189 protein-coding genes, 3 tRNA genes and 5 pseudogenes are annotated in these 230,686 nt (G+C 57.7%); 98 read left to right on the top strand and 99 right to left on the bottom strand.

Annotation, left to right across the window (positions count from 1 at the left end; genetic code table 11):
* Positions 1-61: 61 nt before the first annotated feature.
* Both GVI59_RS00985 and GVI59_RS00980 read right to left on the bottom strand, forming a co-directional pair.
* Complete coding sequence (locus tag GVI59_RS00985) at positions 62-1,816, bottom strand: porin family protein (RefSeq protein ID WP_173572436.1); 1,755 nt, start codon at positions 1,814-1,816, stop codon at positions 62-64.
* A gap of 182 nt (positions 1,817-1,998) precedes the next feature.
* A complete protein-coding gene (locus tag GVI59_RS00980) occupies positions 1,999-2,874 on the bottom strand; it encodes a bestrophin family protein (protein ID WP_173572435.1) in 876 nt (291 codons plus the stop codon).
* 607 nt (positions 2,875-3,481) lie between these two features.
* On the opposite strand from GVI59_RS00980, the gene GVI59_RS00975 reads away from it, so the two are divergent.
* Together GVI59_RS00975 and GVI59_RS00970 are read left to right on the top strand one after the other, a co-directional pair.
* A complete protein-coding gene (locus GVI59_RS00975; protein WP_173572434.1) occupies positions 3,482-4,060 on the top strand; it encodes a YqaA family protein in 579 nt (192 codons plus the stop codon).
* Between the two features lie 210 nt (positions 4,061-4,270).
* Positions 4,271-6,859 carry an HWE histidine kinase domain-containing protein gene (locus GVI59_RS00970; RefSeq protein ID WP_173572433.1) on the top strand — a complete coding sequence of 863 codons (2,589 nt, stop codon included), beginning with the start codon at positions 4,271-4,273 and terminating at the stop codon, positions 6,857-6,859.
* A gap of 22 nt (positions 6,860-6,881) precedes the next feature.
* Here the strand turns inward: GVI59_RS00970 and GVI59_RS00965 are convergent, their stop codons facing one another.
* The gene (locus GVI59_RS00965; RefSeq protein ID WP_173572432.1) at positions 6,882-7,865 is read right to left on the bottom strand and encodes a zinc-dependent alcohol dehydrogenase family protein; all 984 of its coding nucleotides are present in this window, start codon (positions 7,863-7,865) and stop codon (positions 6,882-6,884) included.
* A gap of 161 nt (positions 7,866-8,026) precedes the next feature.
* On the opposite strand from GVI59_RS00965, the gene GVI59_RS00960 reads away from it, so the two are divergent.
* The 3 genes from GVI59_RS00960 to GVI59_RS00950 all read left to right on the top strand — a co-directional run bounded on the left by GVI59_RS00960 (position 8,027) and on the right by GVI59_RS00950 (position 10,516).
* On the top strand, positions 8,027-8,374 hold the full coding sequence (locus GVI59_RS00960; RefSeq protein WP_173572431.1) for a DUF3147 family protein: 348 nt from the start codon (positions 8,027-8,029) through the stop codon (positions 8,372-8,374).
* A 171-nt stretch (positions 8,375-8,545) separates the two neighbouring features.
* Positions 8,546-9,700, top strand: a complete 1,155-nt coding sequence (gene lldD / locus GVI59_RS00955) for an FMN-dependent L-lactate dehydrogenase LldD (protein ID WP_173572430.1) — start codon at positions 8,546-8,548, stop codon at positions 9,698-9,700.
* A gap of 81 nt (positions 9,701-9,781) precedes the next feature.
* Positions 9,782-10,516, top strand: a complete 735-nt coding sequence (locus tag GVI59_RS00950) for a hypothetical protein (protein WP_206752361.1) — start codon at positions 9,782-9,784, stop codon at positions 10,514-10,516.
* A gap of 62 nt (positions 10,517-10,578) precedes the next feature.
* On the opposite strand, the gene GVI59_RS00945 is transcribed toward GVI59_RS00950, so the two are convergent.
* The 6 genes from GVI59_RS00945 to GVI59_RS00920 form a co-directional block, all read right to left on the bottom strand.
* A complete protein-coding gene (locus GVI59_RS00945; protein ID WP_173572428.1) occupies positions 10,579-12,792 on the bottom strand; it encodes a TonB-dependent receptor in 2,214 nt (737 codons plus the stop codon).
* 110 nt (positions 12,793-12,902) lie between these two features.
* Entirely contained in the window at positions 12,903-13,388 is a 486-nt protein-coding gene (locus GVI59_RS00940) for a DUF2946 domain-containing protein (protein WP_173572427.1), read from the bottom strand.
* Between the two features lie 112 nt (positions 13,389-13,500).
* Positions 13,501-14,058: a DUF2147 domain-containing protein gene (locus tag GVI59_RS00935; RefSeq protein ID WP_173572426.1), complete on the bottom strand. Its 558-nt coding sequence runs from the start codon at positions 14,056-14,058 to the stop codon at positions 13,501-13,503.
* Positions 14,059-14,102: 44 nt separating this feature from the next.
* Positions 14,103-14,573, bottom strand: a complete 471-nt coding sequence (locus GVI59_RS00930; RefSeq protein WP_173572425.1) for a DUF1178 family protein — start codon at positions 14,571-14,573, stop codon at positions 14,103-14,105.
* Positions 14,574-14,581: 8 nt separating this feature from the next.
* The gene (gene grxC, locus GVI59_RS00925; protein ID WP_173572424.1) at positions 14,582-14,842 is read right to left on the bottom strand and encodes a glutaredoxin 3; all 261 of its coding nucleotides are present in this window, start codon (positions 14,840-14,842) and stop codon (positions 14,582-14,584) included.
* Between the two features lie 144 nt (positions 14,843-14,986).
* Positions 14,987-15,787 carry a ComF family protein gene (locus GVI59_RS00920; protein WP_173572423.1) on the bottom strand — a complete coding sequence of 267 codons (801 nt, stop codon included), beginning with the start codon at positions 15,785-15,787 and terminating at the stop codon, positions 14,987-14,989.
* Positions 15,788-15,923: 136 nt separating this feature from the next.
* On the opposite strand from GVI59_RS00920, the gene GVI59_RS00915 reads away from it, so the two are divergent.
* A complete protein-coding gene (locus GVI59_RS00915; RefSeq protein WP_173572422.1) occupies positions 15,924-16,805 on the top strand; it encodes a methyltransferase domain-containing protein in 882 nt (293 codons plus the stop codon).
* 17 nt (positions 16,806-16,822) lie between these two features.
* Here GVI59_RS00915 and GVI59_RS00910 read toward each other — a convergent pair whose 3' ends face one another.
* Positions 16,823-17,428, bottom strand: a complete 606-nt coding sequence (locus tag GVI59_RS00910) for a glutathione S-transferase N-terminal domain-containing protein (protein WP_173572421.1) — start codon at positions 17,426-17,428, stop codon at positions 16,823-16,825.
* A 235-nt stretch (positions 17,429-17,663) separates the two neighbouring features.
* Here GVI59_RS00910 and GVI59_RS00905 point away from each other — a divergent pair, with 235 nt between their 5' ends.
* The 6 genes from GVI59_RS00905 to GVI59_RS00880 all read left to right on the top strand — a co-directional run bounded on the left by GVI59_RS00905 (position 17,664) and on the right by GVI59_RS00880 (position 24,090).
* Positions 17,664-18,350, top strand: coding sequence for a phosphoadenylyl-sulfate reductase (locus GVI59_RS00905; RefSeq protein ID WP_173572420.1), 687 nt, complete (start codon positions 17,664-17,666; stop codon positions 18,348-18,350).
* A gap of 40 nt (positions 18,351-18,390) precedes the next feature.
* Positions 18,391-19,185, top strand: a complete 795-nt coding sequence (gene cysD, locus GVI59_RS00900) for a sulfate adenylyltransferase subunit CysD (RefSeq protein WP_173572419.1) — start codon at positions 18,391-18,393, stop codon at positions 19,183-19,185.
* Between the two features lie 18 nt (positions 19,186-19,203).
* Positions 19,204-21,081, top strand: coding sequence for an adenylyl-sulfate kinase (gene cysC / locus GVI59_RS00895; protein ID WP_242012857.1), 1,878 nt, complete (start codon positions 19,204-19,206; stop codon positions 21,079-21,081).
* A gap of 233 nt (positions 21,082-21,314) precedes the next feature.
* Positions 21,315-22,796, top strand: a complete 1,482-nt coding sequence (locus GVI59_RS00890; protein WP_173572418.1) for an ArnT family glycosyltransferase — start codon at positions 21,315-21,317, stop codon at positions 22,794-22,796.
* Positions 22,797-22,798: 2 nt separating this feature from the next.
* Complete coding sequence (locus GVI59_RS00885) at positions 22,799-23,506, top strand: NAD-dependent deacylase (RefSeq protein ID WP_173572721.1); 708 nt, start codon at positions 22,799-22,801, stop codon at positions 23,504-23,506.
* Positions 23,506-24,090, top strand: coding sequence for a uracil-DNA glycosylase family protein (locus GVI59_RS00880; protein ID WP_173572417.1), 585 nt, complete (start codon positions 23,506-23,508; stop codon positions 24,088-24,090). Before GVI59_RS00885 ends, GVI59_RS00880 begins: the two co-directional genes overlap by 1 nt.
* Before the next feature lie 66 nt (positions 24,091-24,156).
* Here the strand turns inward: GVI59_RS00880 and GVI59_RS00875 are convergent, their stop codons facing one another.
* On the bottom strand, positions 24,157-24,855 hold the full coding sequence (locus GVI59_RS00875; protein ID WP_173572416.1) for a MarC family protein: 699 nt from the start codon (positions 24,853-24,855) through the stop codon (positions 24,157-24,159).
* A 200-nt stretch (positions 24,856-25,055) separates the two neighbouring features.
* On the opposite strand from GVI59_RS00875, the gene GVI59_RS00870 reads away from it, so the two are divergent.
* Positions 25,056-25,394 carry a DUF4112 domain-containing protein gene (locus GVI59_RS00870; protein WP_173572415.1) on the top strand — a complete coding sequence of 113 codons (339 nt, stop codon included), beginning with the start codon at positions 25,056-25,058 and terminating at the stop codon, positions 25,392-25,394.
* A 15-nt stretch (positions 25,395-25,409) separates the two neighbouring features.
* On the opposite strand, the gene GVI59_RS00865 is transcribed toward GVI59_RS00870, so the two are convergent.
* From GVI59_RS00865 to GVI59_RS00830, 8 genes are all read right to left on the bottom strand, one after another.
* A complete protein-coding gene (locus GVI59_RS00865; RefSeq protein ID WP_173572414.1) occupies positions 25,410-26,780 on the bottom strand; it encodes an AtzE family amidohydrolase in 1,371 nt (456 codons plus the stop codon).
* On the bottom strand, positions 26,777-26,965 hold the full coding sequence (locus GVI59_RS00860) for a DUF4089 domain-containing protein (RefSeq protein ID WP_173572413.1): 189 nt from the start codon (positions 26,963-26,965) through the stop codon (positions 26,777-26,779). The genes GVI59_RS00865 and GVI59_RS00860 overlap by 4 nt, the downstream gene beginning before the upstream one ends.
* A 70-nt stretch (positions 26,966-27,035) precedes the next feature.
* Positions 27,036-27,821 (bottom strand): DNA polymerase beta superfamily protein, encoded by a 786-nt coding sequence (locus GVI59_RS00855; protein ID WP_173572412.1) that lies wholly within the window; start codon positions 27,819-27,821, stop codon positions 27,036-27,038.
* Between the two features lie 126 nt (positions 27,822-27,947).
* Complete coding sequence (gene moaA / locus GVI59_RS00850; protein ID WP_173572411.1) at positions 27,948-28,967, bottom strand: GTP 3',8-cyclase MoaA; 1,020 nt, start codon at positions 28,965-28,967, stop codon at positions 27,948-27,950.
* 99 nt (positions 28,968-29,066) lie between these two features.
* The gene (locus GVI59_RS00845) at positions 29,067-29,255 is read right to left on the bottom strand and encodes a DUF3553 domain-containing protein (protein WP_173572410.1); all 189 of its coding nucleotides are present in this window, start codon (positions 29,253-29,255) and stop codon (positions 29,067-29,069) included.
* 11 nt (positions 29,256-29,266) lie between these two features.
* Positions 29,267-30,676: a phosphoglucomutase/phosphomannomutase PgmG gene (gene pgmG / locus GVI59_RS00840; protein WP_173572409.1), complete on the bottom strand. Its 1,410-nt coding sequence runs from the start codon at positions 30,674-30,676 to the stop codon at positions 29,267-29,269.
* 1 nt (position 30,677) lies between these two features.
* Complete coding sequence (gene galU, locus GVI59_RS00835) at positions 30,678-31,556, bottom strand: UTP--glucose-1-phosphate uridylyltransferase GalU (protein ID WP_173572408.1); 879 nt, start codon at positions 31,554-31,556, stop codon at positions 30,678-30,680.
* A 243-nt stretch (positions 31,557-31,799) separates the two neighbouring features.
* Positions 31,800-31,885 (bottom strand) — tRNA-Leu (locus GVI59_RS00830).
* 76 nt (positions 31,886-31,961) lie between these two features.
* Between GVI59_RS00830 and lipB the strand changes: the two genes are divergently transcribed.
* Positions 31,962-32,702, top strand: coding sequence for a lipoyl(octanoyl) transferase LipB (gene lipB / locus GVI59_RS00825; RefSeq protein ID WP_194298962.1), 741 nt, complete (start codon positions 31,962-31,964; stop codon positions 32,700-32,702).
* A gap of 10 nt (positions 32,703-32,712) precedes the next feature.
* Here the strand turns inward: lipB and GVI59_RS00820 are convergent, their stop codons facing one another.
* A complete protein-coding gene (locus GVI59_RS00820) occupies positions 32,713-33,963 on the bottom strand; it encodes an MFS transporter (RefSeq protein WP_173572407.1) in 1,251 nt (416 codons plus the stop codon).
* A gap of 78 nt (positions 33,964-34,041) precedes the next feature.
* Positions 34,042-34,653, bottom strand: a complete 612-nt coding sequence (locus GVI59_RS00815) for a PRC-barrel domain-containing protein (protein ID WP_242012894.1) — start codon at positions 34,651-34,653, stop codon at positions 34,042-34,044.
* A 270-nt stretch (positions 34,654-34,923) separates the two neighbouring features.
* Here GVI59_RS00815 and GVI59_RS00810 point away from each other — a divergent pair, with 270 nt between their 5' ends.
* Together GVI59_RS00810 and GVI59_RS00805 are read left to right on the top strand one after the other, a co-directional pair.
* Positions 34,924-35,640, top strand: coding sequence for a response regulator (locus GVI59_RS00810; protein WP_173572406.1), 717 nt, complete (start codon positions 34,924-34,926; stop codon positions 35,638-35,640).
* A 93-nt stretch (positions 35,641-35,733) separates the two neighbouring features.
* Complete coding sequence (locus GVI59_RS00805; RefSeq protein WP_242012856.1) at positions 35,734-37,272, top strand: sensor histidine kinase; 1,539 nt, start codon at positions 35,734-35,736, stop codon at positions 37,270-37,272.
* A 3-nt stretch (positions 37,273-37,275) separates the two neighbouring features.
* On the opposite strand, the gene dnaQ is transcribed toward GVI59_RS00805, so the two are convergent.
* The 4 genes from dnaQ to GVI59_RS00785 are packed head-to-tail and all read right to left on the bottom strand — an operon-like array spanning position 37,276 to position 40,309.
* The gene (gene dnaQ, locus GVI59_RS00800; protein WP_173572405.1) at positions 37,276-37,971 is read right to left on the bottom strand and encodes a DNA polymerase III subunit epsilon; all 696 of its coding nucleotides are present in this window, start codon (positions 37,969-37,971) and stop codon (positions 37,276-37,278) included.
* Positions 37,968-38,570 carry a dephospho-CoA kinase gene (gene coaE / locus GVI59_RS00795; RefSeq protein WP_173572404.1) on the bottom strand — a complete coding sequence of 201 codons (603 nt, stop codon included), beginning with the start codon at positions 38,568-38,570 and terminating at the stop codon, positions 37,968-37,970. The genes dnaQ and coaE overlap by 4 nt, the downstream gene beginning before the upstream one ends.
* A gap of 6 nt (positions 38,571-38,576) precedes the next feature.
* Complete coding sequence (locus GVI59_RS00790; protein ID WP_173572403.1) at positions 38,577-39,482, bottom strand: shikimate dehydrogenase; 906 nt, start codon at positions 39,480-39,482, stop codon at positions 38,577-38,579.
* Positions 39,482-40,309 (bottom strand): N-formylglutamate amidohydrolase, encoded by an 828-nt coding sequence (locus tag GVI59_RS00785; RefSeq protein ID WP_173572402.1) that lies wholly within the window; start codon positions 40,307-40,309, stop codon positions 39,482-39,484. The genes GVI59_RS00790 and GVI59_RS00785 overlap by 1 nt, the downstream gene beginning before the upstream one ends.
* Positions 40,310-40,500: 191 nt before the next feature.
* Between GVI59_RS00785 and GVI59_RS00780 the strand changes: the two genes are divergently transcribed.
* Entirely contained in the window at positions 40,501-41,307 is an 807-nt protein-coding gene (locus tag GVI59_RS00780) for a transglutaminase-like domain-containing protein (protein ID WP_173572401.1), read from the top strand.
* Between the two features lie 65 nt (positions 41,308-41,372).
* Here the strand turns inward: GVI59_RS00780 and GVI59_RS00775 are convergent, their stop codons facing one another.
* Positions 41,373-42,137 (bottom strand): glucose 1-dehydrogenase, encoded by a 765-nt coding sequence (locus GVI59_RS00775; RefSeq protein WP_173572400.1) that lies wholly within the window; start codon positions 42,135-42,137, stop codon positions 41,373-41,375.
* 187 nt (positions 42,138-42,324) lie between these two features.
* On the opposite strand from GVI59_RS00775, the gene GVI59_RS00770 reads away from it, so the two are divergent.
* Positions 42,325-42,933 carry an ABC transporter ATP-binding protein gene (locus GVI59_RS00770; RefSeq protein WP_173572399.1) on the top strand — a complete coding sequence of 203 codons (609 nt, stop codon included), beginning with the start codon at positions 42,325-42,327 and terminating at the stop codon, positions 42,931-42,933.
* A 3-nt stretch (positions 42,934-42,936) separates the two neighbouring features.
* Positions 42,937-43,728 (top strand): ABC transporter permease, encoded by a 792-nt coding sequence (locus GVI59_RS00765; RefSeq protein ID WP_173572398.1) that lies wholly within the window; start codon positions 42,937-42,939, stop codon positions 43,726-43,728.
* 75 nt (positions 43,729-43,803) lie between these two features.
* On the opposite strand, the gene GVI59_RS00760 is transcribed toward GVI59_RS00765, so the two are convergent.
* Complete coding sequence (locus tag GVI59_RS00760; RefSeq protein ID WP_173572397.1) at positions 43,804-44,631, bottom strand: oxidoreductase; 828 nt, start codon at positions 44,629-44,631, stop codon at positions 43,804-43,806.
* A gap of 95 nt (positions 44,632-44,726) precedes the next feature.
* On the opposite strand from GVI59_RS00760, the gene GVI59_RS00755 reads away from it, so the two are divergent.
* Positions 44,727-45,632 carry an AraC family transcriptional regulator gene (locus GVI59_RS00755; RefSeq protein ID WP_173572396.1) on the top strand — a complete coding sequence of 302 codons (906 nt, stop codon included), beginning with the start codon at positions 44,727-44,729 and terminating at the stop codon, positions 45,630-45,632.
* Positions 45,633-46,063: 431 nt separating this feature from the next.
* On the opposite strand, the gene GVI59_RS00750 is transcribed toward GVI59_RS00755, so the two are convergent.
* The 3 genes from GVI59_RS00750 to GVI59_RS00740 are packed head-to-tail and all read right to left on the bottom strand — an operon-like array spanning position 46,064 to position 48,834.
* A complete protein-coding gene (locus GVI59_RS00750) occupies positions 46,064-47,359 on the bottom strand; it encodes a hypothetical protein (RefSeq protein ID WP_173572395.1) in 1,296 nt (431 codons plus the stop codon).
* A 2-nt stretch (positions 47,360-47,361) separates the two neighbouring features.
* Positions 47,362-48,294 carry a hypothetical protein gene (locus GVI59_RS00745; protein ID WP_173572394.1) on the bottom strand — a complete coding sequence of 311 codons (933 nt, stop codon included), beginning with the start codon at positions 48,292-48,294 and terminating at the stop codon, positions 47,362-47,364.
* 12 nt (positions 48,295-48,306) lie between these two features.
* On the bottom strand, positions 48,307-48,834 hold the full coding sequence (locus GVI59_RS00740; RefSeq protein WP_173572393.1) for a hypothetical protein: 528 nt from the start codon (positions 48,832-48,834) through the stop codon (positions 48,307-48,309).
* A 306-nt stretch (positions 48,835-49,140) separates the two neighbouring features.
* On the opposite strand from GVI59_RS00740, the gene GVI59_RS00735 reads away from it, so the two are divergent.
* The 6 genes from GVI59_RS00735 (at position 49,141) to GVI59_RS00710 (ending at position 57,296) form a co-directional block, all read left to right on the top strand.
* Positions 49,141-49,530 carry a DUF2809 domain-containing protein gene (locus tag GVI59_RS00735; RefSeq protein WP_242012855.1) on the top strand — a complete coding sequence of 130 codons (390 nt, stop codon included), beginning with the start codon at positions 49,141-49,143 and terminating at the stop codon, positions 49,528-49,530.
* 114 nt (positions 49,531-49,644) lie between these two features.
* Positions 49,645-50,967 (top strand): MFS transporter, encoded by a 1,323-nt coding sequence (locus GVI59_RS00730; RefSeq protein WP_173572392.1) that lies wholly within the window; start codon positions 49,645-49,647, stop codon positions 50,965-50,967.
* A 224-nt stretch (positions 50,968-51,191) separates the two neighbouring features.
* Complete coding sequence (locus GVI59_RS00725) at positions 51,192-53,405, top strand: TonB-dependent receptor (protein WP_173572391.1); 2,214 nt, start codon at positions 51,192-51,194, stop codon at positions 53,403-53,405.
* Positions 53,406-53,575: 170 nt separating this feature from the next.
* Complete coding sequence (locus GVI59_RS00720; RefSeq protein ID WP_173572390.1) at positions 53,576-54,199, top strand: contact-dependent growth inhibition system immunity protein; 624 nt, start codon at positions 53,576-53,578, stop codon at positions 54,197-54,199.
* Between the two features lie 142 nt (positions 54,200-54,341).
* On the top strand, positions 54,342-54,893 hold the full coding sequence (locus GVI59_RS00715; protein ID WP_173572389.1) for a hypothetical protein: 552 nt from the start codon (positions 54,342-54,344) through the stop codon (positions 54,891-54,893).
* Positions 54,894-55,277: 384 nt separating this feature from the next.
* Positions 55,278-57,296, top strand: coding sequence for an FUSC family protein (locus GVI59_RS00710; protein WP_242012854.1), 2,019 nt, complete (start codon positions 55,278-55,280; stop codon positions 57,294-57,296).
* A gap of 15 nt (positions 57,297-57,311) precedes the next feature.
* On the opposite strand, the gene GVI59_RS00705 is transcribed toward GVI59_RS00710, so the two are convergent.
* Positions 57,312-58,631: an MFS transporter gene (locus tag GVI59_RS00705; RefSeq protein ID WP_173572388.1), complete on the bottom strand. Its 1,320-nt coding sequence runs from the start codon at positions 58,629-58,631 to the stop codon at positions 57,312-57,314.
* A gap of 796 nt (positions 58,632-59,427) precedes the next feature.
* Between GVI59_RS00705 and GVI59_RS00700 the strand changes: the two genes are divergently transcribed.
* The 5 genes from GVI59_RS00700 (at position 59,428) to GVI59_RS00680 (ending at position 65,856) form a co-directional block, all read left to right on the top strand.
* Positions 59,428-60,672: an LL-diaminopimelate aminotransferase gene (locus GVI59_RS00700; protein WP_173572387.1), complete on the top strand. Its 1,245-nt coding sequence runs from the start codon at positions 59,428-59,430 to the stop codon at positions 60,670-60,672.
* Positions 60,669-61,991, top strand: coding sequence for a homoserine dehydrogenase (locus GVI59_RS00695; RefSeq protein WP_173572386.1), 1,323 nt, complete (start codon positions 60,669-60,671; stop codon positions 61,989-61,991). The genes GVI59_RS00700 and GVI59_RS00695 overlap by 4 nt, the downstream gene beginning before the upstream one ends.
* Before the next feature lie 97 nt (positions 61,992-62,088).
* Positions 62,089-63,087 carry a class II fructose-bisphosphatase gene (glpX, locus tag GVI59_RS00690; protein ID WP_173572385.1) on the top strand — a complete coding sequence of 333 codons (999 nt, stop codon included), beginning with the start codon at positions 62,089-62,091 and terminating at the stop codon, positions 63,085-63,087.
* A 22-nt stretch (positions 63,088-63,109) separates the two neighbouring features.
* Positions 63,110-64,939 (top strand): single-stranded-DNA-specific exonuclease RecJ, encoded by a 1,830-nt coding sequence (gene recJ / locus GVI59_RS00685; protein ID WP_173572384.1) that lies wholly within the window; start codon positions 63,110-63,112, stop codon positions 64,937-64,939.
* Positions 64,940-64,977: 38 nt separating this feature from the next.
* Complete coding sequence (locus GVI59_RS00680) at positions 64,978-65,856, top strand: glucosamine inositolphosphorylceramide transferase family protein (protein WP_173572383.1); 879 nt, start codon at positions 64,978-64,980, stop codon at positions 65,854-65,856.
* 163 nt (positions 65,857-66,019) lie between these two features.
* Here GVI59_RS00680 and GVI59_RS00675 read toward each other — a convergent pair whose 3' ends face one another.
* The 8 genes from GVI59_RS00675 to GVI59_RS19340 all read right to left on the bottom strand — a co-directional run bounded on the left by GVI59_RS00675 (position 66,020) and on the right by GVI59_RS19340 (position 72,993).
* Positions 66,020-66,973 carry a hypothetical protein gene (locus GVI59_RS00675; protein WP_173572382.1) on the bottom strand — a complete coding sequence of 318 codons (954 nt, stop codon included), beginning with the start codon at positions 66,971-66,973 and terminating at the stop codon, positions 66,020-66,022.
* Positions 66,974-68,027: 1,054 nt separating this feature from the next.
* The gene (locus GVI59_RS00670; protein WP_173572381.1) at positions 68,028-69,698 is read right to left on the bottom strand and encodes an ArnT family glycosyltransferase; all 1,671 of its coding nucleotides are present in this window, start codon (positions 69,696-69,698) and stop codon (positions 68,028-68,030) included.
* On the bottom strand, positions 69,692-70,432 hold the full coding sequence (locus GVI59_RS00665; RefSeq protein WP_173572717.1) for a glycosyltransferase: 741 nt from the start codon (positions 70,430-70,432) through the stop codon (positions 69,692-69,694). The genes GVI59_RS00670 and GVI59_RS00665 overlap by 7 nt, the downstream gene beginning before the upstream one ends.
* 55 nt (positions 70,433-70,487) lie before the next feature.
* Entirely contained in the window at positions 70,488-70,982 is a 495-nt protein-coding gene (locus GVI59_RS00660; RefSeq protein ID WP_173572716.1) for an ATP synthase F0 subunit B, read from the bottom strand.
* A 22-nt stretch (positions 70,983-71,004) separates the two neighbouring features.
* The gene (locus GVI59_RS00655; protein WP_232876313.1) at positions 71,005-71,619 is read right to left on the bottom strand and encodes a F0F1 ATP synthase subunit B family protein; all 615 of its coding nucleotides are present in this window, start codon (positions 71,617-71,619) and stop codon (positions 71,005-71,007) included.
* A gap of 15 nt (positions 71,620-71,634) precedes the next feature.
* Positions 71,635-71,859 carry an ATP synthase subunit C family protein gene (locus GVI59_RS00650; protein ID WP_010667433.1) on the bottom strand — a complete coding sequence of 75 codons (225 nt, stop codon included), beginning with the start codon at positions 71,857-71,859 and terminating at the stop codon, positions 71,635-71,637.
* A gap of 51 nt (positions 71,860-71,910) precedes the next feature.
* On the bottom strand, positions 71,911-72,660 hold the full coding sequence (locus GVI59_RS00645) for a F0F1 ATP synthase subunit A (protein ID WP_173572380.1): 750 nt from the start codon (positions 72,658-72,660) through the stop codon (positions 71,911-71,913).
* Positions 72,661-72,696: 36 nt separating this feature from the next.
* Positions 72,697-72,993 carry an AtpZ/AtpI family protein gene (locus tag GVI59_RS19340; protein ID WP_232876314.1) on the bottom strand — a complete coding sequence of 99 codons (297 nt, stop codon included), beginning with the start codon at positions 72,991-72,993 and terminating at the stop codon, positions 72,697-72,699.
* 330 nt (positions 72,994-73,323) lie between these two features.
* On the opposite strand from GVI59_RS19340, the gene GVI59_RS00635 reads away from it, so the two are divergent.
* The 4 genes from GVI59_RS00635 to secF all read left to right on the top strand — a co-directional run bounded on the left by GVI59_RS00635 (position 73,324) and on the right by secF (position 81,578).
* On the top strand, positions 73,324-76,602 hold the full coding sequence (locus GVI59_RS00635) for a Hint domain-containing protein (protein ID WP_242012853.1): 3,279 nt from the start codon (positions 73,324-73,326) through the stop codon (positions 76,600-76,602).
* A gap of 47 nt (positions 76,603-76,649) precedes the next feature.
* Positions 76,650-78,626, top strand: coding sequence for a glycosyltransferase family 4 protein (locus GVI59_RS00630; protein ID WP_206752360.1), 1,977 nt, complete (start codon positions 76,650-76,652; stop codon positions 78,624-78,626).
* Between the two features lie 443 nt (positions 78,627-79,069).
* A complete protein-coding gene (gene secD / locus GVI59_RS00625) occupies positions 79,070-80,626 on the top strand; it encodes a protein translocase subunit SecD (protein WP_456304139.1) in 1,557 nt (518 codons plus the stop codon).
* 10 nt (positions 80,627-80,636) lie between these two features.
* Positions 80,637-81,578 carry a protein translocase subunit SecF gene (gene secF, locus GVI59_RS00620; protein WP_099347632.1) on the top strand — a complete coding sequence of 314 codons (942 nt, stop codon included), beginning with the start codon at positions 80,637-80,639 and terminating at the stop codon, positions 81,576-81,578.
* Positions 81,579-81,629: 51 nt separating this feature from the next.
* Here the strand turns inward: secF and GVI59_RS00615 are convergent, their stop codons facing one another.
* Together GVI59_RS00615 and GVI59_RS18915 are read right to left on the bottom strand one after the other, a co-directional pair.
* On the bottom strand, positions 81,630-82,031 hold the full coding sequence (locus tag GVI59_RS00615; protein ID WP_173572376.1) for a hypothetical protein: 402 nt from the start codon (positions 82,029-82,031) through the stop codon (positions 81,630-81,632).
* A gap of 108 nt (positions 82,032-82,139) precedes the next feature.
* Positions 82,140-82,340 carry a DUF2905 family protein gene (locus GVI59_RS18915; RefSeq protein WP_173572375.1) on the bottom strand — a complete coding sequence of 67 codons (201 nt, stop codon included), beginning with the start codon at positions 82,338-82,340 and terminating at the stop codon, positions 82,140-82,142.
* 231 nt (positions 82,341-82,571) lie between these two features.
* Between GVI59_RS18915 and cmk the strand changes: the two genes are divergently transcribed.
* The 6 genes from cmk to GVI59_RS00575 all read left to right on the top strand — a co-directional run bounded on the left by cmk (position 82,572) and on the right by GVI59_RS00575 (position 88,244).
* Complete coding sequence (cmk, locus tag GVI59_RS00605) at positions 82,572-83,276, top strand: (d)CMP kinase (protein ID WP_173572374.1); 705 nt, start codon at positions 82,572-82,574, stop codon at positions 83,274-83,276.
* Positions 83,277-83,308: 32 nt separating this feature from the next.
* Complete coding sequence (locus GVI59_RS00595) at positions 83,309-84,382, top strand: cation diffusion facilitator family transporter (protein ID WP_242012852.1); 1,074 nt, start codon at positions 83,309-83,311, stop codon at positions 84,380-84,382.
* Positions 84,375-85,307, top strand: a complete 933-nt coding sequence (locus GVI59_RS00590) for a cation diffusion facilitator family transporter (RefSeq protein WP_173572371.1) — start codon at positions 84,375-84,377, stop codon at positions 85,305-85,307. Before GVI59_RS00595 ends, GVI59_RS00590 begins: the two co-directional genes overlap by 8 nt.
* 148 nt (positions 85,308-85,455) lie before the next feature.
* Positions 85,456-86,826: a chloride channel protein gene (locus GVI59_RS00585; RefSeq protein WP_173572370.1), complete on the top strand. Its 1,371-nt coding sequence runs from the start codon at positions 85,456-85,458 to the stop codon at positions 86,824-86,826.
* 105 nt (positions 86,827-86,931) lie between these two features.
* Entirely contained in the window at positions 86,932-87,522 is a 591-nt protein-coding gene (locus tag GVI59_RS00580) for a cupin (protein WP_173572369.1), read from the top strand.
* Complete coding sequence (locus tag GVI59_RS00575) at positions 87,519-88,244, top strand: NADPH-dependent F420 reductase (RefSeq protein ID WP_173572368.1); 726 nt, start codon at positions 87,519-87,521, stop codon at positions 88,242-88,244. Before GVI59_RS00580 ends, GVI59_RS00575 begins: the two co-directional genes overlap by 4 nt.
* A gap of 21 nt (positions 88,245-88,265) precedes the next feature.
* On the opposite strand, the gene panS is transcribed toward GVI59_RS00575, so the two are convergent.
* On the bottom strand, positions 88,266-89,186 hold the full coding sequence (gene panS, locus GVI59_RS00570) for a ketopantoate/pantoate/pantothenate transporter PanS (protein ID WP_173572367.1): 921 nt from the start codon (positions 89,184-89,186) through the stop codon (positions 88,266-88,268).
* 103 nt (positions 89,187-89,289) lie between these two features.
* Positions 89,290-90,657, bottom strand: coding sequence for a carbohydrate porin (locus GVI59_RS00565; protein ID WP_242012851.1), 1,368 nt, complete (start codon positions 90,655-90,657; stop codon positions 89,290-89,292).
* On the opposite strand from GVI59_RS00565, the gene GVI59_RS00560 reads away from it, so the two are divergent.
* Positions 90,640-91,059 carry a secondary thiamine-phosphate synthase enzyme YjbQ gene (locus GVI59_RS00560; RefSeq protein ID WP_173572366.1) on the top strand — a complete coding sequence of 140 codons (420 nt, stop codon included), beginning with the start codon at positions 90,640-90,642 and terminating at the stop codon, positions 91,057-91,059. The genes GVI59_RS00565 and GVI59_RS00560 overlap by 18 nt on opposite strands.
* A gap of 8 nt (positions 91,060-91,067) precedes the next feature.
* Here the strand turns inward: GVI59_RS00560 and GVI59_RS00555 are convergent, their stop codons facing one another.
* Both GVI59_RS00555 and GVI59_RS00550 read right to left on the bottom strand, forming a co-directional pair.
* Positions 91,068-91,583, bottom strand: coding sequence for a hypothetical protein (locus GVI59_RS00555; RefSeq protein WP_232876328.1), 516 nt, complete (start codon positions 91,581-91,583; stop codon positions 91,068-91,070).
* A 139-nt stretch (positions 91,584-91,722) separates the two neighbouring features.
* Positions 91,723-92,769 carry a glycosyltransferase family 4 protein gene (locus GVI59_RS00550; protein ID WP_173572365.1) on the bottom strand — a complete coding sequence of 349 codons (1,047 nt, stop codon included), beginning with the start codon at positions 92,767-92,769 and terminating at the stop codon, positions 91,723-91,725.
* Between the two features lie 208 nt (positions 92,770-92,977).
* On the opposite strand from GVI59_RS00550, the gene GVI59_RS00545 reads away from it, so the two are divergent.
* Positions 92,978-94,777, top strand: a complete 1,800-nt coding sequence (locus GVI59_RS00545) for an ABC transporter ATP-binding protein (protein ID WP_232876330.1) — start codon at positions 92,978-92,980, stop codon at positions 94,775-94,777.
* Between the two features lie 56 nt (positions 94,778-94,833).
* Positions 94,834-95,235, top strand: a complete 402-nt coding sequence (locus tag GVI59_RS00540; protein ID WP_173572364.1) for a VOC family protein — start codon at positions 94,834-94,836, stop codon at positions 95,233-95,235.
* A 70-nt stretch (positions 95,236-95,305) separates the two neighbouring features.
* Here the strand turns inward: GVI59_RS00540 and GVI59_RS00535 are convergent, their stop codons facing one another.
* The 4 genes from GVI59_RS00535 to galE form a co-directional block, all read right to left on the bottom strand.
* The gene (locus tag GVI59_RS00535) at positions 95,306-95,917 is read right to left on the bottom strand and encodes an acetate uptake transporter (protein WP_173572363.1); all 612 of its coding nucleotides are present in this window, start codon (positions 95,915-95,917) and stop codon (positions 95,306-95,308) included.
* Between the two features lie 149 nt (positions 95,918-96,066).
* Positions 96,067-96,774, bottom strand: coding sequence for a trypsin-like serine peptidase (locus GVI59_RS00530; RefSeq protein ID WP_242012850.1), 708 nt, complete (start codon positions 96,772-96,774; stop codon positions 96,067-96,069).
* Positions 96,775-96,995: 221 nt separating this feature from the next.
* The gene (locus GVI59_RS00525) at positions 96,996-97,412 is read right to left on the bottom strand and encodes a cytidine deaminase (protein ID WP_173572361.1); all 417 of its coding nucleotides are present in this window, start codon (positions 97,410-97,412) and stop codon (positions 96,996-96,998) included.
* A gap of 3 nt (positions 97,413-97,415) precedes the next feature.
* Entirely contained in the window at positions 97,416-98,405 is a 990-nt protein-coding gene (galE, locus tag GVI59_RS00520; RefSeq protein ID WP_173572360.1) for a UDP-glucose 4-epimerase GalE, read from the bottom strand.
* A 261-nt stretch (positions 98,406-98,666) separates the two neighbouring features.
* On the opposite strand from galE, the gene gluP reads away from it, so the two are divergent.
* The gene (gene gluP, locus GVI59_RS00515) at positions 98,667-99,962 is read left to right on the top strand and encodes a glucose/galactose MFS transporter (protein WP_173572359.1); all 1,296 of its coding nucleotides are present in this window, start codon (positions 98,667-98,669) and stop codon (positions 99,960-99,962) included.
* Positions 99,963-100,088: 126 nt separating this feature from the next.
* On the opposite strand, the gene GVI59_RS00510 is transcribed toward gluP, so the two are convergent.
* Entirely contained in the window at positions 100,089-101,540 is a 1,452-nt protein-coding gene (locus tag GVI59_RS00510; RefSeq protein ID WP_173572358.1) for an FAD-dependent monooxygenase, read from the bottom strand.
* A 95-nt stretch (positions 101,541-101,635) separates the two neighbouring features.
* On the opposite strand from GVI59_RS00510, the gene GVI59_RS00505 reads away from it, so the two are divergent.
* Positions 101,636-102,259 (top strand): TetR/AcrR family transcriptional regulator C-terminal domain-containing protein, encoded by a 624-nt coding sequence (locus GVI59_RS00505; protein ID WP_338422043.1) that lies wholly within the window; start codon positions 101,636-101,638, stop codon positions 102,257-102,259.
* An 86-nt stretch (positions 102,260-102,345) separates the two neighbouring features.
* On the opposite strand, the gene GVI59_RS00500 is transcribed toward GVI59_RS00505, so the two are convergent.
* From GVI59_RS00500 to rpsA, 6 genes are all read right to left on the bottom strand, one after another.
* Positions 102,346-105,135 carry a DUF4175 domain-containing protein gene (locus tag GVI59_RS00500; RefSeq protein ID WP_173572356.1) on the bottom strand — a complete coding sequence of 930 codons (2,790 nt, stop codon included), beginning with the start codon at positions 105,133-105,135 and terminating at the stop codon, positions 102,346-102,348.
* Positions 105,132-106,475 carry a diaminopimelate decarboxylase gene (lysA, locus tag GVI59_RS00495; RefSeq protein ID WP_173572355.1) on the bottom strand — a complete coding sequence of 448 codons (1,344 nt, stop codon included), beginning with the start codon at positions 106,473-106,475 and terminating at the stop codon, positions 105,132-105,134. The genes GVI59_RS00500 and lysA overlap by 4 nt, the downstream gene beginning before the upstream one ends.
* A 118-nt stretch (positions 106,476-106,593) precedes the next feature.
* Positions 106,594-107,583 (bottom strand): CgeB family protein, encoded by a 990-nt coding sequence (locus tag GVI59_RS00490; protein WP_173572354.1) that lies wholly within the window; start codon positions 107,581-107,583, stop codon positions 106,594-106,596.
* Positions 107,584-107,640: 57 nt separating this feature from the next.
* Positions 107,641-110,640, bottom strand: coding sequence for a glycosyltransferase (locus GVI59_RS00485; RefSeq protein ID WP_173572353.1), 3,000 nt, complete (start codon positions 110,638-110,640; stop codon positions 107,641-107,643).
* Between the two features lie 26 nt (positions 110,641-110,666).
* Positions 110,667-114,020: a glycosyltransferase family protein gene (locus GVI59_RS00480; RefSeq protein ID WP_173572352.1), complete on the bottom strand. Its 3,354-nt coding sequence runs from the start codon at positions 114,018-114,020 to the stop codon at positions 110,667-110,669.
* A 194-nt stretch (positions 114,021-114,214) separates the two neighbouring features.
* Positions 114,215-115,927: a 30S ribosomal protein S1 gene (rpsA, locus tag GVI59_RS00475; protein ID WP_173572351.1), complete on the bottom strand. Its 1,713-nt coding sequence runs from the start codon at positions 115,925-115,927 to the stop codon at positions 114,215-114,217.
* A 37-nt stretch (positions 115,928-115,964) separates the two neighbouring features.
* Between rpsA and GVI59_RS00470 the strand changes: the two genes are divergently transcribed.
* The 12 genes from GVI59_RS00470 to GVI59_RS00415 all read left to right on the top strand — a co-directional run bounded on the left by GVI59_RS00470 (position 115,965) and on the right by GVI59_RS00415 (position 130,750).
* On the top strand, positions 115,965-116,162 hold the full coding sequence (locus GVI59_RS00470; protein WP_173572350.1) for a hypothetical protein: 198 nt from the start codon (positions 115,965-115,967) through the stop codon (positions 116,160-116,162).
* Between the two features lie 71 nt (positions 116,163-116,233).
* A complete protein-coding gene (locus GVI59_RS00465) occupies positions 116,234-117,541 on the top strand; it encodes a DUF2254 domain-containing protein (RefSeq protein ID WP_173572349.1) in 1,308 nt (435 codons plus the stop codon).
* Between the two features lie 115 nt (positions 117,542-117,656).
* Positions 117,657-117,944 (top strand): YtcA family lipoprotein, encoded by a 288-nt coding sequence (locus GVI59_RS00460; RefSeq protein ID WP_232876344.1) that lies wholly within the window; start codon positions 117,657-117,659, stop codon positions 117,942-117,944.
* Positions 117,945-117,947: 3 nt separating this feature from the next.
* Positions 117,948-119,012 (top strand): multidrug transporter subunit MdtN, encoded by a 1,065-nt coding sequence (gene mdtN, locus GVI59_RS00455; protein ID WP_173572347.1) that lies wholly within the window; start codon positions 117,948-117,950, stop codon positions 119,010-119,012.
* The gene (locus GVI59_RS00450) at positions 118,993-120,810 is read left to right on the top strand and encodes an FUSC family protein (RefSeq protein WP_173572346.1); all 1,818 of its coding nucleotides are present in this window, start codon (positions 118,993-118,995) and stop codon (positions 120,808-120,810) included. The genes mdtN and GVI59_RS00450 overlap by 20 nt, the downstream gene beginning before the upstream one ends.
* Positions 120,807-122,438 carry a TolC family protein gene (locus GVI59_RS00445; RefSeq protein WP_173572345.1) on the top strand — a complete coding sequence of 544 codons (1,632 nt, stop codon included), beginning with the start codon at positions 120,807-120,809 and terminating at the stop codon, positions 122,436-122,438. The genes GVI59_RS00450 and GVI59_RS00445 overlap by 4 nt, the downstream gene beginning before the upstream one ends.
* Before the next feature lie 231 nt (positions 122,439-122,669).
* Entirely contained in the window at positions 122,670-123,803 is a 1,134-nt protein-coding gene (gene lptF, locus GVI59_RS00440) for an LPS export ABC transporter permease LptF (RefSeq protein ID WP_173572344.1), read from the top strand.
* Positions 123,804-123,805: 2 nt separating this feature from the next.
* The gene (gene lptG, locus GVI59_RS00435; RefSeq protein WP_173572343.1) at positions 123,806-124,927 is read left to right on the top strand and encodes an LPS export ABC transporter permease LptG; all 1,122 of its coding nucleotides are present in this window, start codon (positions 123,806-123,808) and stop codon (positions 124,925-124,927) included.
* Between the two features lie 135 nt (positions 124,928-125,062).
* Entirely contained in the window at positions 125,063-127,342 is a 2,280-nt protein-coding gene (locus GVI59_RS00430; protein ID WP_408736591.1) for an LPS-assembly protein LptD, read from the top strand.
* A 99-nt stretch (positions 127,343-127,441) separates the two neighbouring features.
* Positions 127,442-128,857, top strand: coding sequence for a peptidylprolyl isomerase (locus tag GVI59_RS00425; RefSeq protein WP_173572341.1), 1,416 nt, complete (start codon positions 127,442-127,444; stop codon positions 128,855-128,857).
* 3 nt (positions 128,858-128,860) lie between these two features.
* The gene (rsmA, locus tag GVI59_RS00420) at positions 128,861-129,706 is read left to right on the top strand and encodes a 16S rRNA (adenine(1518)-N(6)/adenine(1519)-N(6))-dimethyltransferase RsmA (RefSeq protein ID WP_173572340.1); all 846 of its coding nucleotides are present in this window, start codon (positions 128,861-128,863) and stop codon (positions 129,704-129,706) included.
* A gap of 75 nt (positions 129,707-129,781) precedes the next feature.
* Positions 129,782-130,750, top strand: a complete 969-nt coding sequence (locus GVI59_RS00415; RefSeq protein WP_206752358.1) for an NAD(P)-dependent oxidoreductase — start codon at positions 129,782-129,784, stop codon at positions 130,748-130,750.
* 48 nt (positions 130,751-130,798) lie between these two features.
* On the opposite strand, the gene GVI59_RS00410 is transcribed toward GVI59_RS00415, so the two are convergent.
* The 3 genes from GVI59_RS00410 to GVI59_RS00400 form a co-directional block, all read right to left on the bottom strand.
* Positions 130,799-131,374 (bottom strand): ferritin-like domain-containing protein, encoded by a 576-nt coding sequence (locus GVI59_RS00410; RefSeq protein ID WP_173572338.1) that lies wholly within the window; start codon positions 131,372-131,374, stop codon positions 130,799-130,801.
* Positions 131,375-131,436: 62 nt separating this feature from the next.
* Positions 131,437-132,363 (bottom strand): RlmE family RNA methyltransferase, encoded by a 927-nt coding sequence (locus GVI59_RS00405; RefSeq protein ID WP_338422051.1) that lies wholly within the window; start codon positions 132,361-132,363, stop codon positions 131,437-131,439.
* Positions 132,302-133,597 (bottom strand): Ppx/GppA phosphatase family protein, encoded by a 1,296-nt coding sequence (locus GVI59_RS00400; protein WP_242012849.1) that lies wholly within the window; start codon positions 133,595-133,597, stop codon positions 132,302-132,304. Before GVI59_RS00400 ends, GVI59_RS00405 begins: the two co-directional genes overlap by 62 nt.
* Positions 133,598-133,791: 194 nt before the next feature.
* Between GVI59_RS00400 and GVI59_RS00395 the strand changes: the two genes are divergently transcribed.
* Positions 133,792-133,865 (top strand) — tRNA-Gln (locus tag GVI59_RS00395).
* Between the two features lie 844 nt (positions 133,866-134,709).
* Here the strand turns inward: GVI59_RS00395 and GVI59_RS00390 are convergent.
* From GVI59_RS00390 to GVI59_RS00355, 8 genes are all read right to left on the bottom strand, one after another.
* A complete protein-coding gene (locus GVI59_RS00390; RefSeq protein ID WP_173572336.1) occupies positions 134,710-136,047 on the bottom strand; it encodes a cytochrome-c peroxidase in 1,338 nt (445 codons plus the stop codon).
* The gene (locus tag GVI59_RS00385) at positions 136,040-137,932 is read right to left on the bottom strand and encodes a phospholipase C (RefSeq protein ID WP_173572710.1); all 1,893 of its coding nucleotides are present in this window, start codon (positions 137,930-137,932) and stop codon (positions 136,040-136,042) included. Before GVI59_RS00385 ends, GVI59_RS00390 begins: the two co-directional genes overlap by 8 nt.
* A 148-nt stretch (positions 137,933-138,080) precedes the next feature.
* Complete coding sequence (locus GVI59_RS00380) at positions 138,081-138,590, bottom strand: hypothetical protein (protein ID WP_173572335.1); 510 nt, start codon at positions 138,588-138,590, stop codon at positions 138,081-138,083.
* 185 nt (positions 138,591-138,775) lie between these two features.
* Positions 138,776-139,363 carry a prepilin-type N-terminal cleavage/methylation domain-containing protein gene (locus GVI59_RS00375; RefSeq protein WP_173572334.1) on the bottom strand — a complete coding sequence of 196 codons (588 nt, stop codon included), beginning with the start codon at positions 139,361-139,363 and terminating at the stop codon, positions 138,776-138,778.
* Positions 139,360-139,758: a type II secretion system protein gene (locus tag GVI59_RS00370; protein ID WP_242012848.1), complete on the bottom strand. Its 399-nt coding sequence runs from the start codon at positions 139,756-139,758 to the stop codon at positions 139,360-139,362. Before GVI59_RS00370 ends, GVI59_RS00375 begins: the two co-directional genes overlap by 4 nt.
* A gap of 4 nt (positions 139,759-139,762) precedes the next feature.
* Positions 139,763-140,233: a type II secretion system protein gene (locus GVI59_RS00365; RefSeq protein WP_173572332.1), complete on the bottom strand. Its 471-nt coding sequence runs from the start codon at positions 140,231-140,233 to the stop codon at positions 139,763-139,765.
* The gene (locus GVI59_RS00360; RefSeq protein WP_173572331.1) at positions 140,217-141,476 is read right to left on the bottom strand and encodes a type II secretion system F family protein; all 1,260 of its coding nucleotides are present in this window, start codon (positions 141,474-141,476) and stop codon (positions 140,217-140,219) included. The genes GVI59_RS00365 and GVI59_RS00360 overlap by 17 nt, the downstream gene beginning before the upstream one ends.
* A complete protein-coding gene (locus GVI59_RS00355) occupies positions 141,473-143,164 on the bottom strand; it encodes a GspE/PulE family protein (protein WP_173572330.1) in 1,692 nt (563 codons plus the stop codon). The genes GVI59_RS00360 and GVI59_RS00355 overlap by 4 nt, the downstream gene beginning before the upstream one ends.
* A 96-nt stretch (positions 143,165-143,260) precedes the next feature.
* On the opposite strand from GVI59_RS00355, the gene GVI59_RS00350 reads away from it, so the two are divergent.
* The 5 genes from GVI59_RS00350 to GVI59_RS00330 all read left to right on the top strand — a co-directional run bounded on the left by GVI59_RS00350 (position 143,261) and on the right by GVI59_RS00330 (position 147,683).
* Positions 143,261-144,055: a prepilin peptidase gene (locus GVI59_RS00350; protein ID WP_242012847.1), complete on the top strand. Its 795-nt coding sequence runs from the start codon at positions 143,261-143,263 to the stop codon at positions 144,053-144,055.
* A 221-nt stretch (positions 144,056-144,276) separates the two neighbouring features.
* On the top strand, positions 144,277-145,275 hold the full coding sequence (locus GVI59_RS00345) for a PilN domain-containing protein (RefSeq protein ID WP_242012846.1): 999 nt from the start codon (positions 144,277-144,279) through the stop codon (positions 145,273-145,275).
* 7 nt (positions 145,276-145,282) lie between these two features.
* A complete protein-coding gene (gspM, locus tag GVI59_RS00340) occupies positions 145,283-145,936 on the top strand; it encodes a type II secretion system protein GspM (RefSeq protein ID WP_173572328.1) in 654 nt (217 codons plus the stop codon).
* Between the two features lie 80 nt (positions 145,937-146,016).
* Positions 146,017-146,838: a type II secretion system protein GspK gene (locus GVI59_RS00335; RefSeq protein WP_338422042.1), complete on the top strand. Its 822-nt coding sequence runs from the start codon at positions 146,017-146,019 to the stop codon at positions 146,836-146,838.
* A 128-nt stretch (positions 146,839-146,966) separates the two neighbouring features.
* Positions 146,967-147,683 carry a DsbA family oxidoreductase gene (locus GVI59_RS00330; protein WP_173572327.1) on the top strand — a complete coding sequence of 239 codons (717 nt, stop codon included), beginning with the start codon at positions 146,967-146,969 and terminating at the stop codon, positions 147,681-147,683.
* Here the strand turns inward: GVI59_RS00330 and GVI59_RS00325 are convergent.
* Positions 147,671-148,648 carry a bile acid:sodium symporter family protein gene (locus GVI59_RS00325; protein ID WP_173572326.1) on the bottom strand — a complete coding sequence of 326 codons (978 nt, stop codon included), beginning with the start codon at positions 148,646-148,648 and terminating at the stop codon, positions 147,671-147,673. The two genes, GVI59_RS00330 and GVI59_RS00325, sit on opposite strands and share 13 nt — an antisense overlap.
* 97 nt (positions 148,649-148,745) lie before the next feature.
* Between GVI59_RS00325 and GVI59_RS00320 the strand changes: the two genes are divergently transcribed.
* Positions 148,746-149,687 carry a hypothetical protein gene (locus GVI59_RS00320; protein ID WP_242012845.1) on the top strand — a complete coding sequence of 314 codons (942 nt, stop codon included), beginning with the start codon at positions 148,746-148,748 and terminating at the stop codon, positions 149,685-149,687.
* Between the two features lie 113 nt (positions 149,688-149,800).
* Positions 149,801-150,679, top strand: a complete 879-nt coding sequence (locus tag GVI59_RS00315) for a lipid-binding SYLF domain-containing protein (protein ID WP_173572325.1) — start codon at positions 149,801-149,803, stop codon at positions 150,677-150,679.
* 83 nt (positions 150,680-150,762) lie between these two features.
* On the opposite strand, the gene mltG is transcribed toward GVI59_RS00315, so the two are convergent.
* The 4 genes from mltG to GVI59_RS00295 all read right to left on the bottom strand — a co-directional run bounded on the left by mltG (position 150,763) and on the right by GVI59_RS00295 (position 155,920).
* The gene (gene mltG / locus GVI59_RS00310) at positions 150,763-151,815 is read right to left on the bottom strand and encodes an endolytic transglycosylase MltG (RefSeq protein ID WP_338422041.1); all 1,053 of its coding nucleotides are present in this window, start codon (positions 151,813-151,815) and stop codon (positions 150,763-150,765) included.
* 3 nt (positions 151,816-151,818) lie between these two features.
* Entirely contained in the window at positions 151,819-152,697 is an 879-nt protein-coding gene (locus GVI59_RS00305) for an aldose 1-epimerase family protein (RefSeq protein WP_408736588.1), read from the bottom strand.
* A gap of 71 nt (positions 152,698-152,768) precedes the next feature.
* Positions 152,769-154,910, bottom strand: a complete 2,142-nt coding sequence (locus GVI59_RS00300) for an RNA degradosome polyphosphate kinase (RefSeq protein ID WP_408736590.1) — start codon at positions 154,908-154,910, stop codon at positions 152,769-152,771.
* 332 nt (positions 154,911-155,242) lie between these two features.
* A complete protein-coding gene (locus GVI59_RS00295; RefSeq protein WP_242012844.1) occupies positions 155,243-155,920 on the bottom strand; it encodes a P-loop NTPase family protein in 678 nt (225 codons plus the stop codon).
* A gap of 188 nt (positions 155,921-156,108) precedes the next feature.
* Here GVI59_RS00295 and purM point away from each other — a divergent pair, with 188 nt between their 5' ends.
* The gene (purM, locus tag GVI59_RS00290) at positions 156,109-157,206 is read left to right on the top strand and encodes a phosphoribosylformylglycinamidine cyclo-ligase (RefSeq protein ID WP_173572322.1); all 1,098 of its coding nucleotides are present in this window, start codon (positions 156,109-156,111) and stop codon (positions 157,204-157,206) included.
* Between the two features lie 11 nt (positions 157,207-157,217).
* A complete protein-coding gene (gene purN, locus GVI59_RS00285; protein ID WP_173572321.1) occupies positions 157,218-157,844 on the top strand; it encodes a phosphoribosylglycinamide formyltransferase in 627 nt (208 codons plus the stop codon).
* A 235-nt stretch (positions 157,845-158,079) separates the two neighbouring features.
* On the opposite strand, the gene GVI59_RS00280 is transcribed toward purN, so the two are convergent.
* The 6 genes and pseudogenes from GVI59_RS00280 to GVI59_RS00255 all read right to left on the bottom strand — a co-directional run bounded on the left by GVI59_RS00280 (position 158,080) and on the right by GVI59_RS00255 (position 165,777).
* Positions 158,080-158,910, bottom strand: a complete 831-nt coding sequence (locus GVI59_RS00280) for an HNH endonuclease (RefSeq protein WP_173572320.1) — start codon at positions 158,908-158,910, stop codon at positions 158,080-158,082.
* A gap of 57 nt (positions 158,911-158,967) precedes the next feature.
* Positions 158,968-159,443 (bottom strand): annotated as a pseudogene (locus GVI59_RS00275) (IS1595 family transposase); the annotation flags it as partial.
* 32 nt (positions 159,444-159,475) lie between these two features.
* Positions 159,476-160,903 carry an efflux transporter outer membrane subunit gene (locus GVI59_RS00270; protein ID WP_173572319.1) on the bottom strand — a complete coding sequence of 476 codons (1,428 nt, stop codon included), beginning with the start codon at positions 160,901-160,903 and terminating at the stop codon, positions 159,476-159,478.
* Positions 160,900-164,022, bottom strand: a complete 3,123-nt coding sequence (locus GVI59_RS00265; RefSeq protein WP_173572318.1) for an efflux RND transporter permease subunit — start codon at positions 164,020-164,022, stop codon at positions 160,900-160,902. Before GVI59_RS00265 ends, GVI59_RS00270 begins: the two co-directional genes overlap by 4 nt.
* The gene (locus GVI59_RS00260; protein ID WP_173572317.1) at positions 164,000-165,049 is read right to left on the bottom strand and encodes an efflux RND transporter periplasmic adaptor subunit; all 1,050 of its coding nucleotides are present in this window, start codon (positions 165,047-165,049) and stop codon (positions 164,000-164,002) included. Before GVI59_RS00260 ends, GVI59_RS00265 begins: the two co-directional genes overlap by 23 nt.
* Before the next feature lie 41 nt (positions 165,050-165,090).
* On the bottom strand, positions 165,091-165,777 hold the full coding sequence (locus tag GVI59_RS00255) for a TetR/AcrR family transcriptional regulator (RefSeq protein WP_173572316.1): 687 nt from the start codon (positions 165,775-165,777) through the stop codon (positions 165,091-165,093).
* A 474-nt stretch (positions 165,778-166,251) separates the two neighbouring features.
* On the opposite strand from GVI59_RS00255, the gene GVI59_RS00250 reads away from it, so the two are divergent.
* Positions 166,252-167,730 carry a mannitol dehydrogenase family protein gene (locus GVI59_RS00250; protein WP_173572315.1) on the top strand — a complete coding sequence of 493 codons (1,479 nt, stop codon included), beginning with the start codon at positions 166,252-166,254 and terminating at the stop codon, positions 167,728-167,730.
* Positions 167,731-167,751: 21 nt separating this feature from the next.
* Here the strand turns inward: GVI59_RS00250 and GVI59_RS00245 are convergent, their stop codons facing one another.
* The 5 genes from GVI59_RS00245 to pdhA form a co-directional block, all read right to left on the bottom strand.
* Positions 167,752-168,462, bottom strand: a complete 711-nt coding sequence (locus GVI59_RS00245; protein ID WP_232877667.1) for an HAD family hydrolase — start codon at positions 168,460-168,462, stop codon at positions 167,752-167,754.
* Positions 168,463-168,635: 173 nt separating this feature from the next.
* On the bottom strand, positions 168,636-170,045 hold the full coding sequence (gene lpdA, locus GVI59_RS00240) for a dihydrolipoyl dehydrogenase (protein ID WP_173572314.1): 1,410 nt from the start codon (positions 170,043-170,045) through the stop codon (positions 168,636-168,638).
* 67 nt (positions 170,046-170,112) lie between these two features.
* Positions 170,113-171,363 carry a pyruvate dehydrogenase complex dihydrolipoamide acetyltransferase gene (locus tag GVI59_RS00235; RefSeq protein WP_173572313.1) on the bottom strand — a complete coding sequence of 417 codons (1,251 nt, stop codon included), beginning with the start codon at positions 171,361-171,363 and terminating at the stop codon, positions 170,113-170,115.
* 12 nt (positions 171,364-171,375) lie between these two features.
* Positions 171,376-172,734 (bottom strand): pyruvate dehydrogenase complex E1 component subunit beta, encoded by a 1,359-nt coding sequence (locus tag GVI59_RS00230; RefSeq protein ID WP_173572312.1) that lies wholly within the window; start codon positions 172,732-172,734, stop codon positions 171,376-171,378.
* A gap of 5 nt (positions 172,735-172,739) precedes the next feature.
* Positions 172,740-173,750, bottom strand: coding sequence for a pyruvate dehydrogenase (acetyl-transferring) E1 component subunit alpha (pdhA, locus tag GVI59_RS00225; RefSeq protein ID WP_277876285.1), 1,011 nt, complete (start codon positions 173,748-173,750; stop codon positions 172,740-172,742).
* 371 nt (positions 173,751-174,121) lie between these two features.
* Between pdhA and GVI59_RS00220 the strand changes: the two genes are divergently transcribed.
* Positions 174,122-175,561, top strand: a complete 1,440-nt coding sequence (locus tag GVI59_RS00220; RefSeq protein ID WP_173572311.1) for a helix-turn-helix domain-containing protein — start codon at positions 174,122-174,124, stop codon at positions 175,559-175,561.
* A gap of 42 nt (positions 175,562-175,603) precedes the next feature.
* On the opposite strand, the gene GVI59_RS00215 is transcribed toward GVI59_RS00220, so the two are convergent.
* The 6 genes from GVI59_RS00215 to guaB form a co-directional block, all read right to left on the bottom strand.
* Complete coding sequence (locus tag GVI59_RS00215; RefSeq protein ID WP_173572310.1) at positions 175,604-176,320, bottom strand: hypothetical protein; 717 nt, start codon at positions 176,318-176,320, stop codon at positions 175,604-175,606.
* 284 nt (positions 176,321-176,604) lie between these two features.
* Entirely contained in the window at positions 176,605-177,462 is an 858-nt protein-coding gene (trpC, locus tag GVI59_RS00210; RefSeq protein ID WP_173572702.1) for an indole-3-glycerol phosphate synthase TrpC, read from the bottom strand.
* A gap of 161 nt (positions 177,463-177,623) precedes the next feature.
* The gene (gene trpD, locus GVI59_RS00205; RefSeq protein WP_173572309.1) at positions 177,624-178,742 is read right to left on the bottom strand and encodes an anthranilate phosphoribosyltransferase; all 1,119 of its coding nucleotides are present in this window, start codon (positions 178,740-178,742) and stop codon (positions 177,624-177,626) included.
* A gap of 30 nt (positions 178,743-178,772) precedes the next feature.
* On the bottom strand, positions 178,773-179,369 hold the full coding sequence (locus tag GVI59_RS00200) for an anthranilate synthase component II (RefSeq protein WP_173572701.1): 597 nt from the start codon (positions 179,367-179,369) through the stop codon (positions 178,773-178,775).
* Positions 179,370-179,419: 50 nt separating this feature from the next.
* Positions 179,420-180,712: an RsmB/NOP family class I SAM-dependent RNA methyltransferase gene (locus GVI59_RS00195; protein WP_173572308.1), complete on the bottom strand. Its 1,293-nt coding sequence runs from the start codon at positions 180,710-180,712 to the stop codon at positions 179,420-179,422.
* 86 nt (positions 180,713-180,798) lie between these two features.
* The gene (gene guaB, locus GVI59_RS00190; protein WP_206752357.1) at positions 180,799-182,277 is read right to left on the bottom strand and encodes an IMP dehydrogenase; all 1,479 of its coding nucleotides are present in this window, start codon (positions 182,275-182,277) and stop codon (positions 180,799-180,801) included.
* Positions 182,278-182,709: 432 nt separating this feature from the next.
* On the opposite strand from guaB, the gene GVI59_RS00185 reads away from it, so the two are divergent.
* The 10 genes from GVI59_RS00185 (at position 182,710) to GVI59_RS00140 (ending at position 197,335) form a co-directional block, all read left to right on the top strand.
* Complete coding sequence (locus GVI59_RS00185; RefSeq protein WP_173572306.1) at positions 182,710-183,240, top strand: UPF0262 family protein; 531 nt, start codon at positions 182,710-182,712, stop codon at positions 183,238-183,240.
* A 25-nt stretch (positions 183,241-183,265) separates the two neighbouring features.
* The gene (gene cysG / locus GVI59_RS00180) at positions 183,266-184,684 is read left to right on the top strand and encodes a siroheme synthase CysG (RefSeq protein WP_173572305.1); all 1,419 of its coding nucleotides are present in this window, start codon (positions 183,266-183,268) and stop codon (positions 184,682-184,684) included.
* 59 nt (positions 184,685-184,743) lie between these two features.
* Positions 184,744-184,947, top strand: coding sequence for a DIP1984 family protein (locus GVI59_RS00175; protein WP_173572304.1), 204 nt, complete (start codon positions 184,744-184,746; stop codon positions 184,945-184,947).
* A 269-nt stretch (positions 184,948-185,216) separates the two neighbouring features.
* Entirely contained in the window at positions 185,217-185,807 is a 591-nt protein-coding gene (locus tag GVI59_RS00170; protein ID WP_173572700.1) for a TerC family protein, read from the top strand.
* Positions 185,804-187,771 carry a transglycosylase SLT domain-containing protein gene (locus tag GVI59_RS19335; protein ID WP_173572303.1) on the top strand — a complete coding sequence of 656 codons (1,968 nt, stop codon included), beginning with the start codon at positions 185,804-185,806 and terminating at the stop codon, positions 187,769-187,771. The genes GVI59_RS00170 and GVI59_RS19335 overlap by 4 nt, the downstream gene beginning before the upstream one ends.
* Positions 187,772-187,897: 126 nt before the next feature.
* Complete coding sequence (gene mutS, locus GVI59_RS00160) at positions 187,898-190,534, top strand: DNA mismatch repair protein MutS (protein WP_173572699.1); 2,637 nt, start codon at positions 187,898-187,900, stop codon at positions 190,532-190,534.
* 38 nt (positions 190,535-190,572) lie between these two features.
* On the top strand, positions 190,573-193,539 hold the full coding sequence (locus tag GVI59_RS00155) for a [protein-PII] uridylyltransferase (RefSeq protein WP_173572302.1): 2,967 nt from the start codon (positions 190,573-190,575) through the stop codon (positions 193,537-193,539).
* Between the two features lie 532 nt (positions 193,540-194,071).
* Entirely contained in the window at positions 194,072-195,556 is a 1,485-nt protein-coding gene (locus GVI59_RS00150) for a prolyl oligopeptidase family serine peptidase (RefSeq protein ID WP_173572301.1), read from the top strand.
* A gap of 46 nt (positions 195,557-195,602) precedes the next feature.
* Positions 195,603-196,784: a DUF3500 domain-containing protein gene (locus GVI59_RS00145; protein WP_173572300.1), complete on the top strand. Its 1,182-nt coding sequence runs from the start codon at positions 195,603-195,605 to the stop codon at positions 196,782-196,784.
* Positions 196,781-197,335, top strand: coding sequence for a hypothetical protein (locus GVI59_RS00140; protein ID WP_173572299.1), 555 nt, complete (start codon positions 196,781-196,783; stop codon positions 197,333-197,335). Before GVI59_RS00145 ends, GVI59_RS00140 begins: the two co-directional genes overlap by 4 nt.
* 109 nt (positions 197,336-197,444) lie before the next feature.
* Here the strand turns inward: GVI59_RS00140 and GVI59_RS00135 are convergent, their stop codons facing one another.
* The 3 genes from GVI59_RS00135 to lipA all read right to left on the bottom strand — a co-directional run bounded on the left by GVI59_RS00135 (position 197,445) and on the right by lipA (position 199,875).
* Positions 197,445-198,074 (bottom strand): hypothetical protein, encoded by a 630-nt coding sequence (locus GVI59_RS00135; protein ID WP_194298974.1) that lies wholly within the window; start codon positions 198,072-198,074, stop codon positions 197,445-197,447.
* Between the two features lie 281 nt (positions 198,075-198,355).
* Complete coding sequence (locus GVI59_RS00130; protein WP_173572297.1) at positions 198,356-198,850, bottom strand: type II toxin-antitoxin system RatA family toxin; 495 nt, start codon at positions 198,848-198,850, stop codon at positions 198,356-198,358.
* Complete coding sequence (gene lipA / locus GVI59_RS00125; protein ID WP_173572296.1) at positions 198,850-199,875, bottom strand: lipoyl synthase; 1,026 nt, start codon at positions 199,873-199,875, stop codon at positions 198,850-198,852. The genes GVI59_RS00130 and lipA overlap by 1 nt, the downstream gene beginning before the upstream one ends.
* 222 nt (positions 199,876-200,097) lie before the next feature.
* Between lipA and GVI59_RS00120 the strand changes: the two genes are divergently transcribed.
* Positions 200,098-202,320, top strand: coding sequence for a UvrD-helicase domain-containing protein (locus GVI59_RS00120; protein WP_173572295.1), 2,223 nt, complete (start codon positions 200,098-200,100; stop codon positions 202,318-202,320).
* Positions 202,321-202,445: 125 nt separating this feature from the next.
* Positions 202,446-203,207 carry a hypothetical protein gene (locus GVI59_RS00115; protein ID WP_173572294.1) on the top strand — a complete coding sequence of 254 codons (762 nt, stop codon included), beginning with the start codon at positions 202,446-202,448 and terminating at the stop codon, positions 203,205-203,207.
* A gap of 130 nt (positions 203,208-203,337) precedes the next feature.
* On the opposite strand, the gene proB is transcribed toward GVI59_RS00115, so the two are convergent.
* The 4 genes from proB to rplU all read right to left on the bottom strand — a co-directional run bounded on the left by proB (position 203,338) and on the right by rplU (position 206,254).
* Positions 203,338-204,465 (bottom strand): glutamate 5-kinase, encoded by a 1,128-nt coding sequence (gene proB / locus GVI59_RS00110; RefSeq protein WP_173572293.1) that lies wholly within the window; start codon positions 204,463-204,465, stop codon positions 203,338-203,340.
* Positions 204,462-205,499, bottom strand: a complete 1,038-nt coding sequence (gene obgE / locus GVI59_RS00105) for a GTPase ObgE (RefSeq protein WP_173572698.1) — start codon at positions 205,497-205,499, stop codon at positions 204,462-204,464. Before obgE ends, proB begins: the two co-directional genes overlap by 4 nt.
* A gap of 119 nt (positions 205,500-205,618) precedes the next feature.
* Entirely contained in the window at positions 205,619-205,888 is a 270-nt protein-coding gene (rpmA, locus tag GVI59_RS00100; protein ID WP_173572292.1) for a 50S ribosomal protein L27, read from the bottom strand.
* 51 nt (positions 205,889-205,939) lie between these two features.
* On the bottom strand, positions 205,940-206,254 hold the full coding sequence (rplU, locus tag GVI59_RS00095) for a 50S ribosomal protein L21 (RefSeq protein ID WP_077814297.1): 315 nt from the start codon (positions 206,252-206,254) through the stop codon (positions 205,940-205,942).
* Between the two features lie 244 nt (positions 206,255-206,498).
* On the opposite strand from rplU, the gene GVI59_RS00090 reads away from it, so the two are divergent.
* From GVI59_RS00090 to GVI59_RS00045, 11 genes are all read left to right on the top strand, one after another.
* A tRNA-Ser gene (locus GVI59_RS00090) sits at positions 206,499-206,587 on the top strand.
* Positions 206,588-206,908: 321 nt separating this feature from the next.
* Positions 206,909-207,040: a hypothetical protein gene (locus GVI59_RS19245; RefSeq protein ID WP_277876281.1), complete on the top strand. Its 132-nt coding sequence runs from the start codon at positions 206,909-206,911 to the stop codon at positions 207,038-207,040.
* 134 nt (positions 207,041-207,174) lie between these two features.
* Positions 207,175-208,824, top strand: a complete 1,650-nt coding sequence (glgA, locus tag GVI59_RS00085; RefSeq protein WP_173572291.1) for a glycogen synthase GlgA — start codon at positions 207,175-207,177, stop codon at positions 208,822-208,824.
* A gap of 54 nt (positions 208,825-208,878) precedes the next feature.
* Complete coding sequence (gene glgB, locus GVI59_RS00080) at positions 208,879-211,107, top strand: 1,4-alpha-glucan branching protein GlgB (RefSeq protein WP_173572290.1); 2,229 nt, start codon at positions 208,879-208,881, stop codon at positions 211,105-211,107.
* Complete coding sequence (glgX, locus tag GVI59_RS00075; RefSeq protein WP_173572289.1) at positions 211,104-213,233, top strand: glycogen debranching protein GlgX; 2,130 nt, start codon at positions 211,104-211,106, stop codon at positions 213,231-213,233. The genes glgB and glgX overlap by 4 nt, the downstream gene beginning before the upstream one ends.
* 13 nt (positions 213,234-213,246) lie before the next feature.
* Positions 213,247-215,025, top strand: coding sequence for a malto-oligosyltrehalose trehalohydrolase (gene treZ / locus GVI59_RS00070; protein ID WP_173572288.1), 1,779 nt, complete (start codon positions 213,247-213,249; stop codon positions 215,023-215,025).
* Positions 215,018-217,006 (top strand): 4-alpha-glucanotransferase, encoded by a 1,989-nt coding sequence (malQ, locus tag GVI59_RS00065; RefSeq protein WP_173572287.1) that lies wholly within the window; start codon positions 215,018-215,020, stop codon positions 217,004-217,006. The genes treZ and malQ overlap by 8 nt, the downstream gene beginning before the upstream one ends.
* 17 nt (positions 217,007-217,023) lie before the next feature.
* On the top strand, positions 217,024-219,732 hold the full coding sequence (treY, locus tag GVI59_RS00060; RefSeq protein ID WP_173572286.1) for a malto-oligosyltrehalose synthase: 2,709 nt from the start codon (positions 217,024-217,026) through the stop codon (positions 219,730-219,732).
* Positions 219,733-220,036: 304 nt separating this feature from the next.
* Positions 220,037-221,071 (top strand): LacI family DNA-binding transcriptional regulator, encoded by a 1,035-nt coding sequence (locus GVI59_RS00055; protein WP_173572285.1) that lies wholly within the window; start codon positions 220,037-220,039, stop codon positions 221,069-221,071.
* A gap of 86 nt (positions 221,072-221,157) precedes the next feature.
* Positions 221,158-222,021 carry a shikimate dehydrogenase family protein gene (locus GVI59_RS00050; protein ID WP_173572284.1) on the top strand — a complete coding sequence of 288 codons (864 nt, stop codon included), beginning with the start codon at positions 221,158-221,160 and terminating at the stop codon, positions 222,019-222,021.
* Between the two features lie 39 nt (positions 222,022-222,060).
* Positions 222,061-223,542, top strand: coding sequence for a sugar porter family MFS transporter (locus GVI59_RS00045; protein WP_173572283.1), 1,482 nt, complete (start codon positions 222,061-222,063; stop codon positions 223,540-223,542).
* Positions 223,543-224,053: 511 nt separating this feature from the next.
* Here GVI59_RS00045 and GVI59_RS00040 read toward each other — a convergent pair.
* Entirely contained in the window at positions 224,054-224,662 is a 609-nt protein-coding gene (locus GVI59_RS00040) for a hypothetical protein (RefSeq protein ID WP_173572282.1), read from the bottom strand.
* Between the two features lie 363 nt (positions 224,663-225,025).
* On the opposite strand from GVI59_RS00040, the gene GVI59_RS00035 reads away from it, so the two are divergent.
* From GVI59_RS00035 to GVI59_RS00025, 3 genes and pseudogenes are all read left to right on the top strand, one after another.
* Entirely contained in the window at positions 225,026-226,228 is a 1,203-nt protein-coding gene (locus GVI59_RS00035) for a tyrosine-type recombinase/integrase (protein ID WP_173572281.1), read from the top strand.
* Between the two features lie 149 nt (positions 226,229-226,377).
* Positions 226,378-226,745: pseudogene (locus tag GVI59_RS00030) on the top strand (IS5 family transposase); the annotation flags it as partial.
* Positions 226,744-227,422, top strand: a pseudogene (locus GVI59_RS00025) (integrase core domain-containing protein); the annotation flags it as partial. The pseudogenes GVI59_RS00030 and GVI59_RS00025, both read left to right, overlap by 2 nt.
* A 221-nt stretch (positions 227,423-227,643) precedes the next feature.
* Here GVI59_RS00025 and GVI59_RS19445 read toward each other — a convergent pair.
* Positions 227,644-227,848, bottom strand: a pseudogene (locus GVI59_RS19445) (transposase); the annotation flags it as partial.
* Positions 227,849-228,190: 342 nt separating this feature from the next.
* On the opposite strand from GVI59_RS19445, the gene GVI59_RS00015 reads away from it, so the two are divergent.
* On the top strand, positions 228,191-228,382 hold the full coding sequence (locus tag GVI59_RS00015; RefSeq protein ID WP_173572279.1) for a hypothetical protein: 192 nt from the start codon (positions 228,191-228,193) through the stop codon (positions 228,380-228,382).
* Between the two features lie 151 nt (positions 228,383-228,533).
* Here the strand turns inward: GVI59_RS00015 and GVI59_RS19440 are convergent.
* Positions 228,534-228,629, bottom strand: a pseudogene (locus GVI59_RS19440) (IS5/IS1182 family transposase); the annotation flags it as partial.
* 1,125 nt (positions 228,630-229,754) lie between these two features.
* On the opposite strand from GVI59_RS19440, the gene GVI59_RS00005 reads away from it, so the two are divergent.
* The coding region (locus GVI59_RS00005; RefSeq protein WP_173572278.1) for a glycosyltransferase family 2 protein at positions 229,755-230,686 on the top strand (932 nt) is incomplete at its 3' end.

The following is a 230,686-nucleotide window of genomic DNA, read 5'->3' as shown; positions in this document are numbered from 1 at the left end:
CAGGGCGGTTATGGAACATCGCCTTTGTCCCGATAGCTCATCCGACAACAGCTCTTCTTCCTCAGAAGAAGAGTACCGCACCGCCGGAAGCCGAGTTGTCCTTGCCGCGATTGCCATTGTGCGCGATTGATTCCGTATGGCTGTATTCCGCGACAAACTGGATCCAGTCTGTCCATTTGTAGAACAGCGCACCGACCTCAGACTCGTTGCGTCGGACCAGAACGGAATCGATTTCGCCCGGGGCCTGATAGAGATTGCTGACACCATAACTCGCGGCAAGACGCAGATGCTTGTCGAACGAGTAGGAGCCCTGAACGTAATACCCCTCGGAATTACGCTTGTTGCCGGCGGGGGTGATACCGTCAAAGAAAAGGCCGGTGCTGCCGAGACCGCTCGCCCGATAGTAGTATCCGACGCCCTCAAAGCCTTTATAGCTGAGTTTCGCGCCGACTTCTCCGGCTTCAACGGTGGCGCTTTTGCCCTGACTTTCGCTGATGACGGAAGAATAGAGTCTCTGCTGGTGCTGGATCAGGAACCCGGCCCAGACACGTCCCTTGATGTCGCCGCTGGTGAAGTCATAGGTGACCTTGCCCTGTGCCATTGGCGCACTGTGATGTGTGGACTGGGCTGAAAGGGCATCCGGCCCTGTGCCGTTATTGTTGGTTCCGGCAAAATTGAACTCATCCATCGGCTGCATGACGCCGACCGTGACCTGAACACCGCTCATCATGGGGGACTGATAGGAGATCTGCGGGATCCAGTCGGCATAGAGATAACCTACGCCGATACGACCAAGACTGGTGTTGCCGGGGGCCGAATTGCCGCCAATGGAACCCAGCGTGATGAGGGTGGCGTCGTCGAGAATTGCGTCTGAACCGAAGATACCAAGATCACGACCTATCTTGATTGTTCCCATCTTCTTGTTCCCGAAGGTCATGTAAACCTGACGGAAATCGATGCCGGGTGTTCCCAGCGCGACGGGACTGCCGCCGGAGTTGGCGTTCATGGCGCCCGGCTTGTTGTTGTCGAGGCCCGGATACATGCCGAACACCGCCGCCATGTCGATACCATCCTGCGTTGTGGTGATCTTGGTGATCAGAGCGGCAGGAAGATAACCGTTACGAACGGCGGATGCGTCAAACTTGCTGCCACCCGCGCCTGCGGACGTGCCGCCGCCGACATAACGGCCGTATGCGTTGTCGTATGTGTAGAAACCGTTCACGAAGCCGGACAGATTGATCGCGACAGGACCGGCATGGAAGGTCACGCCTTTGCCGGGAACGTATTTGTCCACCCGGACAATGCTGGGGTCATTGATCGCCGCCTGCGCCGCGAGCATGGACTGGCGGGCCGAGCGCGCACTGGCGGCGGCATCATAAGCGGCGTCCTGCGCGTCAAGAAACACTGGCGTGACATCCGAACCGCTCGCTACGGCGACATGGTGGGCGGAGGAGGAAGCTGAGCGCAAATGTCCGGCACGATCCTGATCCCGGGCGGAAGCCAGACGGGTGGGACGGCGTTCACTACGACCTGACTCGGCGCTTTCTTCCTGATGACGTCGGTGCTTGATCATCAGGGCGCTGTATTCGCCCTGGGTGAGGCTGCCCTTGATCTTCAGGATATCCAGCAGATCGGTATATTCATCGGCTCTGGCCTGATGCGCCGCGAGAAACAGCGACGAGCTTGCCAGCAGGCCGACTGCCAGAAAAGAGTTGCGGCTGGAACGGCGCAAGTTCCCTGACTCCACGGGCGAAACTGGCCGGTATCGGCCACAGGCGCGTAAGGCAGAAATCAGGGCCAGCTGAACTCCGATCATATTGGTCCTTTTCGGGCCTGCGGGAAGACTGCTCGGTAAAGCCGTCGTCCGTGCCGGGCATAGTGAGACGATATGTGACGACGCTACGTCTGAAATGTGACGAAATAGTAATAGCGGTCAACGGAATATCTGCTCACCTGATAGGCTTGTGATCGAATTGTGATCAGAATGCCGCAATCCAGTCAGGGCTGTACGCCGTTACTCACCACGACAGGAGGAGGTGCCGGCTCACCGATCGATTGTAGCAGATCTGTCTCAATCGTTGTCGCCATGGCTGCCATCGGCAGGGCGTGGGGAGTATTGGTGAAAGGCTCCTGAAGGTCAGCGCCAGTCTTGTCCAGAACGACGAAAAGCAGCCCGACCAGAGAAGACCCGAGAGGGGTGATCCAGCCAAGGGTCTGCACTGCTGACAGAGGCAGAACGATGCAGAAAATGTTGGCAAGGGCGCGGGGCAGGCCGGAATACTGTATCGGCAGAGGCGTCTTCTGAATCCGTTCCAGTCCGCCCTGGGCATTGGCCAGATCGGAAAGAATACGGTCAATCTGACCATGCAGCGCGCCGTCAATACCGAGTTTCGTGGCTTCCTCGGTCACACCCAGTCCCAATTGAACCAGAATGCCATTCGGCTGATTTTTCCAGCCCTTGATACGGGCGGCCATTTCCGGCGCGAGAAGTCTTTCGACGTCCTTGGAGGCGTCCACTTCACCCAGAGCCGTTCTGAGGGCGTGTGGGTAGGCAGCCATTGCCCGCACGAGATCCTTGCGTCCACCGAGGATGGAGCAGACCTGACGTCCAAAAGAGCGGGAATTGTTGGTGACAGCGCCCCAGAGCGTGCGACCTTCCCACCACCGGGCATAGGCTGTGTTGTTCCGCACGCTCATGAAAAGGGCGAGAGCGGAGCCAATCAGGGAAAGGGGGAGGCTGGGGATTTCCATCCATTCCTGATGGAAAAGCTGGTAGAGAATGACGACTACAAAATCCCATGCAGCCAGAACAAGAAGGGTGCCGATGCTTTCCCGCATCAGGACCATAAGGCCAATCCGTTTATTGACGATCATACGTTGCCGTCTTTCTCTGTTTAACTCTGTTCAGACGCTGCCATAACTCGCAACCGGTCTGTTTGTTCGATGGCGGACTGTAAGGCACAATCATATTGACGCGAAGTCGGATGTCTTTGTCATAGTTTATCAGCGCCGTTTTTCGACGCAAAAAAGTTGGCATAATATATCTTATGCGACTTATGGCTGTCTCGATCATGTGTCATGCACTATGGCGGCCGAGCGACTTTCGTCCGTTTTGATGGATTGATGCGTGTCGTCGTTGGACCTGTTTCTGCGGGAATGAGACCCATAACCCCTGTTTTTGGATAAACTGACATTACGCAGTGTGTCTGGCTGCTTCAGGATCGTCGTTCAGGCCACCCTGACGACGTTAGAGCCTTTCATTTTCTCCCCTTCCCCGCAGACAGAAAAGTCATTCCCGTGAACGCATGGGACAGGAGCCTGTCGGGCTCATCCCCCAAATCACTAATCGATCCTTATTTCTGATGTTCTTTTAACGTTACTTCGATAAATGATCCGCCACGAAGCATCATTGGCCTTGCTCACCATGTGGTCGAAGTGGCATGCCTGCGCCAGTTTAAATGGATACGGGGTTTCTGACGTCATGCTTGACCGTCTTTATGCGCGCGTGCGTGCTCATGCGGCTGGTCCCAATGCCCCGTTTTTTCTGGCTTTTCTTGCGTTTTGTGAGGCAAGTTTCTTTCCTCTCCCCCCCGAAACCCTTCTCGTACCAATGGTTCTCGCCAACAGGGCCAAGGCGTGGCGTTACGCTGCCATTGCGACACTGGCCAGTGTCGCGGGGGGTGTGCTCGGGTGGTATATCGGCGCTTTTCTACTTGAGGTCATAGCACGCCCGATCGTTCATTTTTACCATGCTGACGCCACACTGGCCGCATTACAGGAAAAATTTCGCGCCTGGGGTGTATGGATCATACTCATCAAAGGGTTGACGCCTGTTCCCTATAAATTCGTCACCATCGCAAGCGGCGCGGCACATTTTGCCCTGCTGCCATTTATCGCGGCCAGTCTGGTGACGCGCGCCGCGAGATTTTTCCTTGTGGCGGGATTACTCCGCCACTTTGGAGCGCCTATTGAAACCTTCATCGAAAAGCGTCTGCCACTGGTATGTGGCGTTTTTGCGCTGGCGTTGGTTGGTGGCGTTATTGCCTTGGCTTATTTGTAAATATTCGCAGAGAGGCATTTTTTATATTTTGTGATGCTTTCGGTGTGTTACAGACAAAAAGGTTTTCTGTTTTTGATTGCATCGATTGATAAGGGGAGAATTTCTTTAACGCGAACTGCCAGCCGTAGCCATGCGAAATCGCGGTGGAAGGAAACCGGCACTTCTGTCGGCGAAGGAAATGCATGGCGCCTAGCAGGGTGGATATAAAGAATGGAATTCAGCAGAGAAAAGAGAGAGGCAAACTGGGGTGAGACCCGACGGGGCGAGCATCCAGTGGCCTTCTCACCTGTTGCGCATGAAGGCGCAACAGACAGGAATCTTCTTCAGGCACGTGGATGTCTTCTGTGCTTTGACACTCACACTCTCCTGTTGCGGCGTTATTCTGTAAACGCTCCAGCTTTTCTTTCGCAGCCTGATATGGCGCTCGGCGACACATTTGTACAATGTACGGCTGAAGTCGCAGCACGCGCCATTCTGGACGGGCTGAAGGAAAACCAGATTACCGGCCGCCCGGCCCTGCTTTTCAATCTGCCCATCGGCTCGCAACCGATAGCCTGCGACATAGCCGTCCATGTCTCTGGCGATGATCTTGTCATAGAATGCACGCCGCCCGGTTCCCCGCAACTGACCGGCTCTCTCATTCGACACCTGAGAAGCGCTATAGATCGACTGCGGGAAAACAACGAACTTCTTTCATTATGTCAGGCCGCCGTCGTTCAGATGAGAATGATCGTGGACTACGATCACGTCATGCTGTGCCGGTTTGCCCAGCATGGGCTGGCTGAAGTGATGGCTGACGACTGCTCCCCCGAGCTTGCCCATCTGGCCGGGCAGTACATATCGCACGCGGGTCTGCCGGATGCGCTCAGGCAGCTTTATCTGCGCTCTCTTATCCGGGTGATTGAAAACGTCTCGTCGGAAGCGATTGAAATCCGGTCGGAAGCCAGACTGGCGCCTCTGGATCTTTCTCTGGTGATGATGCGCGCTTCATCCGGCGATCGACAGGCCTATATGAAAGCCTGCGGCATAGAGGCGACAATGCTGCTGGCGCTGGTCGTTGACGGGGCGCTGTGGGGCATGCTGATCGGGCGGAACTATACGCCGAAGAATGTCACAATGGACGAGCGGGCCGTCGCCAAAATGTTCAGTGAATATGTGGCTCTTCAGATCACAGCCAATGTTCGCGCCAGCCGTCTGCAGGTCACGCAGAAGACATACGCCGCCATTCAGGGCTTTGTGCATGACGCAGCATCAGCCACTGACATTCCCGCCTATATCCGCGCCCATGTCGCCGATCTGACGTCGCAGGTGGAATGCGATGGCGTCGCTGTATGGATTGACGGCCATCCGGCAGTTCACGGGTTTGAAATCCAGCATGAATCCATGTCTGAACTGGTCCGTTGGTCAGGGTCTTATAAAGGCGGAATTGTCCAGATATGGGACACCGTGTCGCTCATCAGGGATGCCGCGTCTCTGGTACCGCATCTGCCCGACATTGCCGGAATGATGGTCGTGCCGCTGACTGCGCAGCCGGGGGATTACCTGTATTTCTTCCGCAAGGAGAAAGTTCGTATCGTTAACCGCGCTCCTGAACCCGGAGAAACGCCGACCGTACCGTATGGGAAAGGCGGCTTCTGTCAGGACAGGGTTCATGACTGTTCAGCAACATGGACCGTTGAGGACGAGGAAGCGGCTGAAGAGTTGCGTGCTGCCCTCATCGAAGCAACTGGCGCTTACTATCAGGCGCTGCTGGAGCAGAGATCACAGGCCGAAGCACGTCAGAGGCTGCTGAACGATGAGCTGACGCATCGCGTCAAAAACATTCTCTCCGTCGTGCAGTCTGTTGTCGGCCGCTCCATTGTCGAGGAAAGATCGCAGAAAGACAGCATCCAGCGGCTGCGTGACCGGATCAAGGCGCTGGCCGTGGCTCACGATCAGATCGTGAGCGCCAATAGCGGTGGGTACCTCTATGCCCTGCTCGAGGCTGAACTGACTCCCTACTCCATCCGGCCTGACGCCATAACGGTGACCGGTCCCGATTTGTGGATGCCGGGAAAAGCCCTGTCCGTCATGACCCTTCTCTTTCATGAGCTTGCGACCAATGCGGCAAAATATGGCTCGTTGTCATGTGAGAGGGGGCATCTCGCCATTTCCTGGAAATTCAATGAAGCGCATCAGACCTGGGATATTCTCTGGAAAGAAAGTGGTGGCCCGACAGTCAGTGAGCCGACCCATCTCGGCTTCGGGTCCATGCTGCTTTCCCGCGCCCTGACACATGAACTGGGTGGCATGGCGGAGCGGACCTTCTGTCCCGAAGGGGTCAATATCCGCCTGTCAGTGCCTGCCCGTTTTGTGAATGAGGCTCCGGAGCTTAATCGTAAGCCATGGTCTCTGACATGCCACAACAGTCACGTCCCCGCTGAAGATCAGAAAAGAGACATTGATCTCAGGAACGCGCATGTTCTGATCGTTGAAGATCAGATGCTGATCGCCATGGAGATTGAAGACATTCTCGCAGATCATGGTGTGACCGGAATCTGCACTGCGGCCACAGCCAGCGAGGCGAAAAAACTGATACTCTCCTCTACCCTGCATGTTGCCGTTCTGGACATCAATCTTGGCGAAGAAAATGTGCTCGAGGTTGCGGCAATCCTGCGTAAAAAAAATGTGCCTTTCATCTTTACCACTGGATACACGGGACACGACATGATTCCGGCCGAGTTTTCCGATGTGCCTGTCATACACAAACCCTATACTGCATCTGTCCTCATCCGTAATCTTCAGGCCGTTCTCACCTGATTTCCGGATGAGGTGGAGTGCCTCAGGGCACCAGCACGGCCGCTCCATCGAACCGCCCATGCCGCAGATCATCCAGCGCCTCATTCGCCTTGCGCAGAGGATAAGGCTTGGTGGTTGTGGTGACACTCATCTTCGGAGCAAGAGACAGAAAATCGAGCCCATCCTGCCGGGTGAGATTGGCGATTGAGACAATCTCGCGCTCTTCCCACAGGATATCGTAGGAGAACGCCGGAATTTCGCTCATGTGAATCCCTGCGCAGACCACGCGACAGCCTTTGCGGATAGCCTTGAGGGCCGCAGGCACCAGAGCACCAACAGCGGCAAAAATGATCGCTCCATCGAGAAGATCCGGTGGCATCTCGTCCGAACCACCTGCCCAGACGGCTCCGAGCGATCGTGCAAACGCCTGTTTTTCCGTGTCACCGGGTGTGGTGAAAGCATAAACCTCCCTGCCCTGCCAGCGAAGAACCTGAGCGATGATGTGCGCGGCGGCGCCAAACCCGTAAAGCCCGATCTTCTTGCCGTCGCCTGCGTGAGAGAGGGAGCGCCAGCCGATCAGTCCGGCGCAGAGCAGCGGTGCGAGAGAAACATCATCCCCCTCTTCTCCCAGTGGAAAGGCATAACGCGCATCCGCCACCGTCATCGTCGCGTAACCGCCATTGCGCGTGTAGCCGGTGAACAGCGGATGGTCGCACAGGTTTTCCTTGCCCTCATCGCAGTAGAGACAATGGCCGCAGGTATGTCCAAGCCAGGGGATGCCCACGCGCTGGCCAATGCTCAGACCCGTAACGCCTTCTCCCAGTTCGTCGATGCGACCGACGATTTCGTGGCCTGGAATGATCGGTAATGCCGGATGAGTCAGGTCGCCATCCACCACATGCAGATCTGTGCGACACACCCCGCAGGCCCCGACTTTCACACGGATCTGGCCCGGTCCGGGATGAGGGTCTGGAAGCTCGACCCATTCAAGCGGGGTATGTGGCTTGCTGAGCTGCATCGCGAACATGTCTGTCTCCTTAAGCAGGAACCTGATTGAAATGACTCCGGGGCGCATTGATATGGCGCAGGTGGATGTGATTTTTTGGTCTGATGCTGTGAGTGATGCTGTGAGACTGGGCAGGCTGCCGGAAACAGGCTAACGCAAAAAAGGAATAATGTGGGGCGTCGATGTTTTTCCTTCTGAAAGTCATGCTCTCCGGGCTGATGATCGCCCTCGCCTCCTCAGTGGCCAAACGCTATCCGGCGGCTGGAGCGCTTATCGCCTCCCTGCCCCTTGTCTCGATTTTCGGGATGCTCTGGTTATGGCAGGAGACACATGACGCCGACCGGATGCAGGCCCATGTCTTTGCGACATTCTGGTATGTGCTGCCCTCTCTGCCGATGTTTCTGCTTATTCCTTGGGCGATGAAGCACGGGGTGTCTTTTTATCCGGCGCTGCTGGGTGGATGCGGTCTGACGTTTGGCCTCTATATGGCGACGATGGGAATGCTGCGCTGGTTTGGATATTCGCTGTAACGACAGACCCAATCACCTTCAGTCCCAATCACTTTGCGCGTCGGAATAGTTTTTCAGCAGTTTATCCATCCTGTTGTTGCAAATGAGAACAATTATCATTTATCTGTTGATCTAGATCATTACGTAACGCCGGAACAGTCGTTCCGAAAAACCGGCAGCAGGAGATTTGGATTGATCATTTCAGCGCCATCGGATTACCGGGAAGCCGCCCGCCGCCGTCTGCCGCCATTCCTGTTTCAGTATATCGACGGTGGCTCGTACGCCGAGCACACCATGGGACGTAATATCTCTGACCTGTCGGATCTTGCGCTCAGACAGCGCATTCTGCGGAACGTCTCCAATCTCAGCACACAGACAGAACTTTTCGGACGCAGGCTCTCCCTGCCCGCCGCTCTGGCCCCCGTGGGTCTGACCGGCATGTATGCCCGTCGTGGCGAGGTGCAGGCCGCCAGAGCGGCCGCGAAAAAAGGCGTTCCTTTCACGCTTTCAACGGTCTCTGTGTGCCCGATCGAGGAAGTGCAGAGCCAGTCGCCGCAGCCGATCTGGTTCCAGCTTTATGTGCTCAAAGACCGTGGATTCATGAAAAATGTGCTTGAGCGCGCCAAGGCTGCGGGGATCGGAACGCTGGTCTTCACCGTCGATATGCCAACGCCGGGTGCGCGTTATCGCGATGCGCATTCCGGTATGTCCGGGCCATACGCCCCGTTGAGACGTTACCTTCAGGCCGTGACGCACCCTCATTGGGCATGGAATGTCGGCTTGCGCGGACGGCCGCATGATCTGGGTAACATCTCGGTCTATCGCGGCAGTCCGACGAAGCTGGAAGACTATATTGGCTGGCTGGCCGGTAACTTTGATCCCTCCATCGGCTGGAAGGATCTGGAATGGATCCGCGAGTTCTGGACAGGTCCGATGATTATCAAGGGTATTCTCGACCCGGAAGACGCACAGGATGCCGTGCGGTTCGGCGCGGATGGAATTGTCGTCTCGAATCATGGAGGTCGTCAGCTCGATGGTGTTCTCTCCAGTTGCCGCGCTCTTCCGCCTATCGTGGAGCAGGTCAAAGGAAAGCTGGCGATACTGGCCGATTCAGGCGTCCGGTCCGGGCTCGATATTGCCCGCATGGTCGCTCTTGGCGCGGACGCCGTGTTGCTGGGACGGGCGTTTGTCTACGCGTTGGCGGCGGATGGTCAGGCTGGCGTCGAGAATCTTATTTCCCTGATGGAAAAGGAGCTTCAGGTCGCCATGACACTGACAGGAGCCAGTTCGATTGCGGATATCACCAGTGAAAGCATTGAAAAGCTGGATACCAGTTCGATGGATTGAGCAAAGGCAGAGAGCCTGCCTTTGATCTGCCCTCTGGAAAATCGCTTTCAATCATGCATCCTCTTTCCATGAGAAATGACCATGGCTTTCGGTTATCACACTGCATCCGAAATCGCTTCTCCGTTTGCTGATCCGACACTGCTTGCGCCAGAGGCGGTGAAATGCCTCTGGGTCAGACCTGTTTCAGATGATCAGAAAAATCATGTGCCGACCGTTATATTTCAGGACGGCACTCATCATCCACTCGCACCATGCCTGAATGAAATGGACGCTCGCAGGACATGTCTGAAGATCGGAACAGCACATGACTGGCCTGTATGGGACAAACGTCTGACCGGGACCGGTTCTTTTCTTGAAACAGAAAAGAACCTTTGCACTCTTTCCTCTGAAGACCGGCTTGTGGTCGATGGACAGTATTGTCTGACCATGCAGGGGCTGGGTCGTCTGCTGGCGAACATTGCTCACGCCGAAGAGTGGCCCCTCGGTGAGGCCGTGTCGAAGATCACCGATCAGATCGTCAGATTTTTTGATATGGTGAAAGAACAGACTTCACTGGCTGGCGCCGGTATGGAAGACGCCATGCAAAGCACGATTGATGCAGGTTTCGAGCAGTTGTGTGCGCTCTACCCGGATGACCCTGAGGACTCTGAAGGAGCATATCAGGAAGAACAGAAAACGCCTCTTCAGACCGTCCCTGATGATGCTGTTTTAATTCTTGTCACGGATGGCGAAACGCTATTGTCCTGCCAGCCTTTTCTGCTTTTCGACCAGTGTCTGGCGCTCGTCCGGAATAGCCGACGCAGCGTATGGGCCTGAAAGACTCTAAACGAATTTTCTGGTGGGAAAGAGGGGCATGAGCCCCTCTCCCAACCCACACATCAGAAAGAGGCCGTCAGGCTGACATTGAATGACCGCCCCATACCCTGAAGCGGGCTCATGATGCCGGTCGCCTTGTAGTCTCCAAGAGACATGCCCCCCAGTGGCAGATAGTATTTCTGGTTGCAGATATTCTCGATGCTGGCGTCCAGCAGGAAGTTACGCCAGCGATAGCTGCCGCCAATTCCAAGCAGCACATATCCGGGCGTGCGAGGCTCGTTTCTGACCCAGTCGACCGTGCTTTTGCTCTTGACCAGAGTGGTTTCGATCCGGCCCGTCCAGTTCTGGTAGGTTTCATAAAGTCCTACCGTGCCATTGGTCGGCATCTGGTGATACAGCCCGGAGTGATTCTGTAGATCCTGTCCCCGCACCCAGTTCAGATTGGCGCGGATTTCGCCCGTTCCATACGCCTCTGTTTTCCATAGCCGCGCTCTGGCCGAGGAATTGATGCCGTAACTCTGTGCATTGTGATTGACGAACTGGAGCTTTGACATTCCGTCTGAAAAAGAGCCGATCCGCACAACATTTATGTAGTTATGGGTATAGGTGTAATAAGGCTGGACTTTCACTTCCCAGCCATCGTCAGTCGGATCGTGCCATGTGACGGTGAAGCTGGCCGTATTGGCGACTTCCGGCGACAGATTGAGATTGCCGACATAGCCGTTTCCATCGCCGAACCAGCCGATCATGCTGGTGGCCATCGCCCCCTGCGCCCAGGAATAGCGCTCATAGAGGTTGGGAGACCGCGTCTTTCGGGCGTATCCGCCTTCGATCGACAGACTGTCCAGCGGATGCCAGCGAACGAGCGCCGTTACGTCGAAGTTCGTGTCGGTGCGCCCCCGGGACGCCGCGTTGAACTTCTGAGCGGCCATGGCGTCGGCCATCGACATCATACCGGTCCATGAATAAGGCGCGACCTGTCCCGTATTCATCATGATGAGATCACTGCGAAAACCAAGCAGCGTGGACACGCGGGGCAGCCACTGGGCGTTCCATTCCGCGTAATGCCCCAGTCGGTCGCGGTGACCGTTGTTGATGTTATGGAACGTATTTGGCCCCATCATCATGCTGCCGGTCAGCGGTGGCCACCAGTCGTTCAGACCGTTATGCTCGAATTCGCTGCCAAGGGTGAGCGTATGCTTCGGCGCAAGGGGAATGATCGCCTTGAGACTATAGCCTACCGAACGGGAGTCCGTGTTCATCGGCATGCCCGTGGTGGCGGTATGCCCGCCCTTGTCGTTCATCATGTTCATCACATGATCGACCCGCTGCCAGTAGGCCCGAGCTTCCAGATTGCCCCAGCCGAACTCGCCCTTGTATTTGCTATTCACATAAGTGGACCGGTTGTTGGTCATGTCCATGTACTGGTTGGGAAAGCCTTCATAGGGAATGTCCTGCTGACCGAAGGTGACGGACGCGAGGTGATTGTCCTTGTGAAAACCGGCGGTCACGGCGTGATTGAAGCTCAGATAGCTGGTGGAGCGCACCTGCCTGCTGTTGCTGCCGCCCGTCCGGTAGTTGCTCGCGTGAGCGTAAGAGCCGGTATAGCGCAGGCTCCATGTGTCATTGGCCACGGTTATGGTGCCCGATGCGCCTGATCCGCCGCCGTTGCTGCGATAATCCCCCCGCACATGGCCTGTGACGAGGAGCTTGCCGTGTTCGGCAAACAGAGGATCACGCCGCTCCACCACGATGCTGCCGCCCGTGCTGTCCCCTCCGATGCTCACAGGGGTGATTCCCGCGATGGCCTGCGCCGTCGCGACGGAGTCAGGGTCCACATAGGACAGGGCGGGATTCATGTGGTTCGGACAGGCTGAGGCAATCCTCATGCCGTCGACAATCGTGGCGATGCGATCATCGGCCATGCCGTTCAGCACCGGTAGCGCCGAAACGCCTCCAGCAGAATAGGAGCTGAAGCCAAGGCTGTGGCGAAAAAGCGATGTGGTATCGGGACTGGTGCGATCACGCAGTCTGATCGCGTTGACGATGATGTTTTCGTCAGCATGCGCAACGATTTTGGTATGTCCGGAAGCATCCGATTCAGCCGACACTTTCGCCTGAGAGGATTTGGGCGAAACGCGGGAAAGGCTCTCTGCCGGCGTCAGATCAAACGTGGCAGCACGGGCGCTGGACACGGAGAGTGGTGAGAAAGAAACAACAAATCCAAGCGTGAAGACAGAGCACAGCAGGGCGTGCTTGTGGCCGGGAACGAACATGACAGGGCTATCCTGTGATCTGAACAGAAATCGATCGCAGAAGTCACCGGATAGATGCGCACGCAGAAGCGTCCATCCGGTCGACTATGAATTGCGATGGCGGGAGATGTTCAGATGGCGAGTGGAGGCCCTGTCGCCGGCGGCAACAGCAGAGTGAAAGAGGGTGGCGCCCGTGGTTGCGCGAAGATACGGCGCATGGACAGCCAGACAGCGCTGACGGCCGGAAGAAAGACCGTTGCATTCAGGAGAATGCCGAAAAACAGCAGCAGCGGACAGAGCGGACAGTCGCTGTCGTGGTGATGGCCTTCCCCGGAATTTCCGAGGTGATCCGGCATGGGCATGACATGGTGACTGTCGGCTGAAGCGCCGTGTCCCATGTGCATGCCGCTCATTTCATGGTGCGGTGAATGGCTGGAGATGCCAGCCCGGGGGCTGATATCGATGCCGGTCAGACGGAGAATGGCGGTTCGGGGTGTCTCGCCCGGTGACGCAAGACCCTGCAGGGCAAGCTGGCCCAGCAGACCGATAAGGGTGAGTGCGACGATAAACCAGCGACCGGCGGACGATCGTGTCGCGGGAGAACCCGAAAGCCTCATCTCGTCGTCAGAACCTGCCCCCATTTCTCAGAAAATGATCGTCCTTGCGGTCCATGCCTTAGTCATGTGACGGAGCGACGTCCACCCCGAACGAGACCTTCTTTCAACACCCTTACGGGTTGGCAGGCATGCGGCATTCGGGACCGATCGTGCCGTGATAGCGGCTCCATGTCTGTGTCTCGCCGAAGACCGGCACCAGAATATAGCCACGCAGCTTCAGAATATCCGGTTTCGGCGACCAGATCTGCGCGTGATACAGATTGCCCGCGTCGGGGTCGAGAATCTTGCCTTCCCAACGTCCGGGATCATCCTCCAGAGGGCGGAATCCTGTGAGCATGACAAGATTGCACTCCGACCGCCCGTCCTTGGCGCGTGGCATGGGCTCGTTCGGACCGTAGGAAAGACCAATCAGGGTGCCGCAGACAGAATCGCCACACGGTGCGATCCGGAAAATGCCGTCATGTTTTTCGCTCAGCCACATTCCCATGACAGGAGAATTCTGCGCTGCGGTCGCTGTCGGTTCAGCCGCATGGACGGAGGCTGTCACGACAGGTGCGGCAAATCCTACGAAAGCAGCGAGAATCAGCCGGACTGCCGCTTTTCCGACAGTAATGACGGATATTGAACGACCGGGCGTTTCTGGCGGCAAATCAGCAGTCACGTATTTCATCCTTCCGGTTACCCGGTGGCAACCGGTTCCAGTGAACGGAACGGTTATCCCTCGGCAGGCTGTACCCAGGGAAGCCTTTGAACTGAAACGCCTTCATCCTCAAGTCGTTCATGGTCTTCTGGGGTCATCGACCCATAAATACCGCGTTCTTCGGCCTCACCATGATGGATGCGAAGGGCTTCCTCGGCAAACCTGTCGCCGACATTCTCGCATTTGCTTTCCACTTCCTGCCGCATTTTCTGAAGCACGGACAGTAGGACGTCAGGAATACCTGCCTGCCCGGCAACAGATGTCACAGGGACTTCAGCGGGGGCTGCAGGCTGCTCCTGTCGCTCATCCGTTTTTTGCCGCGACGAGCGCACCGCAGGCGCCATGAGCGCCCTGTCGACTTTCGCCGTTCCACAATAAGGGCAGGAAAGAAGTCCGCGTGCGGCCTGATCCTCGAAGGCGGAAGAATCCCTGAACCATCCTTCGAACTCATGATCAGAGACGCAGCGGAGTTGGTAGTGAATCATGATCTGTTTCAGGCAGCCTGAAGCAGGGCGTCCAGTTTTCCACCCCGCTCGAGAGCAAACAGGTCGTCACAGCCGCCGATGCCCTTTCCATCCACAAAGATCTGCGGAACCGTGGTCTTGCCGCCAGAGCGCTCCCGTGAATCCATACGCTCCTGCGTGCCGTGCGGCGCATTGATTTCTGTGAAAGGCACCTTCTTCTTTTCAAGAAGCGCTACGGCCCGAATGCAGTAGGGGCAACCTGGCTGGGTATAGATCTCGATCTTTGGCATTCGCATTCCGTCATTCTGATGCGGGCGTGCGCCGCGCACTGCTACGATAATGTCCTATCATAGCGTGTCATTTCTCCCTGTCATATGAAAGCCGATACAGAAATACATTCCAACGCGCCATCAGGAGGGATGAGCCTCTTCCGGCTAGTCCTCCGACAGGCCCGGTCGGCTTATATCGTCCTGCGTATCCGGCGTGGTCCGGGCAGCCGCCAGCAGACATACACTTTCCGCTCCGGCAGACAGGAGAGCATGCGTGCATGCTGATGCGGTCGAACCCGTCGTCAGAATGTCATCCACCAGCACGACATGCTTGCCTCTGACCGTTTCGGCACTTCGTGACCTGATACGGATAGCGTCCTGCATTTCCTTCGCCCGCTCCTCGGCGGAAAAGCTGGCGAGGCGACTGGTGGCGCGAGGTCGCTGGAGAGCATCCACCAACACGGGGACGGACGACAGCCTGCTCACCGCACGGGCCAGCAGCGCAGCCTGATTGTATTTGCGCTCCAGCAATCTGCGCCAATGAACGGGAACCGGGATCAGCCAGTCCGCCCGCTCCAGAATGTCCCGCCCGGCCCGGTTCATCTGCTTCGCCAGAATGATGGCGTTCTGGGTGCGATCAGCATATTTCAGCGACAGGATCAGGTCGCGTGATCCCTCGTCATACACATAGGCCGCCCGGGCTTTCGACCAGGGTGGAGGATGGAGTTCGCAGGAAACGCAACGAGCGTCCCGTCCAAGATGCGTGGAAGCTGGAAGCGGAACGCCACACTGATCGCAACGCGGTTCGCCGATCGGGTGCATCCTGACGAAGCAGGCCGGACAGAGCGAATGGGGCTGATCCACTTCCTCGCCACAGGATGAACAGGTGGGGGGCAGTACAAGATCCAGCGCGAAGCGGCCCGTGCTTCTGACCGCCCTCACCAAACGTCCTGTAAGCAGCGTCATGGTGAACCGACCTGCTGGTATTGGGTTGCTGGCATCGCTTCGTTGGCCCTGATCTGCCGTCACTGTGATGAATATACCGTTTCATCCTGTGCTTTCCTCTTGGCACAGACAGAAGACCGGCGCACATATTTCCAGCATGGAACATCACCATGCCATCTTCGACCGCCATACTGTCAGACTGCATCGGGATCGTGCAGCGGACACACTTGACGGTGTTTCGGCCATTCTGGAAGAAGCCGCTGACCGACTGATCGAGCGACTGGACGATCTGACGCGATCCTTCCCGCTTGCGCTCGATATTGGTGGCCGGGGCGCAACGGCGTCCAGCCTGCAGATGCGGGGGATCGAGGTTGTCAGTTGCGACCTGTCGCCCTGTATGGCCCGTCACGTGCGCGACAGGACCGGCACACTGACAGTCTGCGCCGATGAGGAATTTCTTCCCTTTGCCGAGAACAGCTTCGATCTGGTGATCGCCAGCCTGTCGCTGCACTGGGTGAACGATCTGCCGGGGACGCTGCTTCAGATCAGGAAAATCCTGAAACCCGACGGACTGTTTCTGGCCAGCATGCCTGTTCTGCCCACCCTCGCCCCTTTACGTGCCGGGTTCGAGGAAGCGGAACTGGCCCTGAGTGGCGGTGTTTCCCCACATGTCTCGCCTTTTCCGATGCTGCGTGACTGCGCTTCCCTGCTGCAGCGGGCGGGATTTGCCCTGCCGGTTGTCGATGCGGATGTAATGGATATCCGTTACCGCTCGGGGCTGGCGCTGTTTCGGGATCTGCGGGCGGCGGGCGAGACAAACGCTCTCACGCTGCGGGACCGACGGTTTCCTGATCCGGCGCTTTTTCCTGCCGCGCTCGAAGGGCTGGCAGAAAGATGTGGAGATGAGGAAGGGATTCTGTCCCTTCCCCTCCATCTGGCGGTGATGAGCGCCTGGGCTCCTGCCCCGACGCAGCCCAAGCCGCTCGCGCCGGGACAGTTCACAACGTCCCTGCACGAGGTTCTTGGCGATAAAAGCTGACGTGTCCGCTATTGCGGTCAGCCCAGCCCCTCTTCCTTCATCGCACCGATAACCGCAGGCCGCGCTCCGACGCGCTTATGGAGCGCCACAGCCTTGGTGTAGCGGGAAATGTCGATGTGCTTGAAGAACATCCATGACAGCAGAATGAAGGCGTAGGCGTCCGCCTGCGTGTAGTCGGAGCCCAGCCAGTATTCGGTGTTATCAGGGAGCATGGCTTCAAACTGCGCCAGTCGACGATTGATTCCCGCCACAACCTTGTCCAGCGCTTCACCAGACAGATCAGGGGCAAAGATCGCGCCGATGGTGTCATGCATATCACTGCAGAAACCGAGCGCTTCCTGAAGACGCGCCCGTTCGAGAGAACCGTAAGCAGGCTTGAAGGCCGGAACGGTCGAGTGATCGCCAATATACTGGAGAATGGCCGAGTTCTGCGTGATGACCACACCGGGCTCGATTTCCAGCGCCGGAACCGCACCACGCGGATTGATCTCGAGATAATTTTCGCCTGTCTCGGTTTTTTTGGATGCCAGATCGACCTTTTCCAGAGAATACGGCAGGTCTGCTTCCTTCAGGACAATGTGAGGAGCAAGGGAACAGGCGCCGGGCGTATAATAAAGTTTCATGACGGATCTCCGAAGAGGGGGCGGCGCTTCAGGCAAGCCTGCCTCGCGTCGTTCAAAAGGAGCCTAACACACTGTCTTCCCGAACGGCGAGATTAGTTTCACTATAAAACATCGTTCAATTAACACTCAATCTTCTTATGAATTTCCGTTATACGTCTTGAATTTGTAACTCTTATCCTCTACATGCCCTCTAAATCACGGCGCTTGGTCGTATTAAACAGCAGGGATATCTGGCATGACTGTCACCCAGCAGCAGATCGATATGCTCCGGGCAGCCGGAAGCGATGCACGAGCCGTCCTGAAAGCCGCCTGTGAGGTGCTGCCGGGACAGGTCGCCGTGCTGTCGTCGTTCGGGGCTGAGTCCGCCCTTCTGCTGGCTCTGGCCGCAGAAGTCGATCCTGCCATACCGGTCCTGTTTCTGGAAACCGGCATGCACTTTCCGGAGACGATCGAATATCGCCACGAGCTTGCCCGCACCCTTGGCCTGCTGGATGTGATTGATGTCCGACCTTCGGATCGCACGATTCAGGACCGTGATCCGGAAGGTCAGCTCTGGGCGTTCGATCCGGATGCCTGCTGCAGGATGCGCAAGGTGGAGCCGCTTGATGCGGCGTCCCTGCCCTACCCCGCGCTCATTACCGGGCGGAAGCGTTCACAGGCCGCGACCCGCAACCGTATGGAAATCATCGAGGCGGATGGTGAGGGACGCATCAAGATCAACCCGCTGGCCGAATGGACCAGGGAAGAAATTGACGCGGAAATGACCCGGCGCGGCTTGCCCCGTCACCCGCTGGCCTCCAAAGGTTATCCCTCGATCGGCTGTGCGCCCTGCACACGGCCGGTGGGCGAAAATGAAGATCCCCGTGCCGGTCGCTGGGCTGGTATGGCAAAAGTCGAATGTGGCATTCACCGCCCCACCTGACAGTATTTGGCCTGACAGCATAAGAAGGTTCCACTTAATCATGGATCATCTCGATCAACTTGAAGCGCAGAGCGTCTTCATCCTCCGCGAGGCGTATCGGAAGCTGAAGCCGCTGGCCATGCTGTGGTCGCTCGGCAAGGATTCCAACGTCATGGTCTGGCTCGCCCGCAAGGCGTTCATGGGCCGCGTGCCGTTCCCGGTCATGCATGTTGATACGGAGAAGAAATTCCCCGAGATGTATGCCTTCCGCGACGAATATACGAAGAAGTGGAACCTTGATCTGCTGCTGGGCTACTGCCCGCCGGTCGAGGAAATGGACCCGACCCTGCCGCCTGCCGCCCGGTCTGCCGCCCGCAAGACTGCTGGCCTCGCCAGTATGATCGAGACCCACAAGCTGCAGGGCGTCATCGCCGGAATCCGTCGTGACGAGCAGGGCACCCGCGCCAAGGAGCGCGTTTTCAGCCCGCGTGGAGCATCCCACAAGTGGGACATCCGCAACCAGCCGCCCGAGTTCTGGGACCAGTACGCCACCCCGCACGAGGAAGGCATGCATATCCGCGTGCATCCGCTGCTTTCATGGCGCGAGATCGACATCTGGCGCTACATCGAGCGCGAGAACATCCCGCTGGTCGACCTCTATTTCGCCAAGAACGGCAAGCGTTACCGCTCGCTGGGTGATTCCGACATCACCTCCCCGGTCGAGAGCAATGCCTCCACCGTGGCCGAGGTCATCGCGGAACTTGAAACCACCAAGACGTCCGAGCGTGCTGGCCGCGCCATGGACCATGAATCCGAAGACGCATTCGAGCGGCTGCGTGTCGCCGGTTATCTCTGAGAGCTGGGAACAGACACCATGAGCGACACACTATCCGCTGCACGCCTCGACCCCGCTGACCGCGAGGCCCTGCTCGATACGGCAACCCCCATCGTCATCGTCGGGCATGTCGATCACGGCAAATCCACCCTGATCGGCCGCCTGCTGTATGACACCGACAATCTGCAGGACGGCAAGGTCCAGCAGATCATTGAATCTTCCAAGAAGCGTGGTCTGGCCGTCGAATGGAGCTTCCTGCTCGACAGCCTCCAGATCGAGCGCGATCAGGGCGTGACGGTTGATTCCACCCGTATCCCGTTCCGTCTAGGCAACCGCCAGTTCGTGATCGTCGATGCGCCGGGCCACCGCCAGTTCCTGCGCAACATGATCACCGGCGCCGCTGACGCCGAAGCTGCCGTGCTGGTGGTGGACGCCAACGAGGGCGCTCAGGAGCAGACGCGTCGTCACGCGATGCTGCTGCGCCTGATCGGTATCCGCCACATCATCGTGCTGCTGAACAAGGCCGATCTGCTGGGCTTCGACGAGCAGAAGATCCGCGCCGTCGAAAAGTCCGTGACCGAACTGCTGGCCCAGCTTGATCTGACGCCGTCCCTGTTCGTCCCGGCTTCCGCCCGCGATGGCGACAACATCGCCAGCCACTCCGAGCGTTCGCCGTGGTACACCGGCCCGATCCTCACCGAAGCTCTGGCTGCTGTCCCGAGCGGCAACACCCGCGCCGCCCTGCCGTTCCGCATGCCGGTGCAGGACGTCTATCGCTATGACGACGTGCGCTATGTCGCCGGTCGCATCGAACGCGGCGTCATCCGTGAGGGCGATACGGTCGAGATCGGCACGCAGGGCAGCAAGGCCCGCGTGGCGAAGGTTGCCCGCTGGCATGCGCCAGAACGCAACGAAGCCGAGGCCGGTGAGTCCATCGCGCTCGTGCTTGAACCGGACGTGATCCCCGCCCGTGGTGACATGCTGTTCCTGCCGCATCAGGCTCCCGAAAAAACCGCCCGTATCCGCGCGCACCTGTTCTGGCTGCGTCAGGAGCCGCTGCGGGTTGGCGAGAGCTTCCGCCTGCGTCTCTCCACCGCCGAGCATCAGGTGACGGTGGCGTCGATCGACTCAGTCCTGCGTCTTGATGATCTGACCGAGCAGCAGGCCGAGGAAGTCGGCCCCGAGGGTTTCGCACATGTCACGCTGGTGGCGGGTGAAGCCATCCAGTTTGACCCGTTCTCCCCCGGCACATCCGATGGACGCGGCGTTCTGGTTGACCGTAACCAGCGCATTGTCGGCGGCGCACCGCTGCTTGGTCCGGCTGACCTGAAGGACGGCCATGCAATTCATCCGTCCGCTGGTGAAGTTGACGGTGCACAGCGTGCCCGCAGCAAGGGTCACAAGGCGCGTGTCGTGTGGCTGACCGGCCTGTCCGGCGCGGGCAAGAGCACCATCGCCCGTCTGGCCGAGAAGAAGCTGTTTGCCCGTGGCACGGACGCCTTCGTTCTGGATGGCGATACGCTCCGCATGGGGCTGTGCAGCGATCTTGGCTTCACCGAGGCCGATCGTCACGAGAATGTCCGCCGCGCTGCCGAGGTCGCCAAGATCCTCACGCAGGCCGGTCAGGTCGTGATCGTCGCGCTCATCTCGCCGCTGGTGGCCGACCGCGCTCTCGCCCGGAAGATCATCGGTGACGCGTTTGACGAGGTCTTCGTCGACACCAGCCTTGCGACCTGTGAGCAGCGTGATTCCAAGGGGCTCTACAAGGCCGCACGGGATGGCAAGATCGAGAACTTCACCGGCATCAGTGCGCCGTATGAAGCACCGACAAAAGCAGATCTGCACATCAGGGCGGATGGAGCATCAGCAGAAGAAAACGCTGACGCTCTGGTCACACACATCCTGAACGTCATCTGACTTCCCATCTGTCTTCTCCCAGCGGAAGACAGACGTGATCCCTGCCGCCTTACGCGGCAGGGTGTCACATACTGAAAAATATCCGAACATTTTGTGTTGCCACTGGCATTGTCTGAGTTAATAGACGGTCTATGAATGCAGCCGTTCAGAATTTTCGTGATCTGGACACGACATCATCGCCTTGAGCGATCGTCGTCATCAGGTTCGAAGAGACGATACAGCAGGTTGCTCCATTGCTTTCCACAGACAAGATCAGAACAGTTTTTCCGGTAGCGCTCCTGCTTTTTGCCATCCTGTGTCGCGCGGCTACCTTCGGTAATCCTCTCATTCATATTGATGAGCAGTTTTACCTGTTTGTGGGTGGACGCCTGCTGCATGGAGATCTGCCGTATGTGCAGATCTGGGACCGGAAGCCGTTCGGCCTTTTTCTGCTCTACGCTTTTTTTCATCTGTTCGGCCCATGGCGTTTCTGGGCCTATCAGATCGGAGCGCTTCTCTCCGTATGGGGAACCTCTCTTGTTCTGATGCGCATGGCGGGCACGATAGCTTCCCGTAATGGGGCATTCCTTGCGGCGTTGCTTTACATCGCCTGGCTGAATCTCGCGGGTGGCGAAGGTGGCCAGAGCCCTGTCTTTTATAATTTTCTGATGATTGCGGCGATGTCGCTCGTCCTGTTTCGGCTGGTCTTGTCGAACCCTTCAGAAACAGTGCTGCGAAACACAGGCTGTCAGGCCATGCTGCTGGTCGGACTGGCCCTGCAGATCAAGTATTCGGCTGTTTTTGAAGGCATGTTCCTCGGGGTTTACCTGCTCTGGTGTCACTGGCGAGCAGGCAGCCGTATCAGCGCGATTGTCATGGACGGTCTTCTATGGTGTCTGCTGGCGCTGATCCCCACACTTGTTGTTGCTGCGGCGTATTACGCAGGTGGGTATGGTCATGAATGGCTGTTCGCCAACGTCAATTCCATTTTCCTGCGTGGCGCGCGCACTGCGGCGACCCTGAAAGAAAACGAAGCAAGACTGCTGTTACTGACGACGCCTCTTCTCGTTTTAGGCTGTGTGGGATGCGGATATAGGCTGAAATTCACAGTGACAGAGACGCCTACCTTACGCGCTTTCGGTTTCCTCATCCCGTGGGCAGTATGCGCCTGCATTGGTGTGATCGTTTTCGGTGGGTGGTACACCCATTATGCCCTGCCACTGTTTCCGCCTCTGACCCTGCTCTGCGCTCCGCTGTGGGACATTCCGAAGGGGGGACGGATTGCCTCTGTCCTGCTTCTGCTCTGCGGGCTGATCATGGGACAGAAGGATATCCATAAACACGAGAAGCAGCACGGCAACAAAGCAATACTGGCGCAAATGACTCAAACCATGTCCCAACCAAAGGGGTGCACGTTTGTCTATCAGGGGCCAGTCATTCTCTATGACGTTCTGCCGTGGTGCGCTCTCACCAACCATCCATTTCCCGGGCATTTCAACGAGTTTGCTGAACGGCAGGCGACCGGCATGGACCCGCATGCAGAACTGGACCATATTCTGGCGGCATCGCCCCTCTATGTCGTGACAGAGGAGCCTGCCTGGTCGGAAGAAAACCTTTCGATCCGGTCACAGCTTTATGCCGTTCTGCGAAGCCGGTATCATGAAGTCTACAGACGTAAACAATCCAAGGAAAACACGTTTCTGGTTGTCTATAAACTCAATGATGGGAAACCCTGATACTGGAACGCATCGTCATTCTGACCGGAGCCGGCATCAGTCGTGAATCGGGACTGGATACTTTCCGTGATGAGGGAGGTATCTGGTCGCAGGTGCGACTGGAAGATGTCTGCACGCCGGAAGGATTCGAGCGAAATCCGGCCATGGTCGATGATTTTTACAATCATCGTCGGCTCGAACTGAAAAACGTAACGCCCAACGCCGCCCATTCCGCTCTGGCTGAACTCGAGAAAGCCTACGGAGAAAACCGTGACGATGCGTTTCTTCTGGTGACACAGAATATCGACGACCTTCATGAACGCGCAGGTTCAAGAAACGTCGTTCACATGCACGGCGAACTCTTGCGGCTCCGCTGTCTTGCCTGCGGCGTCACACCGGCGTGGGAAGGGGCCTGCACGCGGGAAACGCCATGCCCCGAATGTGGGCAGAAAACCTTGCGGCCAGACGTTGTCTGGTTTGGCGAAATGCCGCTGCACATGGAGCGCATCATGCAGGCCATTGACGCCTGTGACACCTTTGTCGCCATTGGAACGTCCGCAACCGTTTATCCTGCCGCAGGTTTCGCCGGGCAGGCCGCCCAGCACGCCCACACGGTGGAACTGAACCTCGTGCCGACCGGTAACGCCCAACTGTTCGATGAAGTGAGCTATGGACCGGCAACACAGACCGTTCCCCGTTTTGTTCGGGATCGACTGGCGACCCAGGCCTGATGTCAGACGCCTCTCTGGACGAACTGGTTGCGCGTATTCGTGCCTGCACCGTCTGCGCCCAGTCGTTGCCACTGGGACCGAGACCGGTGCTGCATGTCTCTCCCCGCGCAAGGCTGCTGATCGCCAGTCAGGCTCCCGGCACGAAAGTTCACGAGACCGGCGTTTCCTTCAACGACGCATCAGGTGACAGACTCAGGCAATGGCTCGGCATGGACCGGAACACTTTTTACGACACGGAAAAGGTCGCGCTCGTCCCGATGGGGTTCTGCTACCCGGGACGTTTGCCAAAAGGTGGCGATCGCCCGCCCAGACCGGAATGCGCGCCATTGTGGCGTGAGCAGGTTCTTTCAGAACTGCATGACATCCAGCTGACGTTGCTGGTAGGAAGTTACGCCCAGAATTACGTGCTTGGACCGGGCCGTGTTTCGGATCGGGTCGCCCATTTCAGGGACTATCTTCCCCGCTATTTCCCCCTGCCCCATCCGTCCTGGCGGACCGGAGCATGGGAGAAGCGCAATCCCTGGTTTGGCGACGAGGTTCTTCCCACGCTTAGACAGGAAGTTGCCCGCATCCTCGGAAAATGACGCGAACAGATCCGGGAAATGGCTACGCGGCAGCACTCACCATTCATGTCGAAATCATAAAACCCGTCAGTTCTTCACGGAACTCAGGAAGTCATGCCCGAAACCCATCAGCCCGGCCGCCACGATCTGCACGCCAATTGCCAGAAGGATCAGGGCTGCCAGCCGCCCCATGATCCGGGTTCCGGTGACGCCCAGAATGGTGGTCAGTCGGTCTGCATAGGCATAGGCAAGCCACACGGTCAGAGCCACCGCGACCGCCGCGGCGGACAGTCCCCCCTCATAAGCCAGTGAATGCTTGCCGCTATCGCCGGAACTCAGGGCGATGGCGACCGACAGCGTGCCGGGACCAACGGTAAAAGGCATGGTGAGCGGAAAGAACGCAATGTCCTGAGAATTGGGGGCTGAAATGGGCGTGCCATCGTCGGTGACGATCTGGCTCTGCCGCTGGTGATCGTTGTCGGCCGGGCTCTGCAGCATGATCCAGCCGCCACGCGCGACGAAAAGACCGCCCGCCACGCGCAGGGCGTTGAGGGTGATGCCGAAGAAGCTGAGCATCAGACTGCCGATCCAGACCGAACCGATCAGCAGAAGTGTCGTGTAAAAGGCGACCATTTTCGCCAGACGGGCACGCTCGCTCGCCGGACAGTTGCCTGCGGCCTGAATAAAGATGATCGCAGCCCCGAGCGGGTTGATGATCGAAAAAAGAGCTGGAAACGCCAGAAGAAAACTGTCGCGTGCTACGACAATGGCGGACGGGATATACATGGCCGGATGGGTTCCAGAAAAAGGCAGTGTTATCCGGCGGCTGGCAGATGCGACAATCCGGAGCGAAGCGGCCTCCCATAGCAAGCAAAGTAAATTTTTGCATTACCCTCCTTGCGCGGGAGACCGGCGATTCTCATATCTCTGGTATGAACGCAGCGAGTGCTTTGAACGGAGAAATCCTGCCCCCACTTTCTGGAGACGTGTTTCAGCGTCTTCAGAGGCTGAGACGGCTGGCCTGGTTTCTGGATGCGGCCTTACGCATACCGGGAACGAAATACCGCATGGGAGCAGACGCGTTGATCGGTCTGCTGCCAGTAGGCGGCACAGTGGTCATGACTGTTCTTTCCCTGCTTTTTGTCTGGGAAGGCTGGCGCCTGAAGGCTCCCACCGGTCTGCTCGCCAAAATGCTGGTCAACATTGCGCTGGAAGCGGCGTTCGACCTGGTCCCGGTGCTGGGAAATCTGGTCGATATCGCTTTCAAGGCCAACCTGCGAAATATCGACCTTCTGGAGCAGTATTTCGGCGTCGTCAGACGATAGCCGATCCCCTTCTCCTTAGTCCTTGTCCGGCACAGGCATACCAAGGACGGGATAACCCGCAAGACCTGCGTGAGAGAGAACCTTGCCTATCGCAAAAAGCATGTTCTCTTTTCCGGGAGCAGCAATGATCTGTATTCCCAGCGGCATTCCGTTTGTCGAGGCTGACGCCGCTGGCGGCAGAGGAGCGGAAAGAACGGGCATTCCCCCCAGACTCAAGGGTTGCGTGAACAGTCCAAGATTGGCACGGGCAGAAACAGTCCTGCCACCAACCGAGAGGGTCGCCTGATCGATACGGGGAGCTGGACCGGGCGTTGCCGGGGCGATCAGCACATCGACCTGTTCAAAGAGTTCATGCAGCCCGGTACGAAACCAGTTCCGGAAACGGTGCGCCTGAATGACGGCCGCCGATGGCAGCATGGCCCCCGCGATCAGCCGGTCTCTGGTCGCTGGATCATAATCCATGGGAACTTTCCGCAGGCGAGGCAGATGCAGATTGCCTCCCTCGGCGGCTGAAATCAGGAAAGCGGACGCCCGCGCTCGTGCGACTTCGGCCAGCTCAATCTCTTTATGGCTTCCGAAGAACGCCAGAATGCGGTCAAGACCGTCAAGCAGGGCCGGATCGACATCCTGCAGGAACCAGCCCCCCAGCCGAGCGACGCGCAGACCGCGCACATCTTCAATTTCTTCAAGCGCATGGCCATTCATGGCTTCAAAAACACGTTGAAGATCCGTCACGGTTCCGGCGAACGGACCAACCGTGTCGAGGCTGGCGACAAAAGGATAAACCCCGTCCAGCGGAAGAAGTCCCTGTGTAGGACGCAGCCCCCAGACGCTGCAGAGAGAAGCGGGCACGCGGATGGATCCATTCGTATCCGAACCCAGAGCGAACGGTAGCAGACCCGCCGCGACCGAAGCGGCTGACCCTCCCGATGAGCCACCGGCCAGACAGTCGGTGTTTCTTGGATTACGTGTAGTGCCGTAATGGGCGTTCTCCGTGGAGAAGCCATAGGCGAATTCATCCATATTCAGCGTAGCGACAGGGATCGCGCCAGCCGCGACAAGCCTCTGCACGACAGCGGCATCCTGTGTGGCCGGGGGATTACCATTGAGCACGACCGAACCTGCCGTCGTGACCATCCCCTCCATATCGAAGAGATCTTTTACACCGAAAGGAACACCGGCAAGGACACCGACGGGATCGCCGTGAGCAATTCTGGCGTCCAGCGTGTCAGCCATATGCAGCGCCCGCTCTGTCAGCAGCCGGGTGACGCAGTGATAGGTCTGGTTACGGGTTCCGAGCGCCTCCAGCGTCGTCTCCACGACCTCCCGGGCTGATCGCAGTCCGAAGCGCACTGTGTTGGCAATGGCGACAGCGGTCAGGCTCATGGTGCGTACTCATAGGCTGGCGGACAGTCGTCAGGAAGATCGAGTTCAAGCACAAGGTCGATATAGGTCTGCAAAAGTCTGGTGTTGGCAGTAACACCCGGCAGGCAGGCGTCAGGGATAGTCAGTCTGATCCTGCGGGCAGCTGCGAGGAGATCGCCCGTATCCTGCTCCGTGTCACTCTGCATTGCTTTCGCCTTCTCTCAGCTTTCCCCAGATGTCGGCATCACGCCTGACTGCGATGCTTTCCAACCCTCATCAGCCGAACCGGCGGATCGTATCAGCCAGAAAACGATCGAACAGACTGTCTGCCGGAGCAGGATGTGTCGGGAGTTCAACTGTCTGCAGACGTTCCAGCTCAGCATTCATGAATATCTGGGACCGGAAACAGGACGGCGCGCCAGAATTTGCGACACTTTTCGCCTTCTCCGACAGAATGGTATCCATCTCGCTGGTGACTTCTTCACTCAGCCCTTCATACAGCACCCGTATGTCTTGTGGAGGCGGGCCATTGTCTTCCGCAATCGCTCTGCCGGAGAGAGCCGCATACATGGGAATCAGAAACTGCTCTGTCGTCAGGCTATGGCCCAGCGCCCATTTCCCCTGCACACTGGCCGCGGTCTTAAGTTCAGTAGCAAGGGCGGGAGCGGGTTGCCAGACACGACGTTGCAGCACCGCAAGACGTCTCATCAGATCCGTATCGGAACGATAGACTGCACCACTGTTCAACCATGTCGTTTCCGTCGCATCGGACTGCTTCATTTTTTCGACGAGATGCCGGATATCCCATCCCGTCAGTGAAAAATCATCCGATGCGGGCAGTTCGACCGTCGCAGGACCGGGCGAGAGCTTCAGATACCAGTCCAGCCGATGCACATAGACGAACATGATTTTGTATGGGCTGTCAGCAGACTCCATACCCTGCCCTCTCAGGCCGGCATCCATAGCGAGGATAATGCGGGCGTCCAGAGATGTCTCGATTTCTTCAAGAGCTTTCTCAACGATGTCCTGAATAACGGGACTGATCCGGCTGCTGACGCTCATTTCCTGCCTCGTGTTGTGCATCACGGCATGAGGCACGGAATATATTGAAAAATCACCAATTCCGTGAAGATGCCGTTCGCACCCAATCTCTGTGCGTGGTCGGCATACGTCAACAGTCTGATGAATTTATCCGCCAGTAACACTCATCAGACGGGATGGCCCCTGCACTTTTGCATCATTGCCGGGGATCAGAAAATCGTGGCGTAACGGCTTGCGGGCAAGACTGCGGTCGATCGCATCAAGAATATCCACATCCGTTCCGCCAGTTCGCAGAATTTCACGCAGATCCACTGCGCCGTCCGACCCAAGACATGTGTAAAGCTGCCCCGAACAGGACAGGCGGACACGATTACAGCTATCGCAGAAATTGTGACTGAGCGGCGTGATGAAGCCCAGCCGCTGCCCCGTTTCCGCGACGCGGACATAACGGGCCGGTCCCGCGCCACCAGCGCCACTGGCAGCTTCGAACGTCCACCGTTTCTGAAGACTGAGCCTGATCGCGTGGAGAGGAAGATACTGGGCGCGCCGGTCCTCACCGGTCTCGCCCATCGGCATCGTCTCGATCAGACACAGATCAGCGCCGATTTCACCGCACCAGGCAATCAGATCATCAAACTCATCGTCATTGATTCCTTTCATCGCGACAGTGTTGATGCGGACAGCCAGTCCCGCATCACGTGCAGCGCGAACACCTTCAAGGGTTTGATGCAGATTACCGCGTCGGGTGATGGTGGAGAAACGTTCTGGCTTCAGGGAGTCCAGACTCACATTAACCCTGCGGACCCCTGCCTTCACCAGAGTGTCGGCGTAACGGGTCAACTGGCTGCCATTGGTCGTCAGCGTCAGCTCGTCCAGCCCTGGCATGGTGCTGTGAGGCTGAATCCATCGTCCAAGTGAGAGCAGAAAGTCGCCAATATCGCGTCTGACCAGAGGCTCACCGCCTGTCAGGCGTATCCGACGAACGCCATGACTCATGAAAACCGCGCATAGCCGTTCGAGTTCTTCGTATGTGAGAACCTCAGGACGTGGCAGAAATTCCATGTTTTCCGACATGCAGTACACACAGCGCATGTCGCACCGGTCCGTCACCGAAACACGGAGATAAGAGATTTTCCGGCCCTGAATGTCGATTAAACTGGACTGCATTGGTCCTGTATAAACCCGCACGACGCCACTGGAAAGCGAAACTCCTTCCAGAGCAGCAGGATATGCATGGCACACAGGCAGCTGGTGCAGAAAATCAGCTCAGATGACGGCAAGCGTCACAACACGGGCATCAAGAACCACTTTGCCCATATGCAGGAAATTGACAGTCACCCTGTGGGAGATGGCCGACTGCACCTGCCCGTCACCCCATTCGGGGTGGTCTGGATGCCGGACCCACTGGCCCGGCTCCAGAAAGGAGTGAAACGCATCCTCAGTCACACGTTTCACCCTTTTCCTGATCAGTGACCGGCGTTGTCGCCAGAAAAGTCAGGCTTCTCCAGACCGGACAGCTCAAGCTGGCGCGTCAGCGCGGCTTTGAGATTGTCCAGACCGGCTTCGCTCTTGCCTTCACAACGCGCGACCAGAACAGCCTGCGTGTTGGACGCACGGAGCAGCCACCAACCGTCCGGCGTGTTCACGCGCACGCCGTCGATCTCGGACACGTCCGCGCCGTCCTTGCGGAGACGCTCGGCCACTTCCTCGATCACCTTGAACTTGCGCAGATCGTCGCAGTCAAAGCGGATTTCCGGGGTGGAGATCGTCTGCGGCAGAGCCTCGCGGAACGCGGACAGCGGCTCCTTCATACGGGCGACGATGCCCAGCACGCGGATGGCGGCGTAGATCGCATCGTCAAAGCCGTACCACTTGTCGGCGAAGAAGATGTGACCGGACATCTCACCTGCCAGCGGAGACTTTGTCTCGGCCATCTTCGACTTGATGAGGGAATGACCCGTGCGCCACATCAGCGGCTCGCCTCCGGCCTTCTTCACTTCGTCGAACAGAACCTGAGAAGCCTTCACATCGGCGATGATCGTGCCGCCCGGATGGTTCTTCAGAACGTCGCGCGCCAGCAGAACGAGGATCTGGTCACCCCAGAGGATGCCGCCCTTGTCGTCCACAAGCCCGATACGGTCTGCGTCGCCGTCGAAGGCGATGCCGAGGTCGGCCTTGTTCTCTTTGACCGAAGCGATGATCTGCTCGAGATTCTTCGCAACCGTCGGGTCCGGATGGTGAGCCGGGAACGTGCCGTCGACTTCGCCGTTCAGGATGATGTGCTCACCCGGAAGCTTGTCGAGCAGGGCCGGAAGAATGTCGCCAGCCACGCTGTTGCCGTTGTCCCAGACAACCTTCAGCTTGCGGTCACCGCCGTCATAATCCTTCAGAAGGCGTTCGATATACTCTTTCTTGATATCGATGGTTTTCACCGTGCCCTTTGTTTCGGGAACGACGTCGCCTTCGCGGGACAGATGGCCGAGATGCTTGATCTGCTCGCCGAAGAACGGCTTGTTGGCCAGCATCATCTTGAAGCCGTTGTAGTTGGCCGGATTATGGCTGCCCGTGACCATGATCGCGCCGTCCGCCTTCAGTGTGGCGGATGCGAAATACAGCATCGGGGTCGGACCACGGCCAATGCGGATCACGTCAGCACCGGAAGCAACGGCGCCGTTGACCAGCGCCTCTTCCAGGGATGGCGAGGATATGCGGCCGTCAAAGCCGATCACCACCGTCTTGCCGCCGTTCTTCAGAACGATGCTGGCGAAGGTGCGGCCGATGGCGAAAGCATCCTCGACATGCAGCGTCTTGCCGACGATGCCGCGGATGTCATATTCGCGCAGGCTTGTCTGTTCGAAAGTGTGCTTGAAGCTCATATCAGACGGCTCCCGTATATTTTTTCAGGAACGTCTTCACATCCGGCGCCAGTTCAGGACGCTCAAGAGCAAAGGCGATCTGGGCTTCAAGGAAGCCGATCTTGTTGCCACAGTCGAATCGGGTGCCTTCGTAGCGCAGACCATGGAACGGCGTCTTGCCGAGGGTCTTGGCCATGGCGTCGGTCAGCTGCACTTCACCGCCAGCACCTTTTTCAAGGAGAGACAGGAACGGCATGATTTCCGGCGTCAGCACATAACGACCGATGATGGAGAGATTCGATGGCGCATCTTCCGGCTTCGGCTTTTCGACCAGACCGGTGATCTCGACCAGCTTACCGTCATCCTTCCCTGGTTTCAGGATGCCGTAACGATTGGTGTGTTCGTGGGGAACTTCTTCCACGGCAACCACACTGCCGCCTGTCGCGTAATACGCATCGGCGAGCTGCTTCATGCAGGCGACTTTTCCCTGCACGACATCATCCGGAAGGAGAATGGCAAACGGGTCATCGCCAATGAAGCTGCGGGCGCACCAGATGGCGTGGCCAAGGCCCAGAGGCTCCTGCTGGCGAACGGCGATCAGTGAGCCGGCTTCGATGCTGCTTTGCTCAAGAGCTTTCAGGGCATCGAGCTTGTTGCGCTCACGAAGCGTATGCTCGAGCTCAAAAGCGACATCGAAATAATCGATGAGAGAATCTTTGCCGCGACCCGTGATGAGGCAAATTTCTTCGATACCTGCCGCCCGCGCCTCGTCGATCGCGTACTGGATCAACGGCTTGTCCACGACAGGCAGCATCTCTTTCGGCATGGCTTTGGTGGCGGGAAGGAATCTTGTTCCAAGTCCGGCAACCGGAAGAACTGCTTTACGTAAAGGCTTGATCACGAAGTAGTACCTTTATCCATGCTACGGAACAGGGCACACGAGCAGACCTCCCGCGCCCAGATGGTGGAGACAGTAAATCGGTCTCGCCAGTCTGTTCTAGTGCAGAAGTCTGTTAAAAACGCGGCAAAAGGAAAATATTTACAAAAAATAAAGACAGACCACCCTCGCATTCTCTGCAGGGTGGTTTGATTTGCATCACTGTCTTTTTTTTGAAAAGTAAAACCCTGAGTTTCAGGGTAACTTTGGTGCGGCCGAGAAGACTCGAACTTCCACAGGGTTTCCCCCACAAGCACCTCAAGCTTGCGCGTCTACCATTCCGCCACGGCCGCCCGTGACAACCAGTCTCATTTGAGTGATACCGGTTGAAGTTGGAGGGGCGTATAACTGATGCCTGAGAATGCTGCAATGTCTGAATGTACGATTCGTGACAAAGAACCTGATTTAATTGCCGATACGGCCGTTCCGCGCGGGGAGGTCCCGGAAAAATTCCGGACCGACGGCGGCATCGTATGGGAAAGATCGACGGAGTTCGTCCCCTATCCGGTGGCTCTTTCCCGCATGGAAAACACTGTCCGGGAGATTCGCGCCGACGGAGCATCGGAACGAATCTGGCTGCTTGAGCATCCTCCCCTGTTCACGGCGGGCACGTCCGCCAAGGAAGCTGATCTTTTCAACCCACGGGGATATCCCACCTACCCCGCCGGACGCGGTGGTCAGTGGACCTATCATGGCCCCGGACAACGGGTCGCCTATCTGATGATGGATCTGTCCCGCCCCCATGGTCCCGTGCCTGAGCGTGATCTGCGGGCCTACGTCTCGTTTCTGGAGCAGTGGATCATTACAACACTTGCCCGTCTTGGCGTTCAGGGTGAGCGGCGCGAGGGACGTGTGGGCGTCTGGGTCGTCGATCCCCGGACCGGCACGGAAGCCAAGATAGCGGCTCTCGGTGTCAGGGTGACCCGCTGGGTCAGCTGGCACGGGATTTCGATCAACGTCGATCCCGACCTGTCCGCATTCGACGGCATCGTTCCCTGCGGGATCAGGGAGTTCGGCGTCACCAGCCTGAGGAAGCTCGGCGTTACGGCCACCATGGAGCAGGTTGACGCCATTCTGGTGGAGGAATGGGACCGGCTTATCGCGGGCTGATGTCTGGTGTTCAGGCCTGCTGCGCGACGTCTTCCCTGCGGGTTTCCTTCATGAGGAAAACAATCAGCAGCAGACAGACGCCTCCGGATGCCGACAGCAGAAGAAACGCATATCGGAGCGAATGATCGGCGACCGCACCGGCGAGGGTCGTGCTGAAGCTGGCGCCCAGCCCCATGGCAAGCCCGAGCAGCCCCATGCAGAGGTTGAAATGTCCTGTACGACGGGTCAGGTCCGCCGCCACAAGAGGCAGCATGACCCCGAAGGACGCCGAACTGATGCCGTCGAGCATCTGAAAAGGCACGACAAGCCAGGGGTTGGATGTGCAGCTCAACAGGATGCCGCGCAGAGGGAGCGCCATGAACGTCAGAAGCATTACGGGCCTGCGCCCGATGGTCTCCGCCCAGCGTCCGATCCACGGCGACAGGACTGCGCCCAGAAGCTGTGGTGCGAGAATACAGGCCGCAATGATGATTTCCGCCGAATGACCAGCATCTTTCGTGATCTGTCCCGCCGCCAGCGGCAACATGGCGGCGTTGGCCAGATGAAAGAACACGACGCATAGCGCGAAAGCGAACAGGCCCGGCTCCCTTAAAAGAGTGAGATAGGATTTAACCTTTGCCTGTTTTGGACTTTCACCCTCGGCCAACCCCGAAGCGCTGCGGTCGAGCGGCGTCCCAATCGGCTCGATCAGGCGAAGGGCCAGCAGGCCGGGAGCCGCCATCATGGCGCCCAGAAAGAACGTCGCTCGCGCGGAAATGAAATAACCGGCGGCACCCATCAGACCTGCCGACAAGGCGTTCCCCACAGCAGCAAAGCTGGCGTTACGACCGAAGCGGATACCCAGCGCGCCCTGAGCCTTATGCGGGGCACGGGCGATCGCCACGGCAACGACTCCCAGTGTCAGCGCGCTGATGGCCGGATTGAGGGTACAGCTTGCCAGACCATGCAGGATCTCGGCGATGGCCACTGGCAGACGTTCCGGCATGATCGCCATGATGAGGCACGACGCGATAATGGCGACGATGGACAATTCAGCGACAAGCCGTTTGTTCCGCAGAGCGTCCACGAGTGCGCCAGCGGGCACCTGACTGGCCATCGCCGTGACGGACCCGATCGTCAGGGCAATACCGATTTCCCCCTGTGTCCAGTGCTGTTCCGTGAGATACACGGAGACGAACGGCCCAAAGGCAGCCTGAAGATTGGCGACGAAAAAGCTGACCCCATCCAGCCCCATCGTGCTGTTTGGTTTAAGCTTTTTCATGATGTCAGCCTGCCTTCAGTCACAGGCGTTCTGATGCAGCGGTCACGGCAGACGAGAGTGCATGTGCCCGCCACGCGTTCACTCGCCAGCAGAAGGTGCAGACGGCGATGGATCAGGAGAGGCGGAAGTTTTCACTGAGATTGTCTCAGCCGATGAAGGCGAGGACGTGTCAGCCGGTTGTCCTGAGGCAAGCAGACGCGGACCTGTGAGGACGGATGCATTTCCATCCCCTCGTTTATATTCAGGGGCAGAGCGGATAACTGCCGCGGAAACCTGCATGATGACCGGAGCCTGCGGGTTGGTGTGGCTGACCTGAATCAGATCCGAGGCAACGGCGACACGGCGATTGCCTACACCCAGAAATCCACCAATATCGATCACCACAGCCTGCATCTCTCCGTCAGCATCGATCAGAACGTCAACGATATGGCCAAGGTTGCCGCCGGTGACTGCTTCCACATCCCGGTCAATCAGACTGCCGAGTTGTTCATTCGTTATGACGGCCGGGCTGATCACAGGCTGAGCGTCGCCTGCAACAGACTTCCCGGAAGCGACTTCACGGATAGCCAGATCGGGATTGTCGCCGGTTGCTGTATCGCGATTCACTGAAATTGAGTGGGCGGCCTGAGTCTGAGCCTCCGCTGGTGGGCTGGCCACCTGCGACTGGGCCGAGGCTCCTGATGAAAACATGATCAGAGGGACCATGGCGACACAGCCCAGACTGGCTCTGAGCAATGCGGCCGGTATTCGTGAAACGTGTGAACTGACACCATCCATCGCATCGTTCTCCAGTCTGTTCATTTCAGGAGCCCGTTCATTTTGAAAGATGGCCGGAAAAACCTGCCCTGAGACATGATCGCCCTCTCGCCCCAACCGGTCAAATCGTACGACACATCCCGAAGTGCAACAGAATGCAACATGGCCTGCACAGGCGGCTCCTGTTGTTTTATAAGCGGTTTCATGGAGCAGACTCCCCATATACTGATCATTGATGATGACCGCGAAATTCGCGATCTTCTCTCAAAATTCCTTGAGCGCAATCAGATGCGTGTCACCAGCGTTCGTGATGGACGCGAGGCAAGACGTGTCTGGGGACAGGGGCATTATCATCTGATCGTTCTCGATCTGATGCTGCCCGGCGAGTCGGGGCTGGACCTCGCCCGCTGGTTCCGCAGTCAGGCCAACGTGCCGATCATCATGCTGACAGCAATGAATGAGGAAACGGACCGTATCATCGGTCTGGAACTGGGCGCGGATGATTATGTCACCAAGCCGTTCAATCCCCGGGAGCTTCTGGCCCGCATCCGCGCCGTCCTGCGCCGCGTGAGCGAAAGTCAGGAACAGGGCTCGACCGAAGCGCGCGAAATCCTTTTTGCAGGCTGGAGGCTGGAACTCGCCCGTCGTCGTCTGCTGAATCCTGATGGCGCGGAAGTCTCCCTCACAGGTGGTGAATACGACCTCCTTCTGGCCCTTCTGGAGCGGCCTAATCGCGTCCTCACACGCGATATGCTGCTCGACCTCCTGCGCGGCAGGCAGGCCGGTCCTTTTGACCGGGCGATCGATGTCGCCGTCAGCCGCCTGCGTCGCAAGCTGGAAGATGACGGACGCAACGCGCAGCTTATCAAGACGGTGCGTGGAGGCGGTTACGTGCTCGCCGCCGATGTCGAACGCCGCTGACATGGTGGATCAGTCAGCGTTGCGGCTGCTGTGAACCGACTCTTCCCCCAGAATTGGTACGTCCGGTTTCTGCCGCGCTCCCTTGCGGCACGGATGAGCCTGCTTCTGACCGTTGGCTTCGTGGGACTGGCCATCATGGGGCTCGCGGTGGAGACCATGGACAGGATCACCTTCCATGAACGTTTCGTCGCGCATCAGGATCTGCTTCGCACCCTGATGATCTATCGTTCGGTCGCGGAAGATCCTCCGGGCGAACGGGATCAGGAATTACAGGAACTCGACCCGCCTTCCAGCTTCTCTGTCCGGCTTGCCAATGAGCCTGACAAGGACATGGTCCGGCAGGAAGGCTGGATGGAGTTCCAGAAGCTGTTTTTTGTTCCGGAAGGTTTCAGGAACAGCCCTCTCGATGACATGGCCGGTCCGGGCGGCCCTCATCCGGGTCCGTTTCCCCTGCCGTTTCACTCTTTGCGGAATGACTCTCCGCCGGCCTTTTTCGGAGGAGGCTCTCCGGATCTGTGTCATGATCTTCCTCATTCGGAGCCCGGTGGAGACTTCACGGGTAGCGCACCGCATGGTCCCGACGCGCAATGTCTCGGACCGTCACCTGAGCAGCATCGTCTGAAAGATCTGCTGTTTCCCTTCCCGCCCACGAGAGTGGCATGGCTGCCGGATCACAGGAAACGCTATCGCGGTCTGGCCTTTCTGCTGCCCAATGATACGCGCTGGCTGGTCATCCGCTATCGCCTGCCTGCGCCCAACCCGTTCAATTCCGCGACCTTTCCGCTGGCGCTGGGGCTGATGACAGTCGGCAGCGGTCTGCTGATCGTCTGGGGAGTGAGGCGTCTGCTTCTGCCTGTCCGCACCTTATCCGCCGCAGCCGCAGCCTTCGCGCCCGATGCCGCTTCACCTCCGCTATCCGAGCAGGGACCGCTCGAAGTGGCTCAGGCCGCCGCAGCCTTCAATGCCATGGCGTCCCGTATCCGACGGTTCATTTCGGAAAGAACCCGCATTCTTTCTGCGATCGGTCATGATCTCCGGACCCCCATCACCCGGATGAAGCTAAGGGCCGAGTTCATTGAAGACGATGAGATGAGGGAAAAGTTCCTTCACGATATCAATGAATTGATGAGCCTTGTTGAAGCAACACTTGAATTCAGCAAGGACAGTTCGGCCAGTGAGCCCCTGACCACGCTGGACCTGCATGCGCTTCTGCAAACGGTTGTCGACGACGTTGCTGAAAGCCGACCGTTAGATGGAGACCGGATCATTCTGGCCGATTTCAACGGAACGGTCATGACAAAAGGCCGCCCGATGGGGCTGAAACGTGCCTTCACCAATCTGATCAACAACGCCGTCAATTATGGCGGCAACGCGATGGTGATCATCCATCCGCCCCATAATGGTCGGGTGACAGTGACGGTTGAGGATGACGGTCCCGGTTTGCCGGAAGACGATCTGGAGCGGATGTTCGAAGCGTTCGTGCGAGGCGAGGAAAGCCGCAACAGGGAAACCGGAGGAACGGGGCTGGGGCTGGCCATCACCCGGACGATCATCCGCGGTCAGGGTGGCGACGTCGTGCTGCACAACCGTGAGCCGAACGGGCTTCAGGCCGTGGTCACGCTCGTCGCCTGAATCTCAGCCTTCCGTTTTCTCGCCCGCAGTCCAGACCGGATCAGGCAGTTTTCCGATAAAAGCTGCGTGTGCGGCAAGCGTCTCCGCATCAGGCTGAACCAGAACCGGCGTTCTGGTGCCCGGCCCCGCATAGCGTGCGACCGGTGACTCATTGCCATCCGTGCCACCCAGACCCAGCCCATGCTGCCGCCCACCCATGAGCTCCACATAGACTTCGGCCAGCAATTTGCAGTCGAGCAGCGCGTTATGCGTCGTGCGTTCCGACAGGTCGATGCCGTAACGACGACACAGCGCATCGAGGCTGTTGGGCATGCCGGGGAAACGCTCGCGGGCGAGTTCCAGCGTATCGACCTTGCGCGACGGGTCGAGAGGCGGTTTGCCCACGCGCTCCATCTCGGCATTGATGAATCCGAAATCGAAGCTGGCGTTATGCGCAATCAGTTCGTCATCGCCAATGAACGCCAGAAAGTCATCGGCTATAGCGGCAAATTTCGGCTTGCCTTCCAGATCCTCAAGCTTGAGACCGTGCACACGGGACGCTTCTTCCGGAATATCGCGCTCCGGGTGGATCAGGACATGAAACGTCTTGCCGGTCGGAAGATCGCCCAGCAATTCCAGCGCTGCGATTTCAATCACACGGTCGCCTTTTGTCGCCTCAAGCCCCGTAGTTTCCGTATCGAACAGAACCGAGCGTTTCATGCGCGCATTTCCCTGATCAGTGCCCTCACCTCGCGCCTTGTATCAGCCATCGACAGTCCTGTGCGAATCACCACGTCCGCACGACGGCGTTTTTCGTGGTCCGGCATCTGGCGAGCGATCATTCTCTGAGCCTCCGCCGGTGTCATGCCCCGTCTGCGGGCAATCCGGGCGATCTGTGTGCGACGCGGCGCTGAAACGACCACGACCCTGTCACACCGTCTGTCTCCGCCAGTCTCAAACAGCAGAGGGACATCAATGACAACCCAGTCAGTTCCCTTGTGACGACATCGTCTGAGAAACCGATCACGAGCGGCGAACACCAGAGGATGAATGATTTTCTCAAGCTGTTTGATCAGATCAGGATGCGCCATCACGGCTTTTCTGAGTTCCTGTCGATCCAGCGAAAACTCGCCGCGCGCATTTTTCACCAGCGCAGCCGGAATCAGTTTTCCAATCAGCAGAACAGCGTCGCCTCCCGGCCCCTGCAGACGATGCACTGTGGCGTCCGAATCAAAAACCGGGAAACCGGCCCGGCTGAGCATACGGGCCACTGTCGTCTTGCCCATGCCGATCCCGCCGGTAAGCCCCAAGACCTTCATGGAGATTCAGCGCCTGCTCAGAGCCGCGCGAATATACGCGACCGTGGCCTCATCGACCTCCGTGTCCGCGCCGAACCATGCCTTGAAGCCGGGACGCGCCTGATGCAGCAGCATCCCCAGTCCGCCCGATGTCGTCAGCCCCAGCTCCCGGGCAGCCTTGAGAAAGGGCGTTTCCTGCGGGACATACACGATGTCCGAGGCGACCAGATGCCGGGACGCCTTGCTGAGATTCGGAGCCCAGTCAGGAGCAGGACCGCCCTGCATCCCCAGAGAGGTCGTGTTCACGAGAAGCGCCATGTCGCCCAGTTGCTCTTCCCACTCATCCCACGCGATGGTGGAAAGCCAGGGCGCATCACCTTCCGGAAAATTGCGCCGCCATGCCGCATCAAGCTCCTTCGCAAGCCCGTCTGCACGCTCGGCAGTCCGGTTGGAGAAAATGACCTGGAACCCTTTCTCCAGCAGGCTTGTCGCGATGGAACGCGCAGCCCCGCCTGCTCCAAGCAGTAGCGCTGGTCCCCGGCTGGCCAATGCGGACACATCAATCCCATCCGCTTCAAGGTTCGCAACATAGCCAAACCCATCCGTGGACGAACCGTGGATGGAGCCATCCTCACGAAACACCAGCGTGTTGACTGACCCCGCGATGCGGGCCATCGGGTCCACCTCGTCCGCGATGGCGAAGGCGGCCTCTTTATGGGGAATGGTGACGTTCGCCCCTCTGAAGCCAGCAGCCTGCAAACCTTTTACGGCAATGACAAAAGCGTCCGGTGCAACCGACAGAGGCACGTAGGCCCCGTCAATCCCATGCCGGGCAAGCCAGTAATTGTGCAGCACGGGCGACAGGGAATGCGTCACCGGATACCCGATCACACCAGCCAGTTTCGCTTTGCCGGTAATGCGGAACTCACTCATCACTCAGCTTCCGTGGCGGGGTGGCTGCCATACTGCTCATGATAGCGCTTTATGGCTTCAGGCAGAATGCGGGCGAGCCGTTCGGCCCATTCCTTCTGGCCGGTTTCAGCCGTGATCAGATCCTGCCGGATTTCGATCTCGACATGAGGAATCCTGCGACGTTCCCCATGCACAGGAACCGTGTAATCGCTGGTATCCGTCAGTTCGTAAGGCTCGTTGTCTCCAACGGTCAGCCCTTCCTCGCTCAGACAGTCGATGATGATCCGTCCGAAACGCGGGTCATGATTATGCAGCACGCCGCAGTGCCATGGTCGTCTGAAACTCTGCATTTCCGGTGTGAAACTGTGCAGGGCGATGAGAAAAGTCTCGATCCCTTCTTTTTCACGTCGATCCAGTTCTTCACCGATACGGGTCTGATAGGGATCAAAGATGGCCTGTGTGCGAAGAGCCGCTTCCTTCGCGCTCACATCCTGATTGGCTGGCACCGGTGTTCCGTCACTAACAGTCACGATGGCGGTCTGGTGGCCCGGCGCGCGATTGCAGTCGATCACAAGACGGGAATAACTCTGTTCGATCAGCAGGGCGCCGGTCAGATCGGCCAGTGTCCGCCCTACCCCGTCAATGCCGATATCCCAGCCGATATGCCTGGCCCGCTCCGCTTCAGGCACACCCAGATCTCCCAGAGCCGACGGAATGGCCTGTCCCGCATGGTCGCTGACAAGCAGCAGAGGAGACCGGGGATCGGTCCCGCCATGCACGACAACGGGTGATGGATCTTCCGGCGTCAGGAATGACGAGGCGGAAAGCTGGGCGTGTTTATCGGTCATCGGTCATCCATGCTCGCATTGAGACGGTTGGTTGCCCGGACTCACACAAGCCATGCCTTTCTTCAAGGGCAGACAGTATTTTCTTCAGAGAACTGTAGCACCCGAAGATCGTTACAGACTAGCATCGTGACATCTGTTGCGAAAAACGCCACTGTCGCATTTGTTGCGCACCCGAAAAGGAAAGAGAATTCATGGAAATCAGAGCCGGTTACGACATTTCCATAGACTTTCCAGCGCCAACACCTTTGGTTCTGATGCTGGACATTCGGCCGGAGCGGGAAAATGATCTGCTGACACCCCAGCGGGCCTCGATCGACCCCTTTGTTCCGGTACAGCGTTACATTGATGGGTTCGGCAATCGCTGCACTCGCCTTCTGGCGCCCGCAGGACGGTTCCGCACCTGGGTTGATTTTACGATTTACGACAGCGGCCTGCCCGAAAAACAGGGGTGGGGCGCGATCCAGACGCCTGTGGAGTACCTGCCGTCCGACCTGCTCGTCTTCCTGATGGGCAGCCGCTACTGCGAGACAGATGTGCTGTCCGAATTCGCGTGGTCCATGTTCGGGCATATTGCTCCCGGCTGGGGACGCGTGCAGGCTATCGTCGATTATGTGCACAATCACATCAAATTCAGTTACGCCAATGCCCGCAGCACCCGGACGGCGTGGGAAGGATGGAGTGAAGGCACCGGCGTCTGTCGTGATTTCGCACATCTGGCGGTCACACTCTGCCGCTGCATGAACATTCCCGCCCGCTACTGCACAGGCTATCTGGGCGATATCGGTGTGCCGCTCCTGCCTGATCCGATGGATTTTTCGGCGTGGTTCGAAGTCTGGATGGACGGCTGCTGGTACACGCAGGATGCGCGACACAATGAGCCGCGTATCGGTCGGATTGTCATTGCACGAGGGCGGGACGCCGCCGATGTGGCGATCTCCACATCGTTTGGTCCCCACATGCTGTCATCATTCAACGTGACGACGCTGGAAGTCGGCTAGCCCGGCTTCTGACAGAGGATCAACGCCCTCTGACGTTGCTGTGCAGCGGACGTTGAGCCTGTTCGTTACTGAGCGGTATAACCGCCATCGATGACCAGTTCGCTACCCGTCATGAACTTGGATTCATCGGATGCAAGATACAGAATGCCGTAAGCGATGTCGTCCGGCTCGCCAAGATGGCCGAGCGGATGCAGATCAACCAGTTTCTGTCTGGCTTCCGCTTCCTCGTTGGTGAGGCCCGCCACCATCGGCGTCCAGATGTAACCGGGATGCACCGAGTTTACGCGGATCGCATAGCCGGACTTGGCGCAGTGCAGAGCGGATGATTTGGTGAACAACCGCACACCGCCCTTGCTGGCGTTATAGGCGGCGAGTGTCGGATCGCCGACCAGACCTTCAATCGAGGACAGGTTGACGATCGACCCGCCCTTGCCGTGCCTGCGCATGCCTTCAATGGCGTATTTCGTGCCAAGAAACACACCGTCGAGGTTGATCGAAATCACACGCTGCCAATGCGCAAGATCGGTGCTCTCCACGGTCCCCGTGTAAGCGATGCCCGCATTGTTGACCGCAATATCCAGCTTTCCGAATTTTGCGATCGTTGCGTCGATCGCCGCTTTCCAGTCAGCTTCCTTGCTGACGTCTAGCTTGACGAACAGCGCCTTGCCGCCTGCCGCCTCGATTTCTGCAACGGCTTTCTGACCGTCTTCCTCTTTCAGATCACCGATAACAACGGACGCACCTTCCTTGGCCAGAAGCATGGCGGTCGCCTTGCCGATGCCCGAAGCCGCACCACTGATAATCGCTACTTTTCCCGCTACGCGTGCCATTTGCGTTCTCCCCTGAACAGCAGATGCCTGACCTGCGGAGGAAACAAACACGCATCACGGCAGCCCGCTCCATGATTTTCGTCAATTTCACGATATTAAACTTTTGTATTTATTGCCTGTTCAACATGAAAACGCAGCATTTTCAGTGGAATTGCGGCCTTACCCCCGTTTCGCTACAAACCATATCATGAGCAAAAACACCGGCCTGATTGCCGATAAACTCAGGTCTGAGCGGGTCGGTCCGGTCACCTTTCATGTCGCACATAACGAATGCCTGGCCATCACCGGCGCTTCGGGCAGCGGTAAATCCCTGCTGCTACGTCTGGTCGCGGACCTTGATCCCCATACCGGCACGCTCATTCTGGATGGCGAAAACTCCCTGAGCATGTCCGGCCATGTCTGGCGGCAGCGCGTCGCCTACTTTCCGGCGGAACCGGGATGGTGGAGCGAGAGCGTCAGTGATCACATTGCGGACACTCTGAAGGCCCGCACGCTCATTGAGGCGGTCGGCCTTCCTGAACGCATGCTGGCCGCTGAAATTCGCGGCCTCTCAACCGGCGAGCGACAGAGGCTGGCGCTTGTAAGAGGGCTTTTGCATCATCCGCAGGTGCTGCTTCTGGATGAACCGACTTCAGCTCTTGATCCTCAATCCACTTCATTGATCGAAGACCTGATCATGCACCAGAAAAATGAAGGCCGGATCATTGTTCTGGTGTCGCATAACGCTGCTCAGGTTGAACGTCTGGCCGACCGGCGCGCCATCCTGCGGGACGGTCGGCTGGAAGAGGTAGCCTGACGCATGTCCCCTGCCCTTATCACGCCCTTTGATCTTGGCATTGCGGCCTGCCTCATTCTCGCCTGCGCGCTTGCCTCGCAGATACTGGCTCTGAAAACCGGTCGGTCCATCGTCATCGCCGCCCTGCGCATGTCGGTGCAGTTGCTGCTGATCGGGAATGTGCTGCTCTTTGTGTTCGGACAGACATCGCTGTTCCTGACATTCGCCGTCCTCGCCGTGATCCTGTGCGCCGGAACCTTCGAGGCTGGAAATCGTCAGACCTCACGCATGACGCCACGCTGGCATTACGGCATTGCGGGCGCTTCGATCCTTTTTGGCGCAGCATTGGCGACGTCGATGGGCTTCCTTACCAGCCTGCGCCCTCACCCGCTGTTCGCCGCGCGTGCGACCATTCCCATGGCCGGGCTGATTATCGGCAACGTGATGAACGCCACCAGTCTCACCCTGAACAGCCTGTTGAGCGCAGTGACGCGGGACCGCTCAGCCATCGAAGCCCGCATTCTGCTCGGCGCGACACGCCTGAAAGCGCTGGAAGACCCCATCCGCAAGGCGCTGCGCACGGCGCTGATTCCGACACTGAACCAGATGTCGGCCGCCGGACTGGTCACGCTTCCCGGCATCATGACCGGACAGCTGCTTGCCGGAATGAGCCCCGTCGCTGCCTCCCGCTATCAGATTGTGCTGATGAGCCTTGTCATTTTCGGCAACCTCGCCGGAGCCACTCTGGCGGCAGTGCTGACGTGCCTGCATCTGACGGATGAGCGCGGGCGGTTGAGGTTGGAGAGGATTCGGTGACTGGTTTCGCCTACATGTTGGACATTTGACTCGGAAAATCCGCCTCCTGACAGCAGCCACCACTCTCTGGAAACATCAGCCGTCTGTCGATCGGGTTAATTCCTCCCAATCTGCAATTTCTTTTTCCAGACGGGAGATCCGTTCACGAACCAGACGCAGAGCATCGCTGCCCAGAAGCAGTTGCGGTGGAGGCGCGTCCGAAGCAACAAGCTCAAGCACTGCGGCGGCGAGTTTTGCCGGGTCGCCCAATTGTTTACCGTCCTTCTCATGTCGGGCAGCCCGGATCGGATCGAACAGAGTATTATAGTCCTCAATCGAGCGCTCGGTCCTCACCATCGAGCGCCCGGCCCAGTCTGTGCGGAATGATCCGGGGCACAGCGCCGTGACATGAACTCCAAAGGGCGCCATTTCTGCTCGCATAACGTCCGAAATGCCCTGCAAAGCGAATTTGCTGCCACAGTAATACGCGATACCCGGCATGGTGATCAGACCACCCATCGATGTCACGTTCACGATAAACCCGTTACGCCGTTCGCGAAAACGCGGCAGGAAGGCTTTGGCGATTGCAACAGCTCCGAAGACATTGACGTCGAACTGGCGGCGCATTTCCTCGAGAGGAGACTCCTCGAGCACGCCTTCATGTCCATAGCCGGCATTGTTGATGAGCACGTCGACCGGACCGTGGTCTTCTTCTGCCTGTGCGACAATGGCGGGAATGCGATCGAACTCGGTGACGTCACACAGGACTGCGCAGACATCCGGCAGTCGCTCCAGCAATGACGCTTTTGCGGTTTGCGACCGGACTGTACCAATCACCTGATGACCCGCTTCAAGGGCGGCTTGGGCGATGGCCAACCCGACCCCTGAATTAGCACCTGTGATGAAAAAAGTCTGCTTCGGCATGGCCCTGCTCTGTCTGATTGCATTCATGCCTTGATCAATAATACTGAACTGGTGCGTTATCTATTGCGGTTCCTCTGATATTCTTGCCTGATCCTATGATTCCTCGCTCTACATCCTCTCCGCTCCTTGCGCTAGCCGCCGAACTCGCACCGCGAACTGGCTACAACGCCACGCTTTTGCCAGGTATCCGCATCCTGCGTTCCGAGACCACCCTTGAAGATGTACCCGTCCTTTATCGCCCCGGTGCAGTCTTTGTATTGCAAGGGACAAAACAGGGTTTCCTTAATAGCGAGGTCTACCGCTATGACGCCGACCACTACCTTGCGGTTTCGGTTCCTGTGCCTTTTCGAATGGCGTCGCAGGCCAGTCCCGAGCAACCTCTGCTCGCCATTTACTTTGATTTTGACCTGCATCTGGCTGCTGAAATCGTGACAGCACTGGAGGGACAGGTCGGTCATGACAAGAGAGCGCGGGCAAAAAGTCTGGTTTCAAGTCGGATGGTGCCTTCCATTACGGATGTGCTCCAGCGTCTGCTTCATGCTCTCCATCATCCGCAGGAACTCGCCATTCTTGGCCCGGGGCTACTCCGCGAATTGCATTATCGTGTTCTGGTCGGTCCGCAGAGTGACGCACTGATGGCAGCGCTGCGCGGCAACAGCACGACAGACAGGATCGTGCACAGCCTGACACTGATCCGCGAACGCTATAATGAAGGATTGTCTGTACCAGAGCTTGCGGCAGCGGCCGGTATGAGCGTTTCCTCCTATCACACCGATTTTAAGTCCCTCACAGGAACAACCCCGATCCAGTACATTAAGGCTTTGCGGTTACACGAAGCCAGACTGATGGTGGCACGGCGGAAGGGTTCGATGGCCATGATTGCTGCCGAGGTCGGCTATGCCAGCCCCGCCCAGTTCAGCCGGGACTTCAAGCGCCATTTCCATCGCAGCCCGACTGAAGAAGCCAAATGGATGCGGAGGCATCTGGGAGAACCGGTTTAGATTTGAAGTAAAAATCTTGCCCTTGAGGCTGTCTAGCTATTTGATGAATTTTAGCGGATCCACCTATCGTTTTCTCCTATTTAGCCGCGTGTCTGTTCAGTGGTACAGAAGCAGACACGCGGAAGTCGCCTTCATGTCGGACATAGGGCGCCTCTCCGTGCATCTCGATAGCGGACATCTGTCGCCACTGATCACGCCAAATCGAACAGAGGCATTGCGCAAAAATCCCATTCCACTAGAAGCTCGCCGCTATGCTTTGACGCCAAGTTCCCCACGGAGCGCCTCAAGGGCACGCCGTGATTTGAACTCCGCCGCATATCGCACGTCCGTCCTCTCTGAGGTAGGATTGTATCTTACTCACCTGTCCGTAAAACAAGACTCTCCTCTGTATTCTTCAACTTCGCCAAATCAGAGTTCCCAATAGGTCATGGCTAGACAACCGCCATTTGGTTGCGCTCGGTGAGAAGGACTTCAGCCACCTCCGAGAAAATTTTCTGGGGCATGTTCCCACGAAGCCACTTTTCGGCTTCGAACGCAACGAGTTCGGCTCGGTGGCGCGTTTCACAACGATAAATGCCGTGATCGGGAAGCCGACTCTGGACCGAGGGTAGAACGAGACAAGCGGATGCGAACAGCGCGACTTCAATCGCGAGGTCGCTTTTCTCCGCGGCAAGCTGAGGGGCTGCGAGAAACGAAAACAGGAACTGGCCGACAGACATCGGAGCATCAGCCTGAGCCTGAGCCTGAGCCTGAGCCTGAGCCTTGTAGGTATCTGCTAACTCCGCGGGGACTGCAAGCTCCGCAAGAAGCCCGACCGGATCGTCTTCCCGCTGGCTGAAATACTGACCAAACCAACGCCAAGAATCGGGCTCAAAAAATCCGTGCAAAACCTCGGACCATAGGTCGGCGTCGCCCCCCCCGGTCGCCAGAAATGCGAGGATTAACGAAGGGATAATCTTTGAAGTGTCGACACTCTCGGGAAGAGGCCAATACGGCTCGAAAGGTTTCAGGTGATCAAATTGTTGGGTGAGCCAATTTTTTATCACCGTGTTACCTTCCGCAGCCGCATAAGCTTCCTCCGCCAATCCCGCGGATGCAATTGCTTGGAAGAGCCGTAGCAATCTTGATCTCTGTCTTGTCGAACTTTCGAAGTCGCCGTTTGGCTGAAAGACAGCGATCTGCTCGAGCGCCAATGCGAGCGCACCGCGACCAAGGCGCCGTTTTGCGAAGGTGCCGCTTCCTTTTGGCTCAGTATCGATAAACCCGACCGGCTCGGCCGCGCCGCGAGGTATATTGACCTCCAGTGCCTTGAACTGCTTGACGATCCCACGCAGATCAATGAGCGGATCCTCGCCCGTGAGGTCCGCCGGACCCTCGGTTGGTCCTGGTGGTGGCTCCGGGGTGACGCCTGGCTCCGGTCCTCCGCCAGCACCTCCCCCACGGCGTAGATAGGATCTCCTCACGAACTCCATGACGTCGTCTAGCTGGTTAAACGGAAGCTCACCATTTTCGTCGAACAAACCTGCTTGGAACTGGTAGCGCGTCGCGGAAAAGGCGATGCTGCGGCTTACTTGGACAGGGGCGAAAGCAGGCGGCTCCAAGAAGTATGTTACCTCCGCGGCGTCAAGATCCATCACATCTTGCAAACCATTCTTACGATAACTTGCGAAAGCACGGCCCGATCGGGGATCCAGCGCGTCTATATACCACTTTTCGGTCGGGTTCATGGTCAGGGCCTCGTTCGCGATGTGGTCGACACGACCCGGACGGGCACGCCGTAATGAACCAATGAACTCTCAGCCTGGCGTCGTTGGTTGCGCCATTTGAGAGAGGCCGCGTCCGGTATGGGGCCGGAGCGAAGCCGTTCATCGATCCGGCCGTCCTGAGCAACACTCGCGGCAGAAAGCCTCGCCTCTTTAATGTCCTTAACAGAGAAGGATCCGACCCGCAGCACTTCGATATAATCCTCATCATCAAGCAAGCCGTCGGAGACCTGGCCCGTCGTCAGGCGCCTTTGGCTTTGACGATACGCAAAAATCTTGATGGCTGCGATGTCGGACAGGTCCTTACCCCAGTGGCCCGACATATTCCGAGCTTCCCGTTGCAGTTCAGCGTCTGTCTTCGTCATGGCCGATTTCGGTGCACGGACGAGGTCGTAGGAATTGCTTTCCAGGATCACCGACCCTGCCAGATTCTCAGCGGATTGCAGCACAAGGCAAATGTCACCATAGAAGCGAATGCCGGTGCCGTTCAACTCTGCCGCGACAAAGTAGATATCTTCCGCCTGTTGCCTAACAAGTGCCGCCAAGGCTTGGTCGACCCGTTTACGGGTTCTTGAGACGGCTTCCGGATTTTTGCCGAGCCGGACGAGGTCATAAGCGTTAAGATAGGCGTGCGAGCCGCCATGGCAAAAGCCGGGAACATGTTCAGAAGAGATATTCACCACACACATCGCCCGGGAAGCATTCTTGGAAATCGTATCGACGTTTGCCTTTGGCATGCCCACCGGCATCCCTGGAATCGCATTAAGCTCGGCGACCCGTTGGCTTCGGCGTGCGCACCAAGTGGAGTGTTCTAAAACCTCTATTTTCTTTCTTGAGCTGAAACTGTAAGCATTTAAAGTAGCAATGAAGGCTTTTATTCCCCCCCAAGTTATCGCCATGCCTCGTCCCCTCTACTTAAAAACCTTGACCACCGAAACATTGTCGGTTGTCGATTTGGTTTCCTTTGCCTCAGCCAATTTCACATTTGTACGATTGACGAATACGAATGCAGCCAAGACGCTGATACCGACGATCAACCCCAGCATCTGGGCGATATGCGCCACCCGACGTCCGCGCGTGATCCATTTACGATAAGCTTTCCCACAGCAATAGTCGCGATGATAGTCGCGATAGCTGATGTAGAATTTTTCCCAGCCGTAGAGATTTAAGAGGCCGCCGATTGTTGATATAGCGAGCGCAATCCAACTGCAGGCGAGAATCATTGGATAATCGATGCGCATCAAGGCAGGTGGGAATGAAGTTGTAAACGCGAATAGCGCCGCCGAGAGCGCCAGCATCGTCTTGCTCAACTCTAGCCTGTAGTTGTTCGCAAGGGTAATATTGGTGTGAACGATTTCGGTCGAAGGACGCTGGGACGGCGTGTCTCCTTCGTCTGTTGGTTCGCGGTCGCCTTGCCTTCGTTGATCCCCGCTTGGCATCTATGTTTCCTTCAGCTCGATCGGACCTGATCGGTGAGATCTCCGATTCAATTACTTCATACACATAATCTGTATGACGAAGCAGAGAATAGCTGCAATCGAATATTGGCGTCATCATAGACTGAACCGCACAGGGGGCCGTTGAGATCCGCTTTTGAAAACATGCATCGCGAAGCGGACAGGCCGCCTTCCCCCCCCTTATCAGACGATAGCAGAACCAATATGCCTCACTAAATTTTGCTCGGAAAATGAGTTTTCTACTTTATTCATTGAACGTAATTACCCACACCACGACAGTCTTCACTGATGCAACGAACCCCACGCCGTCACGTCCTGCTACTGCTGCTTCTCGTCATCGCAACCGGCATAATCTTGCGAAAAGCCCCGCTTGGTCTTCCCTATTTCATCACAAAATGGGGCGGCTCATGGTTATGGGGCGCTATGATCTGGTGCATCGTCACACTTCTGTCTCGACAGAGACATCCTCTCCGCACAGCCGCTATCGCAACAGTCGTCGCTTTTGCTACCGAATGTCTCAAGCTGCTTCACACGCCTGTGCTCGATAGTTTCCGTTCAGGCTCTTTCGGTGGCTTTCTGCTAGGCCACCACTTCGCCTTCATTGATCTCGGGCTCTACGCGTTTGCAATCGCTACAATGACTTTCCTGAGCCTGAGATGGGATGCAACAGGAAAATAGCGGCAAACAGACAGCTTCCCTCTTTCAAAAATCCTGCGCCCTTTTAAGGCTTTTGCCACCTCCTCCACCCATGATAGCGTCTGAGCCACTCAGCACTGTCAGGGAAACAGAATCATGCAGCCACAACAGGCGCTTTCTCTGAAAGAAAAGGCGGCCTATGGCTGTGGTGACGTATCATCCAACATGATGTGGGGCATGACCTCATCCTATCTGATGTATTATTACACGGATATTTACGGCCTCCCCCTTGTCGCTGTCTCGTGGATCCTGCTGGTCGCCCGTATTGTCGATGCGTTCTGTGACCCGGCCATCGGTTACTTTGTGGACCGTATGGGCGGACGGATTGTGCCGCGTCTGATCCAGAGGCTCGCAATTCCTTTCGGCATAACCGGCTTTTTCTGCTTTCTGGCCCTGCCGCTTTCTCCTGTTGGTAAAATCCTGTGGGCGGGGCTGACCTATATCGTGTTCGGGGCGATCTATTCCTGCATCAACACGCCCTATGGCGCGCTGGCTGTCATGATCAGCCGTTCTGAAACTGACCGAACCAGCCTTAATGCGTTCCGCATGATGGGGTGTCAGGCTGGATCGCTGTTTGTAGCGCTTGCAACCATTCCAGCCATTAGCTGGCTTGGTGGAGGCACAAGCCCGGCACAGCATCGTTATGGAATGGCGGTCTATGTACTGATCCTGTCGGTGCTGGGAAGCGCATTATGGTTCTGTGTGGCGCGAGGCTGCACTGTCCGGCATCCTCCCGCACCTGTTCGACAGAACCTCGTGGTCACACTGTGTCATCTCTGCAAGAACCGTGCCTGGGTTCTGAGCAATCTTCTCGCGTTCTTTTATTTTGTGGGACAAGCGGCGCTTTTCGGATTTGCCCTGTATTACGCCCGCGCCATTCTTGGTGGTTCGGAGCAGACGGGCGCGAATATCATCACCGGCATCACCATTCTGCTGTTTGCGGGCGTGCCGGCCTGTGTTCCGCTCGCCAAACGTCTGGGGGCTGTGCGTGCAGGGATTGTGTGTCTCGTCACCCAGATTGTCGCCTATCTCGTAATGGCTCTGGCGGGCGCGTCGATGACGGGATTTGTCCTCTCCGCGGCCCTTCTGGCTCTGGCGCAAGGGACAATGTCGCCGCTGTATTATACTCTGCTGGCCGAAGCCGTTGATGATGGCGATCATCTCACCTCAACAGGCTCTGCGGGACTGGCGTATTCGATCAACACATGGGTCACCAAACTGGCAATGGGCATAACCGGATTTGTGCTGGCGCAGTTTCTGTCATGGGGTCATTACGTAGCGGATGGAGCCACGCAGCCCCGCGAACTGTTATCGTGGATAACTGCCGGGTTTATCTGGCTGCCGGTCGGGGCTGTGTGTTTTCAGATTGTCTGTCTTCTGGCGTGGCGCAGGAAAGGGGCAGACGGTTCACCAGCGTAAGGTTCGCGCAGGATCTCTTGCCAGCATCTTCTGTTTTTCGCTGCGCATCGACATCAGGTCAGATCATGCAGGACTTCGCCGAGCAGAACCGTCAGCCGCCAGTCCAAAAACTTCACCCATGACCGATCTCTTGCAATTGAGACGGATTATCATTAACAAAGCACCCCTTCCCGGGTCGATGCGCCCGCAGGAGCCGTTTTCCGCACATCAGGACGCTTCATCCCATGGCTGCAAAGTCCGCATCCCGTCTGCTATCCATCCTGCTCGCCTCATGCAGTTTTATTCCGGTCAGTCTGGCGGCGGAGCCTGACACGAAAAAGCAGCCCGAAAAAGCAGCCCCGGCCAGTGTGAAGCCCACTGTTCAGTCAGACAAAACCGAAAACATTGTCATCCGTGCGGCGCGACGCAATCGCATGGAAGTGACCAGCGGCGGTCAGCTCGGCGCGCTCGGGACGAAGAAAGGGCTGGATGTTCCCTTCAACATCCGCAGCTACAACTCCAGCCTGATCCTCAATCAGCAATCCCAGACACTTGGGCAGGTTCTGGAAAATGACCCTTCGGTCCGCACGACCATGGGCTATGGCAACTTCTCCGAAATGTTCGTCATTCGTGGTTTCCCCGTGAATGGCGACGACATTTCGATCAACGGACTTTATGGCGTCGTTCCCCGTCAGCTTGTTTCGCCTCAGCTTTATGATCAGGTTCAGGTGCTAAATGGCGCCAGTGCGTTTCTCAATGGCGCAGCGCCCAGCGGCTCATCCATTGGCGGCAACATCAACCTGATGTTCAAACACGCTGAAAAGACCGACCTCAACCGTGTGACAGGCGATTACACCAGCAATGGACAGGGTGGCGGCGCAGTCGATTTCAGTCGGCGTTTTGGTCAGGACAAGGCGTTCGGGTTCCGTCTGAACGCGGCGGGCATGGACGGTCAGACTTCCATCGACCATGAACGGCGGCACGATGCGGTTGTTGGCGGCACATTCGACTGGCATGACGACAAGACCCGCATTGATCTCAACATGGCCTACCAGAACCAGAATGTTCAGGATGGCCGTGGCGGTGTTTTTCTCGGTTCCGGTGTCACCACCGTTCCCCGTCCGGTGGCGCCGTCACACAATTTCGGTCAGCGCTGGACCTATGCTGATCTGAACTATCTGTTCGGCACGCTGAATATCGAGCATGACTTCGGAAAACATATTACCATTTATGGTGCTTTCGGGGCGCTCGGCAGCGATGAGAAGGGAAATTATTCCACTCTCACGGTAAACAATGCGGCAACCGGCGCCGCCACTGCTGGCTCCATGTACGTGCCATATCAGCAGAATAATGAAAGCACGCGAGCCGGCGTTCGGGCCCATGTCGATACGGGGCCGATTCATCATGAAATCAACGCGGGCGGTTCGGCTGTGTGGGAAGAAACCCGCACGGCCTATTCAATGTATTATAACAACGCCGCGCCGCTCAACAGCAACCTTTACAACACGCCTCAACTCGCGGCCCCTGAGCAGAATTTTTCGGGCGGCAATATCAAAGACCCTACCCGTTCAAACTGGACCAAACTGTATAGCCTGTATCTTTCCGACACGATGACGTTCTGGCATGACCGGATCGCCCTGACAGCCGGGTTCCGGTATCAGAATATCCTCGATAACAGCTACAATTATTCGACAAATGGCTCTCTTCAGGACGGATACAACAAGGGCGCGTTTACACCTGTTGTCGGCCTTGTCATTCATCCGACGCGTCAGACCGCGATTTACTTCAACCGGATTGAAGGTATCTCCAAAGGACCGGAAGCGACAGGTGCGAATGTCGTCAATCTGGGCCAGATCTTCGCGCCCTATCAGAGTGTTCAGTACGAAGTCGGCGCAAAATATGACATCGGGCGTTTCAATGTCGGGCTGGCATTTTACCAGATCTCCCAGCCGAATTCCTACACGGAGCCTTATGGCAACACCGGAGAGCTGATCTTCCGTCAGGATGGCTTGCAGCGGAACCGGGGCATGGAACTCACCGTCAATGGCGAGATCATCAAGGGGCTTCGCTTCAACGGCGGCCTGACGCTCATCGACGCCGACCTGAAACGCACCCAGGGCGGCGTCAACAATGGCCATACCGCAATCGGCATTCCCAACTACACCATCAACGGCAATCTTGAATATGACCTGCCGTTCCTGAAGGGCGCGACGGTTATCGGGCGCGTGGTCAATACCGGCAAGCAGATGGTCAATGTGGAGAACACGGCTCACCTGCCCGTCTGGACCCGCTTCGATCTCGCCGCGCGTTATACATTCGCCGCTTACGGAAAGCCGCTGACACTGCGCTTTGGCGTGGATAACCTCGCCAACACCCGCTTCTGGTCCTCTGCTTTCAACGGCTATCTGCTGGAAGGTCTGCCGAGAACCTTCAAGTTCTCCTTCACCACGGATCTCTGATTGTATCTGTGACAATCAGAGGGCCAGCAAGAAGAGTGAGCTACGCGCTTCCGGACCTCTGTTGCCACTAAGTCGTGGATTTGCGAGGCTTATTATGGAGCCGTTGTAAAGATCGCGGCTGATGAGAAGAACGGGCGCAAGCCTCCTGCTTTTGGAATCGATGCCACCTCATGAACCAGACCTATCTCACGCCCGAGCGGATTCGCTGGCTTCATCACAAAAGCGCAGCCATCATTCTGTCTCCGAAATATATCTCCATTGAATCGATGGAAATCTGGCGAGGACAGTATTTTTCCCGGACAGGCTGGTGCGCCCATGCGCCGGGCGATGCGACAGACGCATGGATCGGGGAAAACTTCCGCAAGGCCCTGGTGAGCAGCGAATATTTCAACAAACCGGGAGTGCCCTGCCTTGATCGTGAGGCCATTGCAGCCATGAAAGAAGTTTCCAATCGCAGGCGTCTGGCTTTCGAGGACGATATTGCCCGGAGTTACGGTTACAAGGATATAGATCAGGCCGGACGGAGATGCGATCTGGTGTTTTCATCCTGGCATTATCTTGTCGATGATTTCGTCATTCTACGAGCGAGCAAACGGTTGACCGGCACTCATCGCGCGTGGCCCGAAGACAGGAAATATGCCGACAAGCACATGCATGTTCCTTTGTCTGTTTCAGACGAGGAACTGGGCTACGCGGTAAGGGTCGCGCTTTCACGCTGCGAGGCCCCGGGGCGGCAGAAGATCAACACGCCGCCCGAGTTGCTTCCGCTTCCATGGGGAGAGGAGAAGGCGTGACGGATTTGTCTCCCTATCAGCATAGATAAAGGACCACCGAAGAGCAGTGGAAAGCGATCTGTCTGGCTCTTCAGAAGGCGGAAGTCCGTGTCGCTGCTAAAGGCAAAACCATTGATTTCAAAGTGAAGGATATTGCCTGACAATGGTCGCTCCGGGTGCAAACGGTATCGTACATTATGCGCATCTGATCCGTACGCGAAAGTACGTGGCGGTGATTTCGATGGATAATCGCGGTGGCAGTTTTTTCTCTGTCAGCGGGTGGTCCACATTTATCGATCGCAAGGAGGCTACGCCGGAATGGATCGGGGAAAATCTGAAAAAGGCCCTTGAAACAAGCCGGGATCTTTTCATGGAGTGGGGTGGATATCCTTTGCCACAGGAAAAGATCGATGCGGAACACAAAAAATCCGCTCCGCTCTACATGGAATTCTGGACCCGGGTTCAGGAGAGATACGGCTTCAAGGACTGGCGGGACGCACAGACCAAATCCGCTCTGGTTTTTGTCTGTTGGGAACCTGAGCAGACGGATCAGGTCCGGTTCGCCGCATCGAAGGGACGGGGAACCAATCATTCAGCCTGGTATTCGAACGAGAACCATGGGAAGGTCTTTCATACATCATTCAATGCCAGCAATCAGGAATTCGGAGACGTCGCCATTCGGGCTCTCAATGTCTGCCGCCCCAATTATCTGTAGGCTGATGCAATGCCTCGCTCTGTCACCTATTTCCCCGGTCAGGCACTCTTATGACCCAACTCTTGCGCCCCCAACTCTCGCGCCACAGGATGACGTTCAATCACTGAGAACGAATTCACTTCACGACAACGCGCGACAAGTCGGTCAACTCTGAGGCCACGACTACCAGAGCGACCTCTGAGCCGTGGCAGCGCATGTTCTGTCCAGTGTTAGGAAAAAGCCAGTCGGCATACATGCAGGCTGAGTGTTCCATGGTCTTTTCATGACGTGGATGCGGAGAACGTGCCACAGGGCTTTCGCCATTCGTTCTGCGACATAATTCTCGCCTTTGTTGCAGCCTCACACTATCGTGACAGTTCACTTTTTTATATTGCGTTCGGTCCGATGAAAACGAGTACCCTCCCTCTTCGCCGACGCTTCAACCGTTTCACCATGCAACTGGCCGGCGGCATGATGCCCCCTGCGGTGACGCACTGGCTTGGCGTGCGCGCCATCAGCATCACGCCGGAACAGATCGGTGTGCGCGAAGGTCTGCGGGCGGGCGTCGCCGTCGGTTCGGTAATGCTGCTGGCCTGGTACCTGGATATGCCACTCATGGCCTGGTCGGCCTTCGCCGCCTTCTGGACCTGCCTTGTCGATCCCGGCGGCCTGATGCGCCTCAGGCTTGCGACCCTGCTGAAATTCGGTTCTTCAGGCACGCTGATAACCGGGCTGCTTTCCGTCGCCTCAGGGTATGGTCTGGCGCCGGTGTTCACCGCTCTGGGCGTCTGTATTTTCATCTGCGGACTGGCGCGTCAGCGTGGACCGGTCGCCACGCAGATCAGCGTTCTCGCCGCCATCGTCGCCGTGGTGGCGGTCTGCTATCCACAGACACCGCTGGGAGGCGTGCATCTTGCGGGCATGTTTGTCGGCGGGTCTGTCTGGGCCGCCCTGATCTGCATCTTTGCCTGGCCCGTCGATCCGTATGTTCCGCAAAGACAGGCCTGCGCCGCGATTTTTCGTGAGCAGGCGAACATGATCAGTCGGCTTCCGTTGCTCTCGGAACATAACGCGCTTGATCGTGACGCGCTCTACCATGAGATCAGTTCCTACAGGCGCGATATCCGCAACCGGATCGAGCAGGCCCGCAAACGCGTGGAGATGCTTTCGGCTGACGTTCTGAACAGTCGCACGCACGGAACGCTCCTGCGTACTGTGGAAGCGGGCGACCGGATTTTCGTCGCGGCCATGGGTTTCGAGCATGCCGCCTTTACGGCCCCTCTTCCCCCGATCGCTCGCCGGACAGCCGGACTGATTGCCGCGACCCTGAGGCGCGCGGCACGCGAAATCGCCAGTCCGCAACCCCGGCCTGAATGCCTGACCCGTCAGATCCGTTTCCTGCGTACCGCTGGCCCGCGTGATGGTGATCTGTTTGCCCGGTGCGCCCATCTGTGTGCGGACGCCCTCACGGACCTTCAGCAGACGTGGCAGACCACAGCAGAGGGTAAGCAGATCGCCACCAGTCCGGCTCTGCCCAGGAGACAAGGCTGGCCGAACGCCATTTTCCTGAGACACGCGGCGCGGCTTTCAGTGGCGGTATTGATTGCCTACGCTATAGCTCTCTGGCTCGACCTGCCCTACGCCTACTGGGCGATGATGGCGGTGGTCGTGGTCATCCAGCCCAGTGTGAACGTGACCTTGCCCCGCGCACTGGAGCGGGTGGCGGGCAGTGTGGCGGGCGGCCTTCTTGCGGCCATCATGGGTGTGACGCTGCCCATGCCGGTGATCCTGCTGCTCATCTTTCCGCTGGCCGCTGTCACCATTGCCCTGCGAAGCGTGAATTACACGTTGTGCGTCATGTTCATGACCCAGCTTTTCGTGCTCGTCACCGATCTTGTCAGCACGACTCATGGCTGGGACGTCGCGCTTTCACGGGCAGCCAACAACACCATCGGCAGCCTAGTGGGACTGGCGGCCTGCGTCCTGCTCTGGCCGGAAGCGAAAGCACCCTCTCTGGCGGAACAGATCATGGCGGCGGTCGCTGCCAACCTTCGCTACGCCATGCTGGCGGCACGGGAAGAAAAAGCGCCCTGGCATGAAATCGAGCACGCCCGGCGTGAGGCTGGCACGTTCTCAACGAAGGCCGAAGTCCTGTATCAGCAGACGCGTCTGGAGGGGCTGCGCAGGTCTGATTATCTCAGAACATGCGGCGACATTCTCTTCATGCTCAGGCGGCTTGCGGGAGCCGCCAATGTCTGGTGGCTGGAGTATAACGACGCCAGCCTTTTGCTGAGAGCGGAAGAAAGAGCCGCTCTTTCCGCCGTCGTTCAGGCTGGCCCACTGACAAAGAAAACCGGACTCAGTGAAGCCGATCTGAAAGAGACACTGTCCTTGCTGGCAGCGCTGGCAGCCGAAAAGACCTGAGGGCACAGTCGGGTTTCAACGACTGACCCGTTCCGCCGGAATTTTCAGAACGATCGTCACACCCAGCAGGGCCAGCACCACAAGTCCGTAAAGGGCCATATCGGTTCTGCCCGTTGCATCCTTGATCCAGCCCACGAAATACGGGCTGAGAAAACCGGCCAGTTGCCCCAGTGAATTGATCAGCGCCACACCACCGGCAGCAGCCTCGGGGCTCAGAAAACCATTACTCAGTGGCCAGAAAAGCGGCAGACCGCTCAGCGCCCCCGCTGTGGCGATGGTCAGCCCCGCAACCGAGAGCAGTGCGTTATCGTGAAAAGCGGCGGAACAGGCGAGCCCAAAGCCAGCCATAAAAAGCGGAACAGCGAGATGCCAGCGCCGTTCGCGGCGTCGATCTGAAGAACGCCCGGCCGCAATCATGAAAAAACAGGCTCCAAGATAGGGAATGGCGCTCACCCATCCGATGACGCCTACATCGTGAAAACCGATGTTTCTGATGATGGTCGGCAGCCAGAAATTGATCGCATACACGCTGCTCTGAATACAGAAATACAGCAGGCCCAGCATCCATATGGCCGGACTGCGCACCACTTCGGAAAAGCTGGCCGAGGCCTGTCTGGGGCGATTTTGCCGATCCTGAGTCAGCGTCTCTGACAGCAGCCTCTTTTCCTCTGCGTCCAGCCAGGCAACTTCCTCGGCGGAATCACGCAGGAACAGAAACATACCAACACCAAGCAGCACTGTCGGCAGTCCTTCCAGAAGGAAAAGCCACTGCCAGGCTTCAAATCCGTGACGGTTTCCACTGAACCAATCCATGATGAGGCCGGAAAGCGGACTTCCCAACACACCGGAAAGCGGAATGGCCGCCATAAAAAGGGTGAGCGCCCTGCCCTGCCGCTGCGCTGGAAACCACTGCGTGAGGTAGAGCACCATGCCGGGGAAAAACCCGGCTTCCGCAGCGCCAGTCAGAAAGCGCAGGATGTAGAAGCCCGTGGTTGTTTCAACGAACATCAGGCTGGTTGAAAGCCAGCCCCACACCACCATGATCAGCGCCAGCCAGCGCCGGGCCCCGATTTTCGCCAACATGAGATTGCTGGGAATTCCGCAGGCAATGTAGCCGAGGAAGAAAATCCCCGCTCCAAGCCCGTACGCCGTCTCGCTCATGTGGAGACTGTCCAGCATGCTCAGCTTGGCGAAGCCGACATTCACACGATCGAGATAGTTGAAGAGATAACAGACGAAGATGTAGGGAATCAGCCGCAGCGTAACCTTGCTGAATATCTGATTCAGACGAATGTCCTGAGACGGATGCGTCTCAATGACGTTTTGCTCTGGCATGACCTGTCACCGGTTCTTATTGTTTTTCTTGTTCTCATCCAGAGCATGAGACGAGGCAACAAAACAATAGTTCCGGCAAAGAGTGAAACGGAGTGGATCTCCGATTTCATGCAATCACTGGCAAAATCAGGGCAGTTGCAGAGCTTCAACCATTCGTGTGGCTATCAGGGCATGAGCATGGCGTGTCGGATGATATTCATCTCACCACAGATAAGCATCAGGTTTTGCACAGGCTTTCCGGGGTTTGGGTAGCGTGATCTGACAGGGCACCCCCACATTGGCCAGACCTGATCCTTGCTGGAACGGACCAGTTCTTCCATCGCCAATACAGACCGCTTTCCGGTGCAGCGGGCAGCACGATCGTATCCGGGATTTTCGCTTTTACGGTTTCCTCCGAGAACGCCAGAGCAGCCCTGTTATCACTGTGGCTATCACCAAAAACATAAACGTGACTGAAGGAAAGTGGCTACGCCCGGACTTCAGTCATTCCTCAGACAAGACTCATCATGACAGTAACGCACCCGACCAGACGACGGACGAGACGGCTGTTACCAGTCATGAGAATTCCCTGCGGTCATGGGTGTGATAGCACAAGACGTTTCGATATAGAAACAATATACTTTGATACACGTATTTTCAATATTCTTACGGCTCAGATGAATCCCGACATCATGGAGCCGGAAGAGCGACGCCCGCTGATAGTCGGAACCTTGCCACCACCCTCATCCCTTCCTATACCTTTTTCCCCGCCATTCTGGCAGCAAGAGCCGTAAGAGCCACTCAGGACAGTCCGGTCATGACCGAAGAGTTCCATCGTATCCGTCGCCTTCCTCCCTACGTTTTCGCGGAGGTCAACAAAGCCAAGGCCGCAGCCCGAGCGCGGGGCGAGGATATTATTGACCTCGGTATGGGAAATCCGGACAGCCCGACTCCCTCGCATATCGTGAAGAAACTTGTGGAGACCGTCGCGGACCCACGCAGTCACGGATATTCGGTCAGCCGTGGTATTCCCGGTCTGCGCAAGGCTCTGGCTGGCTATTATGACCGTCGTTTCAACGTAAAGCTTGATCCGGATACGGAAGTCATCGCGACACTGGGTTCCAAGGAAGGGCTCGCCAATCTGGCCTCGGCCATCACAAGCCCCGGCGACACCATTCTGGTTCCGAACCCGTCCTACCCGATCCATCAGTTCGGCTTCATCATCGCGGGCGCATCCGTGCGTTCCATCCCGGCCTATCCCGATGACGAGATGCTGCGCGCCCTTGAGCGTGCCGTGCGTCATTCAGTGCCGAAGCCGACCGCACTGATCGTCAACTTCCCATCCAACCCGACCGCGTATCTGGCTGACCTCGATTTCTACAAGGAAATCGTCAGGTTCTGCCGTCGCGAAGAAATCTTTATCCTCTCCGATCTGGCCTATGCCGAGATCTATTTCGGTGATCTCGTGCCGCCCTCCATTCTGGCGGTCGAAGGCGCGAAGGATATCGCCGTCGAGTTTACCTCTCTGTCGAAAACCTATTCGATGGCGGGCTGGCGCATGGGCTTCGCCGCCGGCAACCCGCGCCTGATCGAAGCGCTGGCGCGGATCAAGTCCTATCTCGATTACGGCGCCTTCACACCAATTCAGGTCGCCGCCGTCGCAGCGCTCAGTGGTCCGCAGGATTGCGTGGCGGAAATCCGTCAGCTCTATAAAGACCGTCGTGATGTGCTGCTACGTGGCCTGCACGCCGCCGGTTGGGATGTTCCCAAGCCGGAAGGCTCCATGTTCGCCTGGGCGCCGATCCCGGAAAAGTTCCGGGATATGGGAAGCGTCGCCTTCTCCAAGCTGCTGCTGCAGGAAGCTGGCGTCGCCGTTGCGCCGGGTCTCGGCTTCGGTGAGCACGGCGAAGGGTTCGTGCGTATCGGTCTGGTGGAAAACACCCAGCGTCTGCGTCAGGCAACCCGCGCCATCAAGGGCTTCCTGAACGCCAACGGCATTAACGGGCCCAGCCAACAGGGCCCACAACAGAAACAGTCTGCTCTGGAGGATACCGCGTCGTGAGTTCGTCTAAAGGAGACGTCGCTTCCAAAACCCCGCTGCGCCTTGGCGTTGCGGGTCTCGGCACAGTAGGTGCCGGTCTTGCCATTCTCCTGCGTGACAACGCGGATATCATTACAAAGCGGGCCGGTCGCCCGATTGAAATCACGGCTGTCGCCGCCCGCGACAAGACACGTGATCGTGGGATCGACCTGAGCGCCCTCACCTGGCACAGCAATGCCGTCGATCTGGCGTCTGATCCGAATGTGGATGTGGTTGTCGAGTTGATCGGCGGCTCCGACGGCACGGCTCGTGCGCTGGTTGAAGCCGCTCTGAAAGCTGGCAAAGCTGTAGTGACGGCGAACAAGGCGCTTCTGGCCGTGCATGGCGACAGCCTCGCCCGTCTGAGCGCCGCCAACAATGCGCCGCTGCTGTTTGAAGCCGCTGTCGCTGGCGGCATCCCCGCCATCAAGACCGTTCGTGAAGGTCTGGCTGCCGACCGCCTGCTTTCCATCGGTGGCATCCTGAACGGCACCTGCAACTACATCCTGACCGCGATGCGGGAAACCGGTCGTGACTTCAGCGACGTTCTCGCCGAGGCGCAGGAACTGGGCTATGCAGAAGCCGATCCCTCCACAGACGTTGACGGCATCGACGCAGCCCACAAGCTGACGATCCTCGCTTCCCTCGCCTTCGGTCAGCCCGTTCAGTTCGACAGCGTGCATGTCGAAGGCATCCGCAGCATCGGCGCACTCGATCTGACCTTTGCCCGCACACTTGGCTATCGCATCAAGCTACTCGGTCTGGCCCGTCAGTCGGATCGCGGCGTTGAAGCCCGTGTCGCCCCCTGCCTCGTACCGGAAGCAACCCCGATTGCTCAGGTCGATGGCGTGTTCAACGCCGTCATTGCTGAAGGCACCTTTGTCGGCCGTCTGATGGTTGAAGGCCGTGGCGCTGGCGCAGGTCCGACTGCGAGTGCGGTCGCTGCCGATATCATTGACATTGCCCGCAGCAACACTGTCCCGGTCTGGGGCACCGATGTGGCCACCTTGAAAGTCACGCAGAGCCGTCCGGCGTCCGAGTGGCACGGCGCATTCTACCTGCGCCTCAGCGTGGCCGACCGTGCTGGCGTCATTGCCGACATTACCGCCATCCTGCGTGACTGTGGTGTTTCCCTCAGCAGCATGATCCAGCATCCTTCGGCCAGGCAGGCTCAGGATGTCCCGCTGGTGCTGGTCACGCATCCGACTGATGAAAGCGCAATGCAGGCTGCCCGTCAGCGCATTGCTGCTCTGGATGTAGTGTCAGCGGAGCCTGTCCTGATCCGTATCGAGGATTTCTGAGCACGTCGCGCCCCTCGACCTTATCTCTTTCGGGTGGTACCCTACTTCCTTAACGAGGCTTTAAGCCACGTCATTTTTTCTGACCGGAGCAACAGATATGTCGGCCGAAACGAATTCCCACCCCTACGTCGTCTCGGACCGAAATCTGGCTCTCGAGCTGGTCCGCGTCACGGAAGCCGCCGCTGTGGCGTCCGCACACTGGACCGGTCGCGGCAAGAAGAACGACGCTGATGGCGCAGCCGTCGAAGCCATGCGCAAGGCCTTCGATACGGTTGCCATTGATGGCACAGTCGTCATCGGTGAAGGCGAGATGGACGAAGCGCCGATGCTTTATATCGGCGAGAAGGTTGGCGCTGGCGGTCCCGCAATGGACATCGCGGTCGATCCGCTGGAAGGCACCAATCTCTGCGCCAAGGACATGCCGAACGCGATTACCGTCGTGGCGCTGGCCGAACGTGGCAACTTCCTGCACGCACCAGATGTCTACATGGACAAGCTGATTGTCGGTGCAGGTCTTCCTGACGATGTGATCGACCTTGACGCGTCGATCGGTGAAAATCTTCGCAATCTCGCAAAGGCGCGCGGTCGTCATATTGGCGACATTACGCTGTGCGCGCTTGAGCGTGAACGTCATGAAGAGCTGATCGCCAAGACCCGCGAAGCTGGCGCCCGTGTTCGTCTTATCTCTGACGGCGATGTGGCGGCGGGCATTGCTGCCTGCCTTGAGACCTCATCTGTTGATATTTATGCCGGTTCTGGCGGCGCGCCTGAAGGCGTTCTTGCGGCGGCGGCTGTCCGTTGCATGGGTGGCCAGATGCAGGCCCGCCTGATGTTTGAAGATGATGCCCAGCGTGAACGCGCCCAGAAGATGAACCCGAACAAGCAGCCTGACCGTAAGCTCGGACTGCTGGATCTGGCTTCCGGCGATGTGCTCTTCTCCGCCACGGGTGTCACCACCGGCTTCCTGCTGAAGGGCGTGAAGCGTATGCCGCACCGTGCTGTGACGCATTCTCTGGTGATGCGTTCAAAGTCCGGCACACTTCGCTTCATTGAAGGCTATCACAACTACAATACCAAGACCTGGAGCGTTTCCTGACTGTTTCTTCGCGGCTCATAAGATGATTCTGGAAGACAGGGCGTTGGAAAAAGTCGAGGACAATGTTCTTCCAGAACCTGTTCTTGGCGTCACGGAGAGCCTTCTGGGGCATCGTTGGGTATGGCGGGCTGGAGCCGATGACCCAACGACGCTTCGACTGGGAAGCGCCATCGCGCAGTCCTGTGGGCTTCCCGAAATTGTTGCGCGCATCATGGCGATGCGGGGTCTGAAGGCAGAAACGGCTTCTGCTTTTATCGAACCACGTCTTCGCAGCTTTCTGCCCGACCCTTCCTGCCTGAAAGACATGGATATTGCCGCGGCACGTCTGGCGCGGGCAGTCGAAAACCATGAAACAGTCGGTATTCTTGGCGACTACGATGTCGATGGCGCCTGCTCTTCCGCCTTACTGACGGATTATCTCCGTCAGTTCGGGTGTATCGTGCATACCCATATTCCTGACCGGATGAAGGAAGGTTACGGCCCGAACGAGCAGGCCCTTCTCGGTCTGGTTGAACGTGGAGCATCTCTTGTCGTCTGTCTGGATTGCGGCACGGCCGCTGCTTCCATACTGGCCTGCCTGAAGCAGAAAGCCGATGTGGTCGTAATCGACCATCACAAGGCGGAACTGTCACTTCCAGAGATTCATGCGCTGGTTAATCCCAACCAGCCGGACTGTTCTTCCAGTCTGAATCATCTCTGTGCAGCGGCCCTTACTTTTGTCACGCTGATCGCAACGACAAGAACGCTGCGGCGCAACGGATATTTTTCTGAAGATCGGCCTGAGCCGAACCTGCTTGCCTGTCTCGATCTGGTCGCCCTCGCCACCATCTGCGATGTCATGCCGTTGCAGGACATCAACCGCGCCTTTGTTCATCAGGGTCTGCGCGTGATGGGAAAACGTCAGCGTGTCGGACTGCGCACGCTTATGGAAGTTGCGAGTGTCGTTGAGAAACCCAACGCTTTTTCATGCGGTTTTGCATTGGGACCACGGATCAATGCAGGCGGCCGGATCGCTGAATCGGATCTCGGCTTTAGACTGCTGGCTGCAGAAGATGATTTCTCTGCCCGCCAGATGGCTGAGCGTCTCAACGACGTCAACCGCAAGCGGCAGGATGTGGAAGCCGAAATTCTGGATGCCGCGATGGAGCAGGCAGGGTTCCAGTTTGATGCAGGCAATGCTGCGCTACTTGTAACAAGTCATGATTGGCATGCTGGTGTCGTCGGAATTGTTGCAAGCCGCATCAAGGATGAATTCAACCGCCCCTCTTTTGTCGCTTCCGAGGATGAGCATGGAAAACTCAAAGGTTCCGGACGCTCCGTGCCGGGCTTTGATGTGGGGGCCGCAGTCATTGCCGCCAAGGAACACGGCCTGCTCATTGCGGCAGGCGGTCATGCGGCGGCGTGTGGTTTTACCCTCGCCCGAGAGAACCTGCCTGCGTTTCACGCTTTCCTGAATGAGCGTTTTGAAGCGGTGAGAGCCTATCCCAGAAAACCGTTCCTTTCAGTGGACGCCATCGTTCCTCCCAGCGCTGCGACATCCGATCTGGCGAAAGCTCTGGGTGTTCTTGCACCTTTTGGACAGGGTAATGAAGAACCCGTTCTGGCCATGGCAAACGTCAAGGTGGATCGCTTTTTCCGGATTGGGGCAAATAAGCGATCAATACGCCTGACGCTGTCTGGTGATGGTAACCGCAAGATCAATGCCGTCATGTTCAATGTCAAAAACGACGCCATACTCGACACATTGGAAAATCTGGCCCGACCCACCTTGAATATTGTGGGGTGGTTGCGCGTCGATACGTGGCAAGGGCGTGAAAACACGACTTTTTTCATCCGTGATCTGTCTGCCTGACCATTGGAGAGCGGTCTCAAACCCGCTATTGACGCCTTATGAGTATTTTCAGGACTGAAATCTGGAAAACGGGTGTCATTACTGCTCCCATAGAGCGCATAATCGAAACCGGTTCTATTGATCCGTTTCCGATTCACTGGTTGCCTTTAAGCGGTTCTTTTCGCTCCTTATCTGATCCGTTTGGTCTGTGGCACAAAGGCGATCTGTATGTTCTGACGGCATATTATGACTATCGAACACGTAAAAGCGTCATAAAGGCTTTTCGCCTGAATGGCATGTTTCAGGTCATGGTGGAACGCATTGTTCTTTCTGAAGCGTGGAACCTGGCTTATCCAACTCTCATTGAAGAAGACGGTGAAATCTGGATGCTTCCTGACCCTTGCGGCTCAGGAAGGCTGACGCTCTATCGTGCCATAGACTTTCCCTGGCGCTGGGAGGCTGTCCCGGATTTTGTCTTTCCCAGCGCCACAATTAACGCAACACCCGTGAAAATCGATGGTCAGTGGTGGATGTTTTATACTTCCGCTGATCCAGCCACTGAGGTGCTCAAACTTGCTCGCTCAACACATCTGGCTGGCTCGTGGGAAAACATCCCTGTGCAGCGTGCTAAAAACGATAAAAATGGCAGCCGGATGGGCGGCACTCCAGTCGTCCAAGATGGCGCAGTCATATTGCCCACTCGCACCGCCCCCAATGCTTATGACAATTGTATCCGTCTCATCAGTGCCTCCCTCCCTCTATCGACCACTTCCAGCTTTGATCCCGGCAATGAACTGAGGGCGCCAGCTCGTTGCGTCCCATTTGCACAAGGACTGCACACGCTATCTGCCGCAGGCGATGTAACTTTCATTGACGCCAAACGTATTGAGAGGAACTGGTTATACAGGCTCATCATCGGCATTAAATACAAAAAGTAGATATTTTATATAATTCCGTGAGAACCACCAAAATAATTATTTGAGTAAATATAAATTATTTGAAATAAATTTCAGATTCTTAAAATAGCTAAGCAGATTTTTTCTGTCATCGTGTTTTTTTAGGGATAGGAAAAGCATACGCGATTTCCACACATCCTTATCCTCAGAACCGGGCAGCTTGACCATCCCATGTCACTACTTTTCCGGGACCACAAATGCCACCTACAGTTCCACCAAAACCATAGACAGTAGCTGGTAGCTTTACATTACTCCACGATACCTTGGTTTCCACATAACACGGCTGTTTCGGCGCTTTTGGATTCCACCCATTCACAGTGATCGTAGAGCCCGCACTCATATACAGAGAGCCTGCAGCCACGCCGGGAAGAGCATTCAAGACGATCTCTGGTTTTGTATTCTCACTATTTTCCAGATGCCCCGTAAAATCTGTTGGACCATTCAAAATCATCTGCTGATTGTTATAATCGAAACTAGTTCCCTGAAAATCGAGCTCAATACTCGATTCCTCGTCAAGACCAACAATCGAATTATTGTAAATGGCTCCTCCTACAAAGGTACTACGCTCTCCAGAATTTTTTGTACCAGGAGGCACAAAGATTCCAATATTTCCACCACCTATGATGACATTGAACATATCAACGCCCCAGACTCCATTCCCAATAACCAATCCATGGTTGAAGCCCTGAATAGATACACTGGAGAGAGTAAAAGCAGCGTTAGTAACATAGTCTCTCGAAACATTATAATTCATCGTAATTCCATCAATTGATTTATTTCCACGCAGAGTGATGTGTTCAAGTTTATTGATTGTGGCGTCATTTCGATGACCATATCCTTCTTCAGATATGTACAGACATGTTTCATTACTCATGCGGCATTCAAATACAGCATCGCGAATAGTAACCAACTCTGGATCAATTTTTAGCGTTTTTAAAAGAGTCTTTTTTTCCCCACGCAGATCAATAACGCAGATGCTTTTTTTTGCATAACAGGCGTCCAATTGGGCTTGTAAAATAGAGCTATCATCAGCCGCTCGGGCAGAGTGAATAGCGCTTATAAAACACATCATTACCAGAACATTACGATAATATGTCATTGTTATCAGCCCAATATATTATGCATTTTTTATATATTTATTCGCATATTATCAAAAAATGCAAGCTTTATGAATAATTCAAATTACACCCTATAGGTAAAGGTATTTTTAAAATTAACGAAACGGATTCTCGAATGGGTTGCATATAAACATTAGAGCCATTTCTCTGTAGGTAATGATGGTGTTGGTAAATAAAAGAGTCACCAAGTTACATTTTGAAAATTATTTTAAACAAAGGTATTTAATTCTATGATTCCATAAAATGGATTGAGTTTGAATCTTTACAACTCCCAGATATGAACCTCGCCTGTCTATCCCTAGGATAAAGACCTCCCGTGTCTTGATTTTTCTGCGGTCACGAGTTTGTTGAATTACGCAACAACTACTCTTAGCGATCGCGATGGACACGTTTGATCAGAGACCTTCTCGAGCATGCGATTTATCTCTTAGACCTGACCATGCTGCCAAGATCATTGGCCTCTCTCAAAAAACGAGCTTTATTCTAAAGTTCCGCAGATTCTGTGCATATAGATTTCGATGCCTCATGTTCTGATTAACTGTAATCAAAGAACTGAAGAGATATTGTTAACAATAAACTTAGAACCGCTCCCATTAACTGATGACACTCCATAGCAACTTCGTTCACTCTCGATATGTTAATTTCATCACAAAAAATTTGAATATTAATTACTCATAAATCAATTTCGATTATCAAATTTTTACTACGGCATTTTACAGAATGGAAGGACAAGCATATGCGCATAGTCGAAGCAGCCCGATTGATTACGACAGGCCGCATTGATCCTGAAACTCTCTGGGAAATTACGACATCAGTAGAGCGCGTTACTATTGCCCTGCTTGCTGGCAGACCCGACTACCTACCTAATAATGCCAAGACACCTGTAGCTGCATGGTCTGTCATGGATACCCGCTGTCGTTCCCTCGTTCAGCGTAGAGCGCCAATTCATGTAAGACGATGCCTGCCGGATTATAAACCTCTTCCCAATGCTTTCTCCCTCAAATCTGGCAAACAGAAGACGCATACAGAGATTAATCAATTAGAAACGCCATAGATTCCGATATCCAACCACTTGCCTGTTGAGTAATTAAAGCCTTTTACACGCCCATATTCGACTATCTTGATCGATTTCTTTGATAGTTCTTCTGTGAATGTTCTTTCATCACGTCGACCAATCAAAGCCAGTCCGCAAGATTTATTGTTCTCCAACATCAGAGCAGCATTTCTGGAGGTATCAAATTTAATTCGTCCATGCATAAGGAACACAAAGCTGGGCTCAGAAAAAGAGCTCGATACTATTTCTGAGTCAGGACAGGGGAGATGCTGATTAACTGCTGCAGTCAGTCTGGGAGATAACCATATTTGATGCAGACGAGGAATAACTCCCAAGAATAATCCCGCATAAATCAGGATAGCAGATCCCATCGCATAGAACGCTGCTTGCCTCATTTTGGCTGCGATAACTGCTCGTGTAGCCAAAACCAAAAGAGGGAGACTGCCGATAGCGATAAGCCATGCTTCAGGAGGAACACTGCCTTCAATGACTTTGCTGACAACTATTCCCGCAAGTGACAACAATATCCCGGCAATGAGGCAAACTCCACCATAAACGAATAAAGCTATTCGCGCCCATTTTTTTTGTGGCCAATTCCATTCATTGTCTGAACAACTTAATGCTGCTCCAGTAAAAAGAGCAATTGCGGGGTATACCGGCAAAACATAATGCGGCAGTTTAGTCGCTATTAGTTCGAAGACGATCCAATGTGGAACAATCCAGCAAAGCAGATACTGTATCTGCCAGCTTGTCCTTCGAGCCCAAATAAATGGAAGGGATGCCGCAGCAAAAAAGGAACCAGGCCAAAAAGCCAAACCAAAAACAAGAAGATGAAAACCTGGAGGAGCTCCGTGGGCTTCTTGCCCCTGCCCTATTTTTCCTAAAAAATTTCTTCCTACAGAATGCTGAAAAAATTCCCCATGACTAACCAGCCCAATCGCAACGCACCAAGGCACAACAATGGCCAGCATGACAAGCCATCCCCAGCCAAAACGTAGACGCTGAAGCCAGGATCCATTTCTTTCAACAAGAGCCAGACACAACGGGGTTCCGAGGCCAGGAATAAGAACGACAGGCCCTTTGAGCATAAGGCCGCAACCCAGGGCGATCCAGAACAGCAAAGCCGTTGCCACTGGGGTTCTACGATCTTTGCTTCTATCTTCAAGAACAAGAAGAAGAGAAAATTCAGCAAGGAGAACGGCGAGTAACAGCGTGCTGTCAATTGTCGCCATTCGCCCTTCAGCTTCTACAAGAACTGAGGTTGCCAACAAGGCTCCCGACAGCAGCCCGGCAGCAGGACTGAAGAGTATAGCTCCCATCCACGCTGTAAGACCGATAGCAGATGTCATCGCAACAAGGGAAGGAATACGATAAGCCCACACAGCTCTGTCAGAGAGTGTTCCCGTTAAGGAAACCGCAGCGGCCTCAAGCCAGTAAATGCCAGCCGGCTGAAGATAGCGCGGTTTATCCTGAAACCGCACATCAATGAAATTATGGGATTCAAGCATCTGGGCCGTGGCCTGCATGTAGCGTGGCTCATCCCGATCGAAGGGCGGTATGCTCGCCCGCCCCGGCAACAGAAGCAAAAAGGCACTGAAAACAAGAAGTAGCAGACGGTTGTAGAATGTGCGCGTCAGCTTATTTTTCAGCATTCTTCAACTGTTTCAGGCAACCGGGTTCTGTTTCTTAGCCACACAACACCCAGCAGATCCCGCACTCCAACAATGGCGCGTCCAAGATTGGTATATTTGGACTCTCCATGAAGCCGGGAGCGATGCCTCACCGGCTTACACACCAATGGAACTTTGTAGGTTTTCATAAGAGCTGGGAGAAAGCGGTGCAGACCCTCGAATTGTGGCAAATTCAGGAAGTCCTCACGTAGAAAGATTTTCATCGGAGCGCCAGTATCGGGGCACTCATCGGACAGAATGCGTTGACGAAGACCATTAGCAAAGCGCGTGGCCAGACGACGCCATATGGTGTCACTACGCTTCAAGCGCGTTCCAACAACCAGTGGTGCACGACCTGTTTTTTGTCCAGAGAGTCCCAATGCAAACAATACGGGGATTTCTGATGGATCATCCTGTCCATCCCCGTCTATGGTCGCAATCCAGCGACCGTTTGCATTTTTGATACCGGTTCTTAGAGCGCCGGATTTACCACAACGCCTGTTATGCCTCAGGACACGCAATCTCTGCAGGCCAAAGATTGTTGCTCGAGCCTCAATCAGTTTTTCAAGTGTACCATCGACACTGCCGTCATCGACGAAAACAATTTCACAAGCTGGAAGCTTTGGCAGAACGCCAGCCAATTCCTGACACACAGGAATAATATTCTCCCGCTCATTAAGCACTGTTACAACAATGCTTAAAACAGGAGAGCCCACAGAGACATTTTCATTCTCTGTGGAGCATGTTTCCTTACTCGAAAACAAAGGCTTATCAGGCTGCACGGGCAGTCAGGGCAGCCGGTAGATCAGCAATCGCGTTATCAATCATGGAAACAGATGACTCCGGATTAACTGTCTCTTCAATCACAAGCCTAGCGCTTTTGAAGGCAGCCTCAACCGCAGCAGCCCGGACCTCTTCAACAGCAGCACGCTCTGCAGCAGCAATACGATCCCGAGCCATCTGCTCACGACGACTCAACATTTCTTCAGCCTCGACACGCGCCTTCGAAGCCATATCTTCCGCCTGCTTGCGTGCCTGCTCAATAACAGCGTTCGCTTCAGCGTAAGCCTGCTCACGCTCGCGCGTCGCATCTTCACGCATCTGTTCGGCTTCACGACGAAGACGGGCTGCTTCTTCAAGCTCAACCCGAATACGATCGGCACGAGCATCAAGAAGTTCTCTAAGCGGTTTCCAGATCTTTGGTCCAAAGATCACAAAAAACAGCACAAATGACGTCGCGTACCAGAAGCCAGCTTCTTGAAAAATTGTCACTGACGCTATCTCCCCGTCACGCGATTGCCGAAATCGTGGACTTTTCAGCTGCTACTTTTGCGACAGCCGCTTCAATCCTGACACGATCAGGCTTTGTTCCGGTAAGCTTCTGCACCAACGCTTCAGCAACATCGGATGCGATCGGCTTAAGGGACTCAAGAGCCCTGGAGCGTTCTTCTGCAACAGCTTTTTCGGCTGAAGCAATTTCCACCTCCAGCTTGGAACCCAATTCAGCCAGACGAGATGCTGCCTGCTTGCGTTCTTCATCAAGCACAGCATCAAGATGCGCCTGAGCTTCGGCAGCTGCTGCCTTTTTTGTCTCGTTCAGTTCACGCACGGCATTGTCTGCATCGACTTTTGCCGCACGCGCCTGATCGAGATCACCGTTGATACGCTGGCTACGACTGGCAAGAACTGTATCAACCTTCGGCAATGCCCAACTGCGCAAGGCGAGGTAGAAAAACAGAAAGATACCAGCACCCCAGATAACCTGCCCCGTAAGGAGCGGGTTTCTGAAGTCCAGCTGAGGCATACCCGCCGCGTGCGCGCCGGGCGCCGCCGCCATGAGAAGCGGCAGACTCGAGACTCCTGCAACGAGAGAGTGACGAATCAGGGAAACCGGATTGCGCACGAAGCTACTCCGTCCTCAGACGAACAGGATCAGGAAGGCGATCAGAAGGGCGAACAGCGCAACAGCTTCTGTCAGCGCGAAGCCAAGCATGCCAAGGCCGAACACGTGCGGACGAGCCGCAGGATTACGGGCAATGCTGCTGACCAGCGTGGAGAAGATGTTGCCGAGCCCGATGCCGACACCGGCAAGGGCGATTACAGCGATACCGGCACCGATTTCACGGGCTGAAGCGAGGTCCATTTTGATTTTCCCTATTAACGAAAAAACGTAACCCGACGGGGTCTGCCCCAATTAGTGGGACACAGCCTCCCTCAGATAGATGCAGGTCAGGATAGCAAACACATAGGCCTGCAGAGCACCAACCAGCAATTCCAGTCCCATCAGCGCGATATTGATCACGAGAGGGCCAACCGCGAGCACATCACCAATGAAGCCAAGTCCGGCCAGCATGATAACGAAGCTTGCGAAGATATCGAACATCACGTGGCCAGCCACCATATTGGCGAACAGTCGGATCGACAGACTTACCGGACGTGACAGAAAGGAGAGGATTTCAATCGGCACCAGCAGCGGAGCCAGCATCACAGGCGCCCCGGCAGGCATGAAGTGCGCGAAGAACTTGAACCCCTGAACCTTCAGCGAAACAATGATCGCAATCAGGAACACCATGATCGCCAGAGCAAACGTCACGGCAATATGGCTGGTAAAGGTATAGGAGAACGGGATGAGACCCAGGTAGTTACCAGCGAGGATAAAGAAGAACAGAGCGAAAATGAAAGGAAAGAAAGCCGTCCCTTCCGGTCCGATCGTATCCACCGCCAGATTATGGATGAACTCGTAGCAGATTTCCGCCGCAGCCTGGAGACGCCCGGGCACAACCGCTGCCGGCTTCATCCCGAAATGAAGAAACGCCAGAACAATCACGCACGCCACAGCCATGAAAACAGGGGCCTGACTGAGACTCAGAGCCTCGCCCAGTCCACCCAGAACAGGATGCAGCTCGAACTGCTCGAGCACGTTGATACTTGAACCGCCCGCCAACGCTATTCTCCTCGACCTTCCTGGTCGCTCGGATTCTTATTCTTGCCGTTCCAGCGACTTCATCAGTCGCCAGACATTCAGGATACCGGCGCCACCGCCAAGAAGTGCAAAGATCACGATGAACAGGGCTCTGAAATGGAACCAGCGGTCCAGTCCCCACCCTGCCAGCACACCAACGACGAGCCCGCCCAGCATTTCGCTCCCTGCCCTCGCCGCCAGAGACAGGAGCGATTTGTCCTGAGCATCCGGTTTCTGATCAGTAGCCTGCTTACCCGCGACACGCTTCTGCGCAGCCCGGAGACGTTCGTCAAAGGAAGTTCTGTCCTCGGTCACCTGCACCTCCCAACTGGGTGCATCGGCTTGCTAACGACCCTGCATTTCCCTGTCAAGCAAGCGTGACACTTCTGTAACCAACTGATCATGCGGAATACCGTTCGACTACCCGGAAAAAACCCATTTTCAATACCCTTTTTGGGAACAGAGCGCCGCTTTAAACGGACTTTTAACGAGCGTTGCCGTCCTTTTAACAGCCGTCCGAAATGGATCGGTGCGACAGTGCCGATCAACAGGCGACGCGGTCAGAACGAATCTGATTCTTACAGATCAGTCCTCCTAACCGACAACCGCATGAAGAAATCGAGACCGGTCAATCAAGGTGCTGTCATGACAACCTCCTCCAGCTTTTCTGATGCCGACAATTTTGTCCTCAGTGGTCAGACCAGCACCGTTGCTTCCGGCTCCATCGTCTCGGCGGTGACCGTGCTTGGAAGCGGAACACTGGTTGTCAGCGGCGTCGCGAACGGCACCAGACTGCAGGGCACCACAGCAGGTTTCGCTCAGGAAATCGTGGAAAGCGGCGGCACCGAACAGAATGTGACCGCTTTGTCCGGCACGGTTGATGTCATGAGCGGGGGACTGCTGAACACAGGCATAGCCCTTGCTGGCGGCTCAATAGAACTCTCCAGCGGCGCAGTGGCCGATACCCTTGTCGCAGGCAGTAAAGGCGCCGTCACAATATCATCCGCTGAAGTTGCTTCCGTGACGTTCACCGGCGGAACCGTGAACATCATTGACGCCAGCGTTCCGGTGCAGGCGGTGTCATCCGGCACACTGATTCTTGGCAGCGCAACCTCCGTCACGGGATTGCAGACGGGGACTGACGGCACGCTGATTCTCAACGGCGGCAGCGCGTCCGGCACAGTGATCAGCGGCGCATCGGCTATGGAGCAGATTCTGGCTCCGGCGAGCTCGGATGGCGTGACGGAGCAGAATTTTCTCATCCTCGACGGCGGCTCACAGCAGGTCCGGAACGGCGCCACTGTAGAAAACGGGACAGTCGCCTCTGGAGGCAGTCAGACACTTCAGAGTGGGACGTCCGCCCGACAGGTTGTCATTGCTTCGGGCGGAAACCAGACCGTTTCATCCGGCGCGACCGCCGTGAATGACGTCGTCGAAGCCGGCGGTTTTGTGACAAATGATGGCACACTCATTTTTGAGGGCCAAAGTTCTGTCGCAGGCCAGATTTCCGGAGCCGGCGCAATCAGCCAGACCGGTTCCGGTACGACTCTGCAATTTACTTCAGGCGCTCTTGAACATTTTTCCGGCACCATCGCTCTTTCGGGCGGCACCGTCATTGTGGCTGACGGTGCTGAAGCGAGCCATGTCCAGTTCCTCTTCTCCACATCAGGGGGAGAATCTCTGGTGCTGGGTTCTGTTCCGACCAGCCTGACTCTCTCGGGTTTTGCTGCGAATGACAGTGTTTTCCTGTCCGGCGTAGCATCCGACGTATCGCTTTCGCTCGGCGACGGCTCCCAACTGACACTCGAATCGGGCGGCTCGGTAATCGAGACGATTTTTCTGGACAGTGGAACCGATTACAGCAGCGCGAATCTGACACTCGTCGAAAACACGAACGGCGCCGGAGCCACATTGTCGTTTGGTGGAACGGTTTCACCCCACATTGATACGGTCATTGCGAACGGCGATGTCGGAACGGTGGTCGCAACAGATGAAACCGCCCTCATTCCGGCCACATCACTCGCCATCAATACGCTGGTTGAAGATGGAGCCCGCCTGTATGTCGACGGGCTGGGCGTACAGAATGAAGTGCATGGCACGGACGTCGTCGCTTCTGGCGGACGGGTCGTTCAGACCAGCCTGTATGGTTCCGAGGAAGTTCTGACCGGCGGTTCGGCCTCCGCCACCAGCATTCTGGGCGGCACACAGTCCGTTCTCGGCGGCACGGCCACAGAGACAACCATCACGGGCCGTTATAATGCGAACAATCTTGGTCCGGAGATGATGATCGACGGAACGCAGATTGTAGGGTCCGGCGGGCTGGCCAGCGATACGACTGTGAATGTCGTTTTCGCGGGCAATACCTACCTGCCTTTGGGTCAGGCCATTTCAGACAGTGTCCAGTATGTCGAAAACGGCGGCACCGCCATCGACACCACGCTAACGGGACTTCATCTGGGTTGGCTCTACCATACCACCCCCATGTGGGCTGATGGATATGCGCAGCAGATCGTCATGTCTGGCGGGACAGCGATCCACACGACGGCCAACGCCAACGCCACTATCGATGTGCAGGCAGGCGGTTCCGCAGCCAACATCGCTCTGGACGGCGGTACGCTCACCCTTGAGAAAGGTGCTCTTTACACAGGGGCCCTCACCTTTCTGCCGAATAGCGATCCGGGATATACGGTTTACGGCATATCCGGCAGTCATACGACGCAATCCGTGCTCAACGTCACCATGGATCAGCTCGCATCCATCACCATCCAGGGCTTTGATGTTATCGGCTCCGTTACATCGATAGGGCTGAACTCCCTTTACGGCACGCCAGGCAATCAGACTGTCAGCACCATCAATCAGATTGTCATTACCGACCTGACTTTCGCCGGAACAACCAACGAGATTGATACCGGTTTCATTGACGCTGACGGTGTTCTGACCGTGACTGAAGGCAGCGAGAGCGTGTCCATCCATCTGGGCGGAACATTTGGCTCTCCCTTCTACTTTCAGCGCGCTCCTGATGGCGGCACCCGAATCACATACGGCGTGCCCTGCTACTGCCCCGGAACGCTCATCTCCACGCCCGAGGGAGAGCGCCCCATCGAGACACTTTCGATTGGTGACGTCATTCAGACAGCTTCCGGAGAAAGCCGTACGATTCGGTGGATTGGACGGCGGAGTTACGACGGACGCTTTGCCGCGGGCAATCCGGATATCCTGCCTGTCGTCATTCAGGCTGGTGCTCTGGGTGATGGTCTTCCACGCCGCACCCTGCGCGTATCGCCTCTTCACGCAATGATGCTGGACGGCAAACTCATCCCAGCCAACCTGCTGATCAACGGTTCCAGCATAGCCCAGACACGCAGACCACGCCGCGTGGATTACATCCATATCGAGCTCGACTCACACGACCTCCTGCTGGCGGAAGGCGCAGCCTCTGAAACATTTGTCGACGACGACAGCCGGGCCATGTTCCACAACGCCACCGAATATGCGTCGCTTTATCCGGATGAAATGCGTCAGGCGGCCCGTTTCTGCCTGCCCCGCATCGAAGATGGTCCGCAACTCGAGGCGATCAGGCAGCGTCTGAAGGCGCTTGCCGCTGACGTCATGGAGCGTAACCGGGTCAACGGCTTTGTAGACGCCATCACCTCCACAACGATTGAGGGCTGGGCACGCTGTGATGCCGCATCCAGCACGCCACGCGAACTGATCATCTATAACCGGGACATCGAACTGGGCCGGGTCACGGCAGATCGCTTCCGGGCGGATCTGACTGAAAACGGGCGTCATTCAGGGCGACACGCTTTCTGCTTTGTCTGCGAAGGTCCCGTCATGGCGGAGCTGATTCGTGTTGAGGACGCGAACACAGGCGACTGCCTGATCAATCCCGCAAGCGGATCGCTTCACGGTCATGCCGCCTAGCGTTTCCATTCGTAAAACTTTCAGGATTATCTCCGACACTGCTTTTCATGAGCGTGTCAGAAAAATCAGCAGTGCTTGCCGGGTCAGCTTTTGCCGGTTTTGTCGACGTCATCAGTCATGAGCCCGGTCAGGGCTGGACGATTGCGGGCTGGGCGAGAAACCTGACTGACCCGTCAGCCCGCTATCAGATCCGCATATTGTGCCACGGCAATCAGATTGCAGACGCAGCAGCTGACCGCTTTCGGGAGGATCTGGTCATTCCGGGCAGTGCGGACGGGCATCATGCCTTTTCGATTCTGATCCCGGACGACGCTGTTCCCGCTGCGGAAATCGGCTCATTCAATGTGCTGCTGCTCCCGGATCGTCAGCCTCTGCCTTTTGCCGAGCATCTCGCAGGCACGATCCCTGCAGACCTGCGAGCGTCCATTGATATCGTCGGACGCGACAGGATTGCAGGCTGGCTGCGAAGTGACGCCCATCCCGACATGCGCCTCAGTGTGGCGATCATGGTCGACAATGCGCTTCAGCACCGTATGCTCGCCAATCAGTTTCGGCCGGATCTGCGTGATAGCGGTCTCAGCGACGGTCGCTACGGTTTTGATATCATGCTGTCTCCGCCGCTCTCACTGGACAGCGACCATGTGGTTTCCGTTCTCTGTGCGGAAACCAATACGCCCCTGCCCGGCTCGCCCCTGTATTTTCCGGCGACGCGCCGTTTCAATGAAACATTCCGCCAGCACGTTCGACAGACTCTCAACGGCATAGCAACCGCCCGTCAGCGTGAGGCCGCCCTGGAATTTCTTGCCAACCAGAGTCACCAGCTCCGTGGTCAACAGGGCCGCGAGGATTCCCGCAAGGCGGCAACAGAGCATCATCGACAGGCCCAACGCCGCAAGGAGGCAGAACCGGGCGTAACCGCCTCCAGAATCCTGTTTGTCGATGACCGTGCTCCTGATCCGACCCGCGATGCGGGATCAAGCGCCCTCCTCTCGCACATGCAGGCGGCCCGGACGCTTGGCCATGACGTCAGCTTTATCGCATCAGTCATTGAACCGAGTGCCGCCGCCGTCCGGGAACTTGAGAAACAGGGTTTTGCGTGCTGGCACGCCCCGGCTTATCCAACGGTTGAATCGCTATTGCGGACGCAGACAAACAGCTTTGACGCCATCTATTTCCATCGTCTGACCAACGCTGGACGCTACCTCGATCTGGCGAGACTTTACATGCCGGGAGCCCGTTTGATCTCGAGCGTTGCTGATCTGGCGTGGCTGCGGCTGGAGCGACAGGCCATTGCCGAAAATCGTCCCGAGTTGCGGACAGCTTCCGGACAGGAAAAAGTGCGGGAACATATGGCGACGTGGGCGTCACATAGCGTGATCACCCATTCACCAATCGAAGCCGATCTGCTGGCTGCGGCGGTTCCAACAGCCAGCATCCATGTCGTTCCGTGGCATCTGGAACTGAAAGAGCCACCGCTTCCTTTTGAACGACGGCACGGTGTTGCTTTCATCGCGCATTATGGCCACGCCCCCAATATTGATGCCGCCAAGTGGCTGGTGAGTGACATCCTTCCACTTCTGCGAGCTCAGGCTCCAGACATCGAAATCCTGCTGGTCGGAAGCGCCATGCCGGATCTGATTATTCAGATGGGCGAGATTCCAGACGTGCGGGTGCTTGGGCATGTTGCCGATCTGGACAGCTTCCTGCGCTCCGTTCGCCTGACAATCGCACCCCTACGGTTTGGAGCCGGTATCAAGAGCAAGGTTCTGGAAAGCTGGGCTGCCGGTATCCCCTGCGTTGCTACGCCCATTGCGACCGAAGGCATGAATCTTCCTGCGGAATTACAGCTCTCTGTGGCGAGCAGTGCTGCGGATCTGGCGCAACTTACTGCAGAACTTTACCACGCTCCGGAGAAGGCAACCTCTCTGGCGGAAGCGGGACGCGATTATATCCGTATCCGTCATTCGGCAGAACGCGTGCGTGCGGCTCTGGACCGGAGTCTTGGAGTTTTGCACAGACCATAATCTTATTATAAAAATATAATATTTTAAAATCAGAATGTTATGGTTGATTTCTTTATTTTAAGATCAAAAAGAAAAGTCCGATTTCAGGGCGCTCTCATTGGGTCGATTGATCCTCTGACATGACAATCTGACCCGTCGTTATCGACATTTCTACACATCATGTCGTCAGCCATAAAGAACTTGAATAAAAAACAACAGTCCATTGAAAATAAAATATAAAATTATTATTCCTTATAGTTTCCCAGCGATTTTCACTTTCCATCAACAGAAAACATTGAAATCGACCACTCCGGAAAGTCCTGTCAGCGGTTGCATTCGGCTCTGATGCCTTGCATCTTCCGCCCGCTTTTCTAAAGACGTACCGGACGAAGCAAAATTGGGGTTTTTGCCCGCGCAGAAGCTCCCTGTTTCGGACAAGACGGAGAACGGTCGCCTACGCAATGATGTATTACAGCCGGATCAAACTGCTCTCCGTGGCTGCGGTGTGCCTGCTTGGCGCCCTGCTCTGCGTGCCCAACTTTGTCCGCAAACCTGCGGCGTCCATCCCCTGGCCCGAGATACATCTCGGACTTGATCTTCGGGGAGGCTCGTATCTTCTCCTTCAGGTCGACCTTTCGTCGCTGACTCATGATCGGCTGCAAAGTCTGTCAGACTCACTGAGGCAATCCCTCATCAGCGCCAACCTTGGTTATCGCAACATTGCGATCAATCCGGACAAGGCCGAGATCACCTTTCAGCCTCGCGACCCTTCGGAGAAGGACCGTGACCTGAAAGTGCTGGAGGATCTGCCCCGCACGGTTTCGAACGAATTCTCGGTCACGACCCGCCCTGACGACACCATCGCCATAACGCTCGACAGCGGCGCCATGCGGGTCCGGACACATGACGCTGTCTCTCAGGCCATCGAGATTGTCCGACGCCGTATCGACGCCACCGGTGCCGTCGATCCCCAGATTACACGTCAGGGCGAAGACCGCATCGTCGTCGAGCTTCCGGGCATCAGTGATCCTGAGCGTGTGAAAGCCCTGCTCGGCACCACAGCGAAGATGACGTTCCGGCTTGTCGATGAACTGCCTCCCGGCACGCTGATCGCGCCTCCCGGCGACACACTCCTGCCGTTGTCGGATCACCCGGACAGCACGCTCGCCGTGCATAATCATGTCGATGTTGACGGTGTGAACCTCACCAACGCCGGCGCGACAACCGATGACCAGACGGGCGGCTGGGCTGTCAGCTTTTCTCTCGATTCAGTCGGCACCCGCGCCTTCGGTGACGTGACGCAGGCCAATGTCGGACGTCGCTTTGCAATCGTTCTGGATAACAAGATCATTGAAGCGCCTGTGATCCGCACGGCCATCACCGGTGGCAGCGGCATTATTACCGGCAACTTCGACGCCCATCAGGCGACGGATCTGGCCCTGCTGCTGCGTGCGGGCGCGCTGCCCGTGCCGCTGACAGTCGTGGAGGAACGCTCGATCGGACCGTCGCTTGGCGCGGACTCCATCCGGGCCGGCGCACTCAGCCTGCTGGTCGGCTTTGTGCTGGTGATCATCTTTATGGCGCTGTTTTATGGCCGCTTCGGCTGGTATGCGAACGTCGCCCTGTTCGCCAACCTTGTGCTGATGCTGGCCATCCTGTCGCTGTTCGGGGCGACGCTGACGCTTCCCGGCATGGCCGGAATGCTGCTGACCCTTGGCATGGCGGTGGACGCCAACATCCTGATCATCGAGCGTATCCGTGAGGAACTGAAGCGTGGCCGCACACCGCTGGCCGCCATGCAGGCCGGGTTCGAGCGCGCCACGGCCACCGTGCTGGACAGTAACGCCACGGCCTTTCTGGCTCACGTCATGCTGTTCGTGTTCGGAACGGGACCGGTGCGCGGCTTCGCTCTCACGATCACGATCGGCATCGCCACGACGCTGTTCTCCACCCTTCTTCTCTCTCGGATGCTGATGGTGCGCTGGTATGCCCTCACCCGTCCGTCCACTCTTCCGGTCTGAGAGGCGCATCATGTTCGGACGTCCCCTCCTGCGCTTTGTCCGCAAGGATACGCATATCAACTTCATGCGTGGCCGGTTTGTCGGACTGGCAACCTCCGCCGTGCTGTCGCTGGCTTCGGTCATCCTGTTTTTCCATCCGGGTCTGACGCTTGGCCTCGATTTCCGTGGTGGCATCGTCGTGGAAGCCAAAACCAATGGTCCGGCCGATTTCGGCAAGATCCGGACGGCGCTGACGGCGCACAATCTCAAGACGGATGGCGTGCAGGCGTTCGGTGGCCCGGATGACGTGCTGATCCGACTGGGCGCCAACGAACAGACCAACACCAATGCTGTCGTGGACGAAGTCCGTCACGCCATCACCGAGGCGCAGCCGGGTGCGACCATTGTGCGGGCCGATGCTGTCGGCGCGTCCGTGTCCGCCGAACTGTTCCGCAATGGCCTGCTGGCGCTCGGCATCAGTCTGCTGATGATCCTCGGCTACATCTGGTTCCGCTTTGAATGGGAGTTCGCTCTCTCGGCTGTCGTCACGCTGGTGCTCGACCTGACCAAGACCGTGGGCTTTCTCGTGCTGACCCATTTCGAGTTCGATCTCGTGATGGTCGCGGCAATCCTGACGATTCTCGGCTACTCCACCAACGACAAGGTGGTGGTGTATGACCGTATCCGCGAGAATCTGCGGCGTTACCGCACCATGCCGTTGCGGGAACTGCTTGATCTTTCCATCAATGAAACCCTGAGCCGTACGCTGGGCACGTCCACCACGGTCTTTCTGGCGGCCCTGCCTCTGGCTTTCTTTGGCGGAGCAAGCCTGTCCGGCTTTGCCTGGGTGATGCTGTTCGGCATTGTGGTCGGGACGTCATCGTCGATCTTCATCGCCGCCCCGCTGCTCCTGCTGCTGGGCGAAAAGCGCCTGCGCAAGGACACACGCCCCGCTGTGAAGCAGGAAATCTGACAGAGCGACTTCAGGATCAGTGAGAAAGAACCCTTTTCTCACTGATTGGCTTCACGGCACTCCAGCGGCCGATTTTGTCTGGGTTGAGGGGGCAGCCGGTGCGCCATCCACCGGCGTCGTCACAGCGATCAACTGCTCAATCGCTTTATTGGCCGCCCGCATGTTGCTATCGGCAGGCGACGATTCCTCCCGTGCGACAGCCAGAAGCGCCTCATGGTCCAGCACGATGATTTCTGTGAGCCTGTGAGGCGTTATCCCCCCCGACATCACGGCGCCACGCGCCATTCCGTGCGCGATCATGTAGCTGTATATCAGCGTATGAGGGGTGGGCCTGGTGTTGACGACCGGCGATGCCTGACAGGCCGCCAGAGCCCCGCACAGAGCGAGGGGACGCCACCGCAAGCGCCAGCCGGTTGCGCATCCAGCGGCGCTCTTTGCGTCTTCACTGCTCATCGCCACAGGCCCTGATTGCTGGCGACCACCATTTTTTCTTCCCAACCTGAAATCCGGTCTCTTGTCTGCCTGTTATCCCTACCAGCCCTTCCCTGCGCCGACCAGAGATCAACGCCGAACCAGCCAGAGGATGAAAGAAAGCAGAATGCTCAGAACAAGTCCCGTTGCGAGAGGCATATACAGGGTAAAGCCCTGACGCCTGATCAGAATATCGCCCGGAAGGCGTCCGATTGGCAGTTTCTGGAGGTAAGGCCACAGCAGTCCGATCAGAACGATCGCAATGCCAACGGCTATCAGTGTACGTCCCACACGGCCCTCCCTGTCTGATGCTGATCTGGTCTCTCGCGCCGTGGTTTCAATTGAACACACCTTGCCTGACCGGATCATTCAAAAATTCTGATTTCAGCGTGGCAGCAGCCAGCAAGCCTCGATATAAACGCACCCGAAGGCGGCCCGCCATTTCACAGGCAGATTGACGCCAGAGTCCTGTCCGCGTATCGCGCCACAACGCAGCAGAACCAGACCAGAGGATGTTTCTCCATGACAAGACCGGTGACAGGATCGGCGCCCATCATTGCTGTGGATGGTCCGGCAGCAGCCGGAAAAGGCACCCTTTCCAAGCGCCTCGCTGAAGCTCTGGGGCTGCCGCACCTCGATACCGGACTGCTGTATCGGGCCGTGGCGCGGCTGATGATCAATGCTGGGCTCGATCCGGCTTCCACGTCAGGAGAGAGCATCGCGCGTGCGCTTTCGCTGGCTGACCTGAAACGCACGGATCTCCGCACTCCGGATGTCGATGCCGCCGCCTCCCTCGTCGCACGCGACAACGCCGTGCGTCAGGCCCTTGTCGACATGCAGCGCATCTTCGCCCGCAAGAATGGCGCGGTGCTGGATGGCCGCGACATCGGCACGGTCATTTTCCCGGATGCCGATGTGAAGCTGTTCATCACGGCCAGTCCTTATGCGCGTGCTGTCCGACGCTATATCCAGAACGGCGGCACCGACGATGCCCCTGACCGGGACCAGCGTGTCCGGACCGTTGAGATGGCGCTGATCGAGCGCGACCACGCTGACAGCACCCGTGCATCAGCTCCTCTGCGCATGGCGGATGACGCCATCAGGATTGAAACAGACGCCCTATGCGCCGATGAAGTTCTGGCGCACTCGCTCCGGATCGTCCGAGACAGACTGAAGGCAAAAAACGTGAGCCTCCCGTCCGCGAACATGCAGGATCTGTGCTCCTGACCCCGCCAGAGAAAAACGGGGACGATGTTTCCATGCATGGCTCAGAGTGTTCACACGACACCCACAACCATGATCATACCCATGATGATCACACGGATCATGACCATTCAGCGCATGCCCACGACCATCACGGGAGCAGTTGCAGCGGGCATGATCATGACCACGGGCATGACGATCATCACGACCATGATCACGGCCTTTTCGGTCACCATCATCACGCACCCGATACGTTCGGCGGGATCTTCGCCATCAGCATGGTGCTCAACAGCGCCTATCTGGTGATCGAAGCCATCTGGGGCGTTCTCTCTCACTCCCTCGCATTGCTGGCCGATGCAGGGCACAATCTGTCCGACATTCTTGCGCTGGGAGCCGCCTGGCTGGCCCACAGCCTGACCAGAAGAAGCCCGAGCACACGCTATACTTACGGCCTTCGTCGCTCCTCCATTCTCGCGGCGCTGTCCAATGCGGTCATCCTGCTTCTGGTGACCGGCGGTATTGCATGGGAAGCCGTTCTACGACTGCTTCATCCCACGGAACCTGTCTCCGGCTGGACCGTCATGATCGTGGCGGCTCTCGGTATTCTCGTGAATGGCGGGACCGCGCTGCTGCTCATGAAAGGGCAGAAGAACGACCTCAATATCCGCGGAGCCTTCCTGCACATGGCGACCGATGCGATCGCATCGCTGGCGGTTGTCATTACCGGTGGGCTGGTCCTGCTGACAGGTCTGCAGTGGCTTGATCCGGCGATCAGTCTGCTCATTTCGGCTCTTATTGTCCTGACGACATGGTCCCTGCTCCGGGATTCCCTCGATATGGCGCTCGACGCCGTTCCCAAAGGAATCGACATGAACGAAATCGATGGATTTTTCCGCGCCCTGCCGGGTGTCACCGATCTGCACGACCTTCATGTCTGGGCGATGAGCACCACGGAAACGGCGCTGACGGCGCATCTGGTCCGCACAACCGACGGCACGACAGGCAGCAACGATCAGGTTCTGGAAGCCGCCAACCAGATGTTGCGCACACGCTTCGGTATCGTCCACACGACCATCCAGATCGAAACCGTCGCCTGCGATGTCAGTTGCGCGGGACCAGCCCATGTCTGAGTCAGAAGGTCAGACGGTCAACCGACGCAAAAATCTCATTGCGTGGGTCAGTCTGGGTGTCAGCCTTGTCGCACTCGGGCTGAAATATGCGGCATGGTCGGTCTCGGGAAGTATCGCTCTGAAATCGGACGCGCTTGAGACCGTCATCAATGTCGCCGCCGCCATCGGCGGCCTGTGGGCCATTCATCTCGCGGAAAGACCCGCTGATCACAACCACACCTACGGACATTACAAGGCCGAGTATCTTTCTGCGATCATCGAAAGCGCCATGGTGCTGGTCACGGCGCTCCTGATCGCCCGTGAATCGTACGAGGGTTTTGTCCATCCGCAGAATGTTGGCGCTCCATGGTTCGGCCTTGCCCTGAATGGCGCTGCAACCGCGATCAATCTCGCATGGGGGCTGACCATGCTCCGCATTGGTCGCCGTATCCGATCCCCCGCGCTTGTCGCTGGTGGCCAGCACGTGCTTTCCGATGTGTGGACAGGGTTTGGTCTGGTGGCGGGACTTGCCCTGATCCCGCTGACCGGATGGCACTGGCTCGATCCAGCCATTGCGGCGCTTATCGCTCTCAACGTGCTGCGGGTGGGCTGGGAGATGCTGCGCCAGTCCGTTTCGGGTCTGATGGACGAGGCTCCGGATTCAGCCACGCTCGCCAGACTCAATGATGTCATTGCGGAAAAGGCGGTGGGTGCTCTGGAAGCTCATGATATCCGCATCCGTGAAGTCGGAGCGATCACCTTCATTGAGTTTCATCTGGTGGTGCCGGGCACCATGACGGTTGCTGTCGTGCATGACATCTGTGACCGCATCGAAGCCGGTCTCCGCAACGCGCTCGGACGTTGCGTGATCAACATTCATGTCGAACCGGAACACAAGGCCAAGAACAGCGGCATTGTCCTCGCCCACGCCACAAGGTGTTATTAAAATCTCACACTGGCTGGCCGGAATGGAACCATCGGGCGGGTTTGCGCTTGGAATAGGCAGGCGTCGGGCGTAAGCCCTGATGAAGACCTTTTACTGTGTAGAGTCGAACCCGGACTTCTGCCGCAAGACATGAGTTGACTAATACACGATGGCTTCCCCTACCGGCCGCATCCGACATTTCCGCGATACAGCCCGCATCACTACGGCTGAATGGCGACGGAAGCTGATCTTCTGGGGTGGCTCCATTGTCGTCGGCCTCGCAGCCATCACCTTCGCGACGCTCGCCGATCAGGCCGCGCATCTGCGCAATAATATTATCTCCTACAGTCCCTGGCTGATGCTGATCGTCACCCCCGGCGGGCTGGCGCTGTCGATCTGGCTGACCCGAACCTTCTTCCGTGGCGCGCAGGGTTCTGGCATTCCGCAGGCCATCGCCTGCATGCATCTCTCCGACCAGAAGCTCGTGGACCGTATCCTGTCGCTCAGGATCGCCGCGGCGAAGGTCGGACTGACCTGCCTCGGCCTCGTGGCGGGCGCTTCCATCGGCCGCGAAGGACCAACCGTGCAGATCGGCGCGGCCATCATGAACACCGTGGGGCGGTATCTCAACATGGGAGAAATCATCTCCCGACGCGCTCTCGTGCTGACGGGTGGCGCTGCCGGTGTAGCCGCTGCGTTCAACACACCGCTGGCGGGTATCGTATTCGGCATTGAGGAACTCGCCCATTCATTCGAGCAGAGAACCAGCGGCGTGGTTCTCGCCGGTGTGGTGCTGGCCGGTGTCACGGCAATCGCACTGATGGGCAACTACAGCTATTTCGGTCATACGGATTCCGTCGTGCCGCTGGGCGTAAGCTGGCTGGCCGTGATCGCCTGCGGACTGCTTGGCGGCGTCACAGGCGGCTCGTTTTCCGCCATCCTGATCCGCGCCTCCAGAGGACTGCCGGGCAGAGCCGGACGTTTTGTGGCTGAGCGTCCGATTGCTTTTGCGGCTCTGTGCGGCTTTGTGCTGGCGCTCATCGGACTGGCCTCCGGCGGGATGACATACGGCACCGGCTATTCACAGGCCCGCTCGATCATTCATGGCGAGGAGCATTATCCAGCCTCCTATTTCGTACTGAAATTCATCGCCACTATCGTATCTTACTGCTCTGGCATTCCCGGCGGACTGTTCGCGCCCTCCCTGTCCGTAGGAGCCGGTATGGGTGGCTGGATTGCCCAGTTCCTGCCGCATACGACACCGGGCGCGGTCGTTCTCCTCGGCACGGTGGCGTATTTCTCCGCCGTCGTGCAGGCTCCGTTGACCGCGACCGTGATCGTCATGGAAATGTGTGACAACCAGCAGGTGACGCTCGCCCTGCTCGCCAGCTCGTTTCTGGCTTTCGGCGTCTCCAGAATGATCTGCAAACAGCCGCTTTACGGCGCTCTTGCGGAACGCTTTCTCCGCAATATCGACCCGAAAAGCGTTCCGATCACCCCCCGCCCGCACGAAACGCCCGGCGAAGCCAAGCAGGGTTGATCCCCGACAGTCAGTCTGTGGCTGCAAGACAATATTATTTGACTTGTTGGGTATGAACCGAGGGCGGCATGCTGGCGTTCTGAATTCAGAACGGGAGCGACCGACATGGAACGGCGTGTCTTCAATTCCATTCTGGCGGGAATGGGGCTTTCTCTGGGAAAAGCCGGTGTCCGGTCCGCGGCTGCCGCCACACCAGCCAGAACCGAAAGCTTTCTGCTTCAAAGAAACGACTGGGTTCCAAACAACCAGAAACTGCCGGTCGTTCTCTATCGCAACGCCCTCTCCATTGACGGCCCAGATCCTGCCGCAAACTTTGAAAATCTGTTCCAGAAGAACGGCTGGCCACCCCAATGGCGCAACGGGGTCTATTCCTTTCATCACTATCACACCGAAGGGCATGAAGTGCTCGGCTTCGCAGGGGGTTCGGCGCATCTGATGCTTGGTGGACCGAATGGACGCAAGGTCGAAGTCCGGGCAGGTGATATTGCCCTGCTCCCTGCTGGAACCGGCCACATGAAGCTGTCTTCGGACGATGATTTTCTGGTTGTCGGCGCTTACCCTCCTGAGCAGAGTTTCGACATTGTCCGGCAGGCTCCCACACCCGAGCAGATGACCCGTCTGACGACCCTGCCCTTTCCCCGGTCCGATCCTGTTTTCGGCCTCAGAAATCCGGGGAATGGAGAAAGAAACGGATGATGCCAGTCATTAAAAGACGCCACGTTCTTCTGACTGGCCTGACACTGCTTTCCAGTCTTGCCGCAGCCAGCACATCTGTCCGTGCAGCGGATTCTCTCCCGACAATAGGCGTTATTGGATCAGGCCATGTGGCTGGCACGCTCGGCAGTCTGTGGGTCAAGGCAGGCTATCATGTGATGTTTTCAGCCCGGAGCTTAACCGATGCGCAGAAACTGGCGTCCAGCCTGGGGCCGAACGCCTCCGCTGGCACGCCCGAAGAGGCAGCCCGGTTTGGAACAGTCGTGCTGCTTGCCGTTCCCTATCGCGCCATTCCTGATGTCGGACAGAAACTGGTGCCTCTGCTCAGGGGCAAAACCGTTCTTGACGCTACCAATTTCTATCCATTCCGCGATGGCTCCATCGCCTCCGTTGCCGATCGGGATGGTGCTGGCCTGACGACCCAGCATTATTTTCCCGGCGCGCATGTCGTTCGCGGCTTCAACTCCATCGACATGAGTGTTCTGGCATCCGAGGCAGACAGATCCTCTCCCCGGCTGGCCATCCCGGTGGCCGGTGACGATCCAGCCTCGGTTCAGCGTGTGGAAGAACTTGTAAAAGCGGCGGGCTTTGATCCGGTCACAACAGGCCCGCTCTCATCGTCCGTGCTTTTTCAGCCCGGACATCCCGGATTTGAAATGCAGACGGATGTGGCAGGGCTGAAGTCAGGACTTGGCCTGCGCTGACACAGACCGGTTGCGACTCTTTCAGTCGTTTCCATCCCTTTTTCTGGCCGGATGCGCATTCCAGTACCCAGCCAGAATGGAGCCGGAAATATTGTGCCATATTGAAAAGATCACGCCCGGCAATGCCGCGAGCGGCGCAAAGTAAAGCCGTCCCAGCGTCGCCGCGAGGCCGGAATTCTGCATCCCCACCTCAATGGCCAGCGTCCGACAGACAGCCTCATCGAACCCCAGCAGACGCCCGCCCCAGTATCCACCCAGCAATCCAGTCGCGTTGTGGAGAATAACCCCGACCAGCACGAGCGGACCGACCGCCGCCAGCGAAGGTTTCACACTGGCGACAATGCTCGCAATGATGAGCAGGATCGACAGCATGGCGACAAGCGGAAGGGCCGGTTCAATCCGTCGAACCGCCTTGTGAAAGAACGTGTTGATCGCCAGCCCACCGACCAGCGGCAGCGCCACGATCATCAGCAGGCTGCGAAACAGCCCCCAACTGTCAACGGCCACATCCGCCGACAGATACAGGCGCGTCAGCAGCGGCGTTGCGACAATCCCGACCAGCGTCGAGACCATGCTGATACTGACAGACAGCGCCACATCGCCACCCGCCAGATAGATGATGACGTTGGACGCCGTGCCGCTGGCGACGCAGCCGACCAGAACCATGCCGGTTTTCAGATCCTCCGGCATGGACAGCATTGTTGCAATCAGCCAGGCGGCCAGCGGCATCACGAGATAATGCAGCCCGATCCCGGCAATAACCGCTCTGGGTTTGCGGGCAATGCGGAGAAAATCACCGGGGGTAAGCGTCACACCCATCGTGACCATGATGAACGCCAGCAGAGGCGTCACGGCCCAGCCATAGGCCGTAAAGACGGCTGGCCAGACAATCGCCGCGCCGGAAAACAGCACGGCCCATACAGGAAAAAGGCGCGTAATCATGCCGTTCCTTGCGCGTTATCGAGATCAGGGCAGCCTTGTGCCACATCGCGCCCATCTGCACAGCACGGGAAAAGCATGTTTGGACCAGTAGCGGTTTTAATGCTCAGAAAGACATGTCCATGTGCAGACCGAAAATCAGCGCGGATTTCACTTTCTTGCCGTCATCATAAGCCCCGCCACTGGGGTTGATCAGTCCCTGCACATCCGGCTGCACCACCAGCCAGGGCAGAACCTGAGCAGCATAGGTCAGTTCGAGATGGTATTCATTGCCATGATGCCGTTCCGAGCCATCCGGACGCTGGAGCATCAGGTAATGGCTGGGGGCGGCGTAACCGAAACCAATTCCGACATTGTCACCGGAGCGATGAAAAGGACCGTCAAGAACGAGGCCAGCATCCAACGAAGAGGAAATCTGGTTGCGGTCCGCCAGCCCCGTATACTCCCACCGCACGAAACCGCGCAGTTCTCCCGCCCCTGTATTCTTCAGAAGCGTATGATCCATGACCATATAGACTTCCCAGTTGCCGCGCCGGCTGACATCCTGATTGGCCTGTAACGGGAAGCGTCCGGTATCGACATAGAACCCGGCCTTGTATGTCCCCGTTTTTCCGTTGTGATTGACGTTATGTGCGACCTCGCCAATCACGAAGGTTCCCGTCCTGAAATTGAAATGTGTGCCGCTCGGGTCCTGATTCTGGTTCCATGGATCCGTATCGTTGATGAAGGAGCGTGCGCCGGTTCCGTTATCATCCGCCACGGCGATCTGCGTCTCCCATCCTTTCGAGAAGGCGTAACGCAGACGGAACGCCGGTGTGGCGACGGGAGAGGCCGGTCCCTGTCCATAGAGGTTGTTGCTCGGCAGCATCGGCCAGCCGAACGACGCGTTCAGGAAAGTCTGAGCCGTCGTGCTGACCATGAAGTCCTGACTCAGGTCCAGCTTGCCGATCCGCGTGTCGATATGTCCGTCTGCACTGGTCCAGTTATAGGCCAGTTCATACAGTCGCAGGTTCGGATCAGCCTCGCTGGATGATGTCTGATTGAACGCATACAGAGGATAGTTACTGAAGGGCTTTCCCCTGAGATCAAGAGCGCTGACTTCGAATTTCCCCCAAGCCCCGTCGCGCGCGTTCCCTCCAGCCAGTCTTGCAAGATCAAGCACGACATCCACATCTGTCAGACCGACATAGTGCTGGGATGGCAAAGCGCCGCCGGTCGGAATGGACCAGAGTTCCTCGACATCCTCAATGCTGACATCGACACCGGCTTTCTGCCATTGTTTCTTCAGACCGCCCCATCCGCCGGGGTCTGTCAGCCAGTCCAGATTCTCCGCCGCATGAACAGTCTCGGTGGACAGAAGAAAAGTTGTTCCGACAATCAACCCACAGACACGCCAACGGGATGGACAGGTCTTTCTGACCTTCACCATCCGACCGGCCTGACAGGGAGCCAGATCATGAAGCAGTACACCCATCGCCTGACGTTCAGAACGCAGGGCAAGGGACTTGTTCCCATCACCCGGCCCGTTCTGGACTGGGTGAGCGAGACAGGCGTGTCCACAGGGCTGCTGACGATCTGGTGTCCGCACACCTCCTGTTCCCTGACCGTGCAGGAAAATGCGGATTCAACGGTGCGCGCCGATATCGCCGCTTTTTTCGAAACCCTCGTTCCTGAAGAAAAGGGGCGATACCAGCATTCCACGGAAGGTTCAGACGACATGCCCGCCCATCTGCGGACAATGCTGACGCAGTCCGGCCTCAGCATCCCGGTCATTGATGCCGAGCCGGCTCTGGGCATCTGGCAGGGCCTTTACCTTTTCGAACATCGTCGTGCGCCACACAGAAGGGAAGTTGTGCTTCACCTTTTCGGAACCTGACCCTCTTTTCAGGCACCAGCCCTGGTCCCTCCGTTCGCCGGCGTCTCCGGTTCATTCACCGAGATGACGGCGTTATCGGAAATTGAAACCAGATCCGTCGGTCTTTCATTGTTCTGCGTTTCCTGCTGGGCGATATTCGCCGTCATGGCACGCAGACGCCCCACCTCTTCGCGCACATCACTGAGAATTTCGATAAGCGCCGCGTGATCTTCCGCCGCCCGCTGATCATTGCCGCGCGCAAGAATGGCGCTGCCCACCATCAGGGCCGGAAGCGCCACAAGCTGGATGGAATTGCTGACATAGAGCAGGCCCCCCTGCCATTCCGGTTTGAAGACCGGAAGGAGGGAAAACAGCATGAACGCATAGACGCACCAGATGCTGCCGAAAATGATGGTCATCCGGATCGCCAGACGATCATTGAACCTGTCGAGCCAGCTTGGTGTAACGGGTGTGGAATCGTCACGGTGCCGGTCCTTGTAGAACCAGCTCAGAGGATGCCAGATATGGCGACTTTTCATGATCATCCTGTCCCGTCTTGTCTATAAACGCCCGCTGTCCGACGCGGAGACGTGACCTTGCGGTAAGCCTCCCGGCGGAGCAAGCCAGACTCCCTCATGTCTGGCTCCTGTTATTGCACAGGGTCGAGGTTGTACAGAACCGACATCACTGATGACCAGTCTTCCCGGCCCGTTCTTCAATCAGCGTCTTGTAGATAGCCAGATAATCCTCAGCCATGCGGCGGGCCGTAAACCGTTTTTCGAATTCGCGCCGGATATTGGCAGGGTCCAGTTTTTCGACACGGGGATAGGCGGCAATCGCTTCCATCTCGCTTGTGACAATGGCGCCCGTGACACCATCCTCGATCACCTCTGGAACGGACCCGTGACGGAAAGCTATGACTGGCGTGCCACAGGCCATGGCTTCGATCATGACCAACCCGAAAGGCTCCGGCCAGTCGATCGGCATCAGCAGGGCGCGCGCGCCGGAAAGGAAGGCCGATTTCTGAGAATCATTGATCTCGCCGACCAGTTCGACGCCGTCACCCAGCATCGGCAGAATATCGCGCTCGAAATACTCGACATCGACCTTGTCCACCTTGGCCGCGATTTTCAGTGGCATACCGACTGCGCGGGCGATACGAATGGCCTTGTCGACACCTTTTTCGGGACAGATGCGCCCGAGAAAAGCGAGGTAATTTCTTGGCCCGGGCTGGGGTGTCAGCAGATTTTCAGGCAGGCCGTGCAGGACGGTTCCGGCGTAACACGCCTGCGGTAGCGGCCGTCGCTGACTGTCTGAAATGGATACGATCGGCGCCTGCGGAAAGGCATCGAAAACCGGTTGAAGTTCCATCAGATCGAGACGCCCGTGCATGGTTGTCACAAACGGCGTCTTCTGGCGGCTGAAATAGGTGAAAGGCCAGTAATCCATGTGAAAATGCAGGATGTCGAAGTCGTCGGCACGCCGTGCGGCGCGCTCCATGAGCAGCATGTGCGGCGCAATCGGATCACGGATGGCCGGATCAAGCCGCAGCGCCCGCGGCCACACGGCTTCGAGTGTCGCGGATGTCATGCTGTCGCCACTGGCGAACAGGGTGACATCATGCCCCATTTTCACCAGTTCATCAGTAAGAAAGGCCACCACCCGTTCCGTACCGCCATAAAGTTTGGGCGGAACAGCTTCGTGGAGTGGGGCAATCTGGGCGATACGCATGCTCGGTAACTCCGCATATTTATTGTTATTCTGACGCACTCGATACCCGATCAGAGTGAACCTTTCGGACGCCCTGACTTTAACGCTTCAGGTCACACGATTTCCGTATTCCTGTGCGAGCTTTTCACACATGCCACAAACGCTTAAGGTCCCCCAAAAGTTGACAGACCAAAAGTTGACCGGACAGATAACGCATGGGCGGACCCGCGTGAGACACGACAGCGAAATCACTGTCCCTGATGCCGAACTTCCTCAATATGCTGGTCATCCCGTCCGATTTCTCATGCGCTACGCACGAAATCGCGCCTTTCCGCATGTGATGGTGTTCGGCTTTGTGGCGATAGCCGTTTCCTGCGCCGTCTTCTCCTCCTCGTCCATCCGGCATCTGGTGGACACGATGAACCAGCACAAGGCAGGCGCTTCCGTACGGCCGGTCTGGACCGCCGTCATCTGGCTGGCTGGCATCATCGCAGTGGACAATCTGTCCTGGCGCGTGTCTGGCTGGTACGCGGCCAAGACATTTGTGGCTGTCACAGGCGATGTAAGGCGTGATCTCTTCCGTTATCTCACCGGCCATTCGACAGGCTACTTCTCCGACCGCATGCCTGCCGCTCTGGCGGCCCGCATTTCCACGGCTGGCAACGCCTCCTTCACACTGGAGAGCCTGCTGGCGTGGAATATCCTGCCTCCCTGCCTGAATGTTCTGCTTTCCATCGGACTGATGATCAGCGTCAGCCCCCTGATGGGCAGTGTCATCACCGCCCTCGCCTTCACTCTCGCCGCCCTGATGTTCCGCATGGCGCGGGGCGGCAAAAAGCTGCACGCATCCTATGCCGGTTCAGCCGCCAATATGGACGGTGAAATGCAGGACGTGGTCGGCAATCTGCCGCTGGTCCGCACGTTCGGCATGCTCGGGTTCGAACGGACCCGGTTGGCGGGGCTGATCGACAGGGAAATGGCGGTGCGCGGCGTTTCCCTGCGCAACATGGAAATCCTGCGGCTTGTCCACGCTGTTCTGACCGCCGTTCTCACGGCGGGCCTGCTCGTCTGGATCGTCTGGCTCTGGCAGAACGGCGCCGCGACAGTCGGCGACGTGGTCATGGTGGTCAGCCTCGGCTTCATGATCCTGCACGGCACCCGTGACCTGGCCGTCGCTCTTGTCGAAACAGTGCAGCACACGGCGCGTCTGGGCGAGACGCTTTCGACAATCCTCATCCCTCATGAAATGCACGACCGGGCCGATGCTCATGGGTTCTCCACCCCACCCAGGGGCGAAGTGTCCTTTCAGGATGTCGTGTTTCATTACCCGACCGGCCCGAACGTGCTGGAACACTTCAACCTGCATGTCACACCCGGCACGCGCGTGGGCCTTGTCGGACGTTCCGGCTCCGGCAAAAGCACCGTGCTCGCCCTGCTCCAGCGGCAGCGTTATGTGCAGGACGGCGCAGTCATGATCGACGGTGTGAATATCCGCGATCTGTCGGAGGAAGCGCTCCGGGGCTGCATGTCCGTCGTCCCGCAGGATGTGTCCCTGCTTCGTCGTTCCGTCACCGACAATATCCGCTACGGCAAGCCTGACGCCTCGGATGAGGATGTCCGGGCCGCAGCCGACGCTGCCGAATGTACCGATTTCATCATGGCGCTACCGGAAGGTTTTGCGACTGAAGTCGGTGATCGCGGTGTGAAGCTGTCAGGCGGCCAGCGTCAGCGCCTCGCCATTGCCCGTGCTTTCCTGCGCAACGCACCGATCCTGATTCTTGATGAAGCCACCAGCGCACTCGATAGCGAAAGCGAGCATCATATTCAGGAAGCCCTCCACCGACTGATGCAGGGGCGCACCGTTATTGCCGTCGCGCACCGCCTCTCCACGCTGAAAGACTTTGACCGCATCGTCGTGATGCAGAAAGGCAAGATCGTGGAAGACGGCTCACCTTCCGAGCTTGAGCGTCGGGACGGCCCCTACCGCGAGTTTCTGGAATTGCAGGCCTTTGATATTCCGGACCTCTGATTACAGACCCGCATCAGGGTTTCATTCTTTTACGAACAACAGAAAGGAAGCGCTTCATGGCGAAGATGATTCACTCCATGATCCGGGTCAGGGACGAAAAAGCGTCACTGGCCTTCTATGAGAAAGCATTTGGACTGCACGTGGCCGATCGGTTTGTGTTCGACAGTTTCACACTGATCTACCTGTCAAACGACGAGCAGACTTTTGAACTGGAACTGACCGTCAATCATGACCGCGACCGCCCCTATGATCGTGGTGACGGATACGGACATCTCGCCGTCTCGGTAGCTGACATCAAAGCCGAACATGCCCGGTTTGAACAGGAAGGTCTGAAGCCTGAGCCGGTCAAGGAACTGGCGCATGAAGGCCGTGTGATCGGGCAGTTCTTCTTTGTTGCTGACCCGGATGGGTACCGGATCGAAGTACTGCAACGCGGCGCGCCGGGACGTTTTGTGTAATCGGCGTCCGCAAACAAAAAAGGCGGCCGTTTCTGCACGGCCGCCTTTCTGATTACTCTTGAAACTTCTTTTATTCCGCAGCAACTCTTACGGAATGAACCGGATTGGTTGACACAACCGGCAGGTGCTGCGCGCCGGTCGGCAGGATCGGGTGCCCGAACTGCTCTTCCAGAACTTCCGCCATCGCGAGATACAGAGCGGAGGCTCCGCAGAGCAGGCCTTCAAAACCCGCGAAATGCGTGATGGACGCGTTGCCAGTCAGTTCACCTGCTACCAGCAGCGCAAAAAGAACGGTCAGCGAGCCAAAGACAAATTGCAGAACGCGATTTGCTTTCAGCGTGCCAACAAACATGAAGGCCGTGAAAATACCCCATGTCCCGAGGTAGGCAGCCATAGCGCCCGGTGTCGCCGGTGCGACGAGACCGAATTTCGGCAGGAAGATCAGCAGGACCAGAGAGATCCAGAACGCCCCATATGATGTAAAAGCGGTAAGCCCGAAAGTATTGCCCTTGGGATATTCCAGCATCCCCGCACACATCTGGGCGAAACCGCCGAAAGCCAGCCCCATGGCCAGCACTGAAGAATTCAGCGGCACGAAACCAGCATTACAGACATTGAGCAGGATGGTGGTCATTCCGAAACCGGCGAGACCGAGAGGGCCAGGATTGGCTAAACGACCCATAACAGAGACTCCCGTACTACATGGAGTTGATAATGAGGCGATCCTTTGGTTGCGCCCCAGTTCAGACATGCTTGTCTGCTCTGCGCGATTTAACAATTAAAATAATAACTCAGATGCATCCTGCGTATATCACGATGCAGTGTGGATCATCACGGCCCACCGTCGTTGGCCACCAGAGGCAGTAAAGGGGCAGCAGCGCCGCCTCGCCCGTAATTGGCCAGAACCTGTATGCCAAGAGCAGTCCAGCGCCCATCCTGATAGCTGAGTAACGGTGCGCCACTGCTTCCCCGGGTGGCGGAACAGTCATGGGTGATCAGAGGTTTCCCGCCTCCGTCCAGCGTGAGTCCCTCAGCCCGGCATCCCATATCGGAGCGCACAATTTCACTGAAATCCTGCTCATAGCCCCCAAGCACGACATCGGTTCCGGGTGATGGCAGGCGATCGGCCACGGCAAGCACGTCCTTCATGGTCGCAACAGGCGCTTGTAGAAACAGGGTCGCCCGGTCGAAAGCCGCCGTGCGCGATTCATCGCGAGGGTCATATTCCGGTGGCACAAGCAGGCGAACCGCCCGAGCATGAGCGGCGTACTGGCCTTTGCTGTAAGCGCGCAGAAAGTGGACATCGTGCGGCTGGATATATCGGCCTGTTTTTGGCAGAAAGAGGCAGTGCGCCGCCGTTTCAACGACGGTCGGTGCGACCAGAAACCCTGTGCAACGACTACCAAGCTCCGTCTGAACCCTGCCAATGGCGCTCCAGGGCAAGGATGTCATGTCAACGGCCTGACGATGGTCCGTCTGGCCAATGCCGGGGCGTTGCGGAATGGCCGCATGACTGTCGCGGCACAAGACGGATATCAAGACGCTCGACGCCATGATCGTGAGCAGTAGGAAATACTTTCGAAATCCTTTGAAACATAAAATTTCCGGCTGAAATTTACTCATTCTTAAAGGTTCCCCCACTAGAGTGTCCTTATTGCAAAAGAGCATTTCAACCGGAGGATCTCTTCCTCCAGAATTGCACACCACAAAGCCCGGGCATCCGGTGATAAACTGGATGTCCGGGTTATTGGCGTCGAATTTCAGTCCAGATTTTCTGGCCCAAAGCTGTCTGGCAGAAGCTCGCCCAGCGTCTTCACCAGCAGCACCTGCCCTACGGGATCAGTCATGTAAACCGGCATATCGGGAGCGCCGAACTCTCGCAGTTTCTGTCGGCAGCCGCCACATGGGGTGCAGGGTCCACTCCCACCGCCACACACGACAATCTCCATAATCTTTCGGCCGCCAGCCGCCACCATCGCCGCGATGGCGCCGCCTTCCGCACAGATCCCTTCAGGATAAGCAGCATTTTCAACGTTGCACCCGACATGAATGGCGCTGTCGTCACAACGTAACGCCGCTCCCACTTTAAAGCTGGAATAGGGAGCGTAAGCCCGTTCCCTAACCGCGGATGCCGCCTCGATCAGCTTTACGTCGGCACGTTGACTGGCAGACGTCACAGATCAGTCCGCATAACCATGAGGATGCGCAATACGCCAGTCCAGCGCCGTCCGGACCGTTTCATTCAGATCCGTAAAGCGCGGCTTCCAGCCGGTTTCCTTCATGATACGGGCCGGGCTGGCCACAAGCATGGGCGGATCACCAGCACGACGCGGCCCAGCTTTCCAGGGAACGGGTTTGCCGCTGACATACTCCACGGCCTGAATCACTTCCAGATTCGAATTCCCCTTGCCGGTTCCTACGTTGAACGTGACGCTTTTCTCATCAAGCAGCGGCAGAACGGCAAGATGAGCCTGAGCCAGATCGGTGACGTGGATATAGTCACGCACACAGCTTCCATCCGGCGTGGGGTAATCCTGCCCGAACAGGGTCAGGGCGTCTCGCCGTCCCAGCGCAGCATCGATCACCAGCGGCATGAGATGTGTTTCCGGCCGATGGTCCTCGCCTGCCCGCCCCTGCGGATCGCAACCTGCTGCGTTGAAATAGCGCAGGCATGCGCTACGCAGACCGTGAATCCTGTCGGCCCAGTAAAGCGCCTGCTCCACCACACGCTTGCTTTCGCCATAGGCCGAACCGGGGTGCACAGGAGTATCCTCGTCGATCAACTTGTCGCCTGCTGAACCAAACAGCGCCGCAGTCGAGGAAAACACGAACTTCTTCACACCGTGACGCACACAGGCGTCAATCAGACCAAAACCCAGCCCGCCATTGGCCGACATATACATCATGGGTTTCTGCATGCTTTCCCCCACCAGAGAAAGCGCTGCGAAATGAAAAACGCAGTCCCACGGACCGTCTGCCAGAACCTTGTCGAGCAGCGGCAGATCCGCGAGATCACCCTCAATGAAGCGCGCTCCATCCGGAACAGCAGCGCGATGTCCAGTTCTCAGACTGTCGAAAACCGTGACTTCGTGGCCTGCGTCGAGGAGGGCCAGAACCATATGACTACCAACGTAGCCAGCTCCGCCTGTCACAAGAAATCGATTTTTCATCTTCATCACTCTTTCACGACGCTACTGTCCGGACTGTCCTTTGCCGGAAAATCTTTCCTGAATGGGTCAAATCATTTCATTACTGAAAGATTCTGCTAATAACAGTTCACTGAACTGCTCTGTGAGCTGCTTCTCCTGCTGCAACACATTCTGACCTCTTCCACCTTCAGTTCAAGCCTATCATAATACTTGCAAACCAATAACATCTTTAACTGTCGCTACGAAATTCACCTTTTATCAGTCTTGGGAAGCCCTGCCATCGTGTCCAGCCTGACCGCCTCACCCGAGACTTCCCTCTCCCGCTGCCCCGCCGGATCATTTGGCTGGACACCTCTGATCAGCACCGCCGGACTGTTCTTCCTGATCGGCTTCGTCACGTGGCTGAACGGTCCACTGATCTCCTTTGTAAGAGTGGCTTTTTCCCTCTCCGATATCGGCGCGTTCCTTGTGCCGCTGGCATTCTATATCGCCTACCTTCTTTTTGCCCTGCCCGCCGCTCGCATCGTCAGCCGCGCTGGCCTGAAAAGCGGTCTCGCTCTGGCGCTTGCCATCATGGGCGCCGGAAGCGCCCTGTTCGGACAATGTGTCGTTCTGCGCTCCTATCCCGGCGCACTCGGCGGACTGATGATTATCGGCGCAGGCCTCACCCTGCTTCAGGTGACGGTCAATCCCTATGTCAGCCTGCTCGGGCCGCATGACCGGGCAGCCCAGCGCATCGCCATCATGGGGCTGTGCAACAAATTCGCGGGCATCCTCGCTCCCATCGTTCTGGCCGCCATGGTCATGCACAATATCAGCGGTGTGGCGGAACAGGCGCAACACGCCGCCAGTTCCGCCGAACGCGAAGCCATTCTTTCGAGTTTCACCAATGCGATTTACTGGCCATATCTCGGCATGACGGCGCTTCTCGGCGTGGCTGCCTGTGCGGTTTTTCTGTCGAACCTCCCCGATCTGGATCCGCCTGAAGCCCTCGCCCTGTCCTCACCGGGCTTTCACATCACACCGCGTCTCGGCTTCGGCATGGTGGCGACCTTTCTCTATGTCGGCATTGAAGTTCTCGCAGGCGACGCTATCGGAACCTATGGGCAGGCGTTCGGAATGCCACTCGACCAGACGCGTTTTTTCACCGCTTTCACCCTTTTTGCGATGATGACCGGATACGCGGCAGGTCTCTGCCTTGTCCCGCGTGTTCTTTCACAGGAACGATGCATGGTGTTATCCTGCGTGGGCGGTATGTTCTTCGCCGTCGCTGCATATCTGACAACCGGCTACCTGTCTGTCCTGTGCGTCGCTCTTCTCGGTCTTGCCAACGCCATGATCATGCCCACCCTGTTTCCCATGGCGATACGGGATGCGGGACGCCACGTTCCTCTTGCGTCGGCTCTGCTGGTCATGATGTTTTCCGGTGGCGCCTGCACGCCGCAGATGTTCGTTCTGCTCAAGCCGTATATAGGCGTTCAGACTGCTTTTCTGATTCTTGCGATCTCTGCCTATCTGGTGCTGCTCGGGTATGGAATGTCGTTTTCATCTCTGTCCGGAACCCGGAAATCCGCTTGAATACGGACAGCATAACGATCGGCAATATCCGCATATCAAAAAGGACATCGTAAGCCACAACGCAGGCAAAACGGTTCGAGATGCGTCCGTCTCCCGAAAGATCGCATCTCGAATGTTTCTTGTTCGTCAGCCCATGCTGACGTTGTGAACATACCCATCCGGTCGGATCAGCACCGCAGACACGCCGGCGAAAGAGGGGCTGTCACCGACAATCTGTCCCATAACCTGTTTCACGCTGTCCGGACGCAGCCATTCCGGAGAGCCCGGCAGATCGTGTTTTGTCGACGACAACGTCAGATGCACCCACTCTCCCTTCCCCATAAGGTGGTAGAGCGTCACGGACTGGTTTTCGACAATCAGACTGACATCCGGAACCCGCTTTCCCGAAACCAGATGAGCAGGCAACGTCTCCGGCACGACCCTGTCATAGCCATAGGCCACGTCGAACCCGGAAATCTCTCCCGCAATGCGACGGTTCACATCCGGAAAGGACAGGATATCGTTCATCGTATTGCGTAACGACAGGTTCGGCGGAGAAAAATCCGTGGCCAGAGCCACCTGCGCCAGAGTGTTATCAAAAAGCATTTTCCCAACAGGTCTGCGCTCGGCATCGTAGCTGTCGAGCAGACTTTCGGGAGCCAGATTCCGGACCACCATGGCCAGTTTCCAGCCGAGGTTCATCGCGTCCTGCAAACCGACATTCAGGCCCTGACCTCCCATCGGGGCATGAATATGCGCGGCATCACCCGCCAGCAGGATGCGGCCTTTCCTGTAGGTGGACGCAAGACGTGTCGCATCGGTGAATCGGGACAGCCAGGACGCCTCGCCCATCCCATAGTCCCTGCCGGAAATCTTCGTCGCCGCAGCGGCAAGTTCAGCAACGCTCAGGGGAATGTCCTTGTCCACCGACGGCTGTTCGGCATCAACGGCAATGACCCGATGATGCACACCATCTCCAAGAGGCGACATCAGCAGGGCACCACGCGACGTGACCATGGACAGCACCCCGGCCCCTTCAGGCGGGCTCGCCAGAACCACGTCGCCCAGCATCGCGGTGATATGCCCGTCAAACCCCTCAAACCCGATCCCGGCCTGATGGCGTACCAGACTACGCGCGCCATCAGCCCCTACCAGCCACGCTGCGGAGAAGGATCCGGCCGATGTGGTGACCTGCACCTCCGATCCGGCATCGACAACCTCGGTCACTTCGGTGCTGCGCAGGAGTGGCACACCGAGCGCCAGAGCGCGTTTTTCCAGAAATTCTTCCGTTTTGGTCTGACGCAGAAAAAGGGTGAAAGGAAAACGACTTTCAAACGGCGCAAATGCAATCCGTGTATCCAGAGCGCCATATTCCATCATGGGAATTTTGCGACCCGCGGCAAGGAAATCCCCCTCCAGGCCGCGCAATCCAAAGACTTCCATCGTGCGGCCATGAATGGCCAGTGCCCGTGACTCAGTCGTGCGGGCGCTGCGACGGTCAAGGAGGGCCACGTTGACGCCCGCCAGTTTCAGTTCGCAGGCCAGCCAAAGCCCGACCGGACCTGCGCCGGAGATCAATACGTCGTATGAAGTTTCCATGGAAATGCTCTCAATCTAACACTGTTAGATTCCAAAGACTAACAGTGTTAGATTTTGTGGCAAGTAGACAAGCGGGAAACGGGGAAACTGTGCGCGTGAAGATAGTCAGAGCAGAAATCATAAACTCGGCGCTGGAACTGCTGGACAGGCTGGGTATGGAAGGGCTGACGATGCGCAAGCTGGCGGACGCTCTGGGCGTGCAGGTGCCGTCGCTCTACTGGCATTTCGCAAACAAGGACACGCTGTTCGAAGCCGTCGCCGATACGCTTCTCGAACAGGTTGCCGTAACGGCCATTCCCGCCGAGAAATGGCAGACGATGTTTTTCAGGATTTCGTGCGAGGTCAGACAGGCCCTGCTGGCTCATCGTGATGGCGCCCGCTTTCTGGCCCGCACCTATCCGCTTTCGGAAAATGTGGCGCGGATCACCTCGCAGATGATTGCGGCTCTCAAGGACACAGGCGCAGACGACGGAACCGCTGCGTGGGGTACCTTCTCAACGCTCTATTATGTGATCGGATTTACCGGGGAAGAACAGGCGTTTTCCGAAAAACGTCCTGATCATAATCAGCCTCCCGATCTCCAGTCCCTTCTGGAACGCTATCCCGCCGCCGCATCAGCGTGGCGTTACATGCTCAACAGCGATCCGGATGAAGGCTTCCACTTTGGCCTGAACATGGCCATTCGTGGACTGGAACAGAAACTCAGCTCGCCGGGATAGGCTTGTCTATCAGGAATAGCTTTTACTCTTTCTTCCGGTTCCGGCCGAAGAAAACGTGTCCACAAACAGTACAGCAACCAAAAATATCAGAAGGATTTCAGCAGTCTGTCGAGGTAATCCAGTTCCTCTTTCGGACGGGTCCGATCGGAATCCCTGCGCCGCAGTTCCTCCTCAATCGCCTGTGCGCGTTCACGTGACATCTTCTCAGGCAGACGGTCTCCGCCGGCGTTCGGAGTGGCGTCTCCTCCCTCGCCTGTCGCCCGACCCAGCGGATCACGATCAGAATTCTGCTCGTCACCGGACTGACCCTCACCCGGATCACCATTCTCCTCGTCGCCACTGCCGGACTGCCCGTCCTTGCCCTGACTGCTGCCTCCACCAAAAGACGGCAGGAAACTCGTGCTGCCCGAGCCTCCTCCCTTGCCCTGCAGGGCCTTGCGCATCTGGTTACGTCCCTGCTGCAACGCCTTGAGCGCCGCAGTCTCGGCCTTCACGGCATCCGGGTCATTATCAGCCGCCAGAGCATGACGGGCGTCCTTCATGGCCTTGCCCGCTTCGCCAAACGCCGGAACCTCTTTGCCTGAAAGCTCCTTGAACTCACTCCCGAGTTCTTCAGTCGCCCGCATCAGGGCATGCTGCGCAGCGCCATCCGACCTCTTCTGGTCCGCTTCCGCTGCGAGTGCCTGACCATTTCTGTCCGCATCTGCCGGTTGCGTTGACTGGGCGGGTTCCTGCGGAGCGGGAGCCTGCGCTTCACCCCCAGGCTGCTGAGTGGGGCCGCCGCTACCATCAGGTGGCACCAGACCAAGTCTGCGCAACAATTCCGACGTGGACATGGACCCGAGATCACTGTCCTCTGACGGCGGCTGTGAAGCGGCGCTCTCGTCCCGTCGCCGCTGATTCCGATCAAGTCGCGCCTGAGCGTGATCCAGAAGCGAACTCTGCTGCTTCACCAGATCACCGAGGCTTTCCGCCTGCTCCTTCAGCTTCTGCTGCGCCATCATCTGCTGGGCCAGTTGCGCCATATCCTGCGGCGTGGCGTTGCGCATCTTCTCGATGGAATCCTCAAGCTGTTGCAGCTTGTCCATCGCGCCATCCTCGTGACCTTCCGCCGCATCTCCCTGCAACCGCTCCATCAGCTTCTGAAAGGCGCGATCGCCGGATTTTGTAAGGCCGGGCAGGTCGGGAATGGCCGTTCCGTCACGCATGGCCTGCTCGGCCAGCGCCTGCATCTTGCGACCGATGGCGGCGCGCAGCGCGTCCATGCGCCGCTTCAGTTCCGCCTGATCTTCCGTCCCGTGAGCATTATCTTCCCGCATGTGCCGCAACTGCTCGGACACAGCTTCCTGAGCCGCCCTGACGTCGATGGACGCCTGAGCGGACTGCTTGCCGCCATGCAGTTGATCCTCAATGTCGAGAGCAAGATCCCACAGCCGCCCTACGGCTTCGTTGCGGGCGTCACCGTCCTCCACGTCGCGGTTATCCAGGAGCGCGACAATACTGGTCAGATTGAGGAAGGTGCCGGTGTTCTGGTCGATTGGACCCGGTGTTTCCCCGATGGCGGCCAGATCCTCGGCAGCGGCATGACGACGCTCGTCGCCCAGAGCCAGACGCCGCCTGAGGTCCAGCACCGCCTTCGCCACAGGCGATTTGAACGTCCGGGAACCGAGCCTGAATGTGGCGATCGGACTCCGGGCCACCTTTTTGCTGACACTGGTCGCAACCAGTGTGGCGGAGACTTCCTCGCCCGCCCACGGATCATCTGACAGATCTGGGCCGATTACGCCTTTTGCACTGACCGGATGGCCTTTCAGCGGAACAGGCACTGTCAGAACACGACTTCTGGTCAGCAGTCCCGGATGAGCCAGCCTGATTTCGACGACCAGCGAGCCAAGCCCATAGGCGTGATGCGCGTCGTAAGGAAACCGGGTCCGACGCCCGCCTTTCTCGCCGCCGGGATTCTGCCCCCACGCCACCTGCGGGAGCGCATCCGGCGTTACAGTCAGTTGCCAGGAGGCCAGCGTGCGACCACGGCTGTTCACGACAAAGGAACCGGAATGGTCAAGGTCTGCCTGAATACGCCAGGAATGCTGCCCCAGCGCCTGCATGGTTTCGTTGCTGAAACCACCCTCCAGATGTGGCGTGGACCGCGTGCCCGTAACTGTCGAAACCAGAACGGAGCCTTCTGGCACAGCAGGAACATGCGCTGCCCCGTCAGCCAGAAAAACCGGAGCCGACGGCGCATAGGATGGCGGCGTAATCCAGGCTTCGACATGCGGCAGCGGCACGTCAGGATCATCGATACCCGGAATGAAAGCAGCAGCCAGACGTCCGGGAGCATGACCTCCGGCCCAGACACCCGTACCGATGACGGCCAACACCACAACGGGCAGTAAACGGTTGTTGCTCAGGCTGGAAAGTTCAGGCCAACCGGAGCGAAGTGGCCCCAGCGATTTCAGCAACCGCTCCTGATAAGCGCTCCAGAGGATGTCTGATCCCACCCCGGACGAGCGATCCGTCATGGAACCCAAAGGTCTGTTACGCAGGCCGGACACCTGCTCGATCCGTCGATCCACTTCCATCTGGGATGGCGGGATATACTGCTTCAGCCTACGCCGTCCGAGCCAGACGACCGCTCCAAGACTGCCAACTTCGACAACCGCATGGAGCCAGTCAGGCATGGTCTGCGGAATACGCAGAAAACCGGCGACACAATAAAGACCGGCGACAGAAGCGGCGGGAGCGAGAAGACCGGCAACTCTTTCCACCACCAGAACAGAATGCGCTTTCCTGCGCACGTCAGCGAGATCTGCCGCCCGCTTTGTTTCGTCAGGCAAACCTGCGTTTTTGATCTGTTCCGGCGGGGCTATGCTCATGCCTCGACACGCATTCCTTCAGACATGATTTCACTCGCCCATAGGTCTTCAACCTTCTGACGCGGCCGGATCACTGACCAGCGATCTCCTTCAACCAGAACCTCGGCAGCCAGCGGGCGGGCATTGTAGGTGGAACTCATCACGGCGCCATAAGCACCCGTATCAAGGATGGCGACCCGCGCCCCTCTCTGTAACGGCGGCAGACTGCGGCCTTGTGCGAATGTGTCACCGGTCTCGCAGACCGGTCCAACGACACTGGCTTCTTCCGGAGCGAGAACGGCGTCATGCGCCGAGAGAGGCAGAATTCCATGCCAGGCTTCATACAGGGAAGGCCTCAACAGATCGTTCATGGCCGCATCCAGAATGATGAACGGCGAACCATCCGTGACCTTCTTGCTCAGGATCACGCTCGCCAGCAGCACGCCAGCGGGTGCCGCAATCCACCGTCCCGGTTCAATCGCCAGACGCACATCAAGGTCGCCCAGTTCTGAGCGGATCACCCCGGCCAGCGCCTCAGGCGAGCCTTCGCCCTCATCGCGGTAGCAGATGCCGAGACCACCGCCGCAATCAACAACCGTCACCGGCAGGCCAGCCTGACGTGTGGTGCGCACAAGCTCCGCAATCCGGGCGTAGGCCGCCCGATAAGGCTCCATCGTCAGAATCTGACTGCCGATATGCACGGCATAACCAACGGGCCTCAGTCCGGGCAGCTCGGAAGCCAGACGGTACAGCCCAAGAGCCTCATCATACGGAATACCGAACTTGTTGCCCGCAACCCCCGTGGTGATCTTGGCGTGTGTCTTCGCATCGACGTCAGGATTAACACGAAGAGCCACGTCGATCTCACGCCCCATGGACGAGGCCACGCCGGACAGGATCTCCAGCTCTTCAGCGCTTTCGACATTGATCTGGGCAATGCCTTCCTGAAGAGCGAGCCTCAGTTCGGCATCGGTTTTGCCAACCCCGGAAAACACGATCCGCGACGCCGGGATGCCAGCCTTTCGGGCCTTGATCAGTTCCCCGCCGCTGACAACATCAGCGCCCATCCCTGCCTGTGACACGATACTCAGCACGGCGAGGTGGTCGTTCGATTTCACCGCAAAATGGGCCGAAACCGACAATCCCGCCGCTTTCATCGCATTCTGGAGTTTTGTGGCTCTTTTTCTGAGCGTGTCAGCACTCATGACCCAGCACGGCGTGCCAACCTCGTCAGCAATCGCCTGCAGGGGCACCCCATCCAGCATCAATCCACTTCGCACATCGAGCGACAGGTTCGAGTGCGTCGCCAGCAGTTCGCGAACAGTGGGATCGGGGGTGGTGAAAACGGTCGGGTCAGCCATAGTGTCACGTTACCGGCTCAGTCGGAACTTGCCAATCGGCTGAATTTGCAAAGGTTCCCTACGTCACAAAAATGGCAGGAGCCGGTCATGCGACATGCCCCTGCCTTAACCGACAGCATCAGCTATTGAGGATGCCGTTTTCCTTCAGAATACCCAGAGCCTGACGGATACGGTGGCCATAGGTATGGTCCGCCATCGTCCGGGCCTGCGCTTTCTTCGCCGTTTCAATACGGAGAGCGCCGTTGTCGATGTACGTATCGACCAGCTCCTCGAACTGCTTGCGGTTCGAGAAGGAAGGAATTTCCTCCTTCGTGTAATAGCGCCGGATTTCGTAGGTATCTTCGTGAAACACCTGCAACGCACCAGCCGCAGCGGCTTCATAGGTGCGCGGACCCGGGGTCGATGGGGAAATCAGGAAACGCTTGTTCTCGAAGCTCAGGCTGCGGCCAAGGTTCAGGACCAGCTTGGAACGCTGATAGAACTGCACAAGCTGCTCTTTTTCCAGACGCGCATCCGAGAAGCCGATCCCGAGTTCGCCCCAACCCGGACCGATGATCTTGATGTTCAGATTGCGCAGGGTCGGCAGCAGACCCCGGACAATGTCCTTACGGTTTGTGAAAGCCACGCCGCAGAACAGCACGTCGATGTTCCGTTCAACAGACTCATCAATCGGGCGATAATGCAGCTTCGGGCAGGCCGCGAGCGGCAGATGCCAGACATTGTCCCGGGTGTAGAAGTTCGAACCCCAGCGCTCACAGGAGAAAACCGCGTCAAAGTCCTGACCGATGCGGTAGTTCGCATCCTGCTCATAGGGATCTTCGGTCGCCCAGAAAACGGTCGCAGCACCGATCTTCTTGGCCTCCCGGTTCACTTCACCAAAGTAGGTGCTTTCCGGCAGATACGAACCGATACCGAACACGATCGTCGGCTTGAGAAAACGAATCGCCGCCGCCGCACCGCTGATGTTCGCCGCCGTGACGTTTTCCTCACCAAAGCATTCCGCCCAGCCCTCCATGATCGATTCACGAATCTGAGCATTGGCCTGCGATTCAAAGCGTCCGCCACTGCAGATCAGAACCCGCCCGGAATATTCGCCTGTCTTTGCCATCACGTCTCTCCAGTCCTTATCGGGGTCTTAGTTCATCTCGTTCGTAACGTCGCGTTTTCATTGGCGTGCGTCTTCCAGCACAGCCGCCACCGCAGCGTCAAACCGGTCCGGAGCACAGTCTTCCGCAAGGCGCTTCAGAGCGCCCTCACGGATGTGGCTCCAGAATGTTTCATCACGGTAAAGCCGGATAATTGCGTCAGCGAACACTCCCGCGTCGGGAGCCCCACCGGACACAATATCCTCTCCATCCGTCCAGCCCAGTTGGGCGATCAGCAGGTCGCTGGCCACAACCGGCAGGCCGAAGGAGGCACTCTCGTGAATCTTGTAAGGGATACCCCCTGCAAAGCGGGTCGGCGCAACGAACACCCGGCTCGTGTCATAGAACGGCTCCAGATCTTCAACTTCCCCGACAATATCCAGCCCTTCGAACTCATTCAGACATGACAGATCGACCTTGCGCGAGCGCGAGCCGACCACGGTCAGTCTGACTTCACTTCCAAGTTCCGCCCGCACCCTGGGCATGACTTCGCGGCCAAACCAGATCAGCGAGTCAAGATTGGGAGATTCTGCATCCACAATCGCCCCCACGAACAGCAGGCCCTTTCTCTCGGAAAAGCTCTTTCCGGTCGAACGCGTTTGCAGCGAATGGCCGAGCACCACCACATTCTGATGCCCGGCGCGCCGGATAAATTCAGATTCCCTGTCAGTGACCGCCACGACCTTCTGACAGAAATAGGCGCACTCGAATTCCTCCCGTAGCGCCACGTCGAGATTTTTCGGAGTAGCCTGTTCAGTCAGTCCCAGCACTTCATCCCTGAGAAGCAGACGGGGGCTGATGACGGCTTCCGTATCGAGAATGAACTCGGTTCCCGGCAGGTAACGGCTGTTCTTGTGCAGAACCGGCAGCAGTCTCGCCAGATTATGCGTGCGCCCGATCCACACCAGATCAAAGGCCCCTGCCCGCTTTTCCAGAAATCTGTCCAGATCCTCGGCTGAGCGATCAAAGAGCACTTCGACCGTATCGGGAAAATCACCATAGACACGGCCGAGCGAGTGGTAATGTGCATCGACCGGAAACACGGTCACTGCACAGCCCTGTCTCGCCATGCTGCGTACGATGTCGTTCGACCGCACATAGCCGGAGCCAAGGCTCCGCAAGGGAATGCGATCTTCGATAAACAGGATGCGCAGTCCGTTTGTTGGACGCGACCGGGCGAGAATGGCGTTCCCCGAGTGCGCAGGATACTGCCCGCGAAGGAACTCGGCCTGTTTGGAGGCGAAGATACGGCGGTTCCGCTGCATCAGCGCCTGCGAGCTGTTCGAGCAGGAAGAACCGAATTCAAGATGCTCGATCACGACAAACGGGTCATAGACCACGCGATATCCGTTCTGGATGATGCGCACACAGAAGTCGGACTCTTCGAAATAGGCCGGCGCATAGGCTTCATCAAAGCCGCCAAGCGCCTTTGCAAGAGCAGTCGAAACCAACAGGAACGCACCGGAGCAGTAATCCACATCCCGGACGAAATTGGCTTCCGGACAGTTGGGATCGGCGTCACGCAGATAGCCGTAAGCGCTGCCGTCCCGCCAGATGATCGACCCGGCTTCCTGCAGACATCCGTTCGTCCTGATGATCTTGCCGCCGACCGCGCCAATCTTCGGGTCAGACCTGAGACGATCCAGCGCGTTCTGAACGGCTCCGGGCGCCAGCTTTACATCGTTGTTCAGGTAAAGAACGGCGTCGGCTGAAACCATCCCGAGCGCCATGTTACAGGACAGCAGGAAGCTGGCATTGTGATCGAGATGCCGGATCACGGCGCCCGAAACGTAATCTTCCAGTCGCCGGGTTTCATCGCGCGAACCTGAATCGATGATGATGAGTTCCAGCGCGCCGGGGAAACAGTCACGCAGCGAAGCCAGCGCCATCAGGGTCAGCGGAAACTGGTTGTACAACACCATGATGACGCTGACTGTGGGAACGCCGCTGTAGGAAAAGTCCAGCTTCCGGCGGCCTGCTTCCACGAGAAGACCGGAGGCCTCCCGGCAGAACATCATCTTGGAATGGGCTTCATCCAGAGCCCCGTCGTCGCTCCCGACCTCATGGCGCTCCTGAGCCGCCACCCAGTGCGCGAAAGGATCGCGGAAAATGCCGCTCCCGACATCGGCTCGCACCATCGGTCTGGCCGCATAATCCACGAGAGCAATTTCGGGGGAAGGCTGACGACCCTCAAATGCGCCGGCCGCCAGAAAATGGTCATAACCGGAACGGAACTGCCCGGCTGCGACACACGCGCCTACATCAGGATAACGCTCCCGGTAAAACTCTTCGGAGAACGCGGCCTGCGGAGAATAACCGACAGCCTCTCCTTCTATCAGATAATGATGCAGGGCGCAGGAAAACGACCCATCCTCAATCCGCGCTCTGACGTCGGGGTAACGGTCAAGATACCAGACAGGATCGAAATACCACGATGCCCGGAAACGGTCCGCATCGCCGTTCTGATTATCAATGAACCATCTGAACGCGGCGAAATCTGCTCCACCCTGCCGGGCCACAAAGTCACCGAACACGGCGGGATCAAAGAACAGACTGCCAGAACGAAAACCACCATCTCCCTCGGAGAGATAATGGTCATATCCATTGGCAAATCCGGCAGTCCTGAGAACCGCTCCGGTCAGGTCCGGCTCATGAGTGCGATAAAATGACTCGGAAAACAGCCAGTGCGGGGCGTGGCTGCGATAACCCTGCTCCACATAATGCTGAAAACCGGATCTGACCCTGCCCTCTGCGATGGCAGCCGCAGCATCCCCATGGGCGGCACGGTACCAGCCTTCGTCAAACCATCGGTTGGGAGCGTAACCCCTGCCCTGCCCGACAGCCCGATAATGACCAAGCGCGTTCGCACCGATACCGGCAGCAAGGTCACGCTTCACATCAGGGTAAGTCCCGACATACCAAGGTTCGTCGAAACGAAGCCACACGGGAATCCGTGCCGCCCCGCCCCCCTGCCATTCAAAAACGGCAGGCCCACTGAATGTCACATCATCGCGCTGCATACGCTGGCGCTTATCCTGACTTCTGCTCAGTGCTCGACAAGGTCACGCACAGTTTCAGCACAGTAATCGACAACGGTTTTGACAGCGGCCGCTTCCTCTACGGCCCGGATCTGATTGTCCTCACACAGTATGCGGATACCCGTTGTCTGGAAGCCAACTTCGTCACCGACCACATTCAGCAGGCCGATGCGATGCCAGCCGTTCAATGTTTCGTTGAAGCCTTTTTTCAGACTCAGGTTGCCGACAAAGCCGACGCAGAGCGGCGCATCGTGGAAGATGGTCTGCACGTCCTGACGGATCAGGCGCGATGTGGCCATGAAGATCGGCGCTCCCGTCTCCTCATTCACCAGCACGACATAAACCTGCCCTGCCCGTGAAAGACCACGCAGGAACGCCCAGCCACGAATGATCAGATCGCTTTCCGGCTCATCCCTTTCATGGTGGCCGCCGTCTTCGATCAGACCGCTGAAGTGGTCAATGTAATATTGCAGTTCGCCTTTGTATTGCTGGCCGATCGTGCTGCCGAGCGCACAGAGCTTGACGCCTCTCAGCACACCATCGCTTTCCGAGACGCGCTCGAAATCACGCAGGATCTGACCATTGGAGGGAGGAAGACGCGCAATGCCGACAATGCGACCACCCTCGACCTCGATCTGCACGGATGTCAGCTGGAACGCGCCCTTGCCATGCACGATATTGACGAGGCCGATGCGGAATACGCCTTCACACCACTTACCGCGCAACGCAACCTGGGCAGAAAAGCCCGAACGACGCGGCGCACCGGGGAACAGGCCGGTGACATCCGAACGCACTTCACGGGTTGTCGGAATGAAGATCGGAGGAATGTCTTCCTCGCCCATGAGAACCGTATAGAGGTGTCCGGAACCGGAAACGCCCGGAACCACATACCAGCCGCGGATATGGAACTCGTTGGCCGCGACAAAATCTTCGTCCTCGTATTCCGCGAAAACGTGGCGGCAGACATCGTCGATGTAATATTCGGCCCCCTGAATCGAATACCAGTCCGTAACTGTTTCCGGCAGTTCGATGGACAGGTCACGCGTTGTCGGAGGATCAAAGATGTGGCGCGGCGGAGCCTGATTCTTCCATGAGGCGTGCGGGAGCAGATGCACCTGCCCCACATCGAACTGCACATTGCTGCTCCCCATATCGCGACGGGGCGCAACGTCACGATAGAGCTGAAGCAGTTCATCTCCGTATGTGCGGGCATCCGTCCAGAGATGTGGACCGATATTCGCCATCAACTGCCTGCGGACACCCTCGCTGCAGCGGATCAGTTCAAGACGCTGCAACACATCGGCCGGGCTGCCGATCGGCACCTTGAACCCGTTGACACCATCTTCCACACGGTCACCAAGAGCGCCGACATCCGTGACAATCGGGATAAGACCGCTCTGCCAGGCTTCCGAGAGCGAAATGCAGTAGGTTTCCGGCCAGATGGACAGGTTGAGAGCTACATCCGCAACCTTCAGAGCCTCCACATCACCTGCGGAATAGCGTCCGTAAACATGCACGTTGGTTTTGTGCATGTTGTTGAGGATGCCTTCGTATTCCGGATGGACATATCCAAAGATATGAAACTCGAAGAGATCGGAGTTGGCCATCTCGATAATGCTGAGGACCGCGTCCGCGCCCTTGGTGCGCAGGAAGTTGCCGATCACGGCCACGCCCAGACGACGACCGCTCAGCGGCTTATAGGTTTTCGGCACGATAGGAGAGGTCGGCTCAGGAGAAGGAATTCCCAGCGTCAGGCTGACCTTCTTCTCGAGATGCGGATAAATCTCATGCGTCAGGTCATGTGAATGCCGTGTCCCGAACAGAATCACATCCACCGACTCAAGCATTTTCGACACAAAAGCACGACGCGTCTGCTCACCGCCGAACTCGACATTGTCAGAACGCTTCATGGAGATGTCAGCGGCAAGCACCCACTTCACGTCTTCCTCGCAATAGCGAAGTTCGTGGTTCAGCAGGTTGTAACGGGACGACAGCAGGAAGAAGTCATGCGCCGAAAACACCACGCCGACACCATTCGCCTTGGCGATGATCGGCAGGGAGAGGCAGTGATGCCCCAGATGCTGGAAGTGCACGATGTCGAAATTGTACTGGCTGATCGCGGCTGAGAACGCCATCTCTTCCGGAGCGTCACACATCGTGTCGAGCCAACCGGTATCCGGCACATCAAAGCTCTCGATTTCACGACCACTGGCGTCCGTCAGGCGGCACATGCCGTCACGATGCAGCCAGTAGAAGAACTCCACATCACGCAGCAGCATGGAAGCAATGGTCTGCTGATAGACCTCAACGCCACCCCACGCCTGTTCATGAATGGTGGAATGAGTGCACATGAGCACGCGCAGACGACCGCGACGCGCAGGCACGGATATGTCTTTGGGCACGATATGCCGACCGAAATCCGCTCCCGTCACCTCCATCATCTTCTGAAGACGATGTTCGTACAGATGCGCGTCCAGCACGGCTTTCTGGGCAGCTACCGCCTGCTTGCGGCGCAGGGACTTGTTGGCCAGCAGTGCAGCGATATGCTCGATCACACCCTCGACCGAGCGCGACATGCTCGCGCCCGCGACTTCATGGATGTAACGCTCGTCAAGCTGCTCACCAGCCTCGACCACCTGAGCTGTTCCCGCCAGTCCGAGCTCATAGAAGCGCGGCCCCGGAGCCGTCGCCTGCCCGACATCGCCGTGACTTGCATAATCACGGAACATGGTCAGCGTGACGGCGCTGGCATTCGCGAAGTCGATGAACGCCTCATGACTGATGGGGCGCTGGATCGCGAGGTCCGCAAGATCCGCAGGCAGAGGCGGCAGATATTCGTTGCCGGGGCAGACAAGCTTGATTCTGGCGTCCGGGAAGGCCGTGATGACGCGACGAAGCGTTTCGACGCGATTCGGCCACATCGTGCCAGCAAAGAAGATGTCGTAATCGAGGTCGGCTGCCGTCTTCACCTTGCGTTCGTGCAGTGAAAGACTGGCTCCCAGAGGCAGATAGTGCCCCTTGCCCTGATAGAACTCGACACAGGAAGGATCGTTCGTGAAGACGTAGTCAAAGAGACCGATGTTATCGACGTTGAAGGACACCATGAACGGGTCTTCGAACGCCCAGAAAATCATCGTCTTGAAGGCAGGCCTGACGCGACGCATCAGTTCCATGTTGATGCGCTGGCCATCAATACAGATCAGAACGTCATGTTCGCCCTGCGCCGCCAGATCGGCGAGAGACATATTATCGGCAACGACAACATTGCTGTCACCAAGCACCGTTTTGGCGGCTCGTTCAAAGGCAAGTGTAAGGTAGTAGTTCGGATTATGCGTGTAGTTCGTATTGTATATGACTGCCATTGACCTACGCCGACGTTTCCGTCTTCGCCTTCCCTGAATAACTACACAGATCGAACATCAATTCTTTTTGAGACTTTACCGCAAAGACCGGTCCGGCAAAAGACCTCCGCTTCAGTCACTTACCTCTGATGAACAAAAAAAATGGCATCTCAATGGAGATGCCATTTTTCATAATCAGACTAAGAACGTCTTAATCAGGCGTCAGCACTCCGACGACGGATTGCTGCGCTGAGGATATCACCCAGCGACGCGCCGCTGTCAGAAGAACCATACTCGTTGATGGCCTGCTTGTCTTCGTCCTGCTCGCGACCACGGATGGTCAGGGCAAGCTTGCGGGCTGCACGGTCAACCGAGACAACCTTCGCATCGACGCGCTCACCGACGGCGAAACGCTCCGGACGCTGCTCAGCCTTGTCACGAGCCAGTTCCGTGCGACGGATGAAGCCGGACAGAACGTCGTCAACCTTGACTTCGATGCCGTTGGCCTGAACCGCCGTCACCACGCAGGTCACGATCGCACCCTTCTGAACGCCCGTCAGGACGTCAGCTGCCGGATCTTCCTGAAGCTGCTTGATGCCAAGGGAGATACGCTCTTTCTCAACATCCACGTCGAGGACCTTGGCTTTAACGACCTGCCCCTTCTCGTAGTTCTTCATGGCTTCTTCGCCGGACTCGTCCCAGGACAGGTCGGACATGTGAACCATGCCGTCGATGTCCGCGGACAGGCCGATGAACAGGCCGAACTCGGTGATGTTGCGGATCTCGCCTTCCACGATAGAGCCAACCTTGTGCTCTTCCGCGAACTGCTCCCAAGGATTGCGCTGAACCTGCTTCAGACCAAGCGAAATGCGACGCTTCGTGCTGTCCACATCCAGAACCATGACGTCGACTTCCTGGGAAGTAGCGACGATCTTGCCCGGATGGACGTTCTTCTTTGTCCAGGACATTTCGGAAACGTGCACCAGACCTTCGACGCCCGGCTCCAGCTCGACGAACGCACCGTAATCGGTGATGTTCGTGACGCGACCCGTGAAGCGTGCGCCCGGCGGATACTTGAGCGCCACGTTCTCCCACGGATCAGCCTCAAGCTGCTTCATGCCGAGAGAAATACGCTGCGTGTCCGGGTTGAAGCGGATGACCTGCACGCGAACCGGCTGACCGATCTGCAGGGCTTCGGACGGGTGGTTGATGCGCTTCCAGGCGATGTCGGTGACATGCAGGAGGCCGTCGACGCCGCCGAGATCCACGAACGCACCGTAGTCGGTGATGTTCTTGACCACGCCGTCGAGGATCATGCCTTCCTTCAGGCCCTGAATCAGCTCGCTGCGCTGCTCTGCACGGGTCTCTTCAAGAACCGCACGACGCGAAACGACGATGTTGCCGCGAGCGCGGTCCATCTTCAGGATCTGGAACGGCTGCGGAACGCCCATCAGAGGGGTTACATCGCGAACCGGACGGATATCGACCTGGCTGCCCGGAAGGAACGCCATGGCGCCGCCGAGATCAACCGTAAAGCCGCCCTTGACGCGACCATAGATCGTGCCGTTGACGCGCTGGTTGGCCTCGAAAGCCTTCTCCAGATTGGTCCATGCTTCCTCGCGGCGAGCCTTCTCGCGCGACAGAACGATGGAACCATCACGATCTTCGTAACGCTCGATGTAGAGCTCGATGACATCGCCCGGCTTGACTTCCGGAGCAGCGCCCGGCGGTCCGAATTCGCGCAGGGCGACGCGGCCCTCGCTCTTCAGGCCAACGTCAACAATCGCGAAATCATCGGTCAGGCGGACAACGCAGCCCTTGACCACCGATCCTTCAAAACCGCTGTCCTGCCCGAGTGTTTCGTCGAGCAGCGTCGCAAAATCTTCACCGCGAAAATGATCGGTGGCTGTCTGTGTGGCTGAAGCCATGTAGAAACTGTTTCCCTGTCAGGATCGAAACCCCGACATGCCTGCGCTCCGCATGCAGGATGCCGAACGACTTGCCCGCCGCGCCTGTGGCGCTCGCAGGCCTGCTTTCATTACCTGTCGCCCGCGACCACCGCGCGCGACTGCGGATGAAAGACACCTCACGTCTTCCCTTGTCAAGAAAATAACGATTTTCCCGGAATACAGGTCTTCATCGACCGCCCGCACGGTAGCGTGAACGCTGCAATACGATACTGTGCCGGCCAGATATCCGCCTGTAAAAGCGGGACAAATACAAGGAGACCCTGAATGCCGCGTTGGCGCTGGCTGCTGATCCAGATTACTCGCCGCCTGTGGTTCCGCGCCACGCTCATCGGTCTTGCCGGCGTTATCGTGGCGGCGGCCGGTATTGTGTTCCAGCGCTACATCACCTGGAACATTCCGGGCACCATCGCCTCTTCCGCCGAGAGCGACATTCTCAACATCATCGCGTCCAGCATGCTGACCGTCACGACGTTCTCGCTGAGCGTGATGATCACGGCCTATGATTCCTCGACCAACGACGTCTCTCCCCGCGCCACCCGCCTGCTCATTGAGGACAGCACCACACAGAACGTGCTCTCCACCTTCATCGGCTCGTTCCTGTTCAGCATTGTCGGAATCATTTCTCTCAAGACGGGTCTGTACGGAGATCACGGGCGGGTCATCCTCTTTATCGTCACGATCGCCATCATCATCCTCATCGTGGTCATGCTGCTGCGCTGGATTGACCACCTGACACGTCTCGGGCGGGTCGGCGCGACGACGGCAAGAGTGGAAGAGGTCGCCCGGCGCGCCATACAGGAACGTCTGGACAATCCCTGGCTTGGCGGTGTTCCGTTTGATGGTTCCGACATTCCGTTCGGGTTCGTCGCCGTGCCAAGCGGAGACGTCGGCTACGTGCAGCATATCGACATGGACCGCCTGTCAGAGTGTACGGAAGAGGGCCTCTACAGTGTCTATGTAAGCGCGCTGCCCGGCGTCATGACGTTTCCGGACACACCGCTTGCCTGGATCTCGGCCTCAAGCGATGTCGAGAAAACCAACGCGCTCATCGCCAATTTCCGAAAGGCCTTTTCAGTCGGAAATGAGCGCGATTTCGATCAGGACCCGCGCTTCGGCGTGAGCGTTCTGGCGGAAATCGGCCTCCGGGCGCTGTCCCGCGCCATAAACGATCCGGGCACGGTGCTTGACGTGCTGGGCCGGCAGACCCGCCTCATGGCGCTCTGGTCCACAGCGCAGACGGAACGCGCAGGCTACAAACCAAAATATCCACACGTTCATGTGCCCGGCCTGCAGGATGCAGATCTTTTCGATGACGCCTTTACACTGATCAGCAGGGACAGCGCCCACCTGATCGAAATGCAGTTGCGTCTTCAGAAATCCCTCCGCGCTCTGGCTGGCATGGGAAGCGAGAAATTCCGCTCTGCCGCCCGACTTTACGCGGATACGGCTTTACAGCGTGCGCATGAGTCCCTGACATCTTCCATCGACAAGGCCCGTTTGCAGGAACTGGTCGAGAAGGAAGAACAACTGCATCCTTTTCCATTGCAGTCGACCGAAGCTTTTTCTGTGTAATGAACTTGTTCGTTCTACAGACGTCTTTCACAACGCATCACAATTACATATGTGCGTCTGAAGGAAAGGCTCTGCGATCCGTGATATGCCCCCTCATGCAGGAAAGAGCGTCAGCGTGACACAGCCGACTCCTCCTGCCTGCCTGAAACCCGTCGCCACTACTGTCGGTCTCCTGGCACTCACGGGGTGCTCCCTGCATGGAGCACCGTCCTTTCCGCTTGTGGGCGCCTATTTCCCCGCATGGATGATGTGCGCCATCATCGGCATTCTGGCTGCCGTCGGCTTCCGCGTGGCTTTTCTCGCGCTCGGGATTGATACCATCCTGAGATTCCGGCTTTTTACTTACGTCTCTCTGGGCGTGCTCATGGCCCTGCTTGTGTGGGCGCTGGTATTCGGACCCTGACCCATGCAAACCGCCTCCTCTACGCCAACAAAGCAAAAAAACAGAAACAGACCGGGCATCGTGATCGCTGCTGTCTGCGTCACAGCCGCCATCCTGTTCGGTATCCACATCGCGCATCAGGACACGGCGTACCCGTCTACGGACAGCGCCTCCATTGATGCCGAACTGGTGCATGTGGCCTCTGTCGTCGGGGGCCGTCTGGTCGAACTGCCTGTACAGGAAAACCAGCATGTCCATAAGGGCGATATGCTCTACCGGATCGATCCTGAACCGTATCAGCTGACACTAAAGCAGGCAGAAGCCAGCGCGGCTCTGGCGCAGGCCGAGGTCGAGCATCAGGAACGTCTGGTGGCCATCAAGACGGTCGAAGCGACGGCCGCACAGGATCAGGTCCATCGCGCGACCACCAACCGCGACCTGACTGCCCGCACGGTCCGACGCCTCGCCCCTCTCGCGCAGAATTCCTACATTCCCCTGCAGGAATATGATCAGGCTCAGGTGGCCGCCCGCAATGCGGAGATTTCACTGACGCAGGCGACACAGCAATCTGTCGCGGCCACGACGGCCATCGGTGATCTGAAGAGTTCCATTGCCGCCCGTGACGCCAGCAACGCCGCCCTTGCCCGCGTGCGCTATGAACTGGCCCAGACAGAAGTGAGGGCGCCTGCGGACGGGTATGTCACGAGCCTGCACGTCAAGACAGGCGAAGTGCTTGCCCCGGCGCAGGCTCTGTTCACACTGATCGCGGATGACGAGTGGCATGCTGTCGGCAATCTGCGTGAGACCGATCTGGCCACCGTCCATCCGGGCGACTGCGCCACGGTGTATTCCATGATCGACCGCACGCACGCCATTCACGGTGTGGTGGACAGTATCGGTTTCGGCGTCATGTCGCTGGATTCGGCTGGACTGGCACGAGGGCTGCCGCTCGTGCCGCGCCAGATGGACTGGGTCCACGTCGCGCAGAGATTCCCGGTCCGCGTCAGGCTGGATCACGCCGACCCGACTTTGCTCAGAATGGGCGCGACGGCGACTTTTGAGATACGGCATGGCGCGTCCTGCCACTAAAGCGGAGTTCTCCCTGAGAAAACCCGGTCTTCTGCGTCTGTGGCGGATGGTGTGCAACCCGTCGCCGGGGCGTCAGGGCCACGCGCTGCGTATGGCGGCCGGATGCACGGCGACTGTGCTTGTCGGCGAGATCTGGCAGGTTCCGGACCTCGCCGTCCCCGCCCTTGTCACCATGGCGATATGGCAGAAGGACCGCGTGACCAACGCGCTGGCAGGCGTTGCGGTCAATATCCTCATCATTCTGCTGCTGGCCTTTGTCTATCTCTGGATCCGGCTCACGCTGGACAATCCCATGGCGCTGACCGCCGCCATCGCCGGACTATCCTTCTGCTTCTTCTTCCTCGGCTCGGCCAGCAAGCTGAAACCGATCGCCTATATGCTCGGATTTTGCGTGGTTTACGGGCTGATCGCCATTGATCAGGTGCCAGTCGGTGAACTCATCACCCGCGCCATTCTGTATGTCGATCTGTTTATCGCCGTGCCCGGCGTAGTCATGCTGGTGATCGGCCTGCTGATCTGCCCCTCTCCGCGGACGATCGCCATGCAGGGGATCGCCGCCCGCCTGCGAATGAGCGCGACCCTGCTTTCAGGCATCGATGACGTCGCGCATGAGCGCGCCACCGACCTGCTACGCGAAGGGACCGGCGGTCTCATCAAGTCTCTGAAAATGGCGCGGCTGGAAAAGATGTGGTCGCCGGAGGAACTGGCCCGTCTGGAACAGGCCGCAAACGCAAGCGAGGGACTTCTTTCTCTGGCGCTGACGGATCGCCTTCCGGAAGAAGCCGGAAATCGTGAACTGCCCCTGTCGCTGATCGACGCACTCAACGCATCCGCCGCCCTGTTCGAAAAAGGCATCTGTCCGGAAAGCACCGCACGTCTGGCGCTGAATGACGAGCAGTCGGAATATCGTGCAATGGCGAATATTCTGGAGATGCTCACTGTTCCATCTCCCGAAGCAACCGGTGAGAAAGCTGAAAAACAAGCACCAAAAAGCGGATTTTTTGCAGCAGATGCTTTCACCAATCCGGATCACACCCGCTTCGCCGTCAAAGGCACGGCGTCGGTCATGCTCAGCTACTTCATTTTCAGCATTCTGGACTGGCCCGGCATCCATACCTGCATCATCACCTGCTTCATCGTCGCCCAGCCGACAATGGGCGAGATGATCTCCAAGCTCACGCTCCGCATTGTCGGCGCGCTGATCGGCGGTGCGGTCGGGATCGCCGCCATCATCTTCGTGATCCCGCACTTCAATGACATCACTGCGTTTCTCTGTCTGGTTTTCGTGGTTTCCCTGCTCGCCGCATGGATCAAGACGGGCGACGAGCGCATCGCCTATGCCGGGTTTCAGATCGGCATCGCCTTTTATCTCACAGACCTGAAAGGCTACGGACCGACCACCGACATGGTCACGGCGCGTGACCGTATTCTTGGCATCATGCTGGGGAATTTCGTGACCTACGCGATGTTCACAAGCTTCTGGGCCAGCAGCGCCTTTAACGGCATTGACGCCCGCCTGAAGACCATCGTGCAGCGGTTGGGAAAACAGCGGGACGCGGTGACGGCGTCAGGCCAACTCGCCTGCGCAGCCAGTGTGCAGGAAGCCGTCTCGCTTGCCGAGCGCCAGAGCGAATACGCCTTTGCGGAACCGGACCATATGCGCGCCGACATGAACCATCTCGAACAGTTGGACGGTCTGTTTCATGAGGCCGAAACCATCAGCGCCGCCCTGCTTGATCCCGCCGCCCGACAGCATGCGGAAACCCGCCTCGCCCATCTGGAAAGCATCATTTCATGAACAGTCGCACTGTGTTCGCCCTGTCCTGCTCCGCCTTGCTGGCCGGATGCGCGACTTCCGAGCTTGCGACCGCTCCCCAAAGCCCGGACAGGCCTTGGGCTCCCACAACATCCGCATCGGGGGCCATCGTCCCCTCGGATCAGGCCGAGAGGCGCCCGCGCCACGGTCTGGTTCTTCCGGAGGGATTCACCCTTCCATCCAACAAGGATGTGCTCCAGCACGCGCAGTCCCCCGAACTGGTCGCCCGGCAGGATCATCCCTACTCGCTGGCGGAACTGATTGACGTCGCCCAGTCCCGCAATCCCGAAACGCGGCGCTCCTGGAATGCCGCCCGTGATGCGGCGCTTGCCGTCGGGATCACCAAAAGCATCTACCTCCCGCAACTGACCGCCACGGTGGTGGGAGGCTACAGCCATAGCCACTCTTCCGATTCGAATGCGTCCATCAGTGACGCAGGGGCAGTCGGCGGCCTCATCAATAACGGACTTGATAATCTCGATCGTTACACGCGCAATAATGGCGGTAGCGGATCAGGTTCGGGCGAAGTGCAGACGCTCGGCATGCAATGGCTGCTCTTTGACTTCGGAAAACGGGAAGCCAGCATCGAAGCCGCCAGACAGGTGCAGATCGCCTCGAACATCCTGTTCACCGCCGCCCATCAGAAGATCATCTATGGCGTCACAACCGCCTTCTACACCCACGCAGCCGCTGAAACCCGGCTGCGTCTCCTGAAGGAGGCCCTCCTCAACGCCCGTCATGTGCAGGCGGCAGCGGAAGCGCGTCTGAAACAGGGACAGGGTACGATCGTCGATGTCACGCAGGCGCAGCAGATCACCTCGCAGGACGAACTGCGGGTCGTGCAGGCTGAGGGAGAAGTCGAGAATACCCGTCTGGCCCTGATGACAGCCATGGGCGTGTCGAGTCAGTCGCAGGTCGACACCATGGATGTGTCCGGTCGCACCCTGTCGCTGGATGATGGCCGTCTGACGGATGAAATGGTCAGAACCGCCGTGTCGCGCCGGCCGGACGTGCTCGCAGCCTATGCGGCGGCGCGGGCTGCCGACAGCCGGGTTTCGGCGGCGAAAAGCGAATTTCTCCCCAAAGTGTTTCTCTCCGGCAACGTCGCCTACACGACCGGTCGGCTCGCCCTGTCGTCGGTGCCGGGGATCGGCAATGATTCGAATCCCACGCTGAACCTGTCCAGCAACCGTTTCAGCAGCCTGATCCTTGGCGGCATCTCGGTGCCGGTTTTCGATGGCGGAATGCGGGCGGCGTTTCTCAAGCAGGCGCAGAACCAGTCGGACAGCGCCAACGCCACCTTGCAGCAGACCGTCAACGAAGCCGCCCGTCAGGTTGTCGTCGCTGAAAACGCGGTGCACACCAGTCTCAGCGCCTATACGGCCTCCTCCCGGCTGAAAACCGCCGCGCAGACGAGCTTCAACGCCGCGTTTACGGCTTACAGGAGCGGTGTTGGCTCCATCACGCAGGCGACGATCGCCCAGAACGGCCTGCTGGATGCCACAATCAGTCAGTCAGATGCCTATTTCGCCGCCCTGATCGCCGCGACGAGTCTGGCTTTTTCGACAGGCTCTCTTGGCGGTGCGCCGGAGTCTGCAAGCGCGGATTGATCACAAGAGATGACAATCCGTTACAATTGATCCTATAGGCTCATTCCCGAAGGTCTTTCCGTATCCATCGCCGAAGGAGTAAACAGACCGCATGGTCAACCGTGCTTCTTTTCCGGACAACTCTGCGCTCCAGGCCGACGCATCGTTCTCCGCTGGGGACAACCGTTCGGCAGGCGTCTTTTTCGCCTCCCCGCCCGCCCGGCGTCCGGAGCATGAGGAACCGTCTGCCCAGTGCTGAGATTCACCACTCTTGATCGTTATACGATGCGCCAGCTCTTTCTGGCGCTCATCGCCACCACGGGTGGCCTGTCGGCGCTGATCTGGCTGACCCAGTCGCTGCGCTTCGTCTCGCTGGTGGTCGGACGCGGTCTGTCGCTCCGGGTCTTTCTGGAGCTGACCAGCCTGATGGTGCCGTCCTTCGTCGCCGTGGTTCTGCCGATCACGACCTTTGTCGTCACGCTGTTTGTCTATCATCGCCTGTCCGGCGACCGCGAACTGACCGTGATGCAGGCAGCCGGTCTGTCCCCTTTCGCGCTCGCCAGACCGGGGCTGATCTGCGCGACCGTGGCCATGGTCGTGACCTTCGTTCTCAATCTGTGGATCGTTCCGGCGTCCTATCACGAGTTCAAGCAGTACGAATTCCAGATCCGCAACAAGATGGCCGCCTTCATGTTGCAGGACGGTGTATTCACCAAGGTATCGGACGCCCTGACGGTCTATGTGCGCGAACGCGGACATGACGGCTCGCTGAAAGGCATCATGATCGAGGATGACCGGGTGGCGAACAGTCGTGCGACGATCTTTGCGGAAAGAGGCACGATGCTGGTGGTCAACGACCAGCCGCGCGTGGTGCTGTATGATGGCTCCCGTCAGGAAATCGACCACCGTACAGGCCGGCTCACGATGCTGCTGTTTGATCGCAACACCATCGACCTGACCTCCAGCAAGAATCAGGAAAACCGGTCACGGGACGCCTCCGAGATGTCCCTGTCCGAACTGCTGCATCCCGATCTGACGCAGATCAATATACGCGACCGGGGCAAGCTGGCCGTGGAAGGATGGCGACGCATCACCACCCCGTTCACGGCCTTCTCCTTCGCCATGATCGCTCTTGTCGCCATCCTGCGGGGTGCTTTCTCCCGTCATGGCAACATCACCCGTCCTCTGGGCGCCATCCTGAGCGTTGTCGGGCTGCTGGCGCTCAATCTGATGCTGCAAAATCTGGCGGGACGGAACATGGCGCTGATTCCCCTGATTCTGATCGAGTCAGTTTTACCCGCCTTCATCTGCGCGGTCCTTCTGTTCGGTCCGGAAATAAGAGCCGGTCGTGAAACTGCTGCGGCCCGGCAGGCTCAGGAAGGCTGATCATGTTCTTCACGACCGTCCCGGTGACGCTCTCCATCTATATCGCGCGTCAGTTCATGTTCTCCGTCCTGTCGATGACGGCCTTCCTGACGGGCATCGTCTGCCTGTTCGACTTCATCGACCTGCTGCGCCGTGTCGCCACCAAGACCGACGTTCCGACCAGTCTGGTGACGGAAATCGCCGGCCTGCATATTCCGTATTTTTTCATGGAGATCATGCCATTCGGCGTGCTGCTGGGCGGGATCATCTGCTTCTGGCGTCTGACCCGGTCTTCCGAACTGATCGTCGCCCGCGCCGCCGGTATTTCAGCCTGGCAGTTTCTGGCGGCTCCCCTCGCCTGCGCACTGGCGATGGGCGCTCTGACCACAGCCGCCGTCTCACCGCTGTCCTCGATCATGTATGCACGAGCAGAAGCGCTGGACGAGCAGTATCTCCGGTCAGGCGGCGGCCCCCTCACCATGGCCGGAGCATCGCTATGGTTGCGTCAGCTCGACACGGAACTCGACGCGCACGGCGTGGCCATCCTGCATTCGCGCGATACCCATCTCGACGGCGCACTTCTGACGATTCACGACATCAGCGTCTTCCGTCTGGATCATAATGGGAATCTGATTCTCCGTATCGAAGCGCCCTCCGGGCATCTTGCTCCGGGCCACTGGGAACTCGACAACGCCAGCGAGCTTCATCCCTACGAATTACCCGGCGTCACCCGGACCATCACCCTGCCGACCGACCTTACGCTCAACCGTGTGCAGGAAAGCTTCGCCTCTCCGGAAACACTGTCCGTCTGGGCGCTACCGAATTTCATAGCGATGCTGGACCGGTCTGGATTTTCTTCGATTCGACATCGGTTACATTTTGAGTCTCTTCTGGCTCTTCCCATCCTTGCAGGAACCATGTCTCTCGTCGCCGCAGGCTTCTCCATGAGGCCGACGAGACGTGGAGGTGTTGCCAAAATGATCGGTTCCGGGGTCGGCGCAGGGTTTCTGCTCTTCACGGTCTCGAAAGTTGCTGAACAATTTGGTAACTCGGGAGCCTTGCCGCCTCTGCTTGCGGCTTGGGCACCGACAGGCGCAGGCCTCTGTCTGGCTGTCTCGCTCTTACTGCATCTGGAGGACGGCTGATTGCCCTTTCCCGCACCTCGTTCCGAGAGACAGCTTTCGCGTCGTTTGCGGCGCCTGAGGGCTGCCCTTATGCGGCGGTCGGGAAGTGCCAGTCAGCGCTGTGACACGGTTCATATCGGCCATCGCTTCCTGTGGATGGGCCTCAGCCTCGGGTCCGCAGCGGCAGCCTGCGGGCTGTTCGGGCAGAAAGCCTACGCACAGTTCACCCCCACTCCGATGCACTTCAATCCGGGCAGCAGCAATTCCGCTTCCAAAAATGAGCCAGCCACTTTCCAGGCCGACCATGTCAGTTACGATGATCATGCGGGTGTTGTAACATGGACAGGCAATGTGCAGGTCTGGCAGGCCGATCACATTCTGCGTGCTGACAAGATTACCTATGACCGCAACACCGGCGTCATTACCGCCAGCGGAAACGTCGCTTCCAGCCAGCCTGACGGATCCGTGCTGTATTCCCATTATGCGGAACTGAGCGGCGACATGCGTGACGGCATCATGAAGCACGTGAATGCGACCATGGTGGACAACGCCAAACTGGCCGCCAACGGCATGCGACGCACCGGCGGCAAGGTCAACGACCTCACCAGAGCAGTCTACACGGCGTGTGAAATCTGCGCGAAAGACCCGACCCGCGCGCCGTTCTGGCAGTTGCGCTCCTATTCAGCCACGCAGGATCTCGAGCACCAGCATCTCGAGTTCCGCGACACCTATATGGATATCTTTGGGATTCCGGTTTTCTACCTTCCCTATTTTTCCATGACCGATCCATCCGCCAAAAGGCGCAGCGGCTTTCTCATTCCCGGCGTCACGCCGCATGACCGCTATCTCGGGACCTATTTCACGATTCCCTATTACTGGGTGATTGATGACTCCTCGGATCTGACGGTGAAAGGCCTCTTTTCAACCAAGACAGGTCCGCAGATCAGCGCCCAGTATCGCAAGGCGTTCAATTTCGGTTCGCTGCGAATCATGGGCGGTCTTGCTGACGACACACACAGGTCCGGCGGTTATACAAACGGCTTCGGTGAATCTGTCGGGGCCGAAAACGATCACGGCGTGCAGGGCTACCTCTTTGGGCGCGGCATGTTCACGCTCACACCGACATGGCGCGCAGGCTTCGACGGACGTATCGCAACGAGCGCCAACTATATGCGTGATTACCGTGTGCCGGGCTATGGCGGCGACACCCTCAATTCTACCGCCTATATCGAAGGCTTCGGCACGGGAGCCTACTCGAAACTCGACGCCCAGTTCTATCAGGGCCTGAACCGAGGCGTCATCCGCAACAACGAACTGCCGTTCGTGCTGCCTCACTACGAATATAGTCTTGTCAATCAGCCCGATATTCTTGGTGGCCGACTATCCGTCAATAGCAACGATTTCTATGTCTATCGTACTGAAGGCACACGAGATCAGCGCGGCGAAGTTCAGGTAAACTGGGACCGTCCGTTCCGCAGCAGCTGGGGACAGAAGTTCCTCGTCACGGCGCGGCTGGACAGTATGCTGTATCATGCCTCCCAGCTCTATCAGCAGCCAAACTACTATAAATACATGAAGAGCACGACCGCCGGTCAGGTCGTGCCGACACTGGCGGTCAAGATGAACTGGCCGTTTGTGCGCCAGTTCATGAAGGGACATGGCAGCCAGATTCTGGAACCGATCGTGCAGGCGATCTACGCTCCCAATCAGGGTGGCGGTGTCGATCGACGTCTGCCCAATGAAGACAGCCTGAACTACGAATTTACGGATTCAACGCTCTTCGCCCTGAACCGTTATCAGGGAACGGACCGGATCGACGGCGGATTGCGCGCCAATGTCGGCGTCCACGGCAACTGGACGTGGAACGGTCACGTCGTGGACGTGCTGGTCGGCGAAAGCTTCCAGGAGCATGTGCAGCACGACCGCCTGCCCTATTCCGGCCTCAACCACCATCTTTCCGATGTGGTGGCCCGTGCGCGCATTGATCCAATCCGCCATCTCAGCGTCACGGGACGGACCCGGATTGATCCCTACACAGGGCGCGTGGACTTCGCGGATGCGCTCTTCAACGTCAGCATGCCCTACGTCAACATTTTCGGCGGATATGTTCGGGAGCCGGTCACACCTTACTATTATTACGTGAACGACTTCCGGAATGGCGGCTCTCCGCCTTCGCTCTATTATGCTCCTACGAACGAGCTGAGCGGCGGCGCATCCGCGACCTGGCGCAACTGGCACGGATCATTCTTTGTGCGTCGCGCGCTGTCCCGACACAAGTTTGCATCGGTCGGCGGCAATATCGGCTACATGAATGACTGCTTCGGGCTCGATCTGATGTATCTGAAACAATATACGAAAATTGGCGGCCAGCAGCGCTATTCAACCGTGCTGTTCACGCTGACGCTCAAGACGATCGGCGCCTTCGGCATCAAATAAATCATGAACCTTCTGCGGGATCGTTCAGGTCCACTTCAAAAATTCATGCGATTGGATAACAATGACACCTCCAATCGATCAGGTGAGAGACCAAGCTGTATGCGACTGAGCCTTTCCGTGACAGGTTCCGCCCTGGCCCTCGTAGTCGCACTGGGTTCTTTCACCAGTCTGCCTGCCCGGGCAGCGAATCTGCGCCATCACCACCAGCAGGCGACACAGGATGATGCGTCTGCTCCTGCGCCCGAACCGGAAGAGGCCAGCTCCACCCAGACCTCCGACGCACCGCAACTGGAGCCTCTGGGCAGCAAGCAGGACACCATAATCGCCGTTATCAATGGCCAGCCGCTGACCCAGCGCGACGTTGATAACCGTGGACGTCTATTCGTGCTCTCCACCGGCCTGCCGTTGAGCGAAGACATCATGCAGCGGCTGCGTCCCCAGATCGTGCGTCAGCTGATCGACGAACGTCTGCGCACGCAGGAAATCCTGTCCCGCCACATCAATGTCTCTCCAGAGCAGATTGCCGACGCCATCGCCAATATCGAACGGCGCAACGGCATGGAGCCCAACACGCTTCGCAACCGGCTGGCGCAGGACGGGGTCTCCCTGACGACACTGATCGACCAGATTCGTGTGCAGATCGGCTGGATGCAGGTTCTTCGTCAGGAGCTTGGGTCCAAGGCCCGCATGACCTCGCTTGAAATCGCCCAGCGACAGGAAGCGCTGAGCAGGCAGCAGGGCCGCCCGGAATATCTCATCAGCGAAATCTTCGTGCCGGTTGCTGACCCGCGTCACAGCGAAAACGAGCTGAAATTTACCGAAACCATCATTCAGGAACTGCGCCGCGGAGCGCCTTTCCCGATTGTCGCGGCGCAGTTCTCGCAGGCGCAGAGTGCGCTTGACGGTGGATCCATGGGCTGGGTGCAGGAAGACAGCCTTGATCCGGAAGTGGTCGCCATGGTCCGTCAGATGCCGGAAGATGCGATTTCAAATCCCATCAAGGTTGCCGGCGGCTATGTTATCGCGACAGTTCTGGGCAAGCGGATCATAGGCCATCAGCCCGGAACGCTGCTTGACGCCCGACAGGCGTTCCTGCCGTTCTCCACCCCGCTCAATCCACAGGCCCCCACGGACCAGCAGCGCCAGACGCTCGAAAAAGCCGTGCGCCTCACCCAGACCGCGCATTCCTGTGACGAACTCGCAGCCGCCAACAAACAGTTTGGCGAAGTCCGTCCTTCCAACCCGGGTGAACTCCAGCTTGAGCGGCTGAATCCCCAGATGCAGCAGATTCTCGCCGGACTGCCAATCGGCAAGCCCACGCGACCGCTCGTCTCTCAGGAAGGCATCGACATCCTGATGGTCTGCGGAAAGAAGACCAAGAATTTCGCGGATCGTTCGCCGAGTGAAATCGCGGACCAGCTTCTGAATGAGCGTGTCGAACAGACGGCCCGTCAGCTTGATCGTGATCTGCACCGCCGCGCTGTCATCGACATGCGGGTGGTGACGGCGCCCTGATCGGTGACAAATACCTCTTCCCGGGAGCCGCTGGCTTCCGTCATCAACCGCCACAATCTTGCGGCCCGTCACTCACTGGGCCAGCACTTCCTGCTTGATCCCGGCATCACCGAGCGGATCGTCGAACTGTCCGGTCCCCTTCAGGGTCGCCATGTCGTGGAAGTCGGACCTGGTCCGGGCGGCCTGACACGGGCGCTTCTGGACAGCCCAGCCGCCTCCATCGCAGCCGTTGAAGTCGATTCGCGTGCGATCGGCGTTATCGAAGAACTGGTTGCTGAAGCCCCGGATCGTCTGAAACTCATTCAGGCAGATGCGACATCGCTGGACCTTTCAACACTCTGCCCGGCTCCGCGCCGGATCGTGGCGAACCTTCCCTACAATGTCGCAACGCCCCTTCTGATCGGCTGGCTTCGACAGGCTGCACAGTGGGAGCGGCTGACACTGATGTTCCAGCTTGAAGTCGCCGAACGGATCTGTGCTGAGCCGGGAGGTGACCATTATGGGCGTCTGGCGGTCATCTCCCAGTGGTGCGCAACCTGCTCGCCGGTGATGCGTCTCCCGCCGGGCGCTTTTTCGCCTCCCCCGAAAGTCTGGTCTTCCGTGGTGGAAATCACGCCTCATGCTGAACAGCCCTCTCCCGAGCTTTTCTGCGCCATGGAAAGTGTGACGGCTGCGGCATTCGGTCAGCGTCGCAAGATGCTGCGTGGCTCGCTCAAAGGGATTGGCGGGGAACGTCTTCTTCAGGCCGCCGAGATTGATGGCTCCCGTCGGGCGGAAACACTGAACATTGCTGAATTCGATCGTCTGGCGCGCTGCTTTCTGGAAACCACACCGTCCGGAAAACGCTGATCGCAACAACGTCTGTTGCATTTTACCAGAGAGCGGAGCGATGCTCATCTCCTGCGTCATGGCGGGAGAATGTCCGTGTCTTTCTGGTTCAATGAAAAACCGAAAATCGTCATCGCCCATTCGTCATTCGACATCAAATCACTGGTGGATGCATGGGATGAGCCAACCGAGTGTATCTGGGTAAAAAACAAGACAGACCTCGTCCCTGCACTGGCTGATGCAGACATTCTGGTGACGATGACCCTGTGGGAGCCCCGCTATCTGGCCCTCGCGCCCCAATTGAAACTGCTCCAGACCATGACATCCGGTGTCGAACAGTACGATACGGAAGCGTTTCGGGAGCGCGGGGTACATCTTGCGAGTGCCCGGGGTGTGAACGCCAATGCAGTCGCTGAACACGCCGTTGCTCTGATGTTCAACCACGCCCGGCGATTATGGGAAGCCAGGGACGACCAGCGACAGTCCTTCTGGCGCAAACCCGCCCGCACCCGGGACGAACGACGCCATGAAGTGGCTGGGACCCATGTGGTTATTGTCGGGTTTGGCGCAATCGGCGCCAGACTGGCGACCGTGTGTCTTGCTCTCGGACAGACCGTCACCGTTGTCCGGAAAAATGTAACCGCCGGGACGGAGCTTGCCGTCACCACTGTTGCTGATGACCAGCTACCGGAGGCAGCAGGCAATGCGGATTACCTGATCCTCGCCTGCCCCGCGACGCCGGAAACCCGTGGTCTGATTGACAGCAGCATTCTCAGGCGCATAAAACCCACTGCCTGCCTGATCAATGTCGCGCGTGGCTCAGTGGTTGTGGAATCCGATCTGATCGCGGCCCTGCAACAGGGTCAGATCGGCATGGCGGCTCTGGATACGTTCGAGCAGGAACCGCTCCCCGAAACATCGCCTCTCTGGTCCATGCCGAATGTTCTGATCACGCCTCACGCCGCTGGCGACACAGTGGCTTATGAAAGCCGTGTTGCGGCTATTCTGCACGAAAACGTCGGACGGCTGGAGGAAGGAACGCCACTCATCAACCAGATTGCCTGAAAGACAAAAAGGCTTTGCCCTGTTTTCCAGAGCAAAGCCAGCAAGGTCTCAATCCTTGAGGAACGGAGTGCCTTCGTGCGCCACAAGGAAGTCGTGCATGTCTGTCGCATGCTCCTCTTCCTGCGCCAGAATCTTTTCGAGCATGATCCGTGTCGTCGGATCCTTGTCACCGAAATAACGGACCAGTTCGCGATAATGTTCGACAGCAATCCGCTCGGCGATGAGATTCTGCTTGATCATTTCAACCAGATTGCCCGGCTTGCCATATTCGGCTGCGGAACGCGTGGCCAGTCCGGCCGGGTTCATGTCGGGAACGCCACCCAACTGATCAATCCGTTCAGCAGCCCACAGCATATGCGTCTGCTCTTCCTGAGCATGCTTGGCAAACTCTGCCGCAATGCTCTCGCTATTGATGCCTGAAGCAGCAATCGCGTTCATCTGGTAACGCAGCGTACAGACAATTTCTGTCGCAACCACAGTCTGGAGCAACTCGATCGTCTTATCGACATTACCCTCGTAAGCTGGCGTTACAGCGCCATCGCCGATCGATTTTTTTGCGCGGGCACGCAGTGTCTCGATATCGGTGAGGAACGTGTTTTCTTTTTCGAGTGTAGCTGTTGGCATGATCTTTATTCCTCCTTCTGTCCTGTCCCAACGGGACAAAAGGGGAATGGTTGCAAACTGTGTCAGCGTCGCTCGTTTTGCTCAGCCCTGACCTCCGCAAGCCGTGCAGAACGGAAACCTGTCGCCACCACATACAGTTCACTGGAATCCTTGCGACTTGCCGGTGGTTTGACATGACGCACAGAAGCGAAAAGTTTTTTCATCGGTTCAAGCATCTGCTTCTCTGAACCACCCTGAAAGACCTTGGCGATGAAACCGCCGCCTTCCGCCAGAACATCGAACGCAAAATCCAGCGCCCCTTCCGCAAGACCGATGATCCGCATGTGATCGGTCGGAGCATGCCCCGTGGTGTTTGGGGCCATATCGGAAAGAACGAGGTCAGCTTTTCCACCAAGCATCTCGATCAGACGATCAGGAAGCTCAGGATCAGTGAAATCACCCTCAATAATTTCTGCACCGGCAACAGGATCGACCGGCAGCAGATCGACACCGATCACATGCGAAGCGCCACGCTTCACGGCCACCTGCGTCCAGCCGCCCGGCGCCGCGCCGAGATCCACCACGCGCTGACCGGGCTTGATAAGATGAAAACGGTCGTCAATTTCGATCAGCTTGAATGCGGCGCGGGAACGCCATCCCTGCTTGTGGGCAGCCGCCACATAAGGATCATTGAGCTGACGGGCCAGCCAGCGCTGCTGCGCTGTTGTTTTCTTCCTGGTGTTCTTCAGGGTTACAGTTTTCGAGCGAACCGAACGGGCAGCCAGACTGTCAGATTCATTGCCCTTGCCGCCTGGAGTGGCCGTCACCCTGACGGCGCGACGCCCAGGCACTCGCGTTGCCTGAGCGGAAGCAGGCCTGCCTGGGCCTGATGGTGGAGTTTTCGATGTCACGTCTGACTGTACTTTACTGGTTGGATCGGCTGAAACTTCAGTCAGGTGTAGCCTGACGTCCATCGGAATTCGAGGCATGCGGCCAGGTCCGGCCGTAATGCAGACCACTCTCCTCCCGCATCATACGGAGTAACAGCCCGTCACGCAGTCCCCGATCCGCCACAACGACGTTTGAGGACCAGAGAGAAAGGAAGGCTTCAAAGATAGCACAACCGGGCATGACATAGGTGGCGCGTTCGGAGCCGATGCAGGGATGAACTCTCATCCCCTCCATGCCCATGCGATGCAGACGCCCGATGGCTCTTTTCGCATTCTCCGGCTTGAGCCGATACCCATCCACCGCCTGCCGAATGTAACGCGGCAGATCCAGATCCAGACTGGCGAGTGTTGTGACTGTGCCGCTTGTCCCCACAACACGCACTCGGTCATCCGCAATATGACGGCTGATCCCGTGTGTCTCCTCAAATGCCTGAAGCTGCTCCCTGACGATCTCCAGCATGGCCCGATATGTTCCCGGACGGCGGTGAGGAAACTGTTCAGCGAGCGTGATGACACCAATAGGCAGGCTGATATAGCCGACAAGAGTGTGCTTACGCGCGGCCTGATCCAGTTGCACCCAGGCTATTTCTGTCGAGCCGCCCCCGACATCAAGCAGCAGACCCCACTCGTGCCCTTCCTGAGAGTCTCTGGTAAAATCAGTCGAGCGTCTCCGCACTGGATCAAAAAGAAGAGCCGCACAGCTTTCGACAGCAAGCTCCGCTTCCTCCTTGCCGGAAATGATCTCGAATTCGAAACCGGTTTCCTGCCGGATGCGCTCAACAAAAGCCTGTCCATTGCGGGCGCGACGACACGCTTCGGTCGCCACAGCCCGCAGACGGATCGGGCGATGACGCCCCAGCCTGTCCACGCATGTATGCAGCGCCTCAAGCGTACGATCCATGGCGGCGGTATTAAGCTCGCCTGTCAACTGCAACCCTTCACCCAGACGGACGATACGGCTGTAACTGTCGAGCACACGAAAGCCTCCATCCGTGCGGGAGGCGACCATGAGACGGCAGTTATTGGTTCCGAGATCCAGTGCGGCACAGGAATTGCTTTGCTCCCAGCTTCCTGAGTGGCCTCGCTGCCCTCCCCCTCCTTTCACCAGAGAGGTTGCCAATGCAGCAGCCGAGGAAGCCGCACCCGCAAGCGGATTTTGCAGATCGCCAGCCGACCGTCCGCTGGCAGAAACACTTTTTGTTCTGTCAGTTTTCGGCGGGGCAGGAAAAATAGGCGCTGGAGAAAAAGTGCCGAGCGCCTTCTGGCTTCGGAGCCAGGCGCCTGTCAGGTCCATCGTCTGGTTCCTTTTTCGTGATAAAAGTTGAGGCAAATTTAAGACACTATTTCAGGAAACAAGCCGGTCGAGCAAGCAAAAAATTTGTCACATTTCATAAAATGCATAAAAGGGGTTGTGTCCTGAAAAATGCGGTGTTATTAGCCCGCTCACACCGACGGAACACGGTTTCAACACTGAGTTCTGATCCCTGCTGGGGGATAGTTTAGCGGTAGAACTACCGGCTCTGACCCGGTCAGCCCTGGTTCGAATCCAGGTCCCCCAGCCATTTATTTTTCCATTGAAATATCTGGCCAAAATCTTCTCCCAATCATGATACGGTTGAAGTTTTTCGCCCGCAGCAGCTTAGCCAGTCTGGCGCTTTCGTAGCACCATCCTTTTCGTGGTCAGTCTATTCGTTGAAGAACCGAAACTCTGGCGTTCTATGCCCCCTTATCTGAGGCTGATACAGCATAGAGAGGGTTGGAACAGGTTTTCAGAATGCTATCGCCAGCCCAGCAGAGGCCGGATCGAAGCTAAAAAATTTCTGAGTCTGTTCAATAAGAGCGATACCTTCCTTCGATCTGAAAGTATGAACAGGCAGAGCGTTTGCAAAATATGCAGACATTACGAAACTATATGAGCGTCACTGCCCTTCAGTAGCAAAAAATATCATGACGCACACAATAATGTTTTAAAAAATAGACAGAAGACGCTGAGAGTGGTGAAAAGTGTTTTGTTGTCATGACACCATCTTATGGCGCAGAACTATACGCACTCTGCGAAAAGAATAACGTCTCAACGTGTTACGGTTGGTTAGCACGCTAAAACTCTTTTTGAAGATAGTTATTGGTGCAATTATCGCTTTACCATTTCCTGCGCTCTTCTCCGTGACATCAAAAATGTCTGAAAGCGATAATAGCGCTAAACCTTACATGACGGCAAAAAACGCCACATTTACATAAAATCTTGAAGCAGACGAAGTAATAGTCACAACATTCGTCGGCTCCATTTTAACTACCTCTGGGTGATAGCCCTATCCATGCAAGGTCATCATTACCATTTGCATCACCCATCATCCCACCTGCTGGGTTGCATTACGCTCCTCAACACATGGTGGCATTCAAAAGAAACTATCTGTCCGTTAAAGTTTTCAGGAATGCTATAATCGCGGCTCGCTCATCTTCCGTCATGGCAGGCTTCTCACCAGCCTTACGGTCAAATGGCGCATCCAATGTGTCGAGGTTCTGACGATATTTATCTGGAATATCGTTATATTTCTGAACTTTCTTGTTTTTGCCCCGCGGATAAAACCTGGAAGGCTCCAGATCACGCAAAGCATAGAAGTTCAGCACTTCCTCAAGGGAATGAAAGACACCATTATGGAAAAACACATGCCGGGTTGCTGAATTCCGCAAAGTCGGCGTCGCAAACATACCGCAATACAGACTGAGGGTTGTCCGACCATCCGGCTGACGGTCGCATACACCCAGATCAAAATAGGCAGGATCATGATTCATCGTGATCTGCATGTTTCGTGGGGCGCCAAGCGCTTCATACTGATGATCAGTAAAAACCGGCGGCAGGCGGTTTCCTGACACTGTATCGATATGGCAGGCCGCACAATTTCCTTTTTGAGGATCATTGAATGCCAGATAGCCAGCACGCTCGATCGGCGTGAAGTTTTCCTTGCCTTCAAGCCAGCCATCAAACTTGCTGTTATAACGGTGAAACGCAGGATCTTCGATCTGATAACGAGCCAGAGCAAACATTGCTTCGGCCAGAAGGAACGAAGGAGAGGCTTGACCCGCGATACCGGCCAACTGCTTGAGATCGGCCGTATAGGGTGCGTTACTGATGCGTTCGATCACCTTCTGCGGTGAAGAAGCCATTTCGGCGGGATCATAAAGAGGACCAAGCACCTGCTGTTGCAGGGTATCAGCACGCCCATCCCAGAAAAGACCACCCTGCGGTACAAGGTTTCCGGCGGATGCCGCGTTGTTGGTGGCGCTTTTGCCGCCACGCTCAGCACCACCTACATTAGCGACGATGGCGGGAGCCGCCTCGCTTGTAGGATCATCCAGACCAATACTGAAATTCGGACGCCGTTCGGCATAGGTCAGCGTAGGGATCGCTCGCCTGCCCTGCTTGTTCAGCTGTATTCCACCGGAAAAAACCGGAGAATCTCCTGATGGGGCATAATGGTTTGTCGGTTCATGGCACGAAGCGCAGGAAAGCTTTCCTGAGCCGGACAGAAGCGGATCATTGAATATCTGCTTGCCGATCAAAGCCATTTGCGAAAGTGGCTGCACTTTTGGCTTCAGCATCTCCACAGGACAGGGATTGCTGCCGTCAGACGCTGGAAGGCAGGAACCTGTTCCGGCCTGAGCCAGAACAGGTGTCGCCCATAAGAGCGTAAGCAAACTGATGCAGCCCAGAACGGGCTGCATCGAACGGGAGAGATTAGACATACTGAGACAGGAACGACCAGATTGCAGCCAGCAGGCCGGAAAGACCGCTGTTTGACGAACTCTGATTGGAGGAAGAGTTGTTGCTGTTTCCACCGAACGGAGAGTCGTCACCATGAGAAGACGAACCGTTATGACCATTGCCCGAGATCTGTCCCGAACGAATGTCACCAGTATCCGGATCAAGGATCAGCTGATCCGTGTTCGAACGACCGTTGAAGTCAAACAGATCGTCGATCTTCCCTGCCGTCGCATCAAACGAACCCTGACCAAGGCGCTTGCCACCAAGCCAGTTGTCTTCGATGAAACGGACGATGGAAGCCTGTGTCACCAGAGTATGGCTGACATGGTTGGTCTTGGCCCAGGGTGAGATTGCGATCAGAGGAACGCGCGTGCCCGGTCCGCAACGACCGTTGACAGCTTTGCCTTCAACACCTTTCGGAGCTGTGCCCGAACCGCAGACGCCTGCACCGTTCAGCTGGTCAGCCGATGAGTCAAACGAACCGTGTGTCGGAGCGACATAAGCGTGATCATACCAGCCGTCTGAGTCGTCATAAGCGATCAGGATGGCTGTGTCTTTCCACTCAGGCAGCTTCTGCAGGAGGTTGACCACATCGACCACACCAACCTGCTCGTCAAGCGGATCGGAATAACCGGCGTGACCATCCTGATAGGCTGGCAGTTTTACGAAAGAAACTGCCGGAAGATTGCCCGCTTTGGCGGTCTTGTAGAAGTCCTTCAGGTCGTATTCGTGGTTGGCCGGATCTTTCTTGGAAGTTCCCGGAATGTAGGTGTAACCGATCGACTTGACGGAGTGCGGACGGGCGTGCGTCGGGTTCGACGTGCTCTCGTAATACTGGAACCAGTTGTGATGCGGAATATAATCCGCAACGTTTTCGGACACGATGGTGGAATAGGTCGTCCGCTTACAGCCGGTCGATCCGTCCGTGTTGCTCAGGGTCAGGTCGAAACCGCCCATGAAGCCGCCCCAGGTGATGCCGCGCTCATTGAGCAGGTCACCAATGTTACGACCCGTCATCATGCCCTGATTGGTCGTGGATGAGCAGGCGTCATAGCCTGGATCGATGTCATTGATCATCGTCCAGCCGCCCTGACCGTCAGAGATATAGGCGGAAGATTTCTCTTTTGTGGAAGGGCTCTGCGTGGTCGCAATCAGCTTCAGACCATTGGTCTGACCGGACACGACTTCCAGCGCACCCGGTGTCGACGGACCGTAGGTGTCGGTGAAAGCGTTGTCGCTCATTGAGAAGCGCTGGGCATAACGCCAGTAAGCGGTGACGGTGTTGCCGTCGTAATAACCCAGAACCTGACCTTTGGTGCCGAAAGCGCCGACGCCACCGGATGAACCAGCACCGGTATAGAGCGGGAACAGATCCATGGCGCCATTGTTATAGGCCATCTGCTCGGCCGTATAAGCATGGTTCTGATCGGCCGTGCTGGCCTGTGTGCGATCAAGACGGAAAGGAAGCGCAGCACCCGTACCATTGGCTGTGTTGGTGTTGGGGTTCTGCTGCAGCAGGTTGCTGGTCTGCAGGTTGTTTACCGCCGGTGTGCCGCGTTGCGCGCGGAAGCTCGGCTCACCGGTCGGGTTGGCAGCCTTGGGGTATGTTGCGAAATAATGATCGAAGGAGACGTTCTCCTGATAGATCACAACAAGATGCTTGATGGGGGTTCTTGTCTGGGACGTATTCCCGGAAGAACTGGACTGCTGCTGACCGCCAGACCAGATATTCCAGTCACTTGCGTGGCCGGATACTGGGGAAAAGACGGACAGGGACAGCAGAGTTGAGAGTGCAAGCCGCGTGCGCTTTACAAACACGTCACGGAACCTTTCTTTTCGCACGGCATGACCGGCTGTCGAAGGAATCTGGATCATCTGAATACCACTCCGATCAACCAGCCCCGGCTGGGGTGGTGGAAACAGGGCGTTAAGTAAATGAAAGATTTTTCATGTAGTGTTATCATTTTGTGAAAGACACGCGTCTGAAACAAATTGCAGTATTTCAAAGCAGACTTCACCACGTCAGATGCGAATCAGGACCGCCCGCATTCATGACGCGCGCCGTTGTCTCCTTAACTTTTTCAGGAACAGGAGGCACTGCACGTTTTGAAAACATGATTGAAATCCTCTTTGTTTTCTCACCCTGAGCAAGATTGACCCCGGCAGGATCAATGGACGCAATCGTCCAGTCGTTCACCTTTTCATTCCCGGTCAGAACGACACTTTTCCCCTCACCCTTGTCCGGTTTGAAAATTGCTTTCCACATACCGGCATGACCTGAAATGCCGACAAGATGGAATTCACCATTTTCTTCATGAGGAACGCCTTTGCGCCGTCGATCCGGCTCAAAAAGAGGACGATCGAGAATTTTATTGACGTCTTCGCTGATTTCTCCGGAATCTGCAGACGCAGATCCAGAGGTGTCAGCCTCGACAGCCTGTTGCGCAAAAGCTGGCCAACACATCAACCAGACCAGAGCGACACCTCCAGCCACCTTCAAAGACAGACCTGATCTGACCGTCACAACAGAACCTTTTTCAAAGAGAAAAGAAGGAGATGTTAAACTCTCCAACCTGACCTGTGCTGCTCAGGCTGACTGGAACTGCTCCGCCACCAACTGTTTCTGCCCCATAACGGCGCGCCGAAAGAAACAACAATGAATAAATGATGACCGTTTCGTTGCGCCCCAGGAACGCTGCCCTCCCCATTTCACCTCGCCTCCGCACCACTGAGCAACGGGCGAATCATCATCGTTGGCCAGCTCCTGCCCGGAGCAAGGAAACGCACCTGAATCCTGACCAGAAGAGGCAGATACGGGCTGTTCCAGGTCGGCTGCCAGACATGACGGCCACCTTGCAGACCATAATAGGAAAAATCGATCGCACTTATGCCGCGTGCCAGAATCTCTTCATGCAAAGCTTCCGCCTGCTCAGGGCAGTTCGCCCGCCGATAGGGCTGCCAACGCACAACAAGTTCGTGGTGCGCATCCATCCCGAATGCCGCCTCGACTTCCTTTTCATAGCCGTTTTTCTCCGGAAGCCACGCTATGACGCGTAACCGGTCGGCCAGACCGGAAAACCTGCCCGCTCCGCCATTGTCCGGAATATCGGCCCGCTCAATCAGCCGCCGCAATGCGTCCTCAATCCCCTGCCCGTCCATTTCATCATCGTGACGATGCTCGGCCATGGCCCACCCATGCGTGCCGACCCCAATCCCCTCCCACAAGGCGACCGACAGCAGACCGAAAACCACTGTCACAACAAGGATTTCAAGAAGCGTAAAGCCGTCGTCCTTCATTCCTGCACCGATGGACGCACCGCCCTGCTTGTCAGAGTCACAGATCGCCCGGTTCCATCCTGATGAATCTGTACGGAAATGGAAAACAGCCCGACCCTGTCACCACCGCCCTTGGTGGGCGCATCCGCAATCTGACGAATTTCGACATCCGAATGATAATGCCCTTCCAGATCATAGCTTTGTGAGCCCGGGCGCATGGAAAGCGTGGACAGCACACCCGCAAGCTGCGATCTGGCCAGCGAGGTCGCGTAAAGATCCCGCTGGGCGCGACCGCCACTCGCCAGCCCCGCCTCCAGCGATCCAAGCATCGCCGCCAGAGCAAAACCGGAAATCATCAGGGCAATGATGACCTCCAGCAGCGTAAAGCCCTTTTCCTCCCGTCTCGACAAACCCATCAGATCAGCCCTCATCGGCTTCAATACGGCCCGTGACGGGACTGACCCTGATCAGACAAAGATGTTTTCCCAACGTCACGACGAGCGAGGGACCGGAGACGCCGCCATCCGCCGTGAAACGGTAATCGCCACGCTGAAGAAAACCACCGCTGGGTTTTGGCAGCAGAATCCTTGCCGGCCCTGAAATCCGGCGCACCTGCGGGATGTGATCATGCACGGTGACAATCTGGGAGGTCGGCGTATTCACCTCCAGCATGACGGTATCGCCTGTAGTTTCGGAAAGCATCTGCGCTTCATACAGACTGTCCAGCACGCGTGACCGGGCGGTGGCGAAGGTGAGCGCGTCGCTCTTCATCGGTCCCCGTTCCAGAGCCATGCCCATCAGCAGCCCCGCGATCACCAGCACCACCATGATTTCAAGCAATGTGAAACCAGCCTCTGATGATCGGGATGTTTCATCAGTGTGCGAGGTCATTAAGGCTCAGCATGGCGAGGAGAAGCGCCGACACGATACCCGCCACCAGAACACCCATGATGATGGTGATGGCAGGAACAAGAATGGCGAGAAGACGCTGGATGGTGACGCGACTGGCTTCCTCATGAATATCGGCCGAGCGCAAGGCGATGGGAGCCAGTTGTGCGGTCTCTTCACCCACCTTGAGAAAGTGCGTCATCGTTTCAGGAAAGATTTTGGTGCGCTCAAGTGAAAAAGCGAGACTGCGTCCTTCCCGCACATCCCGCGTCGCTTCCGACAGACAGAGCGCACCAGCAGAATTGCTGATGACACCTTCCGTTATGCGAAGCGCACCGACCAGCGGCACGCCGTTGCGCATCAATGTGCCGAGCGTCCGGGTGAACTGCGCCGCCATGATCTCACTCAGCAACGTCCCGATCACCGGAACCCGCAACAGAAACCTGTCCGTCGCCAGCCTGACAGCAGGTTTCCGCAGGGCAATCCGCACACACGCAACCAGCACCACGCCCGCCACAAGCAGCAGCATGCCCCACGCTGTCAGAAAATCTCCAGCCGCAATCACAATCTTTGTCGCCAGAGGCAGGGACGCGCCATTTTCCTCAAACAGCGGCACGAACTGCGGCAGAACATGGGTCAGCAGCAGGGCGATGGAAAAAACCGACGCGACAATCAGCACAACCGGATAGATCATTGCGGACTGCACGGTCGCTTTCAGCTTGCGCTCACGCTCCAGCAGATCCGACAGCCGCAGCAGCGCATCTCCCAGGGCGCCGCCCGCCTCGCCGGCCCTCACCAGCCCGACATAGAGCTTCGAGAAAATCGCGGGCATGGTTTCCAGCGCATCAGCGAAGGCTTCACCGTCACGCACACGATCACGCAAGGCCCCGATGACCCGTCCATTCCGTGGTCCAACAGCCGTTTCACCAAGAAAACGCAGGGCCCGGTCAAGATCCAGACCTGCCGTCAGCATCGTCGCCAGCTTGCGGGTAAAATCCGCAACTTCGCCGGATTTGAGGCGCAGATCTTTCTTGCGGCCGAGAAGCGAGAGAATCTCGCCCGCAAGCGCCCCGCCGCGTGTCGCTGGCGCGATCTTCATGACCATCAGATTCTGACGACGCAGACGGCTGGTAACCTGCGTCTCCGAATTCGCCGTCATCTCACCATGGACGACATGACCTTCCGCGTTGACCGCCTGATAACGCCAGACTTCCGGACCTGTTGTGTCAGCCAGTGTGGACGTCATTCGTCATGCCCGACGATACGGCTGATTTCTTCAAGCGACGTCTCACCCTTCAGGGCGGCCTGCAAACCGGCATGGAACATGGTCTTCATGCCCTCCGCCACAGCAGCACGCTCGATTTCCGAATGATCCGCACCGGAGAGAATCAGACGTGTCACCTCACGCGAAGGCTGAAGGAATTCCGCGACAGCGCTTCGTCCCTTGTAGCCCGTCTGGCGGCAATGCGCGCAGCCGACCGGATGCCACAAGGTATGTCGCGTCTGCTGATCCAGCCCCAATCGCGCCGCCAGTTCCGGAGACACGTCCTCCGGACGGCGACACTCCTGACAGAGCCGCCGTACGAGCCGTTGGGCCAGAATCCCGCGCAGAACGGCGGTCAGAAGATAGTCCTCCAGCCCCATGTCCCGCAGTCGGGTGACGGCGGCGGCGGCGGAGTTCGTATGCAGCGTCGAAAGCACCAGATGACCGGTCAGGGCCGCCTGCACGGCGATCTGCGCTGTCTCGATATCCCGGATTTCACCGACCATGATGACATCCGGGTCCTGTCGCAGAATGGCGCGCAGGAAACTGGCGAAGGTCAGCCCGATGGACGGCCGGATCTGAAGCTGATTGATCCCCGCGAGCTGGTACTCGATCGGGTCTTCCACCGTCATCACATTGCGTTCGGAGGAATTGAGGCCGGCCAGACCTGTATAAAGCGTCGTGGTCTTTCCCGAACCGGTCGGCCCCGTCACCAGAACGATGCCATTCGGTGTTTCCAGCGCCTCGCGAAAAGACGAGATAATTTCGGGAGCAAGGCCAAGGCGATTGTAATCGAAGCTGACGGTCGTGCGATCGAGCACACGTAGCACAGCAATTTCGCCATGCAGCGACGGCACCGTCGAGACACGGAAATCCACTTCATGCCCGCGCACCGCCAGCTTGATACGGCCGTCCTGCGGCAGACGACGCTCCGCAATATCGAGCCGCGCCATGATCTTGATACGGGAAATGAGCGCCGCCGTCAGACGCGGGCTCTGGCTATCCACCTCATGCAGCACGCCGTCATAACGGTAACGGACCAGCAGACGGTCCTCGAACGGCTCGATGTGGATGTCGGACGCTCTGGTCTCCACGGCCCGGAAGATGATCTGGTTCACCAGACGAATGATCGGCGCTTCACTGGCGAGATCCTTCAGACGGTCTGTATCGTCCTCGGCGGCCTCCCCCTCATCAGCCAGAGGTTCGCCGTCGCCCTCTCCGTCCTCTTCGCCTTCCGGATAGAGACGATTGAGAGTCGCTTCGATATCCGCTGACCGCGCTACTTCCCGCACCACCTGACACCCGGTCGCCAGAGCGGCAGCCCCGGCGGTGAAGGAATCCAGCGGGTCCGCCATGACCAGATGCAGGGTTCTGCCCTCGCAGGAAAGCGGAACAGCCCGGGCCTGTCGCAAAAACCGCCCCCCCAACTGGTGCGGCATCACGGGTTCGACGATAGCGCCCATACGCGCCGTATCCAGCACCTCCGTGCCAAGCATGGTGGCGTAGGTGCGCGACAGATCGGTTTCACTGACAAGGCCAAGCTGGAGCAGCACCTGCGCCAGCGACTGTCCGGTTTCCTCGGAAACCATGCGAGAGCGCTCAAGAGCGCGGGCATCACAGACTCCCCGATCGAGAAGGGCTGTTTCCAGATCCATCGCTTCAGCCTGCATGATGACGCCTCGATGTGTCAGACAGGAGGACACCCATCATCGGCCTGTCCAAAACGAGTTGCTCAACCGGGGGCAATTCGCCACTGTCGCGCCACCATGATGTCCCTCGCTCCCGTCGTCCCTTTTGCCATCGCGCCTTTTATCGGCAGTTTTCTGGGCGTGCTTGTGCGGCGTATCCCACGCGGCGAATCCTTCGCGATGGGACGTTCGCACTGCGAGGACTGCCAGACGGTCCTGAAGCCGCATGAGATGATCCCGGTCCTGTCCTACCTGTTGCAGAAAGGGAAATGCCGGAGCTGCGGCAGCCGGATTGATCCGCATCATCTCAGGATCGAACTCACGGCGCTTGCCGTTCCTGCCTGCGTGATCGCCACGCGCCTGCTGGCAGTTCATGAGCAGGGGTTTCCGCTGGCAGATGCTGACTTCTCGTTGCCGCTTCTGTTGGCCGACTGCTTGCTCGGCTGGATGTTGCTGGCGCTCGCGTGGATTGATCGCATCTGCATGAGGCTGCCGGATATCCTGACATTGCCGCTGTTGCTCGCCGGTCTGGCGGAAGGATTTGTGAATGGCGGCGCAGACAGTCTGCTGGACCGCACGCTCGCCGCCGCCTGTGGCTGGGGCCTGTTCGCGCTGGTGGCGTACGGATACCGCGCCCTTCGTGGACGTTCAGGACTGGGCGGCGGAGACGTGAAACTGCTGGCGGCAGGCGGTGCGTGGGTTGGTCTGGCCGCCCTGCCGATCGTGGTGGTGATGGCGTCCGCGTTCGGCATCGTGATTGCGCTTGCAACCACTCTTCGCGCACGACGCTTCAGCATGACGGTCATGATTCCTTTCGGCCCCTGTCTGGCAGCCGCCATATGGCTGGCGCGGCTGACGTTGACAGCGCAATAAACGGCGCACCCCGAAAACAGGCTGCGTCAGGAAATCTGATTACATGAGACAGGAGTATGAAAACCAGACCGCCCGTTAACGTGTCATAAATCTATAACACTCCGCCCCTGTCCTCCTTTCGGAAGACAATGGTATGGCATCACGCATTCTCCGTCGGCCGCCCGAACAGGATCCTTGCGCCAGGTGCTTCCGCCCCACACCACAGCTTCTCCGAGCCGTTCATGACGGGACAGACGTCGTCCTCGCGGCTGTTGCACGAGTGCGTCCGATGGTGGCGCGACCGTATGACGGAAATCCTTCCCGCAGCGCTCTCGCTCAAGCCCCGAAAGACCATCCGGCTTGAGATCGGTCCGGATGGAACGCTCGATCCTGCCGACGTGGCCACCTGCCGTGAAGAACTCCCGACGCCCCGTTCAGGCTGGCTGCCGCAGCCGCGCAGCCCGGACATTGCACTGGTTCTGCCACAGGGCGGCATTCTCTCGCGTGACGTGCCTCTCCCGCGTGTCGCCGCCAGCAACGCAGCCCGCACCATCGGTTACGATCTCGACCGACTGACGCCATTCCGACAGGACGATGTCCTGTGGAGCGTCCAGCGCAAACCGGTCGTCGAACGCGGCGAGCAGATCATTTTCAGACTGCTGGTCGTCCCCCGCTTTCTTGTCTCCTCCGCGTTGGACACACTCAGTCAGGCTGGCATCAGCCCAACCTGTGTCAGCATGGACACGACCTCTGACGCGCCACTCACCATCCCGCTGGGAAAAACAGCCCGAAAAAGCCATCCGATCGGGCGTGTGCTGGCCATCTGTGCCGCAATCCTTGTGGCGGCACCGTTTATCTCCCAGCAGATCACCCTGTTTCGTCTGCACCACGCCATTAACGCCCTGAGTGACGGACGCACGCAGGCCGAGGATATCCGTCGGAGGATCACAGCATTCACGGCGGCGCCAGCCGCTCTGGCGCGTGAGGAGCATCGCATCGGCTCCCCCCTGCATATTATCGGCACACTGACAGACGCCTTGCCGGACGGGACTTTTCTGACCGCCATGCATATCCATGAACGTCACGTCACCATGGAGGGAGAGTCCGCGCAGGCAACCAGACTGATCGGCGTTCTCGAGCACGACGCGGCGTTCTCGGACGCAGCCTTCTCCGGGCCGGTCACACGCTCGGAGAACAAGCAGATGGACGTCTTCACCATCAACGCCAAAGCGCCGGGTTGAGACGCCAGTGTCAGTAAATCTCTCTCATCTTCCCGCCCATTTACCGGAAGGACGCCCCGGACGGCTTCTGGCGCTCGCCATTACATTCCTGTTTGTCCTGATCGCATGGTCTCTTGTCTCCGGACTGCTGGGCTTCCACTCACGGGAAGAAGCGAGCATTGCGGATCAGAGGGATATCCTCGCCCACACACAGGCGCTGGTAGACAACATTCCCGCCCTGAAGGAGCGCTACGAACAGGCCGCGCACAATGCCAACGGGGACTCTCCGCTGCTTGCCGAAAGCTCCCGTGAAACGGCGCTCGCCCGCCTGCAGGAAATCGTGCACGACGCCGCACGGGGCGTGCAGGTCGAACCAACCAGCATGGAACCCCTGCCCATCGTCCATAGCGGGCCTTTCGAACATCTTGGCGTACGCATTTCTCTCACCACCAGCTGGAGCGCTCTGGTCAGACTTCTCGACACGCTTTCAGCCAGCACGACGCCCCATCTACTGGTCGATGATGTTCAGGTTCAGGCGGCAGGCACATCCTCAGCCGACGAAGCCACTCAGGGTCGGACAATCGACGCCTCTCTGACCATTCTCGCCCTGCGTGATTCCCGGTCCGATGCAAAGAGCACTGCCGGTCGTTCCAATACGGCCGACACCACGAGCCAGCCATGAACGTCTGTGACAACGGGCTCCTGCCCTCATGATGGCGGTCCGTTCTGCTGCATCAGTCGCCGCCACATAGAAGCGCTGACGTGAAGACGAAACGCACTATTCCTTCCCATCCCGGCCGCAGTGACGAGGATGGCTTTGCTCTCCTGCTGGTGCTGTGGACGCTCGGCTTTCTCTCGCTGATCGGCGCTCAGGCGCTTGTGCTTGGAAAGTCCGGCCTCCGTCTGAAGGCATCCACACTCCAGAAAGCACAGATGGAGACCACGGCGGATGCAGCGATCACGACGGAGCTGTTTTCGATCAGCACAGGACAGTCTCCACCACGTCCGGCATGGCGCTCCGGCCCGGACGATGGCGAGATCACAGTCAGCGTCAGCAGCCATGCCGATAACGACCACATCAACCCGAACGTCGCCGGTCAGACGCTTCTGTCATCACTACTGACGATTTCAGGCATTTCGAGCGATCAGGCCAATTTTCTGGCCGCCAGCATCATGGCCTGGCGCATGCCCGGCTATAAAGGCGAATCAACCACACCCGGTCAGGCTGCCTGCACATCTTCAGGGCAGCCTTTTCATACCTTTGAGGATCTTCAGGCCGTGCCGGGTATGACGCCCGCCATCCTTTCCCGCATCAAACCGCATCTTTCTTTTGCACAGCTTCACCTTCCTGATCAGACAAGCCATGATCCCGTCGTCAGACAGGCGATGCTCCACTCCGGCGTTTCCATGGGAGCGGATCAGAAGCCGGACGACACCGGCCTCGAAGAAGAAGCGCTGATTATGGTGGATGCGGTGGCTTCAAGAAAAATGGCCCGCATGAACCGCCATGCGGAGGTGATCCTGATGCCGGAAGCGCGGCCGGTGCCCTGGAAAGTCGTGCGTTGGGAGACGGTTACACGTTAGACCCGCTAAAGCGCCTTATGCAGCCGGACGTGAAAATCGGCTGCATATCGCAGAAAATCTCATACAAAAAATGTAACCGCTCTACGAAACAGGGTGCAAGTCCATGATCCTGTCCCTAGGATAACGCCATGAACATGCTCGCCCCTTCACGACCAAGGATGAGCGTCGAAATCGTCTTCGATTTCGTCTGCCCCTGGTGCTGCATGGGCATCCGACGGCTGATCGGTGTTTTCAGGCAGCGTCTGGACATTGAAACACACTACATATGGCGACCTTTTCTACTTAATCCGACGCCGCAGAACGATGGAATAGACTTTAACGACTATCTGGAATCCCGACACGGCAGCAGGGAACGGGCGGACCGGCTTTTACGTCTGATCGAAATGCAGGCGCATGAATTCGACTGCTCCATTCACTTCGATCGCATTCATCATGTTCCCAACACGATGAATGCGCACCGCCTGATCGAATGGGCCTCCGCCCGGGGTGACTGCAACTCACTCGTTCTCGCCATTTTCGAAGCCTTTTTCCAGAACGGCGATGACATCGGCAATCCGGGTGTGCTGGCGGAAATCGCATCGCGTCAGGGCTTCGATCATGATCTGGCGCTTCATTTTCTCAGCGGCCAGACCCTTGTCGGCACGGTGACCGCCGGACAGATTCAGGCCCAGAAAGCGGGTATCAACGGCGTGCCATCCTTTATTATCGAAGGCCTCGCCCTGACAGGCGTCCATGACGCCCCTGCCCTGAACAGACTCATGGATGCAGCGATGTGGGTCAGCGGCCGCCACGAAGATCTCCGATTCGGCGCTCCACGCATGTCGTCGTTCTCTCAGCGGGCCTGAAGACCGGCATCCTCTTCGCTCTGCGCCTCGCGGGCAAAGCGTTGGGCCAGTATGGCGCAGACGAAAAGCTGAATCTGATGGTACAGCATCAGCGGCAGCACCACGAGGCCAACGCTTGAGGCGGGAAACAGGACATTCGCCATCGGCACGCCGGACGCCAGTGTCTTCTTGGAGCCGCAGAATACGATCGCAACCTCATCAGCGCGGGGATACCCAAGCAGACGGCTCCCGACCATCGTGAAGATCAGCACAAAAGCCAGCAGAACGCTGTCCACAAGCGCGATCAGGCCAAGCTGCGAAAGCGGCAGGGTATGCCAGAGCCCCTGCACGATAGCCTCACTGAACGCCGAATAGACCACCACGAGAATTGAGCCGCGATCCGAGAAGGAGAGCAGCTTCTTGTGCCGCCGCGCCCAGTCGCCGATCCACGGCTGAAGCAGCTGACCGAGTATGAACGGCAGCAACAGCTGAAACACGATGTCCAGCGCCCCCCCTGATTTTGAACCTTCCTTGGCGAGAATAAGCCCGACCAGCAGCGGCGTTATGAATATGCCGAGAATATTGGAAGCCGTCGCCGAACAGACTGCGGCGGGAACATTGCCCTTGCCGATGGAAGTGAAGGCGATCGAGGACTGCACGGTGGAAGGCAGGCAGCACAGAAACAGCACGCCGGTCCACACATCAGGATGCAGCAGGCCCGGAGCAAGCGCATGAAGCGTGAGACCCAGCACCGGAAACAGGACAAACGTGCAGGCAAGAATCGTGAGATGCAGTTTCCAGGCCGTCAGACCGCTGAGGACCGCCGTGCGGGAGAGCCTTGCGCCCTGAAGGAAGAACATCAACGCAATCAGCGCGATCGCCAGATCCTTGAAGAAGGGAACGGCGGCTCCTTGGGCGGGAGCGACGGTCGCAATGCCGAGCGTCGCCAGCAGGCTGACAAGAAAGGGATCCAGCTTGAACGGCATCGGATGGTCTTCCAATGTGAAAAGATAGAAAGATTCAGGTGTTACAGCGCAGGCACAGATTGCGCATACGGATCACTTGCGCCACTTTTAAGATCACATGAAGCACTTATCCACTCACTCCCTTCTCCGCCGCCACTCTCTCTGGCAGATGACGGCCTCCGCTCTTGGATTTACCGCCGCACTCTGGGGCGCCGCACCAGCGCTTGCCGCCAGCGTTCCTGCCGGATGCGCCACGATCCATCATGAAAACGCGGGCAGTGGTGAAGATCATGCCGCCTTCAGTCACATTACAGTGACGTTTCCGGGTGATAGCGGCACACTGACCGCCGCAGGCCAGACTCTGACAGGCACGACCGGCTCCGCAGGCGATGTGGCGGACGCCTCTTCCGTGTTGCTGCTGGCAGCCCTGACAGGCCATCACAATGCCGCCTGCTCACAATGGCTGGAGACCGAGGGCAAGGTGGCTCAGGCCAGCCTCGCCGCGGGCCATGCGCTCAAGCTGGCGTGGACTTCCGCCACGGTGAAACGGGGCGCCCTGCATGTGTCCATGGCCGGCGCCGGACTGGCCATCAGCGGCACGGGAAGCAACGCCACAGCCGCCCTGACTTTCAGTGGCGTCGCCACCAGCGGCACCTCCGCAACCTCCCTGATCCCGTCCTCCGCACAGGCGTCCTTCTCTCTCCCCACCAATGAACTGGCCAGCCTGATGGCCGCCACGGCCGGCAAGTCCACCCAGCTTCCCGCCGTGCATGTCACCATTCAGTCCCTGTCAGCCAAACGGGATACGGTCGAACTTTCCGGCAACGGACGCGCCACCCTGACCGGTGAACATGAGAGCGCTTCGGCAAGCGGCCATCTGGAAATCAGGGACATCGGCACCCTCATCCAGAAGGCGCAACAGGATTCCCAGACAAAGATTGCCGCCGCTCTGGTGCTGGCCCGGATTGTCAGCCACAAGAGTGGTGACAGCAATACATGGGACACGAACTGGGAAGGCGGAATCCTGACCGTGAACGGTGTTCCTCTTCCTCTCAGATAGAGATAAGAGCGTTGCGCACCCGGCAAATTGCATGGGGTCGCATCCTTCGCCATGCTTGAGCCATATATTCCGGCGATTCTGTTCGCCACCGTCCTCGTGACAGGAGATATCCTATGCGGGCTCGCCGCCTGACCCGGCTTTTTCTTTCTTCCACTGTGATGGTGGGGATCCTTGGCCTTTCCACCGTCGGTCATGCCGCCGACAGCAGCACCGAGCAGACGCTGGTCGACAAGGCCACTCTGGCGGTTCAGGATATTTTCACGGGCGCAAAAACCACGGATCGCGTCTATCGCTATCTGGGACAGGCACGGGCCGTGATGGTCTGTCCTTCCATCTTCCGCATGTCGGTGGGCATCGGCGGTTCCGGAGGTGGGTGTCTGCTTCTTTCCCGCGACGCCCGCGGCTCATGGTCCGACCCGGCTTTCTACAGGTTTGGCTCAGGGTCCATCGGCTTCCAGTTTGGCGTTCAGTCCTCGGAGATGATGTTCTTCGTGATGAGCGACCGGGGACTGCAGGCGCTGCTTGATAGTCAGTTCCAGTTCGGCGCCAATGCGGCGGCTTCCTTTGCGTCAATGGGCAGCGGCATTGAAAGCGGCACCGCAGGACGTTCCAACACCGACATCATGGCGCTGCAGAAGTCGGAAGGTCTGTTTGCTGGCGTCGCGCTCAGTGGCGCCAAGCTGACAGTCGATAGTGACGCAAACCGCGCCTACTATAACCAGATTGTCGGACCGACCGAGATTGTGATCTCCATGCGGGTGAACAACGCTGGAGCCGACCCGCTGCGGGCCATCCTGACCCGTTACAACAGCGCAGCCACGGCGGCGACCACTGCCAATCCGACCGTCGGCAGCAGTTCTTCCTCCACAGACACCACTGCCACGGGTGACGCGCAACTCACCCCGTATAACAGCGCGCCTGTGGTCAACAGCGGTAGCGGTATCCAGAGCCAGTCCCTCGCTCCGGTGAAATCCCAGTCAAAGGGCTATTAAAGCCGTCAAAAGTGGTTCGAGGCTCCCATGGCGTTGAGTCCACGAACCACTTTTGAGTTTTGAGGCAGCAATCGGCCAGCGCCTTATGGTGAATGAGCCGGTTCCGCAGGCTGCCTGTCCTGCGGCCTGTTACGAAACGCCGAAACATTCCGGTTATGCTCGTCAAGCGACGACGCAAAGTGACTGCCGCCTGAGCCTGTCGCCACAAAATACAGTTCGTCGCCCGGAGCCGGGTGCGCCACGGCCTGCAATGCCGCAAGCCCTGGCGAGCAGATCGGTCCCGGCGGCAATCCCGTATTCACGTATGTATTATAGGGACTCTGGATCGCCAGATCTGAATGGACCAGAGGGCGTCCCAACGGTCCCGCGCCACCATTCAGCGCATAGACAGTCGTCGGATCAGACTGAAGCTTCATGCCCCTGCTGAGACGATTCAGAAAGACCCGCGCGATACGAGGCCGCTCTTCCGGCAAACCAGTCTCCTTCTCCACCATGGAAGCAAGCGTCACCAGTTGCGCAGGATCAGAGAGACCGATCGACGGATCGCGACCTTTCCAGACGGTCTCGACCTGTCGCTGCATGGCCTGCTTCATTCTGGCGACAAGCGCGGCACGATCTGAATCACGTAGATAGCTGTATGTCTCCGGAAGAGCCTCGCCCTCGCCTAAACCCGCGACACTCCCCTTCAGAAAAGGAGCCGCCTGAACGAGCGCCGTAATCTGGCTGGCGGTCAGCCCTTCCGGAATGGTCAACTGATGCAGCACCGGCTTCCCATGACGCAACACGGACAGCACATCCCGCATGGAAGCATGGGCCGGAAACATCAGTTCCGCCGCATGGAGCTGCCCTTCATGCCGGGTCAGCGCGATGGCGGCGCGAAAAACATAGTCATCAATCCCATTCGCGGACAGCGCGTGTCCCAGCTGTAGAGCCGTAATCGTGCTGGCATATCCGCCGTGGGGAATATCCAGTGCGGTCGGCGCAGGCAGCGGACCGGGCGCGGTATAGCGCCACCATCCGGATCCTGCGACCGCCCCACCTGTCAATATGACAGCCGCCAACACTCCAGCGCCAACCCGCAGCCAGGAACGACGCTTCTTCGCAGGAGCAGCCCGTTTTTTCTTTTGAGCCGCCACGGTTCAGCTCTGAACGGCGCTCACCGACCACGACGCCGACCATTCCCGACCGGGCTGAACAGTCACCACGCCCGGCTTGTCGCGGAACTCCCCCTTGAAGCCATGTGGTGTGGCGTATCCCTGCCATGGCTCGATACACAGAAACTCAGCACCCGGTTTGGTCCAGACGCCCAGCTCGGGAAATCCATGCCATGACACACGCAGAGCCAGCCCGCCCGGACGCCCGAACGTCACGGAACGGCTTCTGATCCGGTCGAAGATGATCGCGTCCTCGACAAACAGATCGTCCCGAAGAGACAGCTCAGTCCCTTCGACAGGCGTCGGACGAGGCGCGGGATCGAGCAGACCGCCTTCAAGACGACGGATGGGTTCAGGCTCAGGTTCTTCAAAAGTCAGACGATAGTCTTCGCGCTTTCCGCCTTTATCCAGAGGCCAGCGAAAGGCAGGATGCGCTCCCAGTGAAAAGGGAAGCTCCCTGCCCTCTTCCATGTTGCGTACAGTATAGAGAACCGTCAGTTTTCCATCGCTGATCTGATAGGTCAGCCACAGACGAAACCGGAACGGAAAGACGGCCAGCGTCTGATCGTCCGCTTCCAGCGACAGGGTGCAACTGTCAGGCTTCTGCTCGACCCACCGAAAGAGGCAGTCGCGGGCAAAGCCATGCTGCGTCATGCGATACGACTTGCCGTCGATGGTCGCCCGGTCATCAGGAAGACGCCCCACAATCGGAAACAGCACAGGCGAGTGCCGCCGCCATGCCGGGCCAGCGTTCCAGAGCACATCAGCGCCATCTGGTAGCGTCAGGGAAACCAGTTCGGCTCCCTGAGCAGACACTGTCGCTGTGAGTTTTTCATCACCGAACACAAACCGGTCAGTGTTCATCTGGGCATCTCCGAAAATCTTTCCCTTTTTATAGAAAGATTTCCGGAGCTTCGCAAAAAAGGACAACAGCCTCAGTCGTCAGCCAGCCGGTCCCGTGGAGGCTGGGCCGAACGCCCGGTGATCTGCGTCGCCGCCGACCCTCTGCCCGACAGGGACGGATGGGTCATGAACCATTCATGCGCAGAGAACGGCTTGCTGCCCGGATCAAGACGACGCCAGACCCCTGTCTTCTCCAGAATCCAGGAATTCAGGTTGTCCTTGAGGTCGGTCACCATGATCTGATCCAGCACCTGCGCATGGACCGTCGGATTGGTGATCGGCACCAGACTTTCCACACGCCAGTCCATGTTGCGTGTCATCCAGTCAGCCGAGGAGATGAACACCTTGGCGGACCGCGAAGGCAGACGATGGCCGTTTCCGAACGCATAGATACGCGCATGTTCAAGGAAACGCCCGACAATCGACTTGATACGGATGTTCTCCGACAGGCCCGGCACGCCCGGCCGCAGGCAGCACATGCCGCGCACGACACCCATGATTTTCACACCGGCGCAGGACGCCTCGTACAGCTTGTCGATCAGCTTCGGATCAACCAGCGCGTTCATCTTCAGCCAGATATGCCCCGGACGCCCCTGACGGACATGCTCGATCTCTTCGTCAATCAGGTGATTCAATGTCTTGCGACAGGTCAGGGGCGAGAAGGCGATTGCCTCCATTTTCGCCGGTCTGGCGTAGCCGGTGACATAATTGAACAGACGCGCCGAATCACGCACCAGCTCAGGATTGCAGGTGAAGAAAGAAAGATCCGTGTAAATCTTGGCCGTGATCGGGTGATAGTTGCCCGTCCCGAAGTGGGCGTAGGAACGGACGGTCCCGCCTTCCCTGCGCACGACAAGGCTCAGCTTGGCATGGGTCTTGAGGTCCGAGAAACCGAACACCACCTGCACGCCCGCAGCCTCAAGCGCGCGGGAGAGGCGGATGTTCGCTTCCTCGTCAAACCGGGCCCGCAGTTCCACCATCGCGGTTACGGACTTGCCCGCCTCGGCCGCCTCGATCAGCGCCTTGACGATCGGGCTGTCCCGAGACGTGCGATACAGCGTCTGCTTGATGGCGATCACGTTCGGATCAAGCGCCGCCTGACGCAGGAACTGCACCACCACGTCGAAACTCTCGAACGGATGATGAACGATCAGATCCTTGGCGCGGATGGCGGCGAAGCAGTCGCCAGCGTAATCGACAATCCGCTCCGGAAAACGCGGCGTGTAGGGAGGGAACAGAAGGTCGGGGCGGTCATCCACGATCATCTGCTTCAGATCGACCACACCGATCATGCCGGAATGAACGGAGACCTCTTCCGGCGGCAGATCAAGCTCATCGACAATCGCATCGACAAGACCACGCGGCACGCTTTCCTGCATGTCAACATGGATCACCACGCCCCGACGACGCTGTTTCAGCGCCGTTTCATAGGAACGGACAAGGTCTTCCGCCTCATCCTCGAACTCGACATCGGTGTCACGGATCACGCGCACCGTACCGCTTTCCACGACCGCCAGCCCCGGATAGAGCCGATCAATGCACAGCTTGATCAGGTCTTCCAGCAGCACGAACCGCACGGATGGCGGCTTGCCCGGCAGCGAAGGCAACCGGATGAAACGGTCCACCTGCGCGGGCAGCAGGATCAGGCCATTCATGACGAACGCGCCGGTTTCCTCGGACACAAGGCTCAGACCGAGCGCAAGCCCCATGTTTGGAATGAACGGCAGCGGATGCGCGGGATCGACAGCCAGCGGCGTGAGGACCGGAAAGACCCGGTCCATGAAAAAATCTGACAGCCAGAGACGGTCGTCATCGTCGAGCTGTTCCAGACCGCACAGCGTCACGTCCGCTTCGGCCAGAAGATCCCGCAGATGAACCCAGATACGCTGCTGCTCGCGGAAAAGCTGCACACAGCGCTCCCGCACCGCCGCTAACTGAAGGGAGGGCGTCAGCCCGTCGGGGGAAAGCGAAACCAGCCCTTCCCGCACCTGCCCCACCAGACCGGCGACACGCACGGAGTAGAACTCGTCGAGATTGCTGGCGCTGATGGAGAGAAAGCGCAGACGCTCCAGCAGGGGGTTGCGCGGGTTGTCAGCTTCCTCAACCACACGCTGGTTGAAGGCGAGCCATGACAGTTCGCGATTGATGAAACGATCAGGAGATGTAGTGGTGATTTCAACCGGCGCAGGCGCAGCCTTCCGCGTCCGGCTGCGCGCAACCGCTGTGCCTGTCTGCGCCTTGGCGGCTGTTGCGGTTTTCCGACGAGTGCCCTGCGATCTGGCGGACGCAGGCGCACGGGTTCCCTTCACGCGACGGCCCACTCCTCGCGTTCTGTTTCCCTCATGCTCCGACAAAGTGCTCTCCTGTGCGACTGTGATTCAGCGCAATAACTGTCTGCGTGTTATTTTATGCGGGCCAAATGGTATGAGCCCTTCATTCTTTTGTCATATGACAATTTAAGAACATATGCAGGGAAGATTTCCCGGCCGTCAGTTCGTGCGGTCCGTCACTCGCTCAGATCCGCCAGCAGACGCGTGGCCGCCCGCAGATCGAAAGGCTGTCCCGAGGCAAGGGTCACCGCGTCAATACGACTGACCGCATCCTCTATCACCGAAGCCTCCCGCGGCAGGCGCTGCAACAGCCAGTCCGTGATCTGCCGGGGCACAACCAGCTGGCGCTCAGCCAGCAGACGAAGCATCAGCCGGTGAAGCAGCACATCCTCCGCAGGTCCGACCTCCACGGTCATCGTCGCCCGCAAACGACTGCACAGATCAGGCAGCGTGACCGTCCACAGGCTCGGCGGCGTGCGCGCCACCATGAGAAGCGGCATCCGGCGCTCGCGGGAAGTGTTGATGATCCGTAGCAGCGCCAGTTCGTCCAGCCCCTGCTCAGGCAGCGCATCAAGCGCCAGCGCGTGAGGTGCGCGCTCCAGCAATGTCGCAATATCGGGCAGCCCCTGGGCCGCATCCACGATCATCGCATCGTTGCGCTGCGCCCACACCCGCAGCAGATGCGTCTTGCCACGTCCCTGACCGCCCCAGAGAGCCAGCCGGTTCTCCGACCAGTTTTTTTCCGCATCGGTTGCAAACAGCCACGTCCGCGCCGCCGCATTCGAACGCCCGGACACGAATCCCGTCTCGTCAAAACGGCGCTTATGCCCGAACGGCAGCGGTAGCTGACGCATCTGCTCCGGCCTTTTTTCGCCCAAACCGGGCTGACCGGGGCGTTCTGGATCATAAACCTGTTCCGTCACCGCTATGCGCGCCGCCCCGCCTGCCTTAAAGAGTGCTCATAAACCTGATACCGTAAACGTCCCGGATGTTCGACCCTCACCTGTCGAGACCATCCCACAGCCCAGAACGAGCCGACGCCATGAACGCATCTACCCCGGAAACCTCACAGAGCGCTTCTTCCAGGGGTCTCACCTATCGCGAGGCCGGAGTGGACATCGAAGCAGGCGACGCCCTTGTCGAGGCGATCAAGCCTGCCGCCAAGGCCACGACCCGCACGGGCGTCATGGGCGGACTGGGCGGCTTCGGCGCACTGTTCGACCTCAAGGCCGCCGGTTTCACCGATCCGGTCCTCGTCTCCTGCACGGACGGCGTGGGCACCAAGCTGAACCTCGCCATCGACAGCGGCCTGCATGACACGGTCGGCATCGATCTGGTCGCCATGTGCGTCAACGACCTCGTTGTTCAGGGCGCGGAACCGCTGTTCTTTCTCGACTATTTCGCCACCGGCAAGCTGGCTGTCGAAGACGCCGCCAAGGTTGTGAAAGGCATTGCCGAAGGCTGCCGCCTGTCCGGCTGCGCCCTTGTCGGCGGCGAGACCGCGGAAATGCCCGGCATGTATGCGCCCGGTCATTATGATCTCGCCGGCTTCTCCGTCGGCGCCGCCGAACGCGGCAAGCTGCTGCCGGGCGAGATCCGTGCCGGTGACGCCCTGATCGGCCTCGTCTCCAGCGGCGTGCATTCCAACGGCTTCTCGCTGGTACGTCGCATCCTGTCCGCTGCCGGTCTGAAACTTGACGACGCAGCCCCATTCGCACCGGGCCAGACACTCGCACAGGCGTTGATGACGCCGACGAAACTCTACGTGTCGCAGGTTCTCGACCTGCATCGCGAGGGCCTGCTGAGCGGCGCGGCCCACATCACCGGCGGCGGCCTGCCCGGCAACCTGCCGCGCGTGCTGCCCAACGGCGTGAAAGCCGTGATCGACGGTCCGTGGGCCCCTGCCCCGGTCTTCGGCTGGCTGGCGAAAACCGGCAACGTCGCCACCGAGGAAATGCTGCGCGTGTTCAACTGCGGTATCGGTATGGTGCTGATCACGTCGAAGCCGGATGTCGTCATGGAACGTCTGAGCAGGATGGGTGAAACACCGATCGTCCTCGGACAGGTCGAAGCCGCTGCTGACGCAAACCCCGCTCCCACACTGGAGATGGCTGTCTCCCCGGACTTTTCCTGGTCCTGAGGCATTCTGACGTGAGCATCCGCAAGACCCCGATCGCCATCCTCATCAGCGGACGCGGCAGCAATATGCGCTCGCTGATCGCCGCCTGCGCCGAGCCGGATTTCCCCGCCTCGGTCGAACTTGTCCTCAGCAACAAAGAGGATGCAGGGGGGCTGGATTACGCCCGCTCCCTTGGCCTGCGGGCCGAAGCGGTGCCGCACAGGGCTTTCGGCAAGGATCGGGAGGCACATGAACGCGCCATCGACGCCAGACTGAAAGAAGCCGGGATCGAGTTTATCTGCCTTGCGGGCTACATGCGCCTGCTTACACCGTTCCTGACGGACGCATGGGCCGGGCGGATGATCAACATCCACCCCAGCCTGCTACCACTCTTCCCCGGCACGCATACCCATGAACGCGCGCTGGAAGCCGGCGTCCGCATCCACGGCTGCACGGTCCATCATGTGACCGCCGGAATGGACGAAGGACCGATCATCGCGCAGGCGGCCGTCCCCGTCTTCCCGAAAGAAGATACTGCGGACGATCTCGCCGCCCGCGTGCTGGTGCAGGAACATGTGCTTTATCCTGCGGCCTTAAAGGCAGTACTGGCTGGGACTGGCGGCTGCGCTTCCAACGAAGACCGGCTGCTGGTGGTGTGACATAATTACGGGAAGCTTTTGGATTGTTTTACAAGATGACCGCTTTCCACGATGTGTTCAGTTATGGAAAGCGGCCATTTACATACGGTACAGGTTGAAAAGCATACTGCCCAACGGCATCAGACCGGCTACACTTCCTGAATACTTAAATCTTGGATGCTGACAGGCAGCCGACTACGACGACGTGCTTTCATGCGACACATTAACCCCTTAGTGGCTTACTTATGCCAGCCCCTTACTTTATTCCTGAATTCGTTCGATGTTGCTTGAGATATATTCTTTGTCTTGATGATGGAATTTTTCTTAGTTTTTCGTTCCCGTTGATTCCCAAAACTTTCTTTAGTTCTAGAGAAAGCGTATCATCAGGTAGTAAAATTTTCCCATCATCAGAAAAAGCAATCAAATAAGCATCAAACGCAGCATCTAAATTTGCAGATAAAAGTAAGCCATTTTCGACATCTAGGCGTTCCAAATTAGTGGAAATTTTCCATGGTTTAATATGGGAGGCCTTTAAAAGAGCTGGTATAGATAAACCAGTAATTGCGCACGAACTATCCCATTTTTTCATTAAGCTCTCTCGAAAACGGCCTTGTCCAATACGAGCCGCAATTATGGCATTTCGTTCTGTAGAAGACTCCGCGTTTATTTGAAGTAAATCTCTTTCTATATCTGTCGTGATATTGCCATTGTGAAGTAATGTATTTACACCCAAACGATTTAATAAATTTGAAAGAGCTTTTGTGTTTAGAACATCCACTTCATATCCAGCTGGTTCATTTGTGTTCTTTTTTACAATACGAAATTTTTGATAAGCAGAGCTTGCCTGTAGTTCTCCAATCATCACGTCAGGTATTGGGTTGCGTTTGAGTTCATCACCAATAATATCGTGGATAACTATAGGGTGCTTGCCTTCAGGCGCTTGTGTAACTGATTTTATATAAAATGATTGTTCGTTGTTTATATCGTATCGATAAGCTTTTTTGTTTACAGGCACTGCATAAGAAATCCCTATGATATCCGACAAATAGCTCATAATTTCATCGCGATGTAGAGGTGTATTGTACATAAAAAATTTCCTTAATTTATTAAGGGACTGGCATAGATAAGCATTGTTTACGACGGGTCACGTAGGCAGTTTAGCCCCTTGAGTTAGGATTTTCAGGAGTTTTGCAGGTGAGCGGATATTGAAGCGCCACTCGCACTCGGCCAGGAAGAGATGGAAGTCCTTGCGTGGTATTCCATTGTATCGCCGCAGATGCCGTTGATATGGTTTCTGCCCAGAGCAAGATGCCTGCTGTGATCAATGCGCTCGTGATGGAATTCCGAGATATCCAGCTTGTCGTAAGCATGCCAGGAATCGCTGTAAACGATTGAATCCGGCTGCACTTTCTTTCGAATGATCGACATCAGCGTCTGATGTCCGGCATTGAGGATCATGACGGCATGGACACCGCCATGCCGTTTCAGCAGGCCGAAGACGGCCACTTTTCCGGCAGCGCCTCGACCTCGTTTTCCTTTGCGATGTCCACCGAAATAGCTCTCATCGACTTCGATTTCACCCGAGACCGGCGGCTGCGACGACGTGCTTTCATATGATAATCAAGCCTTTATTGGCTTACCTATGCCAGCCTCTAAATCTTTTTCTTTAAAGGTACGGCCGTAAAACCACCACCAGTCGCCCTGTAGAGATCGACCGACGCATCAAGGCGCTGCAACCGAGCCTGCACCTGAGACAATTCCGCCAGCTGCACGGTTGACTGCGCGGCCAGGACATCAATCTGGCTTGCATATCCCTGTTCCAGACGGAGCGTCATCAGATGCAGCTTCTGCTGCGCCGCTCCGTCACGCGCACCGTTATCCGCATCACGCTCCGCGGCTGTGTTCTGCGCCAGCAGCGCGTCACGGACTTCCCTGAACGCTGTGCGGACAGACTGCTGATACAGCACGACCTGCTGGTTTCTGTTCGCTTTCGCAAGTTTAACGCCGCTTTGCGTTCTTCCGAAATCCAGAACGGGAGCCGCCATAGCCGCTCCGAGCGTCCATGAGCGACTGGTGGCCCGGTAGAGATTGTCGATGTCGATATTGTTCACGCCGGCAAGCGACGCCAGTGAGATGCTGGGAAAATAGGCCGCCCGGGCATACCCGATATTGAAGTTGCTCGCGATCAGCATCTGCTCGTGCATCGCAATGTCCGGACGGCGCTCCAGAAGCTCCGACGGCAGAACCGAAGGCGCTGGCTCGGGCACGTTGAGTTCCTGAAGATCCCGCCCTCTGGAAATTCCCGCCTGAACGATGTCCTGCGGCGACCGCCCGACCAGAACAGCCAACGCGCTTTCCGCATTATTGCGTTGATCCTCCATGTCGGGCAGCGCCGCGTGTACGGCGTCACGACGCTCTGTCGCGTCCTGCAGCAGCAGGGCGTCAACGGCCCCAACGTCATACTGATGCTGAACAAGCCTGAGAATATCGTCCTGCGTCTGCACACTCTCCTTCAGAATGGCGACGTTGCGGTCCAGCGCGCGCAGGCTGAAATAAAGCTTCGCCACAGCGGCCGCCACCGACAGTCGCGCCGCATCCTGCGCATAAACGGCTCCCTGAACGCCCGCTTTGGCCGCATCACTGAGGCTGGCGTTCTTGCCCCACAGGTCGAGTTCGTAATTCAGCATTCCGCCGACAAAACCGAAATTGCTCGTCTTATTGGGAAAACGGAAACTCTGGCCGGCAGTCCGGAGATTTCCGTTGGCGAATTTACCGTAAGCGTCATTGCCGACGACGGACAGGGAAGGAAGCTGGTTCGCAAAAGCGTAGCTGTACTGGGCCTGAGCCTGCGACAGGCTGGATTTCGCCAGCTCCAGATCGTCGTTATGCTGAGCCGCTTCCTCCTCCAACCGGTCAAGCACCGGATCTCCATAACGCCGCCACCACGTATGATCGTCGCGTGTGACGGCCTGCACGCCGTTCCACGTCGCAGGCAGCGCTACGACAGGACGTTTGTAATCCGGCGCAAGCCAGGAACATCCGCCCAGTATCAGGGGAATGAGAAAAAGGATTTTTCTCATGAGACCACCTCCGTCCCGGATGACGGCTCTCTGACGCGGAACCACAGAACGTAAAGCGAGGGCAGGAAGATCAGCGTGACCGCCGTAGCAACGGCGAGCCCTCCCATGATGACATCCGCCATCGGCCCCCAGAAGACGCTTGAAGCAATGGGCAACATGCCGAGAATGGCGGCGACGGCCGTCAGCATGATGGGACGGAAACGGACCATCGCGGCGGCGACCACCGCATCCCATTCCGCCCTGTCGTCCTGCTGTTCGATCTCGATCTGATTCACAAGGATGACCGAATTGCGGATGATCATGCCCACCAGCGCCACAAGTCCGAGCAACGCAATGAAACCGATGGGATTGCCGGTGACGAGAAGCACGATCACGACACCGATCAGACCGAACGGGGCCACACTCAGCACGAGCGCCAGCCGTTTGAAGCTCTGAAGCTGGATCATCAGTACGGCCATCATGATCAGCGCCATGACCGGCATGACGGCGATCACCGAGTTCTGCGCCTTTGCCGCTTCATCAACCGTCCCGCCGACCGCCACATGATAGCCGGGCGGCAGATGAGCGTTGAAATCGGCAATCCTGCCGGCCAGTGCGGATACGGCTGTATTCGCCTGAACGCCGTCACGAAGCTGCGCCTGGATTGTCATGGTTGGAAGACGGTCGCGCCGCCAGATCAGCGGATAGTCTTCCACGTAGGAGACGGTGGCGATCGAGGAAAGCGGCACTGTGAGGTCATTCGGCAGGCGGACATCGAGATTGCGCAGGCTCTCGATGGAGAGCCGTTCCTCTTTTCTGGCGCGCAACACGATATCGACAAGATAGATGCTGTCCCGCAACTGGGTGGCGGTCGTGCCCGTGACGGTCGAATTAATGGCGCTTGCGATGGCGGCGGAGGACAGGCCGAGCCGACGCGCAGCCTCCTGACGCACATCGATCCGCAGTTTACGCGCCGGATCACCCCAGTCGAAATTGATCAGATGCAGATTGCCGCTCGCCGCCATCATCTGCGCGACGTCCTGTGCGTAATGGCGGAGCCTGTCCGGGTCCCGACCGGACACGCGATACTGCACCGGCCAGCCCACGGGAGGACCGAGCTCAAGGGGAAACAGCCCATGCACGATGTCAGGCATCTCCCGGTTCAGTCTCTCGTCAAGCCGGTGACGGAGGCGGTCGCGGGCTTCGACGCTTTTGGCCACAATGACGGTCTGCGTGAAGAAATCGTTCGGAAGCTGCTCATCGAGCGACAGGTAAAAGCGTATCGCCCCCCGGCCGACATAGGAACTCCAGTGGTCGACATCGGGGTCATTGCGCAGCATCGCATCGAGCCTGCGCGAAATATCGCTCGTCGCCGTGATGGAAGCTCCCTGCCGCAGAGAGAGATTGGCCAGAAGTTCCGGGCGATCTGACGCCGGGAAAAACTGTTTCGGGATCAGCGGCGTCAGAATCAGGGCGATAAGCAGTGCGCCCAGGCTTGTCAGGACTGTCGTGCGGGGGTGCCGCATGGTGACAAGCAGAAGACGCTCGAAGAACGCCATGATCCGCCCCTTGCGAGGTTCCTCATGTCTGGTCTCTGCCCTGTCCGGCCGCGCCCGCAGAATGGTCACCCCGATCAGGGGAGCCACCAGAACGGCCACAAACCATGACACGATCAGAGCCAGCCCGACGACCGCGAACAGGGAAAACGTGTATTCCCCAGCGACACTGTGCGCAAAGCCAACCGGCACAAAACCCGACACCGTAACCAGCGTGCCTGTCAGCATCGGAAAAGCCGTGGATGTGTAGGCGAAGGTCGCCGCACGCGGGAGGCTCCAGCCCTCCTCCAGTTTGCTGACCATGCTCTCGACAGTGATCATGGCGTCATCGACGAGAAGACCAAGAGCGATAATCAGCGCACCGAGCGAAACACGCTGCAGATCGATACCCAGCAGTTCCATGCTGGTGAACACGACCGCCAGCACAAACGGGATGCAGAACGCCACGACGGTGCCTGCCCGACCACCCAGACTGAGAAAACTGACGCCCAGCACAATGGCGATGGCCTCAAACAATGCCTCGGTGAAATCTCCGACCGCCTCCCTGACCACCTTCGGCTGATTGGCGACCAGATGGGCCTCGATACCGACGGGCATACGGGCATGAAGTTCGGCCATCTTCGCGGAAATATTCTTTTCCAGCGCAAGAACATTGCCACCTTTGGTCATGGACAGACCCAGTCCGACAGCATCCTGTCCGTTTACGCGAAACAGGGTTTGCGGCGGATCGGCATAACCGCGCGTGATGGTGGCGATGTCGCCCAGACGGACTTTCCGGTTGCCCGCATAGACCGTCACGTTGGCGACGTCCTCGACGGAATTGAATTTTCCGGTTGGCTGGACAAGAATCTGTTCCTTCCCGGTATCTATCGAACCGGAAGGAACCAGCGCGTTCTGCGCCTGTAGCGCATCGGCAATCATCACGCCATTGACACCCAGACGCGCAAGATGCCGGCTGGACACATCGACGAAAATCTTTTCGTCCTGAGCGCCAAGTGTCTCGATCTTGGCGACATCAGGGACATGCAGCAGCTCGTCGCGGACGGTCTCGACGTAATCCTTCAGGTCACGATGGGAAAATCCGTCCGCTGTAAAGGCATAGATGATGCCATAGGTGTCCCCGAATTCGTCATCAAAGAACGGCCCCACCGTCGTCGAAGGCAGGTACGGCCTGATATCACCAACCTTCTTGCGGACCTGATACCAGATGTCCGCGACCTGACTCTTTGGCGTACTGCCCAGAAGATTGACCAGAATGGTGGTCTTGCCGGCAGTGGTATAGCTTTTGACATAATCGAAATAAGGCGTTTCCTGCAGCTTCTTTTCGATCCGGTCCGTAAGCTGATGCGTTGTTTCCTCGACCGTTGCGCCCGGCAGCAGGGCCTCGACGACCATCGTCTTGACCGTAAAGGGCGGGTCCTCATTCCGGCCGAGATCGAAATAGGACCTGACGCCAGCAACGGCGATCAGAATCATGAAGAACGCAACGAGTGCGCGATGACGGATGGACCAGTCCGAAAGATTCAGGATGTGACCCGTTTTTACATCCTGTCCGGACTCTTCAGGGGCGGACATCGGCGTCATCCAGCAGGGAAATCTTCTGGTTTGGATAAAGCGCCTGCACACCGGCCGTCACAACGCGATCTCCGGCCTTCAGACCCGAAACGACCGTAACGTCGTCGGCGCTATATCGGGAGACTTCGACCGGACGCAATGTGACGGTCATCGTATCGGGCACGATCACCCACACAGCAGTTTTTCCATCCTGTGCGGTCAGGGCTGACGGCGGAAGATGGATATCGGAGGCGCCGGCGGCGGCAAGCCGTCCAACCGCCACGGAACCAAGCGTCATGGCGGTCGGCGGCGCCTGAAGAAGCACCTTTGCCCGATACGTCCGGGTCAGTGGATCAGCATCCGGCGCGAGTTCGTAGAGTGTCCCGTCCGTGCAGATATGGCGGTTCGCGTCGAGACAGATGGTCATCGTCGTTCCAACCGTCAGGCCGGAGCGCAGAAGATCGCCCGAAACATCGAACTGGGCGTCACGGCCCGCAGCCTCGGCTATGCGCAGGATCGGCTGACCAGCGGCAATGACCTCTCCAACCTCAGCCAGACGCTCTGTGATCACGCCATCCGCATTCGCCTCAAGACGGGTATGGTCCAGTTCCTCTCGGGCGATCCGCTCCCGGGCCGCCGTAGACTGCACGGCCTGCTGCGCCGTGCGGTAGCGGAGAATGGCCTCGTCATAATCATTACGTGAAATAGCACGATCGGGAAGAAGAGCCGTCGCACGTTTCTGCAAAGGGGTCGCCTGCGCAAGGGATGCTTTGGCGGCCTGTGCGTCAGCGATGGCGGCGCGCAGCGTCTGGCGCACCTCGGCGTCATCCAGACGGGCCAGCACCTGACCGGCGTGCACCTGATCACCTGTCGCCACCGTGCGCTCAACGATCTTGCCGGGCAGACGGAACGACAGGGAGACAATACGATGCGGGGCAATCTGTCCTGTCAGAAACTCCGTATTTCCATCTGCGCTCGGATGGACCACGAAGGAGCGAACGGGCCTGATTTCAGGCGGGGGAGCCTTCTTGTGACACGCAGACAGCGTGACTAGCATAAAAGCGCAAAGACCGGCCCTGTATATGAAGGCTCGCCTGTTCATACCTCTTTGACCGTCGCTGGTCTGGAAGTCGGCGCGCGCAGTATTCCTGTCATGAAAGCCGTCCAGGCATTCTCAAGAAAATCGTCCCGTTCCTTTGCCGTCATCAGAACATCACGCCCGAACAGCATCTGCTGATGAGGATGCTCCAGACAGAGCCCGGAAAATAATCGGCTTGTTTCCTTCAGATCACAGGATTCTTTCAAAAGCCCCACATCGGAGACTGCGGTCATGAGCCTGCAGGTCAGTTCTTCAAGAGGGTCGAAAATATGCGCGCCGGCATGGTTCACCAGATCTGGAAAGCGCCATCCCTCCGCGATGAAGGTGCGACTGAGAGAGAGCGTTTCGGGACTTAGGACCAGATCAAGAAGCATCCGCATCGTCTTGCGCAATGTCAGCAGCGGATCGCTGGAAACCATGGTGTCCGATGGCGTCGCCGCCACGAGAAAACTTTTCCCCAATTCCGAAATGACCGTCTTGAACAGACTTTCCTTGGAAGGGTGCCGCCGATAGATGGTCTGCTTGCCCACCTGGGCCACCGCCGCAATCTGCTCAACAGATGTGGCTGCGTACCCCTGCTCTCCAAACAACCTGCTGGCTGTCTTCAGGATGAGAATATCCAGCTCCTCGGATACCCGACCATCAGGCCGACCTGAAATCTTCTTTCTTTCGTCTCTGTCCGGCATGAACTTTTCCTGATGCACGTCGGCACAGGAAATATACGAGACGTTCTCGTCTCGCAAGATTTTCATAGAGATCGACGACCTGCTTCGAGCCTGCAAAACCGTTTTCGTTATGATAAACAGGAGTGAATCGCCAAATGTGCCTGAGGATGACCGATACCCTTTAGAGCATCCCGAAACCAGACATTCCGTCCCCCCGGTCAAAACCGCGCAACGGCAGGCAATGTCTCACCACTTTTCAGCGCCTAAAATTCAAAATGAATATCATTTAATTTTTAAAGCCCGGCACCTTCCAATACCCAATAAAAAGCATCACATTATTTATTGAAAATAAATAAAATACAGACAAATAAAATAACTTAATTATAAAATTAAACATATAACACAATTATATGTTAATAATAATTCAGTATCATTAGAATTGTAAATATTATAAATTCAAAACTATATTTTAAAAACAATAAGAGGAGCGATTCATTGCATCTCAACCGGAAAGCTCTCCCCCATCTCCCCGATAGTGTCTATCGCCCTGAATTCGACCTATCCCAACTTACTCCCGGCGTCCTTCATCTCGGTTGCGGCAATTTTCACCGCGCCCATCAGGCCGTCGCCACACAGGCGGCCATCAACCGTGAAGGCTCGGACGGGCTGAAATGGGGTATCGTCAGCGCCACCATGCGACGCCCCGACCTCGTGAACCAGCTTCGGCCGCAGGACAATCTCTACACCCTGCTCACCCGCGTCGAAGACAGGACCGTCGCCTCCGTCATCGGCTCCATCCATGAGATGGTGTTTTCAGGTGACGAGGCGGTCGACCTGGCTGAACGCGTCGCCGATCCCCGGATACGCATCGTCTCCCTGACCGTGACGGCCAGCGGCTATTACCTGACCGCTGACGGACGGCTCGACCCGGAAGCGCAGGCAATCCGGCAGGACCTTTCGGCGCCGCATCCCCGCACGGCCATAGGCATTCTGGCGAACGGTCTCGCTCTGGCAAGACAGCGCGGCACTGTTCCTCCCGTGATCCTGTGCTGCGACAATGTCAGCCATAACGGCGCAACGCTCAGACAGGCCGTCATGGATTACGCTTCTCTGCGTGGTGATGACCGACTGGCGGCATGGATCGGAGAGACTGTGCAGTTTCCCGATACGATGGTCGATCGGATTGCGCCCTCAAGCCACGTCGATGACGTCGCGGATGCAAAGAAAGCTCTCGGCGGAATTGTCGATGCCGCGCCCGTTTCGGCGGAACCATGGTTCCAGTGGATCATTGGACCGTTCGATGGCCCCCGTCCCTACTGGGAAGCTCATCCCGGAACAAAATTTGTCCAGGATGTCGCTGTGTTTGAAGCCGCCAAGCTCCAGATGCTGAACGGCAGCCACATGCTGCTGGCCTATACCGGAGCGCTGGCGGGTCTCAACACAATCGCGGAAGCCGCAAGCGATCCCTCTCTCGGACGCATCACCGCCCGTTTCATGCGCGACGAACAGACAGCCGGCATTGCGCTCTCCGCCGGGGAACTGGACGATTACACACGGGCGCTGATGGCCCGCTTCCAAAATCCGGGCATCGTTCATGATGCAGAGAGGGTAGGACGCAACGGTTCGGCCAAGATGGCTGACCGGGTGATGCGCGCCATGCGGGACAATCTTGTCGCAGGCCGCCCCGTTTCTGGGGCATCGCTGCTTATCGCAAGCTGGATACGCTGGTTTGCGCTGAACGATCAGGAAGCGCTGGAACTTTCCCTGACCGATCCCAAGGCGAAGACCCTGCAACGCATCTGCGCCGAAGCCCGCGACGATCACAAGGCGCAGGCGGAAGCCTTCCTCGCCATGGAAGAGGTCTTTGGGCCGCCTCTGCCGGATCATGACCGTATCGTGGCGGAGATTGCAGGCCTGCTGCGCCGACTGACGGAGGAAGATGTTCCCTCCGTCCTGCGTGAACTCGCGGCCTGAACGCAGTTTCTGGAAGCGGCCTCAGGCTGCTTTCAGAATAGTCTTCAAATAGGCTCTAACGACAGTGAGATCATCCACGATCGCCAGCGCCTTTTCGTGAATATCATCGGCTGGCTGAAGAAGATCCGGTACAACGATGACCCGTATGCCCGCCGCATGGGCCGCCCGCGCACCGGAATGGGAGTCCTCAAGCGCAAGACAGTATTTCGGCTCAACGCCGATCTTTTCAGCAGCTTTCAGATAAGGCTCGGGATCGGGCTTGCCTGCGCTGACATCGTCCCGTGTGACCGTCGCGTCAAAACGCTTGTCGAGACCGACAAGTTCCAGATGATGATCCGTACGATAACGGCTTGAAGACGTGGCGATCGCCCGCGGGATGCGGAACTCGTCCAGCAGATCCAGCAAGGGCAGCACGCCGGTTTTCAGAACCAGTCGGCCATTATCGACATACTCCCTGAGCAGCACTTCCTGACGGGCAAAGAAGTCTTCCATCGGAAAGGCCACGCCATACGCTTCATGCACCAGTTTGCGGCATCCATCCGCAGGCACGCCGATCATGGAACGGCAGAAACTCATCGGAATGTCGTAGCCAAGGTCTTTCCCGGCATCGACCAGCGCATCCATGGCCAGCGTCTCACTGTCGAGCAGCAACCCGTCCATATCGAACACCACCCCATGGACAGGGAGGGCAGTTGCACTGCGAAGATGGGCTGGAATGATCTGCTCTGTCATTTTGCTTCCTGTATTTTTTGTCTTGAAGCGAATGTACAACAGCAGGACCGGAAATGAAAAATCCAGAAGATTAAAAGATATTCACTAACATCACGCAATCGGATGCGAAAAAAAAACGCCTCTTTCAGGCGCATGACCCGAAAGAGGCGTCAGAAATCGGAAAGCTGCTTTAATTAGAAATGCAGCGCCCCGTCATAAGCCGCCAGTACGGCTTCATGCATCGACTCAGAGATTGTCGGATGCGGGAAGATGGTCTCCTTCAGTTCCGCCTCCGTCAGTTCACCACTGCGGGCGATGACGTAACCCTGAATCATCTCCGTCACTTCCGCGCCGATCATGTGCGCGCCCAGCAGTTCGCCGGTCTTGGCGTCGAACACGACTTTCACCAGACCTTCCGGCTCCCCCATGGCAATCGCCTTGCCATTGCCGATGAACGGGAAACGACCGACACGGACCTGATAACCCGCTGCCTTCGCCTTGGCTTCCGTGTAGCCGACAGAAGCCACCTGCGGACGACAGTAGGTGCAACCCGGAATCTTCGTCACGTCGATCGGATGCACATGCTTGCCGGCAATCGCTTCCACACACATGACCGCCTCGTGGCTCGCCTTGTGGGCCAGCCACGGCGCACCCGCCACGTCACCAATGGCGAACACGCCCGGCTCGCCCGTGCGACAGAGATCGTCCGTCACGATATGCGTGCGATCCACGACAATCTTCGTGCCTTCCAGCCCGATATTCTCGACATTGCCGACAATACCGACTGCTGAAATCACGCGATCGAACGTGAAGGTTTCCTTCCTGCCGCCCGCTTCGATCTCGACCGAGACATCCTTGTCAGACTTCTTCAGCGTGCCGAGCTTCGCGCTGGTCAGCACCTTCATGCCCTGCTTCTCGAACGCCTTGAGAGCCAGACCGCTGATTTCCTCGTCCTCAACCGGCAGCACGCGATCCGCGACTTCCACCAGCGTCACTTCGGAACCCATGTTGCGATAGAAGGAAGCAAACTCGGTACCGATCGCACCGGAGCCGATCACCAGCAGGCGCTTTGGCAGTTCATCCGGCACAAGCGCTTCACGATAGGACCAGACGAACTTGCCGTCCGGCTCCAGCCCCGGCAGCGTGCGGGCACGCGCGCCAGTCGCCAGAATAAGGTTCTTGGCCGTCAGCGTGACCGACTTGCCGTCCTTCAGCGCCACGGCCAGTTTGCGCTTCTTGCCGTCCGTTCCTGCCAGCTTTGCGAAGCCATCGAAAACCGGAACTTTCGCCTTTTTCAGCAGATGGCCCACGCCACCGGAAAGCTGCTTCGACACAGCCCGGGAACGTCCCACAACCTTCTGGAAATCGAAGCGCGGATTATCCACGGCAAAGCCGAACTGGCCGAGGTCATGCAGAAGATGATTGATTTCGGAAGCGCGCAGCAGCGCCTTGGTCGGGATACAGCCCCAGTTGAGGCAGATTCCGCCCAGATGGCTGGCTTCGACAACCGCGACCGAAAGTTTCAGCTGTGCCGCACGGAGAGCCGCCACATAGCCGCCGGGACCGCCACCCACAACAATCAGATCAAAATCGGTGGTGCTCATATGATGTTTCCTGATTGAGCGTCGGGCGGGCCGGAACTGCTCCCTGCCCGCCCGACGGAACGGCCTGTCAGACGACGAGCGTGAACGGGTTTTCCACCACTTCGCGGAACCCTGCGGTCCATTTGGCGGCAAGCGCGCCGTCGATGGCGCGATGATCGACCGAGAGCGTCACGGTCATCACCGTGGCCGCACCCAGCGACCCGTCCGGCTTCACAACCGCACGCTTCTCACCGGCTGCAATGGCCAGAATGCCGGCCTGCGGCGGGTTGATGATCGCCGAGAACGAACTGACGCCGAACATGCCCATGTTGGAGATCGAGAACGATCCGCCCTGGAACTCTTCCGGCTTCAGCTTGCCCGCACGCGCACGGGAGGCGAGGTCTTTCATCTCGTTGCTGATCTCACGCAGCGACTTGCGATCGGCCTGACGGATGATCGGCGTGATGAGGCCGTCCGGGATGGACACGGCCACCGAGATGTCGACGTCGTTATACTCGATCAGCGCCTCGTCCGTGTAGGAGACGTTGACGCCCTTCACACGACGCAACGTGACGGCCGCAGCCTTGATCAGCAGATCGTTGACCGACAGCTTGAACGCATCCGGCCCCTCGGCGGGTGACGCCGCGTTGAGCTGGCTGCGCAGAGCCAGCAGCGCGTCGAGCTTCACATCAACCGAGACGTAGAAGTGCGGAACGGTCGTCTTCGATTCCGTCAGACGACGGGCGATGACCTTGCGCATGGTGGAATGCGGCGTGCTGGTCGAACCGCCCGGCGTATAGGCCGCCACAGGCGCGGACTTCGCCGCCGAAGCGCCGCCGCCAGCCTTTGCCGCTTCCACGTCCTTCTTGACGATACGGCCATTCGGGCCGCTGCCTTTCAGGGTGGACAGGTCGATGCCCGCATCTTTGGCGATCCGCTTCGCCAGCGGAGAAGCGAACACACGGTTGCCCTTCTCCACAGAAGCCTTCACCTGCGGCGCAGGAGCAGCAGCCTTTGGCGCGGGGGCCTCGGCCTTTGCGGGTTCGGCTTTCTCCGCCTTGGGCGCAGCTGAGGACGGACCTTCCGGCACCGCCTCACCTTCCTCGACCAGAATGGCGATGGGCGTGTTGACCGCCACACCCTCCGTTCCTTCCGGAACAAGGATCTTGCCGAGAATACCCTCATCCACGGCTTCGACTTCCATCGTCGCCTTGTCCGTCTCGATCTCGGCGATCACCTCACCCGAGGAAACCGTGTCGCCCTCTTTCTTGTTCCACTTCGCCAGCTTGCCTTCCGTCATGGTCGGCGAGAGGGCGGGCATCAGGATATCGATAGCCATGATGTCTTTCCCTCAGACGATTTTGGAAACGGCGTCCACAACCCAGTCGGGCTGCGGCAGGGCGAGCTTCTCAAGGTTGGCGGCAAACGGCATCGGCACATCGAGGCCAGCCACGCGCACCGGCGGCGCGTCGAGCCAGTCGAAGGCGTGCTCGATCACCTGCATGGCGATTTCCGCACCAATACCGGCAAACGGCCAGCCTTCTTCAACCGTCACCAGACGGCTCGTCTTCTTCACGCTCTCGATGATGGTCGCCGTATCGAGCGGACGGATCGTACGCAGGTTGATGACCTCCGCGTCGATCCCCTTCTCGGCCAGCAGTTCGGCGGCGGCCATCGCCGTGCCGACACTGATCGAGAACGCCACGATGGTCACATCCTTGCCCGGACGCTCGATCTTCGCCTTGCCGATCGGCAGGATGAAGTCCTCATCCACCGGGCATGGGAACTTCTGACCGTAGAGGATCTCGTTCTCAAGCACGATCACCGGGTTCGGATCACGGATGGCCGCACGCAGCAGGCCCTTCGCATCGGCTGCCGACCACGGAGCCACAACCTTCAGACCCGGAACATGGGCGTACCAGCTCGCAAAACACTGCGAATGCTGGGCACCGACGCGGGCCGCCGCGCCGTTCGGACCACGGAACACCATCGGACAGGAAATCTGGCCGCCGGACATGTAGTGCGTCTTGGCCGCCGAGTTGATGATGTGGTCGATGGCCTGCAACGAGAAGTTCATGGTCATGAACTCGACAATCGGCTTCAGGCCGGTCATCGCCGCACCCGTGGCCATGCCCGTGAAGCCATGTTCGGTGATCGGCATGTCGATCACGCGCTTTTCGCCGAACTCGTCCAGCAGACCCTGCGAAACCTTGTACGCGCCCTGATACTGGGCGACTTCCTCACCGAGCAGGAAGACGTCTTCGTCGCGGCGCATTTCCGCGGCCATGGCGTCACGAAGCGCCTCACGCACGGTAATCTCGCTCGTCTCGCCCCAGTCTTTTTCCGGCTCGCTGGCGGCAGCAGAAACAGCGGTGACAGCCGTGGTGGCAGCAGCAGCCTTCGGTTTTTCTTCAGCAGCAGGGTGAACCTCGCCACTGCCCGCGGACGGCGCATCCGGAACGGCCTCGCCTTCCTCAACGAGAATGGCGATGGGCGTGTTGACGCTCACGCCTTCGGTGCCTTCCGGAACAAGGATCTTGCCGAGAACACCCTCGTCCACAGCTTCGACTTCCATTGTCGCCTTGTCCGTCTCGATCTCGGCGATCACTTCACCAGAAGAGACCGTGTCGCCTTCTTTCTTGTTCCACTTGGCCAGCTTGCCTTCGGTCATCGTCGGCGACAGCGCTGGCATCAGGATATCAATAGCCATCCGTTTTATTCTCCCACCAGCACGTCGGTAAACAGTTCCGAAGGATCAGGCTCCGGGCTTGTCTTCGCAAACTCGGTCGCATCCGCGACGATTTCCTTCACCTTGGTTTCCATTTCCTTGAAGTCGGCATCATCCACGCCTGCCGCCTTCAGCAGGTTGCGGACATGGTCGATCGGGTCGTGTTTCTGGCGGATTTCGTCCACTTCCGAACGCTGACGATACTTCGCCGGATCGGACATCGAATGGCCGCGATAACGGTAAGTGGACATTTCCAGCAGGTAAGGACCGTTGCCCGCACGGCAATGCGCGATGGCTTCCTTCGCAGCAGCGTTCACCGCTTCCACGTCCATGCCGTCAACCTGCCTGCCGGGAATGCCCCATGGCTCGCCGTTCTTCCACAACGCCTTGGACGCCGAAGCACGCTCGACGCTGGTGCCCATGCCGTAGCGGTTGTTTTCGATCACGAACACGCAGGGCAGCTTGTGCAGCGCCGCGAGATTGAAGCTCTCGAAAACCTGCCCCTGATTGGAAGCGCCTTCACCGAAATAGGTAATCGAGACCTCATCTGTGCCGCGATACTTGTTGGCGAAGGCCAGACCGATGCCAAGCGCCACCTGAGCGCCGACAATGCCGTGACCGCCATAGAAGTTCTTCTCACGGGAGAACATGTGCATGGAGCCGCCCTTGCCGTGGGAAAGGCCGGTCGCACGCCCTGTCAGCTCCGCCATCACGCCGCGCGGGTCCATGCCCGCCGCCAGCATCTGACCGTGGTCACGGTAGGAAGTGATGACCTTGTCACCATCCTTCTGCGCCATCTGAAGGCCGACCACCACGGCTTCCTGACCGATATAGAGATGGCAGAAGCCGCCGATGAGTCCCATGCCGTAAAGCTGACCGGCCTTTTCCTCAAAACGACGGATCAGCAGCATATCGTAATAAGCCTGCTTCAGCTGATCCGCTGTCAGTCCGGGATGATTCCGGCCAGCCGTCGCGTCGGCAGAGCCTGATTGCCCCATAGTATTCTGTTCGGTCATGGAGTTACCTTTACCTCATCGGTTTTCAGGGTCCGGCATATAATCGCAGCCGTTAATTGTAAATATTATCGTTAATTTTCAAGAGGTTGATAATAAAAAACACCTTGACTGATCAGGGAAGTCATTCAACGCGCTCCCGATCGACCCTCATCGCAAGCCGGTCATTGATGAACGGAGAGACTCTCGTGTGAGCGTTCAATCTCTTCTCACTTTCAACGTCTCTTCCTCGTTCGGGTTGTCATGACAAGTGCGCTACACCTCCCAGACAGGTAACGCGAGCGCGACGTTCTGCAAAGCGCCCGAAAGGTGTAAAGTTGCAGTAACACCCCTATCAAAATGTGTACAATGTGAACATGAGCGCCGGTCATAAAAAACTTTTCGCAGGAAGCAGAATCCGCAAACTTCGGCGTCAATTCGGCCATACACAGCGTGAAATGGCCCGTCTGGTTAATATATCATCAAGCTATCTTAACCAGCTTGAAAACGATCTGAGACCGATTCCAGCCCAATTGCTGCTAACTATTTGCAGAACTTTCGCGGTGGATGCGTCCTGGTTCGGCGACAACGAGGAAATCCGCACCATCCAGATGCTGCGGGAGGTTTTCGCTGACCCCATGTTCAAGTCCGACCTGCAGGCGAACGAGTTCAGAAAGGCCGCACAGGAACTCCCCGGACTGGCCCGGCACTTTATCGATCTGTATCGTTCCTACCGAACCCTCACGGAACGGCGCACCCATTTTTCTGCCGACACGTCCCGTCAGGATCTTCCTCATATTCCCGACACCCTCGGCTCCCCGCACTACGAGGCCGCCGGTGAATGGGTGCAGAGCGAGAAAAACTATTTTCACGACCTCGATACGGCCGCAGAGGATCTGTACGAGGCCGAGAACTTTGACCGCGCCGCTCCATCCGTCGTTTTTGAACGCTATCTTCTGGATCATCACGCCATCCGCGTCACCACCAATCCCGACTTCGCACTGGAAGACACGCTATGGCGCTTTGATCGCCGGGAAAAAACCCTCCACCTGTCAGCCGATATGGCGCCGGAAAGCCGCTCTTTCTGCCTTGCCAGACTGATCGGCGATATCGAGTTCAGTCGCATCATCGACAAGACCATTCGCCGCTCCGGCCTGCCCGCGGGCGATGCTCAGGCGCTCGTTCGCGTCAGTATCAGCAACTATTTTGCCGGTGCGCTGATCCTGCCTTACGGACGCTTCCGACAGGCGGCCAGAGAGACCAGACACGATCTCGATCTCCTGCAGAGACGCTTCAAGGTCAGCTTTGAGCAGGTCTGCCACCGCCTCTCCACGCTCCAGAGGCCGGGTGCCGAAGGCATTCCGTTCTACTTCATCAAGACAGATGTCGCGGGCAATATCCTGAAAAGCTACAGCGCCACACGCTTCAGCCGCGCCCGCTTCGGCGGACTGTGCGCCCTGTGGAACGTGTTCGAGAGCTTCGCCGTGCCCGGAAGACTGGCGACACAGCTCTCACAGGACACCGACGGTAGCGTCTTCATCAGCGTCGCCAGAACGGTCGGGCGTCCTCCGACATCCTTTTTTGAACGAACCCGACGGGTGGCCATCGTGCTGGGGTGCTCCGTCACGCATGCGTCCGAAATCATCTACTCGACCGCCCTCAATATCGACGACGCCAGAAACTTCGTCCCGATCGGACCCGGATGCCGCGCATGCAGCCGCATCGACTGTCGCCACCGCGCCGTTCCCGCCAGCGGTTTCCGGCTTGATCCGAACAGCGACGAGAGAGGCACCGTGCCTTACCGGGTGCTTGGATAATGCCCGCCTCTGATCAACAAACAATCAGAAAAACAGGCGCTTTCATTCTTTATACAAGGCATAATCCAAGATGGAATCCGGTCTTTCCTGAAGATGAATTTCTTCATTTTCCCTGTAACTGACAATGAAAGATCGACTGTAACCATCTGGACCAAGAGCCCAGAAAACCCTGGCGCTGCTTCTTCTCAGCCCAGCAACCTTGCGCAATGCATTTCTTTCTTTTGCCGATAACCCTTCCATATTCCCGGAAGATTTACAAAATCCGTTCATGAGTTCGATGAGTTCATCAATTTCTTTTCTGGTTTTCTTTACTTCCCCTGCGATGATTTCACTGTCGCAGCCCGGAAGATAGGCAACCAGATCAAAAGCCCAGTCAGAAGACTGGGTTCCGATAAGTTCTTCTGGCCACCCCCAGTCAAAATGGAGTCTGGCCAGTCCACCAACTGTTATTACTGGCTCCAGCCAAAGGGTAAAAGCTCTCTCGCCTTCCGAAACTTTCTTTCCAGTCCAGAAAAACTGTTCACTCGCGCAACTTCGAGACGTTCGATAAAGACCTCGTCCCCTATGTTTAACGAGGTGATTGTTCCACGCCTTCAAAAAATACTCTGCATCCAGTTGTCCAATTTTTTGTGATGCTTTTCTGAAACTATCAGAAGAAACCAGTCGAGATGCATCTTCACAGAATTCAGGTATAAGATGATTGTAGAGAAGTTTTTCAAACCGCTGAAGTGAATCAGTCATAAGATCATCTTCTCTCATGATTGGCAGTTCATTTTCGTGATCCCAGAAAATGAACCGTAGACTGTCTTACTATAATTTGTTCAAACCATATTTTAATCCTTACAGATTAATAAAATATCAAATTTAAGACCATTTATTCTGGTCTATATTCCGCTACTGCCCTCAAAACATAATTTCGAGCAATACAGATGCGCTCGAACACTCAACAGGAACCAGAAACAGTTATTCACCAGATCATAAAAAAACGGGCTGTCCTTCCCGAAAGGACAACCCGTTTCAATTCCAGACTGATCTACCAGCAATCAGGGAGCCGGTGTCATTAGCGCCTTCAACGCTTCACCCGGATCAGGAGCGCGCAGGAGCGATTCACCGACGAGGAAACCACTGGCTCCCACCGCTGACAGACGCTTCACATCCTCTGCCGTCTTGATGCCACTTTCCGACACAATGATCTTGTCCGGCGGCACGAGAGGCGCAAGCTGGATGGTCATATCAAGGTCAGTGGTCAGGGTCTTGAGATTACGGTTGTTGATCCCGATCAGCGACGTATCAAGCGCCAGCGCCCGGTTCAGCTCCTCTTCCGAATGGACTTCAACCAGCACATCCATGTCGAGGCCCTTGGCATGATCGACCAGCGCCGCCGCTTCCTCATCCGTCAGGATCGCCATAATCAGGAGAATGCAGTCCGCACCGATCACCCGGCTCTCATAAACCTGCCACGGATCGATGATGAAATCCTTGCGGAGCACAGGAAGTCCACAGGCGGCACGGGCGGCAATGAGATCCTCATTGCTCCCATGGAAGCAGGAACTTTCCGTCAGAACGGACAGACAGGCAGCACCTGCCGCTTCATAGGATTTCGCGATTCCAACAGGATCATACGGATCACGCAGCAGGCCCGCCGAAGGAGAGGCTTTCTTGATTTCAGCGATGAAACCGGGAACCAGCTCAGCAGTCTTGTCCTTGAGCGCCCGCCCGAAGCCTCGCGAAGTGAACTGCGTCTCCAGAGCCTTCGCCGTGATGTCTTTCAGACTCAGCAGCGTCGAACGGTGAGCCACTTCCACTTTCGTCCGCGCCACAATCCGGCCAAGAACATCCGATGGTTCGGAGCATGCCTCGGCACTGGTCGCAACTGGCACCTGATCCGATGTCTCGTTCATCATGTCTCCGTCTCGTAAATGAACATGGATGACTTTATCGCCGGCTGAGTGCGCTCGTGCGATATCCAGAGCCATTTCACGCGCCACCACAATGGCGCGTCCTGTGCAGCAAAGTTACACCGCTACGGGATAGCATATCCCTATAAAGTGATCTTGCGGTTTTATCCAGTAACTCCGCGAGCCGCTTCCAGCGAGGCCAGCGCCGCACCGCTGTCGATAGAGGAAGCCGCCAGTTTCACCAGCTCCCGCAGAGCGCCGCGGTCCACCTGCCCCGCATCATTCAGAACCTGCCCCCTGCCCGCAATATGCAGGCCACAGGCGGCATTGAAAAGCACCGTATCACGATATGGGCCATGAGACCCGCGAAGCAAGGCCTCAAGCGCCCTGGCGTTCTCTTCAGGCCCTCCTCCGGCAATCGCGGAGACGGGCGCACGGGGCAGCCCGGCCATCTCTGGCTCAAGCGTGAACCGATAACGCACACCACCCTCAAACGCTTCGACATGCGTCGGCCCGGCCAGCGTGATTTCATCGATCCAGCGCAACGAAGAACCCGGAATTTCACCACAGATCGCCCACACCCGCGTCGAGCCGAGCTTCGCCAGCGTATCAGCAATCGGCGCCAGCCATGCCGCATCAGACACGCCGACCAGCTGACGGGTCACGCAGGCGGGATTGACCAGTGGCCCGACGAAATTGAACAGGGTCCGCACACCGAGCGCCCGCCGCACACCCGCAGCGTGACGCATGGCGGGATGATGGTGCGGGGCGGCCATGAACGTCAGATTTCTCTCACGCAGATCCGCTCCCAGCGTGGCGATATCCTCCTTGAGAGGCACGCCAAGAGCCGTCAGCACGTCCGAAGCTCCCGCCTTGGACGACAGCGCCCGATTGCCGTGCTTGGCCACCGACACACCCAGTCCCGCCAGCACGAACGCAACGGACGTGGACACATTGAGCGTCCCATGCCCATCGCCACCCGTGCCACAGACGTCGATCGCATCAGGCGGCGGCTCGTGCAGGGCTTTCATCCGGGAGCGCACGGCCTTCACAGCACCAAGCAGTTCGTCCTGCGTCTCTCCCCGCACCCGCATGCCCATCAGCAGCGCCGCAATCTGCGCCCCATCGGCAACGCCATCCATGACAAGACCGAAGGCTTCTTCCGCCTCCGGTTCGGACAGGGGTTTACCTGTAGCAATATGACGCAGAATCTCCCGGAAGCGCCCGCGTGCGGCCGCCTGCTGTGCCTCAGCCTCAGCCGGGATCGTGGACGGTCCGCTCATGACCGAAATCCTGTAGTCATCGGAACAATCCTACGCCGCCCGCCGGGTATCATTCCACGTGCGCGCCATGTTCAGGAAATTCCGCAGCATGTCGTGGCCGCCTTCCGACGCGATGCTTTCCGGATGGAACTGCACGCCATGCACGGGATACTGCCGATGACGCAGTCCCATGATGATGCCGTCATCCGTCCACGCCGTACGCTCCAGCACATCCGGCAACGTGGAGGCTTCCACAATCAGACTGTGATAGCGCGTGACGCTGACCGGATTGGGCAGCCCTGCGAACACATCCGTATTCTCGTGATAGACCGGCCAGACCTTGCCATGCACAGGCTCCGGTGCACGAACCACCTTGCCGCCAAAGACCTGTCCGATAGCCTGATGGCCAAGACAGACACCCAGAATGGGGGTCGTCGGCGCAAGCGCACGGATCACGTCGCAGCAGATGCCCGCCTCGTTCGGCGTGCAGGGACCGGGTGAAAGCACGATGGCTTCCGGCTTGCGGGCGACCACCTCTTCAACGCTCAGGGCGTCGTTGCGGTGGACCTCACACTCCTCCCCCAACTCGCCGAAATAATGGACGAGGTTGAAGGTGAAGCTGTCATAATTATCGATCAGCAGGATCATGGCGTCATGATGACGTTCCCGGCCGCTCCGGTCAACGGAACAGCGCAGCGTCACCCCTCCTTGCGTTCCAGCACGGCGGCGAAGAAACCGTCCGTGCCATTTCTACCCGGCGTCAGTGAAAGCATGGACGAACCAGCCAGAGCCGCTGGCACTTCCGGCGCATCCGGCACAACCGACACGAAGTCCGGGTGACGGGCAAGAAAAGCCGTGATCTGGTCGCTGTTCTCGGCGTTCAGGATCGAACAGGTCGCATAGACCAGCCGCCCGCCGGGCCGCACAAGCGCCGCCGAACGGTCCAGAATTTCCGCCTGCTTGACGGTCAGTTCCTTCAGGTCGTTCTCTTCCAGCCTGACCCGCGCATCCGGGTTACGCCGCCATGTCCCGGTTCCCGTGCAGGGCGCATCCACCAGCACCCGATCGAACGACTTCGCCCGGCGCTTGGCCCATTTGTCGCCCGGCACCAGCAGATGACGTTCAGCGTTATGGATGCCCGCCCGACGCAGACGCTTCACCGCTCCTTCAAGGCGCGGCACCGATACATCGCAGGCCACGATATGCCCGCGATTCTGCATCATCATCGCAATGGCCAGCGTCTTGCCGCCCGCCCCCGCGCAGTAATCCAGAATCCGCATCTCGGGGCGCGCACCCAGCATGGCGACAACCAGTTGGCTGCCTTCATCCTGAATCTCGACCAGCCCCTCCTTGAACGCCGCACTCGCCGTAACCGGCTGACGGCCGGACAGACGCAGCCCCCACGGAGAAAGCTCGGTCAGTTCTGCGCGGAAACCATCCCGCAACAGGGCTTTCTGCGCAGCCTCCCGGTCGCCTCGCAGCGTGTTCACGCGCAGATCCAGCGTAGCTTCCCCGGCCATGGCGGCCAGTTCCGTCTCCAGTGTCTCGCCGAATGTCGCTTCCAGATGCGGCAGCAGCCAGTCCGGCACTTCCAGACGCACAGCCCGCGGCATGGTCGCCTCGTCCGGCCTGCTGGTGGCAAGCGTCTCCAGAAAACGACGCTCATCGCGGGCCAGTGCGCCGGGAGCAAACTTCCCCTCAACGAAAGACTGGGCGATATCGCCGAAACTCTCGCCCGCCAGAAGCTGCCTGACCGCAACACGCAGACGCGGCGTCGCTTCCCCGCCAACCTGCGCAATCAGCCACTCAGCCCGACGCCATTGACGCAGCACGTCCCACACAATCGCGGAAATCGCACGACGGTCACCGCCGCCGATAAAGCGTCTCTCACGAAAAAAACTGTTGGCGGTGGCGTCAGCAGGACGGCGCGGCGCGGCATCCATTGCGGTCAGAAGGTCGATCGCGGCCGCAAGCCGGGCGGAAGGCGTCATCGGGTATCCTGCGTCCTGATCCGAAGTCTGAAATAATGGATTCAAAAAGTGGAGAGACCGCAGCCTCTCCACCATAAAACGCCGCCTCAGTCGCGGCGGTAGTTCGGTGCTTCCCGCGTGATGGACACGTCATGGACGTGACTCTCACGCAGACCGGCGTTGGTGATGCGACGGAAGCGCGTATTGGTCTGCATCGCCTGAATGTTGGCCGAGCCGGTATAGCCCATGCCCGCCTTCAGACCACCGACCAGCTGATGCACCACAGCGCCCATCGCGCCCTTGTAAGGCACGCGGCCTTCAATGCCTTCCGGCACCATCTTCTGCGTATCCTTCACTTCCTGCTGGAAGTAACGGTCCGCCGAACCCCGCGCCATCGCGCCAAGGCTGCCCATGCCGCGATAGGATTTGTAGGAACGGCCATCATACAGGAAGACCTCGCCCGGCGCTTCTTCCGTGCCAGCCAGCAGCGAGCCGACCATCACGACATCGCCACCCGCGGCAATGGCCTTCACCAGATCGCCCGATGTCCGCACGCCACCGTCAGCAATCGCCGGAACATTCTGCTCGTGGCACGCGGCTGATGTTTCCAGAATGGCGGAGAACTGCGGCACGCCGACGCCTGCAACAACACGGGTGGTGCAGATCGATCCCGGACCGATACCGACCTTCACACCATCCGCACCGACTTCGATCAGCGCCCGGGCCGCTTCCGGTGTCGCCACGTTACCAGCAATGACCTGCACGTCGCTGTTCGCCGCCTTGACTCGCTCGACCGCCCGCAGCACGCCGGAGGAATGGCCGTGCGCCGTATCGATCACCAGCACATCCACACCAGCTTCAATGAGCAGCTGGGCGCGCTTGAACCCGTCATCACCCACGCCTGTCGCAGCGGCGCAGCGCAGACGGCCCAGACCGTCCTTGATGGCCAGCGGGTGCGCCACGGCCTTGTCCATGTCCTTGACGGTGATGATGCCGACGCAGCGGTTGGCGTCATCAACGACCAGCAGCTTCTCGATACGATTCGTGTGCAGCAGCTGGCGCGCGACGTTGGCGTCCGCGCCATGACGGACGGTGACAAGATTGTCGCGCGTCATCAGTTCGCTGACTTTCTTGGACGGGTCGGTCGCAAAGCGGACATCACGGTTGGTGAGGATACCGATGAGTTCCTGCGTGCCGGGCTGCACGACCGGCAGACCGCTGATGCCGTGATGGCTCATGATCGCGCGGACCTCGGCCAGCGTCTGGTCCGGCCCGACGGTCACCGGGTTCACGACCATGCCGGATTCGAAGCGCTTCACGCGACGGACCTGCTCGGCCTGCTCCTCGGCTTCCAGATTCTTGTGAATGACGCCCATACCGCCGTGCTGCGCCATGGCGATCGCCATCGCATATTCGGTGACGGTGTCCATCGCTGCGGAAACAAGCGGGATATTGAGATCGATCGTGCGGGTCAGCCGGGTGCGGGTGTCAGCGTGCGCGGGCAGCACGTCGGACGCCGCAGGGACCATCAGCACGTCATCGAATGCGAGGGCGTCTGTAATACGATCGTAAAGTGAAATGGCCATGGCGCGCGGGACCCCTCTCTGTGTTGCGGGCATCCCGGTCTCATGCGCAGGACAGAATAGGCGTCCAGCTTCCCCGACCAACCAGCTTCGCCAGACCTCGGATGCCGGGAATCGACACCGCAACGCTTTATCAGCGCTGCTGATCCGTTGAAGGGCGGTCGTGACACTCTGCCGCGGGTTCCCCACCGTTGGCGGCTCCTCATAAGCACTCTGCCGGACGCTGACAAGAACAACCATAACAATGATGTCACGTGAGTGTGATGCGCAGAGGCTGCTTTACAGAACTTTACCAGACTTTTCCACAGGATTTGCAAGATTTGCAGGCTCGCCTGTGCCAACCTGACAGGGCGGTGCAATTCCCGGTCCGGGCCGGTTCCATCGCCCACAAAAACAAGAACAGACAGAATCCCGGCAGCGGGAGGAGACGCAGGCGTGACAAAACTTCTTCACAACCGTGGTCATCGGGATGAGCCCACCCTTCCTCCGGACCGTCCGGACGCCCTGATGGCCGTCGTCCTCGACAGCGCGCTCGATCCCGCCACCGATGCCCACCCCGAACGCTGCAAGGATCGTGAACAGGCCATTCTCGATCTCTGCCAGACCGCACATTTCCGCCCCGAGGGACTGACGGGCCCCTTCATCCTGCATATCGCCGTGCAGGGACTGTCAGGACTCGTTTTCGATGTGCGGAACGAGGAAGACATGCCGCTCTACGCGCATGCGATCTCCCTCTCGCCCTTCCGTCGTCTCATCAAGGATTACGCCCTGATGATCGACAGTTTCGAAGCCGCGATGGAAGAAGGAAACCGCACCAAAGTGCAGGCTATCGACATGGGGCGGCGCGGTGTTCATGATGAGGCGTCGGAACTGCTGATCGAACGGCTCACCGGGAAGATCGCCATGGACCTGCCGACAGCGCGACGTCTTTTTACCCTGATGTGCCTCCTGAGCCAGCGAGGCTGAACCTTCTTTCCCGAACCGGAGCCCCATGACCGCGAACGATCTTCTCGCAGAATCAAGAAACATCTGGTTTCCGGTCGTGCTTCGCCTCGACAATACGACAAAGACGCTGGTCGTCGGAGGCGGTGAGGTCGCCGCAAACAAGGTGTCGCTGCTGCTGGCGACAGACACGCGGGTTGTCGTGATTTCTCCGACCCTGTGCGGTGAGCTTGAAAGAGCACTGAAATCAGGCCGCGTGGAACATATCGCCACACAGGCGTCACGGGAGGTGCTGGAGGCGCAGCTGCCCGGCGCAAGACTCGTCTACGCCGCGACCAGCGACAGGGCGGTCAATCATCTCGCGGCAGACCTGGCGAAGGAGATGAATATTCCCGTCTGCGCCGTGGACGATCCCGATCCGTCCTCCTTCATCACACCCGCCATCGTGCGGCGCGGTCCGGTCATGGTGGCGATTTCCACATCCGGCGCGGCTCCGGTGCTCGCTCGACGTATCCGCGAACAGATAGAGACGCTGCTGCCCGCCGGGATCAGCCGCCTCTCCCGCTTCATGCAGAACGCCCGCGGAAAAATGGCGCAGATCCACCCGGCGCCGGAGACCCGTCGCCGGGTCTGGGAGAACTTCCTCGACGGCAATGGCGCGGAACAGGCGCTGGCCGGGGACGAAACCGGAGCCTCCGCAACCCTCGACCGTCTTGCGTCAGACGAAAAGGGCGGCGGTGAAGTCTGGCTTGTCGGAGCAGGGCCGGGAGACGCCGATCTTTTGACGCTGAAAGCCCTGCGACTGATGCAGAACGCCGACAGCGTGCTGTATGATCATCTGCTGCCGCCGGATATTCTGGATCGTGTCCGCCGGGACGCCGAACGGATTTTCGTCGGCAAACAGAAAAGCAACCACGCCCTCCCCCAGCCTTCCATCAACGACGAACTCATCCGTCGCGCGAAAGCCGGTGAGCGGGTGCTGCGCCTGAAAGGTGGCGACCCCTTCATCTTCGGACGCGGCGGCGAGGAGATCGAGGCGCTCATGGAGGCTGGCGTGCCATTCCGTGTCGTCCCGGGCATTTCCGCCGCCAACGGATGCGCCGCGTCGTCAGGCATTCCGCTGACGCACCGGGACTGCGCGCAGTCGTGCCTGTTTCTGACCGGACATGCCCGTGCGGATGGCACGCTGGATCTGCCGTGGCATACGATCGCCCTGCGCGGCCAGACGGTGGTGATCTATATGGGTCTCGGCGGCATTGCTTCACTCTGTGAACAGCTGATTACACATGGCCTGCCTCCGACATGGCCAGCCGCCGTTATTGAAAAAGGCACACAACCGGGTCAGCGTGTGATCACCGCAGATCTGACATCCCTGCCCCGTCTGACGGTCGAACAGGATTTCCGCAGTCCCGCACTGATCATTGTCGGCGAAGTGGTGAAACACCGCGTTGTGTCACCGGTCGTTTAAGAGTTGTGTGACCCTTAATACTCTGCTCATCCCCTGCCCGGCCCTGAAGAAGAGCGATCATGAAACTTGCCGAAGCCCTCATTCTGCGAAGCGACATCCAGAAGCAGATGGAACAGCTTGCCGTCCGCATCCGGAAAACGGCTCTGGCGCAGGAGGGCGACACGCCTCCTGAAGATCCCAATGAACTGCTGGTCGTTTATGAAAAATCAGCCCGCGAACTGGACAACAGACATGGCTGGAGCATAATCGGACGCGGTAGCTGAAACCGGAAAAGCGTGTTCACCGTCCCGGAAGGGCAGACCGGGAACTCCAGGTTTGAGACGGGACATCAAAGCGGTTCGATTCCGCATTCACTGCGCAGGTCCATCACATCTGACACCAGCACAGGGCACATCTCACCTTTATCACCACGAACAGGTTTCCGGCTTTCAGCGTGGGTGGGTTCGGGGAGCAGAAAAAAGACGTGGAGGATTGAGGAAAGTGTACTTCTGTGGACTGGTCGCTTTCCCCTTTCCCGCGCTATAGCGGGCTCATGCTTTCGCTCTCCTCCCTGACGGCGCTCCTCCAGGTCGTCCTGATCGACATTACTCTGGCAGGGGACAACGCCATTGTTGTCGGACTGGCTGTCAGAAAACTTGAGGCGCAACAACGCAGAATCGCCGTTCTCGTCGGTGTCGCCGCCGCCGCCCTGATCCGGCTGGGTCTGGCGCTCATCGCCACACAGCTTCTCGGCGTCATCGGTCTGCGTTTTGCGGGTGGACTGCTGCTGCTCTGGGTCTGCTGGAAGATGTATCGGGAACTGCGGACTCCCGATGAGCATGAAGAAGACAGCGCCCCCACACCGGGCGGCCTGCGTTCCGCCATCACCCGGATCATCATCGCCGATCTGTCGATGAGCCTCGACAACGTGCTGGCTGTCGCCGGCGCTGCGGGCGAGCATATCTGGGTGCTGGTCAGCGGACTGGCCATCTCGATCCTGCTCATGGCCTTCGCGGCGACAATGATCGCAAAACTGCTCGAACGATTCCGCTGGATCGCGTGGATCGGACTGCTGGTCGTCTTCGGTGTCGCCGTGGAACTGATCTACAAGGGCGGCGGCGAAGTGCTGGGACAGATTTCGTGATCCGCCTCCGCTCTGTCCTTCCGGCCAGCGTGGCGGTGATCCTCTCGGCCTGCTCGACATCACCGCACGCGCTTTCGCAAACGTCCGGCGCACCAGCACAATGGCCAACCGAACAGCAGGCCGCAGGGACGGGTCAGGTTGACGCCGTCGCGGGACGTTTGACGACATGGCTTCAACTGGTCGCGCCCTACGACGCCGCCATCCCTGCCCGCACCTATGCCGATTTCCTCGCAACCCGCCCGGTCTGGCCACGCTGGTCCATCATTCAGGCCCACTATGAACGCGCCCTGACAGCAGAGCCGGACAACACAACCGCCGCCGATCTCTGTCGCGCCCAGACGCCACGCACCGCTTCGGCCCTCAGTCGTTGCGCGCAGGCGATGGGTGGGACCGCTCCTCTGCGTGCAGCGGGCATCGCGGCATGGCGCAACGGAAATGACGGCCCGCAGGACGCCGCCACGCTGCAATCACTGTTCGGCTCTGATCTGACGCCCGCCGACAGCTGGGCGCGCTTCGAGCGTGAAGAACGCCGTGGACAGCTACAGGCCGCCGCCCGGACGATCTCGTCGCTGGACAGCGATCACGCCGCGCTGGCCGCCACCCGCCTCGCCCTGCGACGGAATGACGCCTCCGCCGAAGCGCTGCTGGCGCAGGTACCGCCTGCATTCACAAATGACACCACGCTCTTTCTCGACCACGCTCACTGGCTGGAAAAGAACAGTCGCCCCGATGACGCTCTGGCCCTGTGGCGGGCAAGCGGCTTCCGGGCCGAAGAGAATGCAGCCCCCGACGCAAGAGGACGGTTCTGGACAGAGCGCGACAGACTGGCCCGCGATCTGATCGATCAGAATCGCCCGGCCGACGCGCTGCTTCTGGCCGACGACACGCGGCAGACAAGCGACCGCAATCGCGCGGACGCCTTCTTCCTGAGCGGCTGGATCGCCCTGCGCGCCCTGCATGATCCAGCCGCTGCCGAACCGCACTTCCGGAAACTGACCGAGACACCATCCGTTCTGAGCCGTGCGCGCGGCTTCTTCTGGCTGGGTCAGGCACGGGCTCAGGCGGGCGACATGACGTCCGCAAAAGCCAACTGGCGGCAGGCGGCAGAAGCGCCGGAAACCTTCTACGGCCAGATGGCGGTTGCGAAACTCGCCGGCGCCGGCAACACGCTGCTCGCCCCGACGGAAATCCCTGAGGCCCTTGTCACGGCCCTGAACCAGTGGCGGTCGGCCAGCGCCGGCAACGAACACGCGGCGACAGCGATCGTCACCCGTCTGGACGGCAGCGAACTGGCCCGCGCCGCGCAAATCCTGGTCTCGTGGAATGACCCCACGCATGCACGGGATTTCCTGACCCTGCTTCTGGCTCAGGATAATGATCCGCAGGACCGTGAAGCCATCGCCGCACTGGCGACACGTCTCGGCCTCCCCGACATCGGTGTGGCGGTCGCCCGCAAGGCCAGCAAGGACGGCGTCAGCCTCCCCGATTACGGCTGGCCGGAACCGTTCCAGCCGCCGTCATCCGACCTGCCATACGGCTTTCCTCTGGCCCTGATGCGGCAGGAAAGCAACTTCAACCCCGATGCGGTCAGTTCCTCCAACGCCATCGGACTGATGCAGCTTCTTCCCGCCACGGCGAGGGAAACCGCGCATCAGGTCGGCGCAGGCTCCGTGACCATTGCCGCCCTGCATCAGCCGGAACTGAACATGCAGCTTGGCACGGCCTATCTGAGCCGCGTTTATAACCGGCTCGGCAATGTGGTCGAATACGCCGCAGCAGGGTATAACGCCGGCCCGCACCGCGTCAGCCAGTGGCTCGAAACACGCGGCGATCCGGCCCGGACCGGAGCCGATCAGGACGCTTTCATTGACTGGATCGAGCAGATTCCGCTGGAAGAGCCGCGCAATTACGTGCAGCGCGTGTGGGAAAGCATCGCTGTGTATGCGACGCAGCCGAAGCATTAAGCGAAACCTCTACCTCTGACAGAAACAGTTCCGGAGACAGTTTTGGCAACGACCGATCAGAAGACCGGCGCAACAGCACGCTCCTCCAAAAAGCAGCGCCTTTCCCCGGAAGGCGCGTCACCCGCCATGGCGCAATGGTTCGCGCTGAAAGCAGAGAATCCCGACTTCCTGCTGTTCTTCAGGATGGGCGATTTCTACGAACTGTTCTTCGACGATGCGATCACAGCCGCCGCCGCCCTCGACATCGCCCTGACAGCCCGTGGCTCACATGGTGGAGAGCCGATCTCCATGTGCGGCGTGCCGGTCAGCGCAGCGCAGGCCTATCTCTCCCGCCTCATCCGGCGCGGCTTCCGTGTCGCCATCGCCGAACAGACAGCCACGCCCCCTTCAAAACTGCCGGGCAGGAAAGCCACCCAGAAAGGCCCGCTGCCCCGCGCGGTCGTCCGACTGGTCACCCCCGGCACACTGACCGAGGACGAACTGCTCGAACCCGGTCGCTCCAATCTTCTGATGGCGCTCGCAGCCCATCCCGCCCGACGTGGCGCCATCGAATGGGGCGCGGCATGGATCGACATTTCCACCGGTCTGTTTGAGACGGCCCGTTGCGCGGACGCCGAACTCGGCCATCTGCTCGCCCGTCTCGACCCCGCCGAAATTCTCGCTCCTCCCGACCGTGACCTCGGCGATTTCGATCTGCGACGCGCCCCCGGCGAACAGCCTCCTTCGGCGCACACGGCCCGTACCCGTCTGGCGGAAGCCTTCGGTGTCGCCAGTCTGGACGCATTCGGCACCTTCAGCGACGCCGAGGCCGCCGCCGGCCTCATGGCGCTGGATTACGTCAGAAAATCGCAGGCCGGCTCCCTGCCCCGTCTGGCTCATCCGGTCCCGCAGGAAGACAGCCACACCCTCGGCCTTGATCCGGCGACACGCGCCAGCCTTGATCTTCTCCGGGCCCGCGACGGCAGCAACGAACACACGCTTTTCTCCGCCGTGAACCGCACCGCCACCGCACCCGGCGCAAGGCTTCTTGCGTCATGGATCGCAGCCCCCCTCACCATGCCGGACAGGATCAGCGCCCGTCAGGCATGCTGGGACTGGCTGAAAAGCGACACCCCCCGTGTCGATCTGTTGCGCCAGACACTGCGAAGCGTGCCGGATATCGACCGGGCGCTCGGACGGCTTTCGCTGGGACGCGGTCAGCCCCGTGATCTGGCCGCGCTGCGTGATGGCGTCGCGGCGGCACACAGAATAGCGGAAGAACTGGCAGTCATCGCACCGGACACAAGGCCGGATCTGATCGCCACACTTCTGAAGCATCTCGCAGAATGTGGCGGCCTTCATGAGGAACTCGACCGGGCGCTGGCCGATGAACTTCCGGCGCGCCTCGATGACGGCGGCGTCATTGCGACGGGCTATGACGGGGAACTGGACGCCTACCGCACGCTCCGCGATGATTCCCGCCGCATCATCGCCACGCTCCAGAACGACTACGCTCAGCGCTTTGGCGTCGCGAGCCTGAAGATCCGTCACCATGCGCAGCTTGGCTACGTGATTGAAGTGCCGACAGCCGCCGGCGCAAAGCTCCGCGCCAATGAGGATCTCAGCTTCCGTCAGGGCACGACAACCGCCGCCCGTTTCTCGACAGAAGAACTCTCGGAACTCGACTCCCGCATTGCCGAAGCAGCGGAACGCGCCTCGGTCCGCGAACGTCAGATTTTCGGCCTTCTCGTCAACCGGGCGCTGGATGACGGACACCTTCCTCCACTCGCCCGGGCGCTCGCCTTTATCGATGTGATGCAGTCCTGCGCCTCTCTCGCCGTTGGAGAAACATGGTGCCGGGCCACCGTGGACGACAGCGAGGCGTTCACGCTGGACGCCTGTCGTCACCCGGTCGTGGAAGCCGCTCTCGGTTCGGGCGTGCGCTTTACGGCAAACGGCTGCTCCCTCGCCCCGGAACATCGGGTGATGCTGCTGACCGGTCCCAACATGGCCGGCAAATCAACCTTCCTGCGCCAGAACGCACTGGCGGTCATCCTTGCGCAGGCCGGGCTGCCGGTTCCTGCGAAATCCGCCCATATCGGCATTGTGGACAAGCTGTTCTCCCGCGTCGGCGCTGCGGATGATCTGGCTCGCGGCCGTTCCACCTTCATGGTCGAGATGACGGAAACAGCCGCCATTCTCAATCAGGCCGGACCACGCTCGCTGGTTGTCGTGGATGAAATCGGACGAGGGACTTCAACTCTGGACGGCCTCTCCATCGCCTGGGCCGTGCTGGAAGCCATGCACTCGACACTGCGGTGCCGTACCATTTTTGCAACACATTTTCACGAACTTGCCGAGCTTTCCGGCAGCCTCCCCCGCCTTTCACCGCACACCATGGCGGTCCGGGACTGGAAGGGGCAGGTGGTTTTCCTGCACGAAGTGATCCCCGGATCAGCCCGCAAGAGCTGGGGCGTGCATGTCGCCAAACTGGCGGGCGTGCCGATGCCTGTTGTCGATCGTGCTTCGCGACTTCTTAAAGAGCTGGAAAAGGATCATGCGACAGGCCCCGCGCCGCTGCCGCTGTTCGATGACCTGCCGCCGCAGGCTCCTGTCGCTGATCCAGAGCCCGAACCGACGGCAGATTTTTCCGAATATGAAGACGTTCTCAACGCGATCATGAGTCATGACCCGGACGACCTGTCGCCCCGGGAAGCTCTCGCTGCTTTGTATGATCTGCGCAAATTGGCGCTTGAAGCAAAGCGCCTTTCTGTAAGAGAATGATATCTCTTTAGCTTTTCTGTCGAGCAGCCCCCGCCATCATGCCCAGTCTTAAGGTCGAAGGTATCACCAATCCAGTGCTGTCAGACGTATCAGATACAACAGTCAACGACCTGCCGGAAAGCACGCTCACCCCGCAGGGTCTTGGGCTGCAGCTCAGGGAGGCGTTGGCCGAACATGCCGACAGGAACGGCAAGGTTCCGGATCGCGATGTCGCTCTGGCCGTTTTCCGACGCCATCTCGGCCGGTATCAGACCGATGTCCGGCGGCGTTTTGAAAAGCGCGAACTGAGAGGCGTTCAGGCAGGAAAAGTCCTCGCAGCCTTTACGGACGAACTGGTGTCCGGGCTCGTGCTGTTCGCCGCCGATGCTCTGGGTGGTGGTGAAAATCTGCTCAATCAGATCAGCATCGCAGCCACTGGCGGTTACGGCAAAAGACTGCTGGCGCCTTTCAGCGACATCGATCTCCTCTTCCTGACCGCGGAAGAGCCCTCACGCGAAGCGCTCTCGCTTGTGGAATACGTGCTGTATTTCCTGTGGGATCTCGGCCTGAAAGTCGGTCATGCAACGCGGTCGATCACCGACTGCATCGCACAGGCGGAAGCCGATACGACCGTCCGTACAGCTCTTCTCGACGCACGCCTGCTCGTCGGCAATTTCAGCCTCTTCGCCATGTTTGAGGCGCGCTTTATCGTCGCCTGCGTGGAAGCCGGATCAGCCCGCTTCATCACCGACAAGCGCGCCGAACGGGCGGAGCGGCACCGGCGCTTTGGCGAAAGTCCCTATCTGGTCGAACCCAACATCAAGGAAGGCCGGGGCGGTCTGCGTGACATGCAGACGCTCTACTGGATGTGTCGCTACACGTTCGGCACGCGCCATGTCTCGGACCTTCTGGCTCCGGAATTTACCCGTCTCGGCTTCATCACCGAGCAGGAAGCGGCCCGCGCCCGACGGTCGTGGGATTTCCTGTGGACTGTCCGTTTTCATCTCCACTATGTCGCGGGCCGTGGCGAAGACCGCCTGACTTTCGACATGCAGCCCGTTCTCGGCGGCCGCATGGGCTACACCCGTCACGGTCAGCAGAACGGCGTTGAGCGCTTCATGCGCCACTACTTCCTGACCGTCCGGGAAGTCATGCGGCTGACGCATATTCTTGAGCCGACCATCATGCGCATCGCGCTGGGGGCGGCGGCGCACGTCCTCAAGGCGGATGACGCCATGCGCGAGGCAGGGTTCACCCTGCTGGACGGCCAGATTCTTCCGGCCAAAGGCGTCTCCTTCGAAGCCGAGCCCATCAAGATGTTCGAGATCCTCGAACTCTCCCGCAGCCGTCATGTCCCCATTCATCCCCTCGCCCGCCAGCAACTGATCCGCTGGGAGCGTCGGGCCGCCACCCTGCGTTCTGATCCGCGCGCCGCAGAAATCTTCCTTGAACTTCTGTGCGATGAGCGTCCTCCCGCACGGCCACGTCGACCGGTCACAAGCCGTCCGGAGACCAGAAACGCAGAAACTCCGCAGCCTATCGAAATCGACCTCAACCGACGTCTTGATTACGTCCACTGGCTTCGCATTCTCAACGAAACCGGTCTCTGGGGCGCGCTGATCCCGGACTGGTCCCGCATCGTCGGACAGATGCAGTTCGACACGTACCATATCTTCACGGTCGATGAGCACACGATCGAGGCTCTGCGTATCCTCCGCTGCGTCGAAACCGGCACAATGGCGGACGAAATCCCCGTAGCCTATGATCTCGCACGGGATATACAGTCCCGTCGGGCGCTCTATATGTCGGTCATGATGCACGACATCGCCAAGGGACGCGGTGGCGACCACTCGGAACTTGGCTCGGAACTGGCGCTGGAACTCTGCCCGAAGCTGGGACTTTCGGGCGAAGAGACCGAAACGGTCTCCTGGCTGGTGCTCCAGCATCTTCTGCTCAGCCATACGGCGTTCCAGCGCGATATTGACGACCCCAAGACCATTCTGGACGTGGCGGACGTCGTGCAGTCTCCGGAGCGTCTCCGTCTGCTGCTGCTGCTGACCATTGTGGACATGCGGGCAGTCAGTCCCCGCGTCTGGAACGCATGGAAAGCCACGCTGCTGCGGGAACTCTATACCCGTGTCGCGGAAGTGCTGGAGGGTGGCCTGGCCACTCCGGAACGCGACATGCGTGTGGCCCACAGCAAAGCGATCATCGCGGAAAATCTGGAAGAAGAAGGTTTCAACCAGACCGACATCAACCACTTCCTTGACCTTGGTTACGCCGGTTACTGGCTCTGCTTCGATCAGGACACGTTGCTGCGTCATGCCCGCCTGATCCGGGAAGCTGAGTCGCGGTCCGCCCCATTCGTGATCGAGACCCAGCCCCTGCCCGCCCGTGGCGTCACGGAAGTCACGATCCACACTCAGGATCATCCCGGCCTGTTCGCACAGATCGCGGGCGCCATGGCGCTGGCGGGCGCTTCCATTGTCGATGCCCGCATTCACACGCTGAGCAACGGCATGGCGCTAGATACGCTCTGGATTCAGGACGCGACCGGTGAAGCCTTTGACGAACCGCATCGTCTGACGAAGCTCTTCTCCATCACCGAGCGGGCGCTGAGCGGACGGCTGGATATCGCTACCGAGATTGCGAAAACCAATGCGTCAGGACAACTGCTTTCACGCACACGGGCCATTCACGTGCCACCCCGTGTTGTCATCGACAATCGCGCTTCCAACTCGCACACCGTCATTGAAATCAACGGGCGTGACCGTTCCGGCCTGCTTCACGACGTCGCCAGCGCACTGAACGAGATGCGTCTGCAGATCTACTCCGCTCACATCACCACCTATGGCGTGCGTGCGGTTGACGTGTTCTACGTCAAGGATCTTTCCGGCATGAAAGTGACGGACGAAAACCGTCTGAAAAAAATCCGGGACCGGCTGATGGCCGGACTGAAGAAAGTTGAAGCGAGCCTGAATTCAGGCTTTCACGAGCCCGAACTGACGGCGGATGAACCGGAATAAAAACCAGTTCGTCCAGTCCACATGACAGCTTCATTCGGGTAAAAGGCTGTTTTTGTTATTTGCAGCACTGGCATTTTTCATAGCAGGACAAGGAAGCTCCTCCTGAATTTCCTGTCCTGCTCCCTGAATCGCTTGCCCTGAACAATCTTTTTTCTGAAATCACTATTCCCGGTTTGTTGCGACCAGATCACAGTCAACCGCATCGCGTGACGTCAAAATTACCATAAAAATCTGAACAACAGGCCAGATATAGTCAGTAATCGTCGCATCTTGTCGGCTGACTCAGCAGAAGCCTTATGTTTCCGAGTTTTTCATATGATAACAAAAAACCTCAATATTCACCAAAATACTCTGGAAAACTTTCAATCTTATTCAGAAAAACGATTATATTCGCCCGTCAACCGGGTCTGAAAACCCCATTACTTATTTTCAGACTTCACGATCACTGCAAGATGCGACACAATTGCAACAAGTGCTTGATCAGGTCGGATCACAGGATCGTTCCAGCCTGTCTGAATGGATGGAGAAAAGCATGGCCGAAGTGTCGAGGCGAAATTTTGTGACCGGCGCAGCGCTGGCGGGCACAGTGTCAGTCATGGCCACAGGCGCAAGCCGGACCGCCAGCGCCGCAGATCATTCTGGCGGCGGCGGTTTCATGGCGGCCTCCTCCAACATGGAAGACGGTCCCGGACCACACGAAAAGAAACAGCCCGGCATCCAGCGTATCTGCGCAGTCTGTGAAGTCACAGGCGGCGGCGAAAAAGTCTACGGCATTGCCGTCGAATATGACGTCAATATTGACCCGGCCAGCCTGCGCTCCGACACCTATACAGCGGCTGTTTTTCCTGCCGCCAAAGGGTTCTTCGCAGGCATGCCGCAGGAGCCGAACAAGAACGACACGACAGCCGTTGCGCAGAAGCGCCCTGTCATGGCGGTTTACACAAGTGATCAGCCGAGCCTGCGTTCTGACCGAAAGAGTGTGCCCGGACGCTATGTCATTGCTGAATTCGCCCATGATCCTGACCTGAGTCTTCCCACCACGGACAGCGACAAGGTGACCCTGATCCAGAACAGGAGCATCAGGACAGCCAGTGGCGCGGTTTATGCCGCCAGCAGAAAGCTGTGGACCAATGCGGATCATCACGGAAATAACGTCACAATCCGTGGCGTCGATGACTGGGAACAAAGTCACTGGTGGTGGGATGACACCCGTTCCGCGTGGCTGGAATACAGCATCTATCTGCCGAAATCCTTTCTGGAAAAAGGCGGCGAAAACAGGTCCTACCCACTCGTGCTCGCCGTCACCCATTCAGGAACGAGCTACGACGGCACCTGCGCGCAGACCCTGACAGAACAATGCATCGCCAGTATCTGGAGCCTGCCCGAAGAACAGGCGAGACATGAATGTGTGGTGATCACGCCCCGCTACGAACGCACGACGATGAACGATTACTGGGAACATACGTCTGACGTCGAGAATACCGGGAGACTTGTTGAATCTCTTCTGAGCAACACATGGAATTACGGAAATCCCAACCGTGCGGACCGCGCCGACAAGGTCCTTAAAATCGATCCGAAACGCGTCTACTGCACAGGCTGGTCCATGGGAGCGATGACCTCCCTCTGGCTGATGGCCAGACATCCGGAAACCTTCACAGCTGGTCTCATCATTGCCGGACAGCAACGCCCCGCTGACATGGCGCCTCTTGCGCATCAGAAAGTCCTGATCATCACCGGAACCGAAGACGACAAGGCCACACCCTGGAATGAGAAGTGCATTCCCGTCTGGGAACAGGCCGGTGGCAAGGTCGTCCGCCCCAGAGAGACACTCGATCCGGCTCTTATTTTTCCAATAGACCAGCAGGAAAAACTGACAACACAGATCAACGGTTATCTTGATCAGAAAGGAAACATTACGTTCCTTACCTTCCAGGGCGTTGATCACATGGGATCAGCACGCAAGTTTTTCCATATCAGAACCGCAAGAGACTGGCTGCTCAGTCAGGTCAAGGCATAGCATCGCAAATCAGACCCAGTATATTCAGAACGTGGAACATGAACGAATGCGTAAGCGCTTTTTATTAATTGGCAGTATTATTCTGACTGCCTCACCTGCTTTTGCAGCAAAACCAGTCCCGGCTCCTTCGTCCGCCTTAACGCCAGAGAGTACAACAGCGGCAGCCGTAGCGGCTGGACGGGCATTTCTGGCCACATTTGATGCAGAGAGCTGCCCAAAGGTCCAGTTCGCCTTTGTCGCAAAAAAGTCCGGCACACTGATCCGTTTTCGCAGAACGGCTCCGGACCAGCCTGTCGCTCCCGTGACTGACGAACAGGCCAAAGTTCCGGTTAAGCGTGGGCCGGGCATGGGGCCACCAGAAGGCTTTATCGGCGAAAAGTATGGTGTCGGGGTGTGGTCCAATTACCCCGTGAGCGATGTCCTGCGTCCGGGACTGCAAATGGGACAACTGACGCCAGATCAGAAAGCCGCAGCGTTCCATCTTCTGCAAACACTTCTGAGCGCCAAAGGCTATCAGAAAGTGCAGGACATCATGGGAGCAGATCAGGCGCTCTCAGAGACCGGCACGCCTTTTGCTTCGGGTCAGGCCGTCTACACCATTGCCATATTGGGCGAACCCTCTGAGACCGCTCCCTGGATGGTACAGTTCGGGGGGCATCATCTGGGCCTGAACATTGTGATCGACGGGCCACATGGCGCCATGACCCCGACCCTGACAGGAGCGCAGCCAGCCCTGTTCAAACGCGACGGTAAAACCGTTCGCGTTCTTTCTGGTGAAAATGACAAGGCTTTTGCATTTCTGAACAGCCTGAATGCCACCCAGAAGACGCAGGCCATTCTTCCCTATCAGGTGGCGGATCTCGTTCAGGGACCGGGACATGACGGGGAAACAGTCATCCCTGAAGGGATCAGGGGATCTGCTTTGACCACACAGCAGAAGACTCTTCTGATGGAAGTCATCGCGGAATGGGCAGGCATCATCAACACTGCCTACGCCGCCCCGCATATGCAGGAAATCCGGGATACCCTGAATGAGACATGGTTTGCATGGAGTGGTCCAACCACACATGAACCCGACCGAAACGGCTCATCCTATTACCGTATTCAGGGACCGCATCTGTGGATCGAATTTTCGCCGCAGGGCGTGGGTGGTGATCCCACCCTGCATGTTCACACGGTCTATCGCGACCCGAGCAACAGCTATGGCAGCCGGTTTACAGCGCAATGATCGTCAAAAAATCCATACTCGCTCTGACTGTTGCCTTGCTGAGTTTTCCCATCACGGCTTCGGCGCATCGGCTGGATGAATATCTTCAGGCGACGACAATCGGTCTTTCAGACCACGGCATCACCCTGCATCTGCGCCTCACTCCCGGAGTGGACGTTGCCGGCAGTGTCATCCGCCAGATAGATCAGAACGGAGATGGCGCTCTATCCATTGCAGAACAGCAGGCTTACGTGTCCCACGTTGAGCAGACGCTTGCTCTTTCAGTCAACGGACAGCCCCTGCCCCTGTCGGCGGAGACCATGACCTTCCCTTCTCTCCCCGCAATGAAAAACGGTGCAGGCACAATCGATATTCAGTTCACAACGAAAATGGATTTCAAAAAGGGAGATTACACGCTCACCTATAATAACAGGGGAGCCGGTCCAGATACTGTCTGGCTCGTCAACAGCCTGACACCCCAGATTCCAGATATTTGCATTATACAGCAAAAACGTTCAGAAAATCAGTCTCATTACGAACTGCGTTTCCGGACTGGCGAGCCTTGCAAATAAAACATGATTGTGCAGTCAGGATATATCCAGACTGCATACACAAACACCGCTGGATGGATGCGGCATGGAAGCAGAGAGTTGCTTTACCTAAAAGCAGGCACTCAGCATATCACGCGTGATGACTATTCGAGGCCTCTGAATCACTGTCGGCCGAAACGGTTCCCATACCGCCTCCTCCACCGCCGCCCATATCTCCACCGCCGCCGCCTTTTCCACCGCCGTCTCCCTTTTCACGCCCTCCCCCTGAACTGGCTGGCCGACTTGGGCCCTGTCGGGGAACCTCGAGAGTGGACGGGATACGTTCGATATCCAGCGCCTTACGGATAAAGTCACGCAGGGCGACGACCAGATCGTGCGTATGGACATTGCGGCCCTGCACAAGTTCGGAAGCCGCTTTCACGGCCAGACGGACATGCTCTTCCGTGCCGAGAAGGATGATATCGGAAAGCGCAGACTCAACAGCATCCCGGATACGTCGGGCGCGCTCGGTACTGCCCGACAGCTCAAGTGACGACACATCCTGCGAACCGCCATCACGTTGCTTCATGTCCCTCAGATGAAGCGGACTGACACTCAGGTCCCCCGTAAACGAGCCTCCCAGCGTCTTGTAAGCCGCAATAAGCGTTCTTATCCGTTCATTGATCTGTCGATTGAGCCGTTCCCTGCGCTGCTGGAGCGTCAGCATCATGACAAGCCGCACGCCGACACCCAGCAGGGTCAGCAGCGTCAGACCAATCATCGTTACCAATGCACTGTGCCACGAACTGAAATCCATACTCCGCAAATTGATTGTCCTCTGAACAAGTTTTATCGAATGGAATTACCATCCACCGCAAAGATCAGTATAACGTAAAATATTTCAGGGGTTTTCTGAAAACACAGCCAGCCGGTGTTTCAAAATATTTTAAATCATCTCTGCCCGGCTCTAACGCGCAAAACAGAGCGCACCACTTCAACGGATGCCAGCCTACAAATCACACCCAACCACCTGAACCACTTCGATCCAGTTCGGTAATAGGATTACGCGCCGGATCCAGAGACCGACCGGCCAGCCACTGGCGCAGCAGCCGCACTCCCCAGAACGGGCGGCCCATAAATCTCGCGGGCGCGCCGGATAAAGGCCGAGACCATCAGACGGACGGCCTCATTGAACACCACCCCGATCGCCGCCTGAAGAAGCCGCGAACGGAATTCGAAATCGACAAAGAAATCGACCAGACAGCCGTTGGCGTCCGGCGTAAACGTCCAGACGTTGTTCAGATACTTGAACGGGCCTTTTTCATAGGTAACGCGGATGGTTTTCGCCCGGTCCAGCGTCACACGTGACCGAAAGGTTTCCCGAAAAGGACCAAAGCCAACAGTCAGGTCCGCCAGCAACTCACGTGACGTTGACGACACAACCCGGACATTCGCACACCACGGCAGAAACTTCGGATAGCTGCCCACATCAGCGACAAGATCAAAAATCTGCTCGGGCGTATAGTTCAGTACCCGACGTTCTGAATGGGTAGGCATCAGGAAGTCTTCACCTTGTCACTCTGTTCATGCGTTACTGATCCGCGATTGCGAAGCTGGGCCTCACGCGCTTCACGCAGGGCCGCGAAGTCGGCATCAGCATGATAGGATGAACGCGTCAACGGCGTCGCACTGACCTGCAGAAAGCCCTTCACGCGCGCCATGGCGGCATAATCCGCAAATTCGTCCGGCGTCACAAACCGTGCGACCGCAGCATGCTTCACGGTCGGCTGAAGATACTGACCCATCGTGATGAAATCGATGTCCGCAATGCGGAAATCATCCATCACCTGCGCCAGTTCCGCCTTCTCTTCTCCCAGACCCAGCATCAGACCGGATTTTGTGAAGATCGACGGATCAAGCTGCTTTACACGGTCCAGCAGACGCACCGACTGATAGTAGCGGGCGCCGGGACGGATGGTGGTGTAGAGACGCGGCACCGTTTCGATATTATGGTTGAACACATCCGGACGGGCTTTGACCACCACTTCCAGAGCACCGGGTTTACGCAGGAAATCAGGCGTCAGCACCTCAATGGTCGTCTCAGGAGACGCATTGCGGATGGCCCCGATGACTTCGGCAAAATGCTGCGCGCCACCATCGGCCAGATCGTCACGATCCACGGACGTGATCACCACATGCCTCAGACCGAGCCGGGCCACGGCGTCCGCCACACGATTCGGCTCATCGGCGTCCAGCGCATGCGGCAGGCCGGTCGTCACGTTACAGAACGAGCAGGCGCGCGTGCAGATCTCCCCCATGATCATCATGGTGGCATGGCGCTGTGACCAGCACTCGCCGATATTGGGGCAGGCCGCTTCCTCGCACACCGTGACCAGCTTGTTGTCGCGCATGAGCTTGCGCGTCTCATGGTACACCGGATGATTCGGCGCTTTCACGCGGATCCAGTCCGGCTTCCGCGCAATAGGATTATCCGGACGATGCGCCTTTTCCGGGTGGCGCGCCGCCTGAGTCGTCTTGCCCTGTGCCGTCTTGCGATGATCAATCAAAACGCGAACGCTCATTGGTTCCTGTCCCGGTCTCGTCGAGCCTCAGAAGTGAGACGACATGGCGCGCACGTCAAGCGTTCTGTCAGCAGATCACGGACAAGCTTTCGCTAGCAAGACAAAACCGAGGAAGAGGTGTAACCCTTTTCCCAAGCTTTGCCGCAGGCACAGACAGGGAACGATCCCTCTCTCATCGCCTGTCCCAGTCTGATGCAACAGAGACGATAAAGACCTTATTACGTGACGACATCCTCCCACCTTGATCGCCTCAACCCCGAACAGCTCGCCGCCATTGAGACGACCGAGGGGCCCCTGCTCGTCCTCGCTGGCGCAGGCACCGGCAAGACAAGGGTTCTCACCACCCGCTTCGCCCATATCCTGCTCTCCCACCGGGCGAAGCCGTGGCAGGTGCTGACCGTCACCTTCACCAACAAGGCCGCCAGAGAGATGCGGGAGCGTATCGGACGCATCCTCGGCGAACCGGCGGAAGGACTGTGGCTTGGCACGTTCCATGCCCTCTGCGCCCGGATGCTGCGTCGTCACGCGGAATATGTCGGCCTGACCAGCGGCTTCCTGATCCTCGATACCGATGACCAGATGCGCCTGCTCAAACAGGTGGTCGAGCCGTGGCGGATCGACGTCAAACGCTGGCCGCTGAACGGGCTGCTCGGGATCATCCAGCGCTGGAAGGATCGTGGACTGACCCCGGATGGAATCACGCCAGCCGAAAGCACAGACTACGCCGACGGTCATGCCCGCGCCATCTACGGCGCCTATCAGAGCCGGCTGCGCGAACTGAACGCCTGTGACTTCGGCGATCTGATGCTGCATGTGGTGGAAATCCTGCGCACCCGCCCGGACGTGCTGGAGCAGTATCAGCGTCTGTTCCGCTACATTCTGGTCGATGAATATCAGGACACCAACACCATCCAGTATCTCTGGCTGCGCCTGCTCGCGCGCCGTGAGGGTGAACCCGCCAACATCTGCTGTGTCGGCGACGACGACCAGTCGATCTACTCATGGCGCGGTGCGGAAGTGGAAAACATCCTCCGCTTCGAGAAGGATTTCCCCGGCGCGAAGATCGTCCGTCTGGAACGCAACTACCGCTCAACAGCACAGATTCTGGGAGCCGCTGCGGGCCTGATCGCCCATAATGAAGGCCGATTGGGCAAGACACTCCGCCCCGGACGGGACGACGCACAGGGCGAACTGGTGCATGTCGTCGGCGTGTGGGATTCCGACGCCGAGGCCCGGGAAGTATGCAGTCGCATCGAAAACCTGTGGCGCAACGGACACGCGCTCGGCGAGTTCGCCATTCTTGTAAGAGCCGGTTTTCAGACCCGCTCCTTTGAAGAACGACTGGTGCAGACCGGCATTCCCTACCGTATCGTCGGCGGCCTTCGCTTCTACGAACGCGCCGAAATCCGCGATGCCATCGCGTATATGCGGCTGCTGATCAACCCGGCTGACGATCTGGCTTTCGAGCGTATCGTCAACCTCCCCAAACGCGGCGTTGGTCCTGCCGCCCTCCAGAAACTGCACACACAGGCACGCGGACAGGGAAGCTCCCTCTATGCGGCGCTTGGAGCACTCCTTGAGTCAAAGGGCTTCAAGGGAAAATCAGCCGAGAAGCTGGCCGCTTTTCAGGACTGTTTCGCCCAGCAGCGCGTGCTTCTTGAAAAGGAAGGCCATGTTGTCGCTGTCGGCGCATTGCTCGAAAACAGCGGCTATCTGGAAATGTGGCGCGAGGACAAATCCCCCGACGCCCCGGGACGGGTGGACAACCTGAAAGAACTGATCCGCGCCCTCGCCGACTTCGGCACGCTCGGAGAATTTCTCGAACACATCGCGCTTGTGATGGATGCGGAAGGCACGAACGAGGACGAGCGCGTCTCCGTCATGACCCTGCATGGCGCCAAGGGACTGGAATTCGACACCGTCTACCTCCCCGGCTGGGAGGAAGGCGTATTCCCTTCACAGCGCACGGTGGATGAAGGCGGAGACAAGGCCGTCGAGGAAGAGCGCCGTCTCGCCTATGTCGGCATCACCCGCGCCCGCTACCGCGCCACGATCCTGCACGCAGCCAACCGCCGGATTTACGCCAACTGGCAGGAATCCATGCCCAGCCGCTTTCTCGACGAACTCCCCGACGAATACGTGGACCGCGAAGGTGAGACCGCCACCCGGCAGGCCCGTCAGGACTATTCCGGCTTTTTCCGCCCCAGCGTGTTCTCGGACGCCGTGACAGGCTCAATGTCGCCACTGGTCGCAAAGAAGCGTCATTCAGTAAACGAAGAACTCGCGGCCAATGCACCGAAAATCGAAGTAGGTGGAAGGGTCTTTCACCAGAAGTTCGGCTACGGCGTGGTGATTGATGCGGACCGCGGCTCGGCTGAAGTGATGTTTGAAAAAGCCGGTACCAAGCGGGTTATGGCGTCTTATTTGCAGATTGCGGGGGATTGAGTCTGGGTTGGGGGAAATGCGGAATGTCGGCTGTTAGGTTTGAAAAAGAAAAAAGTAGACAATTGTGTGATATATGGATCGATACAAAAGAATTGATCGAATATTAATCACCTTGAGGTGTATTCATGAAAATTCTTGCGCCGTGTTTTGAATGCACATTTTCTTCTAATCCTCGCTTTGAATCTCAATTGGTCGATTATTTCGACGATGGCGTTGCATTCGTAACATGTTCTGTAGGTCACAAATTTGCTGCCATAGTGCAAGCTCAAAAATTTGAAATACTTTTAAATTCAGGAGCTTCCGCGCTACTGGATGGCTTCACGCTTGAGGCATGCGCCAGTTTTTCAGCGGCTCTCGAACGCTTTTATGAATTCTTTATTAGAAGCTCTGCGAAAGGCAGAAAAATTTCTACTGATCTATTCGATGAGATGTTCAAGACTATGGCGCAGCAATCGGAAAGACAGTTTGGAGCTTTTCTGATGCTATATCTCTTGGAATTCAAAAAGGCCTATAAAGAAAACCCAAAGATAAGAACATTTAGAAATAAGGTTATACATAAGGGAGAGATACCAAAAAATGATAAAGCTACTGAATTTTGTTCTTGGGTATACGATGAGATAAATAAAATTTACCAAAGCATGTCAGATAAATGCGATAATTTTTGCCTACAAGAAGTCACTATGGAAATGAACGCCAAGCGTCAAAAAAATGTCCCAAATGGCATGCGTGTCGCAATAGTTGGTGAGACAGGTATTTTCCCTTTGTGTCATAAAGACCAAAAAGGCTCTTTTGATGAAGCGTTAGAGGCTTTCCAGAAATCGCGTGAAATGTTGCGTAGAACAGTTATTGACCCCTTTCCAATGGGAAGGCATTGCCATTCAGAGTGAAATTAATATTATATTTGTATGTCGACCGCTCTCAGGTTCCATGATGATGCTCGCAGCCTACGTCCGGTTTTGAGAATCCATTAGTTCCAGTAAATGTCCGAAATGAGGGCGAAAGCAGACTTACCCCCCGTCAAAGCAGAACCAGATTATCCCGATGGATCAGTTCATCATGCCCCTGCCAGCCCAGCACACTCTCAAACTCCTCCGAGCGTCGCCCGGCAATACGGCGCGCATCTTTCGCCGTATAGGCACACAGTCCACGCCCCAGTTCATCGCCGGTCTGGCTGACCACACGCACCAGATCACCCCGGCTGAAATCCCCGGCCACGGAGACCACACCAGCCGGCAGCAGAGACCCCCCCTGCACCAGCGCCCGTATCGCGCCATCATCAATGGTGATGTCACCCATGGGCGTCAGACCACCAGCAATCCAGCGTTTGCGGGCTGAGCGGCTATCGGTTCCGGGCAGGAACCATGTGCAACGCGCGCCATCGCGCAAAGCCGCCAGCGGATGGGGCCGCTTGCCGAGAGCGATGGCCATCGCACAACCGGAATCCGTAGCAATATGAGCCGCGACGAGCTTCGTTCGCATACCCCCGGAAGAATAACCCGGCGGCGGCGCTCCCCCCATCGCATCAATCTCGGCAGTCATCGCGCCGACCACCGGGATATGCTGCGCGTCCGGATCGTTTCTGGGATCGGCTGTGTAAAGCCCGTCAATATCGGATAGCAAAATCAGCTGGTCCGCATCAATCATCTGCGCGACACGGGCCGCCAGACGATCATTATCGCCAAAACGGATTTCCGCTGTCGCAACCGTATCATTTTCATTGATGACCGGCACGCAGCCAAGACTGAGCAGCGTGTCGAGCGTGGCCCGCGCATTCAGATAACGACGACGATCTTCCGTATCATCGGGTGTCAGCAGCAACTGGGCAGCGGTCACTCCGCGCTCGGAGAGAACGCTGGTCCATGCCTGCGCCAGTCTGATCTGACCAACAGCCGCTGCGGCCTGCTTTTCTTCCAGACGCAACGCCCGTTGCGGCATCCCCAGCGCATGACGCGCCAGAGCAATCGCTCCGGATGACACCAGCACGACCTCGGTGCCGGAAGCACGCAGCGCCGCGATGTCATCGGCGACACTGGCCAGCCATGCCTCACGGGGGGCCGCAAGTTCCGGATCGACAAGAAGGGCGCTGCCGATCTTGACGACCACGCGCCGCGCCTGCGCCAGAGAAGGCGTGACTGAATCCGTCATGCTTCAGAGTCGTCCGTTTCAGCATTTTCCAGACGCTCGGCCCGCGCCGCAGCGACCACGTCATACAATGCCCGCAGCACCTCATCGACACCCTGACGGGCTACGCCGGACATGACCATGACCTTTGACCCGGAAGCCTTCTCCAGCGCGCGCTTACGGCCTGAAAGCTGTTGCGGCGTCATGGCGTCAGCCTTGTTGAGAACAATGATTTCCGGCTTTTCGGCCAGACCACCGCCATACTCATCAAGCTCGGTCCGGATCGTGCGCCATGCCTCAACCACATCACCCGCCGCACCATCAATCAGATGCAGCAGAACGGCGCAGCGCTCCACATGACCAAGGAAGCGATCGCCCAGACCGTGTCCTTCATGCGCACCTTCGATCAGGCCGGGAATGTCAGCCAGCACGAACTCTTCCGTCATTGACAGACGAACAACACCAAGCTGCGGATGAAGCGTTGTGAACGGATAATCTGCAATCTTGGGACGGGCCGCCGACACGACAGAAAGGAAAGTCGATTTCCCGGCGTTGGGCAGCCCAACCAGACCGACATCGGCAATCAGTTTCAGCCGCAGCCACACCCAGCGCTCCTCACCCGGCCAGCCCTTGTCGGAACGACGCGGCGCACGGTTGGTGCTGGTCTTGTAATGCGCATTACCGAAACCGCCGTCACCGCCTTTGCACAGCACAATGCGCTTGCCGGCCTTGTCGAGATCAGCAAGCAGAGTTTCCCTGTCATCATCCATGATCTGGGTGCCTATCGGCACCTGAATCACGACATCCTGCGCAGCAGCGCCCGTACGGTCGGACCCTGCGCCGTTACCGCCTTTACGCGCCCGGAAATGCTGGGTGTAGCGAAAATCGATCAGCGTATTGAGGTTATCGACGGCCTCGAAAATGATGTCTCCACCTCGACCGCCCTTGCCGCCGTCAGGACCGCCAAACTCGATATATTTCTCACGCCGGAAGGCGGTGACACCGTCACCTCCGTCACCCGAGCGTACATAGATTTTGGCCTGATCGAGAAACTTCATCACTGTCACCTGGCATCCTGCAGGCGACAAAAGCCCTGACAGGGATACAAAAAGGGCCGATCCAAACCGGATCGGCCCCTGTCTTGCGTCTAGACGCGGGGGATCCCGCGCAGGGCCTTTTACTCAGCCGCGAGCGGCAGAGCCTCGACCGAAACATGAACGCGATCGTCACCACGACGGTGGAAACGCACGTTACCGTCTGAAAGCGCGAAGAGTGTGTGGTCGCGACCAACACCAACATTCGCACCAGCCAGCATCTTCGTGCCGCGCTGACGGACGATGATGTTACCAGCGATCACGCTTTCGCCACCGAACTTCTTCACACCGAGACGACGGCCTGCACTGTCGCGTCCGTTACGGGACGAACCGCCTGCTTTCTTTTGTGCCATGAACCTTACTCCTACTTAATGCTACCCTGTGATCAACCTCACGAAGAGAGATCAGGCAGCCTTGATCTCGCCAATACGAACAACGGTGACCGGCTGGCGGTGACCATTCTTGCGGCGGCTGTTCTGACGACGACGCTTCTTGAAGATGATGATCTTCGCAAGGCGGTCCTGTGCGATGACCGTAGCTGTCACGGTAGCGCCAGCAACCAGCGGAGCGCCAATGGTCGTGCCTGCTTCACCACCGACGGCGAGAACATCGGAGAATGTGATGGTCGAACCAGCTTCAGCCTCAAGCTTTTCGATCTTGAGCACACTGTTTGGCGTAACGCGATACTGCTTACCGCCGGTGCGGATAACTGCGAACATAATGAAACTCGTCTCTTTCCGATCAATCGACATCTCGCGGCGCTTCTCACGCAGGCGATCAGTCCAGTCGCTTTTTCTCGTTGACCACTATTGCGCAGTCTGCCCCACCTTATAGCGGTGGAGAGGGGCTTTTACGCGGGAGACAGGTTTTTCGTCAACTGAAATCAGACACAGAACAATTTCCCCTCTTGTGTCAGATGAAAACTTTGCCTAAAAGCTCGCTGCGAACGCTGCAAGGCGTTACGGAGAGGTGCCAGAGTGGTCGATTGGGGCGGTCTCGAAAACCGTTGTGCCTTATGGGTACCGTGGGTTCGAATCCCACCTTCTCCGCCATACACTCAATTTCCCAATGAAATCAGCTAGTTAGACCCGGGAACGTCACAGTATCTGTGACCGTGCGTCACTGGTCCAGAGTCACTATTTTCAGTGATGTCCGCTCTTTGCCCGGGCTTCAGGGAAAGCGCCACAACCTTTCCCGCAACGCAGCCTCAACAATGGCAGGAATCTTCGTGGTCAGTCCGCCACGGGATCAGCCGATGGCCTGATCCGCTCCCACTGACCGCCGCTCCGCTCTAAACGCAAAGCGAAGATCGTCCGCAGAACCGGAAATTATCATTCCTTGCACTCAAAATCGGGCCGCAAGGACTTCAACCAATGGTTCTTCCGATCCCTCCAGACGGCCCGTCTGCACGATCGCACCTTCCTTCGTCCCATGCTTCCGGCGAACTGGAATGTTACTCCATCAATCCAGACGTCAACACAGTCGCCAACGCCGCCCCTCTGTGAGCGCCGCCCCTTCCGCATAATCACTTTTCCGTGATGGATGATACTCGCTGCCTCCGGATCGTTCCTCTTAGAAGAAGACCTCATTGGAAACAGTATGCCGAAAATGGCATCTGACAGCAGAGGATGGCAAAACGATGGCACCAGCGGCGTTAACCCTGTCCCGCCCCCTGCGCGTTCTTTCCGTAGCATCGGAAATGTTTCCGTTCGTGAAAACCGGTGGACTTGGAGACGTCACAGCATCTCTTCCAACGGCGCTCGCACCCTACAACGTAGAAACATGGACCCTCCTGCCAGGCTACCCCGCCATTCTGGCCGCGATAGCAAAAGTGTCCTCGCGCTCCATCGACCTGGGCCATGTTCTGGGGCATCCCGCACATCTTCAGATCGGACAGATCGATGGCCAGAATCTTCTGGTTCTCAATATCCCTGTCCTCTATGACCGCCCGGGCAATCCCTATGTGACTGCCGAAGGCTATGACTGGCCTGACAACGACCTGCGTTTTGCGGCCCTGGCCCGTGCTGCCGCCACCATCGCTCAGGGCGGGCTTGAAGGCTACCATCCCGACATCGTGCAACTGCATGACTGGCAGGCCGGACTCACGGCGGCCTATCTACACTATGACGGAGATTCTCCCCTCCACGCCAACGGCGTGAGCCAGCGTCCCCGTATCGTCCAGACGATCCACAATCTCGCCTTTCATGGCAGCTTTCCCCTCACCGATCTTCCCATTTTGGAACTGCCCCCCCAGGCGGCCTTCATCGACGGCTGCGAGTTTCACGGGCGCATCAGTTTCCTGAAAGCCGGTCTGTTTTTCAGTGACTGGATCACTACGGTCTCGCCAACCTATGCGCAGGAAATTCAGGGCAACGAATGGGGAATGGGCTTCGATGGTCTGCTACGCACACGCAGCTCCGCTCTTACCGGCATTCTCAATGGCGTGGACATCAACATATGGAATCCCGCGCACGATCCTGCCGTACGCTTTCCCTATGTCGTGGGCGACACTATCGGACGACTGTCCAACAAACTCGCCCTTCAGGCCGAATTCGGTCTGCCGCAGGACCGTAACGCCTTTCTTATGGGTGTGGTCAGCCGCCTGACCCGACAGAAAGGCGTCGATCTTCTTCCCGACATCATGGAACGGCTGCTTGTCTCCAACACACAGATCATCGTCGTGGGCGAAGGAGAACGCCCGCTTCACCGAGCTTTTTCGGCCTTGCAAAGAAAATTTCCGCGCAGTTTCGCCTGTCATATCGGTTACAGCGAGGAACTCGGTCACCGCCTGCCTTCAGCCGTCGATACCCTGCTTGTTCCTTCACGTTTCGAGCCCTGCGGCCTCACCCAGCTTTGCGCCCTGCGTTACGGCGCCGTTCCCATTGTCTCGCGCGTGGGCGGACTGGCCGATACGGTGGTGGACGCCAACGATGCCGCCATAGGACGCGGCGTAGGCACAGGTTTTCTGTTTTCACCCATCGAAGGTGCGACACTCGCCGCCACAGTTGAGCGGGCGCGTCGTCTTTTCCGGGAAGACCGTAAGGCATGGTCGCAGCTTCAGAAGAACGGAGCGGCCACGGATGTCTCATGGCATGAAAAATCTGCTCAATATGTCAGACTCTTTGCGAAACTCGCGGGAGTGAAGATCGTTGAACCAAAAGAACCCAATGTCGTGCGGCTTTCCTCCACACATGCGCCGGACAGCATGCGGGGACACGCCTTCGGCGACAAAAGGCAAATCGCTCGAAAACCATCCATTCCGCCTTCCACGCACCGCAACAGAGCCTGAGTTTTCAAAAGCATAGTTCACACAGGATCAGCACACACCAGAGGAGTCTGAGGGATGCCAGCGAGACAGGACCGAAATGGCACTCCCTATCATATTCCCCCAAACACCGATGATCTTCTGGCCGGACGTTGCGGCGATCCTTTTTCCATCCTCGGCCGACACAATGCGGGGTCAGTCGATATCATCCGTGTCTTCTATCCCCATGCCGCCAAAGTCCGGCTGCTCGTCGAGCGCCCCCGTTCAGCCCCCATCGAGCGCGCCATGCGCCCGGTGGACGATACAGGCATGTTCATCGGCACCGTCCGCAAAGGAGCGCCTTATCGTCTGCACGTAATATGGGCAGACGCCACGGAAGAGGTCAGCGATCCCTATTCATTCGGCCCCATCCTGCCGGAAGAGGAACTGCGCGCTTTTGCCGAAGGCAGGCATTTTCACATTCATCACCTTCTGGGCGCACATCCCATGACACTCCACGGCGTGACGGGTGTGCGCTTTGCCGTCTGGGCGCCCAACGCTCGCCGCGTGTCCGTAATCGGGGATTTCAACATCTGGGATGGTCGTCGTCACCCCATGCGGCTGCGTCATATAGCGGGCGTGTGGGAACTCTTCATTCCCGGACTCACAGCCGGAGAACGCTATAAATTCGAGATCATGGGGCAGGACGGCACGCTTCTTCCACAAAAGGCCGACCCCTTTGCGCGTCGCACCGAACTGCCTCCCGCCACAGCCTCCGTCGTGGCCCGAAATGATCCGTTTCCCTGGACAGATGACGCATGGATGGCGACACGGATCGCACGCCACGCGCCGCAAGCACCGCTCTCCATCTATGAAGTCCACGCTCTTTCATGGCGCCGCCCCAACGGAGACCCGGATCGCATCGCCACATGGCAGGATCTGACGCGCGACCTCATTCCTTATGTGGTGGAAAACGGTTTTACGCACATAGAGCTTCTTCCCATCATGGAATATCCCTTTGGCGGATCATGGGGTTATCAGACCCTCGCACTGTTCGCTCCCACCGCCCGCCACGGAAGTCCGGAAGATTTCGCTGCGTTTATCAATGCCTGCCACGATGCCGGCATCGGTGTCATTCTGGATTGGGTGCCCGCGCACTTTCCCAACGACCTGCACGGTCTGGCCTGTTTCGATGGAACCGCCCTCTTTGAACACGCAGACCCGCGTGAGGGAATACATCGTGACTGGAACACGCTGATCTACAATTACGGGCGGCACGAGGTGCGCGCTTTTCTCATTTCGAGCGCCCTGATGTGGTGCGAGCATTTCCATATCGATGGCCTTCGCGTGGATGCGGTCGCCTCCATGCTGTATCGCGACTACAGCCGCCAGAACGGCGACTGGATTCCCAATATCCACGGAGGACGCGAAAACCTTGAGGCCGTGTCATTCCTGCGGGAACTGACCGATACCCTGCAACGCCATGTGCCCGATGTTCAGATCGTCGCCGAAGAGTCCACGGCATGGCCCGGCGTCACCCACCCGACAGCCGATGGGGGGCTGGGGTTTTCTTTCAAATGGAACATGGGATGGATGCACGACACCCTGCACTTCATGCAGCGCGATCCATTATGGCGCGGACACCATCTCTCCGAAATTCTTTTCGGCACACATTACGGTTTTTCCGAGCGGTTCATTCTTCCCCTCTCCCATGACGAAGTGACGCACGGCAAAGGCTCGCTTCTTTCCCGTATGCCGGGAGATAGCTGGCGACAGCATGCCAATCTACGGGCCTGTTTTGCCTTCATGTGGACCCATCCAGGCAAGAAACTCCTGTTCATGGGCGGAGAGATCGCACAGGCGCAGGAATGGAACCATGATGGAGAACCTGACTGGCGCTCACTGTCCGAACTGCCCAAAGCTGGCATGCAGAGGCTTGTACGCGATCTCAATCACACCCTCCGATTCCACCCCGCACTGCATGAACTCGACACCGATCCAGCGGGTTTTTCCTGGCTGATCAATGATGATGACGCCAACGTGGTGTTTGCGTGGGCCCGCTTCGCCCCCCCCGCCTCTCCCATTGTCGTGGTGTGGAATGCAACGCCCGTTATCCGCCATGCCTACCGCGTGGGCGTGCCGAACGCCGGAGAATGGCGCGAGATCATCAATACGGACGCCAGCGTCTATGGCGGCAGCAATGTCGGCAATGGCGGCCGGGTCAGCGCAAAGGCGGTGGCCGCGCATGGCTGCAACTGGTCGGTCGAACTTGTCTTGCCGCCACTGGCCGTTCTCATCCTCTCTCCAGCCCGTGGAGACGCAGGATGAGCGCCGTTTCAGACTCTCTCGAACCCGGCGCACCCTACCCTCTGGGTGCCACCTACGATGGGTGCGGCGTCAATTTCGCCGTCTTTTCCGCCAATGCCACCCGCATTGATCTGTGCCTGTTCGATCGCAAAGGTCGTCGTGAAGTCGCGCGCCACAGGCTTCCTGAATACACCGATGAAGTCTGGCATGGTTATCTTCCCGGCGCGTCACCCGGCCTCCTTTATGGATATCGCGCTTTCGGACCGCACGATCCGCATGAAGGTCATCGTTTCAATCCCCACAAGCTTCTGATCGATCCTTACGCCCGTGAACTGACAGGTGAACTCCGCTGGACCGACGCCCTGTTTGGCTACAGACTCAACTCACCGCGCACGGACCTCTCCTTCGACCGGCGTGACAGCGCCAGCGCCATGCCGAAATGCCGTGTGATTGCCCCTCATGTGCACTGGCCTGACGATCATCGACCCAACATTCCACCGGAAGACGTGATCGTGATGGAGGCCCACCTCAAGGGTCTGTCCATGCGCCATCCCGATATGCCTCCGGCGATACGCGGAACCTTTCAGGCGTTAAGCCACCCCCGCATCGTGGAGCATCTGACAAAACTCGGCGTCACAACACTCGAACTCCTGCCGCTACAGGCATTCGTCACCGATCGTTTTCTGATCGAACGCGGTGTCACCAATTACTGGGGCTACAACACGCTCGCATTCTTCGCGCCGCATCCCGCCTATATGGGACGTGGCGAAACAGAGGATTTCCGCGCCGCCATCCGCGCCCTGCACGCCGCCGGTATCGAGGTGGTGATGGACGTGGTGTACAACCACACCTGCGAAGGAAACGAACTTGGCCCCACCCTGTGTTATCGCGGTCTCGACAACGCCAGCTATTACCGCCTCGTCCCCGAAGATGAGCGTCACTACATCAACGACACCGGCTGCGGAAACACCCTCGATCTTTCTCATCCCCGTGTGCTCCAGATGGTGCTCGATTCCCTGCGCCACTGGGCCGGCGCGTTCAATATCGACGGCTTCCGCTTCGACCTTGCGACCATTCTGGGACGCGAGAGCTACGGCTACGATCAGAACTCGGGATTTCTCGATGCGCTCATGCAGGATCCCATTCTGCGCACGCGCAAACTGATTGCCGAGCCATGGGACCCGGGACCGGGGGGATATCAGGTGGGCAACTTCCCGCCGGGATTCCACGAATGGAACGACCGTTTCCGTGACACCACGCGCCGCTTCTGGCGCGAGGACGAACGTCAGCAGGGCGACATGGCGACCCGTCTGTCCGGCTCGGGTGATATTTTTGACCATCGCGGACGGCGCGCATGGACCAGCGTCAATTTCGTGACAGCCCATGACGGCTTCACCCTGATGGACACTGTCAGCTACGAAACACGGCACAACGAAGCCAACAGGGAAGACAATCTCGACGGCGCACGGGACAACCATACCCGCAACTGGGGCGTGGAAGGACCGACCGATGACGCCACCATCATCGAAAAACGCGATCGTATCCGCCGCGCCATGATGGCCACACTCCTGCTGGCGCATGGAACACCCATGATTCTCGCAGGCGATGAATTCGGACAGACCCAGAACGGCAACAACAACGCCTACTGTCAGGACAACGATCTGTCCTGGCTGGACTGGTCACTGACACAAACACCCCGCGGTCAGGACATGCTGGATTTCGTGGCGCGACTGACCCTTTTGCGGCGCGAACATCCATCCCTGCGCGCGCAACGCTACATGCACGGCCGTCACGCCCCCCTGCCGGATCTTCCCGACATCGCGTGGTTCAATGCTGCGGGTCAGCCCATGTCGGTCGATAACTGGAATGAAGGAGGACAACCTCTCCTTGGCCTGCGCCGCGCCATTGAGGATGGGGACTCCATAGATAACACCTACATGATTCTCAATCCCGGCGATGCAGAAGCATCCTGCGCCTTACCGCCCCCTGCCGGCACATGGCGTCTGCTTCTGGACAGTGCGCGCCCGCGCCACACGGAGCCCGAGGACCCCGCCACTGAACTGCACAGCCTGACCGTGGCCGCACATTCGGTCCTCCTTCTGCAACTCGATCCCGCCACCATAACCAGAAAGTCCGAAAACGGCTGACAGGAGGCAGGTCATGTCCCATATCCATCGTTACACCCGAAGACACGGCGCCCAGCTTCTTTCACAGCACCGCACGCGCTTTCGCCTCTGGGCTCCATCCTGCTCCTCCGTGACGCTGGAAGCGGAAAACCTTCCCCCCGTCCCGATGACAAGGGAAAACGATGGATGGTTCGCGTGCGAAACACCCACCGGCGCGGGACTTCCTTATCGCTACCGCATCACTCCAGACCTGCTGGTTCCCGATCCGGCCTCCACCAGCCAGCCAGACGACGTGCATGGCCCCAGTGTCGTGACAGATCCCGATGCCTACAGCTGGCAGAATCCGCACTGGCGCGGAAAACCATGGGAAGAAGCCGTCATCTACGAAGTACATGTCGGACTGGCTGGCGGCTATACCAGGCTCGCAGCCGATCTTCCGCGCCTTGCCGCACTCGGCATCACCGCCATCGAACTCATGCCGATTGCGGAATTCCCCGGAGAACGCAACTGGGGATATGACGGCGTCCTGCCTTTTGCGCCTGAAAGCGCTTATGGCACGCCGGACGAACTCAAGGCGCTGATCGACCGCGCCCATACGCTTAACCTCATGATTTTTCTCGATGTAGTCTATAATCATTTCGGACCGGACGGGAACTTCATCGAACAGTATGCGCGTCCTTTCTTTCTGCAGGATCGTCGCACACCTTGGGGACATGCCATCGATTTCACCCAGCGGCCAGTCCGTGATTTCTTCATCGACAACGCGCTCTACTGGCTCATGGAATTCCGCTTCGACGGTCTGCGTCTTGATGCCGTGCAGGCCATTACGGAACAGGGCTGGCTTGCGGAGTTACGTGAAACCGTCAGGCAAACCGTGGAGCCGGACCGCCACGTTCATCTCATCCTTGAAAACGAAAACAACGACGCCCGTCTGCTGCGCGAAGGTTTCACCGCCCAGTGGAACGACGACGGGCACAATGCCCTGCATGTCATCCTCACGGGGGAGACGGAAGGTTATTACGGAAATTTCGCCTCCCACCCCGCAGAGGATCTTTCCTGTGTCCTCAAGGAAGGATTTCGGTTTCAGGGAGACAGATCGCCTGTCACGGGCAAAGCCCGAGGCGCTCCCTCAGCCGATCTGCCGACCGAAAAATTCATTCTGTTTCTGCAAAACCATGACCAGACCGGCAACCGCGCCATGGGAGAACGACTGACCGTTCTCGCGCAGCCACACATGCTGGAAGCAGCCTACGCCCTCCTTCTGCTCTCCCCCCAGATTCCGATGATCTTCTCTGGAGACGAATGGGGAACACGCACACCGTTCTTCTTTTTCACCAGCCACAATGCGGAACTGGCCCGGATCGTGCGCGATGGACGCCGACAGGAATTTGCCTCTTTCAGGCAGTTCCGGGACCCACACCACCGCGAACTCATCCCGGACCCGAACGATCCGCAGACGTTCGAACGCTCACGTCCTGACCGTCGGGAAATGGAGCAGCCGGAGCATAAGCAATGGCTGGACCGCACACGCGAACTCCTGTGTGTGCGACGCCAATATATCGTGCCGCGCCTGAAGAATACCCATGGACTGGACGTTACGCATCTGACCGGACAGGGCTGTGCGCTCCTCGCCCGCTGGGCGATGGAAGACGGATCCGTTCTGAACATCGCATTCAATCTGGGCGCAATTTCCGCCCGGCTCCCTTCCCCTCCCCAGGGAACCTCTCTCTACGGACTGCACACGACATTTCCATCCCAGGATCTGCCGCCTGCAAGCCTTCTCGCATGGCTGGAAGGAGAGGATCATGTCTGACCAGACCCTGAAACGGCAGGCCACGCGTCTGGGGCTGCAAGTGAACTGGAAGGACGCTCAGGGACACAGACGTCGGGTCTCGGTGGATACCCTGCGCCGCCTTGTGCCTTTGCTTGAATCCAAAGCGGGCTCCGGTGCGCCTTCCCTGCTGGTCACCGAAACAGGCGTTTCCACACCGCTTCCCACTAACGGCGCAAAGAATGGGGATAACGAACCCACTTTCTCACTTACCCTTGAAGACGGTCGCCAGATCGAAGGACGGCTGCGTCGCGCACGCGACGGCAAACTCCATCTCCCCCGCATAGCGCACGCAGGATATCACACCCTGTCAACGGGCAGGCAGGAGTTCACTCTGGCCATAGCGCCTCGGCAGGCCCCTCCCATTACGGGACGTGGATGGGGCCTCACCACCCAGATTTACAGCCTCAGGGCACAGAATGATGGAGGCATCGGCCATCTTGGCGCCGTCGCTGACCTCGCAAAGCGTGCAGGAACTGCGGGAGCCGACGCACTGTTGCTCAGCCCCACCCATGCCATGTTCGCCAGCAACTCCGCACAGTACAGCCCCTATTCCCCATCAAGCCGGCAATTTTTCAACGTGCTGCTTGCCGACCCGGCCTGCACGTTCGACACGGCGACGCTACAGGCCGCCCGCAAACACGCACATCTCAATCCCGAAGAACTGCATCAGCTTGAAACCGCCCCGCTCATCGACTGGCCTCGCGCAGGACATCTGCGTCTGAAACTTCTCCGAGCGCTCTATGATCTTCATATTGCCCCCGCCCCACCCGTCAACTTCACCGAATTCATCCGCGCTGGGGGCATGGAACTTCAGCAACACGCCATTTTTGAAGTGCTGCACGCACAGAGCGCCCGACGTGGACCGCGGGGCGGAGACTGGCGGCTCTGGCCCATCGCCATCCGTAGCCCCGGCTCCCCCGAAACAGCCCATTTCGCCCACGAGATGATGAGAGAGATCGACTTTCATCGGTTTCTGCAATGGATCACGTCCCGCAGCCTGCTCGCCGCACAGGAGTGCGCCCGCAAAAGCGGAATGAGGATCGGGCTGATCGGTGATCTCGCCGTAGGTGTCGATCCGGCAGGCAGCGAGTGCTGGATGCATCAGGGCGAACATCTGAGCGAAATCTCCATCGGAGCGCCTCCCGACGCCCTCAGCCGTTCCGGACAGAGCTGGGGTCTGACAACATTTTCTCCCCACGGTCTGCGCGCCAATGGCTACAGGGGCTTCATCGCCATGCTGCGCGCCAACCTGCCCCATATGGGTGGCCTGCGTATCGATCACGTCATGGGGCTGCGGAGACTCTGGATCATTCCCAAGGGGGAAGGCCCGGAAGATGGCGCCTATCTGACTTATCCCAGCGCAGATCTCATGCGGCTGTCCACACTGGAAGCCTCCCGCGCCAACGCTGTCCTCATCGGGGAAGATCTGGGCACCGTCGAACCAGCATTTCGCAGGGACATGATCCGCCATGGCCTGACAGGCATGAACGTCCTTCCGTTCCAACGCGATGCGGACGGCACATTTCTCACTTGCAAACAATGGTCACGCACAGCCGTGGCGATGACGACAACCCATGACCTGCCCCCATTGGCCCGCTGGTGGCAGGGTCTCGATCTCGCCAGAACGGACACGACCTCCCAGACGGAACGGACCACCGAACGCACTGCATTGTGGGCGACTGTAACGGACCGACCCGCGCCAGCCCCCCCTGTCAGCGCCACCGGAGCCGTCACCTTCGTGGACCGTGCAATCAGTTTCGTAGCGGACACCCCGTGCCCGCTCACTCTCGTGCCACTGGAAGACCTCGCGGGCTTAAACGAACAGCCCAACGTGCCCGGCACAACCACCAGCCACCCCAACTGGCGTCAACGCTACCCAGCGCCGGCCCGCACGCTGCTGATGCGACGCGGCGCAAAGAAACATCTCAGCATCCTGCAAACAGCCCGCCCCCGCACGTAACTGTCGTGAGACCCGCCATGCCCCGACTTCGTCCTGCTCTGCGCGCCACCATCCGCCTTCAGTTCCGGCAGGGCTTCACGCTGGATCATGCGGTCGAACTCGCGCCCTACTTTGAACGGCTTGGCGTCAGCCACATCTATGCCTCACCTCTTCTGACAGCCGCACCCGGTTCAACCCACGGATACGACGTTCTCGACTGTCATCACATCGACCCCGCCCTTGGAGGTGAGGCCGCCCTGAGGCGTCTCGCTCATGCGCTGCACGAGCGGAACATGGGTCTGATCCTCGACATCGTGCCCAACCATATGGCCGTGGGAGGCGCAGGAAACATCTGGTGGGAAAGCCTTCTGGCATGGGGACGGTGCAGCCCCTACGCCGGGTTTTTCGATATCGTCCGGGACGATCCCGATCCCCGGCTCAACGGACGTGTTCTCCTGCCATTCCTCGATCGCCCTTTTGAGGAAGCGCTTGCCTCAGGAATGCTGATTCTGAAGCACGATCAGGAAAGCGGCCTGTTTTTCATCCACCATCATGAACATCGATTCCCTATTTCTCCCGTTCATTACAGTGATCTTCTCAGGAGTATGGACCTGCCCCGCCCTTTGGCCGCCGCCCTGACTGTCATGGCGGAGCGTGGCGCGCCAGACAGGGACTGCGCTCACACACTCACCGCGCTTTCCCTATGGCTGAACACCACGATAGGCGGCGATGTGCTGGGCGCTCTTTCCATGCGCTTCAACCCCGCCCATGAGCCCGGACGGCAACAGCTCCGAAACCTGATCGCCCGCCAGCACTGGATATGCGCGTGGTGGCGCACAGCGTCCGATCTTCTCAACTGGCGGCGCTTCTTCGACAACACCTCACTCGGAGCCATCTGTGTCGAACGCGAGGACGTTTTCACCGCCACGCATCACCATGTTCTGTCCCTCCTTGATGAGGGCCTCATCGACGGACTTCGGATCGACCATATTGATGGACTGACTGCTCCCGCCGCCTATTGCCGCAGGTTGCGTCAGAAAATTCAGACCACCCAATCATCCTCGCCCGCGCATGTTCCAATCCATGTCGAGAAAATCCTTGCTCCCCACGAGAACCTTCCCACCGAATGGGAGGTGGACGGCACGACTGGCTATGATTTCATGGAGCAGGTTTCTCTCCTGCTGCACGATGCAGAGGGACAGGAAGCGCTGGACGCCCTGTGGCGGGACGCACGCGGCGACATGCCAGAAACAATGGAGGAAACACAACGTCAGGCCCGCGATGAGATTCTGACCTCCCTGTTCACCACCGAACTTGATCACCTCACCCGTCTGCTCCACGCCTCCTTCTCTTCTCTTTCCTGCGAAATATCCTTCCCAGCCATTCGGGAAACCCTGATAGCTTTCCTGCGTCATTTCCCACGCTACCGCAGTTATTACGCGGACAGTCTTCCCTTGAATCACACAGCCGATCTGGCATCCCTGACACAGGCCGCCACCGCGGCGCGCAAGGATATCCCCCTCTCCCGCCACGCTGTTCTTCAGCGCATTCTCGAACAGCTCTCCACGCCCGTTGAATCCGGCCCCTCTCCCGCCATGCGCCACATCCAGCGGACTTTCGAGCATCTCAGCGCTCCTCTTGCCGCAAAATCTCTCGAAGACACCGCATTCTATCGAAACGTACGTCTGCTTTCACGCAATGAGGTCGGGAGCGCGCCTGATACGCTGGCGCTTCCTGTCACCGCATTTCATGACGCCAGCCAGAAGCGGCAAACGGCACATCCTCTCTCACTCCTCGCCACGGCCACGCACGATCACAAGCGCGGCGAAGACAGCCGGATGCGCATTGCCGTCCTCAGTGAAGCGGCGGAAGAATGGCGCGCACTCGTTACGCCCTGGCTGAAAGACCGAACGCTCTCCCATGCACCGGATCGTGTCGATGCTCTCCTGCTCTACCAGAGCCTTCTCGGCGCATGGCCCGTGCAGGGCGATGTCGATGAAGAATTCGCACACCGCATGGCGCAATGGCTGACCAAGGCGCTCCGTGAAGGAAAGCGTCACACAAGCTGGCTGGAACCAAACGCGCCTTATGAAGAAGCCTGTCAGACCTATCTTGCGCATGTGCTCAATCCGGCTGAATCATCGGATTTCCTGCGTGATATGGGCCGCTTCGTCCGGCAGATCGCGCCCGCCGCGGCCCTGAACAGCCTGTCCCAGACCCTGCTGCGTGTTACCTCACCCGGCGTGCCCGACCTCTATCAAGGCTGCGAGTTGTGGGATTTCAGTCTGGTAGATCCGGACAACCGGCGGTCTGTCGATTTCAAAAAACGCGCAGAATGTCTGGAAACCTCTCCTGATATCGATCATGCCGCCACCACATGGCCAACCGGTGAGGTCAAGCTTCGACTCATTCAGCGCCTGCTGGCTTTTCGCGCCCAGAATCCGGCCCTGTTCCAACAGGGAGCCTATCACCCCGTCATGCTGGACACGCAGCACGTCGTCGCCTTCCTGCGCATATTGGGACATCAGCGTCTTCTGGTTCTGGCTCCCCGTCACACCTATGCGCAGAGTCCTGCGTGGGACTCTCTCTCTTTAAATCGGCCGCCTGCCGCCTTCGCCCTGCCTGTGGAATGTCACGGCCACTGGCGCAGTCTCCTGCGTGAACGCTCACTGAATATCGGAACACATCCGATCTGGCCGTTTGAAAACGACATGGCGCCACTCGACTGTTTTGTTTTGGAGAGATGAACAGGCCGTTTTTGACATCGATGAGCATCTGGCTCACCTGAGCCCTCTGGACGGTCTGCCTGAAGCATTTTCCCCGGATTGTCGATTTTGAAGTGTCCCGGTCTGACCTGCCCAAGTCCCTGTCCTGTTCGGACTGAAGCAAAAGCGGACATCCATCATTTGCTCCGGTTCTGACGTTCAGGATCCTGATGATCCAGACAAAGCACGACCTCTGCTTCGCCCAACAGCGACACCCCGCGAAAACTGGACAATCCAAACAGGCCAGCGTAGCGCTAGGCCAGCACACCCCAGAGTGTCATGAAGCATGGTTACGCAGGAGCAGGCTGTCATTCGCGCTGTCACATCCATTGATGTCGCCCGGTTGGCCGGTGTCTCCCAATCAGCGGTCTCGCGGGCGTTCTCTCCCGGCTCCAGCATTTCAGACCAGACGAAACAGAAGGTTCTGGCCGCCGCAGAGAGCCTCGGATACCGACCGAACCGTATTCCGGCCATCATGCTGTCGGGCCGATCCTGCATGGTGGGCGTGGTCATCGGCGGTCTGGAAAACCCGTTTTACGCTACGGCGCTGGAACGTCTGGCGACCGCATTACGGGAAAGCGGCCTTCAGGTGCTTCTCATGCATGTCGATGACGCCCTGACCCTTGATAATGCGCTCGACCAGCTGGTGAGCTACCGGATCGACGCCATTGTCACGTCACTGGCAATCGGATCGAAGACGGTGGCGCAAGCCTTGTCCAGACTCCGGATTCCGGTTGTCTGCTTCAACTCATCTCTGGTCGGACCATGGATTTCGACCGTCAACTCCGACAATCACGGAGCAGGTTTCACCGCCGCGCGCCTCATCATGGAAAAGGGCCGCGTGCGTCCGGTGTGGCTGGCTGGACCCGAGCGAAATGCAGCCTCCCTCGCCCGCGCCGAAGGGTTTCTGCAGGGCCTGCAGCAAACGCGCACAAGCCCCATCGAACCGACCCGTTTGCAAGGTGATGACACCTATGACAGCGGCTACGCAGCCATACTGAGCCTGAAAAAACGGGGCATCCGACCAGACAGCCTCTTTGCCAGCAACGACATGATGGCGTGCGGCGCGATGGACGCCTTACGGGAAGAAATGGAACTGCGCTGCCCCGACGACGTCATCATGCTGGGGTACGATAATATCCCACAGGCGACATGGCGCAGCTACGACCTGACATCGTTTGACCAATGCACCGGGAAAATGGTCGCCCGCGCACTGGAACTGCTTGAAAAAGCCTTTCAGGCAAAAGACAGTTCTCATTCCCATACTCACATCATTGACGCGAAGTTGATCGAACGCGGCAGCACACGCCTCCCCCTCTGAACAAGGAAGGGGTTGCATCCTCCCCTGAAAAGCGTGTTGTCTTGCATAGCTATGCAAGACCGTTCGCCAACAGTCAGGAGCCCCGTATGAGCGACCAGAATTTTCGCAGCATCCTTACCGGATCGTTCTCCACGCCCTGCGCCGACAACCCGACAGTCGCCATGATCGAGGCTGCCTATCGCCACGCCGGGATTGATGCCCGCTACATCAACTGCGACGTGCAGGCAGGCAATCTGGCCGACGCAGTAAAGGGTGCGGTCGCCATGGAGTGGGTCGGCTTCAACTGCTCGCTCCCCCACAAGGTGGCGGTTATCGAACATCTTGACGAACTGACCGATGCTGCGCGGATTATTGGCGCGGTGAACTGCGTCACCATCCGCGACGGTCGGATGATCGGCAACAATACGGACGGCAAAGGCTTTCTGGCCTCCCTCAAGGACGTCGTTGATCCGTCCGGCAAGAAAATTTTCCTGCTTGGAGCGGGTGGAGCCGCACGCGCCATCGCCGTTGAACTGGGACTGGCTGGCGCAGCCCATATAACCGTCGTCAACCGTGACGCCGCCAAGGCTGAAACCATTGCCGCTCTGGTGCGCGACAACACTGACAGCGACGCGACAGCCACCCCATGGGAAGGAAAGGCCCGGATTTCTGACGGCACGGATGTTGTCATCAACGCAACCTCGATAGGGCTTGGCGATGCGGATGCGATTCCCGAAATCGACCTCGGCACTCTGAAAAAAGGCCAGATCGTAGCGGATGTCATTCCAAACCCACCGATGACGCGCCTTCTGCGTGAGGCGCGTGAAAAAGGCTGCACACCACTTGATGGTCTGGGTATGCTGGTCAATCAGGGGGTGATCGGCGTTGAGTTGTGGCTTGGCAAAACCCTTGATGCGGACGTCATGAAAAAGACCCTGCGTGATATTTTCGATGTCTCCGACGCGGGCTGAAAACAGCGTTTTCCATCGACAGGAGAAGGAGCTTCCCATATGCCAGCCGCCGTGGACCAACCGCATTCCCACAAACATAAACGCGCCCTGACAGCGCTGTCGGACATGGGGCATCAGGGCGATCAGACCCGCTCGGCGCACCGGTATGTGTCCATGGCCGCCGCAGTAGCCGCCGTGGGCGGTCTCCTGTTCGGTTACGACACAGGGATCATCGCCTCGGCCCTGATTTTTGTGACGAAAACATTTTCGCTGTCCACCGCAGGACAGGAATGGGTGGCGGCGTCCCTGAATATCGGCGCTGTTTTTGGCGCTTTGCTAAGTGGACCCATTTCGGACCGTTGGGGCAGACGCCCGGCCATCATGGTCGCGGCAGGCATTTTTATCGCGGCTTCCGTGGGCTGCGGACTGGCTCCCAATGTCAGCACTCTGATTACCGCCCGTCTGTGGCTGGGTGCGGCGATTGGCGCAACAACGCAGATTGTACCGGTCTACGTCGCGGAACTGGCTCCGGCATCCCGTCGCGGCGGGCTGGTATCGCTGTTCCAGCTCGTCTTTTCACTTGGACTGCTGCTGGCTTTCTTTGTGGGATATGAACTGTCCGGTGGCACAGGCGCATGGCGAGCCATGTTCATGCTCGGCGCCATTCCGGCAATGCTGCTTGGCCTCGGCATGTTCTTCCTGCCAGAAAGCCCGCGATGGCTGCTGCATCACGAGCATGAGCCACGGGCCGTCTCAATTCTCTACAAACTGCGCGGACACAAGGATCTTGTGCGTCAGGAACTGGATGATGTCCTGACAGTCGATCACAAGGAACAGACTGCCTCCGAAGGATCGGGCCTGAACCAGCGCTGGATACGCCCTGCCCTGATCGCTGCCCTCGGGGTCGCCGCTTTTTCACAACTCTCCGGCCCGAATGTCATTGTCTATTACGCGCCCATCATCCTCTCGCAGGCCGGACTTGTTCATTCCGCCGCCCTGCTGACATCGGTGTCCGTAGGCGTCACATCCACAATCACAACAGCAATGGGCATTGCGTTGATCGACAAGGTCGGTCGCCGCCGCATGATGCTCACCATGCTACCGATGGCGGCCCTGTCCCTGTTCCTGCTGGGAGCCGTTTTCCTGAGTTCCGCACCGCTGGCTGGCGGTCGCCTGGTCCTTATGGTTGCCTCTCTTCTCGGCTATATCTTCTTTAATTTCGGCTCGCTGTCCGTAGCAGTCTGGCTGATCGCCGCCGAAGTCTTCCCCCTTTGCATCCGCAGCAAGGCCATGGGACTGGCGAGCGCGACAGTATGGCTGTCGGATACGCTCGTATCCCTCGTGACGCTGTCTCTCGTTGAGGCGCTGGGCACAACCGGCACCTTCTGGCTGTTCGGCCTTATAAACGTCGCGGCTTTTGTGTTCGTATGGAAATACGTCCCTGAAACAGCAGGAACCACACTGGAAGAAATTGAAAGCGCACTCCGGTCCGGAACCTTTTACACGAACATCGGTCGTCAGACCGCTTCTCACCGGAGTTGATGAGCCGGAAGACGTATTGACAGTGCAAACAGCAGCAATCTGGTTGCCTACCGATCAGCTTCCAGTCCGGTACGTGCTGATCTTTATTTCTGTGAGAATTTCACCTGCTGCATTTCCGGCGTTACATGCGCATAGCATTGACCTGCACATGATGCGGATCACAGCTTAGAACAGAGGAAAATAACAGAATTGCTCAAGCAATCAGATCAATAATTACGGAAACAATCGGATTTCAGCGGATGTCAGTAAACATGGCCGACCTTGCCAGAACCAAATGAGAACTATGTCTACGCTATCCTCTTTGGGGATTTTGCTATCGTTCCTAATGAGCGGCACGAGCGGCGACTTCTTTGAGAGACTTACATCGTTAGATGGACCGGTGATGGACAGCGTATGGATAAGACTTGGCCGTTTTTTGGTCCGACACATTCCAAGCAGAAAGTAAATGGAAGCCAACACTCGCTGCTGTTCGGCACCCTGTAAGCGGCCCCTTGCGTTATGAGGTTACGGCTTAGGTCGTTTCGAAATGCTTCACGATCATCTGGTTAAACGTGGAAAATACATAGCCATCATCGACACCGTAAAATCTCTCTCCATCGGAGACATAGCTCGGGGTCGTGAGCGCTCGACGAGCACGATGAGGGAATTCGCGGCGGGATTGTTGGATCCCATCAATGGTCTGAAAATGGGAAAAAAACATGATTTTATCGTCCGGCATCAGTTTGATAAGTCCGATGCCGTGATTATTCGCTGTAGTTAGCGTCCCTGACTGGAAGCCTGTGCGGGTCACCATGTAAGCTTTTATGTTGAAACCATAGCCGCCGGAAAGACGACCGATGAGTTCGTCCACCAGCCTGACTTCTAGATCACGCCCATGATCCTTACATTCGAAGATAACGACGTGAGTGGGCTTCGCATTATCGTTATCATAATTATCCTTTACATAAACCTCGAGCACATTTTCGAAATCTACTTCCGCCTCTCTGTTACGCGAATAATATTTCGCTTTAGCCTTGAATCGACAAAGCTCAGGTCGATATGGAAGCTCACCTGACTGCAATAAACTTTCAACCAGATCAGCAACTTCTTTCTCTAGCGCTTTGCCGTCATTCTTACTCACTCTCCACACCCCAATGCCACTTTTATATCCCGTCTATCAGCAGTCAGTTATGAAGAAACAAATATCGTCGAAAGCTACTAGGCTCCGTTTCAAGCATGTAAGTAGCGGATAATAGTGTGAAAATGGCGGTTCTATATGCCGAATAGCAGCGTGCTGTGATCGGCGGCAACATCGGAAACAGATGGAAATCGACAATGAATGGCGGATGGGGTGTCTGCCAAAACGACGCCCCCCCAAGGGGCCTAAAGATACATTTTCTATGTTAAAACAATATATTAAATTGTACCATCGCCATCTGACGCCGCAGATAGACGCGTCGAACCGCATGATATAAGGTGGGACTGAAGATGGGATTAAAAGACCATGAGCAAGCTTCCGCCGAACCAGTTAACCGTGCGTAAGATCGCGAGCATGAAAGATGGCGTTTATGGCGACGGTGGAAACCTATGGATCACGATCCGAGGGGAAACACGTGCTTGGACCTTTCGCTACAAAAGCCCTCTGACCGGGAAGCGCCGGGAAATGGGACTAGGCCCTGCCCGTGACGTCTCCCTTTCCGAAGCACGTAGCAAAGCCACCGACGCTCGACGTCTTTTACTGGAGGGACGTGATCCTCTGGAGGAACAAGCCCAAAGGAAGCGAAGCGCTACCAAGGAGCGGACTTTCAAAGAGGTTGCTGAACACTATATCACGGAACAGACTCCTGCCTGGAAAGACCCACGTTCCGCACCCATGTGGCGGAGTTCGCTCGATCGGCATGTCTACCCCCTCATGGGAAACTGCTCAATTGCTCAGGTCCAGACTGAAGATGTTCTGGCCGTACTCCGTCCGATCTGGGAAACCACCACGGAGACAGCCAGTCGCTTGCGTGGGCGCATTGAGCGTATTCTGGATTACGCGCACAGTCATCATTGGCGCGAAGGCAACAACCCTGCGCGTTGGCGCGGTCATCTTGCCAACATTCTTCCCAAACCAACAGCCGTGGCAAAAGTCGTGCACCATGCGGCCGTGCCTTATCGCGATCTTCCTTCTGTGTTTGCGCAACTTGTGCGACAAGACGGCGCTGCAGCTCATGCCGCCCGCTTTCTCTGCCTGACGGCGGCTCGTTCTGGTGAAGTGCGTCATGCACGGTGGTCTGAGATTGACCTCGAAAAGCAAATCTGGGTAGTCCCAGCGGAACGCATGAAAGCGAAGCGGGGACATCGCGTGCCCTTGACGACGGGTGCCCTGAACGTGCTCCGACGAATGGAAATACTGCGCCCCCTTCCCTCTGCAGATGGTCTGATTTTCCCTGGAGGCAAAATCGGATCACCCCTTAGTGACGTCGCCATCTCCAAAGCACTCCATCGTGCGGCTGGGACTAAAGACGTAACCATTCACGGACTGCGCTCCAGTTTTCGCGACTGGGCAGCAGAAGAAACCGACTTCCCGCGGGAAGTCGCAGAAATGGCACTGGCCCACGCCATTGGTAACAAGGTCGAGGCCGCCTATCGGCGAGGAGATCTACTCAACAAGCGGCAGGAGATGATGAAGCAATGGGAGCAATTCTGCACAGGTCGCGTATAGAAATCCTGGGCGCTTTTTTTTGGGGGGATTGCCGAATGTCCGGTCACAGGCACTAATTAGGGCGTGTCGTCAGTTAAGCGGAGGATTATGCTGCTTGTACTCCTGCCTGATCTGTGATGTTTTCTCCCTGTTTTTCGGGGAGAGTATGAATGCGACGGTATGGTCTGAGCGACGGTCAGTGGGAGCAGCTAAAAGATTTTCTCCCGGGTCGTGAAAGTCATACCGGTAGGACGGCTGCGGATAACCGTCTGTTTGTGGAAGCCGTGCTATATCGTTATCGCGCAGGCACTTCCTGACGTGACCTGCCTGTCCGCTTTGGGGACTGGAAGAACGTGCACCGGCGTCTGCGTCGCTAGTGCGAAAGTGGTGTCATCGAAAGGATATCTCGTCATCTGGCCGCAGATCATGACAATGAATACATGATAATCGACAGCACGATTATCCGCGCTCACCAGCATAGTGCGGGCACCCGTAAAAAAAGGGCGCGGATCAGGCCATCGGGCTGTCCCGTGGCGGACGAAGCGATGATCGTGGCATTTCGGCGGCATACGTCGCTACCGCTGGATGACTGCCTTTATGCATTGCAGGCCACTATCCCATATCTGACACGCTCAGCCCTGCATCGCTGTCTTCTGCGGTACGGGATTTCACACCTGCCTGACATTGAAGGGGACAAACCGAAGCGTTCAGCGCTTCAAACGCTACCCGATCGGATTCTTCCACCTCGACATCGCCGAGGTCCAGACCGCTGAAGGCAAGCAGCATTTTTTCGTCGCCATAGACCGGACAAGCAAGTTTGCGTTGGTGCAACTCGCGGAAAAGGCCAACAGAAGAACAGCCCGGGAGTTTCTCGAACATCTTCTGCGTGTCGTGCCCAACCCGATTCATCCCATCCTGACCGACAATGGCATCCTGTTCGCCGAGCAGCCTCGTAACCGCGGTATGGCATGGTCACGTTCCATGCTTTTCGACATGATCTCCGAGACCAACGGGATCGAGCATCGCCTGACAAAGCCCAATCGCCCCTGGACCAATGGCCAAGTCGAGCGGACGTGTCGCACGATCAAGGAAGCAACTGTCAAACACTTCCATTACGGCAGCCATGAGTTGTTGAGGACTCACCTCAATGATTTCATTGTCGCCTATAATTTTGGACGAAGGCTCAAGACCCTCAAAGGTCTCACGCCCTATGAATAAATCTGCAGGATCTGGACTTCAGAGCCAGAACGATTCATCATTAAACCCCGGGACTAAACACCCAAATCGTCCGATGGCCTGATCCGCGCCCCTTTTTTGAGAACTCCGGCACTATGCTGATGCGCCCAGACAATCATGCTGTCGATTATCATGTATTCATTGTCATGATCTGCGGCCAGATGACGAGATATCCTTTCGATGACACCACTTTCGCACTAGCGACGCAGACGCCGGTGCATGTTCTTCCAGTCCCCAAAGCGGACAGGCAGATCACGCCATGGAATGCCCTCGCGATAGCGATACGGTACTCTGCCTCCACGATAGACGGTTGTCCGCAGCCGTGCCGCCGATATGACCTTCACGACCGAGAAGAAGGTGCTTTATTCTCTTCCACTGGTCGTCGCGCAAACCATAACGTCTCATCTCCCTGCCTCCCCTAAAACCGGGAAAACAGTCAGCACCCGCAACCAGAAAGTACAAATCTCACTCAGGGTTTAACTGACGACACGTTGTAGGTAAGTTGGTTTGTCAGACAAACGATTTGCCTCATCAATGATAGAATGGAAATTAATCCGATCGTTGTTGTCCAAAATGATATTATGTCTCTTGTATGAAGGCCAATGTGACTGATTTATCTTTTGATAATCGACTACATCCGACACAAAATGCAATATCAAAATAAAAATTTGCATTATTTTGATATTTTCTGTCGACATGTTTTCTCCGCTTAAGCTAAGTACATAATATTAGCCAAACGGAGTAACGATGAAAGCAAAATTGATTGCCCTCGCCGATCAAAAACTCTTGGAGGGTGATCGTTCGAGCGCTTGTGAAGCAATACGTGTCTTCTATATGCTTTATGATGCTGAAGAGTTGTCTAAGGCTCTTCTGAATAAAGACCTAAAGAATTCTCAACTTAAAAAATCTACGTCTCTCACCAAAAATGTGAAGGTATGAATATTCCAGACATACCTTTCTTATACAGATTTTGGATTTGAACAAGCTATAGTATTTAGAGGGTGTTATGTGCCTAGAGCGAGTATAGCGTATTTTTAAGCATGAAGCATGCGAATGCAATGACATAAGAATACTTGGGAGTGTTGAGGCATAGCGCGTCATAATCTTTAGCAAGTCTGCGGCATCGTGTGGCGCATGAGAAAGACCGTTCTACGCCCCATCGGCGCGGCAGCAGGACAAAGCCGCGTTTAGCTTCGGCAATTTGACGACCTCAAGAGTGATACCATTGGGTCTGCGCTGCTCAGGCAGGTTTCCTGTCTGTGTGTCCCTGATCGATACAGGCCAGTTCGACGCTTTCGCCCATCACCTCCTGAATGGTGGCGTCGAGGCGCCCTACCCCGGCGCGATGGTCCCGATTGGCTGGCGTGACGTGCAGGGCAGAAAATGGCTAAACGTATCCACGGCCATGTGCAGTTTCTATGCTTTTGTCTTGCCTCACCATCACACCCCGCGCGCGGTCCGCTCTCCCCTGCTTTTGAAACAAGAGGAAAGACACAGATCAAATGGAAGTAGAAACGACATAACTCTATCGCTTAACTGACGACACATCCTAACGCCATACCGCAATATATGCACGTAATTTCTCTATATTTAGAGAGTGTATTTTAAATATTATAATTTCTATAAATTTATATAAAATGCACATTTAATATATGCAATTTATTTTTCTTATTTCGTCTATAGAAATAGTATTTATTTTTTGATACAAATTATTTATAAAGACACATTATGAAAATAATTGGTCCCTTTTCATTATTAAAGCTCGTTAGAACTGAGACATGTGAATGGATACATATGTCTTTGTCACGAGCATGATACAAACGTTCTTTTTTGATATTACATGATCTGTTTGGAAGACTTTGATCGGAGGAATCGACGAAGAGCAAGACTCCACAAAGAACCTTCGAGGGACGATCTCCGCAGCTTTATGGCGTCATTAGAACGACTGGAGGTGGCACGCCCGCCGTCTGAGTTCGATCTCAAGAGAGACACCCCAGTTTTCGAACAGACGATAAGCGATCATCTAACCTGAGAGAGCAGGTTTATGGGGAATGTTACCCGGAAATGTTATTCTGTTGAACTCAAGTCACGCGTCGCGCTGGGCGTGAGCAGAGGCTGCCGACCTAGCGTTGAAACACGCCGTCAGGTAATAGATGAATTATCCGCTCCCAATGGCTGAATTATGCAACAGAGCCAATATCATAGTCAAATTTCGGGACCACACAGCCAAAATCAATTACACTCGTGGCTATGCAACTCATCTTTGCGCTAATATATAGGTAAACTGTGTACAAGTATCTCAGGGCTGATCATGTCTCAAAATAAAGACAATCGTACGTATAAGAAGCGAAAAGATAATTTAACAGACAATCTTCTTCCGTCTGTCGCCATCGCGCTGTATGTAAAAAATGAATTTTCCGATATTGCAGGCTGGATCAGTTGGCATTTTGCACTCGGCGTAAAGACACTTTTTATATTTGATGATCATTCGACTGATGGAACTTGGGAGATTATTCAGGCGGCAGCCAAGTGTTATGACATTAGGTTTACAAGAACATCGCCTGAACTTGAAGCAGATTTCACTAAACGTCAACGTGATGCTTTTTTCATGGCGGCTAGGGAATGCAAGGGAAAATACGATTGGCTGGGATGCCTAGATGGTGATGAATATGTCTATCTTCGCCATAGTGATAGTTTACCTGATTTTCTTTCAAAATTCAATCATGCGGATGCTATCGGTTTCTCTTGGAAGATATACGGTAGTTCGGATCGGGTTCTTAGACCTCGCATTCCTGCTCCGCAAGCTTTCACGAGACATTCGACAAAAGAGTTGAACGATAATGTTCTTATAAAGAGCTTTTTTAGGCCCGATAAGTTGGGCGAAGTCTGGTACAATCCCCATTTCTTTGATATTCCCAAAGGTCGATACGTTCGTCCTGACGGTAGTTTTATGCGGGAGGAGCGTGCAGAACAGCCGATCGAATGGGATGATGCTTACATCTTGCATTTTATAACTAGAAGTATGGCTCAATACATTGAACGCATTAGACGTCGGGTCCAAAGTGATCTATGTGACTCCCAAGTTAACTGGGCACATTTCAATAGGAATGATATCGAAGACCTAGAACCTCTTCGACGCGGATTTCTCACACTTGAGGCAATTTCGGGTCATTTTGTAGAATTCAGTCATCCCACAGGAGCCCGATCTGGAATATTGACGATATTCTGCTTCTGGCGGCGGGT

It is taken from the genome of Acetobacter sicerae (assembly GCF_011516765.1).
GTDB classification, from domain to species: Bacteria; Pseudomonadota; Alphaproteobacteria; order Acetobacterales; family Acetobacteraceae; genus Acetobacter; species Acetobacter sicerae.
Note: the sequence above shows the minus strand (reverse complement) of the source record. Positions and strands in the feature narration are given on the sequence as shown.

Excerpts from the sequence above, each read along its gene's own strand:
- GVI59_RS00985 (WP_173572436.1), bottom strand. The coding sequence starts at position 1,816 with ATGATCGGAGTTCAGCTGGCCCTGATTTCTGCCTTACGCGCCTGTGGC.
- GVI59_RS00980 (WP_173572435.1), bottom strand. The coding sequence starts at position 2,874 with ATGATCGTCAATAAACGGATTGGCCTTATGGTCCTGATGCGGGAAAGC.
- GVI59_RS00975 (WP_173572434.1), top strand. The coding sequence starts at position 3,482 with ATGCTTGACCGTCTTTATGCGCGCGTGCGTGCTCATGCGGCTGGTCCC.
- GVI59_RS00970 (WP_173572433.1), top strand. The coding sequence starts at position 4,271 with ATGGAATTCAGCAGAGAAAAGAGAGAGGCAAACTGGGGTGAGACCCGA.
- GVI59_RS00965 (WP_173572432.1), bottom strand. The coding sequence starts at position 7,865 with ATGTTCGCGATGCAGCTCAGCAAGCCACATACCCCGCTTGAATGGGTC.
- GVI59_RS00960 (WP_173572431.1), top strand. The coding sequence starts at position 8,027 with ATGTTTTTCCTTCTGAAAGTCATGCTCTCCGGGCTGATGATCGCCCTC.
- GVI59_RS00950 (WP_206752361.1), top strand. The coding sequence starts at position 9,782 with ATGGCTTTCGGTTATCACACTGCATCCGAAATCGCTTCTCCGTTTGCT.
- GVI59_RS00945 (WP_173572428.1), bottom strand. The coding sequence starts at position 12,792 with ATGTTCGTTCCCGGCCACAAGCACGCCCTGCTGTGCTCTGTCTTCACG.
- GVI59_RS00940 (WP_173572427.1), bottom strand. The coding sequence starts at position 13,388 with ATGAGGCTTTCGGGTTCTCCCGCGACACGATCGTCCGCCGGTCGCTGG.
- GVI59_RS00935 (WP_173572426.1), bottom strand. The coding sequence starts at position 14,058 with ATGAAATACGTGACTGCTGATTTGCCGCCAGAAACGCCCGGTCGTTCA.
- GVI59_RS00930 (WP_173572425.1), bottom strand. The coding sequence starts at position 14,573 with ATGATTCACTACCAACTCCGCTGCGTCTCTGATCATGAGTTCGAAGGA.
- grxC (WP_173572424.1), bottom strand. The coding sequence starts at position 14,842 with ATGCCAAAGATCGAGATCTATACCCAGCCAGGTTGCCCCTACTGCATT.
- GVI59_RS00920 (WP_173572423.1), bottom strand. The coding sequence starts at position 15,787 with ATGACGCTGCTTACAGGACGTTTGGTGAGGGCGGTCAGAAGCACGGGC.
- GVI59_RS00915 (WP_173572422.1), top strand. The coding sequence starts at position 15,924 with ATGGAACATCACCATGCCATCTTCGACCGCCATACTGTCAGACTGCAT.
- GVI59_RS00910 (WP_173572421.1), bottom strand. The coding sequence starts at position 17,428 with ATGAAACTTTATTATACGCCCGGCGCCTGTTCCCTTGCTCCTCACATT.
- GVI59_RS00905 (WP_173572420.1), top strand. The coding sequence starts at position 17,664 with ATGACTGTCACCCAGCAGCAGATCGATATGCTCCGGGCAGCCGGAAGC.
- cysD (WP_173572419.1), top strand. The coding sequence starts at position 18,391 with ATGGATCATCTCGATCAACTTGAAGCGCAGAGCGTCTTCATCCTCCGC.
- cysC (WP_242012857.1), top strand. The coding sequence starts at position 19,204 with ATGAGCGACACACTATCCGCTGCACGCCTCGACCCCGCTGACCGCGAG.
- GVI59_RS00880 (WP_173572417.1), top strand. The coding sequence starts at position 23,506 with ATGTCAGACGCCTCTCTGGACGAACTGGTTGCGCGTATTCGTGCCTGC.
- GVI59_RS00875 (WP_173572416.1), bottom strand. The coding sequence starts at position 24,855 with ATGTATATCCCGTCCGCCATTGTCGTAGCACGCGACAGTTTTCTTCTG.
- GVI59_RS00865 (WP_173572414.1), bottom strand. The coding sequence starts at position 26,780 with ATGAGCCTGACCGCTGTCGCCATTGCCAACACAGTGCGCTTCGGACTG.
- GVI59_RS00860 (WP_173572413.1), bottom strand. The coding sequence starts at position 26,965 with ATGCAGAGTGACACGGAGCAGGATACGGGCGATCTCCTCGCAGCTGCC.
- GVI59_RS00855 (WP_173572412.1), bottom strand. The coding sequence starts at position 27,821 with ATGAGCGTCAGCAGCCGGATCAGTCCCGTTATTCAGGACATCGTTGAG.
- moaA (WP_173572411.1), bottom strand. The coding sequence starts at position 28,967 with ATGCAGTCCAGTTTAATCGACATTCAGGGCCGGAAAATCTCTTATCTC.
- pgmG (WP_173572409.1), bottom strand. The coding sequence starts at position 30,676 with ATGAGCTTCAAGCACACTTTCGAACAGACAAGCCTGCGCGAATATGAC.
- lipB (WP_194298962.1), top strand. The coding sequence starts at position 31,962 with ATGTCTGAATGTACGATTCGTGACAAAGAACCTGATTTAATTGCCGAT.
- GVI59_RS00820 (WP_173572407.1), bottom strand. The coding sequence starts at position 33,963 with ATGAAAAAGCTTAAACCAAACAGCACGATGGGGCTGGATGGGGTCAGC.
- GVI59_RS00815 (WP_242012894.1), bottom strand. The coding sequence starts at position 34,653 with ATGTTTTCATCAGGAGCCTCGGCCCAGTCGCAGGTGGCCAGCCCACCA.
- GVI59_RS00810 (WP_173572406.1), top strand. The coding sequence starts at position 34,924 with ATGGAGCAGACTCCCCATATACTGATCATTGATGATGACCGCGAAATT.
- GVI59_RS00805 (WP_242012856.1), top strand. The coding sequence starts at position 35,734 with ATGAGCCTGCTTCTGACCGTTGGCTTCGTGGGACTGGCCATCATGGGG.
- dnaQ (WP_173572405.1), bottom strand. The coding sequence starts at position 37,971 with ATGAAACGCTCGGTTCTGTTCGATACGGAAACTACGGGGCTTGAGGCG.
- coaE (WP_173572404.1), bottom strand. The coding sequence starts at position 38,570 with ATGAAGGTCTTGGGGCTTACCGGCGGGATCGGCATGGGCAAGACGACA.
- GVI59_RS00790 (WP_173572403.1), bottom strand. The coding sequence starts at position 39,482 with ATGAGTGAGTTCCGCATTACCGGCAAAGCGAAACTGGCTGGTGTGATC.
- GVI59_RS00785 (WP_173572402.1), bottom strand. The coding sequence starts at position 40,309 with ATGACCGATAAACACGCCCAGCTTTCCGCCTCGTCATTCCTGACGCCG.
- GVI59_RS00780 (WP_173572401.1), top strand. The coding sequence starts at position 40,501 with ATGGAAATCAGAGCCGGTTACGACATTTCCATAGACTTTCCAGCGCCA.
- GVI59_RS00775 (WP_173572400.1), bottom strand. The coding sequence starts at position 42,137 with ATGGCACGCGTAGCGGGAAAAGTAGCGATTATCAGTGGTGCGGCTTCG.
- GVI59_RS00770 (WP_173572399.1), top strand. The coding sequence starts at position 42,325 with ATGAGCAAAAACACCGGCCTGATTGCCGATAAACTCAGGTCTGAGCGG.
- GVI59_RS00765 (WP_173572398.1), top strand. The coding sequence starts at position 42,937 with ATGTCCCCTGCCCTTATCACGCCCTTTGATCTTGGCATTGCGGCCTGC.
- GVI59_RS00760 (WP_173572397.1), bottom strand. The coding sequence starts at position 44,631 with ATGCCGAAGCAGACTTTTTTCATCACAGGTGCTAATTCAGGGGTCGGG.
- GVI59_RS00755 (WP_173572396.1), top strand. The coding sequence starts at position 44,727 with ATGATTCCTCGCTCTACATCCTCTCCGCTCCTTGCGCTAGCCGCCGAA.
- GVI59_RS00750 (WP_173572395.1), bottom strand. The coding sequence starts at position 47,359 with ATGAACCCGACCGAAAAGTGGTATATAGACGCGCTGGATCCCCGATCG.
- GVI59_RS00745 (WP_173572394.1), bottom strand. The coding sequence starts at position 48,294 with ATGGCGATAACTTGGGGGGGAATAAAAGCCTTCATTGCTACTTTAAAT.
- GVI59_RS00740 (WP_173572393.1), bottom strand. The coding sequence starts at position 48,834 with ATGCCAAGCGGGGATCAACGAAGGCAAGGCGACCGCGAACCAACAGAC.
- GVI59_RS00735 (WP_242012855.1), top strand. The coding sequence starts at position 49,141 with ATGCAACGAACCCCACGCCGTCACGTCCTGCTACTGCTGCTTCTCGTC.
- GVI59_RS00730 (WP_173572392.1), top strand. The coding sequence starts at position 49,645 with ATGCAGCCACAACAGGCGCTTTCTCTGAAAGAAAAGGCGGCCTATGGC.
- GVI59_RS00725 (WP_173572391.1), top strand. The coding sequence starts at position 51,192 with ATGGCTGCAAAGTCCGCATCCCGTCTGCTATCCATCCTGCTCGCCTCA.
- GVI59_RS00720 (WP_173572390.1), top strand. The coding sequence starts at position 53,576 with ATGAACCAGACCTATCTCACGCCCGAGCGGATTCGCTGGCTTCATCAC.
- GVI59_RS00715 (WP_173572389.1), top strand. The coding sequence starts at position 54,342 with ATGGTCGCTCCGGGTGCAAACGGTATCGTACATTATGCGCATCTGATC.
- GVI59_RS00710 (WP_242012854.1), top strand. The coding sequence starts at position 55,278 with ATGAAAACGAGTACCCTCCCTCTTCGCCGACGCTTCAACCGTTTCACC.
- GVI59_RS00705 (WP_173572388.1), bottom strand. The coding sequence starts at position 58,631 with ATGCCAGAGCAAAACGTCATTGAGACGCATCCGTCTCAGGACATTCGT.
- GVI59_RS00700 (WP_173572387.1), top strand. The coding sequence starts at position 59,428 with ATGACCGAAGAGTTCCATCGTATCCGTCGCCTTCCTCCCTACGTTTTC.
- glpX (WP_173572385.1), top strand. The coding sequence starts at position 62,089 with ATGTCGGCCGAAACGAATTCCCACCCCTACGTCGTCTCGGACCGAAAT.
- recJ (WP_173572384.1), top strand. The coding sequence starts at position 63,110 with ATGATTCTGGAAGACAGGGCGTTGGAAAAAGTCGAGGACAATGTTCTT.
- GVI59_RS00680 (WP_173572383.1), top strand. The coding sequence starts at position 64,978 with ATGAGTATTTTCAGGACTGAAATCTGGAAAACGGGTGTCATTACTGCT.
- GVI59_RS00675 (WP_173572382.1), bottom strand. The coding sequence starts at position 66,973 with ATGACATATTATCGTAATGTTCTGGTAATGATGTGTTTTATAAGCGCT.
- GVI59_RS00670 (WP_173572381.1), bottom strand. The coding sequence starts at position 69,698 with ATGCTGAAAAATAAGCTGACGCGCACATTCTACAACCGTCTGCTACTT.
- GVI59_RS00650 (WP_010667433.1), bottom strand. The coding sequence starts at position 71,859 with ATGGACCTCGCTTCAGCCCGTGAAATCGGTGCCGGTATCGCTGTAATC.
- GVI59_RS00635 (WP_242012853.1), top strand. The coding sequence starts at position 73,324 with ATGACAACCTCCTCCAGCTTTTCTGATGCCGACAATTTTGTCCTCAGT.
- GVI59_RS00630 (WP_206752360.1), top strand. The coding sequence starts at position 76,650 with ATGAGCGTGTCAGAAAAATCAGCAGTGCTTGCCGGGTCAGCTTTTGCC.
- secD (WP_456304139.1), top strand. The coding sequence starts at position 79,070 with ATGTATTACAGCCGGATCAAACTGCTCTCCGTGGCTGCGGTGTGCCTG.
- secF (WP_099347632.1), top strand. The coding sequence starts at position 80,637 with ATGTTCGGACGTCCCCTCCTGCGCTTTGTCCGCAAGGATACGCATATC.
- GVI59_RS00615 (WP_173572376.1), bottom strand. The coding sequence starts at position 82,031 with ATGAGCAGTGAAGACGCAAAGAGCGCCGCTGGATGCGCAACCGGCTGG.
- cmk (WP_173572374.1), top strand. The coding sequence starts at position 82,572 with ATGACAAGACCGGTGACAGGATCGGCGCCCATCATTGCTGTGGATGGT.
- GVI59_RS00595 (WP_242012852.1), top strand. The coding sequence starts at position 83,309 with ATGCATGGCTCAGAGTGTTCACACGACACCCACAACCATGATCATACC.
- GVI59_RS00590 (WP_173572371.1), top strand. The coding sequence starts at position 84,375 with ATGTCTGAGTCAGAAGGTCAGACGGTCAACCGACGCAAAAATCTCATT.
- GVI59_RS00585 (WP_173572370.1), top strand. The coding sequence starts at position 85,456 with ATGGCTTCCCCTACCGGCCGCATCCGACATTTCCGCGATACAGCCCGC.
- GVI59_RS00580 (WP_173572369.1), top strand. The coding sequence starts at position 86,932 with ATGGAACGGCGTGTCTTCAATTCCATTCTGGCGGGAATGGGGCTTTCT.
- GVI59_RS00575 (WP_173572368.1), top strand. The coding sequence starts at position 87,519 with ATGATGCCAGTCATTAAAAGACGCCACGTTCTTCTGACTGGCCTGACA.
- panS (WP_173572367.1), bottom strand. The coding sequence starts at position 89,186 with ATGATTACGCGCCTTTTTCCTGTATGGGCCGTGCTGTTTTCCGGCGCG.
- GVI59_RS00560 (WP_173572366.1), top strand. The coding sequence starts at position 90,640 with ATGAAGCAGTACACCCATCGCCTGACGTTCAGAACGCAGGGCAAGGGA.
- GVI59_RS00565 (WP_242012851.1), bottom strand. The coding sequence starts at position 90,657 with ATGGGTGTACTGCTTCATGATCTGGCTCCCTGTCAGGCCGGTCGGATG.
- GVI59_RS00555 (WP_232876328.1), bottom strand. The coding sequence starts at position 91,583 with ATGATCATGAAAAGTCGCCATATCTGGCATCCTCTGAGCTGGTTCTAC.
- GVI59_RS00550 (WP_173572365.1), bottom strand. The coding sequence starts at position 92,769 with ATGCGTATCGCCCAGATTGCCCCACTCCACGAAGCTGTTCCGCCCAAA.
- GVI59_RS00540 (WP_173572364.1), top strand. The coding sequence starts at position 94,834 with ATGGCGAAGATGATTCACTCCATGATCCGGGTCAGGGACGAAAAAGCG.
- GVI59_RS00535 (WP_173572363.1), bottom strand. The coding sequence starts at position 95,917 with ATGGGTCGTTTAGCCAATCCTGGCCCTCTCGGTCTCGCCGGTTTCGGA.
- galE (WP_173572360.1), bottom strand. The coding sequence starts at position 98,405 with ATGAAAAATCGATTTCTTGTGACAGGCGGAGCTGGCTACGTTGGTAGT.
- GVI59_RS00510 (WP_173572358.1), bottom strand. The coding sequence starts at position 101,540 with ATGGAAACTTCATACGACGTATTGATCTCCGGCGCAGGTCCGGTCGGG.
- GVI59_RS00500 (WP_173572356.1), bottom strand. The coding sequence starts at position 105,135 with ATGAGCATAGCCCCGCCGGAACAGATCAAAAACGCAGGTTTGCCTGAC.
- lysA (WP_173572355.1), bottom strand. The coding sequence starts at position 106,475 with ATGGCTGACCCGACCGTTTTCACCACCCCCGATCCCACTGTTCGCGAA.
- GVI59_RS00490 (WP_173572354.1), bottom strand. The coding sequence starts at position 107,583 with ATGGCAAAGACAGGCGAATATTCCGGGCGGGTTCTGATCTGCAGTGGC.
- GVI59_RS00485 (WP_173572353.1), bottom strand. The coding sequence starts at position 110,640 with ATGCAGCGCGATGATGTGACATTCAGTGGGCCTGCCGTTTTTGAATGG.
- GVI59_RS00480 (WP_173572352.1), bottom strand. The coding sequence starts at position 114,020 with ATGGCAGTCATATACAATACGAACTACACGCATAATCCGAACTACTAC.
- rpsA (WP_173572351.1), bottom strand. The coding sequence starts at position 115,927 with ATGGCTTCAGCCACACAGACAGCCACCGATCATTTTCGCGGTGAAGAT.
- GVI59_RS00470 (WP_173572350.1), top strand. The coding sequence starts at position 115,965 with ATGCCTGCGCTCCGCATGCAGGATGCCGAACGACTTGCCCGCCGCGCC.
- GVI59_RS00465 (WP_173572349.1), top strand. The coding sequence starts at position 116,234 with ATGCCGCGTTGGCGCTGGCTGCTGATCCAGATTACTCGCCGCCTGTGG.
- mdtN (WP_173572347.1), top strand. The coding sequence starts at position 117,948 with ATGCAAACCGCCTCCTCTACGCCAACAAAGCAAAAAAACAGAAACAGA.
- GVI59_RS00450 (WP_173572346.1), top strand. The coding sequence starts at position 118,993 with ATGGCGCGTCCTGCCACTAAAGCGGAGTTCTCCCTGAGAAAACCCGGT.
- GVI59_RS00445 (WP_173572345.1), top strand. The coding sequence starts at position 120,807 with ATGAACAGTCGCACTGTGTTCGCCCTGTCCTGCTCCGCCTTGCTGGCC.
- lptG (WP_173572343.1), top strand. The coding sequence starts at position 123,806 with ATGTTCTTCACGACCGTCCCGGTGACGCTCTCCATCTATATCGCGCGT.
- GVI59_RS00430 (WP_408736591.1), top strand. The coding sequence starts at position 125,063 with ATGGGCCTCAGCCTCGGGTCCGCAGCGGCAGCCTGCGGGCTGTTCGGG.
- GVI59_RS00425 (WP_173572341.1), top strand. The coding sequence starts at position 127,442 with ATGCGACTGAGCCTTTCCGTGACAGGTTCCGCCCTGGCCCTCGTAGTC.
- GVI59_RS00410 (WP_173572338.1), bottom strand. The coding sequence starts at position 131,374 with ATGCCAACAGCTACACTCGAAAAAGAAAACACGTTCCTCACCGATATC.
- GVI59_RS00400 (WP_242012849.1), bottom strand. The coding sequence starts at position 133,597 with ATGGACCTGACAGGCGCCTGGCTCCGAAGCCAGAAGGCGCTCGGCACT.
- GVI59_RS00390 (WP_173572336.1), bottom strand. The coding sequence starts at position 136,047 with ATGTCTAATCTCTCCCGTTCGATGCAGCCCGTTCTGGGCTGCATCAGT.
- GVI59_RS00375 (WP_173572334.1), bottom strand. The coding sequence starts at position 139,363 with ATGAAGGACGACGGCTTTACGCTTCTTGAAATCCTTGTTGTGACAGTG.
- GVI59_RS00370 (WP_242012848.1), bottom strand. The coding sequence starts at position 139,758 with ATGGGTTTGTCGAGACGGGAGGAAAAGGGCTTTACGCTGCTGGAGGTC.
- GVI59_RS00365 (WP_173572332.1), bottom strand. The coding sequence starts at position 140,233 with ATGACCTCGCACACTGATGAAACATCCCGATCATCAGAGGCTGGTTTC.
- GVI59_RS00360 (WP_173572331.1), bottom strand. The coding sequence starts at position 141,476 with ATGACGTCCACACTGGCTGACACAACAGGTCCGGAAGTCTGGCGTTAT.
- GVI59_RS00355 (WP_173572330.1), bottom strand. The coding sequence starts at position 143,164 with ATGCAGGCTGAAGCGATGGATCTGGAAACAGCCCTTCTCGATCGGGGA.
- GVI59_RS00350 (WP_242012847.1), top strand. The coding sequence starts at position 143,261 with ATGATGTCCCTCGCTCCCGTCGTCCCTTTTGCCATCGCGCCTTTTATC.
- GVI59_RS00345 (WP_242012846.1), top strand. The coding sequence starts at position 144,277 with ATGACGGGACAGACGTCGTCCTCGCGGCTGTTGCACGAGTGCGTCCGA.
- GVI59_RS00330 (WP_173572327.1), top strand. The coding sequence starts at position 146,967 with ATGAACATGCTCGCCCCTTCACGACCAAGGATGAGCGTCGAAATCGTC.
- GVI59_RS00325 (WP_173572326.1), bottom strand. The coding sequence starts at position 148,648 with ATGCCGTTCAAGCTGGATCCCTTTCTTGTCAGCCTGCTGGCGACGCTC.
- GVI59_RS00320 (WP_242012845.1), top strand. The coding sequence starts at position 148,746 with ATGAAGCACTTATCCACTCACTCCCTTCTCCGCCGCCACTCTCTCTGG.
- GVI59_RS00315 (WP_173572325.1), top strand. The coding sequence starts at position 149,801 with ATGCGGGCTCGCCGCCTGACCCGGCTTTTTCTTTCTTCCACTGTGATG.
- GVI59_RS00305 (WP_408736588.1), bottom strand. The coding sequence starts at position 152,697 with ATGAACACTGACCGGTTTGTGTTCGGTGATGAAAAACTCACAGCGACA.
- GVI59_RS00295 (WP_242012844.1), bottom strand. The coding sequence starts at position 155,920 with ATGCGTCAGCTACCGCTGCCGTTCGGGCATAAGCGCCGTTTTGACGAG.
- purM (WP_173572322.1), top strand. The coding sequence starts at position 156,109 with ATGAACGCATCTACCCCGGAAACCTCACAGAGCGCTTCTTCCAGGGGT.
- GVI59_RS00280 (WP_173572320.1), bottom strand. The coding sequence starts at position 158,910 with ATGTACAATACACCTCTACATCGCGATGAAATTATGAGCTATTTGTCG.
- GVI59_RS00270 (WP_173572319.1), bottom strand. The coding sequence starts at position 160,903 with ATGAGAAAAATCCTTTTTCTCATTCCCCTGATACTGGGCGGATGTTCC.
- GVI59_RS00265 (WP_173572318.1), bottom strand. The coding sequence starts at position 164,022 with ATGACGCCGATGTCCGCCCCTGAAGAGTCCGGACAGGATGTAAAAACG.
- GVI59_RS00260 (WP_173572317.1), bottom strand. The coding sequence starts at position 165,049 with ATGCTAGTCACGCTGTCTGCGTGTCACAAGAAGGCTCCCCCGCCTGAA.
- GVI59_RS00255 (WP_173572316.1), bottom strand. The coding sequence starts at position 165,777 with ATGCCGGACAGAGACGAAAGAAAGAAGATTTCAGGTCGGCCTGATGGT.
- GVI59_RS00245 (WP_232877667.1), bottom strand. The coding sequence starts at position 168,462 with ATGACAGAGCAGATCATTCCAGCCCATCTTCGCAGTGCAACTGCCCTC.
- lpdA (WP_173572314.1), bottom strand. The coding sequence starts at position 170,045 with ATGAGCACCACCGATTTTGATCTGATTGTTGTGGGTGGCGGTCCCGGC.
- GVI59_RS00235 (WP_173572313.1), bottom strand. The coding sequence starts at position 171,363 with ATGGCTATCGATATCCTGATGCCCGCCCTCTCGCCGACCATGACGGAA.
- GVI59_RS00230 (WP_173572312.1), bottom strand. The coding sequence starts at position 172,734 with ATGGCTATTGATATCCTGATGCCAGCGCTGTCGCCGACGATGACCGAA.
- pdhA (WP_277876285.1), bottom strand. The coding sequence starts at position 173,750 with ATGGGGCAATCAGGCTCTGCCGACGCGACGGCTGGCCGGAATCATCCC.
- GVI59_RS00220 (WP_173572311.1), top strand. The coding sequence starts at position 174,122 with ATGAGCGCCGGTCATAAAAAACTTTTCGCAGGAAGCAGAATCCGCAAA.
- GVI59_RS00215 (WP_173572310.1), bottom strand. The coding sequence starts at position 176,320 with ATGAGAGAAGATGATCTTATGACTGATTCACTTCAGCGGTTTGAAAAA.
- trpC (WP_173572702.1), bottom strand. The coding sequence starts at position 177,462 with ATGAACGAGACATCGGATCAGGTGCCAGTTGCGACCAGTGCCGAGGCA.
- trpD (WP_173572309.1), bottom strand. The coding sequence starts at position 178,742 with ATGAGCGGACCGTCCACGATCCCGGCTGAGGCTGAGGCACAGCAGGCG.
- GVI59_RS00200 (WP_173572701.1), bottom strand. The coding sequence starts at position 179,369 with ATGATCCTGCTGATCGATAATTATGACAGCTTCACCTTCAACCTCGTC.
- GVI59_RS00195 (WP_173572308.1), bottom strand. The coding sequence starts at position 180,712 with ATGACGCCTTCCGCCCGGCTTGCGGCCGCGATCGACCTTCTGACCGCA.
- guaB (WP_206752357.1), bottom strand. The coding sequence starts at position 182,277 with ATGGCCATTTCACTTTACGATCGTATTACAGACGCCCTCGCATTCGAT.
- cysG (WP_173572305.1), top strand. The coding sequence starts at position 183,266 with ATGACCGCGAACGATCTTCTCGCAGAATCAAGAAACATCTGGTTTCCG.
- GVI59_RS00175 (WP_173572304.1), top strand. The coding sequence starts at position 184,744 with ATGAAACTTGCCGAAGCCCTCATTCTGCGAAGCGACATCCAGAAGCAG.
- GVI59_RS00170 (WP_173572700.1), top strand. The coding sequence starts at position 185,217 with ATGCTTTCGCTCTCCTCCCTGACGGCGCTCCTCCAGGTCGTCCTGATC.
- mutS (WP_173572699.1), top strand. The coding sequence starts at position 187,898 with ATGGCGCAATGGTTCGCGCTGAAAGCAGAGAATCCCGACTTCCTGCTG.
- GVI59_RS00155 (WP_173572302.1), top strand. The coding sequence starts at position 190,573 with ATGCCCAGTCTTAAGGTCGAAGGTATCACCAATCCAGTGCTGTCAGAC.
- GVI59_RS00150 (WP_173572301.1), top strand. The coding sequence starts at position 194,072 with ATGGCCGAAGTGTCGAGGCGAAATTTTGTGACCGGCGCAGCGCTGGCG.
- GVI59_RS00145 (WP_173572300.1), top strand. The coding sequence starts at position 195,603 with ATGCGTAAGCGCTTTTTATTAATTGGCAGTATTATTCTGACTGCCTCA.
- GVI59_RS00140 (WP_173572299.1), top strand. The coding sequence starts at position 196,781 with ATGATCGTCAAAAAATCCATACTCGCTCTGACTGTTGCCTTGCTGAGT.
- GVI59_RS00135 (WP_194298974.1), bottom strand. The coding sequence starts at position 198,074 with ATGATTGGTCTGACGCTGCTGACCCTGCTGGGTGTCGGCGTGCGGCTT.
- GVI59_RS00130 (WP_173572297.1), bottom strand. The coding sequence starts at position 198,850 with ATGCCTACCCATTCAGAACGTCGGGTACTGAACTATACGCCCGAGCAG.
- lipA (WP_173572296.1), bottom strand. The coding sequence starts at position 199,875 with ATGAGCGTTCGCGTTTTGATTGATCATCGCAAGACGGCACAGGGCAAG.
- GVI59_RS00115 (WP_173572294.1), top strand. The coding sequence starts at position 202,446 with ATGAAAATTCTTGCGCCGTGTTTTGAATGCACATTTTCTTCTAATCCT.
- proB (WP_173572293.1), bottom strand. The coding sequence starts at position 204,465 with ATGACGGATTCAGTCACGCCTTCTCTGGCGCAGGCGCGGCGCGTGGTC.
- obgE (WP_173572698.1), bottom strand. The coding sequence starts at position 205,499 with ATGAAGTTTCTCGATCAGGCCAAAATCTATGTACGCTCGGGTGACGGA.
- rpmA (WP_173572292.1), bottom strand. The coding sequence starts at position 205,888 with ATGGCACAAAAGAAAGCAGGCGGTTCGTCCCGTAACGGACGCGACAGT.
- rplU (WP_077814297.1), bottom strand. The coding sequence starts at position 206,254 with ATGTTCGCAGTTATCCGCACCGGCGGTAAGCAGTATCGCGTTACGCCA.
- GVI59_RS19245 (WP_277876281.1), top strand. The coding sequence starts at position 206,909 with ATGGTTCTTCCGATCCCTCCAGACGGCCCGTCTGCACGATCGCACCTT.
- glgA (WP_173572291.1), top strand. The coding sequence starts at position 207,175 with ATGGCACCAGCGGCGTTAACCCTGTCCCGCCCCCTGCGCGTTCTTTCC.
- glgB (WP_173572290.1), top strand. The coding sequence starts at position 208,879 with ATGCCAGCGAGACAGGACCGAAATGGCACTCCCTATCATATTCCCCCA.
- glgX (WP_173572289.1), top strand. The coding sequence starts at position 211,104 with ATGAGCGCCGTTTCAGACTCTCTCGAACCCGGCGCACCCTACCCTCTG.
- treZ (WP_173572288.1), top strand. The coding sequence starts at position 213,247 with ATGTCCCATATCCATCGTTACACCCGAAGACACGGCGCCCAGCTTCTT.
- malQ (WP_173572287.1), top strand. The coding sequence starts at position 215,018 with ATGTCTGACCAGACCCTGAAACGGCAGGCCACGCGTCTGGGGCTGCAA.
- treY (WP_173572286.1), top strand. The coding sequence starts at position 217,024 with ATGCCCCGACTTCGTCCTGCTCTGCGCGCCACCATCCGCCTTCAGTTC.
- GVI59_RS00055 (WP_173572285.1), top strand. The coding sequence starts at position 220,037 with ATGGTTACGCAGGAGCAGGCTGTCATTCGCGCTGTCACATCCATTGAT.
- GVI59_RS00050 (WP_173572284.1), top strand. The coding sequence starts at position 221,158 with ATGAGCGACCAGAATTTTCGCAGCATCCTTACCGGATCGTTCTCCACG.
- GVI59_RS00045 (WP_173572283.1), top strand. The coding sequence starts at position 222,061 with ATGCCAGCCGCCGTGGACCAACCGCATTCCCACAAACATAAACGCGCC.
- GVI59_RS00035 (WP_173572281.1), top strand. The coding sequence starts at position 225,026 with ATGAGCAAGCTTCCGCCGAACCAGTTAACCGTGCGTAAGATCGCGAGC.
- GVI59_RS00015 (WP_173572279.1), top strand. The coding sequence starts at position 228,191 with ATGAAAGCAAAATTGATTGCCCTCGCCGATCAAAAACTCTTGGAGGGT.